Raw genomic sequence first — 226,614 nt, 5'->3', positions numbered from 1 at the left:
ACAGCCACCAGGCGGCGATGGAGTGGACGCTCACCGCCGAGAACTGGTCGGGGCGCATCGGCATCGTCTCCGCGATCGACGGCCGCGTCGACAACACCATGGTCGCCCGCTACCGCGACCTCGAGGGCCGCCACCTCGACCCGGTCACCCCGCGCACGTTCGGGCCCGAGGTCATCGCGCTCAAGGTGCGCACCCGCCAGTCGAACCTCTACGTCTCCGAGGCCGCGCGCACCCGGATCTACCGCGGGCGCGGGCGCGGCTGGGAGAAGGTCGAGCCGGCGCGCACGTTGCACCAGATGAACGACTACATCCAGCAGGTGCTCGACCTCGACATCGCCGAGGGCGAGACCGTGCGGGTGGAGAAGATCGTCTCGTTCTTCACCAGCCACGACAACGCGATCACCGAGACCCTCACCGCCGCCGGCCGGCACGTCGAGCGCTACCCGGACTTCGCGGGCTGCTTCGCCGAGCACGTCGACGCCTGGGAGGAGTACTGGGACGTCTGCGACATCGAGCTGCCGCGCGAGCCGACCATCCAGCTGCTCCTGCGCTTCCACATGGCCCACGTCCTGCAGGTCTGCTCGCGGCACACGGCCCGCCACGACGCCGGCGTCCCCGCCCGCGGGCTCAACGGCGAGGCCTACCGCGGGCACGTGTTCTGGGACGAGCTCTACGTCTACCCGTTCCTCAACTACCGGCTCCCGGAGATCACGCGCGGGCTGCTGATGTACCGCTACCGGCGCCTCGCCGAGGCCCGCGCGGCGGCGGAGGAGGCCGGCTACAAGGGCGCGATGTTCCCGTGGCAGTCGGGCAGCGACGGCACCGAGGAGACGCAGGTCGTCCACCTCAACCCGCTGTCCGGGCAGTGGGACCCCGACCACTCGCACAACCAGCGCCACGTCAACGCGGCGATCTTCTACAACGTCTGGCAGTACTACCAGGCCACCGACGACCTGGAGTTCCTGCGCGACTACGGCGCCGAGCTGATGCTCGAGATCGCCCGGTTCTGGGCGTCGATCGCGCACCGCAACCCGAACACGGGCCGCTGGGAGATCCACGGGGTGATGGGCCCCGACGAGTTCCACGAGCGCTACCCCGGCGCCACCGACGGCGGGCTGCGCAACAACGCCTACACCAACGTCATGGTCGCCTGGATCTGCGCGACCGCCCCGAAGGTGCTGGCCCTGCTGCCCAAGAGCCGCCGTCGCGCCCTGCGCAGCCGGCTCGGGATCACCGACGACGAGATCGCGCGCTGGTCGGAGATGTGCACGTCGATGACGGTGCCGACCCACCGCGACGACGACGGCCACCCGGTGATCACCCAGTTCGAGGGCTACGCCGACCTCGCCGAGCTCGACTGGGACGCCTACCGGGCCAAGCACAAGAACATCCAGCGGATGGACCGCATCCTCAAGGCCGAGGGTGACGACCCCGACCACTACAAGCTCGCCAAGCAGGCCGACGCGGTCATGCTGTTCTTCCTGTTCGGCGACGGCGAGCTGCGCGAGATCTTCTCCCGCCTCGGGTACGACGCGATCGCCGACGACAAGGACCTCGCGCGGCGCACCATCGCCTACTACGACCGGCGCACCTCGCACGGCTCGACGCTCTCGCTCGTCGCGCACGCCGCGGTGCTCGCCGGCATCGACCCCGAGAGCTCCTGGGAGCGCTTCCTCGTCGCCGTCGAGTCCGACATCGGCGACGTGCAGGGCGGCACCACCAAGGAGGGCATCCACATGGGGGTGATGTCGGGGACCCTCGACCTCCTCCAGCGGGCCTACCTCGGTGCCGGTGCCCGCGACGGCGTGCTGACCTTCGACCCGCGGCTCACCCTGCGCCTCGACGGCCTCGCGCTCTCGCTGGTCTTCCAGGGCACGACGCTGCGGGTCTCGGTGGGCGCCGGGGAGCTCACCGTCGCCGTGCAGTCCGAGGGCTTCAGCCACCCGGTGCGCATCGGGCTCGGCGGCGAGGTCCGCGAGCTCGGCGCCGGGCAGGAGTGGACGGTGCCGCTCGACGGCGAGGGACGCATCGCCCCCCGCAGTGCGGGCGGGAGCGGCGCGACGTCCGACGGCCCGGCGTCGACCGGGGCGTCCACCGGGGCGGCGACATCCACCCCGGCCGTCACGGACGGCACCCCGCAGGCCTCGACCACGTCGGCCGGCGGGACCACCGCCGACGGCGGCCACGACCACGGAGGGAACGGCGCATGAGCGGCTACACGGGAGCGATCTTCGACGTGGACGGCGTCCTCGTCGACTCCCCCCACGAGGAGGCCTGGCGCGAGTCGCTGCGCGAGCTCATGGCGGGCCCGTGGGCGGACATCGTCGGGCAGACGAGCTACTCGCCGGAGAAGTTCACGCCCGCGCTCTACCACGAGCGCATGTCGGGCAAGCCCCGCACGGCCGGGGCGACGGCGGCACTCGAGTACTTCGGCGTGCCCGACATCGACCGCCGCGTGACGGAGTACGGCGAGCACAAGCAGGAGATGATCATCCGGCTGATCTCGGAGGGCCGGTTCTCGGCCTACGACGACGCCGTGCGCTTCGTGCTCGCCGTCCGCAACGCGGGCATCCCGGTCGCGGCGGCGTCGTCGTCGAAGAACGCCAAGATGTTCCTCGAGAAGATCGACCTGTCCCGCTTCGGCGGCACCGGCAACCTGCACCAGGTGTTCGACGTCGACGTCTCGGGCCGCGACTTCGCCCACGGCAAGCCGGACCCCGAGATCTTCCTGACCGCCGCGCGGGAGCTCGGCGTCGAGCCCTCGGACGCGTTCGTCGCCGAGGACGCCGTCAACGGCATCCAGGCCGCGAAGGCCGGCGGGTTCGGGGCGCTCGGGGTCTCGCGCGCCGACGACGTCGACGCGCTCGCGGCCGAGGGCGCCGACGTCGTCGTCACCGACATGGGCGAGATCGACCTCTCCGCCCTCGGGCGGGGCGAGCTGGTGACGACGTCATGAGCGGGCTCACCGTCGGCGTCGACGTCGGTGGCACCAAGATCGCGGCGGGCGTGGTCGACGAGGCCGGCAAGCTCATCGCGTCGACCCGCCGCGAGACCCCGGCCACCGACACCCACCTGGTGCTCGAGGCCATCGCCGACGCCGTTCGCGAGCTGGGTAGCCACCACCAGATCGACGCCGTCGGCATCGGGGCCGCCGGGTTCGTCGACGCGGGACGGGCGAAGGTGCTCTTCGCGCCGAACCTGGCCTGGCGCGACGAGGACCTGAAGGCCGAGCTCACCTCGCAGCTCGAGGTGCCGGTGGTGGTGGAGAACGACGCCAACGCCGTCGCCTGGGCCGAGTCGCGCTTCGGCGCGGGCCGCGACCACGACGACCTCGTCGCGATCACCATCGGCACCGGGATCGGCGGCGGCCTGATCTCGTCGGGCCGGCTGCTGCGCGGCGGCTACGGGGTGGCCGCGGAGATCGGCCACATCACGATGGTCCCGTACGGCCGCCGCTGCGGCTGCGGGCTGCAGGGCTGCTGGGAGCAGTACGGCTCCGGTCGGGCGCTGGTCACCGAGGCCCGGGAGATCGCGCGGCACTCGCCGGCGTTCGCCTCCGGGCTGATCGCGATGGCCGGGGGCGACCCGGAGGCCATCACCGGCGAGATGGTGACGGCCTGCGCCCAGCAGGGTGACGTCGGAGGCCTGCACTGCTTCGACGAGATCGGTCGCTGGATCGGGCTGGGCCTGGCCCAGCTCGCCGCCGTGCTCGACCCGACGCTCTTCGTCCTCGGCGGTGGGGTCTCCGCCGCCGGGGACCTGCTGCGCGAGCGGGTCGAGGCGATGTTCCGGGGGAACCTCACCGGACGCGGGCACCGGCCCGTCGCCGAGGTGCGGCTCGCCGAGCTGGGTTGGGAATCGGGGATGGTCGGCGCCGCCGATCTCGCCCGGACTAATGACGACACATCCGTTCCGGGGAGCGACCGATGAGCACAGATTCCGGGTCAGCGTCAGGATCAGGGCCGGGGGCACCCGGCTCCCGCGAGAAGACGACCGCCAAGGCGATCCTCATCTCCATCGTCGCCGCCGTCGGCGGCTTCCTCTTCGGCTTCGACTCCAGCGTCATCAACGGCGCCGTCGACGCCCTGAACGACCAGTTCGGCCTGCAGGACAGCCCGCTGCTGTCCGGCTTCGCGGTGGCCTGCGCCCTGCTCGGCTCCGCTGTCGGTGCGTGGTTCGCCGGCCCCGCCGCCGACAGGTACGGCCGCGTGCGGGTCATGCTCATCGCCGCCGCGCTGTTCGCGATCAGCTCCATCGGGTCCGGTCTGGCGTTCGCCGTCTGGGACCTCATCATCTGGCGCATCCTCGCGGGCGTCGGCATCGGCATCGCCTCGGTGATCGCCCCCGCCTACATCGCCGAGATCGCGCCCGCCCACATCCGCGGGCGGCTCGCGTCGCTGCAGCAGATGGCCATCGTGCTCGGCATCTTCGTCGCCCTGCTCTCCGACGCCCTGCTCGCGGGCCTCGCCGGCGGCGCCGCCGAGACGTTCTGGCTGGGCCTCGCGGCGTGGCGCTGGATGTTCCTCGTCGGGATCATCCCGTCGGTCATCTACGCGATCCTCGCGCTGCGGATCCCCGAGTCGCCGCGCTACCTCGTGGCCAAGGGACGCATGGAGGAGGCCGGCCGGGTCCTCGCGCAGGTGCTGGGACAGCCGGTCGAGTCGGTCCAGGCCAAGGTCCGCGAGATCGCCGTGACGCTGGAGCGCGAGGAGAAGCCCAGCCTGCGCGACCTGCGCGGTCACGCGGCGGGTCTGCGCCCGATCGTCTGGGTCGGCATCCTGCTGTCGGTCTTCCAGCAGTTCGTCGGCATCAACGTGATCTTCTACTACTCGACGACGCTCTGGCAGGCCGTCGGCTTCTCCGAGAGCGACTCGTTCCTCGCGTCGGTCATCAACTCGCTGGTCAACGTGCTCGCGACCGTCGTCGCGATCCTCATCGTCGACCGGGTCGGCCGGAAGCCGATGCTGCTCGGTGGTTCGGCCGGCATGGTCGTGACGCTGGGGATCATGGCGGTCGCGTTCTCGCAGGCGGTCATCACCGTCGGCGCGGACGGCTCCGAGGAGCCGAGCCTGCCCGGCCCCTGGGGCCCGATCGCGCTGGTCGCGGCGAACCTCTACGTGGTCGCGTTCGCGGTCTCGTGGGGCCCGGTCGTCTGGGTGCTGCTCGGTGAGATGTTCCCGAACTGGCTGCGTGCCGCCGCGCTGTCCGTGGCCGCCGCCGCGCAGTGGATCGCGAACTTCCTCATCACGGTCACGTTCCAGTCCCTCGCCGACGTCGGCCTGACGCTGGCCTACGGGCTCTACGCACTCTTCGCCTTCCTGTCGTTCCTGTTCGTCAGCAAGTACGTGCAGGAGACCAAGGGCAAGGAGCTGGAGGACATGGTCGCGTAGCGGTGACGCAATCCGGTGGAGGGCAGGTCGACCATGAGGTCATGGATCTCCTGATCGACCTGCCCTGCCGCCGCCTGCGCCTCGTCCTCGACGAGGGCTCCGACCGCGTGGCCCTGCTCGCCGAGCTCCGGTCCCGCCGCGGTGCGGACCCTCCGCGCTGCCTCGCCGACCCGGGCCGCCCCTGCGGCCCGGGTCGGCCGTGCGCGTTCTCCTCCCGCCGCGACCGGGCTCCGCGCCGGCCGCCGGAGCCCGCTCAGGGCGTGATCAGCAGGCCGTCCGGCACCTCTCGCGGGCAGTGGAGGTGCCCGGCGTCCTGGTGATCTCCGGGTGGGTGGCCCGGGGGTGGGGGCGGACGCCGGCACCGGCCCTCGACCACGGCCGCACGGGGACGCCACCCGACGCCAGTACGCTGGGCCGCCTCATGCGCATCGGGATCGTGTGTCCGTACTCGCTGGACGTGGCCGGCGGGGTCCAGGCCCACGTCCTCGACCTCGCGCGGGCGCTGACGGGTCTCGGGCACCACGTCGACGTGCTGGCGCCCGCGGGGTCGGACACCCCGGTGCCCGACGGGGTCACGCGCGCCGGGAAGTCGCTGGGCATCCCGTACAACGGGTCGGTCGCCCGGCTGACGTTCGGGCCGGTGTCGCTGGCGCGGGTGCGCCGCTGGCTGCGCGAGGGCGACTTCGACGTCCTGCACGTCCACGAGCCCACCGCGCCGAGCCTGTCGTTCCTCGCGCTGATGGTCGCCGAGGGGCCGGTCGTCGCCACCTTCCACACGTCGACGCCGCGCTCGCGCACCATGACGTTCTTCGAGCCGCTGCTGCGCCCGCTGCTCGAGCGGGTCACGGCGCGGATCGCGGTGTCGCCACTGGCGCGCCAGGTCTACGTCGAGCACCTCGGCGGCGACGCGGTCGAGATCCCGAACGGGGTCGACGTCGCGGCGTTCGCCGACGCGCCCCCGCTGCCCGGGTACGCGGGACACGGCAACGGCGCGACCGTCGGCTTCGTCGGCCGCTACACCGAGCCGCGCAAGGGGATGCCCCTGCTGCTCGACGCCCTGCGTCCGCTGGTCGGACGGCGCCCGGACCTGCGGCTCGTGGTGGTCGGGCGCGGCGACGAGGACGAGCTGCGCCGGCAGGCGGGCCCGGAGCTCGCCGACCGCATCGAGCTGCTCGGCGCGGTCGACGAGGCGACCAAGACGTCGATGCTCGCCTCGGTCGACCTGCTCGCCATGCCCAACACGGGCGGCGAGAGCTTCGGGGTCGTGCTGGCCGAGGGCATGGCGGCCGGGGCCCCGGTGGTCGCGAGCGACATCGAGGCCTTCCGTCGCGTGCTCGGCGAGCCCCCCGCGGGCGTGGTCGTGCCGTCCGGCGACGTCGACGCCTGGAGCGCCGCCCTCGGCGCCCTGCTCGACGACCCGGCGCGCCGCGACGCCCTGCGCGCGGCGGGCAGCGCGCGGGTCGCGGCGTTCGACTGGTCGGTGGTCGCGGCCGCCGTGCTGCGGGTGTACGAGGTCGCCGTGGCCGCCGATCCGCGCCGGGTCGTCCCCGGCGGCCGGCTCGGTGCCCGGGCGCAGTCCGGCGCGGAGGCCGAACTACCGTCGTCGTCGTGACCCTCCTCGGTGCCACCGGCGTGGTGGTGGTCCTCGTCGTCCTCGCGGTCCTGCTCGTGGTCGTCGTGACGGCCGGGGTGCTGGTGGCCCGGGCGCGCCGGCTGGACCGGCTGCACGTGCGCACCGACGCCGCCGCCGCGGCGCTCGCGGCCGTGCTCGACCGGCGGGCCGCCGTGGTGCGGGCGATCGCGGCCACCGCCGGGCCGGTGGCGCTCACCGACCCGGACCGCCGGGCCCTGCGCGCGGCCGCCCGGGCCGTCGCCGCGACGCGGGCGGCCTCCGACGGCGGGCTCGACGCGGAGCGCGAGGCGGCCGAGAGCGACCTGACCCGGGCCCTCGGCGCCCTCGACACCGCCGCGCTGCCCGCCGACCTCGCCGCCGAGCTGGCCGACGCGCACGTCCGCGTCTCGGTCGCCCGCCGGGTGCACAACGACGCGGTGCGCGACACGCGCGCCCTGCGCGGCCGGCGGATGGTGCGTTGGCTGCACCTGGCCGGGACGGCGCCGGCACCGCGCTACTTCGAGATCGCCGAGCCGGGACCGGACGGCGGCACCGCGACGCCGCCGGCCATGCGGACCGCCCAGGACGCGGTCCGGGTGATCGTCGTCGACGGCGACGGCCGCGTGCTCCTCTTCCAGGGCATCGACCCGGCGCGCCCGGCCGAGGCGTTCTGGTTCGCCCCCGGCGGGGGCGTCGAGCCGGGGGAGGAGCCGGTGAAGGCCGCCGTGCGGACCGTGGGCGAGGAGACCGGGCTCGACGTCGACCCGGGCGCCGTCCAGGGCCCGCTCTGGGTGCGCCAGGTGGTCTTCGAGGCCGACGGCACGACGTACGCCGGGCGCGAGCTCTTCCACGCCGTGCACGTGCCGACCGGCGACATCGACACCAGCTCCTTCACCGAGCACGAGGCCCGGACGGTGCGCGGGCACCGCTGGTGGACCCCGGCCGAGCTGGCCGTGACGCTCGACGTCGTCCACCCCCACCAGCTCCCCGACCTGCTCGCGGACCCCCGGGCCCTCGAGCCCGGCGGGGTCCCGCTCGCGATCCACTAGGCCCGCACGGCGTCCACGTAGTCCGCGCCGACCGGCACCTCGGTGATCACGTCGACGAGCACCCCGGCCGGGTCGGCGACGATGAAGTGGCGCTGGCCGAAGTCCTCGGTGCGCAGGTCCAGCTCGGGGCGCAGGCCGGCGCCGCGGACGAGGCGCTCGTACTCGGCGTCGACGTCGGGCACCTCGACGTTGAGCAGCAGGCCGCGCGCCGTCGTGCGGAACCCCGCGGGCACCGTCGGGTGCGCGACGTCGACGAACGCCAGCTCGTGGGCGCCCCGGCGCAGGCTCACGTACCAGTCGACGGCGAACACCACCTCGAAGCCGAAGTGCTCGACCCAGAACTCCGTCGACGCCGCGACGTCGGCGACGGCGAGGACGGGGTAGAAGCCGGTCGGTTCCATGCGTACTCCCTTGACGTACCGTTGGTACGCGAACGGTGGCTGACGTACCATCGGTACGTCAAGTCCGGGGAGGGGAACCACGTGGCCGGGGTGCGGGAGGAGCAGCGGGCGCGCACACGGCGCGCGCTCGTCGACCGGGCGCGCGAGCTGTTCGCCGCCCGCGGCTACGCGGACGTCGGGCTCGCGGAGCTCGTCGGGGCGGCCGGCGTGACCAAGGGCGCGCTCTACCACCAGTTCGAGGGCAAGGCCGAGCTGTTCGAGGTGGTGCTGGGCGAGGTTGCCGCCGAGGTGGCCGACGCCGTCGTCCTCGCCGCCGAGGCCCACGAGGACCCGTGGGACCGGTTCCTCGCCGGCAGCCGGGCGTTCCTCGTCGCGAGCACCGACCCTTCGGTGGCCCGGATCGCCCTCGTCGACGGGCCGGCCGTCCTGGGGTGGACGCGGTGGCGCGCGCTCGACGAGGCCACGTCGGGCCGGCACCTCGTCGAGGCGCTCGAGGTGCTCGTGGCCCGCGGGGTGATCGCCCCGCGGCCCGTGGCACCCCTGGCCCATCTGCTGAACGGCGCGATGAACGAGGCGGCGCTGTGGCTCGCCGACGAGCCGGACCGGCTCGACGCGGTCTGGGCGGAGCTCGCGGGGATGCTCGACGGGCTGCGCTGAGCGTGCACCGGATCACGACGGGCACCCCCACGACGCCCGTACCATCGCGTCCACGTCCCGCACCGTCGTAGGAATCCCCGGAGGACCCACCGTGACCAGGCCCGAACCCGCCACCGCCGTCGGCACCGGAGGGGTCAAGCGCGGCCTCGCGGACATGCTCAAGGGCGGCGTGATCATGGACGTGGTCACGCCCGAGCAGGCGAAGATCGCCGAGGACGCGGGCGCCGTCGCCGTCATGGCCCTCGAGCGCGTGCCGGCCGACATCCGCGCCGACGGCGGCGTGGCCCGCATGTCCGACCCCGACATGGTGCGCGGCATCGTCGAGGCCGTCTCGATCCCGGTGATGGCCAAGGCCCGCATCGGGCACTTCGTCGAGGCCCAGGTGCTGCAGTCGCTCGGCGTGGACTACGTCGACGAGTCCGAGGTGCTCACCCCGGCCGACGAGGCCCACCACATCGACAAGTGGGCGTTCACCGTCCCCTTCGTCTGCGGGGCGACCAACCTCGGTGAGGCCCTGCGGCGTCTCGGCGAGGGCGCGGCGATGATCCGCTCCAAGGGCGAGGCCGGCACCGGCAACGTCGTCGAGGCGACGCGGCACATGCGGGCGATCCGCTCCGAGATCCGGGCGCTGTCGCGGATGGACCCGCAGGAGCTCTACGCCGCGGCGAAGGAGCTGCGGGCGCCGGTGGCGCTGGTGCAGGAGGTGGCCGAGTCCGGTCGCCTGCCCGTCGTGCTGTTCACCGCCGGCGGCATCGCGACCCCGGCCGACGCAGCGATGATGATGCAGCTCGGGGCCGAGGGCGTCTTCGTCGGCTCGGGCATCTTCAAGTCCGGCGACCCCGCCCGTCGCGCCGAGGCGATCGTGCGGGCGACGACCTTCCACGACGACCCCGACGTGATCGCGAAGGTCTCGGCCGGGCTCGGCGAGGCGATGGTCGGGCGCACCACCGCCGACATGCCCGAGCACGAGCGGCTCGCCACGCGCGGCTGGTGAGGCTCACGGGAAGATCACGACGCGGCGTGGGACGATCCGGGCGATGACCGCGTCGCACGGGTCCCCGCGTCGCCTGGTCGGGCTCCGGCCGACCGGGCCGGCACGTGACGGCTCGGACGGCTCCGCGGGCTCGGACGGCTCCGACCCCGAGGCCCGCACGGAGACGATGCGGGCGACACCGGGCCCGCCGGCACCCCAGCCGCCCCCCGCTCCCCGCCGCCCCGGACCTCGGGAGCGCGAGGAGGAGGACGTCGAGCCGCCCGCGCAGCGCAACGGCATGGGCACGCCGGCGCTGGTGCTCGGCCTGCTCGCCGCGGCGACGTGCTGGACCGGCTGGGCCGGGGTGGTGCTCGGCCTGCCCGCGGTGGTGGCCGGGTTCCTCGGCGCGCGCCGCGCCTTCCGGAACCTCGCCACGGACGGTGCCTCGTCGCTCGGTGGGCTCGTCGCCGGGCTCGTCGGGCTGGTCGTGGGCGCCGTGATCGTGTGGCCGACGCTGTTCGGCACCGGGGGCTTCGGCGACGGGCTGACCCTCGACCAGTGCATGGCCCAGTCGACGACGGCCCGCGAGATGCACATGTGCAAGTCACAGCACCTCGCCGAGTTCAACGAGCGCTACCCGAACGCCGCCGAGTAGGGGGCGATGGCACGATCGCGCCATGACGTCCGCTCCGCCACCCGCGCGCGAGGACCGCGACCAGCGTGAGCGCGACGGCGGCCTCGGCACCGCCGCGCTCGCCCTCGGGCTGCTCGCCGTCGGCACCTGTTGGCTCGGCTGGCCGGGCCTCGTCCTGGGGCTGCTCGGGGTGGTCGTGGGGTTCATCGGGTCCCGCCGCGCGTTCCACGACCGGCACCGCAGCGGCGCGATGTCGCTCAGCGGCTTCGTGCTCGCCCTGATCGGCCTGGTCGTCGGCGCGTGGCTCGTCGTGCCGGGGCTTCTCGGCATCGGCACCTTCGGCGAGGGCCTGACCCTCGACGAGTGCATGGCCCAGGCCCAGGGGCAGCAGGAGGAGCGCATGTGCGCCTCCCAGCACCTCGACGAGTACCGCGCGCGCTACGGCGATCCCGGCGGCACGGGCGGGTAGCTCTCCGCTCCTAGACTGGGGTCGTGAGCGCACCCGTCGGCGTCCTGGCCCTCCAGGGCAACGTCCCCGAGCACCTCGACGCGCTGCGCGCCTGCGGCGCCGAGGCCGTCCCGGTCCGCCGGCCCTCCGAGCTCGCGGAGGTCGCGGGCCTGGTGCTCCCCGGCGGCGAGTCGACGACGCTGTCCAAGCTCCTCGAGGCCGTCGAGCTGCTCGAGCCGCTGCGTGAGCGCCTGCGCGCCGGGATGCCGGCGTTCGGCTCCTGCGCGGGCATGATCCTGCTCGCGCGCGAGGCCATCGACGCCCGGCCCGACCAGCACCAGCTCGGCGCCCTCGACATCACCGTGCGCCGCAATGCGTTCGGCCGGCAGGTGGCGTCGTTCGAGTCCGACCTGGCGGTCACCGGGGTCGCGGGCGGCCCCGTGCGCGCGGTGTTCATCCGCGCCCCGTGGGTGGAGACGACCGGCCGCGGCGTCGAGGTGCTGGCCCGGGTGCCGGGCAGCGTCGCGGGCCCGGCGTCGGGCAAGGTCGTGGCGGTGCGCCAGGGCCCGGTGATGGCGACGGCGTTCCACCCCGAGCAGACCGGCGACGCCCGCCTGCACGACCTCTTCCTGCGCCGGGTCCGCGACAGCGTCGCGACGGGCTAGCAGTCGCGCAGCTCGGGGCTCTGGTTGAGGAGCTGGCCGCGGGGCGAGACGAACTCCTGCCAGACGGCCCCGCCCACGGCGCCCGGGCGGAACGCGCCGACGCGGTGGCAGTTCTGGAACGCGAGCTTCACGTCGAAGTGGCGCTCGAGGCCGCCGCGGATGGCGTCGGAGGCCAGCGCCCGCAGCAGCTGGCCGCGCTCGGCCTCGCTCGGCGGCGGGATCTCGTGGTCGGCGAGCTCGCCGTCCGAGAGCTCGAGGTCGGCGACCACCGAGGAGATCACCGTCCACGCGTAGGGCAGCGAGGTCCGCACGCAGTCGACGAACTCGGCGTCGGTCACCTGCCCGCGGGCGGCGGTGTCGAGCAGCTCGGGCGAGACGTCCAGGGACACGAGAGAACCTCCGGGATCGGGCGGGTGCGTCCTCCGAGCGAAGATCAGGGCCCGGGGTGGCGGCAATCGGCCGTCAGGAGGTGCTCAGAGCGTGACGACGGCCGGGCCCGGGACGAAGTCCGGATCGATCTGCTCGGCGAGGGCGGAGCCCGCCGGACCATCACCGCGAGCGGCGGCGTTCCGGCGGTGCATCGCCACCGCGTCGGCCTGGTAGCGCTCCCAGTCCTTGCCGACGGCGTCGACGGCCGCGCGCAGGTCGTCGAGCACCGCGACGTGCCCGGCCTCCAGCCCGGCGATGTCCCGGGGCGCGCCGCGGTCGCCCGCGCGCACGTGGGCCGAGCGCCCGAGCACGCCCACGAGGTCGTCGCCGACCTCGGACGCCAGGTAGTCGGCGTCCGCCGCGTCCTCGACCTTGTTGCCGACGACGGCCAGGCGCACCCCGAACTCGCGGGCGTAGCCGGCGTACTGGCGGTACACGCCGACCGAGCGCCGGGTGGGCTCGCAGACGAGGAACGTGAGGTCGAAGCGCGTGAACAGGCCGGAGGCGAAGGCGTCGGCGCCGGCGGTCATGTCGACGACGACGTACTCGTCGGGACCGTCGACGAGGTGGTTGAGCAGCAGTTCCACCGCGCCGGTCTTGGCGTGGAAGCAGGCGACGCCCAGGTCGGCGTCCTCGAACGCGCCCGCGAGACCCAGGCGCACGCCGGGCACGACCTCGCGCACCGCGGCGTCGTAGACCGGGTTGTCCTCGATGACGCGCAGCAGGCGCGATCCGCGTCCGGGCGGCGTCGTCTTGATCATCTGGTCGGCCGACGGGATGCGCGGGTTGTCGCCGCGCAGCCACTCCTTGATCAGGCCCAGGTGGGCGGGGAGTGTCGGCAGCCCGGCGGCGTCGGCCTCGGTCGCGCCCAGCGCGACCGCCAGGTTCTGGTTGATGTCGGCGTCCAGGGCGAGCACGGGCGCCCCCGTGGCGGCCGCCCGCAACGCGAACAGCGAGGCGCAGGTGGTCTTCCCGCTCCCACCCTTGCCGACGAACGCGACCTTCACCCGGGACCCCTCTCGTGACGCTGCGCCGAACGAGTGACTACTCTAAGTCATGCACGGGTCCGCATATCCGGGTGGTCACCGGGCAGGCCGTCGGCGTGCGTCCGGGGCTCTTCCCGGTGTCGCCGCGATCGTCGAGGCCCTCGCCCACGTGCGTGAGGTCCTGAGCTGGATATCGTCGGGAGACCCAGGGCGATAGGCTCCCGCGATGCGCTACGCCGAGGGCCCCACCGTCGAGGCCACCGTCCACGTCGCCGCGCCGCCCGCGCAGGTCTGGCCGCTCGTCCGGGACATCCAGTTCGTCGCCGACACCTCCGAGGAGCTGCAGGAGGCGCACTGGCTGCCCGCGCCCGAGGGGCCGGCCGAGGGCGAGGCGCCCGCGGTCGGCCACCGCTTCCGGGGCCGCAACTCCCACCCGCAGGCGGGGGAGTGGGAGACGGTCTCGACCGTCGTGGAGTGCGACGAGGAGCGCCGCTTCTCCTGGGCCGTCATGGACACCGAGAACCCCACCGCGACGTGGCTCTTCACCCTCACGCCGGTCGAGGGTGGCACGGAGCTGCGGCAGTGGGTGCGGATGGGGCCCGGGCCGTCGAACCTCAACAAGGTCATCGAGAAGATGCCCGACAAGGAGGAGCGCATCGTCGCCCACCGGTGCCGGGAGTGGCAGCAGAGCATCGAGCGCACCCTGGCCGGGATCAAGGAACGCGCGGAGTCCTGAGGTGCGCACCGCCACCACGATCGAGGCCTCCGGCGCGCCCTGGGGCGAGACGGTCGACTTCGTCGTCGAGGCCGAGCGGCTCGGTCTCGACGTGTGCTGGGTGGCCGAGGCCTGGGGCTCCGACGCCCCGTCGCCGCTGGGCTACCTCGCGGCCCGGACCGACCGGATGCTGCTCGGGTCGGGCGTCGTCCAGGTCGGCACGCGCTCCCCGGCCCTGATCGCCCAGACCGCGCTGACGCTGCAGGAGGTGTCGCGGGGGCGTTTCCTGCTGGGGTTGGGCAGCTCGGGTCCCCAGGTCCTCGAGGGCCTGCACGGGGTGCCGTTCGCGCACCCGCTGGGACGGATGCGCGAGACCGTCGAGGTCGTCCGCCGCGTCATGGCGGGGGAGAAGGTGACCCACGACGGGCGTCACGTGCGGCTCCCGCTGCCCGGGGGCGAGGCGCGCCCGATGCGGGTGTCGGTGACCTCGGACCACCGCGTCCCGATCTACCTCGCGACACTCTCGCCGAAGATGCTGCGGCTCACCGGCGAGGTCGCCGACGGCTGGCTGGGCACGAGCTTCGTTCCCGAGGGGGCGTCGACGTCGCTCGAGCCGCTGGCCGAGGGGGCCGCCGCGAGCGGGCGCACGCTCGCCGACCTCGACCTCTGCCAGGGCGCCGAGGTCGCCTTCACCGACGACCCCGGCCGGATCGACGCGATGCTCGACGAGCGCCGCGCGGGCCTCGCCTTCAGCCTCGGCGGCATGGGCTCGGCGAGCCGGAACTTCTACCGCGACGCCTACGCCCGCCAGGGCTACGGCGACGTCGCGGCCGAGGTGCACGCGCTGTGGCAGGCGGGACGCCGGGACGACGCGGCGCGAACGGTGCCGCGGGCGATGGTCGCGGCGACGACGCTGATCGGGACGCCGGACGTGGTGCGCGAGCGGCTGTCCGCGTGGCGCGGTGCCGGGATCACGACGGTCCGGCTCTACCCGGCCGGCGAGACGCTCGCCGAGCGGCTCGACACGCTGGCGCGGGCGATCGAGCTGGTGAAGGAGGTCGGATGACCGAGACGCTTCCCTGGCGGGAGCTCGACAGCGGCACGTGCTCCATCGCGCGCACCATGGCGGTGCTCGGCGAGCCGTGGACGGTACTCGTCGTCCGCGACCTCCTGCACGGGGTGCGCCGCTTCGACGAGCTGGTCGCGCACCTCGGGATCGCCCGCACGGTGCTCGCCCGGCGTCTCGCGGTGCTGGTCGACGCCGGGCTGGTGGAGACCTCGGAGTACCGCGAGCCGGGCCGTCGGGCGCGGCGGGAGTACCGGCTCACCCGGGCCGGGCACGCCCTGCGCCCGGTGCTGCTCGCGCTGATGGCCTGGGGCGACGCCCACCTCGACACCGGTGCGGGACCGCCGGTGGTCGTGCGCCACGAGGGCTGCGGGGCGCCGGTGCACCTCGTCGAGGAGTGCGCCGAGGGCCACCGCCTCGCCGCGTCGGACAGGGTGCGCAGCACCCCGGGCCCCGGGGCCCGTCCCGCCCCCGTCGGGACGGACCCCTGACGTGCTCAGCTCGCGGCGTCGGCCACCTTGTCGATGGTCCGGGTCATCTGCTCCTCGGTGACCATCGGGAAGAAGCCGCGGAACGACTCGTCACGGACTGCGCTCCAGTCGTAGACCTGGGTGACCTCGGTGCCGTTGCCCGCGGGCTCGAGCTTCCAGGTCCAGACGTGGCCCTTGGCCGTCACGTCGCCGAGCTTGTCGGTGTAGCCGTCGAGCGGGTGCAGCTGCGGCGCCCAGGCGATCTCGCGGTTCTCCTCGTAGGAGGTCACCGTGTTCAGCATCTGGTAGTCGCCCAGCGCGTCGTTGTACATGTTCATGACGAACTGGTCGCCGACGTCGCTGACCTCGCCACGGCCGTCGACGCCCTTGAGCATGCCGGCGCCGTCGAACTCGTGGTGGCGGGCCGGCGTGGCCAGCAGCGAGAAGAGCTGCTCGGGCTTGGCGTCGACGGTCCTGGTCACGGTGATCTGATCGCTCATGGGGGTGTCCTGCCCCACACGGCCGCCCGGCAAACGGTTGGGCACGACCGAAGTCAGCGACCGGGGGGCGCCAGGCGGTAGACCGCGCCCGCGTCGTCGTCGGTGACGTAGACGGCGCCGTCGGGGCCGGGGATCGCCGCGACCGGCCGCCCCCACCGCGACCCGTCGGGCGCCTGGAAGCCGCCGACGAGGGTGCGCTGCCCGCCGAGGTCGCCGTTCTGCCACGGGTAGAACGACACCTCGGGCGCGCGGGGCGACTGCCGGTTCCACGAGCCGTGCACCCCCACCAGCGCGCCCTGCCCGTAGGGCGGGGGCAGCGTCGTGTCGAAGGCGAGGCCGAGCGGGGCCGAGTGGGCGCCCATCGTCTGCTCGATCGGCGTGAGGGTCGCGCAGTCGAGCGCGCGGCCGTCGGGGTTGGTCTCGGCGTCGGCCACGAACGGCGGGTCGGACGGGTCGAGGGCGCTGTCCGGGTCGCCGGGCGTCACGTCGGGGTCCGGGTTGCAGTACGGCCAGCCCAGGTCACGGCCCGGGGTGAGGCGGGCGAGCTCCTCGGGCGGGTGGTCGTCGACGTAGTCGGGGATCACCCGACCGCGGGCCGACCCGTCGTCCTCGCCGTAGGGCCGGTCGTAGGGGAACGGGATGTTGTCGCGGTTGTTCACCGCGGTCCAGACCGCCCCGTCCGGGGCGACGGCGAGGCCCGTCCCGTTGCGGACGCCGCGGGCGAAGGGCTCGGGCGGGCCGCCGCCCGGCGGCACGCGCAGGATCGCCGCCCGCTGCGGGTCGGCCTCGCGGTCCTGGGGCGAGACGTTGCCCGTCGAGCCCACCGAGATGTAGACCGAGCCGTCCGGCCCGACGGCGACGCTCTTGAGCGCGTGCGCGTAGGCCCCGCCCAACTCCGGGCTGCGCGCGTCGGGCAGGTCGTCGACGACGGTCGTCGGCGTGCCGAGGGCCGGGCCCTCGTAGGGGTACGAGCGCACGGCGTTGCTCTCGGCGACGTAGAGGGTGCTGCCGACGAAGGTCATCCCGTGGGGCTGGGTCAGGCCGGACACCAGCGTCGTGCTCGTCGGCCCGCCCGCTCCCGGGACGAGGCGGACGACCTCGCCGGCGCCGGGCCGCGAGACGAGCAGGGCGCCGTCGGGGGCGAACACGGCCATCCGCGCGGAGTCCACGCGCGCCCAGACCGCGATCGACCAGCCGTCCGGGACCAGGGCCTGGCGGGGGGCGTCGAACGGGGCCCCGGCATCACCCGGCGGCACGGACACCGGCGAGGCCACGAGCCCCTGGGTCGCGGCGCCCGCCGGAGCGGGGCCCGGCCCCGCGGCCGGGACGGCGACGGCGTCCCCGTCACCGGGTGCCGGGGGAGCGGTGGCGCCCCCGCACGCGGCGGCGAGGGCCAGGAGCGCGACCGTGGCGCCCGCGACCAGGGATCGCGCGAGGCGTTGCGGCATGCGGCCGAGCCCATCACACGCCGGCGTCCCCCGCGCGCCAGGATGGCGGGGTGCCAGGCGGTCAGCCGCGCAGGATGAGGCAGCTCGACGTGCCCTCGGCGACGAGGCGGCCGGCGCCGTCGAGCAGCTCCGCGCGGGCGAGCGCGGTGCTGCGCCCGGAGTGCACGACGTGGCCGACGGCGCGGGCGATGCCCGAGTCGGCGGTGAGGCGGCGAAGGAACTTCACCGACAGGTCGAGGCTCGTGTAGCCGACACCGGCCTCGAGCGTGCTGTGCACGGCGCAGCCCAGCGCGGAGTCGAGCAGGGTCGCGTAGATCCCGCCGTGCACCGAGCCGATCGGGTTGTAGTGGTACTCGGCGGGCTCGACGGTGAACACGACGCGCCCGCGCTCCACGGACTCCACGGCGGCCCCGACCAGGGTCATGATCGGCGGCGGCGGGAGCGTCCCGTCCGCCATGGCGGCCAGGAACGACAGGCCGTCGCGCTCGGTCGCCGCCGCGGCGAGCGTCCGGGGGTCGGACCAGGTGTGGGTGCGCTCGCGCGTCGTGACGTCCATGCTGCTCCCTGGGTAGCGGAAAGAAACTCAGGCGGGGAATCCGCACCGTACCGTCCCGTCGCCACGGGTGGGACCTCACCTAGACTGGATCGCCAGGAGCGTGTGCGGCGCGAGCCGCCACCTGCGCCGGCCGGGGTCCGTCCCGGGAGCGGCGCCCGCGGTCGAGGACACGCGCGAGACGAAGGGCGGGAAGCGATGAGCGGCCACTCCAAGTGGGCGACCACGAAGCACAAGAAGGCCGCGATCGACGCGAAGCGCGGCAAGATGTTCGCCAAGATGATCAAGAACATCGAGGTCGCGGCCCGCACCGGCGGTGGCGACCCGGCCGGCAACCCGACGCTCTACGACGCCATCCAGAAGGCGAAGAAGACCTCGGTGCCCAACGACAACATCGACCGCGCCGTCAAGCGCGGTTCGGGCGCCGAGGCGGGCGGGGCCGACTACCAGGCCATCACGTACGAGGGCTACGCCCCGGGCGGCGTCGCGGTGCTCGTCGAGTGCCTCACCGACAACAAGAACCGCGCCGCCGGCGAGGTCCGCACGGCCATGAACCGCAACGGCGGCGCGATGGCCGACCCGGGCTCGGTGGCCTACCTGTTCAACCGCAAGGGCGTCATCATCGTCCCGAAGGAGCAGTCCGGCGGCGCACTCTCGGAGGACGACCTGCTGCTCGCCGTGCTCGAGGCCGGGGCCGAGGAGGTCAACGACTACGGGGAGAGCTTCGAGGTGCTCACCGAGTCGAACGACCTCGTCGCCGTCCGCACCGCGCTGCAGGAGGCGGACATCGACTACGACTCCTCCGAGGTGTCGTTCGTGCCGTCGATGAACGTCGAGGTCGACGCCGACGGGGCCCGCAAGGTCCTGCGGATCATCGACGCGCTCGAGGACTCCGACGACGTCCAGAACGTCTACTCGAACTTCGACGCGTCCGACGAGGTCATGGCCGAGGTCGGCTGACCGGGTGCCGCCCACCGCTCCCTGCGTCGTCGCCGAGCTCGCCGCGGGCGACGCGGGGGAGGCCCTGACCGGTAGCGAGGAGAACCTGCGGCTCCACCGCCGTGCCGGCTACGAGGAGACCGGCCGGCTCGTCGACAGCGCCGGCGTCGAGCTGCTGCGCCTCGAGCGTCCGGCACCGGGGTCGTAGGCCCCTGACGTGTCCCGCTTCCTCGACGGCGTCCTCCTGCTCGGCGCGGTGCTCGCCGCGCTGTGGGTGCCGTTCTGGTGGTGGGGGGCGCCCGGGTCGCCGATCGCCTTCGCGCTGCTGTCCGGGACGCCGGTGGTCGCGGTGGTCGCGGTCGTGGTCGCGGTGCTCGCGCTCGTCCGGCGTCGCCGGGTGGCCGGGGTGGTGGCGCTCGCCACGGCCGTGGTGCTCGGGGCGATCGTCGTGCCGCGGGCCCTCGACGACGGTGACCCGGTCGTGGCCGCCGGGCCGGGGAGCGCGCCGGTGGTCGTGGCGACGGTCAACCTGCAGTTCGGGCGGGCCGATCCGGCGGCGGTGGTGGCGCTGGCGCGCGACCGTCGTATCGACGTCCTGGGCCTGCAGGAGATCACCCCGGAGGCCGAGCGGCGTCTGGCGGCGGCGGGCCTGCGGGCGGAGCTGCCGTTCATGGAGTCGGCGGCGCGACGGGGCGCGGGCGGCACCGCGCTGGTCTCCCGCCACCCGCTCGCCCCCTCCGGGCTGGTGCTGCGGCCGGGTGTGTTCTCGCAGGTCACGGCCCGGGTCCTCGCGCCGAGCGGGCCGGTCGACGTCGTCGTCGCGCACCCGTCGGCGCCGGTGTTCCGCGACGACCCCGGGGGATGGGCGCGCGAGATCAGCGAGCTCCCGGGCCCGGCGCCACTCGGGGGGCCGCCCCGTCTGGTGATCGGCGACCTCAACGCGACGCTCGACCACCGCCCGCTGCGCGCCATGCTCGCGCCCGGGACGTGGCGCGACGCGGCGTCCGCGGTCGGCGGCGGGCTGCGGGGCACGTGGCCCACCGACTCCACGCTGCCGCCGTTCGCGGCCATCGACCACGTGCTCGTCTCCGGGCCGGTCTCGGCCGTCGAGGTGACCACGCAGGAGCTGCCGTCGACCGACCACGCGGGGCTGATCGCCACACTGCTGGTGCGCGACGGCCGGACCGCCCTCACCCCCGGAGCGTAAGGGGGCGACCGAGGATCCGGCTCCAGACCGCGCGCTCGTCCTCGAGCGCCCCGTCGGGCAGGGACGTGCCGAAGGGCGTGACCTCGAGCCGGTCGTCGTCGGCGCGCCAGGTGCCCACCACCCGGCCGGCGTCGAGCACGACGGGCGCGATCCACCCGGCGGCGCGGCTGACCTCGCCGCGGTGCGCGGTCGGGAGGAGGTCGGGATCGGCGGTGCCGGCGCCGAGGACGTAGGGGTCGAACGGGCCGAGGAGGCGCAGCCCCGGCGCCTCGGCCCCGAGCTCGTCGAGGTCCTCGGCGCGCGCGTAGCGAGCCTCGCCGTCGACGCCGACCTCGACGAGCGAGCCGTCGGCGACGAGGTCGGCGAACCACGCCCGCAGCCGTTTCTTCGGCGTGGCGCCGCGCAGCAGCCAGGCGTCGAAGGCCGTCGGGGTCGCCGGCCCGTGGGCGGCGAGGAATGCGGGGACGACCTCGCGGGCGGCCTCGTCGGGATCGGGGAGGCCGGGCCAGCCCGGGACCAGCGTGTGCGGGTGCGCGAACGTCACGCGCGAACCGGCGGGCGGCCCGTGGCAGAGCAGCCCCTGCCAGGCCAGCGGCTTGAGCACCGCGCCCCAGCCGGAGCCGAGCGCGTCGGCGAGGCCCTCCTCCCGGCTGTGGGCGACGAGCGCCGCGACGAGCTCCTCGCGGGTCAGCACGGCGTCGGCGAGCACCTCGGCGACGGCGTCCTCGAGGGCCGCCATCTGCGCGGCCGTGGCGAACTCGCGCTGCCAGGAGCCCTTGTCCCAGGTGCGGGCCGCCGCGATGAGCGCCAGCACGGCGGGCGCCTGGTCGGCGGCGAGGAGGTGCAGCGCGCCGCGCAGCGACCAGGTCCGGATCAGCGTGCCCGCGGCCAGGGCGGCGTCGACGGCGCCGTCGTCCGCGGTGCCGACGGCCGTGCGCACGGCGACGGCCTGCGCGGCGGCCGACGGGACCTGCGCCTGCACGCCGACGAGGCGCCGCGCGATCGCCGTGGGGTCGGTGCCGTCGCGCAGGGCGACGTGCTGGCGGCGCAGGCGGAAGGCGCGGACCTGATCCGCGGTGACGTTCACGCCTGGTCGAAGGAGCGCAGCCCCTGCGGGTCGGTGTCGGTGACGTCGACGCCGGTCACCTGCGCCTGCGACGGACCCTCGTGCGCCCAGGCGATCATGCGCTCGACGGCGTTGTCCTCACCCTCGACGATCATCTCGACCGAGCCGTCGTCGCGGTTGCGCACCCACCCGGCGACACCGAGATCGCCCGCGGTGTCCTGCGCGCTCTGACGGAAGAAGACGCCCTGCACCTGCCCGTGGACGACGATGTGCTTGCTCGCCACCGAGACCTCCCCCTTCGCTCGAACATGTGTTCTACTCGTCGGCGATGACCGCCGCGTGGACGCCCTCGCTGTTCGGCGGGGGCGAGCCCGCTCCCGATCCGACGGTCGTCCCGCGCCGCATCGTCCTGGACGAGACGTCGTGGGTCGATCTCGCCCCCGCCTGGCTCACCGGCGCCGACGCCTGGTTCGACGGGATCGTCGCCGAGGCGCCGTGGGACCAGCGCCGGCGGCGGATGTACGACCCGGCCACAGGAGGATCTGGGACCGTGATGGAGCCGCGCCTCACCTGCGGATGGCGCGTCCCCGAGGCGCCCGACCCCGCGCCGGCCGTCGCCGAGGCGCTCACGGCGCGGTACGGCGTGCGCTTCGATCGCGTCTCGGCCAACTACTACCGCCACGGCGACGACTCGGTGGCCTGGCACGGCGACCGCGTCCGCTTCACCCACGAGGCGCCGATCGTCGCGATCGTGTCGCTCGGGGCACCACGGCGGTTCGGTCTGCGGCCCGTGGGCGGCGGGCCGTCGACGCGGCTGACCGTCGCGGGCGGCGACCTGCTCGTCATGGGCGGGCGCTGCCAGCACGACTGGCAGCACACGGTGCCGAAGTGGCCGGGCGCCGGCCCGCGGGTCAGCGTCACCTTCCGCCACGACGACCCGGGGCCGCGTCCCTCGATCTCCTAGATCGGGATCTCGCTCGTGTCCCCGTCGGCGCGTGTCCCGTGGATCCGGCGCTCGGCCTCGGTGATCCGCAGGTCGTTGATGCTCGCCTCCCGGCGGGCCATGAGGCCGTTGGGGGCGAACTCCCAGTTCTCGTTGCCGTAGCTGCGCCACCACTGGCCGTCGTCGTCGCGGCACTCGTACTGGAAGCGCACCGCGATCCGGTGCCCGCCGTAGGTCCACAGCGCCTTGCGCAGCACGTAGTCGTGCTCGCGCTCCCACTTGCGGGTCAGGAACCCGACGACCGCGTCCCGGCCGGTGACCCACTCGTCGCGGTTCCGCCAGGCGGTGTCCACCGTGTACGCGAGCGCCACCTTCTCCGGGTCGCGGGTGTTCCAGCCGTTCTCGGCGGCCAGCACCTTCGCGCGTGCCGACTCCTCGTCGAACGGCGGGAAGGGCGGGCGGGGCTCCTCGATCGGGCTGCTCACGGTGGTCCTCCTCGCGGGGTGCGGCTCGGGTCAGCATGCCGCACGGCTCCGCCGTTGATCACCAGGTCGAGAGACCAGAGGCGGGCGGGACACGCCGGGGGACGGGGACGAGAGCCGGTCGGTGGGCCGGCGCCCCGTAGCGTCGCGACCCATGCGGGTACTGGGCGTCGACCCCGGGCTGACGCGCTGCGGTCTCGGCGTCGTCGAGGGCTCCGGCGGGAGGTCGGTGCGCGCCGTGGCCGTGGACGTGGTGCGCACGCCGCCCGAGGCGGAGGTGGCGCAGCGGCTGGGGGTGGTCGCCGACGCCGTCGAGGCGTGGATCCTCGAGCACCGTCCCGACGTCGTGGCCGTCGAGCGCGTGTTCGCCCAGCACAACGTGCGCACGGTGATGGGGACGGCGCAGGCGAGCGGGGTGGTCGCGCTGGTCGCCGGGCGCGCGGGCCTGCCGGTCGCGTTCCACACACCGAGCGAGGTGAAGGCGGCGGTCACCGGCTCGGGGCGCGCGGGCAAGGAACAGGTGACGGCGATGGTGACCCGGGTGCTCTCGCTCGGCGTCGCCCCGCGCCCCGCCGACGCCGCCGACGCCCTCGCCCTGGCCGTCTGCCACTGCTGGCGCGCCCCGATGATCGCCCGCATGGCCGAGGCCGAGGCCCGCGCCGCCGAGGTCGCGAAGCACCACCGCGCCCGCCTCGCCGCCGCGCGCAAGGCCGCCCGTTGACCCTGGCGCACGTCCTCTCCGCCGACGGCACGCGGATCGCGGTGGAGACCGTCGGCGAGGGCCCGCCGCTCGTGCTCACGACCGGCGCTCTGCAGGACCGGGCGAGCGTCCGCCTGCTCGCCGAGAGCCTCGCCGACCGGGCCACCGTCCACACCTGGGACCGGCGGGGACGCGGCGACTCGGGCGGCGCACCCGACCCCGCCCTCGACCCCCTCGGGCCCGACGGCGAGGCGCTGGTCGCGGCCGAGGTTGCCGACCTCGCCGCCGTCGTCGCCCACGCCGGTCACGCCGCCCACCCCGCCCACCCCGCCCTCTACGGGCACTCCGCGGGCGCGGTGCTCGTCCTCGAGGCCGTGATGCGCGGCGTGCCGGCCGGGCGGGTCGTCGCCCACGAACCGCCGTGGCGCCTCGCGACCGACGACCCGTCCCCGCGGCACGAGCTGGCCGCCGCCACGATGACCGCCCTGCGCGACGGCCGGCCCGACGACGCCGCGGCCGCGTTCCTCGGCGGCTTCCCGGCGGCCGCGCCCGCACCGGTCGAGCGCCTGCGGGCCACCCCGTTCTGGGCGCGGACGGTCGCGCTCGTCCCCTCGCTGCCCCACGACGTCGCCCTCGTCGTCCGCGACGGCCTGCCGACCGACCGGCTCGCGGCGCTGCGCACACCCCTGCTCGCCCTCGACGGTGGCGCGAGCCCGGCCTGGGTGACCGACGCCGTCGCCGCCCTCGCCGCCGCCGTGCCCGGCGCGGAGCACCGCACGATGCCCGGCCAGGAGCACTTCGTCCTCCCGTCGGTGCTCGCCCCGGTGCTGGCGGACCACCTGACGGGGTGAGCTCTCCAGAACGATCTCCCGACAGTGCCGTGGGCGTCCCAGCACTGGCGCCACTCTCGAGAGATCGTTCTGGAGAGGTCGTCCCCACGGTCGGCCCCGGGAGACGCGGGCGCGGCGTTGCGCGGCGGTGTCGGAGGTGCCCGGTAACCTTCGAACGCGTGTTCGCCAGGAGGGTCGGGAGGGTCGTGCGGTGATCTCGTCGGTGCGGGGGGAGGTCCTGGGTCTCGGGCTCGACCATGCCGTGGTCGAGGTCGGGGGTGTGGGGCTGGCCGTGCAGGCGACGCCGAACACGCTGGCCCGCCTGCGCCGCGGGCAGCAGGCCCGCCTCGACACGGCGCTGGTGGTGCGCGAGGACTCGCTGACGCTCTTCGGGTTCGCCGACGCCTCGGAGCGCGAGATGTTCCTGCTGCTCCAGACGGTGTCCGGGGTCGGGCCGCGCGTCGCGCTGGCGACGCTGGCGGTGCTCGACCCGGCGGCGCTGAGCCACGCGCTGGCCGACGGCAACCTCACGACGCTCATGAGCGTGCCGGGCATCGGGCGCAAGGGCGCCGAACGCCTGGTGGTCGAGCTGCGCGACAAGGTCGCCCCGCCGAGCGCCGCGGACGACGACGGGGCGCCGGTCTCGGCCGTGGCCTCGGGGACGCTGCGCGACCAGGTGGTCGAGGCGCTGGTCGGCCTCGGCTTCGCCGCCAAGCCCGCCGAGAAGGCCGTCGACGAGGTGCTCGGCGGCCCGTCCGGCCCGGATGACTCCTCCGGTGTCCTGCGCGCCGCGCTGAGCAGGCTGGGCCCGCGATGAGCGAACACGATCTGGAAGCGAGCCTCGAGCGGGCGCTCGCGAGCACGCCCGCCGACGGCGAGAGCGACCTCGAGAACAAGCTCCGGCCCGCCCGGCTCGCCGAGTTCATCGGTCAGCCGCGGGTCCGCGAGCAGCTCGACCTCGTGCTCCGCGGTGCCCTGGGCCGCGGGAGCCCGCCGGACCACGTGCTGCTCTCCGGCCCGCCCGGCCTGGGCAAGACCAGCCTCGCGATGATCATCGGTGCGGAGCTCGGCAGCCCCGTACGGATCACGTCCGGCCCGGCGCTGGAGCGCGCGGGCGACCTCGCCGCGATGCTCTCCAACCTCGTCGAGGGCGACGTGCTGTTCATCGACGAGATCCACCGCATGGCCCGGCCCGCCGAGGAGATGCTCTACCTCGCGATGGAGGACTTCCGGGTCGACGTCGTGGTGGGCAAAGGTCCCGGCGCGACGTCCATCCCGCTCGACGTCGCCCCGTTCACGCTGGTGGGCGCCACCACCCGGGCCGGCGCGCTCACCGGCCCGCTGCGCGACCGCTTCGGCTTCACCGGGCACATGGAGTTCTACGAGCCCGAGGACCTCGAGCTGGTCGTCCGGCGCAGTGCGCAGATCCTCGAGGTCGACCTGCGCCCCGACGGCGGCCGCGAGATCGCCCACCGCTCCCGGGGCACGCCCCGGATCGCCAACCGTCTGCTGCGTCGGGTGCGCGACTACGCCGAGGTCCGCGCCGACGGCGCGGTGACGCGCGACGTCGCCCGGGCGGCGCTGGCGGTCTACGACGTGGACGAGCTCGGGCTCGACCGACTCGACCGCGCGGTCCTCAGCGCGCTCGTGCGGAGCTTCCACGGCGGGCCGGTCGGCGTGTCGACGCTGGCCGTGGCCGTGGGGGAGGAGCCGGGCACCGTCGAGGAGGTCTGCGAGCCCTACCTCGTGCGGGCGGGGATGCTCGCCCGGACGCCGCGCGGACGCGTCGCGACGCCCGCCGCGTGGCGCCATCTGGGCCAGGAACCGCCCGCCGCCGGCGCGGACAGCACCGACGATCCCGGGGACGACCCACGGGGCCAGGGCACGTTGTTCGGCTGAGCTGGCAGACTCGGAACCGGACATGCGCGGGTCGCACGAGGGTCACCCGCCCGGTGGACGGAGAACCATGGATCTCATCTTCCCCCTGCTCATCCTGTTCATGATCGGTCTGGTGTTCATGTCCAGCCGGCAGCGCAAGAAGCAGGAGAACCAGCAGAAGGACCTCCAGGGCAGCCTGAACGTCGGTGACGTGGTCGTGATGACCAGCGGCGTGAGCGGCACGATCGTCGACGTCGACGACGAGCGCACCATCGACCTCGAGATCGCCCCGGACGTCGTCACCACCTGGCTGCGCGCGGCCGTGCGCGAGAAGCTCGTGGCGCCGGAGGACCCCGAGGTCGTCGAGGACCTGGACGAGTCGGACGACGTCGTGCCCCAGTCGTCGATCCCGACCGAGAGCACCCCGGTCGTCGACGCCGGCACGAACGGCACCCACGGCACGGGGACGAACTCCGACATCAAGGACACGAAGGCCGACTCGACGGACAACGTCTCGTCGCCGCGCTCCTCCTGATCCGACCGGGGCGGGCCGCCGCCGGGCGCGTCGGCTCCGGCGCCTACCCTCGCGGCGAGCCCCTCCCCGGCTGACCGACCCGAGCAACTGGAGCAACGCAGCGTGGCCCCTCCGACCGTCCGATTCTCGCCCGGGCGCTACCTGGCCGCCTTCGTCGTGGTGGTGGCCGCGCTCTACGGACTGGTCTTCTTCACCGGGGACGGCTCGCCGAAGCCCAAGCTCGGCATCGACCTCCAGGGCGGCACACGGGTCACGCTGACCGCGCGCACCGAGACCGGTGCCGCGCCGACGCCCGACCAGCTCAACCTGGCGCGTCAGATCATCGACCAGCGCGTCAACGGGCTCGGCGTCAGCGGCGCCGAGGTGGTGCAGGACGGCAACAACCTCGTCATCACGGTGCCCGGCCAGGAGGGCGACCAGGCGCGCTCGCTCGGCCAGACGGCGCGGCTGTACTTCCGCCCCGTCCTCGGCGGACCGATCCCGGCGGGCCCCCAACCGGGACAGCCGGGAGCCACAGCGCCAGGAGCGCCGGGCGCACCCGGCGGGCCGGCCGGCGCCGGCACGCCCGGCCAGGCCCCCGCCGGACAGAGCGTGCCGCTCGACGCCGTCGGGCAACAGCAGCCGCCGGTCCCGACGCCCCCTCCGGGCGGCGACCCGAACGCGACGTCGCAGGACCCGCGCCTGGCCCAGGCGATCGCCGAGGCGAAGGCGACGCGCCAGAGCGACGACCCGGCGGTGCAGGAGCAGGCGGCGCTCGCGCTGGACTGCGCGGTCGAGGACCCCCTGCGCGGCTACGACGACCCGGCGCGGCCCCTGGTCTCGTGCAACCGGGAGGGCACGGAGAAGTACCTGCTCGGGCCCGCGATCCTCTCGGGCACCGACGTCGCGAGCGCGCAGCCGAACCCCAACCCCCAGGGCGTCGGCTGGATCATCAACCTCGCGTTCAAGGGTGGCCAGGCCGCGGACACGTGGGCCGACTACACCAGCGCGAACGTCAACAACTCGAACGCCGTCGTCCTCGACTCGCAGGTCGTCTCCGCGCTGCGGATCGTCCAGCCCCTGCTCGACGGCAACGCGCAGATCTCCGGCAACTTCAACCAGGCGTCGGCCACCGACTTCGCCAACGTCCTGCGCTACGGCTCGCTGCCGCTGTCGTTCGACACGTCCGAGGCGCAGACCGTGTCGGCGACGCTCGGGCTGGCGTCGCTGCAGGCCGGGCTGATCGCGGGCCTCGTGGGCCTGGCGCTGGTGTTCCTCTACTCGCTCTTCTACTACCGCGCGCTCGGCGTGCTGACGATCCTGTCGCTCATCCTGTCCGGGCTCGTCGTCTACGCCGTCCTCGTGCTGCTCGGGCGGGGGATCGGCTTCACCCTCGACCTCGCCGGTGTCGCCGGCTTCATCGTCGCCATCGGCATCACGGCGGACTCGTTCGTGATCTTCTTCGAACGGATCAAGGACGAGGTCCGCGACGGGCGCAGCTTCCGGTCCGCGGTACCCCGCGGATGGGTCCGGGCCCGACGCACGATCCTCTCCGGCGACGCCGTGAGCTTCCTGGCGGCGGTGGTGCTCTACGTCCTCGCCGTCGGCCAGGTGAAGGGCTTCGCGTTCACGCTGGGCATGTCCACGGTCCTCGACCTGGTCGTGGTCTTCCTCGTGACGCACCCGCTGCTCGCGCTCGCGTCGAACTCGCGCCTGTTCGCCAGCCCCGCGTGGTCCGGCCTGGGCGAGGCGGTGCGCCATGCGCCGCGGCCCGGCTCCGGTCCACCACGCGCGGGCGGGCGGCGCCCGGCCGGGAGCGGGACGGGGACCCGCGGCGGCTCCAGCCGCCCGGCAACCCGCAGTGGGACGGGCCGTGACCGCGCCGGACGTGGAGGTGCCCGATGACCCGGTCCACCAGCGGCCCGAACAACCGCCGCACCGACGCCGTCACCAGCGGCGACACGAACCGACCCGCCGGCCGCGGCAACGGCCGCACGGGCGGGCGCCGCCGCGCCGAGGACGCCCCGCCCGCGGACGAGGTCCGGGACGACCTGAGGGACGACCAGGCCGACGACGGGACGGACGACGACGACCCGACCGGAGAGGCCGCCGCCGACGCCCCCGAGGAGCGGGAGGGCGGCTCCCGCCCGCGGCGCCGCAGCCGGCTCGACTCGCTCTACCGCGGCAACGGCGGCATCGACATCGTCGGGCGCTCGAAGACCTGGTACGCGGTCTTCGGCGTCGCGCTGATCATCTGCATCCTGTCGATGGTGATCCGGGGCTTCAACTTCGGCATCGACTTCGAGGGCGGCACGAGCGTCCAGATGCCGGCCGTCGGCGCGGGCGGCCCGATCGCCACCGAGCAGGTCGAGCAGGTCTTCGCCGAGGCCGTCGACATCCCGGCCACCTCGGTGCAGAGCGCGGGCCAGGGCGCGACGTCGACGATCATCATCCGCTCCGAGCGCCTCGGGGTCGGTCAGGTCGTGGTGCTCCGCCAGGCGCTGTTCGACCAGTTCCAGCCGCTGGGCATCACCGGCGCGCCCGACCCGGACGCGATCTCCGACAGCGCGGTCAGCGCGAGCTGGGGCGGCGAGATCACCCGTCAGGCGCTCATCGCGCTCGCGGTGTTCCTCGTGCTCGTGACGATCTACCTGTCGTTCTACTTCGAGCGGCGGATGGCGCTCGCGGCGTTGATCGCCCTCGCGAACGACATCATCATCACCGCGGGCGTCTACTCGCTGGTCGGCTTCGAGGTCTCGCCGGCCACGGTCATCGGCCTGCTGACGATCCTCGGCTTCTCGCTCTACGACACGGTCGTCGTGTTCGACAAGGTCCGGGAGAACACCCGCGGCCTGCTCGGCCTCACGAGACGCACCTACGCCGAGGCCGCGAACCTCGCGGTCAACCAGACCCTCATGCGCTCGCTCAACACCTCGCTGATCGCCGCGCTCCCGCTGATCGGGCTGTTCGTCATCGGCGTCGTGCTGCTCGGGGTCGGCGTGCTCGGCGACCTCGCGCTCGTCCAGCTCGTCGGCACGATCGTCGGTGCCGCCTCGTCGGTGCTGCTCGCGACGCCGATCGTGGTCGACCTCGCGATGCGCAACAAGCAGTGGGCCGCGCAGGCCGAGAAGGTCGCCGCCCGCCGGGCCAAGAACGCCCGGCGCACCGAGGGCGCGGACGGCGCCGAGGCGACCGCGAACGGCCCGGCGACCGATGTCCTGAACACCCGTGAGGTCGCCGCGGCCGGTGCCGTGGCCCGGAGCTCGGGCGCCCGCGACGGCGACGGAGGGGCCGTGGCCCCGCGTCCGGGTGCCCGGCCCACGGGACGTAGCGGGCGCCCGTCGGGCAAGCGCCGCAAGTGAGCACCGCGAGCGACGCACCCGACGACGACCTCGCCGATCTCGACGTGACAGATCTCGACCTGGTGGCGAGCCTGTTGCGCGAGGTCCCGGACTTCCCGACGCCCGGGATCCGGTTCTGGGACCTCACAGGGCTGCTCGCCGACGGGCCGGGGCTCGCCGCGACCACCCGGCTGCTGGCGGCCCCGGCGGCGCGGACCGGCGTCGACGTCGTCGTCGGCATCGAGGCGCGCGGCTTCCTGCTCGGCGCGGCCGTGGCCCACTCGCTGGGCGTGGGCGTCGTCGCCGTGCGCAAGGAGGGCAAGCTGCCCGCGGTCGCCGCGCGGCGGACCTACGACCTCGAGTACGGCTCTGCCACCCTCGAGCTGCCCGCCGACGTGCTGCACCCCGGCACGCGGGTGCTGCTCGTCGACGATGTCCTCGCCACCGGCGGCACCGCGGGCGCGGCGTGCCAGCTGGTCGAGGGCGCCGGGGCGGTCGTCGCGGCGTTCTCGGTGGTGCTCGAGCTGCCGGCCCTCGAGGGGCGTGCGCGCCTCGGCGGCCACGACGTCCACGCGCTGCTCGCGCGCTGACCGGCGCTCGACCGACCACTGACCGACCGCCCATCGCGCGACTTCGGCCGTCACCGGCCGAGTGGGCCACCGCCGTCCACGCGTACCGATCGTGGACGACCGATCGTCCGATCGGGCCGCCACCGACCGGACACCCCGCCGATGCCGGGATATCCTGGATGGATTCCGGACACGGGTGGGCGCAGGCCCCGCCCGTCGGCCGGAGGGGAAGGGGACGACGCGTGAGCCAGCACGTCGACGCCACGGGCACACCGCTGGCCACCGAACCCGCCCCGTCGGACGGCACCGACGACGACCGGGGCACGCGCGAGGACGCGGTCCTCGAGTCCGCAGGCCTCTCGCCCGTCCCCCCGGTCAGCGCCACCCGCCCGCCCTCGGCGACGCGCCGGGTGCGCGCCCGCATCGCCCGCCGGATCACCGCCCAGCGCTCGGGCGTGGTCAAGCCGGTGCTCGAGCCGCTGGCCGCGGTGCACCGCGAGCTCCACCCGTCGGCCGACATGGCCACGCTGCAGCGGGCCTACGACACGGCCGAGCGCTCGCACGACGGCCAGATGCGCAAGAGCGGCGACCCGTACATCACCCATCCGCTGGCGGTCGCGACGATCCTCGGCGAGCTCGGGATGGACACGACGACGCTGGTCGCGGCCCTGCTGCACGACACCGTCGAGGACACCGACTACTCGCTCGAGAAGCTCGCCTCCGACTTCGGCGCCGAGGTCGCGCACCTCGTCGACGGCGTCACCAAGCTCGACAAGGTCCAGCTCGGGGCCGCGGCCGAGGCGGAGACGATCCGCAAGATGGTCGTGGCGATGGCGCGCGACCCGCGCGTGCTCGTCATCAAGCTGGCCGACCGCCTGCACAACATGCGCACGATGCGCTTCCTCAAGCCGGAGAAGCAGGCCAAGAAGGCCCGCGAGACCCTCGAGGTGCTCGCGCCGCTGGCCCACCGGCTGGGGATGTCGACGGTCAAGTGGGAGCTCGAGGACCTCGCGTTCGCGATCCTGCACCCCAAGCGCTACGACGAGATCGTCCGCCTCGTCGCCGACCGCGCGCCCAGCCGCGACACCTACCTGCGCTCGGTGATCGACGAGGTCTCCGGCCAGCTCACCGAGGCCCGGGTGAAGGCCGAGGTGCTCGGGCGGCCGAAGCACTACTACTCGATCTACCAGAAGATGATCGTCAAGGGTAAGGACTTCGACGACATCCACGACCTCGTCGGCGTGCGCGTGCTCGTCGAGGACGTGCGCGACTGCTACGCCGCGATGGGCATGGTCCACGCCCTGTGGCAGCCGATGCCCGGCCGGTTCAAGGACTACATCGCCCAGCCGCGCTTCGGCGTCTACCAGTCGCTGCACACCACGGTGATCGGGCCGGACGGGCAGCCGCTCGAGGTGCAGATCCGCACCCACGACATGCACCGCACCGCCGAGTACGGCATCGCGGCGCACTGGCGCTACAAGGAGGCCCCCAGGGGGGCCCACAAGGGCTCGTCGAACGGCGCGAACGGCGACGGCACCCTCGAGCTCGACGAGATGGCGTGGATGCGCCAGCTGCTGGACTGGCAGCGGGAGGCGGCGGACCCGGGGGAGTTCCTCGAGTCGCTGCGCTACGACCTCGCCACCCGCGAGATCTTCGTCTTCACGCCGAAGGGCGACGTGATCACGCTGCCCAGCGGGTCGACGCCGGTCGACCTCGCCTACGCGGTGCACACCGAGGTCGGCAACCGGTGCATCGGCAGCCGGGTCAACGGCCGGCTGGTCGCCCTCGAGCGCGAGCTCGAGAACGGCGAGGTCGTCGAGATCTTCACCTCGAAGGCCGAGGGCGCCGGTCCGTCGCGCGACTGGCTGGGCTTCGTCGCCTCGCCGCGGGCCAAGCAGAAGATCAAGCAGTGGTTCGCCAAGGAGCGCCGCGAGGAGGCGATCGAGGGCGGCAAGGAGGCCATCACCCGCGAGGCGCGGCGCACCGGCCTGCCGCTGCAGCGCCTCGTCTCGGGCGACTCCATGGGCGCCCTGGCCCACGAGCTGCGCTACGCCGACGTGTCCGCGCTCTACGCCGCGGTCGGCGAGCACCACGTCTCGGCGCGCCACGTCGTCCAGCGGCTCGTGGCGCTGCTCGGCGGCGTCGAGCAGAACGAGGAGGAGCTGGCCGACCGCGCCACGCCCTCCACGGTCCAGCGCCGGCGCGGCACCGGCGACGTCGGCGTCGTCATCGACGACATGGACGACTCCGCGGGCGACGTCTGGATCAAGCTGGCGCGCTGCTGCACGCCGGTGCCCGGCGACGGCATCCTGGGGTTCGTCACCCGCGGCGGCGGCGTCAGCGTGCACCGCACCGACTGCACCAACGCCGACGAGCTGCGCAGCGAGCCCGAGCGTCTGGTCAACGTGCACTGGGCGTCGTCGTCCAGCGCGCTGTTCCTCGTCGCGATCCAGGCCGAGGCCCTCGACCGGCACCGGCTGCTCTCCGACATCACCAAGGTCCTGGCCGACGAGAAGGTCAACATCCTCTCCGCGTCGGTCACCACCTCGCGCGACCGCGTGGCCGTCAGCCGCTTCTCGTTCGAGATGGGCGACCCCAAGCACCTCGGCCACGTGCTCAAGGCGGTCCGCAACGTCGAGGGCGTCTACGACGTCTACCGGGTGACCTCCGCGAGCTGACATCAGCGGGTCTCGTAGAGCCTGCGGGCGACGAGGTAGCCGATCAGCGCGACGAGGGCGGCCCAACCCAGGGCGAGTCCGAGGGTCGAGGCCGGCACCGGCGTGCCCGTGAGCAGCCCCCGCACGGTCTCGATCATGGGCGTGAACGGCTGGTGCGCCGCGAACCACTGCAGGCCGGCGGGCATCGACGTCGTCGGCACGAAGCCGCTGGACAGGAACGGCAGGAAGACCAGCGGCATCGGCAGGTTGCTCGCCGTCTCGACGCTGCGACTCACCATCCCGAGCGCCACGGACAACCAGGCGAGCGCGAAGCCGATCACGGCGAGCACTCCGAACGCGGCGAGCACGCCCGGGACCCCGCCGTCGGGCCGGAAGCCGAGCAGGAGCGCCACGCCGAGCACGACGACCTGGGCGATCAGCGTCTGGACGACGGCGCCGGCGACGTGCCCGGTGAGCACGGCGACCCGGGCGATCGACATGGTCCGGAAGCGCGCGACGACGCCCTCGGTCATGTCCATGGCGACGGTGATCGCGGTGCCCTGCGCGGTGGAGGCTGCCGTCATGATGAGGATGCCGGGGACGACGTAGGCGAGGTAGTCGGCCCGCCCGCCGCCCAGCCCGGCACCGAGCGTGCCGCCGAGGACGTAGACGAAGAGCAGCAGGAAGATCAGGGGCAGGACGATCAGCATGATCGTCAGCGACGGGTAGCGGCGCAGCCGCAGGAGGCTGCGGCGCACCATCGTCAGCGAGTCGACGAGGGTGTGGGTGGGGCGGGGGACCGCCAGGGTGCTCACGCGGGGGTCTCCTCTCGGGCCCGCCCGGTCAGGGCGAGGAATACGTCGTCGAGGTCGGGCGTGTGGACGGAGACGCCGACGAGGTCCCCGTCGTCGTAGCGGTCGAGCAGGGCCCGCAGGGCGCGCGGGGAGCCGTCGCTCGGGACGTCGAGCGCGAGCTCGGCCGGGTCGGGCGTGCCGTCGATCTCCGCCTCGGCCCGGGACAGGGCGTCCGCGTCCGCGAAGCGCAGGCGCACGTGTCCGCCGGGAGTGCGCTGCTTGAGCTGGGTCGGTGAGCCCTCGGCGACGAGGCGGCCGCCGTCGAGGACGCCGACGCGGTCGGCGAGCTGGTCGGCCTCCTCGAGGTACTGCGTGGTGAGCAGGATCGTCACGCCGCGGGCGACCAGCTCGCGCACGGCGTCCCAGAGATCACGCCTGCTGCGCGGGTCGAGCCCGGTGGTGGGCTCGTCGAGGAACACGATCCGCGGGTCGCCCAGCAACGTCATCGCCAGGTCCAGGCGGCGGCGCATCCCCCCGGAGTACGTCGAGGCGGCTCTGTCGGCGGCCTCGACCAGCTCGAAGCGCTCCAGTAGCTCGGGGACGCGCCGGCGGGTCGCGGTCCGGCCGAGGTGGCGGAGATCGGCGATGAGGCGCAGGTTCTCCGCGCCGGTGAGCAGGCCGTCGACCGCCGAGAACTGGCCGGTCACCCCGATCGCGGCGCGCACGCCCTCGGGGTCGGTCGCGAGGTCGTGGCCGCCGACCCGCACGTGGCCCGCGTCGGGCGTGACCAGCGTGGAGAGGATGCGGACGACGGTGGTCTTGCCGGCGCCGTTCGGGCCGAGCAGGGCGTGGATGGTGCCCTCGTCGACGCGCAGGTCGAGGCCGGCGACGACGGTGTGGGCGCCGTAGGAGTGGTGGAGATCCTCGACGAGGATCGCGGACATGGGGGACCTCCTCGGGTCGGGTGGTTCAGGAGCGTGCTTCAGGACCGTCGGACCACCACGTCGCCGTCGCGGGATCGGGCGAGGATCGAGACCGACTCGCCGAAGCCGTCGGGGCCCTCGCGCGGGGTCAGGGTGTTGCGGACGCGGCCGGCGGTGTCGGCATCGAGCCACACGGCGCTGCCCGGGTCGACGCCGACCTCGAGCCGGCCGTGCGTGCTGGTGAGCGACACCTCGCCGCGCACGACCCGGCCGAGGCGCACGGTGCCGTGGGCGGTGCGGGCCGCGACGCTGCCGAGGGCGTGGTCGACGTCCAGGTCGCCGTGCGAGCCGGACAGGTGCGTCTCGCCGACGACCTCCCCGAGGCGCACGGCGCCGTGGCGGCTGCGGACCGTGGCGCTGCCGCCGACGCGGTCGACGCGCACGTCGCCGTGGTCGGCGGTGATGGTGGCGTCGCCGGCCACGTCCCCGGCGTGCACCTGCCCGTAGGACGTCGCCAGCTCGACCGCGGCGGCGTCGCCGACCCGGACGTCGCCGTAGCTGACCTGCACGCGGCAGTGGTCGAGGTGCCCCTCCACGACGACCGCGCCGTAGACGGTGCGGGCGGAGAGCGACGAGCCGGCGGGCAGGGCGATCTCGACCTCGAGGGACCGGCCCGGGGTCGGCACCAGCAGCGTGCGCAGGCCGAGCTTCGGGCCCGTGACCCGGAGCTCGCCGGCGGCGAGGTCGATGGTGACGCCGTCGGCGTAGGCGCGGTCGCCGGGCGAGCAGTGGATCTCGACGACCGTGTCGGCGCGCTCGGACGCGACGACGCGCAGACCGCCGACGGGCAGGTCGACGGTGACGGCGATCGGGTCGGGGGTGGCGTAGGTGGGCATGGGTCATCGCCTCCTCGGGACCGGTGCGATCCCGTGGGTTCCGGTGGGGTGGGGGTGGGGCGCGGTCAGCCGAACCAGCCGGCACGGGCGCCGGCGTGGGGCCGGTGCTCGTCCCGGGACGGGCGGGGCTCCAGGGCGGCCGAGGCCGCACGGACGAGCCAGGTGTTGACGCTGAGGCCCTCGCGCTGCGCGGCCTCCTCGATCCGTGTCTTGAGGCTCTCGGGCGGCCGGAAGTTCACCCGCGCCGAGGGCCCGGCGTCGGGGTCCACGACGACGGGGGCGGTCGGCTCGTCCGCCGCGGACGAGCCCGGGGCCGGCGCAGGGGTGACGACGAAGTCGGGGTCCCGCCCGCGCAGGCGGACGTGCACCGAGCCGGGGGCGAGCTCCAGGGTGATCTCGTCGGCGGCTCCGGCCAGGGCCTCGAGCAGGGTCAGCCGCACCGCCGACTCGAGGGGGACGACGAGCCGCTCGGCGACCACCCGGGCGTCGTCCCCGGCCGCGTCGGCCGCGGACGCGAACTCGGTGCGGAGGCGGTCGACGTACTCGTCCAGCTGCATGGCGCCACTGTGGCACCTTATGGCGCCACAAGCAAGGACTCATGGCGCCAACGTGGCGCCACGTGGGGCGTCAGGCCGACGACGACCGTGCGCGGAAGGCGTCGACGGCGCGGCCGACGAGGTTGCGCGGGGGTTGCTCGTCGCTGTGCCAGTCGGGGCGGGCGGAGCGGGGGTCGAGGGCGTCGACCGATTCCGGGTCGAGCCCCGGGCCGTCGGACGGGCGTGTGAGCGAGCGGACCCCGGCGTCGATCACCGTGACGAGCGGGACCGCGAGCAGGGCCCCGGCGATGCCGGCCAGCACGAGGCCGCAGGCGATCGGCAGCACGACGGCGAGCGGGTGGAGCTTGATCGACCGTCCGAGCAGCAGGGGCTGGAGGATGTAGCCCTCCAGGTTCTGCACCAGCACGAGCAGCAGGACGACGAGCAGGGCGTCGGTGATGCCGCCGCTGACCAGGCCGACGAGCACCGCGACGACGCCGGAGACGACGGCGCCGAGGGTCGGGACGAAGGCGCCGAAGAAGATGAGCGCGGCCAACGGCACGGGCAGCGGGATCCCGATCAGCCACAGCCCGACGCCCGCGGTGATCGCGTCGGCGGCGGCGACGAGGATCGTCGCGCGGGTGTAGCCGACGAGCGAGGCGAAGGCGCGCCGGCCGGCGATGTCGGCGCGGTCGCGGGCCTGGCGCGGGATCGCGCCGAGGACGAAGCGCCAGACCGTGCCGCCGTTGTAGACGAAGAAGATCAGCGTGAAGAGGGCAAGCAGGAGCTCGGTGAGGACCTCGCCCACGGTGCTCACCGCGCCGAGGGCGCTCTGCGCGAGCGTCGCCTGGCTGGACTGGAGGTAGGCGAAGAGCTGGTTGCCGACCTCGGTGAACTGCTCGTTGTTCAGCCCGAGCGGGCCGGTGCGCAGCCACTGCTGGATGCCCGCCACGCTGGCGAGCAGCTGCGACGACAGCTCCGGGAGACCGGAGACGAAGGCCAGCCCGACGCCGTAGAACACGCCGCCGACGACGGCGACGCCGCTGATGATGACGATCGCGGTGGCCACCGCGTGCGGCAGCCACCGGATGCGCGACAGGGCGTGGGCGGACGGGGCGAGCAGGGAGGCCGCGATCAGCGCGAGGACGACGGGCACCACGACGGCCCCGAGCAGGCCCAGGACGTAGATGACGACCAGGATCGCCGCACCCAGGAGCAGCAGACGCCACGCCAGCGCGGTGGCGATCTCGAGGGCCGGCGGGACCTCCCACCGCTTGCGTCCCTGGAGCAGGACGCCGCCCCCGGCCGTGGTCGCTGCGGTGTCGTCCACGCCGTCGGGGGGATCCGCTCCGATCGTGGGCAGGGTCACCGGCCCACCGTAGTCGCGGGGGGCGCGGGACGTTCTCTGGCGCCCGGCCACTGCTGGATCGGTGCAGAGCGGGATACGATGAGGGCCGTGAGCCGACGAGCGAAGATCGTGTGCACGTTGGGGCCGTCGACGTCGACGCCCGAGGCCATCCGTGACCTCGTGCGCGCCGGTATGGACGTGGCCCGCCTCAACTTCAGCCACGGCGAGCACGCCGAGCACGAACGGATCTACCGCCTCGTGCGCGAGGCGGCCGACACCGAGGGACGCGCGGTCGGCATCCTCGCCGACCTGCAGGGCCCGAAGATCCGCCTCGGGCGGTTCACCGACGGTCCGCAGATGTGGGCCACCGGCGAGACCGTCACGATCACCACCGAGGACGTCGCGGGCACCCACGACCGCGTCGGCACCACGTACAAGGGCCTCGCCGACGACGCCCGTCCCGGCGAGTCCCTGCTCATCGACGACGGCAACGTCGCCCTCGAGGTCACCGACGTCGAGGGCCGCGACGTGGTCTGCCGCGTCGTCGAGGGCGGCCGGGTCTCCGACAACAAGGGCATCTCGCTGCCCCACACCGCGGTGTCGGTGCCGGCGATGAGCGACAAGGACGAGGCCGACCTGCGCTTCGCGCTCGGCCTGCGCGTCGACATGATCGCGCTGTCCTTCGTGCGCTCGCCCGCCGACGCCGAGCTCGTCCACAAGATCATGGACGAGTACGGCTCGCGCCTCCCGGTGATCGCGAAGATCGAGAAGCCCGAGGCCGTCGACGCGCTCGAGGCCATCGTCCTCGCCTTCGACTCGATCATGGTCGCCCGCGGCGACCTGGGCGTCGAGCTGGCCCTCGAGGACGTCCCGCTGGTGCAGAAGCGCGCGGTGCAGATCGCGCGCGAGAACGCCAAGCCGGTGATCGTCGCGACACAGATGCTCGAGTCGATGATCCACAACTTCCGGCCGACCCGGGCCGAGGCCTCCGACGTGGCCAACGCCGTGCTCGACGGCGCGGACGCCGTGATGCTCTCCGGCGAGACCAGCGTCGGCGACTACCCCATCGAGACGGTCCAGACGATGTCCCGGATCGTCGCCGCGGTCGAGGTCGGCCCGGCCTCGGTGCCGCCGATCCAGCACGTCCCGCGCACCCAGCGCGGCGTCGTCACCACCGCCGCGCGCGACATCGGCGAGCGCCTCAACGCCCGCGCCCTGGTGGCGTTCACGCGCACCGGCGACACCGTGCGCCGCCTCGCCCGCCTGCACACCCGGCTGCCGGTGCTGGCGTTCTCGCCGATCCCCGAGGTCCGCAGCCAGCTCGCGCTGAGCTGGGGCGTCGAGACCTTCCTGGTGCCCTGGGCGGACACCACCGACGCGATGATCCGCCAGGTCGACGCGTCGCTGCTGGAGATCGGTCGCTTCGCCGCGGGCGAGCTCGTCGTGATCGTCTCCGGCTCGCCGCCCGGCACCGTCGGCAAGACCAACCTGCTGCGCGTCCACAAGATCGGGGAGGACGCGCGCTGAGCCGTCGATGGCATCATCGACGGGCGTGACCGCCCATCCGACCGCCCAGCTGTCCCACCGGTTCGACGCCCTCACCGCCGCGCACATGCGGGCGGGCGGCTCGTGGAAGTGGTCGACGCCCGGCTCGTGGCGACGGGGCGAGCGCGAGGGCCTGATCGGGGCGTTCGTCGCCGAGATGGACTACCCGGTCGCCGACGTCGTGGCCGACGCGGTCCGCACCTCGGCCGACGGGTCGCGCTTCGGCTACCTGCCCGACGACTGGGTGGCCGACATGGCCGCGGCGACGTCGGCGTTCTGGGGCGAGCGGCTCGGCTGGGCGCCCGACCCGGCCCGCGTGCGCCCCGTGCCCGACGTGCTCACCGCGTTCACCGCGACCGTCCGGCACTTCACCCGGCCCGGCAGCGCGATCGTGCTGCCGACCCCGGCCTACATGCCGTTCCTCACCGTGCCGGCGATGCTCGGCCGGGAGCTGGTCCAGGTGCCGATGGCGAGGGACGGCGCGCGGTTCGTGCTCGACCTCGACGCGATCGACCGCGCGTTCGCCGACGGCGCGGGTCTGCTGGTGCTGACCAACCCGCACAACCCCACGGGTCACGTGTTCGACGTCGACGAGCTCGCCGCGGTGACCGAGGTGGTCGAGCGCCACGGTGGGCGGGTGTTCAGCGACGAGATCCACGCACCGCTGACGTTCGACGCCCACCGCCACCGGCCCTACGCCGCGACGTCGGAGGCCGCCGCGGGGCACACCGTCACCGCGACCTCGGCGTCCAAGGCCTGGAACACCCCGGGGCTCAAGTGCGGGCAGGTGATCCTGTCGAACGACGCCGACGCCGCGCACTGGGAGGCCACCGGCTACCTGGCCGAGCACGGCACCGCGACGCCCGGGGTGCTGGCGACCACCGCGGCCTACCGCGACGCCCGGGGCTGGCTCGACGACGTGCTCGCCTACCTGGCCGGCAACCGCGCCCTGCTCGCGTCCGCCGACCTGCCGGGGCTCGAGGTGACCGTCCCGGAGGGCACGTACCTCGCGTGGCTCGACGGCCGCGGTCTGGGCCTCGACGAGCCCCCGTCGGCGTTCTTCACCCGCGAGGCGGGCGTGGTCATGACCGACGGCGCGGCGTGCGGGGAGGCCGGGCGCGGGGGCATGCGCCTCAACCTCGCCATGTCCCGCCCCGTCCTCACCGAGGCCCTCGACCGCCTGCGCACGGCTCTGTCCTAGCCGCGGCGCTCCGGCGGCGCGATCAGGTAGTTGTGGATCTCGGACATCGCGACCTCGGGGCGGTCGATCCCGAGGTTCTCGAGGACCGGCGCGAGCCGTCCGCCGACGAACCGTTCGAACGACTCGACCGACTCCCACACGTCGACGCCACGGAACCCGTCGTCGGTCGGGATCGTGTAGTGGAACAGGCAGCCGGGCTCGGAGTCGCCGCCGCGCCGGAAGTCGAGGCGCCGGAGCAGGTCGTCGTACTCGGCCAGCGTGACCCCGTGGAAGGTGGTCTCCACCGCGATCGCCATCGTCGGTCCCCCGTCTCCTGTGAGCGAATTCCGGGCCTACGACCCCAAGGATCGCTCACGAAGGCCAGGGGAGGAACTCGTCGTCGGGGAGGCCGGAGGCGAGCAGGGACGCCAGGTGATCGCCTCGGCGCTCAGTGAGCTGGTCGATCTGGGTGCGGCAGGAGAAGCCGTCGGCGATCACCGCGGTGCCGGCGTCGGCGTCCCGCACCCGGGGCAGGAGCACCGCCTCCCCGCAGGCCACCGACACCTCGTAGTGCCCCTGCTCGAACCCGAAGTTGCCGGCGAGCCCGCAGCACCCGGAGTCGAGCACCTCCACCTCGGCGCCGGCGCGGTGCAGCAGGTCGACCTCCGCGCCGTAGCCGCCGGTGGCGTGCTGGTGACAGTGCTGCTGGACCATCACCTCGCGCCCGGCGAGACCGGGCGGCGCCCAGTCCGGCGCGCGCTCGGCGAGCAGACTGCCGAGGGTCGTCGTCGCCGCGGCGATCGCGTCGGCGCGGGGCCCGGGCAGCAGGTTCGGGGCGTCGTCGGTGAACACCGCGGTGCAGCTCGGCTCGAGCCCCACGATCGGCATCCCGTCGCCCACCGCGGGTGCGAGGGCGTCCAGCGTCCGCCCGAGCACCCGGGCGGCGACGTCGAGCTGGCCCGTCGTCACCCACGTCAGGCCGCAGCACAGCTCCTGCTCGGGGACCCGCACCGTGAAGCCCGCCGCCTCGAGCACACGGACGGCGTCGGCGCCGGCGCGGGGGTGGAGGAACTCGGTGAAGGTGTCCGGCCAGAGCAGCACCTCGCCGCGCTCCCCGGAGCCGCGCGATCCGCGCGCGCGGAACCAGTGCGTGAACCGCGGGGTGGCGAACGCGGGGATCGAGCGGCGCTCGTCGATGCCGCCGGCCCTCTTGAGCAGGCCCGCCGCGCGTGACGACGTGATCCGGTTGACCAGCGGCGCGAGCGGCGACGCGATGCGGGCGAGCGCCGGCAGCCAGCCCATCGACAGGTGCGAGCGGGGGCGGCGCCACTGCCGGCCCTCGTAGTGGTGGTGCAGGAACTCGGCCTTGTAGGTCGCCATGTCGACGTTGACCGGGCAGTCCGAGAGGCAGCCCTTGCACGCCAGGCACAGGTCCAGGGCGTCGCGGACCTCGGTGGAGCGCCAGCCGTCGGTGATCGGCGAGTCCTCGTGCCCGCGCAGCATCTCCCACAGCAGCCGAGCGCGGCCGCGCGTCGAGTGGTGCTCCTCGCCGGTGACCCGGTACGAGGGGCACATGACGTCCCCCTCGGTGCGCCGGCAGCGTCCGACGCCGATGCAGCGCTCGACGGCGCGGGTGAAGCTGCCGTCGTCGGACGGGTAGGCGAACGCGGAGGCAGGGTCGGCGGGGTCGTAGTCGGGCCCGACGTGCAGGTGCTCGTCGAGCCGGTAGGGGTGGACGACCTTGCCGGGGTTCATCCGGTTCCGCGGGTCGAACAGCGCCTTGACCGACTCGAACGCCGCCACGAGCTCGGGGCCGTACATCCGCTCGAGGAGCTCGCCGCGCGACTGCCCGTCGCCGTGCTCGCCCGAGAGCGACCCGCCGTACTTCACGCACAGGTCCGCCGAGCGCTCCATGAACGAGCGGTAGGACGCGACGCCCGCCGTCGAGCCGAGCTCGAACGGGATGCGTGTGTGGATGCAGCCGTGCCCGAAGTGCCCGTAGATCGCGGTGCCCTCGGTGAAGCCGTACTCCTCGAGGAGCGCGACCCACTCGGCGAGGTAGTCCGCGAGCCGGTCGGTCGGCAGCGCCGCGTCCTCCCAGCCCTCGTAGTTGTCCTGCCCGGTGCGCGGGTCGCGGGCCGACACGGCGAGCGCCGACTCGCGGATGCCGAACAGCTCGGCCTGCTCGATGGGGTCGGTGACGGTGAGGACCGACGGGCCGTGGTGCTCGAGATCGGCGGCCAGGGCCCGCGCGCGCTCGGTGACCCGCTCGGGATCGTCGTCGCGGATCTGGGCCATGAGCCAGCTGTGGCCCTCGGGCATCGCCGCCATCGCGCGCTGGTGCACGCCCTTGGCGCGCTCGAACTCGACGATGACGCGGTCGATGCACTCCAGGAAGTGGGGGGTGTGCGGGAGGACCGCGTCGACGCAGCGCGCGGCCGCGACGACGTCGGGGAAACCGAGCACCACCAGCGCGGTGTGCGGAGCCTCGACGACGAGGTCGAGCTCGGCGTGCAGCACCGTCACCAGCGTCGACTCCGAGCCCACCAGGGCGCGGGCGAGGTCGAAGGCCGATCCCGGCACGAGGTCGTCGAGGTTGTAGCCCGAGACGCGGCGGGGGATGTCGGGGAAGCGCTCGGCCACCAGCGCGGCGTGGTCGGAGGCGATCGCCCGCAGGCCCCGGTAGATCTCCGCGCGCCGCCCGCCCTCGGCCTGGATCGCGGCGTACTCCTCCTCGGAGGTCGGACCCACCCACATCCGCAGGCCGTCGTAGGTGAGCACCTCCAGGCGGCGGACGTTGTCGGCGACCTTGCCGAAGGTCTGCGCGGTGGACCCGCAGGAGTTGTTGCCGATCATCCCGCCGAGCGTGCAGCTGACGTGCGTCGCGGGCTTCGGTCCGTAGATCAGGCGGCCGGGCAGGGCGGCGTTGAGGTCGTCGAGCTTGATACCGGGCTCGACGACACAGGTGCGCGCCTCCTCGTCGACCGACACGATCCGCGTGCAGTACTTCGACCAGTCGATCACCACGGCGGCGTTGCAGCACTGCCCGGCGAGGCTCGTGCCGCCGCCGCGGGAGAGCACCGGGACGTCGTGCTCGCGGCACACGGCCAGGGCCTCGACGCCGGCGTCGATCGAGCGCGGGACGACCACGCCGATCGGCACCTGGCGGTAGTTCGAGGAGTCGACCGCGTACGCGGCGCGCGAGCCGGCGTCGAACCGCACCTCGACGTCCACCCGCTCGGCCAGCGCCCGCTGGAGCTCCTCCTCGGGGGTCCGGGGACGCGTGCGGGGCGGGGACAGGTCGACCGTGGCCACCGGACGACTCTGGGCGCCGCCGCACGCCGCCGCAACCGTTCCCCGTGAGCGAAGTTCGCGCCCATCGCCGCGAACTCCGCTCACGGGGGTGCGGGATGATGGGCGACGTGACCACCGAAGCGCTGGACGACGCCGCCGTCGGCGCGCTCCTGGCCGGCGTGCGCCGGGTGGCGCTGCTCGGGGTCTCCGACCGATTCAACCGGCCCAGCTTCCGGCTCGGCGCCTACCTGATCGACCGCACCGCGTGGACCGTCGACCTCGTCAACCCCCACGTCGTCGAGACCCTCGGGCGGCTCTGCGCACCGACGCTCGCCGACGTCCCGGCGCCCGACCTCGTCGTGGTCTGCCGGGCGCCGGCGGCCTGGGACGCCGTGATCGACGAGGTCGCGGGCGTCGGGGGGCACGCCGTGTGGCTGCCGAGCGACGTCGCGGACGCGGGCACCACGGCGCGCGCGTCCGACCGCGCGCGGGCCGCGGGGCTGGTGGCCGTCGCCGACCGCGACCTGCGCGCCGAGCACAAGCGGTGGTGCGCGTGAGCGTCGGGAGATCCGCCGTCACCCGCGGGCCGGACCGGCTCGAGGTCCGCGCGCCCCGCACCGCTCCCGCGCTGGCGCTGGCGACGGGCGTCGTGGGGCTCGCGGCCGGGATCTGGCTGGCGACCCTCGGGGGCACGGCGAGCCTCGTGCTCGGCCTCGTGCTGATCGTCTTCTTCGGGGTCGGCACGGTGCGCGCGGCGGTGCGCCTGCTGCGGGGCCGCCCCCTGCTCGTCGTCACCCCCGAGGGCGTCGACGACGGTGGGTCGATCGTCGTCGCCGGGTTCCTGCCCTGGTCGGAGCTCGGGTCGATCGACGTCCTGCCCGCCCGGGGCGGCGGGATGCTCGTCATCGGGGTGCGCGACCCCGAGGCCGTCCTCGCCCGCACCACCCCGTCCCGCGCCCGCGTCGGCCGCACCCAGGCGGGGCGCCTCGGCAGCCCGGTCGTCCTGCCGCCCACGGTCCTCCCCGTCCCGGCCGAGGAGCTCGCCGCCGACATCGAGGCCTTCCGGCCGTGAGAGGCCGTGCTGCCGTGAGGGGCCGTCCGGGCGGGAGCCGTTGACCGGCGCGTCGCCGGTGCGGAAGCGTTCCGGCGTGGCCAGCTACCGCGCGCGTCGTCGCCGGGCGATGGTCGCCGAGGTGCGCCGGCAGGGGGTCACCGACTCGCGGGTCCTGCGGGCGATGCTCGAGGTGCCGCGCCACCGGTTCGTGCCCGCGCACCGCGCGGACGAGGCCTACGGTCCGGGGCCCCTGCCGATCGCTTGCGGCCAGACGATCTCCGCGCCCGCCATGGTGGGGGCGATGGCCGCCCTGCTGGAGCTCACCGGGCGCGAGCGCGTGCTGGAGGTGGGCACCGGCAGCGGGTACGCGGCGGCGGTGCTCTCCCGGTGCGCGCGCGAGGTGATCAGCATCGAGTACCACCCCTCGCTCGCCGCCGGGGCCCGCGCCGCGCTCGCGGCCACCGGCCACCACGTCGAGGTCCGCCACGGCGACGGGCGCGCCGGCGCCCCCGACAAGGCGCCCTTCGACGCGATCTCCGTGGCCGCGATGGCCGAGGGCGAGGTGCCGGCGGCGCTGCTCGGCCAGCTCACCGACCGCGGCGTCCTCGTCTGCCCCGTGGGCCACGGCCGTCGCGGCGACCTCGTCCGGATGCGCCGCGACGGCCGCGTCGAGCGGTTCATGCCGGTGTCGTTCGTACCGCTGCTGTAGCGGGCGCGTTCCTCCTCACGTCCGGGCGTCCCGGGCCCCCGGGGGTGGGCACACGACCACCATGAGCGACGTCGTCCCGCCCCCGCCCGAGCTCGCGGCCACCGCCAACGTGCCCGCCGCGGACGCCCCGACACTGCGCGAACGCGCGGCCGCCGACCCCGAGGGGTTCTGGCTCGAGCAGACCCGGCGCCTGGAGTGGTCGAGCGCGCCGACCGAGGCGTACGACGGGAGCGGTTTCCCGTTCGTGCGGTGGTTCGCCGACGGGACACTCAACGTCGCGCGCAACTGCGTGGACCGCCACGTCGACGCCGGCCACGGCGGGAAGGCGGCTCTGCTCTGGGAGGGCGAGCCCGGTGACTCCCGCCGGCTGACCTACGCCGACCTGCAGGCCGAGGTCGCGCGGTGTGCGCACGGACTCGAGTCGCTCGGGATCGGGCGCGGCGACGTCGTCGTGGTCTACCTGCCGGTGCTCGTCGAGACCGTGGTGGTGATGCTGGCCTGCGCCCGCATCGGGGCGATCCACTCGATGGTCTTCGGCGGGTTCTCGGCCGAGGCGCTGCGGTTCCGGGTGACCGACGGCGAGGCGAAGCTGCTGGTCACCACCGACGGCCAGTACCGCCGCGGGAAGGCGGTGCCGGTCAAGGAGAACGCGGACGCCGCCGTCGAGGCCGTCGACAGCGTCGAGCACGTGCTCGTCGTGCGGCGCACCGGGCAGGACGTGCCGTGGACCGAGGGCCGCGACGTGTGGTGGGACGAGCTCCTCGCCGAGCGGCCGACCGAGCACACGGCCGAGGCGTTCCCGGCGGAGACCCCGCTGTTCCTGATCTACACGTCGGGGACGACCGGGAAGCCCAAGGGCCTCGTGCACACCATGGGCGGCTATCTGACCCAGACGGCGTGGACCGCGTGGGCGTGCTTCGACCACCGCCCCGACGACGTCTACTGGTGCCAGGCCGACCTCGCCTGGGTCACGGCGCACACCTACGAGGTCTACGGGCCGCTGGCGAACGGCGTCACGCAGGTGCTCTACGAGGGCACCCCGGACACGCCCCACCGCGGACGTCACTTCGAGATCATCGCGAAGTACGGCGTCACGGTGTACTACACGGCGCCCACCCTCGTGCGGACGTTCATGCAGTGGGGCGAGGACGTGCCGGCCGCCCACGACCTGTCGTCGCTGCGGCTCCTGGGCTCGGTCGGTGAGGCGATCAACCCGGAGGCCTGGCGCTGGCTGCACGCCCAGGTCGGTGGTGGGCGTTGTCCGATCGTCGACACCTGGTGGCAGTCCGAGACCGGCGCGGCGATGGTCGCCCCGCTGCCAGGGGCCACGCCGCTCAAGCCCGGCTCTGCGACACGGGCGCTGCCGGGGATCTCGGTGCGGGTCGTGCACCCCGACGGCAGCGACTGCGCCGCCGACGAGGGCGGCCTGCTCGTGGTGGACCGCCCGTGGCCCGCGATGGCGCGGACGGTGTGGGGCGACGCCGACCGCTTCGTCTCGTCCTACTTCGCCGACTTCCGCGCGCAGGGCTGGTACACCGCCGGCGACGGCGCCCGGATCGACGCGGACGGGGACGTGTGGCTCGAGGGCCGGGTCGACGACGTCATGAACGTCTCGGGGCACCGGCTCTCGTCGATCGAGGTCGAGTCCGCGCTGGTCAGCCACCCGCGCGTCGCGGAGGCGGGCGTCGTCGGCGCGCCGGACGAGACCACCGGCCAGGCGATCGTTGCGTTCGTGGTGCTGCGGGGCGGGGACACCGCCGATCCCACCGACGAGCTGCGTGCCCACGTGGCCCGCGAGCTCGGCCCCATCGCCCGGCCGGCCCGGGTGGTCGTCGTCGACGGCCTCCCGAAGACCCGGAGCGGGAAGATCATGCGCCGGTTGCTGCTCGGCGTCACGCGTGGCGAGGAGCCCGGCGACACGACCTCGCTCGTCGACCCGGCCGCCTTCCACGCCCTGGCCGACGCCTACCGAGACCGCGTCACCGTCACGCAGAACACACAGGTGTGATGTCGTGACGGCGGGTACACGGGTCCCGGCCGGTTGAACGAGCCAGCCGATCGCGCTCTTCGCCCCGTGGAGGCATCGCGTGCTGGGTTCGTCCCCCCGTTCTCCCCGTCCCCGGCGACGATCGGTCCGTCCCCGAGGTGGTCGCCGACCGTTACGAGGTGGGCGCCCTCGTGGGCACCGGATCGATCGCGACCGTGCACCGCGGGTACGACCGCCTGCTGCAGAGACCGGTGGCGGTGAGGCTCTTCCCGTCGGGCACGAGCGCGCGGACCCGGGCCCCGCTGGACCGCGAGGTCGCCGCCGTGACGCAGCTGCACCATCCCGGGCTGGCCGTGCTCTACGACGCCGGCACCGAGGGCGACCGGGCCTACCTGGTCACGCAGTTCGTCGACGGGCCGTCCCTCGCCGCCCGGCTCCGCCGGGGGCCGCTCGCGCTGCGGGCGGTCGCGCCCCTCGGCGCGCACCTCAGCGCGGCGTTGGCGTACGTCCACGCCCGCGGCGTGGCGCACGGGGACGTGCGGCCCGGCAACGTCGTGCTCGGTCCCGAGGGCCGCCCGATGCTGACCGATCTCGGGCTCGCGGAGCTGGTCGATCTGTCCGGTCTCACGATCGGCCGCGGTGCCCTCGCGGAGGAGCGCGGTCCGGCGGCCGACGTCCGCGGGTTGGGCGTGACGCTGCGCGCCGCGCTCACGGGGCCGAGCGGCGACGAGGGGCCCGGCCCGGTGCCGGACGAGCTCGACGCGTTGCTGGTGCGGATGACCGCCGACGACCCCGCGGCGCGACCGCCGGCGGCCGAGGTGAACGACGCGCTGCGGCACGGGGGCAGCACCGCGAGCCGCCGGTCCGGGTGGGGGCCCGGGTGGGGGAGTCCCGTGGTGCCGGTCGGTCCCGGCGCGGCCGACGACGCGCTCCTCGACCCGGCCCTGCTCACGGGAGCGGCGTCCGCCCCGGAGCGGGCCCCGGCCGCGCTCCGGCGACGGGCCGCGCTAACGGTGGCCGCCGGCGCCCTGGTGGTGGGGGCGGTCGCGGGCGGGGCGGCCGGTGTCGGCGAGACCCTCCACCTCTGGGCGGGGCCCGGGCAGGCGGACGGGACCTCGTCGTTCGCGAGCGTCGACACGACCCCGGTGCGGTCCGGCTTCCCGGGGGTCGGCGCGCCGATGGTGGTGGTGCCGGGCACGCCGGTGACACCCCCCGACGCGCCCTCGCCGGCAGGGACCCCCGGACCGGTCCCGGATCCAAGGTCGGGCGCGGGCGGTCTGCGCGCGGCCGGGCGCGCGGGTGACGGGGCGGCGGGCGCGACCAGCGCCGGCGCCGCGCGACGCGGTGCGCCCGCGACCGCGGAGGCCCGCGAGCAGACCACCAGTGACAGCGGCGACGACCCCGGCGGACGGGCCGTGGACGACCGCGGCGGGCGGGCCGGCGACGAGGGCCGGAGCGCCGGTGGCGACCACGACGGCGGCGCCAGTCACGACGACGGCCGCGACGAGGGCCGCGACGACGGCCACGAGAGCGGCGGCGAGAGCGGCGGCGACTCCGGCGGCCACGACGGCGGCCACGACGAGAGCGGCGGCCCCGACGACGGAGCGAGCTCGGAGAGCGGCTCGGACCTCGGGGACGCCGCCTCGTCGGTGATCTGAGTCAGGCTCCCGCGCGCGTCAGCGCGAAGGACGCCGCCGGCAGGGTCAGGGAGTCGTCGGCCGTGTCGACGCCCGACGGCGCGCAGAGCACCTCGCGCGCCGCCACCGGCAGCGTCGCCGGGGCCCCGCCCAGGTTGACCGCCAGCCGCAGGTCGCCGCGGTGCACGACGATCGTGCGGGCCTCGGCGTCGGCGTCCACCCGCACCCGGTCGAGGTGGGGGTCGGTGAGCTCGGGGTGGGCGCGGCGCAGGGCGATCAGCTCCCGGTGCACCCCGAGCAGCCAGGCGTGGGGTTCGCGGTCGATCTCCGACCAGTCGAGCCGCGAGTCCTCGAACGTCGAGAGCGCCGTCGGGTCGGGCACGTCGGAGGCGCCCCAGCCGTGCTCGGCGAACTCCCCGCGACGCCCCTCGCGCACGGCGTCCTGCAGCGCGGGGTCCTCGAAGCCGACGAAGAACGCCCACGGCGTCGACGCGCCCCACTCCTCGCCCATGAACAGCATCGGCGTGTACGGCGAGCAGAGCACGAGCGCGGCCCCGCAGGCCAGGAGGCCCGGCGACACGATGGCCGAGAGCCGGTCGCCCGCGGCGCGGTTGCCGATCTGGTCGTGGTCCTGGAGGTAGGCGAGGAACCGGTGGCCGGGGGTCGTCAGCGTGTCGACGGGCCGGCCGTGGGTGCGCCCGCGGAAGCTCGACCAGGTGCCGGCGTGGTGGAACGGGTGGTGCAGGACGTCGGCGAGGACGGAGAACGCGCCGAAGTCGGCGTAGTAGCCCTGGGTCTCCCCGGTGAGCGCGGAGTGCAGGGCGTGGTGGATGTCGTCGGTCCACTGCGCGTCCAGCCCGTACCCGCCTGCCTCGCGCGGCGTGATCAGGCGCGGGTCGTTGAGGTCCGACTCGGCGATGAGGGTCAGCGGGCGGCGCAGGTGCGCCGACAGCGTCGCCACGTGCTGCGCCATCTCCTCGAGCAGGTGGGTCGCCCGGGCGTCGCGCAGGGCGTGGACGGCGTCGAGGCGCAGGGCGTCGACGCCGTAGTCGCGCAGCCACATCGTGACGTTGTCGAGGATGTAGCGGCGCACGGTGTCCGAGCCCGGCCCGTCGAGGTTCAGCGACGGACCCCAGACGTTCTCGCCGAGGAAGTAGGGCCCGAAGCGGTCGAGGTAGGCCCCGGACGGCCCAAGGTGGTTGTAGACGACGTCGAGCACGACGCCGAGCCCCCGGGCGTGGCAGGCGTCGACGAACCGCCGGAACGCCACCGGGCCGCCGTAGTTCTCGGTGACCGCGTACCAGAGCACGCCGTCGTAGCCCCAGCCCCGCGTGCCGTCGAAGGCGTTGACCGGCAGGACCTCGACGAGGTCGACGCCGAGCTCGACGAGGTGGTCCAGCCGCTCCTCCGCGCTGGCGAACGTGCCGCCCTCGGTGAACGTGCCGACGTGCATCTCGTAGATCACCGACCCGGGCAGCGACCGGCCGGTCCAGGCCGCGTCGGCGGGGGAGGGCTCGACCTCGACCACCCGGGACGGGGCGTGCACCCCGTGCGGCTGCCACCGCGAGCGCGGGTCGGGCAGCGCCCCCTCCCACCCGTCCCCGACGCCGCCGTCGAGGGCGAACGCGTAGTCCGTCCCCGGCCCGGCGTCGGGCACGGTGATCGACCACCAGCCGTCCGCCCCCGCCGTCATCGTCTCGATCCGGTCGTCCAGGACCAGTCCGACCGCCGTACGGTCGGGGGCCCACACCGCGAACTCGTGTGCCACGGGACCGATCGTTCCCGACGGGCCGACTTCGCATGCGTGGCGGGGAGCCGGGATGATGGACGCGCGGGCGGACAGGGTCCTGGCAGGACGGTGCACGGGGGTGGTCGATGGGCGGCGATGCTGACCCCGCCGAGCGTGCACTGCTCGCGGGTGGCGGGCGCGTCGGCGCCGACATGGCGTCGGTCGACTGGAGCGCCACGCCCCTCGGCCAGCCCGAGACCTGGCCCACCCCGTTGCGCACCGTCGTGCAGATGCTCCTGACCACGCGCTTCTCGATGTGGATGGCCTGGGGCCCCGAGCTCACGTGCTTCTACAACGACGCGTACTGGCGCGACACCCTGCAGTCGAAGCACCCCTGGGCGCTGGGCAAGCCGGCCCACGTCATGTGGTCGGAGATCTGGCCGGACATCGGGCCGCGCATCGCGTCGGTGCTGGAGACGGGCGTCGCGACCTGGGACGAGGACCTGCTGCTCTTCCTGGAGCGCAGCGGTTATCCGGAGGAGACGTACCACACCTTCTCGTACAGCCCGCTCGCCGACACCGACGGCGCCGTCCGCGGAATGCTCTGCGTGGTCACCGAGAGCACGGACCGTGTCATCGGCGACCGGCAGATGGCGACCATGCGCGATCTCGCGACCGCGATGGGCAGCGCCCGCTCCGAGGACGAGGTGCTCCGCGCGGTCGAGCGCACGCTGGTCGACGCCGACCGCGACCTGCCGTTCGGCCTCGTCTACCTGTTCGACGACGACGACGGGCCCGCGCGGCTGGCGGCGAGCGCGGGCGCGGCCCGCGGCTCTGCGATCGCGGCCGAGGTGATCGAGCCCGGGGCCGGTCCCTGGCCGCTGGACCGGGTGCGGGCGGGCGAGACGGTGCTCGTCGAGGGCCTGGGTGCCCGGATCGACGGCGACCTGCCCCACGGGGCGTGGGACCGGCCGGCCACGCAGGCGGTGCTCGTGCCGCTCGCGGCGGCGTCGGGCGTCGAGGGCGACGGGGTCGCCGGGGTCCTCGTCGCGGGCGTCAACCCGCACCGGGAGTTCGACGAGCGCACCTCGAGCTTCCTGCAGCTGCTCGGTGGCCAGATCACGGCGGGCCTCGCCCACGCGGGCGGCTACGAGGCCGAACGGCGCCGCGCCGAGGCGCTCGCCGAGCTCGACCGCGCGAAGACCGACTTCTTCTCCAACGTCAGCCACGAGTTCCGCACCCCGCTGACCCTGATCATGGGCCCGGTCGCCGAGCTGCGCGCCGCGCCCGAGGTGGACCCCGAGCGTTGGCGCGCCGAGCTCGAGGTGGTGCACCGCAACGGGCAGCGTCTCGGGCGGCTGGTCAACAGCCTCCTGGACTTCTCCCGGCTCGAGGCGGGCCGCCGCCAGACCCACCCCGTGCCCGTCGACCTCGGCTCGGCCACCGCGGAGCTCGCGGCGGTGTTCGCATCCGCGATGGCGCGCGCGGGCCTCGACTACGTCGTCGACTGCCCGCCGGTGGGCCGACCGGTCCTGCTCGACCGGGACGCGTGGGAGAAGGTCGTGCTCAACCTGCTCTCCAACGCCCTGAAGTTCACCGCCGCCGGACGGGTCTCGGTGCGCGTGGAATCCACCGCCGACGCCGCCGTCCTGCACGTCGAGGACACCGGTGTCGGGGTGCCCGCCGACGAGCTGCCGCGCCTGTTCGAGCGCTTCCACCGTGTCGAGAGCCCCGGTGCGCGCTCCGGCGAGGGGAGCGGCATCGGCCTGGCGCTCGTGCGGGAGCTCGTCGGGCTGCACGACGGCGAGGTACGCGCGACCAGCGAGCCCGGTGTGGGCACCACGATGACGGTGACGATCCCGTTCGGGCGGGCGCACCGGATGGAGATCGTGGCGCCGACGGCGGGGACCGAGTCCACGGAACTCACCACCTCCGAGCCCCTGGAGCCCTCGCCGGACGCCGAGTCCTTCGTCGCCGAGGCCCTGCGCTGGCTGCCCGACGGCGCGGAGTCGACCGACGCCGAGTCGCCGACGCCCGAGGCGCCCGCGGGCCTCGCCGCGCCCGCGAGCGAGAGCACGCGGGGCCGCGTCCTCGTGGCCGACGACAACGCCGACATGCGGTCCTACCTGCGCCGACTGCTCGCCCCGCGCCACGACGTGCGGCTGACCGCGGACGGCGAGGAGGCGCTGCAGGCGGCGCTCGCCGACCCGCCGGACCTCGTCGTGTCCGACGTGATGATGCCCCGCCGCGACGGCCTCGCCCTGCTCGCGGGCCTGCGCGCCGACGAGCGGACCGCGCGGGTCCCGGTCCTGCTGCTCTCGGCCCGCGCCGGCGAGGAGGAGGCCGTCCAGGGGCTCGCGGCCCAGGCCGACGACTACCTGGTGAAGCCCTTCACCGCACCCGAGCTGCTCGCCCGCGTCGACGCGCACCTGCAGCTCGGCCGCGCGCGCCGCCGCGCGGAGGTCCGCTTCACCGCGATGGCCGACCTCGCGCCGGCGATGATCTGGGTGGCCGACCCCGACGGTGGCCGCACCTTCCACAACGCGGGCTGGCGCCGCTTCACCGGCCGCGACCCGGCCCAGGACCTCGGCGGGGGCTGGCGCGACGGCCTGCACCCCGACGACCGCGAGCAGCACCGCGCGGTCACCGCCGAGGCGAGGGCGGCGGGCCACGGCTGGGAGGTCGAGTACCGGCTGCGGCGCGCCGACGGCGTCTACCACCGGGTCGTGGAGCAGGCCGTCGCACTGCCCGGCGAGGACGGCCCGTCGGGGTGGGTCGGCAGCTGCATCGACGTCAACGTCCGGGCGCTCGAGGCCGACCGCCAGCGGCTCCTCGCCCGCATCGGCGCGGAGCTCGACGGGGAGACCGAGGTCGTCGACCGGCTCGAGCTCCTGGTGCGCCTGCTCGTCGAGGTCCGTCTCGCCACGCGCGCCTCGGCCCGACCCGTGGACGACGAGGGCCAGCCCGGCGCCGCCCGCGTCGCCGTGCGCACGGAGGCGCCCTCCGGCTCCCGCGTGGCGGAGGCGCTGTCGGCCGACTCGGTGGGCGACGGGGAGCGGGACGCGCTCGCGCGCCGTGCGACGGTCGCCGCGGCCGGCGCGCTGCACCTCCCGCTGACGGTCCGCGACCGTGCCGTGGCGATCCTGTCCCTCGAGCGCTCGCCCGAGGGGCCGGACTGGACCGACGAGGACCGCGACCTCGTCGAGGAGATCGCCGGCCGCGCCGCCCTCGCGCTGGACAACGCCCTGCTGCTCGCCGAGGAGCGGGCGGTCGCCGAGCGCCTGTCGCTGCTCCAGCGGGCCACCAGCGAGCTCTCGGCCGCGGCGACCCCCATCGAGGTGGCCGACGTGACCGTCGAGCACCTCCGCGCGCTCTTCGGGGCCTCGGCCCACGTGTCGGTCTTCGAGTACGAGCCCGGCGCCCGCACGCTGACCCCGCTCGCGGCCCGCAACGTCGACCCGCCCGTGGTCACTGCAGGCCAGGAGCAGGCGACGATGGTCGGCACGGCGGTGAGCCGCGGCGAGGCGCTGTGGTTGGTCGGCGGCCCCGGCCACTCCGCGCCGGACCACGGCGCCCCCGCCCTCCACGCGCTCCTGCGCCGTTCGGGGGTGCGCGGGGCGGTGGCCCTGCCCCTCGTGGCGGCGGGCACCACCGTCGGCGCGATCGGCGTCGGCCTGCCCGACCGGGCGCGCGTGCTGCGCACCGAGCGGATCACCCTCGAGGCGCTCGCCGAGCCCTGCGCGATGGCGCTGGACCGGGCCCGTCTCTACCGCGCCGAGCACCAGATCGCCGACACCCTCCAGCGCAGCCTGCTGCCCCAGGGCCTGCCCGAGCTCGACCGGCTCGGGCTCGCCGCGCGCTACCTGCCCGGCGCCTCGGGCACGCAGGCAGGCGGCGACTGGTACGACGTCGTCGAGCTCGACGAGCACCGCGTGGCGATCGCCGTCGGCGACGTCGTCGGCCAGGGCACCGGCGCCGCCGCGGTCATGGGTCAGCTCCGCACCGCGCTGTCCGGCTACCTGCTCGCCGGGCACGGCCCCGCCCGGGCCCTGGGCCTGCTCGACGGGCTGACCTCGCGCATCCCGGGCTCGCGGGCCTCGACGGCGATGTGCCTGACCCTCGACACGAGCACCGGCGAGCTGCGCTGGGCCCGCGCGGGCCACCTGCCCGCGCTGCTCATCGGCGCGGACGGCGCCGCGGTGCGCTACCTCGACGACCCCGCGGGCCACGGGCCGCTGCTCGGTCTCCCTCCGGGGCACCGCGACCACGGCGAGGCCGTGACCACCCTCGACCCGGGCGCGGTCCTCGTGCTCTACACCGACGGCCTCGTCGAGCGGCGCGGCGAGGCCCTCGACGAGGGGTTCGCCCGGCTCGCCGCGGCGGCCGAGCAGCACCGGGCCGCCGGCCCGGGGCCGATGGCGAGCGCGCTGCTGCGTGACCTCGACTCCCGCTCGGACGACGTGGCCCTCGTCGTCGCCCGGCTGGCGCCGCCGCCCCTGGAGCTCGACCTCCCGGCCCGGCCCGACTCCCTGGCGCTCCTGCGGCGTCGGGTCACCCGCTGGTCGCGCGCGGTGGGGCTCCCCGAGATCACCTTCGAGGACCTCCAGCTCGCGCTGGGCGAGGCCGCGACGAACGCCGTCGAGCACGCCTACCGCGACGGCGACGGCTCCGGCCAGGTCGACGTCCGGCTGGCCCGCCGCGCCGACGGCGCCGTCGACGCCGTCGTCCGCGACCGGGGCACCTGGCGCCCGGCGCCGCTCGACCCCGGGTACCGCGGGCGCGGGCTGAAGATCGTCCGTGAGCTCACCGAGGACGCGCAGGTGACGCCGCGTCCCGGCGGCGGGACCGAGGTGTCCTTCCGCATGGTCGGCGCGGGCCCCGAGGAGCCGCCCGAGGTCCGCGCGCCGGACGGGGCGACGGACACCGCCGACGTCTCCGACGTCACCGCCCCGCCGCCGGGCACCCCCGCGGCCGTCACCGTCGAGGACGACGGGGCGGTGCGCCGCCTCGTGCTGATCGGCGACATGGACCTCGCCGCCGCGGCAGCCTGCCGCGAGGCGATGCTCGGGCCCGTCGAGGGACGCGGGCGCCTGGAGGTCGACCTGCGCGCCGTCGGCTACCTCGCGAGCGCCGGCGTCGGCCTCGTCCTGGAGGTGCTGGAGGCGGCGCGGCGGGCCGGTGCGGAGACCGCCGTGCTCACCGCCCCGGACAGCGCGCCGGCCCGCGTCCTCGAGATGGCGCTCCCGACCCAGGGGTGACGGGCGGGACCGCGTCAGGTCCCGCCACGTCCCAGCCCCGCCTCGCGGGCCCGGACGATGGCCTCCGCGCGGTCGGCGTCGTGGAGCTTCGTGAAGATCGCCGACTGGATCTTCGTGGCGCTGCCCGCGACGGCGGTGCTCGGCCCGACGGTCGGCTCGGTCGTCGCCGGCGGCCACGTCGTCGTCGGCTACGGCGTGCTCGGGGTGCTGCTGGCCGTGCGTCCCGACCTCACGACCCGCGGCTGAGCGTCTCCCCGTTCCCGCCGAAGGTGCCCTTCGCCCGCGTAGAGCGGGCGAGGGGCACCTTCGCGCGTGTCACGTTCCCGGCGGCGCGGGCGGGGGCAACCGAGAAGCATGGAGTACCGCACGCTCGGACGGTCGGGACTGAAGGTCTCGACGATGACCATGGGCACGATGACCTTCGGCGGCAAGGGGGGCTTCGAGAAGCTCGGTGCCACCGACGTCGAGGGCGCCACGCGCCAGATCGACCTGTGCGTCGACCACGGCGTCAACCTCGTCGACACCGCCGACATGTACTCGGCGGGCGTGTCCGAGGAGATCGTCGGTCAGGCCACGAAGAACCACCGCGACGATCTGCTGATCGCCACCAAGTGCCGCTTCCCGATGGGTGACGGCCCCAACGAGGGCGGCGCCTCGCGCCAGCACATCGTGGCCAGCGTCGAGAACAGCCTGCGCCGCCTCGACGTGCAGCACATCGACCTCTTCCAGCTCCACGGCTGGGACGGCGTGACCCCGCTCGAGGAGACCCTCGAGGCGCTGGACACCCTCGTGAGCAAGGGCAAGATCCGCTACATCGGCTGCTCGAACTACTCGGCCTGGCACATCATGAAGGCGCTCGGGGTCTCAGAGCGCGGCGAGTTCCAGCGCTTCGTCTCGCAGCAGATCCACTACACGCTGCAGGCCCGCGAGGCCGAGAACGAGCTGGTCCCCGTCTCGATCGACCAGGGCCTCGGCATCCTCGTGTGGAGCCCGATCGCCGGCGGCCTGCTCTCGGGCAAGTTCCGCCGAGGCCAGGACGACCCCGAGACCTCGCGCCACCTCGGCGAGTGGTCCGAGCCGCCGGTGCACGACCGCGAGCGCCTCTACGACATCATCGAGGTGGCCGCCGAGATCGGCGACGCCCACGGGGTCTCGGTCGCGCAGGTGGCCAACGCCTGGTTGCTGCGCAAGCCGGCCGTCACCTCACTGGTCGTCGGCGCGCGCACCGAGGAGCAGCTGGCCGACAACCTCGCCGCCGCCGAGCTCGCCCTGACCGACCACGAGGTCGCCCGCCTCGACGAGGTCAGCGCGACGCCGCTGCTCTACCCCTACTGGCACCAGAAGAACACGATCACCGACCGGCTCTCGCCCGCCGACGCCTCGCTGCTCGGCTGAGGACGGCCTCCTGGTGCGACCTCCGCCCCGGCGCGACACTGGGGCGGAGGACCCACCGGGGGGAGCACCGACGATGTCGCACCAGGTCACGTCGGCCTCCGTGCCCGGCGGCTGACGATGGGCGCCGCGAGCGGTGCGCTGGTGGGTCGGGCCCGGGAGCTGGAGCTCCTGGAGGGCTGGCTCGACGCGGCGCGCGCCGGCTCGGGGCGTCTCGTGCTCTGCGCGGGCGAGCCGGGGATCGGCAAGACCCGGCTGGCCCAGGAGCTCGCGGGCCGGGCCCTCGCCCGCGGCACGGCCGTCGCCTGGGCGCGCTGCGCGGAGGCGACGGGGGCGCCCGCGTTCTGGCCGTGGCGCCAGGTGCTGCGCAGCACCGATGCGGACGTCGAGGTGCTGGCGGGTGACGCGCCGTCGCCCGAGGACCGCTTCCGGGTCGTCGAGGACGTCGTCGCCGCCCTGCGCGCGGCCGGGGAACCCGACGGGCTCGTGGTCGTCGTCGACGACATCCACCGCAGTGACGAGGCCTCCCTGGACGTCCTGCGCCACGCCGCGACGGCGGTGACCGGGGCCCGCGTGCTGCTGGTCGCCGCCTACCGGGACGCCGACCCGGGCAGCCTGCTGCCACGGATGCTGCCGGACCTCGCCGGCGCCCCGGGCGCCGAGCGGCTCGACCTGCGCGGGTTCGACCTCGACGAGGTCCGCACCCAGCTCGGCGCCGGCACCGACGACGCGACCGACGACGCCACCGCTCGCACCGTCCTCGACGTCACGGGCGGGAACCCACTGTTCGTCCGCGAGATCGCGCGGGCGATCGCCGACGGGTCCTGGCGCGCCGACCGGCCTCCGCGCACCGTGCTCGACGTCGTCGCCGCCCGTCTCGACCGCCTCGGGCCCGACGGCAGGCGCCTCGTGCAGACCGCGGCGGTCGCCGGTCGGGACTTCACGCTCCCGCTCCTCGCCGCCGCGCTCGACGAGCCGGTGGCGGCGTGCCTCCCGTGGCTCGACGAGGTGCGGGCGCACGGGCTGGTCGACGAGGTCGGGCCCGGCGAGTACCGGTTCGTCCACGCCCTGACCCGCGACGCCGTCGAGGCCTCGCTGACCACCGGTGAGCGGCTGGCCCGGCACCGTGCGGTCGCCGAGGCCACCGAGGCCCGGCACGCCGGTGATCTCGCCGAGCACCTCGCGGACATCGCCCGGCACTGGCGCGAGCTGGCGCCCCACGGCGAGGCCGACCGCGCCCGCGCCTGGACGGTGCGGGCGGCCGACGACGCCGTCGCACGCCTCGCGCCCGAGGAGGGCGCCCGGCTCTACGAGGCCGCGCTCGCGATCGCACCGGGCCCGTCGGAGGCCGCGCGCAGCGAGCTCCGGGCCGCGCTCGGGCGGGCGGCCCAGGCCGCCGGCGACCTGGGCACCGCGGTGGTCGCCGTCGAGGCGGCCGCGACCGCGGCCCGGGCCGCCGGGCGTCCGGACCTGCTGGCCGAGGCCGCACTCGTCCTCGACGCGGTCCCGGACCCGGCCGTCGACGCCGTCGCGGAGCAGCTCACGGAGGAGGCGCTGGCGGACATCCCCGGGGGCTCGCTCCGCGCCCGCCTCCTCGCGCGACGCAGCCAGCTCGCGTTCTACGACGGCGACCAGGACCGCGTCGGCCGGCTCAGCACCGCGTCGCTCACGCTGGCCCGGGCCACCGGCGACGACGGCGCGCTGGCGGCGGCGCTGCGCGCGCGCCACGAGGCCTGTCCCGGACCGGCCGGGCGGGACGAGCGTGCGGAGCTCGCCACCGAGATGATCGCGCTGGGCCGACGCACCGGGAGCGCCCGCACCGCCATGTGGGGCGAGCTGTGGAGGATCGACACCCTCGTCGAGAGCGGGCGGCTGCGCGCGGCCGCCGACGAGCTCCCGGTGCTGGGGGGCGTCGTCGACCGGGTCGGCGGGCCCGTCCCGGCCTGGCACCTCCACCGGGTCGGCGCGTGCGTCGCGCAGGCGCAGGGTCGCTTCGAGGACGCGGCGGCCGCCGCCGCCCGGGGGTTCGCGCGGATGCGGCCCGTGGAGCCGGCGCCCGCGAGCGGCGCGTTCTTCGGGCTCCAGGTCGCCCTGGCCCGCCACGTGGGCGTGCGTCCGGAGGCCCAGCGCTTCCTGGACCAGGACTTCGACCCGCCGCCGCGCTTCCGGACCCAGATGCGGATCACGCGGGCGAGCCTCCTCCTGGCGGCCGGTCGGCGGGACGAGGCCGCGGCCTCCTACCGGCGGGCGGGGGCGTTCGCCACCTGGTCGCTGCCCGTCTTCTTCGTCGTGCCGATGCACGCCTCCGCGGCGGCGCTCTGTGGGGAGCTCGGCCTGGACGACGACCTGGCCGTCCTGCTCGAGGGCCTCGAGCGGTGGCGTGGCGGTTTCGTCGCGGGCACCGGGGTGTTCTTCCTCGGGCCCGTCGAGCTGACCCTCGGCCGCGGTGCCCTGGACCTCGGGCGGTTCGACGATGCGGTCGAGGACCTCCACACCGCGGTGGAGGCGGCCGACCGCGCCGGGGCGGCGGGGTTCGCCGCCGAGGCGCAGTACCACCTCGCGCTCGCGCTGCACGGACGCGGCGCGGCGGGCGACCACGACCGCGCCGTCGTGGCCGCGCGGGACGCGGACCGGCTCGCCCGGGACCTCGGCATGGCCGCCTGGGTCGACCGCACGACGGCGCTGGCCGACCGCCTCCGGCCGGCGCGGCGGCACGACCTGAGCCCGCGGGAGGCGGAGGTGGCCGCCCTGGTCTCAGAGGGCCTGACGAACCGCCAGATCGCGCGCAGGCTCGTCGTCTCCGAGCGGACGGTCGAGAGCCACGTGCAGCACGTCCTCGCCAAGCTCGGTGTCCCGTCCCGCAGCGGTGTGGCCGCCCGCGTGGTGCGTGACCGGGGTCCGTAGCGGGCTCCGTGGTTCACCGGATGTCCCGGGCGCCCGGCGTCCCTAGCGTCGTCCGCGCGGCCGACCCGGGCCGTCGGAGACGAGGAGGACCCATGTCCTGGATGCTGATCGCGACCCCACCGCTGCGGACCGTCGAGCAGTTCGACGCGGTCACCGCCGAGGCCGGCACGCCCGCGGGGATGGAGGGTCGGTGGTGCGGACGCACCGAGAACGGGGACCTGCGGGTCGTCACGCTGTGGACCTCGCGGGAGCACGCCGAGAGCTTCCTGTCCGAACGGCTCGGCCCCGCGCTCGCGCGCGTGCTCGGGCCGGAGCCGGCCGGGCGACCCGAGATCCTGGGTCTCGAGGTGCTCCGGAGCTGGGTCCCGACACCCGTCGGCTGACCGGCCTCCTCCCCGACCACACTCCGCAATCGGTCATCCTGGAGGGAGTCGAGGCGGGAGGTGGCAGGTGGCGTCGGGTGGCCGGAGCGCGAAGGTCGCACAGCACGAGCAGAACAAGCGCACGATCGTCGAGCTGACGGCCTGGATCACGGTCGCCGCCGCCATGCTGGTGGTCGGCCTGCACGCCGGGATCTCGGCGTCCTCCACCGCCGCCGACGTCCCGCGGGTCACCACCGCCGAGTACCGCTGAGCGCCCACCGGTGATCGAGCTCTGGAACGTCTCGCGGGCCCTCGGGCTCGTCTCCCTCCTGCTCATGGGCGTGGTGCTCGCGCTCGGCGCGCTGCACAACGCCTCGATGAGCAGGGCCACCGCGAAGGCCGTGCCGCGCTTCGTGCTCGTGGCGCTGCACCGGAACCTCGCGCTGATCACCGTGGTGTTCGTCGCGCTGCACGTCGTCGCCGTGCTCGTGACGCCGTACCTGCCGCTGCGCTGGTTCCACGTCGTGGTCCCGGGCACGGCGTCGTTCAACCCCTGGCCGGTGGGGCTCGGGGCGGTCGCGCTGGACCTGCTGCTCGCCGTCGTGATCTCGAGCTCGCTGCGCCGCTACCTGTCCAAGCGCGCGTGGCTCGTCGTGCACTGGACCTCGTACGTCTGCTTCCCGGTGGCCGTCGCCCACGCGGTGGTCAACGCGTCGTTCCGGGGCGGCACCTGGTGGACCCTCGTCGTCCCGCTGCTGGCGAGCGCGCTGGTCGTCGCCGGCCTGCTCTACCGGCGGGCCTCGCGGCGCCGCGCCGCCGCCGACGTCCCGCTCGCCGACCGCGGTCGCACCGACCCCGCCGAGGCCCGGCGCGCGGCCGACCACGCCACCGGCGCCCAGCCCGTGGTGCGGGAGTTGCGCGTCGTCCCCCGGACGGCACCCTCACCGACCCCCGAGTCGCCCGCCGAGGACGAGGCGCGGACCGACACGCTCGGCGGTCCGGAGGCCCCGACCGTGGCCCTGCCTCCGAGACCCCGACGCCGCTGATCCCCGACCCCGTGATCAGCCGGCCCCGTGATCAGCCGGCCCCACGGTCAGAGCGGAGATCGACATCGACCAGAGGGCCGGCTGACCTCTCGGACGCAGGTCAGGCCGGACGGACCAGCAGCGCGACCGGGAACCGGTCCAGGAGCGCGCCCAGGGCGGGCGCGGACCCGTCGACGGGCCGGCCGGTGACGACGTCGGTCCAGTCGTCCGCGGCGGCGGGCAGGGGCAGGACGGTGTCGCGCCAGCCACCGGACGCCCCCAGGCCCGCCGGGAGACGGGTGGCGACGGCCACGAGGCGCTCGCGACCGGCCGGGCCCCCGCGGGCGAACGCGACGGCGTGCGACGCGGCCGGCCCGGAGGCGGGCAGCGGCGCGTAGCCGGTGAACAGCTCGGGGCGGAAGCGCCGCAGGCGCAGCGCCGCGGAGGTGACCGCGAGCTTCACCGCTGCGAGCTCGTCCGGGTCTGCCTCGTCCCCGCCGTCGAGCGACGGCATCCAGCCGCCGTCGAGCCGCTCGAGCAGCCGACGACGCAGGTCGAAGTCGACGGGACGCCGGTTGTCGGGGTCGACGAGCGAGTACTCGAAGAGCTCGGTGCCCTGATAGACGTCGGGGACACCGGGCCCGGCGAGCTGCAGGAGCTTCTGGCCCAGCGCGTTCGACCGCCCATGTGCGCCGATCGCGGCGACGAACGCCTCGATCTCCGCGACGGCCTCGGGGTCGCCGAGCACCTGCCCGGGCCAGGCCGCGATCGCCTCGTCGACCTCGGGCACGGCGTCGACGTGCGCGGTGACGAGCTTGGCCTCCTTCGAGGCCTTCGTGAGGTAGCCCGCGAGGCGCTCCTCGGTGATCGGCCACGCCCCGAGCACCGACTGCCAGGCGAGCAGCTCCAGCGACGGGGAGGGGAGGGGGTGGCGCGCCGAGGCGGTGCGCAGGAAGGCGCCCCACTCGGCGGTGAGCTCGCTGAGCACGGCGAGCCGCGCGCGGACGTCCTCGGAGCGCTTGGTGTCGTGCGTGGAGAGCGTCGTCATGGTCGCCGGGGTCGCGGCGTCCCGGGCCGCGGCGCGGGCGTGGAACTCGGTGGCCGCGACGCCGAAGCGATCGGGGGCCCCGCCGACCTCGTTGAGCGCGACGAACCGGTTCCAGCGGTAGAACGTGGTGTCCTCGACGCCCTTGGCGGTGACCATCCCGCTGGTCTGCTCGATGCGACGCGTCAGCGCGCCGTCGGGCTCGGCGAGCATGCCGGCGTGGATCGTGCGGACGATCCCGGCGAGCTCCGGGCGTGCCGTCGCCGCGGTGTCGACCGCGCGGTCCAGCGACGCCCGTCCCTCGGGCAGGTAGGAGCGGTAGACCGGGAACGAGCACAGGAGCTCCGCGACGGCGTCGCGCACCTTCTCGGGGTCGTCGTCGCCGGGCACCAGGGCGGCGATGCGCCGCACCTCGGCGACGAGGATCTCGTCGGTGACCAGCCGTCGCGCCGCGTGCTCGGTGGGGGAGAGGCCCTCGCGGACGCCCGTGTGCTCGGCGGTGACGGCGTCGACGAGCGCCTCGCCGCGCGGGTCGACGAACAGGCCGCCGATCTCGCGCAGCGCCTCGTAGCCCGTGGTGCCGTCGGCGGGCCAGGACAGGGGCAGCGTCTCGTCCGGACCGAGGATCTTCTCGACGAGCAACCACGCCTCCCTCTCGGCGTGCCCCCTTGAATCCAGGGCGGCGCGGAGCCGACGCAGGTAGGCGCCGGGCGCGGAGAGGCCGTCGGGGTGGTCGATGCGCAGGCCGTCGAGCTGGCCCGCGGCGCGCCAGCGCAGCACCTCGGCGTGGGTGGCGTCGAAGACCGCGGGGTCGTCGACGCGGACCGCGGCGAGGTCGGAGACGTCGAAGAAACGCCGGTAGGTGAGCTCGGCGTTGCCGCGCCGCCAGTGCACGAGCCGGTAGTGCTGGCGCTCGTGCACCTCCTGCGGCGTGCCGTCCCCGGTGCCGGGCGCCACCGGATACCGGTGCTCGTAGTACCGCAGCTCGCCGTCGACCAGCTCCAGCGCGGAGACGTCCTCGGGCGACCCGAGCACGGGGATCAGGAGTGGTTGCGAGAGGTCGGCGTCGTACCAGGACGCGTACTCCGAGTCGGGCCCGTCGCGCAGCAGCGACCACCACGACGGGTTGGCCTCGGGGACCGCGACGCCCATGTGGTTGGGCACGAGGTCGACCAGCACGCCCAGCCCCGCGGCCCGCAGGGTGGCGACGAGGTCGCGCCGCCCGGACTCACCGCCCAGCTGGTCGTTGGCCCGCGTCGGGTCGACGACGTCGTACCCGTGCATCGATCCCGGCGCGGACTGCAGGATCGGTGAGCAGTACAGGGCCCCGACGCCGAGGGACTCGAGGTAGTCGACGAGCCCGCGGGCGGCTGCGAAGTCCTGCGCGGGGGAGAGCTGCAGCCGGTAGGTGGACGCCGGGATGCTCACGACTGCTCCGTCAGATCGGTGCGCTGCAGCAGCAGCATCGAACGCGCGGTGACCGCGAGGACGTCGCCCCCGATGTGCTCGGGGAGGTCCTCGGGCAGGCTCGGGGCCGCCCGGGTCTGGATCGTGCGGGCGGTGCCGACGACGACCTCGCCGCTCGTGGTATCGAGCACGACGGCCCAGCGGTGCGGGAAGCCCTCGCCGGGGAGCGTGACGTCGACGTCCTCGTAGTGGGCGTTGAAGATCAGCATGAACGAGTCGTCGATGACACGCTGGCCGCGGGCCTCGCTCTCGAGGATGCCGTCCCCGTTGAGGAACACCGTGAGCACGGCCGCCTCGCTGGACTCCCAGTCCTGGTCGGTCATCTCCTCGCCCGACGAGGTGTACCAGGCGATGTCACGCTGGGCCTGGGCGTCGCCGGCGACCGGGCGGATCGTGCGCCCGTTGAAGAAGCGCCGGCGCCGGAACACCGGGTGGGAGGCGCGCAGCTCGGAGACCCGGCCGGTGAAGTCCATCAGCTCGGAGTCGGACTTCTCCGGCGACCACTCCATCCAGGAGATCTCGGAGTCCTGGCAGTACCCGTTGTTGTTGCCGTACTGGGTGCGCCCGATCTCGTCGCCGTGCAGCACCATCGGCACGCCCTGGGACAGGAACAGCGTGGCCAGGAAGTTGCGGCGCTGACGCTGCCGGAGCTCGCGGATCGCCTCGTCGTCGGTGGGGCCCTCGACGCCGTGGTTCCAGGAGTTGTTGTCGTCGGCGCCGTCCTGGCCGTCCTCGCCGTTGGCCTCGTTGTGCTTGTCGTTGTAGGAGACGAGGTCGTTGAGGGTGAAGCCGTCGTGCGCGGTGACGAAGTTGATCGACGCGTACGGCCGGCGCCCGTCGTCCTGGTAGAGGTCCGACGAACCGGTGAGCCGGGCCGCGAACTCGCCCATGGTGCCCGGCGTCCCGCGCCAGAAGTCGCGGACGGTGTCGCGGTACTTGCCGTTCCACTCGGTCCAGCCGGGCGGGAAGTTGCCCACCTGGTAGCCGCCGGGACCGACGTCCCAGGGCTCGGCGATGAGCTTGACCTGCGAGATCACCGGGTCCTGCTGGACGAGGTCGAAGAACGTCGAGAGCCGGTCGACGTCGTAGAACTCGCGGGCGAGGGTGGACGCGAGGTCGAAGCGGAAGCCGTCGACGTGCATCTCGGTGACCCAGTAGCGCAGCGAGTCCATGATCAGCTGCAGCGTGTGCGGGTGCCGGACGTTGAGCGAGTTGCCGGTGCCCGTGTAGTCCATGTAGTACCGCTCGTCGTCCTCGACGAGGCGGTAGTAGGCCTGGTTGTCGATGCCGCGCATCGACAGCGTCGGGCCCTGGTGGTTGCCCTCCGCGGTGTGGTTGTAGACGACGTCGAGGATCACCTCGATGCCCGCGGCGTGCAGGTCGCGCACCATCGCCTTGAACTCCTGGACGTGCGCGCCCGGCGCCGGGCGCCCGGTGGCCGACGGCGTCGCGTAGCCGTAGTGCGGGGCCAGGAAGGCGACAGTGTTGTAGCCCCAGTAGTTGCGCAGCTCGCGCTGGATCAGCGCGTCGTCGTGGATGAACTGGTGCACCGGCATGAGCTCGATCGCCGTGATGCCGAGGCGCTGGAGGTGGGCGATCGTCGCCGGGTGGGCCACGCCGGAGTACGTGCCCCGCATCTCCTCGGGGACGTCCGGGTGGAGGTACGTGAGCCCCTTGACGTGCGCCTCGTAGATCACGGTGTCGTGGTACGGGGTGCGCGGGGGACGGTCCTCGTGCCAGTCGAAGAACGGGTTGATCACCACGGACTTGGGCACGTGGTGCGCCGAGTCGTCGTGGTTGACCTCGTCGGGGTCGTCGAAGTGGTACGAGAAGAGCGCCTCGTCCCACGCGTACGTGGTGCCGAGCGTGCCGTCGAGGGCCTTGGCGTACGGGTCGATGAGCAGCTTGTGGCTGTTGCAGCGCTGCCCCTGCTCCGGGTCGTACGGGCCCTCGACGCGGTAGCCGTAGCGCTGCCCGGGGACGATGCCGGGCAGGTAGCCGTGCCAGACGAACCCGTCCCGCTCCGGCAGGGACACCCGGATCTCCTCGCCGGTCTCGTCGAAGAGACACAGCGTGACGTGCTCGGCGACCTCGCTGAAGAGCGCGAAATTGGTGCCGGCCCCGTCGTAGGTCGCGCCCAGGGGGTAGGACGTGCCGGGCCAGGGCTGCATCAGGGCTTCCTCCGGGGAGTACGGGGTGAGCGGGGGGAGACGCTGGACGGGTGCCCGATGCGCAGATCGAGAATACGGTGCCCTCCCGACGGCGCCGACCGGGAGCGTGGGCGCGTCGTTACGATCCCCGGCGTGGCCACCGTCTTCACGAAGATCATCAACGGCGAGCTGCCGGGGCGTTTCGTCTGGTCGGACGACCGCGTGGTCGCCTTCCTCTCGATCAACCCCCTGGGGCCCGGACACGTGCTGGTGGTGCCGCGGGAGGAGGTCGACCAGTGGCTCGACGCCCCGGACGGCCTGCTCGAGCACGTCATGACGGTCGCGCGCGCCGTCGGCTCCGTGATCCGCGACACCTGGTCGCCGCCGCGCGTGGCGCTGATGGTCGCGGGCTTCGAGGTCCCGCACCTGCACGTCCACGTGCATCCGGCCTGGGGCCTCGAGGCGTTCGACTTCAGCCGGGCCGACAGCGACCCCGACCAGGGCGAGATGGACCGGGCCGCGGAGTCGATCCGCGCCGGGCTCCGCGCCGCCGGTCACGGATCCGCCGTGCCCGAGGCGTGACGCAGCTGGTGCTGGTCCGCCACGGCGAGCCGCTCGCGGCGACCGTCGAGCCGGGCGGGCCGGACGAGGTGGTCGGCGCCGACCCCGGCCTGTCCGCCCGGGGCCGCCGGCAGGCCGAGCGGTTCGCCGCGTGGCTCGCCGCGACGCCCGAGCGCGACGACGTCACCGAGATCGTGACCTCGACGATGCGCCGGTCCCGCGAGACCGCGGACCCGGCGGTGCGCCTGCTCGGGGTCCCGGAGCCGCCGGCCGTCGAGGACCTCTGCGAGTTCGATCGCGGCCGGCCCACCTACCGCCCGGTGCACGAGCGCGACCCGGACGACGAGGACTGGAAGGCCATCCGGGCCGGCGTCTACCCGTCGTTCGTCGACGGGCCGGCCTTCACGTCGCGCGTGGTCGCCGCCCTCGACACGATCGCCGCCCGCCAGGACCCGCGGGCCAGCGCCGTCGTCGTCTGCCACGCGGGCGTGATCAACACCTACCTCGCGGTGATCCTCGGACTGGAGCGCCCGCTGACGTTCCCGCTGCACCACACCTCGGTGTCCCGGGTGCTGGTCTCGCGCTCGGGGGCCCGGCGCGTGAGCTCGATCAACGAGACCCAGCACGTCGAGGACCTGCGGTGACCGATCCCGAGCCGGTCCCCGACGTCGACCCGGACGTCGACCCGGACCGGCTCGGCCCCGAGCGGCTGCTGGCCTTCAGCGACGGGGTCGTGGCGATCGCGCTCACGCTGCTCGTGCTGCCGCTCGCCGAGCTGGTGCCCGAGACGGCCGGACCCGAGGCCACGGGCCTGGAGGTGCTGCGCGAGAACGTCGCGCCGATCGGGAGCTTCCTGCTGAGCTTCGTCGTCATCGGGCGCTTCTGGGCCGCGCACCACCGGCTGTTCGGCCGGGCCAGGACCGCGAGCCGCGCGCTGGTCCAGTGGAACCTCGCGTGGCTGCTGACGATCGTCGTGCTGCCGTTCCCGACGGAGATGGTCGGCGCGTACTCGGAGGACCCGTTCACCCTGCGCTTCTACGTCGCCACGCTGCTCGTCTCGAGCGCCCTGCTGTCGTGGATGACGGTCCTGATCGGCCGCACCCTGGGGCCTGCCGAGCGCGCCGGTCTGCGCGCCATGTCGTTCGGCGGCACCACGCTGGCGCTGGTGGTGGTCTTCGTCGTGACCCTGGTGGCGCCGCAGCTGGGCTACTGGCCCATCCTGCTGCTCTTCCTCAGCTCGGTGCTGGACCGCCTGCTCCACCCGCTGACCCGCCGCGTCCTCACGGGGTCGTCCGGGCGCTGAGGCGCTCTTGTCGTCGGGTGGGCCCGCAGACGACGCTCGCACCATGAGCTCGTCCACGACGTCGCGCGCCGGGCGACGCACGGTCCTCGCGGCCATGACGCTCGCCAACGCGATGATCCTGGTGGACCAGACGGCGGTGCCCCTGGCGCTGCCCGACATCGCCCAGGACTTCGGCGTGAGCGCGCTGCTCGTGCAGTGGGTGCTCACCGCGAGCCTGCTGCCCCTCGCCGGCCTGCTCGTGCTGGGCGGCCGCCTCGGCGACCTCCTCGGGCGCCGGCGCGTGTTCCTCGTCGGCGCGGTGGTGTTCGCCGGGGCCTCGGCGGTCGGCGGCGCGGCGCCGAGCTTCGGGGTGCTGCTCGCCGCCCGGGTGTGCCAGGGCGCGGGCGGGGCGCTCATGCTCCCGGCGACGGTGGCGATCCTCTCCGCCGCGTTCGACCCGCGCGAGCGCGGCCGCGCGCTGGGGGCCATGGGTGGCATCGCCGCCACCGCGGGCGCGCTCGGCCCGACGATCGGCGGGGTGCTGACCTCGGCGCTCAGCTGGCGCGCGGTGCTGCTGGTCAACCTGCCCCTGCTCGTCGTCACGTTGTGGGCGACCCTGCGCGCGGTTCCTGCCGACGGCCCGCGACGCCGGGGGCTGCACGTCGACCTCCCCGGTGCCGCCCTGCTCGGCCTCGTGCTCGTCGGACTCGTGTTCGGGCTCGCCCAGACGACGAGCGACGGCTGGACGGCGCCCGACGTGGTCGTCCCGCTGGTCGTCGCCCTCGTCGCGGCCGTGCTGTTCGTCCGCCGGGAACGGCGCGTCGCCGACCCGCTGCTCGATCTCCGCCTCCTGGCCACGAGCCGCAACTACTGCGGGGCGACGATCAGCCAGGGGCTGGCCGGCATGGCGGAGATGGGTCTCGGGCTGATCCTGCCGCTCGCCCTCGTGCTCAACCTGCAGATGGATCCGGCGCTCGCCGGCCTCGCACTGCTCTCCACGACCGTGCCCATGGTGCTGATCGCCCCCGTGGTCGGCCGCTGGTACGACGCGTCCGGCGGCCGTCCGCCGCTGGTGGTGGGGTTCGGGCTCCTGGCCCTGTCGGGGATCCTCCTCGCGCTCGGCATGCCCGCCAACGAGTTCTGGTGGCTCCTACCGGGGCTGGTCACCTACGGGCTCGGGCTCGCCGTGGTGCTCACCGTCAACGACCCCGTCGGCCTCGACACCGTCCCCGAGAGCGACCACGGCCAGGCCTCGGGGGTCTCCGCCACCGCGGAGCAGGGTGGCGGGGCCGTCGGGATCGCCCTGCTCTACGCCCTGCTGCACCTGACCTACCTGTCGTCGCTCACCGCCGGTATCGCGGAGCGGGGGCTCCCACCGCTGACCCCGGAGTCCGGGGCCGAGCTGCGCGACGCCCTCCAGGCCGCCGAGCAGACCGGGCTCGTGCCGAACACGTTCGACCCACAGGTCGTGCAGTACCTCGAGGTCACGCAGACGGCGTCGGACCACGGGTACGTCGCCGCCTTCCTGGTGGTCAGCGCGCTGGCGCTCCTCGGCGCCGTCACCTCGGCGTGGCTCGTGCGCCGCCCGCCCGACCCCGCCATCGGGGTCGCCGAGCAGGAGGTGCCGGAGGTGGCGGGGGGCGAGGACGAGGCCCCGGCCCGCCACCCGGTCCGGCCGGCCCGCCTGGCCTCGTCCCGGGCGCGCACCACCGTCACCCGCTCGTGACCCCGCCGGTCGGTCCCCGTCCCTACGGTGGGGCTCCCGACCAGGTCCCGTCCCGGATCCCCCGAGGAGACGCCGTGCCCGTCACGCCCCCCACCCCCGAACAGCTGGCCGCGCTCGCCGCGCGCGACGGCCTCGGTCTCGACGAGGCCGGGCTCGCGGCCTTCGCGCCGCTCGTCGAGGGGTCGTTCGGCGCCTACGACCGCGTCGAGGAGCTCTGGGCCGCCCAGGCCCCGGCCACCCCGCAGCGGGAGTGGTGGTGGCCCGCCGAGGGCGAGAACCGGTGGGGCGCCTGGTACGCGCGCTGCCACGTCGAGGGTGCCCAGGACGGCCCGCTGGCCGGTCGCACGCTGGCGGTGAAGGACAACACCGCCGTCGCCGGCGTGCCGATGGCCAACGGCTCCCGCCTGATCGACGGCTTCGTCCCGTCCCGGGACGCCACGGTCGTGACGCGCCTGCTCGAGGCCGGCGTGACGGTGACGGGCAAGTCGGTCTGCGAGGACCTCTGCTTCTCGGGCGCCAGCCACACCTCGCACACCGGTCCGGTGCGCAACCCCTGGGACCCGAGCCGCATCACCGGCGGGTCCTCGAGCGGGAGCGCGGCGCTGCTCGCCGCGGGCGAGGTCGACCTCGCCACCGGTGGTGACCAGGGCGGGTCGGTGCGCATGCCCGCCGCCATGAGCGGGATCGTCGGCCACAAGCCCACCCACGGGCTCGTGCCCTACACCGGCGCCTTCCCCATCGAGGCGACGATCGACCACCTCGGCCCGATGACGCGCACCGTCGCGGACGCGGCGCTCGCCCTGGGAATCATGGCGGGCCCGGACGGGCTCGACCCGCGCCAGCCCGACACGATCGCGCCGGTGGACTACCTGCTCGAGATCGCGCGGGGCGCCGAGGGCCTGCGGGTCGGGGTCGTCAGCGAGGGCTTCGGGCACGCGGGCCTCTCGGTGCCCGGCGTCGACGCCAGCGTGCGGGACGCGGTGGAGACCCTGACGCGGGCCGGTCTCACCGCCGAGGAGGTGTCGGTGCCGTGGCACCGGCACGCGTTCGACCTCTGGACCGTGGTCGCCACGGACGGCGTCGTCGCCCAGATGATCGAGGGCAACGGCTGGGGCATGAACTGGGAGGGTCTCTACGACCCGGACCTCATCGCGCACTACGGCCGGGCGCGCGCCGCGGGCGGGCACCTGTTCTCCGACACCGTGAAGATGGTGACCATGGCCGGCCGGCACGCCCTGGCCACCGAGCACGGCCGGCACTACGCGATGGCGCGCAACCTGCTGCCCGCCGCCCGCGCGGGCTACGACGCGGCGCTCGCGCAGTACGACGTGCTGGTGATGCCCACGGTGCCGATCCTCGCGACGCCCATCGTCGCCGACGACGCCCCGGTGGCCGAGGGCGTCGCCCGGGCCCTGGAGATGATCGTCAACACGGCCCCGACCGACGTCACCGGGCACCCGGCGACGTCCGTGCCCGCGGCCCCGGCCGACGGCCTGCCGGTCGGGCTGATGATCGTCGGACGGCAGTTCGACGACGCCACCTGCCTGCGCGTCGCCCACGCCTTCGAGCAGGCGGTCGGCGGGTTCCCGTCGCCGCCGGTGGCCGCGTCGGCGGTGCCGGCGGGCTGACCGAGGTTCCGCGCGAAGGGCACCTTCAGCCGGATAGAGCGGCGAGGGGTGCCCTTCGCCCGGACCAGGAGCGCGCGAGCCCTACTGCAGGTAGTCGTGCACCTGCTTCTCGGTCGCCGTGCCCGCGTCGCCCCCGTACTGGCTGCCCGCGCGGCGGCGGCGCAGCGCGTCCCAGAGCTGGTCGAGCTGCTCCTCGATCTGGGCCAGGCGCGCCCGGTCGTCGGCGGTGATCGCCTCGCCGTGCGCCCGCAGGCGGTGCTCCTCGTCCACGAGCGCGTGGATCGTGTCCAGGGTGTCGTCGGCCATGCCGGCGAGCCTAGTCAGCTGCGCACGAGGGCGACGAGGTCCCGCACCCGGGCGTGGGGGAGGTAGGCGCGCCCGATGCCCAGGCCGACGCGCGGGAGGTCCGCCTCGTCGCGGTAGACGAGGAACATCGGCTCGTAGCGCGGCTGGAACTTCGCCTTGAACGCGTGCAGCGAGCGGAAGCCGTAGTAGGGCTCGAGCAGCTCGCCCATGCGGTCGAGCACGCGGTCGAGGACGAGCTCGCCGTCCCCGGCGCCGTCCTCCTCGTCGCCGGCGCGGGCCAGCGGGGCGCCGGACAGGGAGATGAAGCGCGCGCCCTCGGCCTGGAACGTCAGGCACGCCTGGGCGATGAGGAACTCGACGACCGCGCGGAACCCGTCCTGGCGCCGCCGCATCACGTCGAGGGTCCAGCCGACGACGGCGCCGTCGGGGCCGTACACCGGCAGCCATGAGGTGACGCCGTGGACGGTGCCCTCGGCGTCGACGGCGAGCCCGGTGCGCACCTCGGGGTCGAGGGCCTCCTCGACCCCGCCGAGGGTGAAGCCCATCTCGGGCAGCCCCTTGTCGCCGACCCACTCCTCCGAGATGGCCCGGACCTGCGCGACGATCGCGCGCGGCTCCGCGGAGAGCATGACCATCCGGTGCTCGATCCCCGCCTTGCCGGCCCGGTTGAACGAGCTGCGCACGTTCTGCCAGGCCTTGCCCTTGAACTCGAGCCCGTCGAGGTCGACGAGGGTGTCCTCGGCGACCTGCAGCGCCCGCCAGCCCGTGGCCCGGGCGTGGTCGGCGAGGGCCTCGGTGGTCGAGAACAGGCAGGGAACCCAGCCGGAGCGCTCGGCCGTGGCGCGGAACTCCTCGAGCGCCGTGGCGCGCTCGGCGGGCGCGACGATCGGGTCGCCGAGGGCCACCGCGACGCCGGCGTGGACCCGGTACGCGGTGACGCCGCCCTCGGGGAGGTCCTCGTGGGCGAGGTACCGGTTCTCCGGCCAGGTGGTCATCCACGACAGGTTCGAGCCGCCGAGGCGGTGCAGCGCCTCGCGGGCCACTTCCGGACCCGACGCGCTGCCGCCCGGCCGGCGACGCAGACGGCGCCGCGAGGGGACGGCGAAGGCGGCGCGTCCGACGACGAGCCACACGAGCAGCGCGGCCCACAGCACCGCGTTGGGCACGAAGACCGCGAGACCGACGAGCTCGAGCTGATCCCTCTGGTCGGTGACCTGCGCGAACACGACGGCGGCGGCCACGACGAGCCCGAGCAGCGTGTAGAGGACCCCGAGGACCAGGCCGGCGATCCAGGCGATCCGGCGCCCGCGGCGCAGGCCCTCGGCGAGCAGCAGCGAGATCACCACCGACACGACGGTCTCGGTGACCGTGGAGTCCGACGCCGTGTCGCCGAGCGGGCCGACGACGGGGACGACGAGCGTCAGCACGCGGATCGCGGCGATCGCGAGCAGCCCGACCGCGGCCACCTGCCGCCACTCCCGGCGTCCGTGCCCCCCGACGGAGGCGGACGAGTCGGCCGACGCCGACCCGGCGAGCCTCGAGCCCAGGGGCAGCCCGACGACGAGGGCGAGGAAGTGCCCGACGTCGGCGAGGTGGCCCAGGAACAGCAGCCCGACGAACACGAGCAGGGCGAGCGCGAGCCGCAGCCGCAACCGCCAGGGCGCGGGGACGGTGGCCGACGCGACGGCCACCACGGCGACGAGGCCCGCGGACAGGCCCGCGGTGAGCGAGGTCGAGAGGTCGACGGCCCAGAGCCAGCCCGTGGTGGCGAGGACGGCGACCAGCGCGAGGGTCACCAGCACCGCGCCGATCTGGCCGGTGACGAGCACCGCGGCCGTGCGCCCGGACCCGAGGCGGCCCTCGGCCCAGAAGAGCGCCACCGCGGCGACCACCAGGAGCACGAGCGCGCTCACCGGGTGCAGCGCGACCAGGGGCGCGGTGAGGATCGTCCAGAAGTGCCCGGCCTCCAGGGGCGGGAGGCCGGTGGCGACGGCGTCGGCCCAGGTCCGGCCGGCCAGCGGGCTCCAGAACGCCCCCGTGGCGAGGCCCGCGACCGCGAGCAGCAGCACGGTCGTCGCGGTCACCGGGCGGTGCCGCGCCCGGCGGGCGAGCTCGGTGGCACCGGCGCGCGCACGATCCGCGCGTGACGGGCCGGTCTCGGTCTCCGCCTCCGGCGGGGCCGTCACCGTCATGTGGGTCTCCTCGAGACGGTCACATTGAGCAACATGGTCGTCGCTCGTTCGGCTGAAGGGGTGAGTACACCTCGCAGTGTCCGATGCGGACCGCCGTCTGACAATCCTCTGAGTGATCGAGACTCTCTCGACGCGGAGCGGCCGGAGCGTCACGATCACCGCGTGGACCCCGACCGCCGTGATCGGCGCCTGCTCCTGCTCTCGGTGTGGGCGTCCGGGGCCTTCGCCCTCGTCTCCTCGGTGTGGGGCATCCTCAGCGGCTCGTCCATGATCGTCTTCGACGGCCTCTCCTCGTTCATCAGCGTCGGGCTCTCGATGCTCGCGGTGATCGCGCTGCGCACCTCGCGGGCCGGCGCGGACGAGCGCTACCCGTGGGGTCGCGAGATCTGGGAGCCCGTCACCGTCGTCGTCAAGGCGATCGCGCTGGCCGCGCTGTGCATCTACGCCGTGGTCGGCGGCATCTCCGACCTGCTCGCCGGCGGTCGGGAGGTCTCGACGGGCTGGGCGCTGGCGTACGCGATCGTCGCCACCGTCAGCGGCGCCGTCGTCACCGTGCTGATGCGCCGGGGCGGGCGGTCCGACCTGGTGCGCGCCGAGGCCGCCGAGTGGTTCGGGGACACGCTGCTCTCGGTCGGGGTGCTCGTCGGGTTCGTCATCGCGATCGTGCTGGTCGGGATCGGGCGCCCGGACCTCGCCGCCTACGTGGACCCGGCGATGGTCGTCATCGTGTCCCTGCTGTTCCTGCGCATCCCGTTCCGGCTGGTCGGCGGCGGCATGCGCGAGATCCTCTCGATGTCCCCGCCCGAGGAGACCCGGGCCGCGCTGGACGAGGCGGTCGAGGCGGTCCGCGCGCGCTTCGGGATCGAGGAGGCGTTCCTGCGGGCGTCGAAGGTCGGCACCCGCGTCGATGTGGAGGTGGACTTCGTGGTGGGGGAGGACTCGTCGGTGCGCACGGTGGCCGACGGCGACCTGGTGCGCCAGGCGCTGCACGACCGGCTCGCCGAGCAGGGGCACGAGCGCTCGGTGACCGTCGCGTTCACGACCGAGCGGCGGTGGGCGCTGTGACCGGCGTGCCGGTGGTGGTGCGCCTGCGGCGTCCCGAGGAGATGGTCACCGGCGACCCGGCGGGCCTGCTCGACGACGACGGGGACGACACCCGCACGGTGCCCGCGGTCGACGAGATCCTGAACGAGGTGCTCTCACGCCGCCGGGTCGGGCGCCGCGACCGGCTGGTGCTCGAGATGCCCGCGGCCGCCGCCGGGGCGGACGTCGCCGCGACGACGGCCCGCCTGGAGAGGGCCCTGCGACGCTGGGCGCAGCGGCGCCTCGAGGGCGTCGAGCGCGAGGCGCACGTGCTCTACCGCCAGGGTCTCGCCTCGTTGCGCCCCGGCCTCCCGCTCTTCGTCATCGGCCTGCTGCTCTCGACCGACTTCCTCGCCCCGGACGTCCCGGAGTTCTTCCAGAACCTCCTGGGCAACGGCGTCTTCCTCGTCATCGCCTGGGTCGGGCTCTGGTACCCGCTCGACCTGCTGTTCTTCGCCCGGCTCCCGCTGCGCCGGGAACGGCGGGCCCTCGACACCCTGCGCACGATGCCCGTCGAGATCCGGGTGCTCCCACGATCGGGGTGAGTGCAGCGACCGGGTGACGTCTGCGGCCGAACGGGGACGGATGCTCGACCACGCAGCGTCGTCGGAGGATCCTTTCGGGCAGTTCATCCCGGACCCCGGTGTCGAGGTCGGCCCATGCTCACCACACCGCACGACAACGCGTGGCTGGACCTCGTCGCGGACCTGGTCGCCCAGCCGCTGACGGCGTGGCCCGCCGAGGAGGTCGTCGAGCTCCTCGCCGGGACCTTCGACGCGCCGGCCGGGTCGTACTACGGCCAGGACGGCGACGTGATCGAGCAGCGCCCGTGGCCCGCGGACTTCGGCGGCGGCGTCGACCGCGCGGAGATCGAGCGCTGGACGATCGAGCAGGCACCGCGGGAGCACCCGCTGCTGCGGTGGTACCTCGCGAGCGGGGACCCGCGGGCGATGCAGGTGGCCGACGTCCCCACGACGGTCGCGTCCGTCGGTCTGCAGGACCAGTGGCGGTCGCTGTGCAACGAGTACCTCGGCGGGGTGTCCTCCCAGATGGCCCTGCCGCTGTGCCTGGGCCCGACGGCGAACCGCACGTTCCTGATCGGGCGCGAGGACGACTACAGCGCTCAGGAGGTGGCCCTCGCGCGTCGCCTCCAACGGCTGCTCACGGGCCTGGACCGCCAGATCGCGTGCTACGCCCGCTGGGTGCACCTGGTGGGTCCGTGCGCGCTGGAGGCGGCGAGCGCGGGCGGGCTGACGCCCCGGGAGTCCTCGGTGCTGGCCCTGCTCGCGTCGGGCTACACGGCCCGGGCGATCGCCCGCAGGCTCCACGTCGGCGAGCGCACCGTGCAGAAGCACCTCCAGCGGATCTACCGCAAGCTCGGGGCGGGCGACCGCCTCGTCGCCGTCCAGCGCGCGCAGCTGATCGGCCTGCTGCCGGCGCCGACGTAGGTCCCGGTCGGGAGGGGTCCCGGTACGTAGTTCCCGTCCCTGGGCGGCCGCCGCGCGCCGTGGGGTGATGGTGGACCACCACACGGGGGAGGACCCATGCTCGCCACCACCGACATGTTGAGCAGGCTGACCGACGTGCGCAGCCGCATCGCGACGTGCCGCCGCGCGGTGGACGACGACGCCGGCGCGTCGGTCGTCACCGCCGCCGTCGTCCGGGAGTTCGACACCAAGGCCGACAAGGCCATGGCGACCGCCGACGACGCCCGGCGCGACGCGATCATCGAGCTCGAGCAGGCCGCCGACAGCGCGCGGGTGGCGGCGAAGGCCGACCCCGACCTCGGCAGCGCGGCCCGCGACGCCGTGGAGGACGCCCACCTGGCGATCTGCATCCTCAAGACGGAGGTCTGAGGGCCGGAGAGTCCGGGGCGCCCGCTCCTACCGGTCGAGCATCGCCTCCTCGTAGTCGAGCTCGCGGAGCATGTCGCGCAGCACGCCCTCGTCGATGCGGCCCATGTCCCGGAAGCGCACGAAGGTGTCGCGCTCGGCGGTCAGCATCTCCCGGCGCAGGCGGGTGAAGGCCACCGACGGAGACTCGCCGATCTCCTCGTCGGAGCGCCCGAGGCGTTCCCACGCGCCGTTGGAGCGGTGCTGCGCCCAGGTGCGCAGCTGCTCGGTGACGTGCTGCGGGGTCGAGTCGTCGGAGAGGTCGTCCAGGCGGGACAGGGCGGCCTCGGCGGCGGCCTGCTTCACCGCGGCCTCGTCGAGCACGTCGCGCTGCCCGCCCTTGTCCTGGACGTGCAGCCGGCGGATGACGGTGGGGAGCGTGAGGCCCTGCAGGAGCAGGGTGCCGACGGTGATGACGAACGCCGCGAACACCACGACGTCGCGACCCGGCATCCCGGGCGTCATCTCGTCGCCGACGGGGATCGCGAACGCCGCGGCCAGCGTCACCACGCCGCGCATGCCGGCCCAGGAGATGACGAACGGGCCCCGCCAGGGCAGCGCGGGTCCGGCCCGCCGCACCTTGGGCAGCACCCGCGGGAGATAGATCGTCGGGAAGACCCAGACGAAACGGGCCAGGATCGTCACGACGAGCAGGGCGAGCGAGACGCCCAGGATGCGCCCGGCGTCCTCACCCAGCCCGTCGACCACCACCCGCAGCTGGAGGCCGATCAGCGCGAAGACCAGCGCCTCGAGCAGGGTGTCGAGGGCCTTCCACACCGCCTGGTCCTGCAGGCGCGTGGCGTAGCCCGCCTCGGTGGCCTTGTGACCGAGGTAGAGCCCGGCGACGACCACGGCGAGCACCCCGGAGGTGTGCAGCTCCTCGGCGAGCAGGTAGATCGCGAAGGGGACGAGCAGGCCGACCGAGCTCTCGAGCACGCCGTCGTGCAGGCGCATCCGGATGCGGTGCAGCACCCAGCCGAGCCCGGCGCCGAGGGCCACGCCCCCGACCGCGGCCAGGGCGAACTCGCCGAGGCCCTCGAGGATCGTCACGCCGGTGCCGACCGTGGTGGTCGCGATCGCCACGGCGAGCAGCACGCGGAAGAGCGTCAGCGCGGTGGCGTCGTTGAGCAGGCTCTCGCCCTCGAGGATCGTCATGAGCCGGCGCTGGAGGCCCAGACGGCGCCCGATCGACGCCGCGGCGACCGCGTCGGGCGGGGCGACGACGGCGCCGAGCACCAGCGCGCTGGCCAGGGGCAGGTCGGGTACCAGCAGCCACGCCGCGATCCCGACCACCGCGGTGCTGAACACGACGAGGCCGATCGCCAGCTGGCTGATCCGCTTCATGTTCTCGCGCAGGCGCAGCGTCGAGCTCTCCAGCGCCGCCGAGTACAGCAGCGGGGGCAGGACGAGGAAGAGCACGAGGTCGGGGTCCAGGGGGACCACCGGGACGCCGGGGACGAACGACATCGCGAGCCCCACCACCACGAGCAGCAGCGGCGCGGAGAGCGCGTAGCGGCGGGCGATCGCCGTGACGCCGAGGGCGATGACGAAGACGACGAGCAGCGCCCGGGGATCGGCCTCGGTCATGAGGCGTGCGGGCGCGGTTCCGGCGGGGTGATCACCGTGCCGCCCGGGTCGTCGGCCAGGAACGACTTGAGGTCACGTCCGCGCGGATCGACGGCCATCAGGGGTGTCCTTCCCGGGTGTGGACGCTGACCACGTAGCCCCCGCCGCGGTAGGGCTCCTCGCCCGCCCAGTCGGCGCTGCGGCCGGTGAGCTCGAGGCCGGCGGCCGTCGCGGCGGCGTCGTAGTCGGCCAGGGTGGGGAAGCCGACGCCGTCGGGGAGGGCGAACGGCACGTGCTCGCCGTCGAGCCCGAAGCCGGCGACGAGCAGCCCGCCGGGCCGCAGGTGGCGCGCGAGCCCGGCGACGACCTCGGCGTGCGTGCCGGGGGTCAGCAGCGGCCACAGGTTGCCGGCGGCGACGACGGCGTCGACGGTGCGGTCGAGGTGCAGCGCTCCGGGTTCGCCGAGGTCGACCAGGCGCCAGTCGAGCTCGGGCGCGAGCGCGCGGGCCTCGCCGAGCATCGAGGCGTCGAGGTCGACGCCGACCACCCGGTGGCCGAGCTGGGCGAGCCGGATCGCGACACGCCCGGTGCCGCAACCGGCGTCGAGCACGTCGCCCGGCCGGCCGAGCCTCTCGCGGATCAGCGCGTCGACGCGCCGGGCCTCCCCGTGCAGGTCCCGGCCCTCGCGCTCGAGCGCGGCGAACCGCGCGGCGTAGCCCGGTCCGGCCGTGCCACCGGTGACGGCGAGCCAGGGGTTGACGGGCACCGGCACACTCTAGGGCCGTCGGCGGTGTCCGTTGCGCTGTCGTGTGGTGTACGGCGCCGCCGCGCCCGTATGCGTATGTGTGCATGTATGGTCGGGGCCGTGGGGCACGGACATGGTCACGGACACGGCGCCGGTGCCGACGATCGGCGGCGGCTCGGCGTCGCGCTCGGCATCACCGCCCTGGTGCTCGTCGTCGGCGCCGTCGGCGCGGTCCTCACCGGGTCGCTGGCGCTGCTCGCCGACCTCGGGCACGTCGGCACCGACGTCGTCGCCCTCGGCACCGCCCTCGCCGCCTCCGCGCTCGCCGCCCGCCCGCCGAGCCGCCGCCGGACCTTCGGGCTCGGCCGCGCCGAGGTGCTGGGTGCCGCGCTCAACGCGGTGCTGCTGCTCGGGGTCACGGTGTGGGTCGCGATCGAGGCGGTCGAGCGCCTCGCCAGCCCCACCGAGGTGCCCGGCGGCGCACTGCTGGTCTACGGCCTCGTCGGTCTCGTCGGCAACGTCGTCGCGCTGGCGGTCCTGCAGCGCGGCAGCGGCGGGATGAACGTCCGCGGCGCCGCGCTGCACGTGCTCGGCGACGCGCTGGGCTCGGTGGCCGTGCTCGCCGCCGCCGTCGTCACCCTGACCACCGGCTGGGCCTACGCCGACACGCTCGCCTCGCTGGTGATCGTCGCGATCCTCCTGCCCCGCACCGTGGCCCTCCTGCGCGAGACCGGGCACGTGCTGCTCGAGGGCGCGCCCGCGGGCATCGACGTCGACGACGTGCACACCGCGCTGCTCGACGTCGAGGGCGTCGCGGAGGTCCACGACCTGCACGTCTGGGCGATCAACGACCGCAGCCCCGCCGTCTCGGCCCACCTCGTGATCTCCGACGAGGGCTGCGCCACCGCCGACTGCGGCGAGCACGGGGTGCTCGACCGCGCCACGACCCTCCTGCGCGAACGCTTCGGGCTCGAGCACAGCACGCTGCAGATCGAGGGCGTCGAGCACTCCGACCACGAGCAGGCCTGCGAGCCGCCCGTCGTCATCGCCGAGCGGGTGCGGGGCCTCGGGGCGGGCTGAGGGGCACACTGGGCCGCGATGGGCACCTCGCACACCGTCGTCGACAGCCCGCTCGGGCCGCTGACCCTGCGCGCCGAGGACGGCGTGCTCTCCGGCCTCTACATGACCGAGCACCGGCACGGTCCCGCGCCCGATGCGCTCGGGCCGCGCGCCGACGACGGGCTGGCGCCGGTGCGCGAGCAGCTCGCGGCCTACTTCGCGGGCGAGCTCACGGCGTTCGACCTCCCGCTCGCCCTGCACGGCACGGCGTTCCAGGAGCGCGTCTGGGCGGCGCTGCGCGACATCCCCTACGGCGTGACCACGACCTACGGCGAGCTCGCCGCCGCGCTCGGGTCCCCGACGGCCTCCCGGGCCGTGGGGCTCGCCAACGGCCGCAACCCGATCAGCATCGTCGTGCCCTGCCACCGCGTGGTCGGGGCGAACGGGTCGCTCACGGGCTACGGCGGCGGCGTCGCGCGCAAGCGCGCCCTGCTCGACCTGGAGTGCGGGGCGCTGACGCTCTGAGGCCCGGGCGGCGGGTGCTGCGGGTCAGCGGCCCTCGGCCGAGCTCGCGTGGGGCGGCCCGGCCTGCTCGATCGGCTCGGCCTGCGCCGTCTGCCCTGCCTGCCCTGCCTGCTCGGCCTGCTCGGCCTGCTCGGCCTGCTCGGCGGCGCGGCGGGCCGCGTCACCGTCCGGGTCGAACCACGGGTGGCCGCCGCGCGACGCCGGGGGTTCGGGGGCCTGCGGGGGTGTGGCGGCCTGCGCGGGTGCCGGGGCCTGCCGGGTCTGCGGTGGTGCCGGGGTCTGCGGGCGCTGTGGGGTGCCGAGGTAGTGCCCGGGGGTCGGAGCCGCGGCGGAGGTCGCGGCGGCGGAGGTCGCCGCGCCGGCGGGGACGGGCTCGTCGGCCGGCTCGTTCGCCCCGTCCGTGCCGGTCGCGTCGTCGCCCGGGTCCTCGCCCGGGTCCTCGCCCGGGTCCTCCGCGACCGCCTCGTCGACGGCCGGGTCCTGGGCGGGGTCCTCGTCCTCGGCCCGCTCCTCTGTCGTGCCCTCGGTCGTGCCCTCTGTCGTGGCCTCGTCGGCGACGACGTCGTCCTCCTCGGCCGGCTGCTCGTCGGACCCGCCGGCGGGCTCTGCGGGGTCGGCGGCCGCGAACACCGTGGTCTCGGGCACCTCCTGCTGCTCCGCCGCGATCGACCCGGTGTCCGAGCGCTCCTCGTCGGCGTCGACACCCTCGAGGTCGCCCGGGTACTCGGTGTCCTCCGCGGCCTCGTCCTCGCCGGGGGCGTCCTGCGGGTTGCCCGGGTAGCGCTCGTCGTCCTGCGCCGCCGCGAACGTCTCGGTGACCGCCGGCTCCTCGGCAGCCGTCTCCTCGAGGGCCGGCTCCTCGACGGGCCGGGCCGGGGGAGGACCGGGCATCGGGCGCCCGGGTCCGGGGTGACCCATGGCGGGGTAGCCGCGGGCGGGGGTGCCGGGCCCCGGCCGGCTCGTGCCGGGCAGGGGCATCGAGGGCAGGGGCATCGAGGAGGGGGGTTCGGGGCGAGGGCCGCCGACCGGGAGGAAGGTCGTGCCCTCCTCGGCCACCACCTGGGCGCCGCGGTCGTCGAGCAGGGCGTGCCGCCCGGTGGGCGTGCGGTCCTGCTCCATGGCCGGGACGGGCGTCGGGGCCGCCGCCGGCTCCGTGGCCGTCGGCAGCCGCCGGAAGAGGGCGATGAGCAGCAGCGTCCAGGACAGGACCTGCAGCACGATCACCACGAAGCCGAGCGCGCTGGACAGCGGCAGCAGCGTCTCGGGCGTCAGGCCGAAGGCCTGGATCGAGGCCGCCGCCACGAGGAAGGTCGTGATGACGACGACCACGAGCTGCAGCGCCAGCCCGAGGATGGCCGGGCCCGTGACGGTCGGCAGCGAGCGGCGTCGCAGCACCGCGAGCACGAGACCGACGATCACCGGTACTCCCACCGGCAGGAAAGCGGCGGCGAGACGGACGCCGGAGTCGAGCATGGCGACGAACCTAACGGAACGGGACCGATCGGCGGAGCAGTGACCTCCCCGATCCGGCCGGGACGTGGCGGAGCGTGACCGCTGTCGAGCAGCGGGTGACGGCGGGCGTCAGGGGAGGACCACCGGGTCGGTGACGTCGAGGTCGGGGAAGCCGAGCTGCCGGGCGACCTCGCGGGCCTCGTCGATGTCGATGGGGTCCCCCGAGCCGGTGTGCAGCCACAGGAGCGAGTCCGGCTGGGTGCTGGCGTGCCAGCGTCCGTCGATCCCGAGCCGGGCGCCGCGCCGCACACCGCGTCCGCGCAGGTCGTAGCGCAGCAGGGTCGGTCCGAGGGTGCCCGCCCGGTCGATCCAGAACGAGAAACGGGCCGGCCCGCTCCGGCGCCTGCGACGTCCCCCCGTGCTCGAGACGCTCATGTCCTCCAGCATGGGTCGCTGTGGGCGTCGAATCGACCGGCCGTCAGGGGAACCCGGCTGCCCCGATCGCCCCGGTCGTCCGCGTCCGGGCTGTGCTCGCCGAGGCGGACGCGGTCGGCGGCTTCTTCGCGATCTCGACCCGCGACGAGGAGGCCGCCGACCCGTCGTGGCGACCCCTCGCGTCGCTGTACGCCGTGCCCGACACCGGTCCCGACCCGGTCGGCGACCGCCTCGCGGCCGTCGCCGAGGGCCTGGACGCGGGGCGGCGGGTCGCGGCGTCGCTGCTCACGCAGTCGCTGGCGTCCCGCCCGGTGTCGGTCCTGCTCTGCGCGGCGACCGCGGGCGTGCTGCCCGACCTGTCGCCGCGGACCGTGCTGCACGCCCGCCCGTGGGCCGGCGGGCCGGTGCCGCTGTGGGCGGACCCCGAGCGGCTCACGGGCACGGAGCTCGGCGCCCCCGACGACCCGCTCACCGCCGCGGCCCTCGCCGAGGTGCTGGCCCGGGACCACCTCGCGCCGCTGGTCGCCGGCGTCCGGGCCCGGGAGTCGGTGTCGGAGCAGGTGCTGTGGGGCAACGCGACGTCAGCGCTCGCCGGGGCGGTGCGGGTGCTCGGCGGCGAGCGCCCCGACCGCCACGACGCCGCGCTCGCGCTCGTGCGGGGCGTGCTCGCGCACGAGCCCTTCGCGGGGTTCGGGCGCTTCGTCGCCGACCCCGGCCACCCGAGCGGCATCGGGTTCGCCCGCACCACGTGCTGCCTCTACTACCGGGTGCCCGGCGGCGGGAAGTGCGCCGACTGCGTCCTCCGCCGGTGACGCCGTGAGCGAAGTTCCCGGCCATGGCCGGGAACTTCGCTCACGTCAGGCGGGCGGCCAGACCACGAGCAGGCGGCCGGCGCCGATCAGCGCGAAGATGCCGACCAGGGCGAACAGCGCGACCCAGATGCCGCCCGGGACGCCGGTGAGGCGCTCGAGCTGGTCGGCGTCGGAGTCGGGCGCGCGGCGCCGGGTGCGCTTGCGCTGCACCTCGAGCACCGTGCGCAGGCCGCCGAGGATGAGGAACCAGGTGATGAAGCAGGCGAACCCGTACTGGACGTTCGCCGATCCGTAGACCGCGACCACGACGAAGATCGCGCCGGTGAGCGCCACCGACAGCACGCCGTAGGCGTTGCGGATGAGGATCAGCGTCGCGAGCAGCAGGACGACGGCGATCACGAGCATCGCCGAGATCGCGTCCGCGGCCACGAGCGCCGCGGCGCCGACCCCGAGGACCGGCGGGGTGGCGTAGCCGGCGGCGGCCGTCGCGACCATGCCCGGCCCGTCGCGGCGTCCCTTCGACACCGTGACGCCCGAGGTGTCGGAGTGCAGCAGGATCCGGGTCAGCGTGCGCCCCGAGCAGATCGCGACCAGGGCGTGCCCGCCCTCGTGGGCGATGGTCACGACGTTGCGGGCCAGGCGCCACGTGCCGTGGACGCCGACGACGAGCAGCGCGACGAGGCCCGCGAGGATCACCAGCGTGGCCTGCGTCTGGCCGCCGGTGAGCTCGTCGAGGGTGCCGTCGAGGGTGCTGCTGGAGGGCAGCTCGAACGGGAGCGAGAGGCCGGTCGTCACGATGGGTGCACGGTATCGGGGCGGCCCACCTCGTCACGTACCGGTGCGACGACCATGCTGAGGCGGTGACCGACACCGCCGGCGGCGCCGACACCATCCGGATGGGCAGCGCCCGGGGCCGCTGGATCCTGCTGACGACCGTGCTCGGGTCGGGCCTGGCCCTGCTCGACTCGACGGTGGTCAACATCGCGCTCGAGCGCATCGGCGCCGAGTTCGACGCGAGCTTCGCGGCCCTGCAGTGGACGATCAACGGCTACACGCTCACCCTCGCCGGGCTGATCCTGCTCGGCGGGTCGCTGGGCGACCGCTTCGGCCGCCGCCGGGTCTTCGTCATCGGCGTCGTGTGGTTCGCGGTGGCCTCGGCGCTCTGCGGGCTCGCGCCGTCGGTGGAGTTCCTCATCGCCGGGCGCGCGCTGCAGGGGGTCGGCGGCGCGCTGCTGACCCCGGGCAGCCTGGCGCTGATCTCGGCGTCGTTCCACGGCAGCGACCGCGCCGCGGCCATCGGCGCGTGGTCGGGCCTGGGCGGCGTCGCCGGGGCGATCGGCCCGTTCCTCGGCGGCTTCCTGGTCGAGTGGACCTGGCGCGCGGTGTTCCTCATCAACATCCCGTTCGCCGTGGTGATCGTGGTCGTGGCGCTGCGGCACGTGCCCGAGTCGCGGGACCCGCAGGCGAGCCACCACCTCGACGTGCCGGGCACCGTGCTCGCCGTCGCCGGCCTCGGGGCCCTGACCTGGGCGCTGACCGCCGCGGGGGAGGACGGGGGCACCCCGGCGGTGATCGTCACCGGAGTGGTGGGCGTGCTCGCCCTCGTCGCGTTCGTCCTCGTCGAGCGGCGCTCGCGGGCCCCGCTCGTGCCCGGCGAGCTGTTCGCCAACCCGCGCTTCACGGCCGCCAACGTCGTCACCCTGCTCGTCTACGGGGCGCTCGGCGTGAACTTCGTGCTCGTCGTCCTCCAGCTGCAGGTGGTCGCGGGGTTCAGCCCGCTCGCCGCCGGCACCGCGATGCTGCCGATCACCGTGATCATGCTGCTGCTCTCGGCCCGCTCGGGGCGCCTGGCGCAGCGGATCGGGCCGCGCTGGCCGATGACGGTCGGGCTCCTGCTCGCCGCGACGGGGATGCTCCTGCTGGGTCGCATCGGGGTCGGCGCCTCGTACTTCGTGGACGTCCTGCCGGCGGTCGCGCTGTTCGGGCTGGGGCTCGCGGGCACCGTCGCCCCGCTCACGGCGACCGTGCTCGACGCCGCCGACGACCGCCACGTCGGCATCGCCTCGGGCGTCAACAACGCGATCGCCCGGGCTGCCGGGCTGCTCGCGGTCGCGCTGATCCCGGCCGTCGCGGGCATCTCCGGGCAGGACTACACCGATCCGCCCGCGTTCTCCGAGGGCTTCCGGACGGCCATGACCATCTCCGCCGGGCTGCTCGTCGTCGGGGCCCTGCTCTCGGCGGTGCTGTTGCGGCCCCGCCGGGGTCCGGCCGCACCGGTCGAGCCCGAGGAACCGGCTCGTTTCCCCACCGAGTCCTGCACCTACTGCGCCGTCAACGCGCCCCAGCAGTACCCGCGCGACCCGGCCTGACGGCCGCGACGGCCCGGCCCGGCCCGCGGAGGCCGGTGGCGGGTGCTCTCCAGTTCGATCTCCCGACGGTGCCGCCAGTGTCCTCGGGCGCGACGACACCGGTGACACTGTCGAGAGATCGAGATGGAGAGGTCGCGCCTGCGCGAGGGGCACGTCCCGCAGGCGTGGACGCTCGTCGATCGTGCGCAACGTGCCCCTCGCGCCTACGGGGGACCGCGTCAGGCCAGCGCCTCGAGCACGGCGTCGACGTCGGCGTCGGTGTTGTGCAGGTGGAAGCCGAGGCGGGCGGCCCCGCCGCGCAGGGCCGCGCGGATGCCGGCGGCGGCGAGGCGGTCGGCGGCGCCCTCGTGGCGCAGGGCCACGATCGCCGACTCGGCCGACGGCAGGTCGAGCCCCGCGCGCAGGCGGTTGGCGAGCCCGACCCCGTGGTCGTGCACCGCGGCGGCATCGAGGCTCTCGAGCCAGGGCAGGGCGGTCGCGGCCCCGACGTGCGCGAGCCAGGCGGGGGAGAGGTCGAAGCGGCGGGCGTCGGGGTGCAGGCGCAGCGGGAGCCCGTAGATCGCGTCCCAGCCCCCGGCGTACCAGCCGGACTGGTGCGGGACGAGACGCTCGGCGAGCCGGTCGGAGACCGCCATCCACGAGGCGCCGCGGGGCGAGAGCAGCCACTTGTACCCGCCGGCGACGACGACGTCGGCCCAGGAGAGTTCGGCGGGCAGCCAGCCCAGCGACTGGGTCGCGTCGAGGACGACCAGGGTGTCCGGACCGACCTCCGAACGCAGGGCGTCGAGGTCGACCAGGGCGCCGTCGGCGGAGGCCACGACGCTCACGGCCACCACGTCGGCCGAGCCCGTCCGTTCCGGCAGGTCCTCGAGGGGCACCTCGGTCACCTCGTGGCCGGCGCCCGCGAACGGGAAGGTGACGCTGGTGAACTCGCGGTCCGCGGTGAGCACCCGCGTCCCGGCCGGCAGCGACGCCGCGACGAGTCCGAGCAGGCCCGACACCGCGCTGCCCAGCACCACCGACGACGCCGGGGCCCCGACGAGCCGGGCGAACGACGCCCGTGCCGTGTCGACGGCGCCGTCGAACTGCGGCGGCGACGACTCCGCCCGCCCCCACGCCGCGACCGCGTCGGAGACGGCGTCGACCACCGGCCGCGGCGGGACCCCGATGGACGGGGTGTTCAGGTAGACGCCCTGGACGTCGAAGGTCGTGCCGAATGCGTGACGCACGCCCCGAGGTTAGATCAGGTTCAGTGGTAGGCGTGTGCGACGGCGTGCCCGCGGCCGCGACTGATCATGAACCGGTTGACGGGCGTGGTGACGACGAAGGCGATCGCCAGCGACACGGCCAGCGTCGCCCAGAACAGCACCGAGGCCAGCCCCGCGTCCATGGCACCGGGGACGAGGACGATGACGCCGTTGTCGACCAGCTCCATGACCGCGATCGACACCGTGTCCGCGGCGAGCGCGACCCGCACGGCGGTGCGCAGCCCGGCGCCCGAGCGCAGCACGCCGCGCATCGTCAGGGCGTAGCCGAAGACGAAGGTCAGGGCCACCGAGAGCACCACGGTCACGCCGTTCGACAGCGCCGCCGCGGTCCCGATGACCATGCCCAGGACCTCGCCGATCGCGCACCCGGTGAGGCAGTGCGCGGTCGCCTGCGCGGCCGTCGACCAGGGGACGTCGCGCCAGCTCATCGGACACCACCCCGCGGTGCGAAGCGCCGCAGCCGCAGGCTGTTGCCGACGACGAAGACGCTCGAGAACGCCATCGCCGCCCCGGCGATCATCGGGTTGAGCAGGCCGAACGCGGCCAGGGGGAGCGCGGCCACGTTGTAGGCGAACGCCCAGAACAGGTTGCCCTTGATGGTCCCGAGCGTCCGCCGGGCCAGGCGCAGCGCGTCGGGCACGACCCGCAGGTCGCCGCGCACAAGGGTGAGGTCGCCGGCCTCGATCGCCGCGTCCGACCCGGTGCCCATCGCGAGCCCGAGGTCGGCGCGCGCCAGGGCGGCGGCGTCGTTGACCCCGTCGCCGACCATGGCGACGACCGCGCCCTCGCGCTGCAGGCGGGCCACCTCGTCGGCCTTCTCCTCGGGCAGCACCCCGGCGATCACCGTATCGATGCCGACCTGGTCGGCGACGGCGCGGGCGACGGTCTCGTGGTCGCCGGTGAGCAGGACGGTGCGCAGGCCCATGTCGTGCAGTGCGGCGATCGCGTCGGCGGAGGTCGCCCGCACGGTGTCGGCGACGGCGAGGACGCCGCGGGCGGTCAGCACGCCGGCGTCGTCCGCCCACGCGACCGCGACGGGTGTGGCGCCTCCGGCCTCGACGCGGGCGACGGCGTCGGCGAGCTCGGCGTCGACGGCGACATCCTCGGCGTCGAGCAGCCGGGTGCGGCCGACGACCACGGTGCGGCCCTCGACGGTGCCGCGGACGCCCAGGCCGTCGCGGGCCGCGACGTCGACGGCGGCGGGCAGGACTCCATCCAGCTCGGGGAGCCTCTCGCGGGCCGCGTCCGCGACGGCGCGGGCGACGGGGTGGGTGAGCGCGTCCTCGAGCGCACCCGCGCGGCGCAGCAAGTCGTCCTCGTCGACCCCCGCGAGCGGGGTGACGTCGACCAGGGCCATCTCGCCGCTGGTGACCGTGCCGGTCTTGTCGAGCACGACGGTGTCGACCCGGCGGGTGGACTCGAGCACCTCGGGGCCGCGCAGCAGGATGCCCAGCTGGGCGCCGCGCCCGGTGCCGACCATCAGCGCGGTCGGCGTCGCCAGCCCCAGCGCGCAGGGGCACGCGATGATGAGCACGGCGACGGCCGCGGTGAACGCCGCCGACGCCCCCGCCCCGAGGAGCAGCCACACGGCGAGCGTGCCGAGCGAGAGCGCGATGACGACCGGCACGAACACTCCGGACACGCGGTCGGCGAGGCGCTGTACGTCGGCCTTGCCGTTCTGGGCCTCCTCGACCCGTCGGGCGATCCGGGCCAGGCGGGTGTCGGCGCCGACCGCGGTCGCGCGCACCACGAGCCGCCCGCCGACCGCGACCGTCGCGCCGCTGACCCGGTCGCCCGGGTCCACCTCGACGGGCACCGACTCGCCGGTCATGGCGCTGGCGTCCACCGCCGAGCGGCCCTCGACGACGACGCCGTCGGTGGCCACGGTGTCGCCGGGGCGCACGACGAACTCGTCGCCGAGCACGAGGCGGTCGACCGGGATGCGCTCCTCGCGCCCGTCGCGGCGCACGGCGACGTCCTTGGCGCCGAGGTCGAGCAGGGCGCGCAGCGCGTCGCCGGCCCGGCGCTTGGCGCGCGCCTCGAACCAGCGCCCGGCCAGCACGAACGTCGTCACCGCCGACGCGGCCTCGAGGTAGATGGCGTCGGGCCCGCCGGCCGCGGTCAGCGAGAGCCCGTGGGTCATCCCCGGCATCCCGGCGCCGCCGAGGAACAGGGCGTAGAACGACCAGCCGAGCGCGGCGAGCGTGCCCACCGACACCAGGGTGTCCATGGTCGCGGCGCCGTGGCGCAGGTTGGTCCAGGCCGCGCGGTGGAAGTCCTGACCGCCCCAGACGACGACGGGCGCGGTGAGGATCGCGGAGAGCCACTGCCAGTACTCGAACTGCCAGGTGGGCACCATCGCGAGCACGACGACGGGCAGCGTCAGCGCCAGGCTGACGAGCAGGCGGGTGCGCAGGACGTCGGCGTCGCCCGGCCCGGGGCGGTCGTCGTCGCCGGGCGTTCTCGCCGGGGTGGGCACGGTGGCGCCGTAGCCGAGCTTCTCGACGGTGGCGACGAGGTCGTCCACCCCCACCGACGCCGGGTGGTCGACCCGGGCGTTCTCGGTGGCGAAGTTGACGCTGGCGGTGACGCCGTCGAGCCGGTTGAGCTTGCGCTCGATCCGCGCGGCGCAGGAGGCACACGTCATGCCTGTGATGGCCAGCTCGACGCGCCGGGCGTCGGCCCCGGTGGGCGCCGGGGCGGACGGCACGGACGGTGCGCTCACCGTGGACCTCCCTCTCTCGACCCCTCCTGAGTACCCCTGGGGGGTATCGGTGTCAACTCGCCCGCCCGAAAGTGGCCGGGTGGCCGACGATCACGCGCGGCGAGGTGGTGTGATGGTTTCGTGACCTCCCACCGGCTGCCGCCGCAGCCGGGGCCGGACGGATCAGCGGGACGCCCCCGTCCGTACGGCTCCGGCGGGCCCGTCGCCGCTCCGGCGCGCCACCGCGCGCCCGAGGGCGCGGGTGTCGCGGTGCTGACCGGACCCCGGCCGGTGGCCCCCTCTCCGGGTCACAGGGCGCCCGCGCCGTTCGTACCGCCCCCGGCGTACGGCGGCCCGCCGTCCCGGCACGCGCGGGTACCCGGTCCGCCTCCCGGCCACCATGCGCCACGGCCCCGGCAGGGGGGCGCGCCCGCTCCCCGCCCGGCGGCGGTTCCCGCACCTCAGGCCCCCGCACCCCAGGCCCCCGCACCCCGGCCCGCCGCGGCACAGCCGCCGGCACCCCCGGCACCGGTCCGGCCTCCGCGCACCCCGCCGTCCGCTCCGTCGCCGGACGAGACGGCGCGCCAGCCCCGCACCGCCCCGCAACCGGCCGTCGCCCGCCGCGCGGAGACGCCGACGGGGTCGCCGACGCCCGTGGCTCGCCGCAGCTCTTCGGTCCGCAGCACTTCGGTCCGCAGTGCGGAGGCCCCGCGCCGAGCGGCGCCCGCGGCGCCCCGACGGACGAGGAGCGCGCCCCGACGCCGCCGGTCCACGGGCCTGCCGCTGGGCCTGGGCGCCGCGGTGGTCGGTGCGGTGGTGGCCGGCACGCTGGTCACCGTCGACAGCCTCAACGGGGGCTCGAGCACGCTGGCCGCGCTGGCGCTGCCGGCGGAGGACACCACCGAGACGGTCGCGCCGCCCACCGCCCCGGAGGCGCCCGAGGTCGACCTGGCCGGCGCCGCCACCGCCGGCGAGGAGGCGGGCGCGCGGGACGACTTCCGTGTCGCGGTCTCGGTCGCCGACACGGCCACCGGCGAGCTCGCGCCGGGCTCGAACGGTGAGGACACGTTCAACACCGCGTCGCTGGCAAAGCTCTTCCTCGTCGTCGACATGCTCGAGCGTCAGCGCGCCGGCGAGATCCAGCTCGGCGCCCGCGACCTGCGCCTCGTGCACGCCGCCCTGAGCTCCAGCAGCGACCCCGCCATGAACGCCCTGTGGACCGAGTACGACGGGCCCGCGGCGATCGGCCGGGTCGCGCGGTCGGTGGGCCTCGAGGACACCACCAGCCCGGAGGACCCCTCCCAGTGGGGCGAGGTCCAGACCTCGGCGCGCGACATGGTGAAGCTCCTGCGGCACGTGCAGGTCGAGCTCCCGGCGCCCGACCGCGACCTCGTCCTGCGCTCGATGTCCGACGCACCCCGGATCGCGGGCGACGGGTTCGACCAGGGCTACGGCTTCCTCGACGGACGCTCGCCGGTCAAGCAGGGCTGGCTGTGCTGCCTGGGCTCACGGGGCGACATGCACTCCGTGGCGGTCGTCGACGGGCGCTTCGTGGTCGCGGTGATGACCAACGAGCCGATGGTCGAGTCGCCCCGGGGCTACGACGCGGCGCGCGAGTCGGTCAACGCGGCCGCCGGCGCCGTGCGTCAGGCACTCGGACCGACCGTCGACGCGAGGTAATCTGGGCGCTGCACCACGGCGCCCAGGAGGGTCATGAACGGCTACGCGGGCCACAAGGACGATCACCTGCGGCGGCTGCGCCGCATCGAGGGTCAGGTCCGCGGCATCGCCAAGATGATCGAGGACGACAAGTACTGCATCGACGTCCTCACCCAGGTCTCCGCGGCCACCCACGCGCTCCAGAACGTCGCCCTCGGGCTCCTCGAGGAGCACATGGGCAGCTGCGTCGTCGACGCCGCCAAGGCGGGCGACGACGAGGCCGCCGAGAAGGTCCAGGAGGCCTCCGCGGCGATCGCCCGTCTCGTCCGGTCCTGACCCGGCGCCGGGCTCAGCTCCGGGCGGGCAGCGCGCCGTCGAGCTTCGCGCGCAGCTCGGCCGCGAGGGCCTCGACGCCGCCGAAGCGCCGGTCGATGACGACCTGCCCCACCACGCCCAGCAGGACGGCGGGCCACTCCATGAGCCCGGCGATCCCCGCGCCGAGGTAGAGCCCGTAGACGAACAGGCTCGACGGGTCCGGGCTGTGCGCGCGGAACCAGGCGCGGACGGCCTCCTCGTCCCCGGCGTCGAGGGCGGCGAGCAGGTCGGGGGCGTCGTACGGCTGCTGCGCCTCCTCGGCCGGCAGGACCGGCGTGCGCGTGCCGGCCTCGGCCGGCACGGCGGCGAGGTGCGGGCGGGGGGCGGTCGTGCCGTCGGCCATGGGGTGTCCTCTGGAGGTCGGCGAGGTGAACGGACGTCGTCCGGCTACCCACCCTAGGGCGGGGGACTCGTCCCGCCGTGAACGATCTCGGTGGGCGGGCCCGGGCGCTCAGCTCGGGAAGACCGCGTCCAGGGACCGGCGGCGCTCGGCGCGGTCCAGTCCGCGGAGGTCGGCGGGCCCGTGCTCGGTGACCACGACGTCGACGTCGTGCGCGGCGGTCGTCACGGGGCGGGACAGGTGCTCGACGCGCGTCGACCGTCCCCGATGCTGCGACGCGACCGCGATCACCGAGAGCCCGCGGGTCGAACGGGCGGCCGCCGCCGCGTAGTCGGGGTGTCCGCCGATACCCCCGACCAGGGCGTTCCGGGTGCCCTCGACGTTCACCTGACCGTCCAGGTCGACCTCCACCGCCGTGTTCACCGCGATCAGCGGCGGCTCGGCGGCCAGCCGCGAGGGCTCGTGGGTGTGCTCGATTCGGTGCACCACCGGGTGCCCGGCCCGCCCGCGGTCATCCGCCCAGGCGTACAGCGCGGGGGTGCCGACGAGGTAGGTGGCGACGGGGTCGGAGAGCAGCAGCCCCGCCTCGTCGAGGGTGACCACCCCGTCGCCGAGCAGGCCGGAGTCGGCCTGCACCCGGACCCCGGCGGCGCGCACCCCGTCGACCACGGCCGCGCCGAGCGTCCCGGGCGCCCACTGCAGGCGCACCCCGTCGGTGAGCAGGCCGGCGACGTGGCGGCCGATGGCCTCGTGCTCGGCGCTCGGGGTGGCGGCCGGGACCGGCGCGTACGGACCGCCGGCCGCCTCGCCGAGCACGAAGACCTGCTCGTCGGGCAGCGGCGGCCCGACGGCGGCGCGGGGGAGGTCGGGGTCGAGGACGACGGCGATCGGCACGCCGAGGTCGATCACCGCGCGCACCCAGGACACCTCGGCGCCCAGCACCGGCCCGACCGGCCCCGGCGCCGCGGCGACCACGAGCACGTCGGGGCGCAGCGGGCCCGCCAGCAGCGCGGGCATGGCCGCGAGCCGGGCCGGCACGGCGTGGATGTGCCCCGCCTCGGCGGCGGGCCGCAGGCCCCACCCGGGCATCACGGTGCGCGCGTCGGCGAAGGCGTCGAGCTCGAGCCCGTCGGCGGGGCCGGGCAGCCAGCCGGTGACGAGCCGCAGGTCCCCGCGCTCGCGCGCCAGGGCCGAGAGCAGCGGGTACGCCGCGCGCGGGCTGCCGCAGCCGTCCGCGAGCGCGATGCGCGCGCCGGGGCGGATCAGACCGGAGAGGATGCCGCCGTCGAGCGCCATGATCGAAGCTTCGCACGTGAGTGATGTGGGTCGTCAGGACGACCCACATCACTCACGTGCGCGCAGCGCTTCCCAGCACCCCGCGGGCGATGATCACCTGCTGGATCTGGCTCGTGCCCTCGTAGATCCGGAACAGCCGCACGTCGCGGTACATGCGCTCGACGGGCACGCCCCGCATGTAGCCCGAGCCGCCGTGGACCTGCACCGCCCGGTCGGCGATGCGCCCGACGGCCTCGGAGCAGAAGTACTTCGCCGTGGACGGCCCCAGGGTGGTGTCGGAGCCGTCGTCGTAGGCCTTCGCGGCCTCGCGGACCAGGGCCCGCCCGGCGTGCCAGTCGGTCACGGAGTCGGCCACGAGGCCCTGGACGAGCTGGTAGGTCGCGATCGCGTGCCCGCCCTGCTCGCGCACCGTCGCGAACTCCGTCGTCTCGTGCACGAGCCGTGCGGCCATGCCCATGCACAGCGCGGCGATGTGCAGCCGCCCGTGGGCCAGGCAGCGCATGGCGGTGACGAAGCCGCGGTGCAGGCCCTGGTCCCCGCCGACGAGGTTCGCCGCCGGCACCCGGACGTCGTCGAGGTAGACCTCGCACGTCCACGACCCCCGCTGGCCCATCTTCGCGTCGTGCTCGGAGAACGAGACGCCGGCGGCGTCGGTCGGCACGAGGAAGGTCGAGATGCCCTTGGCCGGGGAGGCGTCCGCGTCGGTGCGCGCGAAGACCATGAGCACGTCGGCCAGCGGTGCGTTGGTGATCCAGCGCTTCTGCCCGGTGATCACCCATTCGTCGCCGTCACGCACCGCCTTCGTGGTCAGCGAGGACGGGTCCGAACCGGCGTCGGGCTCGGTGAGCGCGAAGGACGCGACGACCTCGCCCGAGGCCAGGCGCGGCAGCCACTCCTGCTGCTGCTCGGCGGTGCCGCCGGCGAGCAGCACCTGCCCGGCGATGCCGTTGTTCGTGCCGAACAGCGAGCGCAGCGACGGCGTCGTCCAGCCGAGCTCCATCGCGAGCTCGACCTCCTCGCGCATCGAGAGCCCGATGCCCCCGAACTCCTCGGGGATCGCGAACCCGTAGAGCCCCATCGCCTTGCACTGCTCGCGCAGCTTGGCGGGCACCTCGTCGGCGGTCTCGATCTCGTCCTCGCGCGGCACCACCTCCTCGCGCACGAACTCGCGCACCGAGGACAGGACGTCGGCGAAGTCATCGGCCTCCATGGCGCTCACGGTGTCACGTTCCGGGCGGCCGCGCCGTCCTCCCTCCGACAGCCCCCGCCACCCCCCGGAGGTCCCGATGTCCCGCATCCCGCTCGTCCCCGACCGCGACGCCGGCATCCTCGGCCGCCTCGCCTACGCCTACGCCCGCCGGCGCTTCGGCGAGGTCCCGGAGCCGTTCCGGGCCCTGCGCCACCACCCCGGCCTGTTCCGGACGTCGGCGATCGCCGAGTCGCTCGCCGAGAAGGCCGCGACGGTCCTGCCGGCGCGGTTCCGTGATCTCGCCGTCTACCGGACGGCCACGCAGGTCGGCTGCTCGTGGTGCGTCGATTTCGGGGAGATGCTCTGGCTGCGCCAGGGCCTCGACGGCGACCACCTGCGCCGCGCCGCGGCCGACGGAGCCCCCGACGACCCGGGTTTCAACGACGACGAGCGCGCGATCCTCGCCTACGCCGACGCCATGACGGCGCAGCCGCCGACCGTGACCGACGCCCAGGTCGCCGACCTCGACACCCGCCTCGGCCACGCGGGCCTCGTCGAGCTGACCTACCTGATCGCGGTCGAGAACCAGCGTGCCCGCATGAACCTCGCCCTCGGGCTGCACGCCCAGGGGTTCGCGGCGTCGTGCGAGGTCCCGGCGACGTCGCCGGTCAGGGCGGTGCCTTCTCCGGGGTGAGCACCGCGTGCACGGCGAGGGCGCGGCCCCCGTCGACGGTCAGGGCGACGACGATCGGCGCCGGCTCGGACGGGATGACCAGTCCCGCCTCGCCGTTGACCAGGACCGGTCGCGCCCCGGCCAGCACCTCCGGCCCGGCCTGCTCGACCAGCGCGACGAGCAGGCGCGCGACCTTGTCCGCGCCCACCACGATGCGTCGGGCGGCCTTGACGATCCCGCCGCCGTCGGTGCGCAGCGCCGCGTCGGGGTGCAGCACGGCGACCAGCGCCGGCACGTCGCCGGCGGCCAGCGCGGCGACCAGGGCGTCGAGCACGCGGCGCTGCTCGGGCTCCGGGACGGCGTCGGGCAGGTCGCCGGCGTCGGCCGCGGCGCCGACCGCCTTCCGGGCCCGCGAGGCGAGCTGGCGCGCGGTCGGCGTCGTGCAGCCGAGCACGTCGGCGACGTCGTCGAACCCCACGCCGGCGGTGTCGTGCAGGACGAAGGCGACGCGCTGGTCGGGGGAGAGGCGCTCGAGCACGAGCATCGCGGCGATCCGGACGTCCTCGCGGGCGACGACGGCGTCGAGCACGTCGTCGGGACCCGTCGTCACCAGCGGCTCCGGGAGCCACGGCCCGACGTAGCGCTCGCGGCGGGCGGGCGCCGAGCGCACCCGGTCCAGGCAGAGCCGCCCGACGGTCGTCGCCAGCCACGCCCGGGTGTCGCGGACCTGCGCGCGACCGTCGGGACCGAGCCGGTCCCAGCGCAGCCACGCGTCCTGCACGGCGTCCTCGGCGTCGGCGCGCGAGCCGGTGAGCCGGTAGCCGATGGCCAGCAGGTGGGCGCGGTGCTCCTCGACGGCGAACGCTTCGGCGGTCATCAGCCCAGCATCGCGCGCAGGGCGGCGGAGTAGTCCTCGAACGCGCGCCGTCCGGCGACGGTGAGGGCGACCCACGTGACGGGTGTGCGGCCCTGGTGGGCCTTGGTGACCTCGACGTACCCGGCGTCCTCGAGCTTGCGCAGGTGCGTCGACAGGTTCCCCGCTGTCATCTCCAGCAGCTGCTGCAGGCGCGGGAAGGTGATCCGGTCGTCGGGGGAGAGGGCCGCGAGCGCGACCATCACCCGCAGCCGGGCCTGGGCGTGGATGACGGGGTCGAGGTCGGGCACCGCCGCTGCTGCCTGCTCGGCGGCCGCGTCGTCCCGCTGCTCGGTGCTCACGCGCCCCGCCGCATCCGCAGCCGCGACACGACCGCCAGGACGATGAAGCCGCCGCCCGCGAGGGCCAGGACCAGGAAGTTCGCCGGATGGCCGACGACCACGCTCGCGGCCGCGGAGACGAGGATCCACACGCCGAGCGCGTACTGCCCGCTGCCCGGCCACAGGAGCCCGCCGGCGATCGTCAGCAGCCCGACCACGGTCAGCGCCGAGCCCGACCAGATCAGCGAGATGACCGGCCCGGGCACGCCGTAGCCCACGAGCTGGCTGTTGGCGACGCCCAGCACGGCGAAGCCGAGCGGCCAGCTCCACCCGTAGAGCGCGCGGACCCGCTGCGAGGGGCCGGCGACGCCCCGGAACGTCCGTCGCGTGGTCAGCACCACGGTGGTCAGGGCGGCGACGAACGCGAGGGCGACGACGACCGTCGTGACGAGCGGTGGCAGCACCCCGGGCCCGACCGTCAGCCACACCGCGCCGAACGCGACGAGGTACGCGAGGCCCCAGGGCAGGAAAATCCCCAGCGGATCGGGGCGCAGGTCCGCCCGCGTCCGGCGTCCCTGCTCCTCCATGAGGCTCAGCGACTCGGCGGGCGTCAGCGTGCCCTCCGGCTCGTGCATCGGTGACGCGGCCATGGCCTGCTCCTCGGTCTGCTCCTCGGATCGGTCTTGTGTGACGACGAGTTTGTCATGCAAAGTCGTTGGCGACAAGACGGTCCGAGGGGGGGAGGTCGGCATGGACGAGCGGACGCGGGGCGTCCTGCGGTCGGCGGCACCGGTGCTGGTGGACGTCGGCGGCCCGCTGGCGGTGATCGGGGTGCTGCGCCTGGGCGGAGTCGCGACGGTGCCGGCGCTGATCGGGGCCGGGTCGGTGTCGGTGGTGACGCTCGTGGTCACCGCGGTGCACGAGCGTCGGGTCTCGGCGCAGACGGTGCTCGTCGCGCTGCTGGTCGTCGCCGGTCTCGGGCTCACGCTGGTGACGCACGACCCCCGGTTGCTGCTGGTCAAGGCCTCGGTGGTGTTCGCGGTGGTGGGCGCGGTGATGCTCGCCAGCTGCCGCGGCGGGCGGCCGCTGTTCTACGGCTACCTCGAGCCCCTGGCCGCGGCCCGGCACCCCGAGGGGGCGGCCGGGTTCGCCGCGAGCTGGACGGAGGTGCCGCGCTTCCGGTTCCTGCTGCGTCGCATGACCGCGGTGTGGGGCGCGACGTGGCTCGTGGAGAGCGTGCTGCGCGTCGTGATCGTGTACGCGTTCCCGCTCGAGCGCGTGGGCACCGCCCTCGTCGTCGCGACCGTGGCGAGCCCCGTCCTGCTCACGCCCGCGATCGTCGTCTCGGCGCGCGACGGGCGAGCCCTGCAGCGCCTGGGCGAGGCGCACCGGCGTCGCGATCGTCTGCGTGGCCCTATCGGCGTGCTCCCCTGATCGGACACTCAATGTCTGCGGCGCCACGCCGCTGACACCCGCAGGACTAACGCACGCCCCGCATCGCCCGCCGGATCCACGGCGACAGGGCGAACAGGATGAGCCCGAGGACGATGGCCGCGGCGCCGGTGATGCCGAAGTAGGCGCCCTCGGTCTCGGGGGAGTAGTAGCCCGCGAGCGTGCCGGAGAGCGCGGAGCCCAGCGAGATCGACAGGTAGAAGAGCGCGACGGTGAGGTTGCGGAACGCCGCGGGCCCGACGCGGGTCGAGAGCGAGAGCCCGACCGGCGAGAGGTTGAGCTCCGCGAGCGAGAAGACCATGAGGATCAGCACCAGCGCGAGCACCGGTGTCGTGTTGCCGGTACCGCCTGCCCAGGGCAGGAAGAGCAGGAACGCGATGCCCATGCCGGTGGCGCCGAGGGCGAACTTCACCGGCGTCGACGGCGCGCGGTCGCCGAGCTTCGTCCACATCAGCGCGAACAGCGGGGCGAGCACGATGACCCAGAAGGGCTGGATCGAGTTCGGCCAATTGACCGGGAACTCCCAGCCGAACAGGTTCCGGTCCAGACGTGTATCGGAATAGAGCGTGACCACGGTGAACTGCTGCTGGAACAGCGACCAGAACACCACGCTGCCCAGCCACATCGGGATGAACGCCCGCACGCGGCTGCGCTCGTCGCCGTCGACCTTCGGGCTGGTCAGCATGATCGCGAAGATCCCGATAGAGATCAGAACGACGACGATCGCGACGGCCGTCGAGAGGTTCGCCGCGGACAGGACGCCCGTCGCGAAGCCGACGACGACGAGCACGACGACCACCACCACGCCCAGGGCCGGCCGCAGCCAGGCGCCGGCGGGCAGCGGGTCGGGGACGGCGGCCGCGCTCGAGGGCAGGCCGCGCCTGCCGAGGGCGTAGATCGTGAGGCCGACGGCCATGCCGATGGCCGCGAGGCCGAACGCCCAGTGGAAGCCCGCGAGCTCCTGGGTGAGCCCCGTGAGCAGCGGGCCGACGAGGGCGCCGATGTTGATGCCCATGTAGAAGATCGAGAACCCGGCGTCGGCGCGCGGGTCGTCGCGGGCGTAGAGCGAGCCGACGACGGTGGTCGCCGACGTCTTCACCCCGCCGCTGCCGAGCGCCACCAGCACGAGCCCGACCACGACGCCGGCGACGCCGGGCAGGACCGCGAGCGCGACGTGCCCGACCATCACCGTGATCGCCGAGACGAACAGGGTGCGCTCGGCGCCGAGCAGCCGGTCGGCCACCCAGGCCCCGACCACGGCCGCGAGGTACACCAGCCCGCCGTAGGCGCCGATGATGCTGGTCGCCGAGGCCTCGGGGAAACCGAGCCCGCCCTCGGTCACGGCGTAGTACAGGTAGTACGCCATGACGGTCTGCATCCCGTAGAACGAGAAGCGTTCCCACAGCTCGACCGAGAACAGGCTGCCCAGCGCGAGCGGGTGTCCGAAGAAGCGACGGTCGGTGGAGGACCCGGAGTCGGCCGTCGGGGTCCCGGTCGCTGGAGTCGGGGTCACGGCGAGCAGGGTGCTCCTCGCGGAGCGCGATCGCGAGACGAGTCATCCGACCGCAACACTTCCGCCGTTCGGCCTCTCTCGGCGCTTCGTGTCGACAGACGGACACGGAAGGGGCACTCTGCGCCACCACACGCGGCACGGAGGTCGCGCGGGGCCGGGAGGTGGATCGTGTACGTCCAGAACGACACCCCGATCGCCGGGTCGCTCGCGTGGAGCGCGCTGTTCGCCGTGCTCCCCCTGGCGACGCTGTTCGTGCTCCTCGGCGGGCTCCGCGTCCGGGCCTGGCTCGCCTCGCTGGTCGGGCTGGCGGTCGCGCTCCTGGTGGCGATCCTCGTCTACGGCATGCCGGTGTCCCAGGCCTTCCTCGCCGGTACCGAGGGCGCCGTCTTCGGCTTCTTCCCGATCCTCTGGATCGTGATCAACGCGCTGTGGATCTACCAGATGACGGTCGTGACGGGGCACTTCGACGTGCTGCGACGCTCGTTCGGCTCGGTCTCGGACGACCAGCGCGTGCAGGCGGTGATCATCGCGTTCTGCTTCGGCGCGCTGCTCGAGGCGCTCGCGGGCTTCGGCACCCCGGTCGCGATCTGCACCGTCATGCTCATCGCCCTGCGGTTCAGCCCGCTCAAGGCCGCGGTCGTCGCGCTCGTCGCCAACACGGCGCCCGTCGCCTTCGGCGCGATCGCGGTCCCGATCACCACGCTGGCCTCGGTGACGGGGCTGCCCGAGGAGGCCCTCGGCGCGATGGTCGGTCGCCAGACCCCGATCCTCGCGGTGTTCGTGCCCTTCGTCCTCGTCGCGCTCGTCGACGGCGCCCGGGGCCTGCGGGAGACGTGGCCGGTGGCCCTCGTCGCCGGTGTCGTCTTCGGTGTCGCGCAGTACGTGACGTCCAACTTCATCTCGCTCGCGCTCACCGACATCGTCGCCGCGCTGCTGGCGGCGGGCGCGGTGGTGCTGCTCGTGCGGGTCCGGCCGCCGCGACGGGCCGAGGTCCCGGTGGACGCGTCGCAGGACACGCGGGAGACGGTGAGCGTGTCCTCGGGCGGGGACGGCGGTGGGGGAGGTACCGGGACCGGCTCCAGCACCGACGCCCCCGTGGGCGCCGACCACGACGACCACAGCCTGGACACCCGCCGCGACGTGGTCCTCGCCTACGCGCCCTACCTGATCATCATCCTGATGTTCTCCCTGCAGCAGATCCCCGTGATCGACGACGCCCTGAGCGCCACGACGGTGAAGTTCAACTGGCCGGGGCTCAACGTCATGACCGAGGCCGGCCGCCCGGTCTCGACGCAGGCGTTCACGCTGAACTGGCTGGAGTCCGCAGGCACGATCCTGCTCTTCGCCGGGATCGTCACCGCGCTGGTCCTGCGCGTCCGACCGGGGGTCGCCGTCGCCGCGTACGGGCGCGTGCTGGTGCAGCTGCGCACGGCGATCGTCACGGTCATGGCGGTGCTCGCGCTGGCCTACGTCATGAACACCTCGGGGCAGACGCTGACCCTCGGCGGTCTGCTCGCGGGCACCGGCGGCTTCTTCGCGGTGCTCTCGCCGGTGCTCGGCTGGCTCGGCGTCGCCGTCACGGGCTCGGACACGTCGGCGAACTCGCTGTTCGGCGCGCTGCAGGTCACCGCCGCGCGGGGCGCAGGCCTCGACCCGATCCTGCTGGCCGCGGCCAACAGCTCCGGAGGCGTGCTCGGCAAGATGATCTCGCCCCAGAACCTGGCGATCGCGGCCTCGGCGGTGGCCATGGCGGGGCGCGAGGGGGAGATCCTCCGCAAGGTGCTGCTGTGGAGCATCGTGTTCCTCGCGGGCATGTGCGTGCTCGTGTACCTCCAGTCGACCCCGGTCCTGGGCTGGATGGTCGTGAGCGGCTGATCGCAGGGAGTAGCGAGGGGGAACCGTTCGGCGACTCGTCACCCGAACGGTGCTCCTCGCCGAGGTCTGCTGGGCACCCGATGGTTTGATCGTCAGCGATACCGAGCTGGCGCACGGAGGGGTGGCATGGATCCGGTCCTGATCATCGTCGGGGTCGCTGTACTGGTGCTGATCCTCGGGATCGTGCTCGTCGTCGTCTCGCGCAGCCGCTCGCGGTCGCGTCGCGCGGCGCTGCGCAGCCAGTTCGGCGACGAGTACGACCGTGTGGTGGACGAGTACGGGACGAGCAACGGCGAGCGCGAGCTACGGGCGCGGCTCAAGCGGCGCCGCGAGATCGAGGTGCGCGAGCTCGGCGGCGACGAGCGCGAGCGCTTCGGCCAGGCCTGGGAGGCGGCGCAGTCGACGTTCGTCGAGCACCCGTCGACGGGGCTGCGCGACGCCGACCTGCTCGTCCAGCAGGTGATGCGCGAGCGGGGCTATCCGGTCGAGCGCTTCGAGGAGCGCGCCAAGATGATCTCGGTGGACCACCCCGACCTCGTCGAGCGCTACCGCGCCGCCCACCGCACCTCGACCGAGGTCGAGGAGGGCCGGGCCGACACCGAGGACATGCGCCAGGCAATGGTCGACAACCGCTACCTGTTCGACGCCCTGCTCGGGGGCGGCGACGCGGCACGGACGCGACGGATGTGAGCGCGGACGTGGGGGAGGACGCGGGCACGGCGCGCGTACTCGGCAACCGTTACGAGCTGCAGGGCCTGATCGGGCGCGGCGGGATGGCCGAGGTCCACCGGGCGGTCGACCGCGAGCTCGGGCGCACGGTCGCGGTGAAGCTGCTGCCGGCCGAGCTCCGGGGCGACGCCGAGTACGGCGGCCGGCTGCGCGACGAGGCCCGCGCGGCCGCCGTCATCGACCACCCGCACGTCGTCGCCGTGCACGACGTCGGGTTCTCCGGCGGGTCCGAGGTCTTCGTCGTCATGGAGTGCGTCGAGGGACGCACGCTGCGCGACGAGCTCCGCGAGCGCGGTCGCTTCGAGCCGGACCAGGCCGCGGCCGTGCTGGTGCCGGTGTGCGAGGCGCTCGCCGCCGCCCACGACCGCGGGATCGTCCACCGCGACGTCAACCCGGGCAATGTCATGCGCTGCAGCGACGGCACCGTGAAGCTGATGGACTTCGGCATCGCGCAGGTCGCGGACGTCGAGGGCTTCACCGGCACCGGCGTCGTCATGGGCACCGCGGCCTACCTCTCGCCCGAGCAGGTGCGCTGCGAGGCGCTCGACGGACGCTCGGACGTCTACGCCGTCGGCTGCACCCTCTACGAGCTGCTCACCGGCCGGACGCCGTTCCAGGGCCCGAGCTCGGTGGAGGTGGCGTCCCAGCGGCTGCGCGAGTCGCCCGTCCCGCCCCGGCAGTACGTGCGCGACATCTCGCCCGACCTCGACGCCCTCGTGCTGCGCGCCATGGCCCTCGAGCCGGCGATGCGCCACCACGACGCCCGCGAGCTCGCCGACGACCTGCGCCGCTTCGCCGCGCCCGACCCCACCGTGCGCACCGACGTGATCACGACGCGGGACCGGGGCCCGGGGTCGGGTGTGGCGGGTGGCGGCGGTGGTCGTGCCGGCCTGCCGGCGACGCGGCCGCAGGACGTCCCCGACGAGGGCCCGAGCGCGGGCGAGCACGAGCCGTGGTCGGCCGTGCGCCGGATCGGGATCACCCTCGTCGTGCTCGCGGTGCTCGTGCTCGTCGGCGCGGGGTTCCTGCTGCTGGCGCGGTGATTCCCGACCTCCCGGGAGCCGGACTTCACGGCGCACGATCACATGCGGGCCGGCGCCTCAGGCCGGCTGCCCGATCCGGCGCAGCGACAGGCGGCCGTCGGCCGGGCCCGACGACGCCCACGCCCCCGAGGTGACCGTCCACGTCCGCCCGTCGTAGGTGACGCTCTCGAGCGCGAGCCGCTCGCCGTGGGCGACGAGCCAGGTGGCCAGCGCCCACCCGTTCTCCGCGGGCTGGGCGCCGGAGAGCCGCGACGTCCCGAGCTCGCGGGCGGCGAGCTCCGCGACGGCGCCGGTTCCCGGGTCGGCGGGCGGCGTGGCCGGCAGGTCGACACACGTCCACGCCCCCGGCGCCTGCCCGAGCAGGGCGACGGCCATGAGGCGCGCCTCGGGCTCGTGGTCGGCGTAGGCCTCGGGGAAGCCGCTGCGCTGCACGGTCTGCGCGGCGACGGTGACGTCCATGGTCGTCCAGCCGGGCACGGCCACGAGCGCGGTGTAGAACGCGGTGGCGCTGTAGACGGGGTCGAGGATCTCGTCCTCGGACCCCCACCCCTGGCTCGGGCGCTGCTGGAACAGGCCGAGGGAGTCGCGGTCGCCGCCGCGCAGGTTCACGAGCCCCGACTCCTGGATCGCCGTCGCGAGCGCCACCGTCACCGCGCGGTCCGGGACCCCGAGGCTGCGGCCGACGCCGACGATCGTCGCGGCGCTGTCGGCCTGCTCCGGGGTGAGCGTCCAGGTGGTGGGCAGGCCGGGGGAGTCGGGCGGGGCGGTGATCGTGCAGCGCGGGCTCGCGGTGATCTCGCTGTCCGACAGCACGACGATGAGGGTGACCACGAGCGCGAGCACCGCCAGGACGACGACGGCCACCACCCCGAGACGGGCGCGCGCGGCCAGCGGCGAGCTCAGGACGGCCCTCCCTCGGACATGTCGGCGCGGTGCTCGGCGACCGCGGCCACGACCTCTCCGAGGAAACGATGGATCACGGCCAGTTCGTCGGGCGTGTAGCCGGCGAGGACGCCGTCGAGCCGCGACGCGAGCGGACCGAAGAAGGCGCGCCCGACGTCGGCACCGGCCGCGTCGTGGTGCAGGGTCACGCGGCGGCGGTCGACCTCGTCGCGCACACGGTGCAGGTGGCCGAGGCGCTCGAGGCGGTCGACCGCGGCCGTCGTCGCGCCCGAGGAGAGCCCGACCTCCTCGCCGAGGCGCCCCGGGGTCAGCGCGGCGCCCGCCCGCTCCGCCCGCAGGACGGCGAGCAGGGCCTGGGCGTCGGTGCGGTGCAGCCCCTGGCCGGCGGCGAACGCGTGGCCGAGCCGCCCGGCCTCGTCGGCGTAGTCCTGCAGGAGCTCCACCAGCTCGCGCCGACCGGCCTCCGTCACACCGTGCATGTTAGCGGCGATCCGGGTAATCTCCACCATCGAGAGTTTCGACGATGGAGGGATAGATCATGACCGCGACCGTGGCCGCCCCGACGACGAGGGCCACCGTGGGTGATCGTGTGCGGGCCGGCGCCCTGCTGCTGGTCGCGCTGCTGCAGATCGTGGCGGGCGGGCTCGGCGGGTCGGGGGCGTTCGGTCTGTCGGTCGGCGTCGTCGCCCGGGAGAACACCACCGTCGTCATGCCGGTGCCCGCGGCCTTCTCGATCTGGGGCGTGATCTACGCGGGCATCCTGCTGCTCGCCGTGCGCCAGGTGCTGCCCGGCCAGCCGGCGCGGCCCGTGCACCGGGCGACGGGCTGGTGGCTCGTGGCCTCGGGCGTCTTCAACACCGGCTGGATCCTCGCCTTCTCCGCGCAGGCGGTCGTACTCGCCCAGGTGATCATCGTCGCGCTGCTCGTGGTGCTCGCCGTCGCCATGGCCCGCCTCACCGCGCACCCCGCGGCCGACGCCGCCGACCGGTTGATGCTCCACGGCCCCGTCGGCCTCTACGCGGGCTGGGTGAGCGTCGCGACCGTGGTCGGCGCGGCCACCACCGGCACCTTCCTGGGCGCACCGGGCGCGGGCGGCGTCGCGACCGTCCTCGGGGCGCTGATCCTGCTGGTCACCGGCGCGATCGCCGCGGCCGTCGTGGCCCGCGGCGCGGGCGCGCTGCCCTACGCGGTCTCGGTGGTGTGGGCGCTCGGGGCGATCGTGGTCATGGGCCCGCCCCTGGCCGTGGTGGTGGCGGCCCTCGTGGCGCTGGTGGCGGTCGTCGCCGTCCTGGTCCGCCGGGTCCTGACGGCCCCGCCCGGACGTCGCGTCCCCGCCGCCTTCGGCTGAGCCCCTGCCGCCGGACGGCCCACGGGGGTGCCAGCCCTGCGTCCACGCTGGCACCCAATACAGCACGCCGATAGGGCCAGGAAATCCCCCTCGATCATGAGGGCCGTGAGCGAGACCTCAGTCCGCCGACCGATCACCTCAGGACCCGCGTGCGTAGACGCAGCGAACAGGACGCTCGCTGCGACAGGGGACGGCGCGGGTGATGAGGTGATCGAGGTCGGGCGCGGGCGAGGAGGGCACCGGGTGCTGGTGTGGCTGGTGCGCGTGGTCGGCGTGGTCTGGCTCGCCACGGTGCTTCTCGTGGCCGTCGGCACCTACGCCCCGCGGCTGCCGGTGATCGGGTTCCTCGGGTCGTTCGTCACCGGCCAGTACCCCCTGCACGCCGCGCTGGGGGCGCTCGCCGGTGTCGGGCTCGGCGCGCTGGCGTGGGGTCTCGGGTCAGCACGATTCGGTGTGGTCGTCGGCGCCCTCGCCCTCGTCGCGACGGTCGGCCTCGGCGCCGTCCTCGTCGACCAGGCCCGGACGGCCCGCGCCGAGGGGGCCGACGTCGACTGGTGGGCGGCGCTCACGGTCCTCGGCCAACCCGACGGGCGTCCGGACCGCACCGAGCAGTACGGGGTCGACGAGCTCGGCCGACCGCTGCGCCTCGACCTCTACCGGCCGGCAGGCCCCGGCCCGCACCCGGTCGTCGTCTGGGTCCACGGCGGCAGCTGGGTGCGCGGCGAGCGCGACGACCGCACCGCGCTCAACCGCTGGCTCGCCGACCGGGGGACCGCGGTCGTCAGCGTCGAGTACCGCCTGCCGCCCCCGTCGCCCGTCGGCGAGGGGCAGCGGCGCGACGTCGCGGCCGCCGCGGCGTGGGCCGTCGCGCACGCCGCCGAGGAGGACCTCGACCCGGCCCGGATCGTGCTCGCCGGCCAGTCCGCAGGCGCGACGCTCGCGATCAGCACGACCGCGGGGATCCTGGACGGCGACCTCCCGGGGGCGCCGACACCCCGCGCCGTCGTGGCCTACTACCCGGCGACCGACCTGCGCCTGGTCGACCGGTCCCTGCAGAACGCCGTGCTCGGCGGCCGGGCGGCGCAGTACCCCGAGGAGGCCCGCGCCTCGTCACCCGTCGACCTCGTCCGCCCCGGCCTCCCGCCGACGCTCGTGGTCCTCGGCTCGGCGGACCACTTCGTCTTCCCCGACCGCGTGCTGGCCTACGACCGCGCCCTGCGCGACGCCGGAGTCCCCGGCCGTCTGGTCGAGGTGCCGCACGCCGACCACGTCTTCGACTACCCCTTCGGCAGCCCGGGCGCCCAGGCCACCCGGCCCGCCGTGGCCGCCTTCCTGGCCGAGCACGCCGGCGTCCGCACCCCGTGACGGTCGAGACGGTCGCCGCGGGCGTGCACCTCGCGCGCGGGTCCGCGGTGAACTGGGTGCTCGTCGTCGACGGCGGGGCCGTGACGGTGATCGACGGGGGGACCACGACCCGGCCCGCGGCGCGGTCGCCCTCGACGCGCTGGCGCCGCTCGACGCCGGCGTGCTCCTGCCCGGTCACGGGCCCGCCTGGCGTGGCACGCCCGAGCAGGCCGTGGCGATCGCACACTCCCGTGACGCGGGAGGAACGTGGTGAACTGCCCCGCATGACCGATCGGGGGACGGACGACACCGACACCGCTGGCCCTGGCGACTCCACCGCCGCACCGCACCCGGCCCGCCGCTGGAGCATCGTCGGCCCGGGCATCGTCGTGGCCGCGACCGGCGTCGGGGCCGGCGACCTGGTCGCCACGCTCATCGCCGGGTCGGAGTTCGGCTACACGCTGCTGTGGGCCGTGATCCTCGGGGTCGTCGTGAAGATCGCGCTGGCGGAGGCGACGGGACGCTGGCACCTCGCGACGGGCTCGACGATCTTCGCGGGCTGGCGGTCGCTGGGCCCCTGGACGACGGTGTACTTCGTCGTCTACGTCGTCATCTGGGGCTTCGTCTACGGCGCGACGGCGATGACGTCGTCGGCGCTGCCGCTCGCGGCGATGTTCGGCGGCTCGATCCCGGCCTGGGGCATCCCGTGCGGGTTGCTGGGCCTGGTGCTCGTGTGGTTCGGGTCGTACGCGGTCTTCGAGAAGATCATGACGGCGCTGGTCGGCGTCATGTTCGTCGTCGTGGTCGGCCTGGCGATCCTGGTGCTCCCGGACGTCCCGGCGATGCTCGCGGGCCTGCTCCCCGTGCTGCCGTCGGGGTCGGCCGTCTACACCCTCGGCCTCGTCGGCGGTGTCGGTGGCACGGTGACGATGGCGGCCTACGGCTACTGGATCAACGCCAAGGGTTGGCGCGACAGCTCGTGGATGCGCGTGATGCGCCTCGACAACCGCGTCGCCTACATCACCACGGGGATCTTCGTGGCGGCGATGCTCGTGGTCGGCGCCGAGCTGCTGTACACCGCGAACATCGCGCTGGTCGAGAGCGACCGCGGCCTGCTCGACCTCGACGAGATCCTCCAGCAGCGCTTCGGCCCGGTGATCGCGACCCTGTTCCTCGTCGGCTTCTTCGCGACGTCGTTCTCGTCCCTGCTCGGGGTGTGGCAGGGCGTGAGCCTCATGGTCACCGACTTCGTCCGCACCCGGCGCGAGGCCGTCGCGCGCACGCCCGAGGAGCTCGCCGCGGCCGGCCAGCTCAGCGAGGACGCGACCCGCAGCGTCCCGTACCGGGCCTACCTGCTGTGGCTGACGTTCCCACCGATGATCCTGCTGTTCCTCGGACGCCCGTTCGTCCTGATCGTCGCCTACGGCGCGCTCGGCGCGTTCTTCATGCCGTTCCTGGCGATCACGCTGCTCTGGCTGCTCGGCAGCAAGCGGGCCCCGCGCGAGTGGCGCAACGGCTGGCTCTCGACGACGTTGCTGAGCGGCGCCGCGCTGCTCTTCCTCGTCCTCTGCGTCTCGGAGCTGGTCGACACGTTCGGCTGAGCCCCCGTGCGTGATCTTCCCGGCAATAGCCGGGAAGATCACGCACGGAGGTCAGAACGTCAGGACCAGGCGACCCCGGACGCCGCCGGCCTCGAGGCGGCGGTGGGCCTCGGGCGCCTGCTCGGCGGGGATCGTGTCGGCGACGCGCGGGGTCAGGATGCCCTCCTCGACCTGCCGGCGCAGGACGTCCAGCGCGGCGTGGTCGGTCGCGACGTCGCGCACGAGCACCGGGTGCCAGGTGATGCCGCGCTCGTCGGCGCCGCGGTGACCGCGCACCGTCGCGATCCTCCCGCCGTCGCGGACCGCGTCGAGCAGCGCGTCGCCCTGCAGCGACCCGTCGACCAGGGCGTCCACCCCACCCGGCTGGCTCTCGCGGATGCGCGCGGCCACGTCGTCGCCACGCCGGACGACGACGTCGGCGCCGAGCTCGCGCACCAGCGGCTCGTCCGCCTCGGAGGCGTCGGCGACGACGGTGAGCCGGTCGGCCTTCGCGAGCTGCACGACGTACCCCCCGAGCGCGCCCGTCGCGCCGGTCACGGCGAGCGTCTGGCCGGGTGCGAGCGCGAGCGTGTCGAGCGCCAGGCGCGCGGTCATCGCGTTCATCGGCAGCGTCGCGGCCTCGACGGCCGACGCCCCCGACGGCGCCCGCACCGCCGACGCGGCCGGCACCACGACGTACTCGGCGTACGCCCCGTGGCTCCCGTCGGGAACGACGACCGCCATCGCGGCGTCGCCGACGTGGAGCTCGGTGTCGGTGCCCTCGCCGATCTCGTCGACCTCGCCGGCCGCGTCCATGCCCGGCACGTAGGGGGGCGGGTCCTTGCGCTGGCGCTCGGCCCGCGTCCCGTCGCGCGCGAGGGTGTCGGTCGGGTTCACCGCCGCCGCCCGCACGCGCAGCCGGACCTCGCCGGCCCCCGCGTGGGGCTCGGGCAGCTCGACGACCTCAAGGGCGTCGGGCCCTCCGTATGAGTTCACTCCGATGGCACGCACGATCAAGGCCTACCCGGGTGGGTAGACCAGGACGCGTGACGGCACCCTCGCGACGCTTCCGCGTGATCGAGAGCCCCCTCGGGCCGCTGACCCTGACCTGGGACGACGAGGTCGGCGCCGTGCGCGGCCTGCACGTCCACGACCAGCGCAGCCGCAACCAGCTCGGCGGCGACCCCGACCCGTCCTTCGGCGAGCCCGACGACGGCACCTGCGGCGCGCTGGACGACCTCGCCGGCGAGCTCGACGAGTACTTCGCCGGCGAGCGGCGCACGTTCACGCTGCCCGCCGACCCGCCCGGCACCCCGTTCTCGCGCGCCGTCTGGGACGCGCTGCGCGAGGTGCCGTACGGCGCGACGACCACGTACGGGGCCCTCGCGGCCGCGATCGGGAGCCCGCGCGCGGCCCAGGCGGTGGGCACCGCGAACGCCCGGAACCCGGTCAGCCTGCTCGTCCCGTGCCACCGCGTCCTGACCGCGGCGGGCGTTCCCTCCGGTGGGGGACCGGGCGTGGAACGCAAGCGTTTGCTCCTCGCGATGGAGCGTGGGACCCCTTGACCGCACCCCTCGCGCGAGTATGTTCAGAGGTGTCGCTGTGGTGCTGATCACACGAGCTGAGGGATGAGCGCACCGCGCACATGACCCAGTTGGATGACCGGGAAGAGGTGATGGATTGGACGCAGGGAATACCCCGCACCGCATCACGAGGACCCGGTCGACCCGGCGCCGTACCGCGCACGGGAGCTGATCCACACCAGACTCCACGCCGCTGGGCGAGACAAGCGGACGGTGGGACGACCGGGACCGTGCGGGTCCCGAGCTGACACTTCCTCCCAGATACGAGCCGGCGTCCCCCTTCGAGGGGGGCGCCGGTTCGTACGTGTGGGGCCGGTCAGTGCTCGTGATCAACGGGGACTTCGGGCGCGTAGAAGCAGCGAACCGCCCGTTCGTTGCTATCCCGGCAGGCTAGTAGTGCACGACGCCCCGCTCGCCGCCGCCCGCGCCGATCGCGTCGCCCGTCACCGCGATCGCGCGGGGCGAGGCCAGGAAGACGACGACGTCGGCCACCTCGTCGGCGGTGATGATCCGGCGCAGGCTGGTCCCGGCGGCGAGCTCGGCCCGGACCTCGTCCTCGGAGCGACCGGTGGCGGCCATTCGGTCGGCCACCATCCCGGTGGTCCTCTCGGTCTCCGTGTAGCCCGGGTGGACCACCACGACGCCGACCCCGCGGGGCCCGAGCTCGTCGGCGAGGTTGGCCGTCAGCGCCGCGACGCCGACGTTGCGCACCGTCCCGGCGATCGAGCCGGTGCGCCGCGCGTTGAGCCCCGAGACGTTGACGATCCGTCCCCAGCCCTGCGCGGTCATGTGCGGGGCGACGGCGCGGGCGGTGCGCAGATAGCCGACGACCTTGGTGTCGACGGCGTCGAGCACGGCCTCGTCGGTGAGCTCGGCCAGCGGCGGCACCGGACCCCCGCCGGCGGGCGGGGCGGCGGCGTTGACCAGCACGTCGACCCCGCCGAGCTCGCTCACCGCCCGATCGACCATCGCCCGGACCGACGCGTCGTCGGTGGTGTCGGCGGCGATCGGCAGCACCGTCGTCGCGGGCCCGGCGGCGCGCACCCGTCCGGCGGCGTGCTCGAGTGCCTCGGCGCCGCGGGCGACGAGCACCACGTGGGCGCCCTCGGTGGCCAGCTGCCGGGCGCAGGCCAGCCCGATGCCGCGCGAGCCGCCGGTGACGATCGCGACCCGGCCGGCGAGTCCGAGATCCATCCGGTCAGCTCCAGTCGTAGAAGCCGCGCCCGGACTTCTGCCCGAGCTCGCCGCGCTCGACCTTGTCGCGCAGCAGCTGCGGCGGGGTGAAGCGCGGACCGAGCTCGCCGGTGAGGTGCTCGGCGATGGCGAGGCGCACGTCCAGCCCGACGACGTCGGTGAGCCGCAGCGGGCCCATCGGCCAGCGGTAGCCCAGCTGCATCCCGGTGTCGATGTCCTCCGGGCTCGCCACGCCCTCCTCGACCATCCGGATGGCCTCGAGCCCCACGGTGAGGCCGAGGCGCGAGGTGGCGAAGCCGGGGGCGTCGTTGACGACGATCGCGGTCTTGCCCAGCGCCTCGACCCAGCCGCGGGTCTCCGCGGTCGTCTCCTCCGACGTCCCGGGGTGCACCACCAGCTCGACGAGCTTCTGGGCCGGCACCGGGTTGAAGAAGTGCATGCCGATGACGCGGTCGCCGGGCAGGTCGGCGGCGATCGCGCCGATCGACAGCGACGAGGTGTTGGACGCCAGGACCGCGGCGGGGCACGCGCGGGCGGCACCGCCGAGCACGGTCTGCTTGAGGTCGACGCGCTCGGGCACGGCCTCGATCACGAGCGCGGTGTCGTCGGGGAGCTCGTCGACGGACGTGCGCAACGTCAGGTGGGCGAGCAGGTCGTCGCGCGACGTGCCCTCCGGGAGCTTGCCGCGCTTGTCCGCGCCGTCGACGCTCGCCTCCACCGCCTGCCGCGCCGCGTCCACGCGGGCCGCGTCGGCCTCCACCAGGACCACCGGGGAGCCGGCGGCGAGCAGGACGTGGGCGATGCCGGCGCCCATCGTGCCGCCGCCGATGACGGCCGTCGTCGGGCGAGAATCCACGGTGCTGTGACCTCCGGAGGTGGCGGGTGCGTGCTCGTGTCTCTAGCACGAGTGAGGGGAGCACACCGATAGGGGATCACGAGCGCGACAGCGCCGACGCGACGTGGTCGGGCATCAGGACAGCCGCCCGGGCGACGAGACCCAGGAACCGCGTGGTCAGGGCGTCGGGCTCGGCCCCGGTGTAGGCCACGAGCTCGCGGTCGGCGCTGGGCACCGGGCGCGCGATCGTGCCCGCGAACACCGGCGGGACGATCGCCGCGGGCACCAGGCTGGGCCCGATCCCCGCCGAGGTCAGCAGCGGCGCGACCGCGGTCTGCTCGGTGCGCACCGCGACCCGGGGCCGGTAGCCCGCGCGCTCGCAGGCGTCGACCAGCACGTCGGCCAGCGCGTGGTCCGGCGCGTACTGCACCCACGGCACGTGCTCGAGGCGGCTCAGGGCGATCTCGCCGCCCGCGGGGGACATGACGTCGTCGGCCCCGAGGTTCGGCGGCAGCAGCACCACCATCTCCTCCGTGCCGAGGCTGCGCTGGCGCCCGCGCCACTGGGCCGGCACCGGACCGACGCCGACGTCGGCCTGCCCCTCCCGGACGGCCGTGGCGAGCGTGTCGCCGTGGCGGTGCTCGAACAGGCGCACGGTGACGTCCGGGTTCTCGGCACGCCAGCGGCGCAGGACGCCGGGCAGCAGGCCCAGGCTCACCGAGTAGACGCACGCGATGCGCAGCTCGCCGCCCTCGGAGCCGGTGACCTGGCGCGCCGCGGCGTTCCCGCGCTCGGCCGCGGTGACCGCGGCACGGGCGTGGGGGAGCAGCGCCCGCCCGGTCGGGGTGAGAGCCACCGCACGTGGCAGGCGGCTGAAGAGTGACCCACCCAGCTCCTTCTCGAGCGTCGCGATCTGCTGCGAGAGGCCGGGCTGGGTGACGAACAGCCGGTCAGCGGCCCGCGTGAACGATCCCTCGTCGACGACGGCGACGAAGGACTCGAGCTGGCGCAGGGTCGGCATCAGCTCAGCTTATGCGCCGTGGCACGCATCTTCTTCGACTTATGGCGCCAGCGCACGAACCGTGGACGGCGAACGGAAAACCCGCGCACGTCCCCTCGAGGAGCTCCCCGTGCCTCTCGCCCTGCTCGCCCTAGCCCTGGGCACCTTCGGCATCGGCACCACCGAGTTCGTGATCATGGGCCTGCTGCCCCAGGTCGCCGGCGACCTCGGCGTCCCGATCAACGACGCCGGCCACCTGATCTCGGCGTACGCAGCCGGCGTCGTCGTCGGCGCGCCCCTGCTCGCCGCCGCGACCGTGAAGCTGCCCCGCCGCCCCGTCCTCATCGGCCTCATGAGCGTGTTCGCCGTCGGCAACCTGCTCTCGGCGCTCGCGCCGGGCATGACGTCGCTGCTCGCCGTCCGCTTCCTCACCGGCCTGCCGCACGGCGCGTTCTTCGGCGCCGCCTCGGTGGCCGCCGCCGCGATGGTCGGCCGCGACAGGCGTGCCACCGCGGTCTCCCGGGTGTTCCTCGGGCTCACGATCGCCAACGTCGTCGGCGTCCCGCTGGGCACGCTGCTCGGCCAGGAGGCCGGGTGGCGGGCGACCTTCGCCGTCGTCGGCGTCATCGGCCTGGTCGCCGTGGCGGCCGTCGCCGCGTTCGTCCCCCGCGCCGACCCGACCGCCAGCGGTCCGGGCGCCCTGACCCGCGAGGTCCGGACCCTGCGCCACCCCCAGGTCGTGCTCTCGCTCGCCGCGGTGATCTTCGGCTTCGGCGCGATGTTCGCCTGCTACAGCTACGTCTCCCCGATGCTCACCGAGGTCGGCGGCTTCTCCACCGCCACGGTCACCCTGCTGCTCGCGGTGGTCGGCCTGGGCATGACCGCGGGGTCGGTGCTCGGCGGGCGCGCCGCCGACCGCGCGCCGATGTCCACCCTCTACATCTGCCTGGTCGCCCTGGCCGGGGTGCTCGTCAGCTTCGTCGTCACCGTGCACCACCCGGTGCTCGCGGTGCTCTCGCTCTTCGGCGCCGGCATGTTCTCGCTGGCCCTCGGCCCGGCGATCCAGACGCGCATCCTCGACCTCGTCGGCGACGCGCCGACCATGGCCTCGGCGGCGATCCAGTCGGCGTCGAACGTCGCGAACTCCCTCGGCGCCTGGCTCGGCGGCATGGTGATCGCGGCGGGCCTGGGCTACCTCGCGCCCGCCCTCGTCGGCGCGGTCCTCGCCGTCGTCGGCCTCGCCGTGCTCGGGCTCTCCGGCGGCCTCGAGGTCCGCGGCCGCCGGCGCGACTCCCGCGCACCCGAGCCCGAACTCGCACCCGAGCCCGCGCCCGAGCCCGCGCCGGCCCTCGCCGCCGCCTGACCCCTCCGTGAGTGAAGTTTCCCGGCCATAGCCGGGAACTTCACTCACATGAGGGCGGCCACGAGCAGGACCGGCACGCTCAGGATCGTCGTCAGCAGCGCGGCGTCGCGGGCCAGGGCCACGCCGGTCTCGAAGCGCACGGCGTAGCCGAAGACGTTCTGCGCGGTCGGGAGGGCGGCGCTGACGACGACCGCCAGCAGCGCCGGGCCGCTGAGCCCGAACGCCGACCCGATGGCCCAGGCCAGCACCGGGTGCACGAGGTTCTTGAGCACGATCACCGCGGACAGGCACACGACGTCGTCGTCGCGGCCCGGCCGCTGGGCGTGCGCCAGCGACAGGCCGAACGCCAGCAGCATCGCCGGCACCGCGAGGTCGGCCAGCAGCTCGATCGGCGCGAGCAGCCCCTCGGGCGGCCGGAGACCGGCGAGGTTGCAGCCGAGGCCGGCGGCCGTGGCCAGCAGCAGCGGGTTGCGCAGCGGCGCCAGCAGCGACCCGGCGATCCCGGGCCGCTCCCCGCGACGGTGGGTGGCGACGACGTCGAGCAGCGTCGTGTACGTCGGCGTCAGCACCGCGAGCTGGAAGATCAGCGACGGCGCGATCTCGGCGGCGCTGCCCAGCGCGTAGGTCGCGATCGGGAGCCCGAGGTTGCCGGCGTTGAGGTAGCCGCTGGCCATCGACCCCACCACGGTCTCGCCGCGCGGTCTGCGCCGCAGCATCCCGACCGGCACGTAGAGCGCGCACACCGTCAGCGCCGCGAGCGCGGTGACCACCAGGCCCGTCGAGAGCACCCGCGCCACGTCGGCGCGCAGGAGCGTGACGTAGAGCAGCGCCGGGGTGGCGACGAAGAACGCCGTGCGCGAGAGCGTCTCGGTGGCCGAGTCCGGCAGCAGTCCGAGCCGACCGACGAGCAGGCCGACGGCCACGATCACGGTGATGACGAGGAAGCTCTCCAGCACCCCGCTCACGCGACGACCACGTGACGAGGGTACGAGCCCGGATCCCGGAGTACTGCGGCGTCGGGAGGACGTGCCCTACGGTCCTGTGACCATGGGCATCCTCGATCGCTTCCGACTCGACGACCGCGTCGCCGTGATCACCGGCGCCTCCTCCGGGCTGGGGGCGGTCTTCGCCACCGCGCTGGCCGAGGCGGGTGCCGACGTCGTGCTCGGCGCCCGGCGCACCGAGAAGCTGGAGGACACGCGCAAGGCCGTCGAGGCGCTCGGTCGCCGCGTGGTCGCGGTGGGCACGGACGTCGCCGAGCCCGAGGAATGCCGCGCCCTGGTGGACGCCGGGATGAACGAGTTCGGGCGCGTCGACATCCTGGTCAACAACGCCGGCATCGGCACCGCATACCCCGCGACGAAGGAGACCCCGGAGCAGTTCCGCGAGGTCATCGACGTCAACCTCAACGGCTGCTACTGGATGGCGCAGGCCGCAGGCGCGGTGATGCAGCCCGGCAGCAGCATCGTCAACGTCTCCAGCATCCTGGCGTTCACCACCGCCGGGCTCCCGCAGGCCGCGTACTCCGCGTCGAAGGCCGGGCTGATCGGCCTCACCCGCGACCTCGCCCAGCAGTGGACCCCGCGCAAGGGCATCCGCGTCAACGCCCTCGCGCCCGGCTTCTTCACCTCGGAGATGACCGACAGCTACGCCGAGGGCTACCTCGAGAAGATGATGCCGCGCGTCCTCGCCGGGCGAATCGGGGATCCGCAGGAGCTCGCCGCGGCCCTGGTCTTCCTCGTCTCCGACGCGGGGTCCTACGTCACGGGCACCACGATCACCGTCGACGGCGGCGTCACCCAGACCTGAAGGGTTCGCCGCGGCTCCCGCACCGGGTACCTCCGCGGCCATGGACGACACGCTCGACGAGGAGCAGAAGCAGATCGCCCGGGCGGTGCTCGAGCGCGAGGGCCGGGGGTTCGCCGAGGAGATCGGTCTGCGGCGGACGAACAATCCCGCGGGGCTGTTCGACCTGCTGGTCACCGCCGTCCTCGTGGCGCCGCGCGGCGAGACCACGGAGGCGGCCCGGGCCGCCCACGAGGTGACCAACCGGTGGCACACCGCCGCCGACCTCGCGGACGCGGACGAGCAGGACGTGGCCAAGGAGCTCGGCGCGGCCGTCGAGGGTGACGACAGCGCCGACGGCGACGACACCGCCTCCGGCGACGCCGGGACGCTGCGGGCGCTCGCGGTGGCCGTCGCGGACACCTGGGACGGCGACCTGCGCCGCCTGCGCGAGGACGCCGGGCAGGACCCCGGCCGGGAGCGCGCGCTGCTCACCGACCTGCCCGGTGTCGACGATGCCGTGGCGGACGTCTTCCTGCGCGAGGTCCAGGTGCTCTGGGACGAGGTCTCCCCGTTCGCCGACGGCCGCGCCCTGCGCGCGGCGTCGGCCCTCGGGCTGGGGGAGTCCGCCGACGACCTCGCCCGCTACGGTGGCGGCGCCGAGAAGATCGGCCGCCTCGCCGGGGCGCTCGCGCGCATCGAGATCGAGGGCGCCCACGACGAGGTCCGCCGGGCGGCGTCCTCGTCCTGAGGCGGGTTACGACGCCGCGCCCGCCCCCGTCGTCTCCGCGGCGGCCAGGGCGCCCGGCAGCACCCGCGCGGCCTCGAGCAGGCTCGGCCCGTACCAGGTGAGCAACCGACCGCTGACCAGCGCGGACGGGGCCGCGAACGACTCCGGTCCGTCGTCGGCGGTGAAGCGGTACGGCTCGTCGGGCAGCACGACGAGGTCGTGCGCCGGCAGGTCCGCCGGGTCGAACCGCGGGTAGCGCTCCGGGCTGTCGCCGAGCACGTTCTCGATGCCGAGACGGGCGAGCACGGCGCCGGTGAAGGTGTCCGAGCCGACCGCCATCCACGGCTTGCGCCAGATCGGCACCACGGCGCGCCGCGGCCCGTCGGGCAGCGGCAGGGTGTCCCACGCGACCCGGGCGCCGTCGATCCACGCAGGGCGCTCGAGGCCGCACGCGGAGAGCATCCGCTCCAGCGAGCGCAGCGCGCCGTCGACCGTCCGGATGTCGGTCACGTACACGGCCAGGCCGGCCTCGCGGAGCTTGTCGAGCTCCTCGGGCTTGTTCTCCTCGGCGTTGGCCAGCACGAGGTCGGGGCGCAGCGCGATGATCTTCTCGATGTCGGGGTTCTTCGTGCCCCGCACGCGGGTGACCCCGTGCTCGTCGAGGTCGTCGGGGTGGGTGCACCAGTCGGTGGCGCCCACCAGGAGACCCGGCGCGGTCACGGCGAGCGCCTCGGTGAGCGAGGGGACGAGGCTGACCACCCGGTCGACGGCACCGGGGAGCGCGACACGGCGGTCTTGATCGTCGACGACGTCCATGCCCCCAGGGTGCCACCGGAGTCATCCGATACCGTCGGTACCGCCATCTTCCCCGTGACCGGAGGCACTTCCGTGGACCGTTGGGCGTCGGGCATCGACACCGCCTGGCTGCAGCTCGAGCAGCCGACGAACCGGATGGTCGTGCACGGGGTGCTGTTCTGCGACGGACCGGTGGACGTCGCGACGGTGCGCGAGCGGGTGGCGCAGCGATGGGTCGCGGTCTACCCGGGCTTCCGGCAGCGGCCGACCTGGCCCGCCGGCGGTCTCGGTCCGGTTCGGTGGGTCGACGACGAGCCGGACCTCGCCGCGCACATCGACACGGTGGACCTCGCCGCGCCCGCTGACGACGCCGCGCTGGCCGAGCACGTCGGCACCCTCATGTCGCGCCCGCTGCCGACCGACCGGCCCTGCTGGGCGATCCACGTGGTCACCGGCTACCGCGGGGCGGAGGGTGCGGGCGAGGACGGCTCGGCGGTGCTCGTGAGCATCCACCACGGGCTCGCCGACGGCGTCGCGCTCAACCACCTCTTCCACGCGCTCGCCGACGACTCGCCCGGCACCGACGAGGGCACCCCGGTGGCCTACGCCGCGCCCCCGAAGCGCCGGCGGGGGGTCCGCGACGTCCGCCTCGTCCGGCGGGAGCTCCCGCAGCGGCTCTGGCGGCTGGGGCGCACGGTCGCGCGCTGGCCGAGCCCGGAGGGCCGCGAGGAGCTCGCCGCGACGAGCAGCGCGATCGGGCACTCGACCGCGCTCATCGTCCGCCCGCCCGCCGAGGCCGCGACCGCGCTGCAGGGCGAGCTGGGCACCGCGAAGTCCGCGCGCTGGACCCGGGCCGTCGACCTCGACGCGGTCAAGGCCGTCGGCAAGGAGCACGGGGCGAGCGTCAACGACGTGCTGTGCGCGGCGATCGCGGGCGCGCTGCGGGAGTACCTGGGCGGCGACAGTCCCCGCCTGCGCGCGGTGATGCCGACCAACCTGCGCCGCCTCGACCGCCCGGTGTCGCACTGGCTGGGCAACGAGTTCGGCCTCGTGCTCCCGACGATCCCCACCGACGAGCCGGACCCGGGCCGCCGCGTGGAGCGCGTGCACCGGGTGATGTCGTCGATCAAGCGGACCAACCAGGCGCTGGCGACCTTCATCGGCATCGCCACGGCGGGCCACGGCCGCGCCGCCTGGACCCAGGGCCTCGTGCGCCGCTACGCCGAGGCCGCGAGCCTCATCATCACGAACGTCCCGGGCCCCGTCCGGGAGCTCGAGATCGCCGGGACACGCGTGCGCGACCTGTTGTTCTGGGTGCCGTGCTCCGGGCAGCTCGCGCTGGGCGTGAGCATCCTGAGCTACGCGGGCCGGGTGCGTCTCGGGATCGCGGCGGACGACGCCGTGCTGGGCGGCGCCGAGGGCGTCGACCGCTTCCTGGCCGCGCTCGACGGGGAGCTCTCAGCACTCCTGGCTTAGGTCCCGGGCGACCTCGCACGCCGACGCGGTGTCCGGGTCCACCTCGGCCACGCGTTGCAGGAGGGCGCGCAGGACGTCCTGCTCCTCGGGCGTCAACGGGGCCAGGACGTGCTGCTCGGCCTCGCGCAGGCGGCGCTCGAGGTCGCACAGGCGCGCGCCGCCGGTCTCGGTGAGCACCACGCGACGGGCGCGGCGGTCGGCCGGATCGGGCCGGCGCTCGACGAGGCCCTCGGCCTGCAGCTCGTCGATCAGATAGGTCATCACGGTGCGGTCGACGCCCAGCTTCTGGGCCAGCGCGAGCTGGGTGCTGGACTCCTCGCGCGCCGCCGCCACGAGCACCTGGTAGCCGCGCGGGCCCCCGGGCAGGCCCGCGACGTGCTCCTGCGCCACCCGCAGGTGAGCGCGCGCGACCCGGCCGAGCGCCCAGCCGAGGTCGGACTCGACGCGCTGCGGGGTGGCCACGGTCTCACGATACGCGATCTCACCACCCTTCTGTTGACACGATGGTCTGTCGAGCAGAACATCTAGGAGACAGCACGTCGCCACGATCGGGAGGTCGTTCCCCATGTCCCTGTTCCGCCTGGACAGCAGCATCCGTACCGAGGGCTCGGTGAGCCGCGAGGTGGCCGACACCGTCGAGCAGACGTGGCTCGAGCAGCACCCGGGGAGGACGGTCGTCCGGCGCGACGTCGGCCGCGAGCCCCTGCCCGCCGACCTGTGGACGACGGCCATGGGCGCCGGCGCGACGCCGGAGGCCGACCGCACGCCCGAGCAGCGTGCGGCGGTCGCCCTGGTGGGCGAGCTGGCCGACGAGGTCGTCGCCGCCGACGCGCTCGTCATCGGCTCGCCGCTCTACAACTTCGGCATCGCCGCCCACCTCAAGACGTGGGTGGACGTGCTCATCACCGACCCGCGCTTCGCGCCCGGGAACCAGCCGCTCGCGGGGCGCCCCGTCGCGCTCGTGGTCTCGCGCGGCGGCGGGTACGGGCCCGGCACGCCCCGCGAGGGCTGGGACCACGGCACCGGCTGGCTGGTCCGGATCCTCGGCGACGTGTGGGGCGGCGACGTCACGGTGATCGAGGCCGAGCTGACCCTCGCCGACACGGTGCCGGCGATGGCCGAGCTGCGCCCCCTGGCCGCCCGGGTGCGCGCGCAGGCCCACGTGACCGCGGGGACGTGGCTCGTGGCGTCCTGAGGCGCCGAGCGCACCGGCCTACATCGAGCGGCGGTACTGCCCGCCCACCTCGAAGAACGCGTCGGTGAGCTGGCCCAGGGTGCAGACGCGGGCGGCGGAGACGAGCTCGGCGAAGACGTTGCCACCCGAGGTGGCGGCGTCCTGGAGCCGGCGCAGCGCCTCGGGGGCGGCGTCGGCGTTCCGGGCCTGGAAGTCCTCGACGCGCTGCAGCTGCGAGTTCTTCTCCTCCTCGGTGCCGCGGGAGAGCTCGAGCTCCGGCGCCTCCTGCTCGGCGTCCTCGGGGGGCAGGAAGGTGTTGACGCCGACCAGCGGCAGCGTGCCGTCGTGCTTGCGCGACTCGTAGAGCATCGACTCGTCCTGGATCTTGCCGCGCTGGTAGCCGGTCTCCATGGCGCCCAGCACGCCGCCGCGCTCGGCGATCGAGTCGAACTCCTTGAGCACGGCCTCCTCGACGAGATCGGTCAGCTCGTCGATGACGAACGAACCCTGCAGCGGGTTCTCGTTCATCGACAGGCCCCACTCGCGGTTGATGATCAGCTGGATGGCCAGCGCGCGGCGCACCGACTCCTGCGACGGGGTGGTGACCGCCTCGTCGTAGGCGTTGGTGTGCAGGGAGTTCGCGTTGTCGTAGAGCGCGCACAGCGCCTGGAGCGTCGTGCGGATGTCGTTGAAGTTCATCTCCTGCGCGTGCAGCGACCGCCCCGAGGTCTGCACGTGGTACTTCAGCTTCTGCGAGCGCTCGCTGGCGCCGTAGCGCTCCCGCATCGCGACGGCCCAGATGCGCCGGGCGACGCGACCGATCACGGAGTACTCCGCGTCCATGCCGTTCGAGAAGAAGAACGACAGGTTCGGGGCGAAGTCGTCGATGTCCATCCCGCGCGCGAGGTAGGACTCGACGTAGGTGAAGCCGTTCGCCAGCGTGAAGGCGAGCTGGCTGATGGGGTTCGCCCCGGCCTCGGCGATGTGGTAGCCGGAGATCGACACCGAGTAGAAGTTGCGGACCTTGTTCTCGATGAACCACTGCTGGATGTCGGCCATCATCCGCAGGGAGAACTCGGTGGAGAAGATGCAGGTGTTCTGGCCCTGGTCCTCCTTGAGGATGTCGGCCTGCACCGTGCCGCGGACGTTCTGGAACGCGTGGGCGGCGAGCTCGGCGCGCTCGTCCTCCGACGGCTCGCGGCCCTCGCGCTCGATGAACGCGTCGACCTGCTGGTCGACCGCGGTGTTGAGGTAGAAGGCGAGGATCGCCGGAGCCGGGCCGTTGATCGTCATGGACACCGAGGTGGTCGGCGAGGTCAGGTCGAATCCGGAGTAGAGCACCTTCATGTCGTCCAGCGACGCGATCGACACCCCGGAGGTGCCGACCTTGCCGTAGACGTCGGGCGGGGTCGCCGGGTCGTGGCCGTAGAGCGTCACCGAGTCGAACGCGGTCGACAGGCGCTTGGCCGGCGAGTCCTGCGAGAGGTAGTGGAACCGGCGGTTGGTGCGGAACGCGTCGCCCTCGCCCGCGAACATGCGGGCCGGGTCCTCGCCCTCGCGCTTGAACGCGAACACCCCGGCGGTGAACGGGAAGTGCCCCGGCAGGTTCTCCCGCCGCAGGAAGCGCAGGATCTCCTCGTCGGCGGTGTACGGCGGCAGCGAGACGCGGTTGACCTTGCTCCCCGAGAGCGTCTCGCGGGTCAGCTGCGTGCGCAGCTCCTTGTCGCGCACGTGGACGACCATCTCGTCGCCGGCATAGGCCTCGACCGTCGCGGGCCAGGCGTCCAGCAGAACCGCGGCGTCGCCCGGCAGGTCGCGCTCCGCCTCGGCGAGCACGTCCGGCAGGGCGCCGGCGTCGCGGTCGCCGAGCGCCTCGGTGGCCCGGCGCAGCGCCTGGCGCTTCTGCGCGGCCGCGACCATCGACTCGGTCCCGCGGTGGTAGTCGCGCACCGTGCCGGCGACGTCGGCGAGGTAGCGCGCGCGCTCGGGCGGGATCGAGGCGGCGTAGTCGGTCGACGTCTTCGTGTCGGGGATCGTCAGCCGACCGTCGCCCACCGAGAGCCCGAGCCTCGCGAGCATCGAGCGCAGGTGCCCGTAGAGCGCGGTGACGCCGTCGTCGTGGAAGGTCGCGGCGCTGGTGCCGTAGACCGGCATGTCCTCCCACGAGGAGCTGAACGCGTCGCGGTTGCGGACGAGCTGCCGGGCGACGTCGCGGCGGGCGTCGTCGGCGCCACGGCGCTCGAACTTGTTGATCGCCACGACGTCGGCGAAGTCCAGCATGTCGATCTTCTCGAGCTGCGAGGCCGCGCCGAACTCGGGCGTCATGACGTACAGCGACGCGTCGACGTGGTCGACGATCCCGGCGTCGCCCTGGCCGATGCCGGGGGTCTCGACGATGACGAGGTCGACCCCCGAGGCGCGCAGAAGGGCGATCGCGTCGGCGAGGTGCTCCGGGAGCGTGCCCCCGCCCCCGCGCGAGGCCATCGAGCGGAAGTACACCTGCGGCCCGCCGAGGGAGTTCATGCGGATGCGGTCGCCGAGCAGCGCGCCGCCGCCCTTGCGACGCGTCGGGTCGACCGCGAGCACCGCGATCCGGAGCTTGTCCTCCTGGTCGAGGCGGAAGCGGCGCACGAGCTCGTCGGTCAGCGACGACTTGCCCGAGCCGCCGGTGCCGGTGATGCCGAGCACCGGGACGGACCGGCCCTCGAGCGTCGACGCGGCACGCCGGCGGATCTCCTCGGGCAGCTGCCCGGCCTCGGCCACGGAGAGGGCCCGCGCGAGCGTGGCCGGCTCGCCGGCGAAGACGCCGTCCCAGCTCGACGGTGGCTGCGCGCCGAGGTCGACGTCGCAGGTCCGGATCATCGTGTTGATCATCCCCGGCAGGCCCAGGCGCTGGCCGTCGGTGGGGGAGAAGATGTGCTCGACGCCGTGGGCGTGCAGGCGGTCGATCTCGTCCTGGACGATGACGCCCCCGCCGCCGCCGTAGACCTTCACGTGCCCCGCGCCGCGCTCGCGCAGCAGGTCGACGAGGTAGCTGAAGTACTCGACGTGCCCGCCCTGGTACGAGCTGATGGCGACGCCGTGCGCGTCCTCCTGGATCGCGGCGGTGACCACCTCGTCGACCGAGCGGTTGTGCCCGAGGTGGATCACCTCGGCGCCCTGCCGCTGCAGGATCCGCCGCATGATGTTGATCGCCGCGTCGTGCCCGTCGAACAGGCTCGCCGCGGTGACGAAGCGGATCGGGTGGGTCGGGACGTACAGCTCGTCCGTCATCGTTCCTCGCAGTACGGGTCGGCGGGCCTCGCTCCAAATAGTAGGACGTCAAAGTGTTTGACGTCGAGCGACTCGCGTCACTCACGGAGCGAAGCGAGTGGCAGGGCCGATCGAGTGAAGAAGGGGCCGGAGCGAGGCGAATCTGATTACTGTGCGTGCCATGCGCTCCGGGCTCACCCCTCGGGGCGACCCCCGCACCCTGCCCTCCCCGGGAGACCGCCATGAGCACCACCGTCCCGCCGTTCGGCTCCTCCGCCCCCGAGGGTGACCCCTCGTCGCGTCCGACCCAGGCGGTCGGTCAGGTCCCCGAGTCGGCCCAGGACACCGCGGTCGGTCGAGCGCCGGCGTACCCACCCGGCTCCGTGCCGCCGGGGCACGACCAGGCGTGGGGTCAGCCTGCTCCGGGCCGGCAGGCCGGCGTCTACCCGCCGCCCGGCTACGGCCCGGCCGGCTACGGGCAGCCCGGGTACGGACAGCCCGGGTACGGACAGCCCGGGTACGGGCAGCCCGGGTACGGAGGGCCCGGTGATGGCCGGCCCGGCTACGGCCCGCCCGGCCAGCCGCCGACCGGAGCGATGCCCGGTACGGGCTACGGCCCTCCGCCCGCACCCCGGAAGCACGGCTGGATCGGCTGGCTGCTCGGCGGGATCGCCCTCGTGGTCGTCGCCGGCATCGTCGGCGCCGTCGTGCTGCTCTCCGGCGGCGGCACGATGATCGGGGTGTCGTCGGGCGCGGTCGCGATCCCCGACGCCGACCCGGCGGGCGTCACCAGCGGGATCACCCTCGACGGCTCCGGTGCGGTGCAGGCCGTGCACGTCGAGGCGACGATCACGCACCCCTACACCTGCGACCTCACGGTCACCCTGGTCTCGCCCCAGGGCACGCAGGTCGAGGTCGCGAACCCGACGTACTGCACCCGCGCCGACCCGAACCTCGCCGTGAATCTCGACAGCGCGACGCCGGGCAGCCCGCTCGCGCCGCTCGTGGGCCAGGCCGCCGGCGGCGAGTGGCGCCTGCAGGTCGTCGACGGGGTCGGCATCGACCAGGGCACGCTCACCGGCTGGGGCCTGACGGTCCGGAGCGACTGACCCCGCGTCGAGGACCGAAGGACGCCCTCGCTGCTTCCAGTGCAGCGAGGGCGTCCCTCGCTCTGATCACGGGAGCCGGCTCAGGTCGCGGTGCGCTCGGCCTGCAGGGCGAGGACGCCGACGAGCGAGCCGGCGCCGAGCATCTCGCCGGCCAGGGTGAGGCGCACGGCCTCGGCGAACGGGATCCAGCGCGCCCGGCCCGGCTCGAGGGGGTCGAGCGGGACGTCGCCGGGGACCGCGCCCGTCCAGAGGTGCACCGACATCGGCGCGACCGCGGTGCCGGGCAGGGGCTCGAACGCGAGGAGCATGCGCCCCGGACCGCTGGGCCGCCACCCGGTCTCCTCGGCGGCTTCCCGCGAGGCCGCCGCCATGGGATCCTCGCCCGGATCGACGACGCCGCCGGGGAGCTCCCACCCGTCCTGGTCGACCACGTGCCGGTGTGTGCGGAGGACGAGGAGCCGATCCTCCTCGTCGAGCACGAGCGCAACCGCCGCGGCGGGAACTATTACCCGATCCTGCCGGAATCGGTCCCCGGCCGGCGCAGTAACGTCCTCGACTTGCACACGCAGTGTCCGTCCGGCGTACACGGTGTGACGGGAATGGACGATCCAGGAATGGTCCGGTTGCGGAGTGTTCTCGTTCATGTGGCCGGGTAACTGGCTGTCCCCAAGGCCTGATCACTGCACCACGAAGGAGAAAAGTTGATCATTCTCGGCGTCATCCTCATCATCATCGGGGCCGTCACCGGCATCTCGATCCTCTACACGATCGGCGCGATCCTCGCGGTCGTCGGTCTCGTGCTGACGATCCTGGGTGCCGTCGGCCGTGGCGTGGGTGGCCGCAAGACCTACTTCTAGTTCGACCCGGATCTCCCGGTGGCCCGTCCCCGCACCCAGGGGACGGGCCGCAGTCGTTCGGGCCCTCGTCCGAGGCGTCCTCTCAGGCCCCGCGCCGTTCCCGCTCGAGCCGCGCGACGAGCTCGCCCGCCGGTTCTTCGGTGACCGTGCGCCAGCCGGTCCCGGCCCACAGGTGCAGCCCGTCGGGGTCCCCGGCCGCCGCCGCCGCGGCCCGCAGCGGGCGGGTCAGGTGGTGCAGCTCCGGATACGCCGCGGGCGCGGCCGCCGAGTGCGCGTCGCTGAAGGCGTTGGCCAGCGCCCGCGCCGGCCGCCCCGTGAAGGCCCGGGTGACGACGGTGTCGCGGGATCGGCTCTCCGCCCGGCCCAAGAGCGCCGCACGGTGGGTGGCCGACGTCCCGGCCTCGGGGCAGCACAGGAACGCGGTGCCCAGCGCCGCGGCGACCGCCCCCTCGGCGAGGACCCGCGCCACGCCGGCGCCGTCGGTGATCCCGCCCGCGGCGACCAGCGGCAGGTCCGTCGCCGCGCGCACCGCCGGGAGCAGGCGCGCGAGCGGTGCGGCGCCGGCCTCGGGGTCGCCGCCCGTGTCGCGGTGGACGCCCCGGTGCCCGCCCGCCTCGGCGCCCTGCACCCACAGCGCATCGAAGCCCTGCGCCGCGGCCGCCCGGGCCTCGTCGACCGAGGTCACCGTGGCCATCAGCGCCGCGCCCGTGTTCCGCAACGCCGCGAACCGCGAGGGCGAGGGCAGCGCGAACGTCACCGACACCACGGCCGGACGGTGCCGCGCCAGCACCGCGATCTTCGCATCGACGGCGTCGTCGTCGGTGCGGGGCTCGCCCAGCGCCACGCCCCGGTGCTCGGCCTCGCCGCGCAGGTCCTCGGCGTAGGCGGCGATCGCCGCGGCGCGCCCCTCGGGGTCGGGGTCGGGGTCCGCGGGCAGGAAGAGGTTGGCGGCCAGGGGACGGCCGCGGCAGGAGGCGAGCTGCTCGTCGAACGCCTCCGCCGTGAGGTAGCCGCCCGCCAGGAACCCCAGCCCGCCGGCGTCGCCGACCGCGGCGGCCAGGGCAGGGGTGGACGGGCCGCCGGCCATGGGCGCGGCGACGACGGGGACGTCGAGTGGGGGCAGATCCGGCACGCCCGGCATCGTGCCCGAGAACCGCGGAGGGCTCAGCCCTCGCCGCGGAACGGGAACTCGCGCACCGGCTCCCACGGCCCGCCGCGGTAGCGCCAGAGCGCGAGGCCGGTGACCGTGGCCGGGTACGGGGCGTGCGACGCGACGAGCTCGGCGAGCGTCGCCTTCGCGGTCTCCGGGTCGACCTTGTTCTGCACCGTGACGTGGTGGTGCGGGCGCCGGCTGTCCTGGCGGGTCAGGTCGCCGGCGAAGCGCCGGGCGATGGCCGCGTGCACGGCGTCGAGCCCGGGGGCCTCGATGCGGTAGGCGACGCCGCGCCCGAGCGTGAACGGCGCCCGGACCCGGCCGGCGATCGGCGGGCGGGCCGCGAGCTCGTCCAGCGCGGCGACCACCTCGTCGGCGCGTTCGCCGGGCAGGGCGTGGAACAGCGTGAGGTGCGCGCCGACGACGAGGCGCTTCGAGGGGAACAGGCGCCGCCGCTGCGCGTCGAGCTCGGCCTGCGTCTCCGGGTCGAGCAGGGCCGAGACGATCAGTGGATCGGTGTCGGTCACGGTCCCGTGCGCCACCCCTGCGGGTCGTCCCATGCCTGCAGACTGCGCCGGCTGGTGAAGCGGCGCATCTCGCCGGTGCGCGGGTCGGGGAACGACAGCTCGCGCGCCACCAGCTGCAGCGGCGCGCGGAAGTCGTCGAGCGGCACGTCGCGGACCTCGGGGTAGAACGGGTCCCCGAGGATCGGCAGGCCGAGCGAGGCCATGTGCACCCGCAGCTGGTGGGTGCGCCCGGTGCGCGGCGTCAGGAGGTAGCGCGCCCGCCCCTCCCGGGCGTCGAGCAGCTCGACGAGCGTCTCGGCGTTCGGCTCGCCCGGCACCTCCTGCGCGGTGACGACACCCCGCTCCTTGACGATCCTGCTCCGCACGACGCGCGGCAGGTCGACGTCCGGGTCGTGCGGAGCGACGGCCTCGTAGGCCTTCGCGACCCGCCGGTCGCGGAAGAGGTTCTGGTAGGTCCCGCGCCGCGACGGGTCGACGACGAGCAGCAGCAGCCCGGCCGTCACCCGGTCCAGCCGGTGCGCGGGGCTCAGCGCCGGCAGCCCGAGCCGGTCGCGGAGGCGGACGAGCACGGTCTCGCGCACGTGACGGCCGCGGGGGATCGTGGCGAGGAAGTGCGGCTTGTCGACGACGACGATCTCGTCGTCGCGGTGCACGACGTCGATGTCGTACGGCACCGGAGCCTCGTCGGGGAGATCGCGGTGGAACCACACCACCGACCGCGGCACGAACGGCGTCGCGGGACCCAGCGGGCCGTCGTGGTCGACGATGCGCCCCTCGGCGAGCATCGCGTCGACCCGGGCGGGCGGCACCGGCAGCCGCTCGACGAGGTGGTCGCGCAGCGTCGCCCACGGACCCTCGTCGGGCATCCGCACCCGCGCCGGGTCGAGCCCGTGGCGCTGGGGGAGCGGGGGGTCGCGGCGGGGCACCTCGCCACCCTACGGACGGCTCAGATGAGCGCCCTCGCGAAGCCGGTCGCGACCTTGTCCAGCGTCGCCAGGGGGACCGAGCGGTAGTCGCGCTCGCCCCGGTTGCGCCACATGCGTTCGGCGAAGGTCCAGGCGAGGTCGCGGGTGCCGACGACGAGCAGGTCGCCGAGGACGTTGCCCGCCCTGTCGAAGATCGAGTCGTGGCCGCCCACGTCCGACCACGGCGCGTCGAACTCCTGGCACAGCGAGTCCATGTTCCGCTCGAAGATCGTGTTGATCGCTCGGTAGTCGTCGTACTGCGCGTCGGTGGTGCCGAACGGGGCGTCGGGGAACTTCTCCCAGACGTCGAGCAGGGCGAACGCCAGGTCGAAGTTGACGTGCGCGTTGACGCCGGTGGCAGCGAAGCGCCACGGGTCGATGCCTGCATCCTGGCGGCGGTCGAAGAGGATCTCCCAACACACCGGGGCCTTCTCGCCCGCGGTCCCGTGGGCGCGGATCGCGTCCAGGTAGCGCTGGGCGAAGGCGATGTCGAGCTCGATGATGAACTTGCCGCACCGGAAGAGCGAGCGGTCGTCGTAGGAGGTCAGGACGTCCTGGGTGATCTGGTGGTACAGGCGCGCGAAGCAGGCCATCCCGTCGTCCTCGCCCAGCGGTCGGAGCGCCGCGGCCACCCTCGAGATCCGGTCCAGACGGGCGACGACGGACGGGACGTCGGTCAGCTTGTCGCGGGCGAGGCCGGTCAGGGAGGCGACGTTCCCGGCGAGGGAGTGGTCGTCGTCGGTCATCGTGGACCTCTCTCGGAGCCGGTGGGACGGGCACGGACGCGCTGGAGCAGGGCGGCGGCCTGGGTGCGCGAGCGGGTGTCGGTCTTGGCGAGCACCCGGGAGACGTGCACGGCGACGGTGCGCTCGCTGATGTAGAGGCGCTGGGCGATCTGGCGGTTGGACAGGCCCTCGGCGAGCACGGCGAGGACCTCGTGCTCGCGCGAGGTCAGCGACGACAGCTCCGGTGCTCGTCGCGACGCCGGCCCGGGTCCCTCGTCGCGCGTGGTGACCACCGCGTCGCCGGCGTGCACGACGTCGAGGCGCGCGCGGCGCGCGAGGCCCGCGATCTCCTCGAGGAACGGCGCCGCGCCCATCGCCGTCGCGGTCTCGGCGGCGGTGCGCAGCGCGCGGGCGGCCTCGCTGCGCCGTGCCCCGGTGGCGAGCAGCGCCTCGGCGCGGCGCAGCAGCGCGTAGGCCGCGGGGTAGGGGTGCAGGAGCGCGCTCCACGCCTGCGCGACCTGCGCCCACGCCACCGGGTCGGAGGCCCCGGCGGCGCGCCCCGCCTCGGCGTGGCACATGCGGACGTAGGCGAGCACCGTGCGGCGCAGCGCGGGGAGGGTGTGCGGGACCCTGCGTTCCAGGTGCGCCACGTGGCGGGCGAGGCGGTCGAGGGCCGCGCGGTCGGTGGCCATGCCGTGGGCGACCGCCTCGGCCTCGGCCCGCAGCCCGTGCCACACCAGCGGCGCGACGAGGAAGACGTCGTCCGGGGTGTGCTCGGCGACGTCGAGGCCGCGGGCGACGAGGTCGCGCGCGAGGTCCGGTCGGCCCCGCCACATCTCGACCCCGGAGCGCAGCGTCAGCAGCGGGACGCGGTACCGGGACGCGACGGTGCCCCGGCGCGGCGCGAGCGGCCTGGGCTCGGTGGTGTCGCCGGGGTCGGCGACGGCGTCGGTCGCGGGGTCCTCGGCGACGGGGTCCTCGCCGGTGCCGTCGAGGGCGAGGAGGTCGACCGCGCGCAGGTCCTCGTCGGCCGCCGCGAACTCGCCGCGCCCGACCTGCAGACGGCAGCGGGCCAGGCGCACCTCGAGGGCGTCCGCGCCGGTGGGGCTCAGCGCCCAGGCCTCGTCGACGGCGTCGGAGGCCTCCGACCAGCGCCCGAGCCGGAACAGTCCGTTGGCCGTCGTGGCCAGCAGGCGCACCCCGGCCGAGCGGGCCAGGCCCAGGTCACGCATCCGCGCCACGCCCTGCCGCGCGATCTCGACGCCCTCGTGAAGCTCGCCCAGCGGACCGGAGAGCAGGTCCGCCCACGCCTGGTAGGCGCGCCCGACCGCGGCGCCGTCGCCGGTGCGCTCGGCGATCATCAGACCCTCGGCGACGGCGGCGAGGCCCCGGTCGGGGCTCTCGAGGTAGGCCAGGGCGAAGCCCAGGGTGGCGAGCATCGGGGCCTGCTCGGGCTGCTCACCGCGGCGGCGGGACACGACCAGCGCCCGCTCGACCTCCCGCTGGGCGCCCCGGACGTCCCCGGTGATCAGCAGGGCCTCGGCGTGCGCGGCGTGGACGCTCGAGAGGGCGGGGTCGTCGCCGATCCGGGTCGCGGCGAGCCCCGCGTCGTGCAGGACGTGCACCGCGTCGCCCGTCCGGCCCGCGTCGAGCAGCGTGCGCCCGAGCCGCACCGCGGACGGGAGCTCCGTGCGCCCCACGGTCGCCGAGTCGGGCACGAGGCGTCGCAGCAGGTCGACGGCGGCGTCGTACTCGCCCGCGAGGTGGGCGGTGTCCGCCGCGTGGCGCAGCAGCGCGCTGGCCTCGTGGTCGGCGGGCGCCAGGGCGCGGGGAGCGTGGGCGCGCGCCACGGTGGCCGGCGCGCGGCGCGCGGCGGAGAGCTCGAGCGCCGCCATCCACTGGCGGTGCGCGGTGCCGAACTCGTGCATCTGCTCGGCGACCTCCGCCGCGTGCACGACGGCGGGCAGGGCGCGCTCGGGGTCGTCGGCGCGGGCCCAGTGGTGGGCGCGGCGCAGGGCGACGGCGGGGTCGGGGGCGGCGCGGTCACGTCCCTCGCCGGAGGTCGTCTCGAACGCCAGCGCGTAGCGCCGGTGCAGGCTCCGCCGCTCCCCGGGCATCAGCTCGGCGGCGACGACGTCGCGCATGAGGCCGTGGCGCAGCCCGTAGCCCTCGACGTCCGGATCGACGACCACCATCGCGGCCTCCGCCGACTCGCGCAGCGCCGCGAGCAGCTCGTCCTCGTCCGCGGCGCGCACCACCTCGGCGAGCAGCCCGTGGGACACCGGCTCCTCGCCGAGGGAGAGCGCCGCCACGACTCGCTGCGCCACCGGGCCGAGACCGGCGAGGCGACCGAGCACCAGACCGCGCAGCCCGGGGGAGAGGCCGTCGGCGGCGCCCTCGGCGACGGCGGCGAGGGTCTCGGCGACGATGAACGCGTTGCCGCCCGAGCGGCGCCAGACGAGGCCCGCGAGGTCGGCGTCGCCCCCGTCGTCGCGGACGATCGTCGCGACGGCCTCGTGGGGCAGCGGCGAGAGCTCGATGAGGCGGACGGCCCGGTCGCGGGCGAGCTCGGGGAGCATCCGGCGCAGCGGGTGGGTGACGTCGAGGGTGTCGGAGCGGGCGGTGACGACCACCATGACGCGCTCGTCGGAGAGGTGGGCGACGAGCGACACCACGAGCTCGCGGGTGGTGCGGTCGGCCCAGTGCAGGTCGTCGATCACGAGGAGCACGGGCGCGCGGGCGGCGAGCCCGACCAGGACCCGGCGGACCAGTTCGAGCAGCTGCCCGCCCGAGGGCGCCGGCGTCGTCCCGCCGTCGAGGAGGGGCCGCAGCTCCTCGCGCCACGGCTCGAGGGCGGCGCGCGCGGCGAGCACCCGGTCCGGCGCGTCGTCGGCGGCACGGGCCAGACGCCGCACACCCGTGGCGACGGGCCACAGCGGCAGCTGCTCGCCGACGTCGACGGCGGAGCCGGAGATGACGATCCCGCCGTCGTCCTCGGCACGCGCCGCGAGGCCCCGCACCAGCTGGGTCTTGCCGGCGCCCGCGTCGCCGGTGAGCACGACGGTGAGGGCGCTGCCGGCGCGTGCCCGGTCCCAGGAGCGGGCCAGCGCGGCGGCGTCGGTCGCGCGCCAGGGGCCGGCGGCCGCGGCCGTCGTCGTCCCGGCGCCGCCGGGAACACCCCCCTGACCTGGCACGACGACAGACGGTAGGCGGCGGGCAGGACGCCGTCCAGCGGCATGGGCACCGTGCGGGCGGGCTAGTCATTTCTGCTGATGTGCCCGGCGACGGAGATCGGTGAGTCTTGGCGGCGAGGGCGGGACGACGGTCGTCGGGGGTCGCTCTGACGTCCTCGCGGTCGCCCTGTGCTCTCCGGCCGGGCGCGCGACGGGAAGGGGAGGCGGGTCGTTGCCGGGCGCCCGGGGGGACGCCCAGCCGACCCGCCTCCCCTTTCCGCGTCGCGCCTACGACCAGAGACGCGAGGTCGCGATCGCGGCGCCCTCGGACAGCGCGCGGAACTTCTCCCACACGACGCTCGGGTGCACCTCCGGCGCGTAGCTCGCGCGCGAGGAGAAGCCGCAGTCGGCGGAGGCGATGACGTTCTCGCGCCCGACGCACGAGGCGTACCAGCCGATCATGTCGGCGATCAGCTCCGGGTGCTCCACGTAGTTCTGGGCGTGGCCGAGCAGGCCGGGGATCAGGACCGCGCCGTCGGGCAGCGCGTTGCGGACCGCGGGGTCCTCCCAGACCTTCCACTCGTGCATGTGCCGCGGGTTCGCGACCTCGAACGAGTAGCCGCCGGCCTGGATGCCGAGCATGTAGGGCGCGACCTCGCCCATGGAGATGTCGTGCACCCGCGGGCCGTGGTTGAGGCCGTAGCAGGTGTGCAGACGGATCTTCTCGATCGGGACGTCGCGCAGGGAGTGGTTGACGATCTCGGCGTGCTCGCGCGCGGTGCGGTCGCGCTCGGCGGGCTCCAGCGTCGGGTCGGAGAGGATCTCGATCAGCCATGGGTCGTCGATCTGCAGGAGGAACCCGGCCTCGATGATCGCGAGGTACTCCTCGCGCAGCGCCTCGCCGACGGCCTCGTAGTACTCGCGGTCGGTCGCGTAGTAGGCGTTGCGGCCGAAGCCGCGCGGCGACGTCGACGGCATGAACGTCTCGACCACGCCGGACACCCCGGCGACCGCCTTGTGCAGGTTGGCGATGTCGGTCTGCAGCTCGTCGTGGCCGGTGTAGGAGACGGGGCCCGTGCAGGCGACGCTGACCATCGGCGCCACCGTCTTCGAGTACTTGCCGAGGTAGCCCTCGTAGTACTCCGGGAAGGCGTCGATCTCGACCTGCCACGACGGCGGCAGCAGCCGCTCGCCCGACGACGCGGGCTCGAACCCGCCGAGCCGGCGCTGGATGTAGGTCGCGAAGCTGACCTTGCCCATCTCGCCGTCGGTGACGACGTCGATCCCGACCTCGCGCTGCTTCGCGACGACCTCGGCGACCGCGTCGGTCACCTGGCGGGCGAAGAGGTCGGCGTCGTACGGCCGCCCGTGCTCCTTCTCCCGCATGGTGTCCAGCAGGGGTTCGGGCCGGGCGAGGCTGCCGACGTGGGTCGTCAGGACGCGGTCGGTGCTGCGCTGCATGTGTTGCTCCTATGTCAAGCCGCCGTGGGCTGCGAGGCAGGCACGGTGGTCGTCGGGGGTTGGAGGAGGTTGAACACGACGCGGGCCAGGCGTCGTTTGAGGGCTCGTAGGGCTTCCATGGTGGTGTCGCCTCGGGCGCGTCGCCGCTGGTAGTAGGCCTGCCCGAGACTGTTGGGCAGACGGGTCTGGGTGACTGCGATGCGGTGCAGAGCGACGTTGAGTTGCCGGTTGCCGCCGCGGGCGAGGCGGTGGCGGTCGGTGCGCCCCGAGGACGCCGGGATGGGGGCGGCGCCAGCGTGCATCGCGAAGCAGGCCTCGGAGCGGAACCGTCCCGGCCGGGCGGTCTCCCCAACGATCTTCGCCGCGGTCAGCGCCCCGCACCCGGGCAGCTCGAGCAGCCGGGGCGCGGCCTGCCGGGTCAACGTGGTGATCTCACGTTCGAGGGCCCGGATCCGCAGGGTGCGCTCACGGATGTCGGCGAGCAGCTCACCGGCCAGCCGGGCCACCATCCCGCTGTGCTGCTCGGCCACCCGCGCCGCGAGCGCGTCGAGCAGACCGATCTCGCCCAGGCGCCGCGCGGGCGGGTCGATCCCGGGGTCGAGCTCGTGCAGGTGCCAGCGCAGCCGGTTCTGCATCCGGGTGCGCTCGGCGACGAGGTCCTCGCGGTGATCGACCAGCAGCTTGAGCTCTCGCGAGCTCTGGTCGTGCTCGGCGACGGGCAGGTCGGGCTCACGCAGCGCGGCCCGCGCGATCGCCAGCGCGTCGATCGGGTCGGACTTGCCCCGCGTGCGCGCCGAGGACCGGGCGCCGGCCATCAGCTTCGGCGGCACCCGCACCACCTGCTCCCCGGCGCCGAGCAGGGCCCGCTCCAGGCGGGTGGAGACGTGCCGGCAGTCCTCGACCGCCCAGGTCCGCTCGCCCGCCGCGTGCCGGGCGGCCCAGCCGACCAGAGCGCGGTGACCGGTATCGGTGGCCGACACCGTGCGCTTGGCCAACTCGCGCCCCAGCTCGTCGGCCACCACCGCGGTATGGGTGTCCTTGTGGACATCGACCCCGACCGTGAGCACCATCGAGAGGTCTCCTCTCTTGAGCCGTGAGGGACACAGCTGGGCCGGCCGGCGGACACACCTCAGTGGGGGCGCAGCCACGCTCCTATCAAGTCACGCCGGCCGGTCCCAGCCACGGATGATCGGCACAACGCATGCTCGCCAGCCTCTAGGGCGGCACCGACGCTAAGAGCCAGATCACCAGCAGCCAGGTTCCCAACCACCGCAACAGCGGCGAGCTGACCCTGACACTGACCTCGACGCTAGGAGCGCGGGCGGGAGTGCGGCATCACGGCGTTCCGGTGGGGCGAACGGACAGCACGGCCGGCGGCGACGGTGGCGGGACGCGCGCCTGCAGCCCGCCCGAGCTCGAACCGCACGCCGTGCGCGTCGGGTCGTAGGGGTTGGCGGTCGTGGCGCCCAGGGCGCCCAGCCGCTGGCCGACTGGGGGGATCGGGCGCTCGCCCACTCCGAGAGCGTCGCCGTCCCGAGGATCACCGCGCCGGCGTCGCGCAGGCGCCGGACGACCTCGGCCTCGGGCGGCCGGGAGTCGGCCAGCGCGAGCGAGCCCGCCGTCGTCGGCAGCGAGGGGCCGACGCTGGTGTTGCCCTTCACCAGCACCGGGATGCCCTCGAGCGGCCCCGTGCGGCCGCTGGCCCGCCGCCCGTCGCTGGCCGCCGCCTGGTCGACCGCCGTCGGGTCCACGGCGAGCACCGAGTGGATCCCCGGGTCGACCGTCCGGATGCGCTCGAGGGAGAACGCGGTCAACGCCGCCGCCGAGAGCCGGCTCTGGGCCATCGCGGTCTGCAGGGTGACGAGGTCGGCGCTCTGGAGGTCGATGCCTGCCGCGGGGGCGGGTGCTGCCGCGGTCTGGGCCGCCTCCGTGACCGGGCGGTCGGCGCAGACCCCCGATCAGGACCGCGAGGACGGCCGCGACGGCGAGCAGGGCCCGGGGAGCGGGGACGGGGATCATCAGTGGTGCGGGTGCCCGGTCGCATGGGCCTCGACATCCGTCCCGGTCCCGGAGAGCACCCCGGTCCCGACGTCACCGATCGGGGGCGTCGCGGAACGCCCGCGGCGACGACGCAGGACATCGGCGAGACCGAGCGCGAAGGCCGCGAGTACGCAGAGGAGGACGACCAGCAGGCCTGCGGCGAGTGCCGCCCCGTACTGCTGTCCGGAGGCGGCCAGCGCGGCGAAGAAGACCGTCGCGACCACCGCGATCCCGATCGACGACCCGATGCGCTGCGACGTCTGCTGCATCCCGCCCGCCGTGCCGCCCTGGTCGACGGGGACGTCCTGCAGGGTCAGCGCCTGGTTCGGGGTGATCACGAGCCCGCTCCCGAGCCCCGCGACGAACAGGGGCAGGGCGGTGAGCAGACCGGTCGACGGGTCCGTGCGGGCGCGCACGATGAGCAGGGTCGCCGTGATCCCGGCCGCCATGACGACGGTGCCGGCGACCACCAGCGGGCGTCCGACACGCCCGACGATGCGGCCGCCCCACGCGGCGGCCAGGGCCGATCCCACCGCGTACGGCATGGTGGCGAGCCCGGCGAGCAGCGCGGAGTAGCCCAGTCCCTGCTGCAGGTAGACCGTCAGCTCTCGGCGGCGCTGGACCATCCGGACCCGAGTGGTGACTGGCTGGAGGACGTGCTGGCCGTGGCTGAGCAGCAGGTCGCCCTGCACCGGGCGCACCCGTGGCTGGCGGCGGTGTCGGCCCTGCCGTCGCCCCTGGGCCCGCACGTGCTGGACCACGTCGAGTGGGTGATCGGTGTGCTCGCGCCGGTCGGGGCGCCCGCCGGCGCGGTGATGGAGGCGGTGGCCCTGACGAACGGTGCGGCCGCGCTGTTCGCGAGCGCGGGGTCGTCGGCGGGACCCGGGCTCTTCCGGGACCTCGAGCCGGGCCGTCAGCCCGGGCTCGCGGCCCTCCTGGCCGGCGCGGCCCCGAGCCCGCCGTCGGACGACCTGTTCCGGCGCGTCCTGACGGGCATCCTCACGGCCGTGCTGGACACGCCCGCCAGGCGCTGATCGCGGTCCGCACGGCGTGTCGCGCCGACGAGGATGTGGCGATCCTGACGTTGAGTGCCAGCGTGGACGCAGGGCTTGCACCGGGACGGTGCCACGCGGACTAACTGCGGGCGCGCTCCAGGTCCGCCGAGACGCGGGCGGCGGCGCGGCGGATGCCCTGGACCACCGCCGGCTTGCGGTGCCCGAGCACGCGGGAGGTCGGCGCCACCACCGAGAGCGCCGCCACGGGGTGCGGGCGACCGCCCCGCGTCATCGTGATCGGCGCCGCGATGGAGGACCAGCCGGGCTCGAGCTCCTCACGCGAGGTCGCGTACCCCTGCTCGCGGGTGGTCGCGAGGATCTGCCGGTAGCGCTGCGGGTCGACCACCGTGAACGGCGTGTACCGGACGAACCCGCGCTCGAGGACCGCCGTGGCCAGCGCGGGGTCGCCCGCGGCCAGCACACGTCCGGTGCTCGACGAGTGCGCCGGGTTGCGGCGGTGCTCGCTGCGGAAGCGCACGTTCATGCTCGCGGCCTCGGTGCGCTCGACGTAGAGCACGTCGGTGCCGACGACGACGCCGAGCTGGATCGTCTCGCGCAGCAGCTCGCGCAGCTCGCCCATGGCGGGCAGGGCGACGTCGCGGAGCATGAGGCGGTCGACGGCGAGCTGGCCGTACTCGAACAGCCGCAGGCCCAGGCGGTAGCGCCCGGAGCCGGTGCGCTCGAGCAGCCCGCCGGTGGCCAGCGCGGCCAGCATCCGGCAGGCGGTGCTCTTGGCGATCCCGAGACGGGCGGCCACGCGGGTGGCGCCGAGCTCGGCCTCCTCGGCGAAGCAGTCGAGCACCGCCACGGCGGTGGACACCGACCGCAGCGGGGAGTCGTCCTCGGCCGGCGCGACGGCGGCGTCGAGGTCGAGCGGGGGCAACGACAGCACCGTCATCGGATCAGGCCTCCCCGGTCTCTTCCCATTGGGGGAACTCGTCGGGCGGTGGGACGTTCACCTCGGTGACGCGGTTGCGGTAGGAGACGAACGCGCTGCGTCCGCCCTCGCGCACCTTGACCCGGATCTCCTCGGTGTTCAGCGGCTCGCCGGGGTCGTAGCCGTGCGCCCACGTGGCGAACGCGCGCATCGGGCCCGAGTGGGTCGCCGCGAGGATGCGGCGATGGGTCAGCGACCCGTCGTCCTGCGTCGACTCGGTGATCAGCCGGTGGAACCCGCGCCAGAACCGGCGGACGCACATCGCCGGCGGCTCGAAGTACATCATCGGGATCGTGAGCCACTCCTGGATCGGGTCCGCCCCGCCCAGCTGGGTCCGGTAGAAGCGGTCGATCTCGACGAGCCAGCGCGGCCGGTCGCCGACGGCGAGGCGCTCGAGCGTCTCGTTCGTGGCCTGGTACTGGCGGAACGCCGAGGTGACGTCGCGCAGCCCGTCGGGGGTCCAGACGCCGAAGTTGCGCAGCTCCGGGATCGGCTCCGGCCGCGTGATCCGGGCGTCGATGCCCCACATCTCGAGCCCGTCGGTGACGCCGTTGTAGAGCTGGTCGGCGGTCTGGCGGGCGCGGTTGGTGTCGGCGCAGACGAGGCGCACGCTGTCGCCGGCGTCGAAGCGCCGCGCGAGCTCGTGGCCGCGGCGGTGGGCCTGCCAGCCGCCCATCGGCGTCAGCCCGGCGTCGGTGGAGTAGCCCTGGGTGATGCCGTGCCGGATGATCGAGATCTCGCAGACGATCTTCTCGGACGCCCGGCGCTCGACGGGTGCCGCGACCTCCTTGCCCCGGCTGGCCTCGGCGAGCGCAGGGGTGAAGGTCTTCCCGTCGTACTCGACCGTCGTCGTGTCCGGTGCCGCCGACCCGCGCTCACGGAAACGGCGCAGGTAGAGCGGGGTGTTGTCGCCCTCCGGTGGTGCCTCGGGGGAGGCCGGCGCAGCGGACTCCGTGAGATCTCCGGGGCGAGCCTTGTCCCCACCCCGGCGCGAGCGATAGCGCGACAGGTAGTCCGGGGCCTCGTAGCGGTGGACGGACCGGGCGTCGGGGCGGTCGTCGACGCCGGTCACGAGTGCACCGTGAAGAAGCGCTCGTTGACCTGACGGTGGTAGTAGAAGATCGCGCGCCCCATCTCCTCCTCGGTCCAGGTGATCGGCTCGAAGTCCGGGTCCACCCAGTAGCCGCCCGTGAAGAGCTCGTTGCGGTTGCCCGCCGGGTCGAAGAAGTAGGTCGTGTAGCCGCGGGTGACGCCGTGGCGCGTGGGGGCCACGTCGATGTTCACACCGTGGTAGGCGAGCGCGTCGGCGGCCTCGCGGATCGCGTTCCAGTCGTCGAGCCAGAACGCGAAGTGGTGCAGCGCCCCGTTCGGGCCCGTGATGACGGCGATGTCGTGGGGGGTGTGCGAGTGCTCGAGGAACGTCGCGAGCTGGTGGCCGTCGTTGGCGAGGATCTGCTCGGTGAGCCGGAACTCGAGCAGCTCGGTGAAGAACGCCGTGAAGGCCTCGACGTCCTCGGCCATGACGAACAGGTGGTCCAGGCGCGGGGGTGCGATGCCGATGAGGTCCTGCGGACGCGGCGGCGGGTTCGTCTTCGGCAGCATGTTGCCGATCCGCTCCGTGCCGTGGGTCAGCTCGACGAGGTGGCCCGACGGGGAGTCGAAGCGGATCGCCTCTCCCCAGCCCGGGCCGAGCTCGCGGGAGGCGAACCGCTTGACCGGCACGCCGGCCGCCTCGAGCTTCGTGGTGAAGTGGTCGAGGTCGGAGGCCTCGTTGAGCTTAAACGACATGTGGTCGAGGCCGTAGGTGGGGGCCTCGCGCAGGATCACCGAGTGGTGCTCGCGCTCGTCCCAGCACTTGAGGAAGACCCGCGGGGCGCCGTCGCGTTCGTCGCGCGCGGTCTCCACGAGGCCCAGGACCTCGGTGTAGTAGGCGGTGGCGAGCTCCAGGTCGGGGACCCGGACCTCGACGTGCTGCAGCCGGATGATCCGGTCCGATGTGGTGGCCACGTCTGTCGTCGTCCCCTTTACGTGTGCATCCGCAGGAACCGCTGGCTGATGACGTTCTCGTAGTAGAAGAGGCCCTTGCCGAAGTTGTCCTCGGTCCAGGTGAGGATCTCGGTGTCGGGGTCGACCCAGTAGCCGCCGGTGAAGACCTCGTTGCGGATGCCGAGCGGGTCGAAGAAGTAGATGGTGTTGCCGCGCGTGACGCCGTGGCGCGTCGGACCCTGGTCGATCTGCACGCCGTTGTAGGCGAGCGTGTCGGCCGCCTTGCGGATCTGGTCCCAGTCGTCGAGCCAGTAGGCCCAGTGGTGCAGGGCGCCGTTGGGGCCGTTGACGATCGCGATGTCGTGCGGGGAGCGGGTGTTGCCCGCGAGCCAGACGCCGAGCTGGTGGCCGTTGCCGTCGAGCACCTGCTCGGTCATCCGCATGCCGAGCACGTCGATGAAGAACGCCGCCGACTCCGCGACCTCCTCCGCGTTGACCAGCATGTGGTCCATGCGCGGGGGCGCGATGCCCTGCATGTCGGGGGGCGGGACCGGCGAGGGGTTGTGCTTGCCGAGGATGTTGCCGGTCTTCTCGATGTCCCAGACCAGCTCCATGATCTGGCCGGACGGGACCTCGAAACGGATCGACTCGCCCTGCCCGATCGCCCCGCCGCGGCTGACCCGCTGCGTCGGGCAACCGTAGGCCTCGACCTTCTTCTCGAAGTCGTGGAGGTCGTCCTCCTCCTCGACGCGGAAGGTGAAGGAGTCCAGCCCCGTGCGCGGGTTGTAGCGCATCCGCAGGGAATGGTGGTCCTCCTCGTCCCAGCACTTGAGGTAGACCGCGTCGTCGGTGCGCTGCACCTGCTGCAGACCCATCACCTCGGTGTAGTACGCGGTGGAGAGATCGAGGTCTGGCGTGCGGACGTCGACGTGGGCCAGGCGGAGGATTCCCATGCGAGATGCCCTTTCCCGGGCGAGCCGGCTTCCTTGACGCCACGACGCTAACCGCCCTAGCGTTCCGGAAGGAAGACAGTGCGTTCCGCTTTACGGAACGACGGTCGCGGCGAGGGCTTGACGGGAGGGGTCGGCATGGCGGACCCGATGGCGATGCGCAAGGCCGTCGCCGGCTACGTCGAGGGCATCCACCGCGCGTACGTGAAGCAGGCGACGACGTTCCCGCCCGCCGTCCAGGGGCGTCTGCCGCTGCTCGCGGCCGGGCGTCTCACGGTGGCCGCGGTCGGCGCGCGCAACCTGCACATCCTGGCGACGACGGAGGGACTCGGGCCCCCGCGCGGGCAGGAGGTGGAGCTGCCCGGCGAGTTCGAGGGCCTCGAGTGGACGGTCCGGTTCTACGACCCGGTGGTCGTGCCGGCGCTGGGGCTGATCGACGAGTCCGAGGGGCCGGCGTCGGAGAAGGTGCGCGGCGCGCTGGGGATCGCGACCGTCGTCTACCACGTGGTCACCCAGCCCGGCTCCGGTCTCTCGCCGCACCACGCGGGCCACGTCGGCTCGGGGCTCGCGAGCGCGCACTCCGCGGCGACGCGCGACTTCGAGCGCCTGCGCGACCGGGCCCGCGGGCGCGAGGCGCTGGTCGACGAGATGGAGGGCGCCGCCGTCGCCGGGCTCGCCCGCGCGCAGATCCTGCTGGCCCAGGCCATCCGTCCCCACGACGCCACCGTCGGCGAGGCCGTCGACGCGTCCCTGCGCCCGGGCGCGACCCCGGACCCGGACGGGGTGCGCAAGGTGCTGCTGAAGGCGTTCACCGAGGAATCGGTGTGACCGACGCGCCGCTGCAGACCGTCACCAACGCCGCGCGACTGCTCAAGGCGTTCCTGACGCGCGAGGAGTCGCTCGGGGTCTCGGAGCTCGCGCGGCGCCTCGGGCTGGGCAAGAGCGCGGTGCACCGGCTGCTCACCACGCTCGCCACCGAGGGCCTGGTCGAGCAGGACCCCGCCACCGGCGGCTACCGGCTCGGGCTCGTCGTCTTCGAGCTCGGCGAGGCGGTGCGCGTCCACATGGACCTGCACGCCGCCGCGGGCTCGGTGCTCGCGCACCTGCGGGAGGAGACCGGCGAGTCCGCGCAGGTCGGGATGCTCGACGGGCACGACGTCGTCTACGTCGACCGCCTCGAGTCCAGCCACGCCCTGCGGCTGTTCACCGAGACCGGCCGGCGCGTGCCCGTGCACTGCACCAGCTCCGGCAAGGTGCTGATGGCGTTCGCGTCCGAGCCGGTGCGCGAGCGCTTCCTCGCCACCGCGTCCCTGACGCGCCACACACCGCAGACGATCACCGACCCCGACGAGATGCGCCGGGCCCTCGGCACCGTGCGCGCCCGCGGGTGGGCCGACGCCGTCGACGAGCGCGAGATCGGGATCGCCTCCCTGGCCGCGCCCATCCGCGACCGGCACGGTGCCGTGGTCGCCGCGATCGGGATCGGGGCGCCCGTGAGCCGGTTCCGAGCCATGCCCCGCAAACGTCTGGCCCGCGTCGTCGTCGAGGCCGGCGAGGCCGTGTCCCGGCGTCTGGGCTGGTCGGAGGACGTCATGTCGTTGCAGAAGGAGAGCTGAGTGCCTGTCACCGACGCGGCCGCGAAGGCGCGGGCCCTGTACGAGGCGCGTCGCACCCGCGTGCCGATCCCGCCGTTCACCGACACCGAGCCCGACCTCGGCATGGCCGACGGCTACGCGATCCAGCAGGAGCTGGTGCCGCTGCTGCTCGCCGACGGCGACCGGGTGGTGGGGCACAAGGTCGGCGTCACCTCGGCGGCGATGCAGAAGATGATCGGGATCGACACCCCGGACTACGGCCCGGTGCTCTCGTCCACGGTCTACCGCGACGGCGACGCGATCCCGCTCGACCGCTTCATCGCGCCCAAGGTCGAGGCCGAGATCGTGTTCGTGCTCGGGTCGCGCCTGCAGGGGCCCGGGATCACGCCGACCGACGTCGCGCCCGCGATCGCCGGGGTGGCGGCGGCGATGGAGATCGTCGACTCCCGCATCGCCGACTGGCGGATCAAGCTCGCCGACACCGTCGCCGACCTCGCGTCGAACGGCGCGGTCGCGGTGTCGTCGCGGCTCGTGCCGCTGGCGGGCCTGGACACCCGGCTGATCGGGATGACGTTCACGCGCAACGGCGAGCTCGTCGACACGGGCGCCGGGGCCGCCGCGCTGGGCGACCCGCTGGCCGTCGTCGCCTGGCTGGCCAACGTGCTCGGCGAGGCCGGCGCCGCCCTCGAGCCCGGCCACCTGATCATGACCGGCGCGCTCCACGCCGCCGTGCCGCTGAAGGCCGGCGACGTGTTCCGGGCGGAGTTCGACCGCCTCGGCCCCGTGACGATCCGTGTGAAGGAGACGAGCTGATGGCTTCCGTGGATGTCCACGACCTCGCCGCGCGCCTGACCAAGGCCGTCACCGAGCGCACGGCGATCGAGCCGCTCTCCGACGACGTCGGCGACCTGGACCTCGAGACCGGCTACGCCGTGCAGCGCGTGCTGCGCGAGCAGGCCGGGCCGCGGGTGGGCTGGAAGCTCGGGGTCACGTCGCGGGCCAAGCAGGCCCAGGTCGGGGTGGCCGACCCGGTGTTCGGCTTCCTGCCCGGCACCGGTGCGCTCGACCTCGGCGAGCCGCTGCGCACCGGCGAGCTCATCCAGCCGCGCGCCGAGCCGGAGATCGTGTTCCAGATGGGGCGTGACCTCGCGGGCGAGCACGTCACCGCGTCCGACGTGCTGGGCGCGACCTCGGGCCTCGCCGTGGGCATCGAGATCCTCGACTCCCGGTTCCGCGACTACCGCTTCACGATGGCCGACGTCGTCGCCGACAACACCTCGGCCGCGCGGTTCGTCGTCGGCAGCCCGGTGCCCGCGGCGGGCGTCGACGTCCGGCTCGTCGGGGTGCTGCTGGAGAAGAACGGCGAGCTCGTGGCCACGGCGTCGGGGGCGGCGTCCCTCGGCCACCCGGCCGCCGCCGTCGCCTGGCTCGTGCGCCGTCTCGCGGCGTCCGGCGAGGGCCTCGCCGCCGGCGAGGTGATCCTCTCCGGCGGACTCACCGCCGCCACGCCCGTCGTCCCCGGCGACGTCGTGACCGTGACCATCGACCGTCTCGGGACGGTGGAGCTCGCCTGTACGTGAGCGAAGTTCCCGGCTATAGCCGGGAACTTCGCTCACGGGTGACGAATGGAGGCACTCGGATGCCGCTCGTGCAGATCACCCTCGCCCGGGGTCGGACCCCCGAGCAGCTCGCCGCGCTCGGGGAGGAGGTCACCGCCGCCGTGTCGCGCGCGGTCGGGGCGCCCGCGGGGAACGTGCGGGTCGTCGTCACCGAGTGCGAGCCCGAGCACTGGTTCGTGGGCGGGGAGTCGCTCGCCGCGTTGAGGGCGTCGGGTCAGAGGTGAGCCTCGTGCGCGTCGACGGGCCGGGCGTCGTCGAGAGTGGCGACGGCCGGCGCTTCGTCGCGCTCGAGATGCCCGACGGGTGGCGGGTGGTCGACGCCCACTGCCCGCACAACCGCGGGCCGCTCGAGCAGGGCTGGGTGCGCGACGGGCGCACGCTCGTCTGCCCGTGGCACTGGTACCGCTTCGACGTCGACACGGGGGAGTGCTCGACCTCGCCGCAGCACGTGCTCGGCGTCCACCCCGTCCGCGAGGTCGACGGGCAGGTCTACGCCGACGTCGGGGACCCGCCGCGGGCGCTGTCCTGGTCCGAGAGACTCCGGGCGCACGCCCAGGAGTGAGGGGTTCGTCCCGGAACGTCCGCTCTCGGGCAAGGTCGACGAACGACGCCGGGATTCGCCGGGAACCGTATTACGGGACCGGGTCCGGTACGGGGTGCGAGAGGTAAGTTGCCGCGCGTGTCCTCCCCCTTCGGCGGGTCCGGCGACCCGAACCGCCCCGAGTCGTTCGGGTCCCAGCCCACCCAGCACGGGCCCCAGGCGGACCCGTCCGCGGCGGGATACGGGCAGCAGGAGCCGGGTCAGTACGGCCAGTCCGGTCCGCAGCCGTACTACGGAGGCCAGACCGGCGACCCGTCCCAGCAGAGCTACGGCCAGCAGCCCGGGTACGGCCAGCAGCCCGGGTACGGCCAGCAGCCCGGGTACGGGCAGCAGGGGTACGGACAGCCCTATGGCCAGCCCGGCTACGGACAGCCCTATGGCCAGCAGGGGTACGGCCAGCAGGGCTACGGGCAGCCCGGCTACGGCCAGCCCTACGGTCAGCCCGGGTACGGGCAGCCCGGCTACGGCTACGGGCCGCCGCCCCAGAAGAAGAACAAGGCCCTGCCCTGGATCCTCGGCGGCGTCGCGCTGCTCGTCGTCCTCGTGGTGGCCATCGTGCTCGTCATCGCCCTCGACGCGGGCGGCACGGTGACGGGCGCGTCGCAGCGCAGCCTCGCGATCCCGGACTCCAGCCCGGCCGGCGTCACGGACACGATCGAGCTCGACGGCTCCGGCACGGTCTCGGCCATCCAGGTGGGCGTGTCGATCACGCATCCCTACACCTGCGACCTCGTCGTCTCCCTGCGCTCGCCGCAGGGCCAGCGGACGGTCCTGGCCGACAGCAACGACTGCACCCGCGCCAACCCGGACCTCAACCTGCAGCTCGACAGCCGCCAGCCCGGGAGCCCGCTGGCACCGCTGGTCGGGCAGCCGGTCTCCGGGCCGTGGACGCTGACGGTGTCGGACGGTGTCGCCATCGACCGCGGCAACCTGACCAGCTGGAACATCACTGCCGAGCGGTAGGCCCTGGTCGCGGGCCCGGCGTTGTCGGGGGTCGGCTCTAGACTCGAACACATGAGCGAACGGGTGCTGGGGGTGGTGGAGCGGGAGGCGCTCGACCGTGCCCGCACCCGCCTGGTCGCGTTGCGCGTCGAGCAGTTCCGGTTGTGGGGGGACATCGCCGAGCTGGAGCGGCTCGGGGTGGCCGAGCAGACCGGGGACCGGAGCTCGGTCCGGTTGCTGCAGGAGTGCGGCAATGTGGATCAGCCTGAGGCGAAGCGGCTGGTGGGTGAGGCCGCGGACCTGACGGCCCGGGTGTCGCTGCGGGGCGAGCCGTTGCCGCCGCGGTTACCGGTGACCGCGACCGTGGCTGAATCGGGGGAGATCCATTCGGGGCACGTCACGGTGATCCGGGAGACGATGACCCGCCTGGATCGGGTGGACGGGTTGTCGGTGGCGGATTGGTTCGGGGCCGAGCGCACGCTCGCGGAGCACGCGCGGGTGTTGCCGCCGCGGATGTTGCGCCGGTATGCGAAGGCGTTGATCGAGCACTTCGACCCGGACGGTGATGTCCCTCCCGAGGGCGAGGACGCCTGTGATGAGTTGCAGGTGGTGCGCCGTCGGGACGGGTCGCTGGCCTTCAAGGGTCGCCTGCATGATCCGAGCGATGCCGAGGCGTTCGTCGAGGTGATCGACGGGCTGGCCGTTCCGTTCGGGCCCGACGATCCGCGCAGCCTGGAGCGTCGCCGTCTCGACGGGCTCAAGGACCTCGTGCACGACGCCCGGCGCCCCGGGGGCCTCGCCGACGACACCAGCCACGAACACCCCGACACCGGCACCGATGACACCGGCACTGATGACACCGGCACTGATGACACCGAAAATGGTGACGAGGCCCTGATCCCCGAGCCCCGCCGCCCGGAGCCGTCCCCGCGCCTGGGGCCGGTCGATCGTCCGGGACGGGCCCTGCTGACGATCACGATGGACCACCGCTGGCTGCAGCAGGCGATCGGGCACGGCACCCTGGACTCCGGGGCGCTGGTCGACCCGCACACCGTGCGTCGCCTGGCCTGCGACGCCGACATCGTCCCGATTGTCCTCGGATCACGCTCCGAGCCGCTGGACGTGGGGCGCCTCCAGCGCACCGTCACCGACGCGATCCGCCGCGCGCTGAACCTGCGCGACGGCGGCTGCGCGTTCCCGAGCTGCTCACGGCGGCCGCGGCGTTGCCACGCCCACCACATCCGGTACTGGTTCCACGGTGGTCCGACACGCCTGGACAACCTGGTGCTGCTCTGCCGCTTCCACCACCAGCTGATCCACGCCGGGCACTGGAATGTCGAGACTCACCACGGGCGGCCGTGGTTCACCCCGCCGCCCTGGATCGACCCCGACCAGCAACCCCGCCTCGGCGGGCGACCCCGCGTCCCCCTCTGAGCGCAGGCTCAGTGCTCCGGCTCGTGCCCGATCGCCGTCTCGCCGGTGGTGGTGACCTCGCCCGTCCAGTCGCAGGTGGCGCACCAGCAGTAGAACCGGCGCTGGTCGCCCTCCCAGAACTCGTTGGCGAGCCCGAGGTCCCGCGCGCACTGCGGACAGAACCGCGGAGCGTCGCGACGGTGGGCCTCGACGTCGGCCGCGAACCGCCGGTCGATGCGGGCGCCGGGCGAGCCGTCGGCCTGGGTCACGTCGGCCACGCTCCCACGAGACGGCTTCACCGAGGGATCGTCCCCGAGTCCACCTGCGCGGAGGTCTCCGGAGCGAGGGTGGCCGTGCCGATGCCGCCCACGGGGGTGAACGACGTGCGGCCCGCCTCCTTGTCCGCCGCCACGCGGGCCGCCGCGGTGATGTGCACCTGGCGGATGGCCTCGAGGTCGGGGGAGTAGCGCGTCGAGCCCATGTTGCAGAAGTCGAGGGCGAACTCGGCGCCGCCGGCGTGGAACTTGTCCTTCTCGCAGGGCAGGTCGATGCGCTCGTGGGGCTCGCGGATCGTGCCCAGTGGGTCCTCGCCCTTGGCGACGGCCTGCATCGACTGCCGGAACATCTTGCGCAGCAGCGCGACGCCGATGTCCGAGCGGCCGAGGTGCTCCGTGGTCCGGTCGGTGATCCGACCCTGGGTGCACCAGGCCATGATGTCCTGGCCCTCGACGTAGTTCACGACGTGGTGGCCGCGGTCGTCGAACACCGGGATCTCGTAGTCGGGCACCGTCTGCTGCTCGACCGGCTCGTAGCCCTCGGGAGCGTGGACGGTGTAGAGCATGAACCGGGTGGTCGTCCGGTTGATCGGCACGCGGATCTGCATCTGGTGGATGCCGCCACCGCCGACGCGCATGTTGTACGGGAAGACGAGCGGGTGCCCGACCTTCCAGTCGTCGTTGTCCTCCGACGCCCCGGCGAGCACGCGGCGCTTGATGATGCCCCACTCGAACGCGTCGAAGCCGATGCGCTGGTGCTTCTTGCCGAACGAGGCCGGGGCGACGAAGCCCTCGTGGTTCCCGATGAACTCGAAGTAGCGCCCGTGCAGGTGCTCGACGTGGTGCGGGTCGACCGCGTTCTCCATGACCTGCACGTAGTTGCACGGGATGTCGGCCCAGCCGATGTCGCGGTACCCGTCCATGACGTAGACGTCGAAGCGGGGGAGCAGCGGCGCGGGATCCGGGCCGATGTAGGCCCACACGAGCCCGCCGAGCTCCTCGACCTTCCCGGCGGTGGCGCGCACGCGCTCGGCGAAGTTGGTGTTCTCCTTCTCCGCCGGCTGGTCGGTGCACGCGCCGTCGGTGTCGAACTTCCAGCCGTGGTACGGGCAGCGCAGTCCGTCGCCCTCGACGACGCCGTAGGCCATCGACGCCTTCCGGTGCGGGCACGGCTCCGGGATGATCCCGTACCTGCCCGACGGCGAGCGCCAGAGCGCGAAGAACTCCCCGAGCAGCTCGACGCGCTTGACGGGGAACTCCTGGAGCTCCCGGGCGAAGGCCACCGGGTACCAGTAGCGGCGCAGCACCTCGCCCATCGGCGTGCCGGCCTCGACGGCCGTGAGTTCCTCGTTCTGCTCGGCGGTCAGCATGCGGCCCTCCGGGGCGTGTGGCGGTGTCCACGACGCTAGGGAGCCGACCGGGCCACGAGAAGGGCTGCGTCCCTCTCTGCGGGATGGGGCCCGCGCAGGAGCTCAGGTCGAGATGCTCAGGCCGGGGTCGGCACGACGACCACCTTGCCGCGCAGGGTGCCCGCGTCCGCCTCGGCGTGGACGCCCGCGAGCTCCGCCAGCGGCACGCGGCGGGCGACGTCGATCCGCAGGTCGCCGGCCTCCACCAGGGCGACCAGGTGCGCCAGCTGCTCGACGTCGTTGCGGACGAAGACGTCGATCGCCCGCACGCCACGGGCCTCGTCGGCGGGTGCCGGCGTCCCGGGCACGGTGTTCACGACGACGCCGCCGTCCCGGACGAGGCCGACCAGCGCGCTCAGCTCCGCCGGGGCGATCGAGGCAAGGTTGAGCACGACGTCGACGGGCTCGGTCACCGCGGCGGTCACCTCGGTCGTGGTGTGGTCGACGACCTCGTCGGCGCCCGCCGAGCGCAGCCCGGCACTGCTGCGCGGGCTGCCGACCGCGATGACGTGGGCGCCGGCGTGCTTCGCGAGCTGCACGGCGTAGCCGCCCACCGCGCCGCCCGCGCCGTTGATCAGCACGCGCTGCCCGGCCGTCAGCTTCGCGTCGTCGACGAGCGCCTGCCAGGCGGTGAGGCCCACCATCGGCAGGGCGGCGGCGTCGGTGAGCTCGACGCCGGACGGCGCGCGCGTCAGCACCGCGGCCGGCGCGACGACGTACTCGGCCGCGGCACCGTCCGCGACCATCGGCAGGAAGCCGACGACCTCCTCGCCGGGCGACAGCCCCTCGACGCCGTCGCCCAGGGCGTCGACCGTGCCCGAGACCTCGATCCCCGGCGTGTGCGGCAGCGCCACCGGGAAGGGGCCCTGCAGGTAGCCGCCGCGGATGCCGTCGTCGACGAGGTTGAACGTCGTGGCGGCGACCCGCACCCGCACCTCCCCGGGCCCGGGGACGGGCTGCTCGACGTCCTCGTACCGGAGCACGTCCGGGCCGCCGTACTCGTGGAACCGCACTGCCTTCACGTCCGGGCCTCGCCCTCGGGGAATCGCTGGTGGTCTGGTTGCTTCGAACTCGAAGCGCTTCCGACGCTAGCTCTGCTTCGAACTCGAAGCAAGTAGACTCCCGGCGTGCCCGAGCCGCCGCACTCCGTCGACCCGGTGCAGCTCGGCGCCTACTTCGCCCTGGTCGAGGTGTCGGACCTGCTGCGGTACGCGATCGAACAGCAGCTGCGCGAGGCGGGCGGCCTGACCTTCGTACGCTTCCAGATCCTCATGCGCCTGCGGCTGTCCCCGACGGGCAGCCACCGCATGACCGACCTGGCCGACGCCATCGTCCACAGCCGCAGCGGGCTGACCTACCAGGCCGGCCTGCTGGAGAAGGCCGGTCTGGTCGCCCGCGCGCCGTCGGTGGACGACGAGCGCGGCGTCACCCTCACCATCACCGAGGCCGGCCGGGCGCTCGTCGCGACGGTGCTCCCGGGCCACGAGGAGGTCGTCGGGCAGATGCTCTTCGAGCCGCTCTCACGGGCCGACGCGCAGCGGCTCGCCGACCTGCTGGAGCCGGTGCGCGACCACATGCGCGCGGCCCCGCCGCGCTCAGCGGAGGCGCGGCGCCGCCCGACCTGAGCTCCGGCCGAGCGCCGCCCAGGCCCCGAGGGCGGCGCGGGCCGGGAAGCCGCTGGTCGGCATCAGCACGGTGCCGACGACGCCGGTGGCCACGAGGACGCCGCCCGCGGCGCGGTCGCCGGGTCGCAACGTGCGCCCGACGCTCCAGAGCGCCGGCGCGGCGACGAGGAACCAGAAGGCGGTCGCCCGGTCCCCCCGGTCGGGGACGGCGCCGACGATCGCGGCGGGCCCTCGCTCACGGACCTCCCGGGCGGTGCCGGCGAGGACGTCGCGGTACGTCCAGAGCCCGAGCGCGCCGTGTCCCAGGCCCACGATCTGGAGCCACCGACCCGGGCCCTTCACCGGGCACCGTCCGGGGCCGCGACGAGCGCCTCGTCGGTGAGCAGGGCGATCCACCGATCCGCGTAGCCGGCCAGCGCGGAGCCGGTGGGGGCGAGCGACGGCGTCGCGTGCACGAGCTGCGCGTGCCCGAGGAAGGCGCTGTAGGACATGACGGCGCGCTCGCGGGCGCCGTCCGGGTCGTGGCCGAGGGCGGCGAACTGGTCGGCGAGGTACGCGAGCCGTCGCTGCGTCACCCGCGCCAGGGCCTCGGCGACGTCCGGGTCGTCGACGCTCGCCTGCAGCGCGAGCTCCACGTCTGCCGCGGGCCCGGTGGTGCTCTCGAGCGCGGCCAGCAGCAGAGCACGCAGCCGCTCGCGGGGTCCGGGCATCGCCTCGACCCACGCGATCACGTCCTCGGTCTCGCGGCGCTCCCAGAGCGCGAGGGCGGCCCGGACCAGGTCGCCGCGCGACGAGAAGTGCCAGTAGAAGCTGCCGCGCGTGGCGCCCAGCCGCTTCGCCAGCGGCTCGATGGCCACCGCCGCCGCGCCGCCCTGACCCATCGCCGCGAGCGCGGTCACCGCCCAGTCATGGGTCGTGAGCTGCCGTTTCTCCGTCGCCACGCCTCCGTACAGTACTGTACGGAGGCGCGACCGTACAGGAGTGTACGGACGGGGATCAGGGCCGTCGGAAGCGCCGCCGGTAGGCGAGCGGGGACAGGCCGACGTCGTCGGAGAGGTGGGCCCGCAGGGACGCGGCCGTCCCCAGGCCGGCGGCGGTCGCGACGCGGTCGACCGGCAGATCGCTGCCCTCGAGCAGGCGGCGTGCCCGCGCGACCCGCTGTGCGACGAGCCAGGCGTGCGGCGACGTGCCGGTCTCGGCGCGGAAGCGGCGGGTGAAGGTCCGCACGCTCATCGACGCGCGGGCCGCGAGCCCGGCGACGTCCAGGTCGGCGTCGAGGTGCTCCAGTGCCCACGTCCGCACCGCGCTCGTCGCCCCCTCCGGGGCGGCCGGCAGGGGATGGTCGATGAACTGGGCCTGCCCGCCGTCGCGCCACGGCGCGATCACGAGGTGGCGGGCGACGGCGTTGGCGACCTCGGTCCCGTGGTCGCGGCGCAGGACGTGCAGGCTGAGGTCGAGCCCCGCGGCGAGCCCCGCGGAGGTGGCGACGTCGCCGTCGTCGACGAAGAGCACCGACTCGTCGACGTCGAGGTGGGGGTGCAGGCGGCGCAGATCGTCGGCCCGGGCCCAGTGCGTCGTGACCTTCCGGCCGTCGAGCCGTCCCGCCGCGGCGAGCACGAACGCGCCGGTGCAGATCGACATCCAGCGGGCACCGTCGGGCACCGTGTCGAGGGCGGCGTGCAGCTCCCGCGGCAGGATCCCGTCGCGGCGGGCCGGGACGTAGTGGGTGCCGGGGACGATGACGGTGTCCGCGGCGGCGAGGGCCTCCGGCCCGTGGTCGAGCAGCAGCGAGAAGCCCGCGGTCGACCGGACGGGGCCGGGCTCGAGCCCGCACACGCGCACGTCGTAGAGCGGTGTGCCGTCCCTCTGCGCGGAGCCGAAGACCTGCGGCGGGATCTGCAGGTCGAAGCCGACGACCTCGGGCAGGGCGAGGACGGCGACGACGTGACGTCCGTCGGGATCGGGCATGGCCGGATTCTTGCACGTTGTGGCGTTCGGGCCACTGGTTCGGCGATCGTTCCTCGCGCAGGCTGTCTGCTCGTGACCGAGACGCGGCCCGACTCCCCGCCCGCCGTCGACCCCCCGGACCGTCCCTCGGCCTGGCCCTGGGCCGTCGCGGCGACGGCGTTCGTCACCCTGCTCGGGGCGTCGGGGTTCCGATCGGCGCCCGGGGTGTTCATCGAGCCGCTGCACGCCGAGTTCGGCTGGTCGACGGCGACGATCTCGTCGGCGGTGTCGCTGAACCTGCTGCTCTACGGCGTGATGTCACCCTTCGCGGCGGCACTGATGGAGCGCTTCGGCATGCGCCGGGTCGTCTCCGTCGCGCTCGTGCTCGTGGCCGCGGGCAGCGGGCTGACGGTGTTCATGTCGGAGGTCTGGCAGCTCGTCCTGCTCTGGGGCGTCCTCGTCGGGGTGGGCACCGGGTCCATGGCACTGGCGTTCGTCGCCGTCGTCACCGGGCGGTGGTTCGTGCGCCGGCGCGGGCTGGTCTCCGGCGTGCTCACCGCGGCCCAGGCGGCCGGTGGCCTCGTGTTCCTGCCGCTCATGGCGTCGCTCGCCGGGTCGGTGGGCTGGCGGGGGGCGTCGCTGCTGATCGCGGCGGGCGCACTCCTGGTCGTCCCGCTGGTGCTGCTGTTCCTGCGCAACCGGCCCTCGGACGTCGGGACGCTCGCCTACGGCGCCGAGCCCGGCGACGTGCAGCCCGAGGAGGTCGTCGTCGGCGGCGCCGTCCGCCGCACCCTCACCGTGCTGCGCGACGCCTCCCGCACGGGCACGTTCTGGCTGCTCGCGGGCGGGTTCGCGATCTGCGGGGCGACCACCGTCGGCCTGCTCAACACCCACTTCGTGCCCGCCGCCCACGACCACGGCATGCCCGCCACCACCGCCGCGGGCCTGCTCGCGGTCGTCGGCGTGTTCGACGTCGTGGGCACGATCGCGTCGGGCTGGTTCACCGACCGCATCGACCCGCGCAAGCTGCTCGCCGTCTACTACGTGCTGCGCGGGGTGTCCCTGGCGTTCCTGCCGTTCCTGCTCGCGCCGTCCGCGGCCCCGCCGCTCTGGGCGTTCATCATCTTCTACGGCCTCGACTGGGTCGCCACCGTGCCGCCGACCGTCGCGCTGTGCCGCGAGCGGTTCGGGGCGCGGGCGCCGATCGTCTTCGGGTGGGTGTTCGCCGCCCACCAGGTCGGCTCCGCGATCGCCGCCGTCGGCGCCGGCCTCGTCCGCGACCTCACCGGCGCCTACGACGGCGCGTGGTGGGGGGCCGGCGCGCTCTGCATCGTGGCCGCCGGGCTCTCGCTCGCGGTGCGGCGGACGGGAGCACTAGCGTCGGCGAGATGACGATCTCCGTGCACCCGGGCGCCGACGACCGGGACTGGGGTGGCCGCCTGCCCCGCAACGAGGCGATCGACCTCGACGACGACCAGCGCGCCGCCCGCGACGAGATCGTCGGGCGCTCCGCGCGCTGGGCCGAGCGCTCCGGGTTCGCCCCGGCCGACGACGCGGGCGGGCTCATCGGGCCGTTCAACGCCTTCACCCTGCGACCGGCACCGGGCCGGGCGTTCAACCAGTGGGTGCAGACCGACCAGCGCGGATCGTCGCTGTCGAAGACGATCCGCGAGGTCGTCATCCTCACCGTGGGCGTCGCGTGGCAGGCCGACTACGAGATCTACGCCCACGTCGCCGTGGCCCGGACCGTGGGGCTCTCGGAGACGGTGATCGCCGGCCTGCGCTCGGGGGAGACCGATGGATCGACCGACGATTGGGCCCCCGACGAGCTCGCCGCCCACCGCTTCACCGACGAGCTCGTCCGCACCCACTGGGTGTCCGACGCGACCTACGCCGCCGCGCAGGAGGCCTTCGGTCGCGACGGGGTGCTCGACATGGTCCACCTGATCGGCATGTACCTCGCGACCTCGGCGCTGCTCAACGCCTTCGAGGTCCCGGCGCCGCCGATCCCCGACGAGCGTCCCTGACGTGCCGGGACGCCCGAGCTGGGAACTGAGCTCGGTGCGCAACGCCGCGCGGCTGCTCAAGGAGTTCTCGGTCGCCGACCGTGAGCTGGGGGTCGCCGAGCTCGCCCGCCGGCTGGGGCTCGGCACCAGCACCGTGCACCGGCTGCTCGCGACGCTGGCCGACGAGCGCCTGCTCGAACGCAGCCCGGAGGGGACCTACCGCCTCGGGCTGGCGGTCCACGAGCTCGGCGCGAGCGTCGCCCCGCACGTCGGGCTGCACGAGGCGGCGATGCCCGCGATGGCCGGGCTGCGCCACGCGACGGGGGAGACCGTGCAGCTCGCGGTGCTCGACGGCATGGACTCGGTGTACGTCGAGCGCCTCGAGAGCCCGTACACCGTCCGGATCTTCGCGCGGGTCGGCACGCGGTTGCCGGCGACGACGACGAGCACGGGCAAGGTGCTGCTCGCCGCGCTCCCGGCCGACGAGCTCGAGGCCCGCCTGGCCCGGTGGACCCCGGCGCGCCCGACGCCGCACTCGATCACCGACCCGGCGACCCTGCGCCGGCGCCTGCGCGAGATCGCCGAGCGCGGCTGGGCGGACAACCGCGAGGAGAGCCGACTCGGCGTCGTCTCGGTGGGGGCGGTGATCCGCGACGGGGCCGGCGAGGGGGTCGCGGCGGTCAGCGTCGCCGTCCCCGTGGACCGCGCGGCGGCGGCGACGATGCGCCGCTACACCACGCTCGTCACCGACACCGCCGACGTGATCACGCGTCGACTGGCTGCCGCAGGAGGCTGACGAAGGCGACGAGGCCCAGCAGCGCGACGAGGCCCGCGAAGACCACGCCGGACACCACGAGCCCGAACGCCGCCGACGCGAGGCCCTCGCCGATCACCGGCAGCGAGATCCCGACGTAGAGGACGAGGAAGAAGCTGGACGCCACCTCGCTGCGGCGTTCCGGCGGGGTGCCGGCGTTCACCGCGCCGAGCCCGGCCCGGAAGCTCATCCCCTGGCCGACGCCCGCGACGGCGGCACCGGCGACGAGCAGCGGCAGCGACGCCAGTGCGATGGCGGCGCCGACCCCGAGGACGCCGACCACGAGCGCCGCGCAGCCGAGGAGCAGCGCCGGGCGCAGGTGCAGCCGGGACGACGCGATCTGCCCGACCGTCGAGGCCCCGAGCAGCGTGAAGACGACCAGGCCGTCGACGAGGTGGTTCTCGATGCGCAGGACCTGGGTCAGGAAGGAGGGCGAGACGGCCGTGAACAGGCCGAGGACGGCGAACCCCGCGAAGCCGGCGATCGCCGCCCGGACGAACACGCCCCGGACCTCGGGCGGCACCGAGACCTTCTGCGGGCGCCAGCTGATCGGGCCCTCGGAGGTCTCGATCGGCTCGGCCACGAACCAGGTCACCGCGCCCACGAGCAGCACCATCACGATGTGCACCACGTAGGGCAGGTACAGGGGCGCCGGGGCGTACTCGGCGAGGGCGCCGGCGACCACCGGGCCGAGTCCCAGGCCGAGCATGTTCACGCAGGCCGCGAGCAGGCTGTAGCGGGCCTGGCGGCCCTCCGGGGCCAGGTCGACCAGCGCCGCGGTCGCCGTCCCCGTGAAGATGCCGGCGGAGAGGCCGGACAGCACCCGGCCGACGAACAGCGTCGGGATGTTGTCGGGGATGAGGAAGACGGCGCTGGAGATCGCGGCGAGCGCGAGTCCCGGCAGCAGGACCGCGCGCCGACCGACCTGGTCGGAGAGCCGCCCGAAGAGCACGAGCGCCCCGGTGACGCCGACCGCGTACGCCGCGAAGACGAGCGTCACCATCACCCCGCCGAACCCGAGCTCCTGCTCGTAGATCGGGTAGAGCGGCGTCGGCAGGGTGGCGCCGAGCATCGTGATGAGGAAGGCGAGGGCGACGACGGCGGCCGCGGTCGGTCCGCGGAGGCCTCGGGCGGGGCGGGTGGTGGTCTCGGCCGACGAGCTGATGGCGATCCTCCGTCCGGTCGTGCACGACGGAAGGCGTGTTCCCCGGCCGCGGGAGGCGCACGCGCACGTGAGCGATCCGGGTCGTCAGGGCGACCCGGATCACTCACGTGGCCGGAGGCCATCAACGCCCTGGAATGGGCTTTCCGGAGAAGAGGTACTTCTGGGCCAGCGCCACCGGGTCGTAGGTGGCCGGGGTGGCCTCGTCCGGCGCCGCGGTCACCGTCACCGGCCGGGTCTGCACGATGCAGACCGGGTCGCCGGCACGACGGTGGCGACCGATCACCCACTCGACGTCGACGGGGTAGCCGTAGTGCTCCTCGATCGAGCGCACCGCCGAGGCGATCGCCCCGACCTGCTCCTCGTCGAGCACCCGGCGGTCGGCGAGCTTGGCCGGCATGTCGATCTCGGTGACCGCGCCGACCGCGAAGTCGAACGCCGAGACGATCCGCTTGTGCGCGACGTCGTACTTGAGCACCCGCCCGTCGGCCTTGCCGATCTCGACGTGGTCGGGGTCCACGAGGCCCTGCACGATCGCCTCGCCCCAGCCCCAGCTGGTCTCGACGACGATGCGGTCGGTCTTGCCGGTCACGGGGTGCACCGAGAACGCCACCCCCGACGCGCGGGCGTGGATGAGCTCGATGACCCCGACGGCGATCGGCATCGCGTGGTGGCTGATGCCCTTGCGCAGCCGGTAGGCCAGCGCGCGCCCGGTGAACAGCGAGCCCCAGCAGTTGCGGACCGCGTCGAGCACCCGCTCGATGCCCGAGACCCCGAGGTAGGTGTCGAAGATCCCCGCGAACGAGGCGTCGGCGGCGTCCTCGCCCGTCGCCGACGAGCGCACCGCGACCGGCACGTTGACGTCGACGCAGCGCAGGCACAGCTCCTCGTAGGCCTCGGTGAGGCGACCCGTCAGGTCGGCTCCCACCGGGGTCTCGCGGAACATCTGACGGATCTCCGCCGACGCCGACTCCACCTCGGCGTCGGTCGGCGACGACCCCAGCCGGTCGATCACCGCGTCGATGCGCTGGTCGAGACCCGATTCCCGGCAGTGCCGTGAGTAGGCGTCGACGGTGACGGCGAAGCCCTGGGGGACCTGCACGCCCGACTGCATCAGCTCGGCGAGCCTGCCCATCTTCGAGCCGCCGGCCGCGATCGCCTGCTGCGGGTCCACCTCGTCGATCCACACGACGGCGTCGCAGCTGTGGGTGGTGGCCTCGCTGGTGCCGTCGGGCTCGCTGACGTCGGCCGCGGTCATGGGTACCTCCGGGGCGGCGGTCACCCGGCGACTCCCGCGGGGGCGTCGGCGGCGGGTGCCGGTGTGGTGGTGGCTGCAGATGTGGTGGTGCCTGCCTCGTTCAGGATGGTGACCGTGCCCGTGGTGCCGTCCACCTCGATCTCGTCGCCGTCGGCGATCGAGATCGTGGCGACGCCCAGCGCCGTGACGGTGGGGACGCCGTACTCGCGGCCGACGATCGCGGCGTGCGAGAGCATGCCGCCGCCGTCGCACGCCGCGCCCGCGATCTTGCCGAAGACCGGCGTCCAGCTGGGCGACGTCGACTCGCAGACCAGGATCGAGCCGGGCTCGAGGCGGTGCATCTCGTCGGAGGACTGCAGGACGCGGGCGATGCCGCGGGCGGTGCCCTTGGCCGCGGGGACACCCTTCATCACCGTCTGCTTGGCGGCGTCGGGGTTCTGCACGGCCTTGATCGAGGCCGGGTTCAGCCCGAAGATCTCGATGAGCACGGGGTCCTCGACGGCCTCGGGGATCGTGCCGAGCACCTTCGGCATCTGGCCGCGCTTGGCGTGCCAGTGGTCGAAGTACTGGCGGCGCTCGGCGACGAGGCTCTTCAGCTCACCCTGGTAGGGCGTGCGGCCGGAGGCGACGTCCAGGAGCTCCGGCCAGAAGAGGTAGAGCATGTCGTCCTTGTGGTCGGCGTTCTCACGCCGCGCCAGCTCCTGGGCGCCCCACCGCAGCGGCAGCATGACCTTGAGGTCGATGTAGTAGTTGTGGTCGTCCTGCCACCAGGGGAAGTTCGCCTCCTGGTTGGACTGCAGGCCGGCGTCGAAGACGGCCTGCTCCTCGCGGGTCAGGCCGGTGCGCGCGTTCTCGATGGCTGCCTCGCGCTCGGCCAGCGCGTTGCGGGCCGCGACCTCGAAGTCGTGCTCGTCGTCCTTCTTGAGGAAGGTCTTGATCAGGCCGAGGGGGATCGTGTTGTCCTCGATCCAGCTCGCCACCCCGACGTCGCAGGTGGCCTCGGCCCGCCAGCCGTAGACCTGCAGGAAGTCGTCGAACTCGGTGAGCCAGGGCCCGGCGCCGGGCTCGCGACCGAGGGCGGCGCGCAGCTCGTGCGGCTCGTGGGTGTCGAAGACGTCCGACAGCCCGGCCGCCCGGGCCCGCATGGCGAGCCGGTAGACCTCGCGGTCGGTCTCCATGATCTTGGTGTCCTCGCCCTGGAGGAACTTGCCGATCTCGCCGGGGTCGATCCCCATGTCGGCGCAGGCGCCGTAGAAGCCCAGGAAGTTGGCCAGCATCGGGTACATGACGCCGAAGTGGATCTCCATCGACCGCTTGTGGTAGCGGCGGCTCTTGACCAGCAGGTCCGTCAGGTCGGGCGTGCCCGCGAAGTCGACGCCGCGGAAGTACTGCCAGGTGCTCTCGAGCTCGTCGCGGCCGCCCTCCCAGATGCTGCGGTAGTTCTGCAGGAAGTGGGGGAGGTTCGTCGCGATGCGGTTGGCCCGCGCGCCGATCTCGTTGGGGTCGGTCTCGGGCAGCGCGCAGCCGTAGAGGTGGGTGCCGGCGAAGCGTGCCGTGATCCCGCGGCCGGGCGGCAGCGGTAGGGCCTCGGCCGCGTGCTGGGTGCCCCAGCAGTAGCCGTCGCCGCTCCAGAGGGTGGCGGCGAGCGGGGTGAGCCCTCGCGACCAGTGGAAGTCGAGGAACCAGAACCCCTGCTCGTCGCCCGGCTTGAACGGACTCGCCGGGTCCACGATCCAGGGCATGTCGAAGTGCTCCGGCTTGTAACCCGGGTACCACTCGCCCGTGGCGAACTCGTCCACCGGTACCACGTTGGCCATCTGTTCCTCCTCGACGATGAGCGCCAGGTCACCGTTCATCCCAGCGGCACTGTGAGGCAAGCAACACGTTCCACCCCCGGGAACGTTGTCCGCCGCCGAACGGGCGCCTGGGTGCTCTTCCCGGGTGACCCCTAGGGTCGCGGCCCGTGGACACGAGGGGCACGAGCGAACCGTTGGCCGTCGTCGTCGGCGCCACCGGCGCCCTCGGGGGCGCGATCGTGCGCCGCCTGCGCTCCCGGGGCGTCCCGGTGCTGGCCGTGGCCCGCTCGTCGGCGTCGCTCGAGGCCCTGAGCGCCGACGACGAGGGCGTCGTGGGGTGCGCGGCCGACATCGGCGACGACGGCGCCCAGCAGGCGATCGCCGACGGCCTGGCCGCCTGGGACGCGCCCGTCGGGATGGTCGTGCAGGCGGCCGGCCTGCCGGCGGTGGGCGGCCTGGACGTCGTCGAGCCCGCGGCGCTCGGGGCGGCGGTGGCGCTCAAGGTCGGCGGGATGCTGCGCCTCGTCCGCGCCGCCGACCCGTGGCTGGCGGAGGGCTCGCGGCTCGTGGCGCTCGGCGGGCACTACGGCGCCGAGCCGTCGCCGCACGTCCCGGGCGCGGGCGTCACGAACGCCGCGCTGGCCAACCTCGTGCGTCAGCTCGCCGACGCCTACGGACCGCGGGGGATCACGGCGCACCTCGTCGCACCGGGCCCGGCCGACACCGACCGCCTGCGCCGTCTCTCCGCCGACCGGGCCGCGGCGCGCGGGGTCGAGGTGGAGGACATCCTCGCCGAGCGCCGCGCCGAGTCGCCCCTGGGCGCGCTGGTCACGCCGGAGCAGGTCGGCTGGGCCGTCGCGACCCTCCTCGACCCCGAGGCCTCGGCGCTGACCGGCTCGACCCTGGCCCTGGACATGGGGGCGCGGCGGGGCCTCTGAAGGACGATCGGCAGGTCGGCGGGCACCTCGTCGCGCCATGGGGGTGCTCCACGGTCCGGTGATCTCGTCGCGTCGCGGCCGGCACCTCAGCCCAGCGCCGCCGCGCGGTCGACCACGGCGTCGACCACCGCCGGGCCGTGGCTCAGCGCCGCGTCGTTGTGGTCGGCACCCGGGACGGCGACGACCGGCGCGCCGGCGGCGTCGGCCACCGCCCGGCTCTGGGCGGGCGGGACGAGGCTGTCGGCCTCGCCGAGCACGACCGTCGTCGGCACCCCGGCCCGGGCGACCGGCTCGGCGACCGGGAAGCGGTCGGTCAGCAACGCCCGCACCGGCAGGTAGGGGTAGATCCGCTCGCCGACGGCGGGGAGGTCGACCGACGGAGAGCGCAGCACCATGCCGCCGACCGGTGCCTCGGTCGCGAGGCGGGCGACGACCGCCGAGCCCAGGCTCTCGCCGACGTAGACCACCCGTTGCAGCGGGACGCCGCGGTCGCGCACGAGGTGGTCGCGCGCGGCGCGGGCGTCGGCGTACAGGCCCTCCTCGCTCGGGCTCCCCGGGTTGCCGCCGAAGCCGCGGTAGTCGAAGAGCAGCACGTCGAGGCCCCGGGCGCGCAGCGCCGCCGCCAGGGGCGCCCGCATCGAGCGGTCGCCGGCGTTGCCGTTCGCCACCAGCACCGTCACGTCCCGCCGCGGGCCGCTCGCGGGGACGAACCACGCGCCCAGCCGCACGTCGTCGGCCGTGGTCAGCACGACGTCCTGTCCGCGGGCCACGGCCGTCGCCGCCGGCGACACCGGACCGGGGGAGGGGATGTAGACCAGCTCGCGCTGGAACAGCCAGAGGCCCCCGACCAGCAGCACGACGACGGTCAGGACCACGCCGACGACGACGGCGACGCGGCGGATCACCCGCGCAGTGTGCCGCAGCCCGTCGCCCCGGGCCTTTCCTGTCGATGTGTCTCTTTCTGGTAGGCATGACCACCACGAAAGGGTGGTGCTCATGGAGGTCGCACTCGTGGCCGAGGAGGCGGCGGGGGTCCGCACGCTGCAGCGCATCGCGCGCAGCGATCACCGTCTGCGCGTCGTGCTGACGGCGAGCGACGCGACCGCGCCCGGGGTGTCCGTGGCGTCGGCCGCCGCGGAGCTCGGGGTGCCGACACTGCCCGCCGACCGCGTCCGCGACCCGGAGCTGGCCGACGACCTCCGCGAGCGGGGCGTCGACGTCCTGCTCAACGTCCACTCGCTGCACCTCGTGCGCCCCGAGGTCCTCGACGCGCCCCGCGTCGGCGCGTTCAACCTGCACCCCGGGCCGCTGCCCGAGGTCGCCGGGCTCAACGCCCCCAGCTGGGCCGTGGCGCGGGGGCACGAGCAGCACGGCGTGACGCTGCACTGGATGGAGCCCGGGATCGACACCGGCGACGTCGTCGACGAGGTGCGCTTCCCGATCACCCCCGAGGACACGGCGCTCACCGTCGCGGTGCGCTGCGTGGCCCGCGGGCAGGAGCTCGTCGACCGGTTCCTCGGTCACCTCGAGGACGGCGTCGTGCCCCGGCACCCCCAGGACCGCACGGCCCGCCGCTACTACGGGCGCGGTGTGCCGCACGACGGCTGGGTGCCCTGGACGGCCCCGGCCCGCGAGGTCGGCGACTTCGTCCGGGCCTGCGACTACGGGCCCTACCCGTCCCCGTGGGGCGTGCCGCGCACGCTCCGCGACGGTGCCGAGGAGATCGGGGTGGTCCGCGTGGCGGCGACCGGACGGTCGTGCGCGGGTCGTCTCCCCGGCGAGGTGGACGAGGACGACGAGGGCCCGCTCGTCGCCACCGCCGACGAGTGGATCCGGCCCCGGCGTCTCGCCGAGGGAGCAGTCCTCCGGCGCGGGGACCGCCTGGCGGCCCCGAGCACCTGACGACTCAGACGACCTGGAGTCCCAGGGCGCGACAGACGTCGGCGGCCTGCTCGGTCGAGACGATCGCGCCGCGCAGGACGGCGGGCGTCTCCGGGGTGATCTCGCCGAGGTCGGCGCCGCGCAGGTCGGCCCCGGTGAGCCGGGCGTGGGTCAGGTCGGTGCCGCGCAGCTTCGAGTCGGTGAGGACGACGTCGCGCAGGTCGGCGCCCGAGAGGTCGGCGTCGGAGAGGTCGACGCGGTCGAGGCGCCAGCCGCGCAGGTGCGAGTCGGAGAGCCGGGCGAGGGCGAGCGAGCAGCCGTCGACGGTGAAGCTGACCGCGAGGTCGCGCAGGCCGGAGAGGTCGACGCCGACCATCCGGCAGTCGCGGAAGACGGTGTCGGTGAGGTGGGCGCCGACCAGCTGGGCGCGGGAGAGGTCGACGCCGGTGAGGACGGCGTCGGTGAGGTCGGCGTCGAGCATCTGGGCAGCGGCCAGCGACCCGCCGTCGACCCGCACCCCGTCGAGCACCGCGCCGCGCAGCCGCACCCCGGTGGCCCGGACGCGGTCGAGCGTCGCCCCGGCGAGGTCGACCCCGGAGAGGTCGAGCTCGTCGAGGACGCAGCGCCGCAGCACCCACGGGGTGCCGTGCCCGCGCTCGAGCCGGTCGCGGACGAGGTCGGGGTCGGCGCCGGTGAGGTCGGCGTCCGCCACCTCGGGGCCGGCGTCGAGGGCGTCGAGGGGATCGGTCACGGGCGCCGAGTCTGCCCGCCGGGGCCGACGGGCGCGGTCCCCGCCCGTCGGGGCCGCCGCCGACGAGGGGCACGTTCAACATGATCGACTCGTGGGTCCGCCTGCGGAACGTGCCCGTCGCCGCGGGCCCTCAGCCCGGGATCGCCGCACCCGAGGGAACGCCGGCGGCGACGTAGCCCTCGTAGAGCTCCTCCCAGTCAGGGCTGCGCCCGTCCGGCGCCGTGCCCGGCGTCCCGTCGATCGCTGCGGTGAGAGCCTCGAGGCAGACGTCCCACCCGGCGGCGTTGCGCGACGCCGCCTCCCGCTCGTCCATGAGATGGGTGAACGTCAGCCGCGACCGGCCGTCGCGCAGCGACTCGAGGGTGAACCACAGCTCCTCGCCGTCCCACGAGAACGCGACCCGGTGCGGCGGCTCGTGGGCGAGGACCGTGCCGGTGCCGCCGTCGCCGTCGGCCTCGAAGGAGAACGTCACCGTCGCGCCCGCCGACCAGGTCGGCGCCTCGAGCCGCGCAGGGAACCAGTGCGCGAGCTCGTCGGGGTCGGTGAGCAGCACGAACACCCGCTCGGCGGGGTGCTGGTACTCGCGGACGAAGCGCAGGGCCGGTCGACCGTCGATCTCGAGGTAGCTGCCGGTGGGGTTCACGGGGTGTCCTTCCGCGGGGAGGTCTCGTCGAGGCGCCGCCCGAGGGCGTCGAGGCTGTCGGACCACATGCGCCGGTAGGGCGCGAGCCAGACGTCGAGCGCGGCCAGCGGCGCCGGGTCGATCTCGTAGACCCGGCGCTGGGCGTCGGCACGCGCGCGCACCAGCCCCGCCTCGCGTAGCACCCGCAGGTGCTTCGACGTGCTGGGCTGGCTGAGCGCCAGGGCGTCGACGAGCTCGCCGACCGCCCGGGGCCGCTCGCGCAGCAGCCCCAGCATCGCCCGCCGGTGCGGGTCGGCGAGCGCCGCCCACGTCCCGGTGTCCGGCTCGGTGGTCACGGCGTCGAGCATGCCTCATACGGCATATGCCACACAAGGCATGAAGTTCAGCTCGGTCGACGGGGACCGACGTTCCGGTTGGAGCGGAACACGTTGTCCGGGTCGTAGGTCTCCTTGATGCGGGCCAGACGGTCGTACCGGGGACCGTAGGTCGCCCGCACCCTGTCGTCGCCCTCGTCGGCGGTCTGGAAGTTCACGTAGTTCCCACCGGTCGAGAACGGCCGGACGCGCTCCCACCCGGCCCGCACCCAGCCGGGGAACCCCTCCGCGCCCGGGTGGCCCGGCTCCCACATGCCCGTGATCGCGAAGACGAAGCGGGCATCGCGGTTGCCGACCGCGCCGTCGTCTCCCGCGTGGTCGCCGATGGCTCCGCCGAGGTGGAGGAAACCGATCTCGGCCTCCGGGATCGGGCACTCCGCGAACAGGTCCCGTGTCGCCGTGAGCAGGTCGTCGGACAGCTCGGCCACGAACTCGTTCTTCCAGTAGTAGTGGTGGCCCTTGGGCTCGCCGTCGTCGAGGTAGGACTGCACCCCGGTATAGGGCATCGGCCCGACCAGGTCGACGACCGCGTCGGGTATCGCCCGGAGGGGTGCGAGCGCTGCGTCCGCGGCTTCGGGGGCGCCGCTGAAGCAGACGACCATGGCGCAGACCTGGCGGCCGTGCCACGGCTCGGGGACGAACGGTGCCGGCGGGGCGTGCAGCATCAGCATCCAGACGCTGAGCTCCCGGGGTGCTTCGGCGGCGATCGTGCGGTACGCGCGGAGGACGTCATCGGCCCGGTCGAACGGCCACAGGATGAGCCCGCCGTGGACGATGGGCCCGACCTGGTGCAGCCGGAACGTGAACGAGGTGACCACGCCGAGGTTGGCGCCGGCCCCGCGGATCGCCCAGAACAGGTCGGGGCACTCGTCCCGGCTCGTCCGCCGGACCCGGCCGTCGGCCGTGACGATCTCGACCTCGAGGAGGTTGTCCACCGTCCACCCGAACCGCCGGCTCAGGTAACCCAGGCCGCCGCCCAGCGTCAGCCCCGCCACCCCCACCTCCGAGATGAAGCCGAGCGGGGTCGCGAGTCCGTGCAGCTGGGTCTCGCGGTCGACCTCGCCGAGCACGCATCCGGGCTGCACCGTCGCCGTCCGGGCCACCGGGTCGACGTCGATCCCGCGCAGCGCCGACATGTCGAGGGTCAGCCCGCCGTCGACGAGCGCGGTGCCGGCGATGTGGTGGCCCCCGCCCCGGACCGAGAGCGCGAGGCCGTGCTCGCGGGCGGCGTCGACCGCGGCGACGACGTCGGCGGTCCCGGTCGGGCGCACGACCAGGGCCGGCGTCTTCGCGATCATCCCGTTCCAGAGCACGGTCGCGTCCCCGAAACCGTCGTCTCCCGGACGGAGCAGCGCGCCGCGCAGCTGTGCGCGGAGCCGCTCCGCGACCTCGTCGAGCGGGGTCGTGCCCAGAGCAGTGGGTGTGGGTGGTGACATCGGTGCCTCACCTCGACGCGGGCGACTGGGGACTCCGCGACGGTAGGAACGACGGGCACCGCGCCGCATCGGGCGGGATGTGCAGCTCGTGCGGGGGCGGCGTGGGTCGTTCGGTGCAGCGGCCTACACGAGCCCGTGCTCGTACGCGTAGGCCGTGGCGGCCGCGCGGGAGGACACGCCCACCTTGGCGAAGATGTTGGCGAGGTGCCGGGCGACGGTCTTCTCACTGAGGACCAGGTCCGCGGCGATGACGCGGTTGGTCCGGCCGGTCGCCACGAGGCGGAGGACCTGGACCTCGCGGTCGGTCAGGCCGCCCACCGGGTCCACCGCGCGGGTCAGCACGGCCACCCGCGCGAGGTCGGGTGCGGCGCCCAGCGCGGCGAACACCCGCCGGGCGGCGTCGAGCTCCATCTCCGCGGCGTCGTGGTCACCGAGGTCCCGGCAGGTCCTTGCGAGGAGCACCCGGACCCGGGCGGCGTGGTGGGGGACGTCGAGCTGCTGCCACCCCCGCCAGGCCGCGCGCAGGGTGGCCAGCGCGTCCACCGGCCGACCCTCCGCCCGCAGGACGGCGCCCGACGCCTGGGCCGCCGTCGCCCGTAGCAGCTCGACGTCCGTCCGTGCGGCGAGCACGGCCAGCTCGTCCGCCGCGGCGCGGGCCGCCGGCGTGTCGCCGGCCGCCAGGAGGACCTCGACGTGCGCGGCCAGCAGCGCGGGCCGGCCGGGGGCGGGGGCCTCCGCGAGCGCACGCCGCAACGCCGCGCCCGCCAGGTCGCCCCGGCCCTGGGCGAGTCGCAACAGCGCCAGCCCGGGCTGGGGCTGACGGCCCCACCGGGAGCACTCGCGATAGGCCGCTTCCGCCTCGGTGACACGTCCGTGCAGCCGGTGCAGCTCGGCGACCTGGTAGAACGCCCCGCCCGCCGCCGGGTGCCCGGACGGCTCGGCCTCGTGGCGATCCGAGGGGGCGGCGAGGCGCTCGCAGGCCTGCCCGGCCGCCGCGGCGGCCTCCGACCAGGCCCCCTGGAGCACCAGGATCTCGGCCCGGTGGACCAGGCACTGGCCCCGGAAGGGGACCAGGTCGGGCTGGGCGGCGCACCACTGCGTCAGCGCCGAGGTCCACGCCCGGGCCCGCCGGAGGTCGAGGAGCTCCTGGCACGCCTGGATCACCGCGCAGTAGGCGATGCCGGCGACGACGGGCGACAGCTCGTCCGCCGTGGCGGCGACCATCACCTCGTCGAACAACGCCGCGGCCTCGGAGCACCTGCCCGCCGCGGCCTGCGCCTCGCCCCGCCCGAGTCGTCCGAGGGCGCACAGGTCCGGGTCGCCGAAGCGCTCGCCGAGCTCGCCGACCCGTTCATACGTGGCGTGCGCCGCCGCGGGATCACCCGCGCCCAGCTGCGCGATCGCGACCGGCACCAGCAGATAGCCCTGTTCGGGGCAGTCGTACCGGCCCTCGTCCAGCAGCCGGTGCGCGCGACCCAGCCACCCGCCGGCCCGGATCTCCTCGCCCCGCAGCAGCAGACCGAAGCCGAGCCAGAACGCGCACCGGGCGGCCGCGACCTCCTCGCCGCGGGCCAGGTACTCCCGATGACCGCGCTCCCGGAGTGCGTCGCACACCCCGTCCCGGCCGGTGAGGTAGGCGGCCGTGGCGAGCCGTTCGAGGTCCGCGGTCCCGAGACCTGCCTCGTCGTCGGCGCGCGACAGCTCGGCGTAGGCCTCCTGCCACCGCCGCCGGCGGAAGGACTCGGGACCGCTGTCGAGCGCGCGCCGGGGTGGGACGCCGCGCTCGCGGCCGGTCATCTCCCTCGTGCGGCGATCTCGTCCCGCCGCGCCCCGGAGGCGGGCACGCCCCCGATGCCCCAGTCGTCGTGCGGCACCTGGATGATCCGGCCACGCACTCGCGACCGCGTCGCGCCGAGGACATCGACGAGCAGGTCGGTCAGGTCGGCGAGGAGACGGTGACGCTGCTCGACCGGCCGGCCCTCGAGGACGATCGCGGTGAAGTACGGCGCCGGCGCCAGGTCGTTCCCCAGGCCCGTCGCGCCGCCGACCGCCCAGTGCTCGCGCGGGTGCAGCGTCGCGTAGGCCCGGATGCGCTCGAGCGGCGACTCCAGCACCTCGGCATAGCGACGGCTCGCGGCCTCCAGCAGGCGGGCGATCGCCGCAGGGCCGTGGTCGCCCTCGACGAGATGGACCTCCAGGACCGGCACGGTCAGCCCTGCTCCCTCTCGCGCGCCAGCTCGAGGGCGATGTCGATGATCATGTCTTCCTGTCCGCCGACGAGGCCCAGCTCGCCGCAGCGGCGCAGGATGTCGGGGACGGGGACCTTGTAGCGCTCGCCGGCGTGCTCGGCGTGGAGCAGGAAGCTGGAGTAGACCCCGGCCCAGCCCTGGGTGATGGCGTTGCGGTCCATCTTGGGCCAGCGGTGCAGGTAGGGGCGCACGACGTCCTCGGCGGCGTCGAGCAGCGCCGTGACGTCGAGCCCGGTCTCGATGCCCATCCGGTCGAAGACCGCGGCGATGACCTCGGTGGGCGAGTTCCCCGACCCGGCGCCCAGGGCGCAGAGGGAGCCGTCGATCTCCTTGACCCCGACCTCGGCGGCGATCACGGAGTTCGCGACGCCGAGGGAGAGGTTCTGGTGGCCGTGGTAGCCGACCCAGGCCTCGTCGCCGACCTCGGCGAGCAGGGCCTCGAAGCGGGCGCGGGCGTCGTGCATGAGCAGCGCGCCGGCGGAGTCGGTGACGTACGGGCACTGGCAGCCGGCGTCGACCATGATCCGGGCCTGCTTCGCGAGGTCCTCCGGCGACGTGCGGTGGGCCATCATGAGGAACCCGACGGTCTCCATGCCCAGGTCGCGGGCCACCCCGAAGTGCTGCGGGCTGACGTCGGCCTCGGTGCAGTGGGTGGCGACGCGCACGATCTCGGCCCCGGCGTCGTGGGCGCGGCGCAGATCGTCGACGGTGCCGATGCCGGGCACCAGCAGCACCGCGATCCGGGCCTGGGTGGCCTCCTCGCGGGCGGCGGCGATCAGCTCGAGCTCGTCGGTGTGCGAGAAGCCGTAGTTGAAGCTCGACCCGCCCAGCCCGTCGCCGTGGGTCACCTCGATGACCTCGACCCCGGCCCGGTCCAGCGCGCGGACGGTGTCGCGCACCTGCTCCTCGGTGAACTGGTGGGCCTGCGCGTGGCTGCCGTCGCGCAGCGTGGTGTCGGTGATCCGGACGTCGTGCCGGATCCCGGGCCGTGCTCCCGCGCGCTCGCTCATACCGCTGCCTCCGTCATCTCCGCCGCCACCAGCTCGCCGACCTGCGCCGCGGCGGCCGTCATGATGTCGAGGTTGCCGGCGTACTCCGGCAGGAAGTCGCCGTTGCCCTTGACCTCGAGGAACACCGCCACACGCCCGCGCCCACCCCACTTGTCGGTGGGCGGGTCGAACTGCGGCTCGGCGCGCATCGCGTAGCCCGGGACGTACTGCTGGACGCGGGCGACCATCGTGTGCACCGAGGCCGCAACCGCGTCGGTGTCGGCCTCGGGCGGCAGCGAGCAGAACACCGTGTCGCGCATGATCATCGGCGGCTCGACGGGGTTCAGGATGATGATCGCCTTGCCCTTCGCGGCGCCCCCGACCTCCTCGACGGCCTTCGCCGTGGTCTCGGTGAACTCGTCGATGTTGGCGCGCGTGCCCGGACCGGCCGAGCGCGAGGCCGCCGACGCGACGATCTCGGCGTAGTCCACCGTCGTCACCTGCGAGACCGCGGCGACGATCGGGATGGTCGCCTGGCCGCCGCAGGTGATCATGTTGACGTTCGGGGCGTCGAGGTGGTCGGGCATGTTCACCGCCGGGCACACCATCGGCCCGAGGTGCGCCGGCGTCAGGTCGATCGCCCGGATGCCGGCCTCGGCGTAGCGGGGCGCGTTCGCCGCGTGCGCCCTGGCCGAGGTGGCCTCGAAGACGATGCGGGGCAGCGGGTCCCGGCGCAGGAGCCAGTCCACGCCCTCGGAGGAGGCGGCCACGCCCATCGCCCTGGCCCGCTCCAGCCCCTCGGACTCGACGACGCCGACCATCGCCGTGACCTCGATGCGCGCACTGCGCGCGAGCTTGGCCAACAGGTCGGTGCCGATGTTGCCCGGACCGACGATCGCGGCGGGGACCTTTGCGGGCGCACTCATGGCTGCACTCTGGCACCGCTCAGCGCCGGGGTGGAACCACCGCGTTCCGCTCCGTGGGACTGGTGATCGGACTGCGCCGCCGTGCGGGCACCGCGACGGACCTCGCTCCGGGCGTGCAGACCGTGAGCCGGGCCCGGCCCGCGGCGGCGACCACGTCCTCCACGGTGCGGCCCAGCACGGCCCGCGTGAACAGACGTGTCGGGCCGGCCACCGAGAGCCCGCCGAGCGGGCGGGCGTCGCCGTCGACGACCGCGGCGGCCACCGAGGTCCGCCCCGCCTGGAACGACGACGAGACGAGGTAGCCGGCCTCCCGGGCGGCCGCGAGCTCGTCGGCGAGCAGCGCCCGGTCCGGCGGGTCCAGGCCCTCGTCACGGCAGAGCCGCGCGATGCGCTCGTCGACCTCCGCGGGCGCGAGCCGGGCCAGCGCCGCCTTCCCGCAGCCACCCCGCCAGGCCGGCGCGCGCAGGCCGACGCGGTTGTCCATCGTCGCCCGGCCCATCGAGTCCGGCCCGGCCTCCCGGTGCAGGTAGACGACCCAGCCGCCGACGAGCTGCCCGACGTGGACCTCCTGGCCGGCGTGGCGCAGCAGCCCGCCCAGGGCGCCCTCGACGGCGGCGACGAGCCCGGTGCGCTCGATGATCTGGCCGGCCAGGCCCACGAGCAGCGGGCCCAGCCGCCAGCCGCGGCCGGGCACCGTCTCGAGCAGCCCCTCGGTCGCGAGCGTCGTCGCGAGCACGTGCACCGTCGAGCGGGGGATGCCGGTGCGGGCGGCCAGCGCGCGGGTGGAGAGCACGTCGACGCCCGGGTCGAAGGCGCGCAGCAGCGCCGCCGCCTTGCCGACCGCGGACACCATCGGCCGAGTTTCCGCAGCGCAGGCAGCCAAGTCCAGTCCTCACGGTGTCCAGCCCTGCGGGACACGACGCTGGGTCCGGGTCGCCCGCCCGCCCTAGCGTCCGCCGTCATGGCCCGCGTCTTCCAGGTCCCGGCCGGCAGCAGCCGGTCCGGTGCGCGGCGCGCGGCGGGGACGCCGGCCGTCCCGGCCCCGGCGCCGGCCCCCGCGCCGGCCGAGCAGAGGGCCGGCATCGTCGCGGGCTACCTCGCGCCCCACCCGCCGCACCTCGTGTACGCGGAGAACCCGCCGCAGAACGAGCCCCGCGCCACGGGCGGCTGGGAGGTCCTGCGCTGGGGCTACGAGGAGCTGCGCCGCCGGCTGCGGGCCCACCGCCCCGACGTGCTGGTGGTGCACGCGCCGCACTGGATCACGATGGTCGGCCACCACGTCAACTGCGTCCCGAACCCGCGCGGGATCTCCGTCGAGCCGATCTTCCCGCACCTGTTCCGGTACCACTACGACTTCCGCACCGACGTCGAGCTCGCCGAGGCGATCGTCGAGGAGGGTGACCGCGCCGGCCTCGTGACGAGCGCTCTGCGCGAGGACGGCGTCCGCGTCGACTACGCGACGATCGGCGCGCTGCACCTGGCGAACCCCGAGTGGGACCTGCCGGTCGTGTCCCTCTCGGCCAACAACAACCCCTACTACTACTCCGACGCCTCCCTGGCCGAGATGGAGACGCTGGGCGCCGCGACCCGTCGCGCGATCGAGCGCACCGGCCGGCGCGCGGTGCTGCTGGGGTCGAACTCGCTGTCGCACCTGCACTGGGACACCGAGCCGGAGCTCCCCGAGGACATGAGCGTCGAGCGTCCGTTCAACCATGCGCAGTACGCCGGGGACATGGAGCTGCTGCAGACGATCCGCGAGGGCCCGACGTCGCGGCTCAAGGACGCCGTCCCGAAGCACATCGAGGCGACGGCGTCGGAGACCAAGGCCGGCAGCCTGACCTGGCTGCTCGCCGCGATGGGCTGGCCCGACATCGCCGGCGATGTCCTGGCCTACGGCACGGTGATCGCGACCGGCAACGCCGTCGTGGAGTGGGTCGCCCCATGACGTCAGGCCGAGTGCCCGCGGCCCTGATCCCCGCGATGCCCCACCTGCTGGCCGGCGACCCCGCCCCGAGCTGGGCCGAGCTGGCGCGCGCCACCCGCACCGTCGGCGACCGCCTGCGCGCCGCCGGCGCCGACACCGTCCTGCTGCTCTCGACGCAGTGGTTCACGGTGCTCGGGCACCAGGTGCAGTGCGACGCCCGGCTGCGGGGACGGCGGACCGACGAGAACTGGTACCGCTACGACTACGGGCACCTCGACCACGACCTGGCGATCGACACCGACCTCGCCCACCGCTGGGCCGACGCGATCGACGCCGCCGGGATGCAGGCCCGTCGCACGCTCTACGAGGGCTTCCCCGTCGACACCGGCACGATCGTCGCGTCGCGGTTGCTGGACCCGCACGGGCAGGGTCGCTGGGCGCTGGTCTCGTGCAACCTCTACGCCGAGCCCTCGGCGATGGCGGAGGTCGCGGCGGCCGGGGTGCGGGCGGCGCGGGATCTGGGCCGCACGCTCGGCGTCGTCGCCGTGAGCGGGCTGTCCTCCGGGCTCACGGGACGCTGGATCACCCCGGTCGAGGACCGCGTCGAGGACGCCCACGACCGCTGGAACCGCAAGGTCCTCGACGCGATCCGGGCCGGTGACCGCGACGAGGTCCTCGCCATGAGCCCGCAGTACGCCGCGGCGGCGCAGGCCGACAGCCAGTTCCGCGCGTTCGCGTTCCTCGACGGTGCCGGGGTGGTCGACGGCCCGGGCGAGGTCCTGGCCTACGGCCCGGTGTGGGGCACGGGGGCGGCGGTCGTGTGGTGGGGCGAGTCAACCGACAAGGAGTCCTGATGGCACGGGCAGTGGGGTTCATCGAGGCCGAGGGGTTCGTGCCGGTGTTCGACGCCGTCGACGCCATGGTCAAGGCGACCGAGGTCGAGGTCCGCGGGGCCGTGCGCCTCGGCGGCGGGCTGGTGGCGGTGGCCGTCACCGGCGACCTCGCGACGGTCGAGGAGGCCGTCGAGGTCGGCGAGGAGGTCGCCCGCGCGGTCTCCGGGCGCGCCGTGAAGTCGATCGTCTTCGCGAGCCCGTGCCTGCCGGTGCAGGCGCTCGCGGGCGACATGGCGATGGTGGGGAGCTGATCGTGGCCGAACGTGGTGCCGGAGCCATCGGGATCCTCGAGACGCGCGGCGTGGTGGCGCTCGCGGCGGGGATCGAGGCGATGATGAAGACCGCCGACGTCGAGACCGTGACCGTCGACCGGGTCTCGAGCGGCTACCTCGCGGTCGCCGTCCGCGGCTCGCTCGCCGCCGTGCGCCAGGCCGTGAACGCCGGGTCCGCCGCCGTCGAGCAGTACGGCGAGCTGCGCGCGGCCCAGGTGTACCCGAAGCCTCACGGGGTCTCGGTCGGGCTGCTGGAGAACGGGAGCGCCGACCGGCTCACGCGCGCGATCGAGTCTCCCGGGTTGTCTCAGTGATCCTCGGGGAGGTCGTCGGACGGGTCTGGTCCGAGCGCTCGGTGGACGGGCTCGGCGGTGTGCGCATGGTGCTGGTGCGCGAGCCGGAGTCCGGGGAGCGGCGGGTCGCGGTCGACCTGCTCGACGCCGGGACGGGCTCGACGGTGCTCGTCGCCACCGACGAGGCCGCCGCCGCCGTGACCGGGCGCAGCTGCGTGGACGCGGCCGTGATCGCGCTGGTCGCCGGGTGGGATGAGCCGTGAGTACAGCGTGGATCGTCGGCCTCGACGATCCGGCGGCCGCCGACGCCGCCCTCGTCGGCGGGAAGGGCGCCGGGCTGCGCCGCCTGGTGGCCCTGGACGCGCGCGTACCGAGGGGCTTCGTCGTGTCGACCGCCGCGTTCGCCGCCGCGATGGAGGGTGCCGAGGACCTCGACGCCTCCCTGCGCGACGTGGGTCCGGACACCCCGGTCGACGTCCTGGAGCAGGCCGCCGGTCGAGCGCGGGCGGCCCTGCTCGACGCCTCGCGGTCCGGTCTCGTCCTCGAGGCCGTGCGGGAGGCCTACACCGCGCTCGTCGGCCCGGACACCCGTGTCGCGGTGCGGTCCTCGGCCGTCGGCGAGGACGCGGCGGGCGCGTCGTTCGCCGGGGAGCACGACACCTACCTCGAGATCCGGGGCCCCGACGCCGTCGCCGACGCGGTGGCGCGCTGCTGGGCGAGCCTCTACACCGCGCGGGCGGTCTCCTACCGCCAGCGCGCGGGCGGGGACGCGGGCGCCATGGCCGTCGTCGTCCAGGAGATGGTGACCGCGCGGGCGGCCGGCGTGTTCATGACGCTCAACCCCGCCAACGGCGACCGCTCGACCGTCGTCTGCGAGGCCGTCTGGGGTCTCGGCGAGCCGCTGGTCTCCGGCGAGGTGACCCCCGACCGCTTCGTCCTCGACAAGATCAGCGGGGAGATCCTGCGCCGGGAGATCGCCGTCAAGCCGACGCGGATGACGCGCACCGACGAGCGGCCGGGCACGGTCGTCGCCGACGTCCCGCCCGAGGACCGCGACCGTCCGTGCCTCGACGACGCCGAGCTCGCCGAGCTGCTCGCCGTCGCGCGACGCGTCGAACGCGACGCCGGGACGCCCCAGGACGGCGAGTTCGCCGTCGCCGACCCGGGCGGACCGTCGCACATCCACCTGCTCCAGACCCGACCCGAGACGGTGTGGAGCGCCCGCGCGCCCCGCTCGGCGACCGGCGCGACGGGCGCCGGATCGGCGCTGTCCGCTGTCCTCGCCACCCTCACCCGCACCACCCGGCAGGAAGGCTCCGACCATGGCGGCTGACCGTTTCCCCAGCCCGTTCGAGGTCCCGACGCCGGACGGCGCCGAGGGGTGGGAGTCGATGTACGACTGGTACCACCTGTTCGGTCCCGAGCGCCGCGAGCTCGACGAGCAGCGGTTCTGGTTCGCCGATCGCCTGCACCACCCCGACGTCCTGCACCCCTACGACGAGATCCAGTGCGAGTGCTGGTGGCAGGCGCTCGGGGCCTTCAACACGCGCGTCTTCGCGATGCCACCGGCGTTCGGCGTCGACCAGCGGATCGTCAACGGGCGCCTCTACGTCACCCCGGTGCCGGCCCCGCCGGAGGACATCGCGGCGCGCGCGGAGGAGTTCGGGAAGCGCGCGGGGCACTACTACGAGCGCTGGGACGCGATCTACGACGAGTGGCGCGCCAAGGTCACGGCGAAGCTCGAGGAGATCCGCGCGCTGCGCTTCGACCCGCTGCCCGACCTCGAGCCCGAGGAGACCGTCTACCAGCACACGGGGCACTCCGCCGGGTTCCGCATGATCCGGGACTTCGACCGTCTCGTGCTCACGATGTACGAGACGTACCAGTACCACTTCGAGCTGCTCAACATCGGCTACGCGGCCTACCTGACGTTCTTCGGGATGTGCCGTTCGGCGTTCCCCGACATCTCCGACCAGTCGATCTCGAGGATGGTCGGCGGCCTGCGGGTGGATCTCTACCGTCCCGACGACGAGCTCAAGCGGCTCGCGAAGGAGGCGGTGCGCCTCGGGCTGGCCGAGCGCATCAACGCCACGGAGGACGCGGCGTCGCTGTTCGCCGATCTGCGCTCCGACGCTGTGGGTACCGAGTGGGTGACCGACTGGGAGCGCACGGCCGACCCGTGGTTCCTCATCAACACCGACCCGGGCCACCCCGGCGGGTACCACACGTACCCCACCTGGGCCGACGACCCGAACATCCCGCTGGCCTCGGTGCGCGAGTACCTGCGCCGGCTCGCCGACGGGACGACGATCGACCGGCCGACCGAGGAGGTCCTCTCCGAGCGCGACCGGATCACCGCGGGCTACCGCGAGCTGCTCCCCGAGGCCGAGCGCGCGACCTTCGACGACACCCTCGCGCTGGCGCGCCAGGTGTTCGTCTACATCGAGGAGCACGTGCTCTACATCGAGCACTGGATGTGGGCGACGTTCTGGGCGAAGTCCCACGAGCTCTCGCGGGCCCTGGCCGCGATGGGCGAGTTCGACGAGCCCGAGGACATGTTCTTCCTGCGGCGCTACGAGGTCGCCGAGGCGATCTACGACTGCGTCGCCGGCTGGTCGGTCGGCTCGCGCCCCCGCGGCGCGGAGTACTGGCGCCCGATCATCGCCCGGCGCCGCGAGATCTACACGGCGCTGCGGGCGTGGGAGCCGCCGCCGGCGCTCGGGCCGCCGCCGACGACGATCGACGAGCCGTTCACGGTGATGCTCTGGGGGATCACGACGTCGACGGTGGCGGAGTGGCTGCGCTCCGACTCCGAGGAGGGCGTGCTGCGGGGGACCGCGGGCTCGCCGGGCGTCGTCGAGGGCCCGGTCCGGGTCGTCACCCACCCCTCGGAGCTGCCGTCGATCGAGCCCGGGGACATCCTCGTCTGCCCGGCCACGTCGCCGTCGTGGGCGCCGGTGTTCGGTCGCGTCGCGGCCACGGTCTCCGACGTCGGCGGGATCATGAGCCACACCGCGATCGTCTGCCGCGAGTACGGGCTCCCGGCCGTCGTCGGCACCGGGAACGCCGTCTCGACCCTGCGCACGGGGCAGCGGGTGCGGGTGGACGGGAGCGCCGGAGTGGTGACGGTGCTGGAGCCGGCGTGACGTCGTGTGCGCCACCGCCGGGTGACCGGCCGGGCCCGCCCCCGCCCGTCGACGTCGTCCGGGCGCGCCGTCGCCAGGCGCTGCGGCGGACGCGCGGGGCGAGCGGGACGCTGCTGCTGGACATGGGCGGCGTCGTCATCCCGACGCTGTTCGAGTCGACGGCGGTGCCCGGGTTCCCGGCCGGCCCGACCGGTGTGGACGCCGACTACCGCGCCGTCGAGCGGGGCGAGCTCCAGGAGCGTGACTACTGGGCGAAGCTCGCCGCGCGCCGCCCGGACATCGACATCGGGTCGCTGTGGCGCGACTGCTCCTACGTGCGGGCCGAGGTGCTGCGGCTGATCGCGCGGGTGGCCGGGCGCGTGCGGGTCGTCGCCTTCACCAACGACATGGCGCACTGGTTCGGCGACGACTGGCCGCGGCGGTTCCCCGCGGTCGCCGAGTTCGACGGCGTGCTCGAGGCGGCGAAGCTCGGGGTGCTCAAGCCCGACCCGGAGGCCTTCCGGGCGGCCGCGGCGGCGCTCGGGGAGGACCCGCGGCGCTGCCTGTTCGTCGACGACCTCGCCGCCAACCTCGACGGCGCCCGCCGGGCCGGGATGGCCGCCGAGCTGTTCGAGGTGACCGATCCGGCAGGATCGACGGCCCGGGTCGCGCGGGCGCTCGGGCTGCCGGCGGACGAGCCGGCGCGTCGGAGGGTGTGGTCGCCGTGAGCACTCCGGAGGAGAGACTCGGCGAGCTGGGGCTGGAGCTGCCGCCCCTGCGGCGCCCGGCGGGGCGCTACCGCGGCTGGACGATGGCCGGGGACACGCTGCACCTCGCAGGCCAGGGTGCCGACGGGCACGTCGGGCGCCTGGGCGCGGATCTCGGGGTCGCCGAGGGCTACGCCGCGGCCCGGGGGTGCGCGCTGAACCTGCTGGCCCAGGCCCGCGACGCGCTGGGCTCGCTCGACCGCGTCGCCCAGGTGCTCGTCCTGCGCGGCTACGTCACGTGCACCGACGACTTCACCGACCAGCCGGGCGTGGTCGACGGGGCGTCCGACCTGCTCGCCGAGGTGTTCGGGGCGCGCGGGGAGCACGCGCGCACCGCGATCGGGGTGCGGGCGCTGCCGCGGGGGTTCGCGGTCGAGCTGGACGGGATGGTCCGTGTCCGCTGAGCGCGTGACGTACGGGGACGACCCGTCGCAGTTCGTGGAGGTCCGCCGGGGTTCGGGCGCCGGGACCGTGGTGCTGCTGCACGGCGGGTTCTGGCGCGCCCGGGTCGGGCTCGACCACATCGCGCCGGTCGCCGCGGACCTGCACGCCCGTGGCCACTCGGTCTGGAACGTCGAGTACCGGCGCGTCGGGCAGGCCGGGTGGCCGGCGACGCTCGACGACGTCGCGGCGGCGGTGGGCCTGGTCGGAGGGCCGTGCGTGGTCGTCGGCCACTCCGCGGGCGGGCACCTGGCGACGTGGGTGGCGTCCCGGGTCCCGGTGGCGGGCATGGTGTCGCTGGCGGGGGTGCTGACGCTGGCCGACGCCGCGCGCGACGGCGTCGGCGGCACGGCCGTGCCCGACCTCGTGGGCGGGATGCCCGACGAGATGCCGGAGCGCTACGCCGAGGCCGACCCCGTGGCGCACCTGCCGCTCGACGTGCCCGTGCGCGCCGTGCACGCCCCCGACGACGACCGGGTACCGATCGCCGTCAGCCGCCGCTACGTCGCCGCCGCCCGCGCGGCCGGCGACGACGCGGTGTTCGTGGAGGTGCCTGGCGACCACTTCACCCTCGTCGACCCGACCCACCCGACGTGGCCCGTGGTGCTCGGGCAGATCACCGATCTCCTGGGCTGAGTGCAAGCCCTGCGTCCTCGCTGGCACTCAACGACAGGAAATCCGCGTCGATCATGGACTACGCGTGGGGATAGCCCCGGCCCGCGTAGTCGAAGCCGCCGAGCTCGAGGCGGGTGTGGTCGGGTGCCTGGGGCGAGGCGTAGTAGGCGCGGATCTCGGCGATGAGGCCGTCGTCGTCGAACTCGTACCACTCGGCACCGCGCAGGATCACGCCGAGCGAGCCCTTGTGGTGGGTCCACTCGCAGACCGCCTGCCGGCGGGGCTCGTCGACGACGATCGCGTCGACGGTCCACGACGACCCCCGCTCGCGCACGGCGGTGGCCCAGCGCTGCGCGATCACCCGAGCGCCCTTCCACGGCCCGTCGTACATGTCCGGCGGGAAGTAGTGGCGCGCGTTGCCCGAGAGGAAGCCGGCGATCCCGTCGGCGTCGCCGGCCGTGCAGGCGTCCATGTAGCCCCGCACCGTCGCCTCCAGCGCCGCCGCCGTCGTGCCGCCGACCGAACCTGCTGCTGCGCTCACCGCGCTCCTTCCGTGGACCCGTGTGGGGCGAGGATGCGGATTTCCTGTTGTTCAGTGCAAGCGTGGACGCAGGGCTTGCACCAGGATGCCCGCGTGGCGGCGAGCGGGCGGGTGCGGCAGGACGAGGTCTACCGGGGCGGGATCGCGGGGCGGCGGCCCGCGGTGCCGACCGCGTTCCCGGCGCTGGAGCGCCGGGCGCGGTGGTCGATGTCGCGGCGCGCGTACGCCTACGTCGCGGGCGGGGCCGGCAGCGAGGAGACCGTCCGCGCCAACCGCGCCGCGTTCGAGCGCCTGCGCGTCGTGCCGCGGATGCTGCGGGGGGTGGGGGAGCGCGACACCTCCGTGGAGCTGTTCGGGCAGCGCCTCGCGCACCCGCTGCTGCTCGCACCGATCGGGGCGCTCGACCTCGTGCACCGCCGGGCCGACCTCGCCGTCGCCGAGGGGGCCGCGGACGCGGGCGTCCCGATGATCGTCTCGAACCAGGCGGGCTTCCCGATGGAGGAGATCGGGCCACGTGCGCGGGCCGGCGCGGGCTGGTGGTTCCAGCTCTACTGGTCGACGTCCGACGACCTCGTCGACAGCTTCCTCGCCCGCGCCGAGGCCGCCGGGGCGGGCGCGGTCGTGGTCACCCTCGACACGACCGTGCTCGGCTGGCGCCCCCGCGACCTCGACCTCGGGCACCTGCCGTTCGCCCGCGGCCTGGGCATCGCGCAGTACACGTCGGACCCGGTGTTCGCGCGCCTCACCCGCGAGACCGCCGCGGGTCCGCGGCGCCCGACCCCGCCCCCCACCCCGGCCGCGGTCCGGACCCTGGTGGAGATCAGCCGCAACCACCCGGGGCGCTTCGCCGACAACCTGCGCTCGCCGCTGCCGCGCGCCGCGGTGGAGACGTTCCTGCGGGTGTACTCGCGGCCGACGCTGAGCTGGGACGACATCGCGACGCTGCGCTCCCGCACCCGGCTGCCGATCGTGCTCAAGGGCGTCCTGCACCCCGACGACGCCCGCCGCGCGCTCGACGTCGGCGTCGACGGGGTGCTCGTGAGCAACCACGGCGGGCGACAGGTCGACGGGTCGGTGGCCAGCCTCGACGCCCTGCCCGGGGTCGTCGAGGCCGTCGACGGGCGCGCGCCGGTGCTGCTCGACTCGGGGGTCCGCAGCGGGTCCGACGTCGCCCGCGCGCTCGCCCTCGGCGCGACGGCGGTGTGCCTCGGGCGCCCGTTCGCCTACGGCCTCGCGGTGGCCGGGGCCACGGGGGTCGCGCAGGTGACCCGCGACGTGCTCGCCGAGCTCGACCTCACGCTCGCGCTCGCCGGCGCGCGGACCCCGGCCGACCTCGAGCTCGCCCCGTTCGCCACCACGGAACCCGGGGTGCCGGCGTCGAGATGATCGCGACAGGGTGGAGCCCATGAGTCGGGTGCTGCTGATCCGCCACGGCGAGACCCACGGCTACTTCGACGACGTCGGGCTCACCGACCACGGCGAGGCGCAGGCGCGGGCCAAGGGCAAGGAGCTCGCGGCCGTCCTGCCCGCCGGGGCGCGGGTGACGATGCCGCACGCACCGACCGCGCGCGGCACGGCGACGGCGGTGACGCTGCGCGAGGTGCTGCTCGCCGAGCTCGGCCCGGACTCCGACGTCTCCGTGGGCGAGCTGGTGCCCGACGCCCGCTTCGACAGCCTCCAGTTCCTCCACGGGGGCGAGGCGCGGGAGTCGTCCGGGGTCGCGAAGCACCGGCTCGGGCTCGAGGGCGAGCTCCCCGACTGGGCGCGCGCCTTCGACCGCTTCGACACCGACTTCGGCGCGGGCTCCAAGCTCGGCGGGCCGATCGACCGCTGGATGGTGTCGACCGACCTGCACTTCGAGCCGCCCCAGGTGATCGCCTACCGCGCCTGGGCGGGGGTCCGCGCGCAGGAACCGGGCACCGTGGCGCTGGCCAGCTCGCACTCGGCGCTCCTGCGGGCCTTCGCCAGCGCGGCCCTGGGCCACGACGTCGGCGAGCCGGCCAACCTCGAGCACGTCGACGTCGAGCTCCACGGGGGCCGCGCGACCGTCACCTACCGCGACGAGCAGGCCGAGGTCGACGTCCCGGCCGAGGTGCCGCCGTGGCTGGACCCGGCGTACCTCGACCGGGGGGAGCGCGCCGCGCACCGCTGGTGACCCGCCGGGGGGCGGGTGTGCCGGGGCGCGACCCGAGCGTGACGTTTCGGCCCCCCGTGCGGTGCCTATGCCTCAGGGTCCGCACCGCCCGGCCCCGGGAGCAACCGCCATGTCCGTCGCCGACACCCTCGCCCGATGGCGTGCGCGCCTGACCGGGGAGCACGGTCCCGTCGGGCCGTCCCCGGTGTCCGACCCCTCGGAGTCCGACGCCGGTCACGACCCGCGCACGGCCGCCTCCCGTGTGACCGGGGGCGAGCATCCCGAGAACGAGGGCGACCAGGGTGGTGTCACGGGCACCGGCGAGACCGAGGAGTTCGTCGGGCGCGCCGCCGGCCGCGACCTCGGCTACGCCGGCGAGACCGGCGCCGAGGCCCGCCACGAGGCCGAGAGGGGCCGACGATGACCGCCCGGGAGGGCGACGGGGACCGCTCACGGCTGGGCAACGCCGTGCGGCCGGGCCACACCGTCCTCTGGGTCCACCGCGTCGCGGCGGTCGTCGTCGCGCTCGTGATCGCGACGATCGGCGTGCTCGGCTTCATCGGCGGCCTCGGCTTCTTCGACACCCGGGGCGCGACGACGTTCGGTGGGCTGTCGACCAACGGGGCGCTGTCCACCGTCTCGGTGGTCACGGCGGCGATCCTGCTCGCCGCCGCCATCCGCGGCGGCAAGCTCGCGTCGACGGTCATGATCGTGATCGGCGTGCTCTTCCTCGTCTCGGCGTTCGGCAACCTGGCGGTCATGGGCACGCCCTACAACCTGCTGGCGTTCCGGCTGCCCAACGTCTTCTTCTCGATCGGCGCGGGCCTCGTGCTGCTCTTCCTGGGCGCCTACGGGCGCATCTCCTCGAAGCTGCCGCCGGACAACCCGTACCGCCGGGAGCGCGGGGCGGACGACGAGGAGCCCGAGGACGCCCACCGCCAGTCCTATCCGTCGTCACCGGCCGAGGCCGACGCGGACGCCGCGATGGCCGAGGCCGCCCGTGCCCTGGCGCAGGGCACCGCCGACGACGAGCAGAGGCGGCGCCTCGCCGCGCTGGACGAGGCCCGCTCCCACGAGGACCGTCGCGCCATCTGGATGCGCTTCGACTCCTCGGGCGGCGGGGACACGACGTCCCACGGCCGCGCCATGGCCTGAGGTCGCCCCTCCTGTCGGAGGGGGCCGACCGGCCCGCTCCGACCTGGTCCGCAGGCCGCGCGACTGATAGACGTGGACGCATGAGCCTGACTGCGCCCCGGGCCGCCGCCGAGTCCGCGCCGGCCGACACCGCCGTCCGGATCGAGGTGGACGGGCCGACCGCCGTACTGACGCTGGACCAGCCGAAGCGCCGCAACGCCCTGTCGGTCGCCACGATGCGCGCGCTGCACGCCGCGATCACCGACGTCTCGGGTCGCGACGGCGTGCGGGTGATCGTCCTGCGCGCCGAGGGCCCGGCGTTCTCGGCCGGCCACGACCTCTCCGAGATGGTCGACCGGACGCTCGACGAGGAGCGCGAGGTCTTCGCCGTCTGCACCGACCTCATGAGCGCGCTGCACGCCGTGCCCCAGCCCGTCATCGCCGCCGTGCAGGGCGTGGCGGTGGCCGCCGGGTGCCAGCTCGTGGCGGCGTGCGACCTCGCCGTCGCCGCCGACAACGCCGTCTTCGGCACCCCCGGCGTCAAGATCGGGCTGTTCTGCTCGACGCCGATGGTCGCGGTCACCCGCGCGATCGGGCGCAAGCGGGCGATGCAGCTGCTGCTCACCGGCGAGGTCATCGACGCCGCCACGGCTGCCGAGTGGGGCCTGGTGAACCAGGTCGTCGCCCCCGACGAACTCGACGGGGCGGTCGCCCGGATGGCGGCGAAGGTCGCCGACGCCAGCGCGGTCACCCTGCGCATCGGGAAGGAGGCGTTCTACCGGCAGGTCGACCTGCCCGAGGACGCCGCCTACGAGCAGATGCGCGAGACGATGGCGACCAACGCGATGACCTGCGACGCGCAGGAGGGCATGTCCGCCTTCCTGGCGAAGCGGGACCCGGTCTGGCAGCACCACGACTGATCGTCCACCCGGCCCGTCCACCCGGCCCGTCCCACTCCGCCGGTCCCACTCCGGCGAGGCACCACTCCCGCGAAGCAAAGGAGCTTCATCCCATGGCCTTCCCCGGCCTGCAGCACGTCGCGATCACGGTCTCCGACCTCGACGCCAGCACCCAGTGGTACACCCGGCTCTTCGGCGCCGACCCGGTGCTCGACGAGGACGAGGAGGGCGGCGAGTTCCACCACGTCGTCTACGCCCTCGACGGCGGCCTGCTCTTCGGCCTGCACACGCACATGGGCCGGGAGGCCAAGGACCGCGCCGACGAGCGCCGCACCGGCCTCGACCACATCAGCTTCGGCCTGTCGGGCACCTCCGAGCTCGAGAAGTGGCGTGACCGCCTCGACGAGCTGGGGATCCAGCACGGCGGGATCAAGAAGGCGCACTACGGCTCGGGCGTCTCGTTCCGCGACCCCGACAACATCGCCCTCGAGTTCTTCATCGCGCCCGGCACCTGATCGGCGAGGGTCGGGCGGCGGCGAGCTCCTCGCGGCGGACGCGGGCCGAGGCGCGCTGGATCAGCCGGACCGTCCCCGGCTCATCGCCCGGGCCTGGGAGCACGGAGTGGTGGCGGCCGAGCACGGATCGTGATGGTCCTACAAAGCAACTCCGCAGGTCGATAGACGTATCCGGTGGTAGGGTCGCCATATGGCTGCACGACGGGACTACTTCGACGGCTGCGGCGCGGCCCACGCGCTCGACCTGGTCGGGGAGCGGTGGGCGTTGCTGGTGGTGCGCGAGCTGATGCTCGGGCCCAAGCGCTTCACCGATCTGCGCGTCGGCCTCCCGCACGCCAGCCCCAACGTCCTCTCGCAGCGCCTGCGCGAGCTCGAGGACGCCCGGGTGCTCCGCCGCCGGCGGCTGCCCCCGCCCGCCGCGTCCGCGGTCTACGAGCTCACCGAGTGGGGCCAGGAGCTCGAGCCGGTGCTGCAGTCGCTCGGTCGCTGGGCCGCGCGCTCGCTCCCGGAGTCCGACAGCATCAAGGTCGACTCGTTCATCCTCTCGCTGCGCACCATGTTCGCCCCCGACCAGGCCGGGGACGACGTGGTGACGATGCAGCTCGTGCTCGACGAGCAGCCGTTCCGGGTGCACCTCGGCCGGGGCGCCCTCGAGATCGAGCGCGGCGAGCTGCCCGGCGCCGACGTCACCGTGCGCTGCGCGCCCATCACACTGGCCGGCATCGTCTACGGCGGCCGCCCGCTGCAGGACGCGCAGGACGACGGGTCGCTCGCCTACACCGGCGACGCGTCGGTGATCGCGCGCCTCGTCGGCGCCGTCCGGATGCCGGAGCCCCTGCCGGTCGAGTCCCAGCCCGCCTGACCCGGAGACCTGGTCAGGGCCTCTGCGGCCACCGCGGTACGAGATCGGTGTGGTCGCGGGTGCGCCGCAGCGGGAACTCCGGCGCGCGCTTCTCGAGGAACGCCGTGACGCCCTCGGCGGCGTCGCCGTCGCGGCCGAGCTCGACGATCGCCCGCGAGTCCAGGGCGTGCGCCTCCCAGGGTGACGACGCGGAGAGCATCGACCACATCATCTGCCGGGTGACCGCCACCGACACCGCCGAGGTGTTCTCGGCGACCTCGCGCGCCAGGGCGTAGGCGGTGTCGAGGAGGTCCTCGTCGGGCACGACCTTCGAGACGAGGCGGCCCTCGAGGGCCTCGCGGGCACCGAACACCCGGCCGGTCATCGCCCACTCCATCGCCTGCGAGATGCCGACGACGCGCGGGAGGAACCAGCTCGACGCGGCCTCGGGCACGATGCCCCGGCGCGCGAAGACGAAGCCGAAGCGCGCCGACGCCCCGGCGATGCGGACGTCCATGGGCAGCGTCATCGTCGCGCCGACCCCGACCGCGGGCCCGTTGATCGCGGCGATCACGGGCACGGTCAGGGCGGCGAAGCGCAGCGCCACCACGCCGCCGCGGTCGCGGCCCACCCCGTTGACCTCGCCGTAGCGTTCGGCCTTCTCGCGGCCCCGGGCGTCGAACGTGCTGCCGCCCCCGCCGAGGTCCGCGCCCGCGCAGAAGGCGCGGCCCCGTCCGGTGATCACCACCGCGCGCACGGCGTCGTCGGCGTCGATCGCGTCGCAGGCGCTCACCAGCTCGTCGCACATTCGTCCGGTGAACGCGTTCATGCGCGCCTCCCGGTCGAGCACGATCGTCGCGATCCCGTCGGCGACCGCATAGTCGATCTCGGTGAACTCCACGCCCCGCACCCTCTCGGAGGTCGCGGTAACGGTCAACGGTGACCGGTACTGGGTCGGACGAGCGATCACCACGCGACGACCGGGTCCCGCGTGTCGCAGAGCGTGGACGCGCCACGGATGGGGTACCACGATCAGGAGGCCGGGTCGACGCAGCGGTCATCCGATCACCGCGGCGGCGCCGCAGGCGCCCGAGGAGGACCCGTGACGACCGTGATGTCCGAGAGCCCGACGACCCCCGACACCGGCGAGATCGTGATCGCCGTGCCCGCAGGCCCCCGCGCCGCCGCGGTGCTGAGCTGCCGTCTCCACGGCGTCATCGCGGGCGCCGGCCCCGGGGCGTCGCTGACCCTCGTGGTCGAGGCGGGCGACCGGGCCGCCGACCCGGACGTCGCCCGCGTGCTCACCTGCGCCCGCGAGTCCGCCGAGAGCAGGGGCCTCGTCCTCGTCGTCCGGTAGCCACACGTGCTTTCCTGGACGCATGGCGTTCGTCCGGGGTCACGCGCGGGAGTCGGGGTGGGTGGTCAGCCACTACCGACGGCCCCAGCGCGCCGGGGACGACCAGCTCCCGCTGCCCGGGCAGCGGGAGCCCGCCGAGGCTCAGGTCTGTGACACCACCGGGTCCGCCGATCCGGACCCCGACGACGACGACCCCGACTCCGTCGTGCGCGCCATCCCGCGTCGCACCGCGTCGACGAGGTAGGGCCGCAGGCGCTCGGGCTCGACGATCCGGTGCACCGAGCCCATCTCCTGGGCGCGGGCCACCGAGTGTTTCGTGTCGAACTCGTCGGCCACCTCGCCGAGCTTCTCCGAGCGCACCACCGGGCGGATCGCGCTCAGCTCCGTGCGCAGCTCGGCGACGTCCTCGCCGCGCTCCAGCCGCTCACTGATCCGGGCCTCGAGCTCCGCGACGCGCGGGTCGGCGGCGACGCGCTTGGCCACGTCGCCCGCGAAGACCACCGCGGCCGCCGGGGCTCCGCCGATCACCGAGGCGTACGAGCCCTCGACCGCGGCCACCTCCATCTGGTCGTTCAGCGTCCCGGAGAACACGACGAAGGCGCCGCCGTGGTAGCGCGAGACCACGCAGAACACGATCGGGCCGTCGAAGTTGACCACCGCCCGGCCGATCTCCGCGCCGTACTCCAGCTGCAGACCGCGCAGTGACTCCGGCGAGCCGTCGAAGCCCGAGAGGTTGGCCAGCACGACCACCGGACGGTTGCCGCTGGCGGCGTTGATCGCCCGTGCCGTCTTCTTCGACGAGCGGGGGAACAGCGTGCCCGCCGTCCACTGGCCCGGCCCGTCGACCGGCGGCGGGCCCCGGCGGGGGAGCGGCTTGGACTCGATGCCGATGAGCTCCACCGGGTTCCCGCCGAGGTGGGCGTCGAGCACGACGACGGACTCCGCGGCGTGCATGTCGGCCCAGCGCTCGAGCGTGGCGTGGTCGGTGTCCGCGACGCCTTTCATGAGCGAGCGGATGTCGAAGGGCTTCTTGCGCTCGGCGTTGGACGCGGGGTCGAAGATCTCACCGAGCGTCGTGAACCCGTCGCCGTGGTGGGACGAGCTGCGGACGTCGCGGTCGACCGGGTCCTGGCTCGGCGCCGGGCGCGGGAAGCGCTCGCCGGCCACGACGTAGGTGTGCGCGTAGTGACGCAGCAGCACCTCCACCGCGCCGGAGAGGTCCGGCGCCCAGTACTGGGCCTGCCCGTTCGGGCCCATGATCCGGTCGTAGCCGCCGATGCCGTAGTTGTCCTCGGCCGAGACGCCGCCGGAGTAGTCCAGCGACTGCTTGCCGGTGAGCACCATCGCGGAGTCCGGCGTCATGACGAGGATGCCGCGGGTGTGCATGAGCATCGTCGCCTCGGCGTTCCAGTACGGCTGGGCGCCGACGTTGATGCCCGTGACGACGACGTTGATCTCGCCGCCGTCCTGGGTGAACGTGATGATCGCCCGGAGCACCCGGGAGATCCAGTCCATGTTCTCGGTGCCGGAGTCCATCGCGATCTTGGCGCCGGCCGAGACGGCGTACCACTCGACGGGCACGCCGTGCTCGCGGGCGAGGTCGATCGCGGCGAGGACGCGGCGGCACTCCGGCTCGGCGATGGCCCCGAGCGCGCGCGTCGGGTCACCGAGCAGCAGCACGCGGGTCAGGCCCTCGGGCTGGCGCCGGGTCGGCGTGGTGACCATGCCGAGCACGATGTTGGCGGTGTTCGCCCCGTAGGGACGGTCGACCGGCACCGGGCGCAGGGTCTCCGGGTCGATGTCGTACTCGGTGAACGTGCCGGGCGGCCCGTCGAGGTCGGGGTTGCGCGTGACCAGCGGGACGAGCTCGTAGGGGTAGAGCGCGCCGCGCCGCTCGGCCTTGATCACCTTCTGTGTGTAGGCGTCGAGCTCGGCCATGGGGTGCGACGGCGGCTCGGTCACCCGCAGGGTCAGGCCGGCGCCCGGTGGGCGGGTCATCCGCAGCACGTAGTCGTGCGTCGGCGCCGAGGGGTCCTCCGCGGCGCCGTCGCGGGACCGGAACCGCACCATGACCTGCTCGATCCCGAGGGCGTCGGTGCGCGGCGCGAGCGTGCGCACGATGCCGTCGAGCTCGGTGAGGGGCACCTCGACGACGGGCCACACGTAGAGCAGGACGCGGTTCCAGCGCAGGCCGGCGAGGTCGGTGTCGGCGGCCCGGACCGAGCGCAGGCTGTCGAGCGCCGCGTCGAGCACGGCCTCCACCTGCGGCAGCGCCCGCACGTTCCCGTCGTCGTCGCGCAGCACCGTGAGATCGCGGACGTCGCCGGTGACGATCAGCCGCCGGTCCTCGGGCACGTTGCGGCCCTGCGCGTGGAAGAGGTGGACGTCGGTGGCCGACGACAGGCGCGTGAGCTCGAAGTCGCGCAGCCGCCACAGCCCGAGCCGCTCGGCGACCATGGGGTGGAGGCCGCGCAGGGTCCGGTCCTCGACGGGCGTGAGGTCAGCGCCATCGGTAGGGCCGGGGTCGGTGCCCTCGGCGGTGTCGGGACGGAACGTGAACCAGCTGGTCCCGCCGTCCCCCTGGCCGTCGGTGCCCCGGACCCCGACGGTCACCCGGGCGACCGCCGCGGGGACCGTCGCGATCTTGTCCTGGATCCGGGCGGCGCGGTCGTCGGGACCGTCGCTGGCCTCCGGCCCCCGCGGGGAGGCGACGTAGAGGTCGATGAGCACCCGGTCGCCGGCGGGCAGGGCCTCGACGAGCTGGTGCAGGTCGGTCGACACGGTCGCCGGGGCGGTGGCGCCCTCGGGCTCGTCGACGGTCGCGACCGTGGCGACGACGACGTAGGAGTGCCCGTCGTGGGTGTAGCGGGCCGTCAGCACCGGGCGGCCGCCGTGCTCGACGACGCGGACGTCGCCCACGTCGCGGATCAGCCCGTAGTACCTCCGGGTCATCACCTCGAGCATCACGGCGTGGTGGCGTTCGGCGAACACCCCGAGGATCGGCTCCCCGGAGGCGACGATGTCGTCGATCTGGGTGGCACGCTCGTCGGGGTCGTCGGAGAGCGCGTCGAGCTCGCTGCGCACCCGGGCCTGGACGCGGGCGCGCTCGGACTCGATCAGCGGCGCGTCGAAGCAGCGGAACCGCACCTGACGGGCGAGGTCGCCGATCTGGGGGTGCCGCACCTGGGTGGCGGCCACCAGGTGGTCGAGCACCGTGCGGTAGGCCTCGCCCTCGCGGGCCGCGGACTCGGGGTGCCGCAGCCGGGCCCCGAGCAGCGCCGCGACCACCGGCTGGAGGGCGCCGGCGCGGCGATGCGCCAGGAACATGCGGTACAGCGCCGGGCCGAGCAGCTCCGGGGCGCTGTCGAGGTCGGTGACGCCGTAGTGGGCCAGCGCGCGCCGCAGCTTGAGGCGGAACGACTCGGGCAGCACCTCGGCGTCCGGGTCGCGGGAGCGCAGGTAGGCGTAGAGGTACTCCTGCGGGTTGCGGGTGGACTCCTCGTCGACGGCGGTGTCGTCGACCTCGCCGCCGCCCTCGAGGCGGCGGTTGCGCGAGAGGGCCGAGAGGTCGGCGACGGTGCGCAGGATGTCGATCTCGTCGTGCAGCACGTCCGGGTCGTCCGCGGGGAGCTCGTCGCGGGCGCGGTCGAGGGCGGCGAGCAGCGGGCGGGCCTCGCGCTCGTCGACGTCGTACCCGAGGACGAGGGCGTGCAGGGCGTCCAGCGCGTCGTGGGCACGCGTCCGGGCATCGGCCCGGTCGGCGTCGGCGACGGGCGGGGCGAGCGCGGCGAGGCTCACGCGGTCCGCGCCGGAGCCCCCGGCGCTGTCGTCGGCGTCGGGCTCGAGCCGGACGAGCCGGGTGCCGCCCTCGACCTGGGTGTTGGCGTCGACGATGACCTCGGCGACCCGGCCGGAGACCGGGGCCCGCAGCGCCGTCTCGAGCTTCATGCTCTCGACGACGGCGACGGTGTCGCCCTCGGCGACCGTGTCGCCGGGGGAGACGGGGATCGACACCACCATGGCCGGGGCGGGCGCGCGCACGAGCCCGGCCTCGCCGCCGGCGATGCGGTGGACGGCGCCGTCGACCTCGACGAGGTAGTCCGAGCCCTGGGTGACCGAGAGGACGCCGAAGGTGCGGCCGCCGACGGTGAGGCGGCGCTCGAAGCGCCCGGAGCGCTCGACGACCACGTCGACCCCCTCGGGGCCGTCGCCGTCGAGCACCACGCGGTAGTGCGACGGGCGTGCGCGGGCCACCCGCAGCCGGTAGGACTCGCCGACGACGCGCACGTCGACCTGGTGCCACACCTCGTGGCCGACCTCGGGGCGCCCGCGCTCGGCCGAGAGGAACAGCCGGCCCTGCTGGCGGAACTCGTGGGCGCCGTGCGCCTCGACCGCGGCGGCCAGCAGCGCGATGTCGACGCGGCGCGGCGGCGTGTAGCCCTCGGCCATCATCCTGTCGAGCCACGTGGTGTCCGCGGTGCCCTGCGTGACCTCCGGGCGCGAGAGCAGGTCGAGCAGGAACGCCTTGTTGGTGGTGCCGCCCTCGACGACCACGGCGGTCTGGCGGATCGCGCGCGCCAGCCGGGCCCGCGCCTCGTCGCGGGTGCGCCCCCACGAGATGACCTTCGCGATCATGGAGTCGTACTGCGGCGGGATGACGTCGCCGGTGGCCACGCCCGTGTCGACGCGGATGCCGGGCCCCGCGGGCAGCACGAGGTGGCGGATGGCGCCGGGCGCCGGGGCGAAGCCGTGCTCGGGGTCCTCGGCGGTGAGGCGGGCCTCGATGGCGTGGCCGGAGGCGGGCGGGTTGATCGGGTCCGCCATGACCTCGTCGCCGAGCACGTCGCCGAGCGCCCCGCCCATCGCCACGTGCAGCTGGAGCTTGACGACGTCGACGCCGGTGACGGCCTCGGTGACGGGGTGCTCGACCTGGAGCCGGGTGTTGACCTCCATGAACGACAGGACGTCCTGCGCGGGGTCGTAGAGGAACTCCACGGTGCCCGCGTTGACGTAGCCCGCGGCGCGCGCGAGGTCGGCGGCGCTGCGGCGCAGCAGCCGGTCCTGCTCGGCGTCGAGCGCGGTGGAGGAGGACTCCTCGAGGACCTTCTGGTTGCGCCGCTGCACGCTGCAGTCGCGGACCCCGAGCGTGACGACGCCGCCGTGCGCGTCGGCGACGACCTGCACCTCGACGTGGCGCCCGCCGCTCACCGCGCCCTCGAGGAAGACGGTGCCGTCCCCGGCGGTGCGCTCGCCCTCGGCGGAGGCGCGCGCGAAGGAGTCCTCGAGGTCCTCGGCGCGGGCCACGTACCGGATGCCGCGGCCCCCGCCGCCGGCGGTGGCCTTGACCATGAGCGGGAAGCCGATCTTCTCGGCGGCCTCCTTCGCGGCCTCGGCGTCGGGGACGGGCCCGCCGCTCCACGGCGCCATCGGGACGCCCACGCTCTCGGCGATCCGCTTGGACTCGATCTTGTCCCCGAGCCGCTGCATGGTCTCGGAGCCCGGGCCGACGAACGTGACCCCGAGCCGCTCGCAGAGGGCGGCGAACTCGGCGCGCTCGGAGACGAAGCCCCAGCCGGGCCAGACGGCGTCGGCCCGGCGGGCGACCAGCACGCGCTCGAGCTCGGCGAGGTCGAGGTAGGGCACGGGGCCCATGTCGTCGGGGTCGTCGGGGCCGATGAGCACGGCCTCGTCGGCCTCGCGCACCGCCATCGCGTGGCGGTCCACGGCCGTGTGGACGGCGATCGTCCGGATCGGGGGCAGGTCGCCGTCGTGCTCGGCGTTCCACTCCCGGACCGCGTTGATCAATCGCATCGCGGGCTCGCCACGATTGACGATCGCGAGGCGTTGGAACGGACGAGGTGGCGCGCTCACGGTCCGGACCCTAACCGCGACCGGGGGTGCTGTGCGGCCCTCGCGACGGCCTCTAGGCCGGCAGGCGGAAACTCATCAGGCCCGGGACGTGGCCGACGTACACCGCGACGGCCGACCGCCCTGCGTCCGTCCGCGCGTTCTCGGCCTGGCGGCGGAGGAGATCCGTCACCGAGGTGCCTCCGTCACGGCCCGCCTCGTGCGCGCCCTGGGTTCTCGTGACGGCGCTCGTCGCGGTGCTCGGCCCGGTGTCCGTCCCGCGGCGGGCGACCTCGCTGAAGATCGGGGTGTCCATCGCGGGTGACGCTAGTGGCGCGCCGGGTCGGGCGGTCCCGGCTCGCCCACGATCGGGCGGGTCCGTTCACCCGGGGGAGTCGTCCCGCAGATCTCATCCCCGCGGGGTGGGGACGCACGCGGCGCGACTGTCTACGAAGACGGCATGTGCCTGTTCATCATCCTGCTGCTCATCGGGCCGCGAGCGGTCATCCTGGTATGGGCATTGGTCTCGCCGCTGCAGTGGAGTGCCGTCTTCGGCTCGTTCCTGGTCCCGGTCCTGGGCTTCCTCTTCCTGCCCTGGACGACGCTGACCTACTTCCTCGTGGCCTCCGGCGGTGTCGTCGGCCTCGACTTCCTGTTCCTGGCGCTGGCGCTGGCGGTCGACCTCTCGAGCTACGCGGGCGGCGGCGCCTACCGGCGACGCCGGGCCATGGCGTGAGGGCGCGGACGCGAATGCGCCGACGTCATCCCGGCGGGGTGATGCCAGGGCCCGGGCGGCTGCGCCACGCTCCGGTGGACCCCATCGTCACGGCCGGCCCGGAGGACGTCCCATGGTCCAGCAGCATTCCGGAGCCACCGCGGGTGGCTCCGCGGGAGCTCGGAGAGGGGGAGCCCGGCTCGGCGCCGGGGCGATCGCCTCGCTCGTCGGGGTGGGTCTGCTCGTCATCTTCATGATCCAGAACACCGATCGCATCACGCTGACGTTCCTGTTCTGGAGCTTCACCTGGCCGCTGTGGCTGTTCACGGTGGTGACGGCGCTCGTCGGGGCGCTGATCTGGTTCGGGCTGGGCGTGATGCGCCGCCACCGGCGCCGCACGGAGCGCCGGGCCGAACGGCGGGACTGAGGTGAGCGGGCACCGGTACGAGCTGAGGGTCGCAGGCCGGCTCTCGGAGCGGGCGCGTGACGCGTTCCCCGACACGACCATCGACGTCGTCCCCGCCGAGACCGTCATCTCCACGGAGGAGGTCGACGAGTCCGGGCTGCACGGGCTCCTCGCCCTGTGCCGCTCCCTCGGGCTCGAGGTGACGTCGTTCCACCGCGTGGTGCCGTAGGAGTCGTCCCCGGTGGCCCTCAGTCGTCCTCGGGCGTGCTGGTCGCGCGGGCCGTCGCGTTGCCGAAGTTGGACACGAGCCGCGCGACGAGGGTGACCAGGAAGACTTGGCCGAGCAGGGCCTCGAGCACGGCGACGGCCCGTCCGGCGTCGCGGGCGGCGGTGAAGTCGCCGTACCCGAGCGTGGTCAGGGTCGTGAAGCTGAAGTACTGCACCGTCGCGGTGTCGGGGGCCTCGCCGTTCGCGAAGAACGGCGCCGTCCCGAGCCGCGACATGCCCGTGTAGACCTCGGCGAACATCAGCCCGATGAGCAGGTAGGCGCTCAGCGCACCGGCGATCGTCTGGAGCGTCACCACGCGGTGCCGCAGGATGTGCCGGACGACGAGCACCACGGTGGCGCCGAGGATCAGGGCGAGCCACAGCGCGGCCGCTCCGCGGAACCCGTCCCCGGGGTTCGAGAGCAGCACGGCCAGCGCCCCTGCCGAGCCGACCGTCGCCCCGACCCGCAGCCCCCACACCAGGGGCCGGCCCAGCCGGGCCGCCCGGAGGGCCAGGACCAGGGCGCCGAGGTAGAGCAGCACCGTCAGGAGGCTCACCCAGGTGTCGGTGGCCAGCGCGCCCACCAGGTACCCGGCCACGAGCAGGGCGAGGACGAGCCCGTAGTGGCCCCCGCCGGCCGCGGCGGGCTCCTGGACGTCCCCGGTCACCCGATCCCCCCACGCACGAGGGGCACCCTCTCACCCGGTGGCCAGGTCGACGACGCCGACGACCACGAGGTACACCCCGACGAGGACGAACACCGTGACGATCAGGTGCTTCTTGTGGGCCTGGACCCAGGCGGTCAGGCGCGCCGCGCTGTCGCGGGTGGTCTCCGGGTGCCAGGTCCAGGACGCCAGGGCGGCCAGCGGCACCGCGTACCAGAGCAGGTTGTACACACCGACCTGGAGCAGGCCGCTGACGAGGCCGGGCCGGTCGGCCACGATCGCGGCGAGTGCCCCGAGGTAGAACACGCCCGGCAGGTGGGTGGCCACCCCGGCCACCGCGGCGTTCGTGACGGTCGGCTGGGCGAGGCGTCGCCGCAACGCGCCCGGCGGGCGGGCCGGTCGCTGCGCCGCCGGGCGGTCGGGTGGGTCCCGGAACGCGTAGTACAGCGCCATCCCCACCGACGCCGCCCCGAGCACGAGGTAGGCGACGGCGCGGCCCGTGCTGGTCACCGACGGGGGCGGAGGGCTGACGTGGACGATCGTCACGGCGGCGACGCCGACGGACAGGCTGAGCGCGAGGCCCGCGAGGACGTAGGCCAGCAGCAGGGGCGTCGGCGACCGGGCCGCGAGGAACGCGTACACCGCGGCCACCGACGTCGGGCGCACCACGCTCGCCAGGCCCAGGACGAGGACGTCGGCGCTCACGGGGCGGACCCTCGCACCACCTCGCGCCCTGCGCCATCACCTCGGGAGGAGGGTGGCGCGTCGGCGCGTGCCGGGGCCACCCACCGGAATCGTTCGGACACCCTCCGGAATCGTCGAGGTGTCGCACGCATTTCCTGCGCCGAACGTTGACGCCCGAGGATCCGAGAAAACCTGTTCAATGATGTACGACATTCCGGTTTCCCGGCTCACTCCAGGAGAATGATACTCTCACCCCGAGGATGAGAGGCGTTCCGAGGCCGGGGGTGGCGATGCCCGCCGCGGACCATGGTGACGCCCACGACGACGTGAAGTACGCCGTTCCCGTCGCGTTGCACGTCGTCGACCGCCCTCGTCTGTACGATCTCCTCGATCGCGGCGCGGAATCACCCGTCACGCTCCTCTCCGCCTCCGCGGGGTGGGGCAAGACGGTGCTCGTCGGCTCCTGGCTCACCGCGCGGGCGGTGGAGCGTCCCGCCTGGCTGACGGTCGGTCCCGGGGACGACACCCCCGACACCTTCTGGCGGGCCGTCGCGACGTCCCTGGCGGCGGTCGTGGACGCGCCGGCGGACGCCCTCCTGCGCCGCGTCGCCGACGGCCGGGGGTCGGGCCCGGACCCGGCCGACCGCGTGGCCGACGCCGTGCGCCACGTCGTCGGGCCGACCGTCCTCGTGCTCGACGACGTCCACCGGGTCACCTCGCCCCGGGTGTGGGCCGGGCTGCAACGACTGGTCACGGCGCCGTCCGGGGGGCTGCGCCTGGTGGTGCTCACCCGCCGCGACCCGCCCTGGCCGCTGCACCGGCTGCGGCTCGCCGGGCTGCTCGCCGAGGTGTGCGCCGCCGACCTCGCGTTCGTGCCGCCCGAGGCCCGGGAGCTGTTCGCCCTCGTCGGCGTGGAGCTCACGCCCGACCAGCTCGACCTCCTGGTGGCTCGGACCGACGGCTGGGCGGCCGGTCTGCGGCTGGCCGCGCTGCCGCTCCGGGTCCCCGGCGCGGACGTCGCGGGCTTCCTCGCGTCCTTCTCCGGTGACGACCGCACGGTGACGGCCTACCTGCAGAGCGAGGTCCTCGCTCCGCAGTCGGAGCGCGTGCTGCGGTTCCTCGAGAAGATCTGCGTCCTCGACCTGGTCTGCGCCGAGCTGGCCGACGCGGTGACCGGCGACGAGGACGGCGCCGCGATGCTGGCCGAGCTGTCGTCGTCGAACCTGTTCGTGGAGTCCGTGGGGGAGGGCGGACGGTGGTTCCGCCTCCCGGGGTTCGTGTCCGACGTCCTGCGCAGCAGGATGGTCGAGCCGCGTGCACGTCGTGACCTGCACCGACGGGCCGCGGAGTGGTACCGGCGCCGGTCCCTGCCCGATGCGGCCATCCGGCTCGCACTCGCCGGTGGCCTGTTGCCGCTGGCCGCCGAGCTCGTCGGCGTCCACGTCGTCGGGCTCGTGCTGCGGGGCCGGGGGCGCGAGCTCGACACGCTGCTCTCCGCGGTGCCCCGCGACGGGTTGCTGACCCACCCCGAGCTCGCCGTCGGGCTGGCGGCCGCCCGGATGGTGCACGGACACGACGAGGAGCTCGCGGACCTGATCGCTGCGGGCGAGGCACGGCTCGGTGCGCTCCCGGCCCTCCGCGCACGCCGGGTCCGCCTGGTGCTGGACCTGATCGCCCTCGCCGATGCGCGTCTACGCGGTGACCTGGACGGGCTCGCGGCGGCGTGCCGGCGCATCCCCCTCGACCCCGCCGAGCTCGCGGAGCTGGGTCTGGCCGGCTGGGACCTCGTCCGGGTCCTGACCCTCAGCAACCAGGGCACGGCGGAGCTGTGGCTGGGCGAGCTCGGCGCCGCCGAGGTCCACCTGCGGACCGCGATGGATGCGGAGCCCGCGGCGGGCGTCCTGCTCCCCCGGCTGAACGCCCAGGCCCAGCTGGCCCTGCTGGAGTGCGAACGCGGGCACCTGACGACGGCACTGGCCGAGGCCCGCGAGGTCGTGGCCCGCGCCACCGCGACCGGCTCGACGTCGACCGCGCAGATGGTGTCGGCCTACCTCGCCCTGGCGTGGGCCCACATCGACAGCGGGGAGCTCCCGGAGGCGGAAACGTGGCTGCGGAGGGCCGACGAGGTCGAGGCCGCGGCGCCCGAGCCGCACGTGCAGCTCACCGCGGCCGTCCTGCGAGCCCGGCGGCGGGCCGAGGCCGACCCGGAGGCCGCGCTGCTCGCGCTGCAGACCCGGACCCGGGCGCTCGCCGCCTCCGTCGTGCCGGCGCGACTCCGCGACCGCAGTCTGCTCGCCCAGGCCGAGCTCGCGGAACAGCTCCACGACCCGGTGCGCGGGAGGGCCGCGCTGGCGGGACTGCACGTGCCCACCTCCCCGGAGGCTGTCACCGCCACCGTCGGCATCCTCCTGCTCGAGGGCGATCCCGACGGCGCCGAGCAGCACCTCGCGGCGCTCGACGGCGAGCCGTCGAGCGTGCGGGTCCAGGTCACGACCGACCTGCTGTGGGCCCTCACGGCGGTGGCCCGCGGCGACGACGAGCCGGCCCTGCGCGCCCTCGACCGTGCGCTGCGCGCGGCCGCACCCCACGGCCTGTGCCGGCCTTTCACGCTCCGCGCCGATGGTCTGCACCGGCTGCTGAGCCGGCGGATCGAGCACGGCACCGGCGCCGCCGCCTTCGCCGTCGAGCTGATGAGCCGCCTGAGCCGTCAGCTCGATCCCGCGCCGGATCCGGCACGCCGGACGCCGGCCCCCCTCACCCCGCGCGAAACCGTCATCCTGCGTTACCTCTCGAGCACGCTCGGGAACTCCGAAATCGCCGCAGAATTGAGTGTCTCCATCAACACGGTGAAGACGCACCAACAGACGGTCTACCGAAAGCTCGGCGTCGGCGGACGACGCGAGGCCGTGCGCCGCGCGCGCGAGCTCCGGCTGCTCTGACCCACGCCGGTGGCCCCGGTCATTCCGGGGCCTCATTTCATGCTCCGAGAATGAGTCCTTCTCACCCTGCGCCCCGGACGCTCAGAGACGTCTCTTCCACCCCCGGGGGAGCACTCGCGGACGGGCGTGGAGGTCGGCATGGTCTGCGTCGCCGGTCGGCGCGTCCCCGCGGCGAAGGTCGCTCCGCCGGCGCTGCCGACCGGGTTCGTCCCCCGGGACCACCTGAGCGCCCTGGTGGAGGCCGCGGCCACGGTGGCGCCGGTGACCACGCTGCGCGGCCATGCCGGCGCCGGCAAGACACTGCTCCTCGCCGACTGGGCACGGACGTCGCCCGTCGCGACGGCGTGGGTCTCCCTCGATCCGACCGACGACCGGCCCGGCCGCCTCCCCGCCGCGGTGGCCCACGCCGTCGCGGCGTGCGTGCCCGACCTCGCCGGCGCCCTCGTCGATTCCTCACCGGACGACCCCGACCCCCTGAACACCGGACGTCTGCTGTCGGTGCTCGACACGCTCCCGGAGGAGGTCCGGCTGGTCCTCGACGACGTCCAGGAGCTCACCGACCCCGCGGTGCTCGACGAGCTGGGAACGATGATCCGCTACCGGCCGGGCCGCCTCCGGCTGGTCCTGTCCGGACGGACCCTCCCGCCGGTGTCCCTGGCCCGCCTGCGTCTGGAGGGTGGCGTCGTCGATCTGCCCGGCGAGCGGCTGCACTTCTCCGTCCCGGAGGCGGGGTCGCTCCTGTCACGGGGCGGGGCCCGGATGTCGTCGAGCCAGGTGGAGAGGGCGCACGTCCTGACCGGCGGGTGGGCCGCCGGGCTCGGCCTCGTCGCGGCCGCTGCCCGACGGTCCGTCGAGGTGACCGGCCTCCTCGCCGCGTTCCCGCGGGGCGAGCGCGCGACCGCGGCCTACCTGCGCGACGAGGTCCTGGGCGGGCTCCCCGACGACGACCGGACGTTCCTCCAGGACCTCAGCGTGGCGACGAGCGTCGCGCCGTCGCTCGCCGCCGAGCTCAGCGGCCGCGACGACGCCCTCCCGACCCTCGAGCGGCTCGAGCGCGAGACCTCGCTCGTCACCGTGGACCCCCGGGACGGCCACCACGCGATGCCGAGGCTGCTGCGCGCGTGGCTCCACGGCGAGCTCGACCGGCGGCCGGCCCACCGGGCCCGGCTCCACGCCCGGGCAGGCGAGTGGTCCGCGGCGAACGATCTCCCCGTGGAGGCCCTCGAGCACGCCCGGGCGGCCGACGACGACGCGCTCCTGGCCCGGCTGGTCCGCGGCTGGGCCGTCCCGCTCGTCCTCACCGGTGACCGCGAGCCGCTGCGCCGTGCCTGGGCGGCGCTGACGCCCGCCGCCGTGGACGCCGACCCGGGGCTGCGCCTCGTGCTGCCGGCCCTGGACGGCGGCGTGGGGGAGGCGGATGCGGTGGCACTGCGCGGCTCCCCGACGGAGGACGCGGCCGAGCTCCGGGCGCTCCGCGCCGTCGCCGACCTCGCGGCGGCCACCTCCGAGCCCGCGGACCCGTCGGGAGGACGGACACCCGGCGACGAGCGGGCACGACGCGCCCGTGCCGCCGCGAAGGGTGCGCTGGCCGAGGCGCTCGACGGCGCGAACCGGCTCTTCGTCCTCCGGGACGGCCGCGGCGCGGTCGCCACGCTGGAGGTGGCGTCCGCGCGGGCCGCCGAGCTCGGACACCACCGTCTCGCCCAGCAGTGCGCCGCCCTGCTCGCGACGGCGGCCGTCCTGGACGGCGACGCGTCCGGGATGGTCCGGCACGGCAGGAGGGCGATGGCGGCGACGGCGGCGGCCACCGCCGCTCTCGCGGCGAGCGACCCCTGCGGACGGGACGGCTCGGTCTGGTCGGTCTCCGCCCTGTCCTCGCTGGCCTACGGCTCGCTCCTGCGCGGACGGCCGGACGAGGCCCGCCACCACGCGGCCGATCTCCTCGCCCGGGCCGGCCACGGCCTGCACCCGGCCGAGACGCTGCTCATGCACGTCGTCCACGGCGCTGCCGACGTGGACGAGGGACGGTTCGCCCTCGGCCTCGAGGAGATGCAGGGGGCGCGTACGGCGTTCGCCGACCGGGAGCTGGCGGCCCCGCAGGCCGCCATGGCGGCGATCCTCGAGCACGAGACCGCGGTCGTGCTGGAGCGCCCCGCGCACGCCCGGGCGGTTCGGCGATGGCTCGCCGCGCGCCTCGGCCCGACCGCCGAGGTGGCCCTCATGGCCGCCCGCGAGGTCGTCGCGGAGCGGGGGACCGTGTCCTCGGAGCGTGGGCTCCGTCCGGTGCTCGACGGTGCCGTGCCGACCCTGCTCCCCGAGGCGGCCGTCGAGGCGCTGCTCCTCGCCGCCGGTGAGGCGGAGCTGGCGCAGGACCGTGCCCGCGCCCGTCGCCTCCTGATCGACGCCCTCGACGGTGCCGCTCCGCTCGAGCTGGTGCGCCCGTTCACGCACGCCTCCGGGACGGTGCGGGAGCTCCTGGCGCACCAGGTCGGCAGCTTCGGCGCCGCCGACGGGTTCGCCCGCAGGGCGCTGGCCGCCGGTGTCCGGGGCCGGTCGGCCGGCGCGTCCGCCCTCAGCGACCGGGAGTCGACCATCCTGCGGCTGCTGCCCTCGTTGTCGACCACCACCGAGATCGCCGAGGACCTGCGCGTCTCACCGAACACGATCAAGACCCAGGTCGGGGCGATCTACAGCAAGCTCGGGGTGAACGACCGGCGCGCCGCCGTCGTCGCGGCCTACGACGCGGGCCTGCTCGCCGAGATCGAGGTTCCGGGCCGCACCGACCTCCTCCGGTCCGGGTGATGCTGCGCGGCAGGCATCCCGTGGATCGTCCTCGGTACCACGCACACAGCAGGCCCCACGGCCTCCGGGAGGACCACGATGACCGACGACGGAAGCGAGATGGGCCCGATCGACTTCATCATGATGGAGTTCGACGGGGACCGGATGACCGGCGAGAGCCTGCCGCTGCTGGTCGACCTGGTCGATCGGGGGATCATCCGCGTCCTCGACCTCGTCTTCGTCCGCAAGACCGGCGGCGTGGTCAGCACCCTGACGATCGCCGAGATCGATGCGGAGGAGGGCCTCGACCTCACGGTGTTCGAGGGCGCGTGGTCGGGACTGGTCGACCAGGACGACATCGTCGAGGCAGGCCAGGTCCTCGCGGAGGGGCGGGTCGCCGTCCTCGTGGTCTACGAGAACTCGTGGGCCGCACCGCTGGTCGGTGCCCTGCGCCGCAGCGGGGCCGAGGTCGTCGCGGGGGGTCGCATCACGGTCGACGCGCTCCTCGGCGCCCTGGACGCGACCGAGTACGTCGCCTGACCGCCCCCACCCCACCAGCGAAAGGACCCTCACCATGCCCGGTCTTCTCCGCGGCCTCGCCCGCACCGCGATGGTCGCGGGCACCGCGACCGCCGTCTCCAACCGCGTCTCGCGGCGCCAGGCGGGTCGGTGGGCGGCGCAGGAGTACCCGCAGCAGCAGTACCCCCCGCAGGAGTACCAGCAGCAGGACTACCAGCAGCAGTACCCCCCGCAGCAGCAGGCTCCACCGCAGCAGGCCCCGCCGGCGGCGCCCGCCGGTGGCGGCTACGACCAGGTGCTCGCGCAGCTCAAGGACCTCGGCGACCTCAAGGCCCAGGGTGTGCTCAGCGAGGCGGAGTTCGAGACCCAGAAGCGCCGCATCCTGGGCGGCTGACCGCCCGGCCTCTAGCCTCGTCCCCAGCGGACGAGGGGAGCGAGCGGCGTGATCCCGCGGGGCAAGACGGCCGTGCCGGGCGTGCCGACCGACGTCGTGGCCCGCCCGGAGCTCTTCGCGGGCTTCGACGCGCCGGGCGCGGCGGGCGTCGGGCTCGTGAGCGCGCCCGCCGGGTACGGGAAGACCCTCGCGCTGGCCGGGTGGGCCGCCGGGCACGCCCCGACCGCCTGGGTGTCGCTGGACCGTCACGACGACGCCCACCTGCTCTGGTCGGCGATCCTGGCGGCACTGGTCCGGGACGCGGAAGCCCGCGCCGAGGTCCGCGATCTCGCGCCGCCGCGGGGAGCCGACGATCGGGACTTCCTCGCCCGGTTCTGCGACGCGCTCGACGTCCCGGATCCGCCGATCACCCTCGTCCTCGACGACATCCACGCGGTCGATGACGCGGCGGCGATGAGCGAGCTGCGGTCGCTCGTCCTGTACCGCCCCCGGGGTCTGCGGCTCCTGCTGTCGAGTCGGTTCGACCCCCCGCTGTCGCTCCCGCGCCTGCGGCTCGAGGGCCGGTTGTGGGAGCTGCGCGCGGATCGCCTCGCCTTCTCACCCGCCGAGACCGCCGTCCTCACGGAGCGCGCCGGCCTGACTCTGTCCATCGACGAGACCCGGCGGTTGCAGCGGCGCACGGGCGGGTGGGCCGCCGGCCTCCGGCTCGCGGTACAGGCGATGCGGACCGCGGAGTCGCCGGAGGCCTTCCTGGCGGCGTTCTCGGGCGACGACCGCTCGGTCGCCGACTACCTCGTGGGCGAGGTGCTCGACACGCTGCCGGCCCCCACCCGCGAGTTCCTGACCGTCGCGAGCATCACGGACCCGCTCCCCGGGGCGCTGGCCGTGGAGCTCACGGAACGGGAGGACGCGGTCGAGGTCCTCGAGCGGCTCGAGCGCGAGACGTCCCTCGTGGAGGAGCTCGCCGGGGACCAGCACGAGTACCGCATCCTGGAGCTGCTCCGGACCTACCTGGACGCCGAGCTCCACCGCCGCCGCCCCGTCGTGGCCGCGGCGCTGCACGGCCGGGCCGCGCGGTGGTGGGCCTGCCGGGACGTCCCCGTCGCCGCCCTGGGGCACGCCGGCCGCGGGGACGACCCCGCCCTGCTCGCGGAGCTGCTGGACCGCTTCGCGCTGCGCCTCGCCCTGACCGGGAACCACGCGCCGCTGCGCCGGGCCCTGGCGTCGACGCCGGGCGACGGCCCGCCGGGAGGCACGCCGACGACCGCGGCCACCGCCCTGGGCGCCGCCCTCGTCCTCGACGCCGAGGACCTCCGGGCGCTGGGTGCGGCCGTCGCGCACGTGCTCACGGCCGGTTCGCCCGACGCCCCGGTCCTCGCCGTGCTGGACGCGCTCGGCCGGGGGCTCGGCGAGCTCCAGACAAGTGACCTGGACGGCGCCCGCGACGTGCTGGAGGAGGCGCTGGCGATCGCCGACCGCCACGGCTTCGACTTCGCCGCCGTGCAGTGCCGGACGCTGCTCGCCTACGTCGCCGCGGTGCAGGGCGACCACGTCGCGGCGCGGACACGCAGCGGCGAGGCGCTGGGGGAGGACGCCGCGGCGCCGGCTCCCCGGTCACCGTGGGAACCGTCGGCGTGGGTGACCCTCGCCCACGTCCTGCACGCCTACGCCGCGCTCCAGCAGGCCGATCCGGAGACCGCCCGGTCCGCGACGGAGGCCGCGCTGAGCCGCCCGGACGAGACCGTGCCGCCGACCCTGCGGTTCGCCCTGCGGGTGCTGGACGGGGCGGCGCGGGCGGACGCGGGCGAGCCCGCGGACGGGCTGGCGGAGATCCGGCGTGCGCGCAGCGAGCTCGCCGGACACCCGCTCCCGACGCGCCTCGAGGCGCTCGCCGCCCTCCTCGAGCGCCGGGTGGCCCTGCGGCTCGGGCACCCGGCGGGCGCCGTGGACGGGGCGAGCGGCCTCGCCGCGCGGGACGACACGTCGGCCGAGGTCGCCCTCCTCGCCGCGTGGACCGAGCTCGACCGGGACCGCGGCGCCGCCGCCTCGGCCCGCGTCGCCGGGGTGGTGGCCGGCACCCAGGTGCCTCTCCTGCCCCACGTCGTCGTCGAGGCGCAGCTGGTGCAGGCGACGGTGGACGCCCGGGCGGGCGACGTGGCGGCCGCCCGCCGCTGCCTCCGGGCCGCGCTGGCCACGGCGGGACCGCTCGATCTGGTCCGGCCCTTCGTCCAGGCGGGCGAGGAGATGGGTGCGCTGCTGGCGGAGCACCAGGACGGGGTCGAGGCCTTCGTCGCCCGGGTTCGCGCCGCCCACGTCACCGCGGGCGAACCCCTCGCGAACGCGCGTCTGACCGACCGTGAGCTCGCCGTGCTCGAGCTGCTCCCGTCCCTGATGTCGTCGGACGACATCGCCGCGGCACTGAGCGTGTCGCGCAGCACCGTCAAGACCCACGTGCAGACGATCTACACCAAGCTCGGGGTGCAGAGCAGGCGATCGGCGGTGCAGACGGCCCAGGCCCGGGGACTCCTCTGACCCGGTGCGGTACGGCTCAGGCGTTCTCGAGGCCCTCGCCGACCGCGCGCAGCGCCGGATGGTCGTGGGCCTGGGCGAGGACGTGGCCGACCGCCAGGGCGGCCGCCACCGGCCACGCCACGACCTCGAGCGCGGCCAGGCCGCCGATGGCGGCGAGGAAGGCGAGGTTGCCGGTCGGGGGCCACCCGACCGGACCGACCAGCGGGATGTCGACGTGCCAGCCGGTGGTGGCGACGGTGTCAGGGGTGGCGGGGTCAGGCGCCGCGGGCGGGGCGGTCACTGCCGGGACGTCGCGATCCGCGCGACCTCGGCCGGGTCGATGAGGTGGGTGTGGTCGTCCTCGCCGAGGTCGATCTGCACGACGTCGATGCGTCCGTTGAAGCGGGCCGCCCCGGCGTAATCGACACTGACCGGCATCCCGTAGTCGTCCCCGATGTCGGTGGTCTCGTCCGCGGAGAACACCATCGGCTGGGTCTGGTCCACGCGCCCGCGGCCCACGGGGCGACCGTCGTAGTAGAGCGTGACGTCGCCGCCCTTCGCGAGGCCGCCGCCGTCGTAGGCGAACTCGACGCGGAGCTGGTGGCTACCCGACGGGAGGTCCTCGTCCGCCTCGGTGACGAACTCCGTCATCCCGAGGAGGTTGTAGGTGAACTTGGCGCGGCCGTCGACGACGTAGAGCGCCCAGCCGCCGAACCGCCCGCCCTGCGCCAGGACCACGCCGTTCGTCGCGTCCTTCTCGGGCGTCTCGATCGCCGCGGTGACGGCGAACGACCGGTTCTTGACGTCGAGCACGCTGTGCTCGCTCAGGCGCCGCATCCCGGGGAACAGCACCTGGGTGGGGCCCGTGACGAGCTGCGGGCGTCCGGCGATGGTCGGGTTGAGGCGCTCGAAGCGGCGGTCGTCGATGGGGAGGACGTTGTACTTCACCGCCTCGATCAACCACAGGCGCTGCAGCGCCGCGAGCTTCTCGGGCATCTCGGCGGCGAGGTCGTGCGACTGGGTCCAGTCGGTCGCGCCGTCGTAGAGCTCCCAGACGTCCTCGTCGAGCGGCGGCAGCACCTGGTTCGGCAGCCACGGGGTGCTGTGCCGGGTGACCGCGCTCCAGCCCTTGTAGTAGAGGCCGCGGTTGCCGGCCATCTCGAAGTACTGGAGGTCGTGGCGCTCGGGGGCGTCGGCGTCGTCGAAGCTGTAGACCATGCTCGTGCCCTCGATCGGTGCCTGCTGCGCACCGTTGACGAAGTCGGGCTCCGGGATCCCGGCGGCCTCGAGCACGGTGGGTGCGACGTCGATGACGTGGCAGAACTGTGACCGCGTCCCGCCCCGGCTCCGGATCCCGGCCGGCCAGTGCACGATCGTCCCGTTGCGCGTTCCGCCCCAGTGCGACGCGACCTGCTTGGTCCACTGGTAGGGCGAGCACATGGCCCACGCCCACCCGACCGCGTAGTGGTTGTAGGCGTCCTTCGTCCCGAGCTTGTCCTTCATCGACGCCATGAACTCCGGCGTCTCGATCGCGGCGAGGCCGTTGAAGTTCGCCATCTCGTTGAAGGCGCCGTTGACGGTGCCCTCGGCGGACGCCCCGTTGTCGCCCAGGATGTAGTAGACGAGCGTGTTCTCCAGCGCCCCCATGCTCTCGAGCGTGTCGACGAGCCGGCCGACATGGTGGTCGGTGTGCTCGAGGAAGCCGGCGTAGACCTCCATCTGGCGCTCCAGCACCGGCTTGAGCGCGGGGTCCATCGCGTCCCACGCCGGAATCTGCTCCGGCCGCGGGGTGAGCGCGGCCTCCGCGGGCACCACGCCGTTCTGCTTCTGGCGCTCCAGAATCCGTTCCCGTTCGGCGTCCCAGCCGTCGGAGAACTCTCCGGCGTACCGGTCCGCCCACTCGGGCGGCACCTGGTGGGGCGCATGCGTGGCTCCGGGGGCGAAGTACATGAAGAACGGCTTGTCCGGCGCCAGCGCCTTCTGGGCGCGCACCCAGTCGATGGCGTGGTCGGCCAGGTCCTCGGTGAGGTGGTAGCCCTCCTCCGGGGACCTCTCCGGCTCGATCGGCGTCGTGCCCTCGTAGAGCGCGGGGTAGTACTGGTTGTTCTCCCCGCCGATGAAGCCGTAGAAGTACTCGAAGCCACCACCGCCGGTGGGCCAGGCGTCGAACGGGCCGATCGGCGACGTCTGCCACGGCGGCACCTCGTGGCACTTGCCGAACTGCGCGGTCGAGTAGCCGTTGAGCTTCAGCGTCGTGGGCACCGCCGCTTTCGTGTTCGGGCGCAGTCCGCTCGACCCGGGCGCGGAGGTCGCGGTCTCGGTGATCATCCCCATGCCGACGGAGTGGTGGTTGCGCCCGCTGAGCAGCGCCGCCCGTGTCGGGGCGCAGAGCGCCGTGGTGTGGAAGCGGTTGTAGGTCAGGCCGCCGCGCTGCAGACGCTCCGCGGTCGGCATGCGCACGGGGCCTCCGAAGGGGCTCCCCGCGCCGAAGCCCACGTCGTCGAGCAGGACGACCAGCACGTTCGGGGCGCCGGCCGGGGGGAGCAGCGGCTCGATGGGCGGGAACGCGGTGTCCGGGTCCTTCGCGTCGTAGGTGATCATCCCGAGGTGCGGGCGGTCGGGGATCGGTAGAACCCCGCGACGCGTTGCCGACCCATCCGTCATGTCCGCTCTCCCTCATGTCGTCCGGCCGTCCCGACCGGCCTCCAGGACACCGGGAGGGAGGAGGTCCGGCATCCCCCGGTGAGGATGAGCGGGTTCGCGCACGCCGAGTCATCTTCCGTGGGTGACGCGCGCGGGCCCCCGCGGCACGACAGTGGCCTCCTCGCCCCCGCCACCCGACGGGAGCACGACGGAGCCGGCCCCCGGGGCCGAAGCCGATGAGGAGTACGACATGACCGACGTGGACGGAGTGCAGAAGGAGGACCGGACCCCCACCTTCGGGGCACAGGCCGCGTACCTGAGGGAGCCGGCTCACTACGGGCACGACACCGACGACTTCAGCGGGTGGGTCTCCTTCGCCGGGATCATGATGATCCTGCTGGGGGCCTTCCAGATCGTCGAGGGCCTCGTGGCGCTCTTCAGCCCCACCTACTTCCTCGTGGGCGCCGAGGGACTGGTGCTCTCGCTGTCGTTCGCCGGCTGGGGATGGGTGCACCTGCTGCTCGGCATCCTCATCCTCGCCGCCGGGTTCGCGGTGCTGGCGGGGAAGCCGTGGGGTCGGTTCACCGGGATCGTGCTGGCGGGCCTGAGCGCGCTGGCCAACCTCGTGTTCATCGCCGCCTACCCGATGTGGTCGATCATCATCATCGCCGTCGACGTCGCCGTCATCTACGCGCTGGCGACCGACCGGCGCGGCCGGCAGGCCTGATCACGGTCACTCCGACTCACCCCTGGCTGCTCCGGCGGCCGGGGGTGAGCGCGTCCGGTCCCGCCGCACCGACCGGTGGTCTCACCAGTCCGTGCGGCGCCGGACCGAGCTCGACTGCCGCGCCCCGGGGGAGATCTCGCTGCGCACCGTGTCGTAGACCAGGAAGACCTCGTCGAGCGGGGCGACGGACAGAGCGGCGAGGAACTCGGGCAGGGCCACGCCGACCACGTGCAGGGAACCGCCGTCGTCGGTGAGCTCGGCGCGGGCGCGCGCGAGCACCGGGAGCAGGGCGGCGCTGTCCCACGAGTCGGTGAGGTCGACGGTCAGGACCCGGACGCCCACGGCGACCAGTCCTCGCACGATGCCCGACACCTCGGTCACCTTCGCGCGGTCCACCTGACCCGCCACGGCCACTGACGGCCGGTCACCGGAGTATTCGACCACCACGCCGGCGATCGGCGTGTCGTGCGGAGGAGGCGCCGGCTCATCGGCCTGCGACCCGAATCGTTTGTGAACACCTTGCGCCATGATCGGTCCCCGGGACTGTCCGCTCTTCGGTGCGAGTGCGACGCGGGGTCCGGGCGTGAGCTCGACGTCAGCCTATGCCTCGGAGTCGTACGTCGCCAATCCACTCACGAGGGGCACACCATTCGAGGGAATGGGCGTTCGTTCGGCTCCATCGGGCACGTCGTAGCGCGTTCTGACGCTGCTCGGATCCGCACGGAGGCCGGTCGGCCTCGTCGCCCCGACCATTCTCCGGAACCGATGGGGATCCCACGGAAGAGGAGTCACGACGTCGCTCTCACGTCGGCGTCCCGTTGGTGGCCCGTCCCCTCGCCCTCTGGACCACCCCGGACCAGCTCGGCGCCGAGGACGGCGGACAGGACCAGCAGCCAGCCGAGGACGACGAGCCACGAGATCACGGGGACGGCCACGCCGATCAGCCCGTACTCGGCCGCCGCGCCGGAGATGGCCGGCGGCAGGTAGGTCGCGGAGAGGCCGAACACCACGGCCTGGCCGCACCCGTTGAGTGCGGCACCCGGCAGCAACGCCCGCCACCCGACCCGGCCGCCGACCAGGATCCGGAGGACCGGCCACCACAGCAGCGTGGCCACGACCGCGTTGGCGATCAGCGCGACCACGACGTGGCCGTCGAGGACGGCGAGCAGCGGTCCGACCACCACGAGCGCCGCGAACACGAGGATGAGCGCCGCGGCGGCCAGGAACCCGCGCCCGAGGCCACGGAGTCCGCCCGGCGGGAGCTCCCACGCCGAGACGTAGGTGCGCTGCAGGGCCCGGGTGAAGCCCAGGACCGACAGCACGAGCAGAGCACCGCCGATGATGGTCAGCGGCTGGACCGTCGGTGGGCGCGTGACCAGCGCCGTCAGCGCGGTGGCCGCGTCGCCGGTCAGCCCCAGGGCGGCGATCACCTCAGGCCCCACCGAGGTGCGGATCGGGCGCGGGGACAGCGCGGACACCGCGACCAGCACCGGGATCAACCCGGCGAAGGCCTGCGCCGCCAGCGCCAGCGCCCGGTCGTACCCGTTGATCGCCATCATGCGCCGCCACACGCGCAGGACCAGCGCGCCCTCGTGGCGCGCGACCACGACGCCGACCCTCCGGCGGGTCCCGCCGACTCCGGTGTGCACGCGCCCCCCGTCCGGGCTGTCGTCCCCTGCCTCGGGCACCGCGGACAGCGTGGCCCCCGGCGCCGCGCTCGGCGTCACCCGTAACAGATGAAACCCCGGTGGGGCGGAATCATCTGTTGAAGGTGATGTGAGGGCGCGCCACCTGCCCACACTGAGGGCATGACCACACCGCTGGAAGGCGTGGGGCCCTCGGCGGACCCACTCGAACCCGCTCCCACGCCGCCGTCGAACGGTCGGCACCGCCCGAAGCGGGAGTCCGCGCCCGTGTCGCCCGGGGGTTTCCCGCGCGGGCTGACCCTGTTGCTGGGCATCGCGGCCGCCGTGATCGCGGTGGCCGGGATGCAGGCCGCCGCCTGGCTGATCGGGCCGTTGCTCCTCGCGTTGATGATCGTGATCGCGGCGCACCCGGTGCAACGGTGGGCCCGCCGGCGGGGGTGGCCCGTCTGGGCGGCCACGGTGACGCTGATCGTCGTCGTCTACGCGGGCCTGCTGGCCCTGGCCGCGGTGCTGGTGGTCTCGGTCGGCCAGCTCGCGACCGTACTGCCCCAGTACAGTGCCCAGTTCGACGCGATGCTCGACGGGCTCAGGCAGACACTCGCCGGGTTCGGGGTCGGACCGGCGCAGATCCAGGCCGCGACGCAGGGCATCAGCCTCAATTCCGTCGCCGGCCTCGTGGGCGACGCCCTCGCCGGGGTGTCGGGCCTGGCCAGCGTGATCGTGCTCGTCCTCGCGCTCCTGCTGTTCTTCATCGCCGACGCCGCCACCTTCGACAAGCGGCTCGAGAGCATCGCCGGGGACCGCCCGCACATCGTCGGCGCCCTCGACACCTTTGCCCGCGGCACCCGGAGCTACCTCTTCGTCACCACCGTGTTCGGCGGGATCGTCGCGGTGCTCGACGTCATCGCCCTCGAGATCATGGGCGTGCCGCTCGCGATCCTCTGGGGCGTGCTGGCGTTCATCACCAACTACATCCCGAACATCGGCTTCATCTTCGGGCTGATCCCGCCCGCGATCCTCGCGCTGCTCACCGGCGGCTGGTCGTTGTTCATCACCGTCATCGTCGTCTACTGCCTGCTCAACGTGATCATCCAGTCGTTCATCCAGCCCCGCTTCATCGGGGATTCGGTGGGTCTGTCGGCCACCGTCACGTTCGTGACGCTGCTGTTCTGGGCGTGGGTGCTGGGTGGGCTCGGGGCGCTGCTGGCGGTCCCGCTGACCCTGCTGGCCAAGGCCCTGCTCGTCGACATCGACCCGGGCGCGAGGTGGGCCGACGCCCTGCTCCGGTCCGACCCGGGAGACCCGGAGGAGGACGAGGCCGACGAGATCGCCGACGAGGTCGACGGCGCGGTCGTGCCTCCTCCGGAGAAGGTCACCCCGTGACGGGCGATGACCCGGCGGTCCGGGGGTGACCACCACCCACGCGCCCCCGCGCGGGCGGGCCGCCGTCGCGCTCGCCCGGGCGCTCGTCTACGCCGTCCTGATCGTCGCGGTCTTCTACGTCGTCCCGCTGCGGATGGCCGTGGACGTCGGGACCCTCCTCCGGCTGGTCGCCGGGCTGGCCGTCCTGGGCGCGCTGATCGCCTGGCAGGTGCGGGGGATCGCGCGCTCGCCGTACCCGTCGCTGCGCGCCCTCGAGACCCTGGCGGTGGCGCTCCCGCTGTTCCTGATGCTGTTCGCGGGGACCTACACCGTCCTGTCCCAGGTGGACCCGGCCTCGTTCTCCGAGCCGATGGCACGCACCGACGCGGTCTACTTCACGGTCACGGTGTTCGCGACCGTCGGCTTCGGGGACATCTCGCCGGTGTCGACGGCCGCCCGCGTCGTGGTGACCCTCCAGATGCTCGCCAACCTGCTCCTGCTGGGCTTCGTCGTGCGGACCATTCTCAGCGCCGTCGACCGCGGCCGCGGACGCCTCAACGGGACGGCGCTCTGACCACCGGGCTCATCCGCCGGCCGGGAGGCTCCGTGTTCCGCCGAGCACGAGTGAGACCTCGACCGGGACGTCGGCGTAGCCAGCGGCGTCGAGCGCGCGGCGCAACTCGTCGACGTCGGGGCCCGGGGGAGAGCCGAGGACCTCGACCAGGATCCCGTCCGCGGTCCCGGAGACGGTCACGATCTGCGCGGACGCCCCGGCCGCCCACTGCTCGGCCACGGGCCGCGCGCCCGCGACCGTGGTGGTGTCCCGGTAGACCTGGTAGCTGCCCGCCGCGAGCGGCACGGCGACGAGCACCACGAAGCCCGCGACCACCGCGATCGTCCCGCGCCCGAGGCGGCCGACCGGCCGGCCGGCCGCCTCCGCAGCGGGCCGGAGCCGGTAGGCGAGGAGCAGCCCGGTGCCCGTCGCGACGATCGCCGCCACGTTCGAGGCGAAGAGCAGCAGGGCGCCGAGGGCCTGGCCGGGCTCCCCGGACTCGAGCGTCAGCCCGACGACGGCCAGGGGCGGCACGAGCGAGATCGCGATGGCGACGCCCGGGAGCGTGTCCGAGACGTCGTCGCGGACCAGGGCGAACGCGCCCACCAGGCCCGTGGCCAGCGAGGCGACCAGATCGACGAGGTCGGGGCTGACCCGGGAGGCGACCTGGGAGTTGGTGGCGGCGACCACCGGTTCCGGCACGAGCAGCCCGAGCAGGAATCCGAGCGCCACGACGAGGGCGGCCCCGGCGAGGACGGTGGTGACGCCCCGCAGGATGCGCACCCGGTCGGCGAGGACGACGGCGAGGGCCGTGCCGAGGATCGGGGTCATCAGCGGCGCGACGATCATCGCGCCGATCACCGTGGCGTCGGAGTCGGCGACGACCCCGGCGCCGGCGATGATCGCCGCCAGCGTCAGCAGCACCCAGAAGGCCGACTGCTTGCGCCGTTCCTCGAGGAAGAGCCGGTCGGCCATGCGATCGATGTCCGCACCCGACACCGCCACCACGCGCATCGGCCCAGCGTCGGGGGCGTCCGCCGTCGACCGCTTCCCCCGCCGCGGAGGAGACGCGATCTCCGGCGGGCCGCCTCCGTCCGACTCATCCCGATGAGGTGATGCCAGGCGGCGGGTCCCGGCCGAGAGTCGCTGTCGGACGGCGGTGCCCTCGAGGGCTCCGCACGGCGCGACGAGAGGTAGATCGATGGCGACACTGACCGCGGTGAAGTTCCCGACGGCCGTGGGGGCGGACGAGGCCCTGCAGATCCTGGAGCGTCTGCAGCGGGAAGAGGCGATCAGGATCCACGACGGCGCCGTCGTCTCCTGGGTGGACGGGGCGAAGAAGCCCAAGACCCGCCAGCTGAACAACCTTGCCGGATCGGGCGCCCTCGGCGGCGGCTTCTGGGGCCTGCTCTTCGGGCTGATCTTCTTCGTCCCGATCCTCGGACTCCTCGTGGGTGCCGCGATGGGCGCGGCATCCGCCTCGCTGGCCGACGTGGGGATCGACGACGACTTCATCAAGGAGGTGCGGGAGAAGGTCACCCCCGGGACGTCCGCGCTGTTCGCGCTGACCTCCGACGGGGTGCCGGACAAGGTGGCCGAGGCCTTCCGGGGCGTCGACGGCGAGCTCCTGCACACCAACCTCAGTGCCGAGCAGGAGGCCCAGCTCCGCGAGGTCTTCTCCGAGGCGCACGCCGTCTGACGGGTCGGTCCGGCGCCAGGGACAGCAGCACCAGGGGAGAGGACGACACGTGACCGCTGAGGTTGCGCCGCAGGCGACTGCGGAGGCGCCCATGGCGCCGATGGACGTCCTGCGGTCGCGCCGCTATCTCGGCCTGCTGGGCCTGGCCGCCGTGCTCGGGGTCCCGATCTCGGCGCTCGCCTACGGGTTCCTCCTCCTGACGGCGGCGCTCCAGACCTGGGCGTTCACCACGGCGCCGCTCGCGCTGGGGTACACCGCACCGCCGTTGTGGTGGCCGCTCGTCCCTCTCGGGGTGGCGGGCGTGCTCGTCGCCCCCGTGATCCGGTACCTGCCGGGCCACGGGGGCGAGTCCCCGGCCGACGGCTTCCACGCCGGCGGGTACCCCGCGGGGCGCGAGCTCGGCGGGATCGCCGCCGCGGCGCTCGCGAGCATCGGGCTCGGCGTGGTCGTCGGGCCGGAGGCGCCGTTGATCGCCCTCGGCGGCGGGCTCGCCGTGCTGGCCGTCCGCCTCGCCCGGCGGGGGAACGTACCGGCCGGCGTCGCCTCGGTGGTCGCGGCCACCGGGAGCTTCGCCGCGGTGAGCACGCTGTTCGGCTCCCCGCTGGCCGCGGCCTTCCTCATGATGGAGGCGGCCGGCCTCGGCGGCGCCACGGCGACGATGGTGCTGGTCCCCGGGCTGCTCGGAGCGGGGATCGGGTCCCTGGTGTTCATCGGTCTCGGCTCCTGGACCGGCTTCGGGACGTTCTCGCTCGCCGTCTCCGGCCTACCGCCGGCGGACGATCCGACGATCTGGTCGCTCGGGTGGGCCGTGGCGGCCGGTGCTGTCGCGGCCCTGCTCTGCTGGGTGATCCGCTCCGCCGCGCTCCGGGTGCGGCCGCTGATCGTGCGTCGCGCGCTGGTCCTGACCCCCGTGCTGGGGCTGGGGATCGCAGCGCTCGCGATCCTCTACGCCGGGGTCACCGGCCACGACGCCGCCGAGGTGCTGTTCTCCGGGCAGGACGCCCTCGGCCCGCTGCTGCGGGATCCCGCCGCCTACGGCGTGGGCGCGCTGCTGCTCCTCATCGCGTGCAAGGGGCTCGCCTACGCGGGAGCGCTGGCCGGCTTCCGCGGCGGGCCCACGTTCCCGGCGATGTTCATCGGGGCCGCCGGCGGCGTCGCCCTGGCCCACCTGCCCGGTCTCGACGCCCTCTCCGGGGCCGCCATCGGCATGGGCGCGATGACCGTCGGGATGCTCCGCCTGCCTCTGACCTCGGTCCTGCTGGCCACGCTCTTCCTGGGCGCCGACGGCCTGACCGTGATGCCGCTCGTGATCCTCGGCGTGGTCGTCTCCTACCTGGTGACACTCCGGCTGCCCGACCCCTGCCCCCGGGCCGCGCCCGCCCCGGAAACGGCCTGATTCATCTCCGCCGGGTGACCCGCCCGCGAGCGCGGGGCGCGACGCTCGTGGAGCGCCGGAGCCTCGGCGCGGGACCCGAGTGAGGCCGGGAGAGGAGTCCACGATGCCGCTCGACGACGCGGAACGGTCGGTGCTCGCGGAGACCGAACGGGCCCTGGCCGCGGACGACCCCTCCTTCGCACGCCGATGGCACCGCGCGTCGGGCGGCGGGCGCCGCCGGTCGCGGGCGCACCTCGCCGTCGCGGTCGTCGGGCTGCTGCTGATCGTCGGACTGTGCTGGCTCGGGCTCCCGGGCCAGGCGCTGATCGTCCTGCTCCTGACCGTCGGGGTCCTGCTCGGGGTCGGGTGGCGTCCCCGGCTGCCCCAGTCCATCCGGGACGAGCTGACACCCCCCGGACCACGAGCCCCGGATCCCGGTTCCTGAGCACGCGGCCAGCGAGAGGCGATCATGCTGCTCTTCATCTACGTCCGGCACATCCGCCGCTACGCCCACGACGTCCCCTGGGTCCACATGGGCGTCGCCCTGTTCGGCAACGTCGCGTTCGTCATCGGCAGCCTGTTCTTCCTGTCTCCCGCCCTCACCCGGGCCGGCACGTGGCTCTTCGTCGTCGCGTCGTGGGGCCTGCTCGTCGGCGTGATCGGCGAGATCCTCGCGCGGTACGAGGCCCGGCAGCGCGCTCAGGCCGTCGGCTCGGCGGTCGCCGACCGCGTCGAGTGAGGGCCGAGGACGCCGGCCCACCGACCCCGGCGCCCGGCCCGGAGACCGACCGCGAGCTGCTGGGTCTGGGGCGGCTCCGACGCCACGCGTGGATCGACCACCTCGTGCGGGCCGCCGTCCAGTACCTCGAGCGTCACGGCGACCACTACGCCGCCGCCATCACGTACTTCAGCGTGGTCGCGCTCGTCCCGCTGCTGATGATCGCCTTCGCCGTCGCCGGACGCGTCCTGCTCGGCGACCCCGAGCTGCTCGAGGACTTCCAGCGGGCGGTGGTCGCGACCGTGGGGCCCGGACTCGCCGCGACCGTCGACCAGCTCGTGGCGGAGGCCCTGCGCCAGAGCGAGACCGTCGGCGTGCTCGGTCTGGTGCTGGGTGTGTACACGGGACTCGTCTGGATGTACCGGGTCCGCGAGGCCCTGTCCGCCCAGTGGGGCCAGCGCACCGCGGGCCCGCCGTACCTCGCCGGTGCCCTCTCCGACAGCGTCGCCCTCCTCGGTCTGGCCGTGGTGCTGGCCGTCGCGCTCGGCCTGACCGCTCTCGGCGAGGCCCTCACCGGCACGGTGGCCGGGGACGAGGGCGCCGTCTGGGTCCGCACGATCGTCGCGGCGACGATGACGCTGGCGCTGTCGCTCGCCGCGAACCTGGTGGTCCTGCTCTGGGTGATCGCGCGCCTGCCCCGGGAACGGCTGCCCCTGCGACGTGCGGTCCGCCCCGCGCTGATGGCCGCGGTCGGCTTCGAGGTGATCGAACGGGTCGGGGCCGTCTACCTCGGGTGGGTCACCGGCTCCCCGGCCGGCCTCGTCTTCGGGCCGATCCTCGGCCTGCTGGTGGCGATCTACCTGGGGGCACGCCTCGTCCTCTTCGCGACGGCGTGGGCGGCGACCCGCGGCGAGGCACCACCTCCCGACCCTGGGCCGCCCCGCCCCGACCGTGGCCGGATCAGAGCAGGTCCAGCGCCCGGGCGCGGCGCACGGCGTCCCGTCGACCGGCGGCCTCGAGCTTCCCGTAGACCGCCCGCTGGTGGCTCGTCACCGTGGTGACCGAGACGTACAGCTCGCCGACTCCGGCTCCTCGTCCTGCACGACGACCCGGATCGCGAGTTCGCGTACACCGGCGGGGCGGAGGCGGCGCTCCGCCGGGCCGAGACCGACGGCTGGATCGTCGTCAGCGTCGAGGACGACCGGGCCGTCGTCTTCCCGACCTGAGAGCCCGTCAGCGGACCGGGGAGCCGGCGCCCTCCGCCACGACCTCCTGCACCGGCACGGTGTGGGTGGTCGCGGCGGCCGCCGCCGCGTACTCCACGACGGCCGGCCCGCGCCGGGCGCGGCGGCGCGCGAGGACGGCGAGGACGATCCCGGTGGCCGAGAAGATCGCCAGGGCCAGCGAGGCGGCCGCGAAGCCGCTCGCGAGCGCGTCCTCCGGCGACTCGCCGACCCCCTGGCGGGCCAGCCCGACGTTGCCGTAGATCCCGGCGGCGACGGCGGTCATCACCGCGCCGCCGACGTACCGGGCCATGTTCGAGATGCCGGACGCGGCGCCGACGTCGGCGGGGGAGACGCACGACGTCGAGACCGCGGAGGCGGGGCCGTTGGACAGCCCCAGCCCGACGGCGATCGCGAGGAGCGGCAGGACGAACGTCGCGTAGGTCCAGCTCGGCTGGACGAACACGAGCACGGCGAAGCCCGCCGTGAGGAGCAGGAACCCGGCGGAGATGATCGGCCGGGTGCCGAACCGCCCTGTCAGCGGCGTGATCGCGGGCGCGACGAGGATGACGAGCGCCGCCACCGGCAGCGAGGCCAGACCGGCCGCGAGGCTGGACATGCCGAGGCCGGCGGGGTCCTGGAAGTACAGGCTCATCAGCAGCCCCAGGGCGGCGATCGCGCCCGCGCCGATGAGGATCGCGAGCGTCGAGCCGACCAGGGCCAGGTTCCGCAGCAGCCGCAGGTCGACCAGCGGGGCGGTCACCCGACCCTCGACGACGACGAAGCCGACGGCGGCCGCCACCGAGACGACCAGGCACGACAGCGTCGGCACCGAGACCCAGCCCCAGTCGGCGCCCTTGGTCATGGCGAACACGAACGGCACGAGGATGCCCGCGATGAGGACGGTCCCCGCGACGTCGATCGAGCGGGGCCGGTTCGGGTCGGACGATTCCGCCACGGTGCGCAGGGTGAGCGGCACGCAGACGAGGGCGATGGCGGCGTCGATCCAGAACAGGCCCTGCCACCCGGTGGCCTCGTCGAGGAGACCGCCGACCAGCGGGCCGGCGGCGGCGCCGGCCGCGGCGGCGGCGCCCCACAGCGCGACCGCCCGCATCTGCTGCGCTCCGGACGAGGCGACCGAGAGCAGGCTCAGGCCGCACGCCAGGATCGTCGCGCCCGCGGCTCCCTGGATGACGCGCCCGACCACCACCATCGCGCCCGATCCGGCCAGGGCGATCAGTGCGCAGGACGCGATGAAGAGGGCCAGCCCGGCGAGGAACACCCGCCGGCGCCCCAGGATGTCCCCGAGCGCACCGGACGTGACGATCACCGCGGCGCCCACCAGCAGGTAGCCGGTGACGGCCCACTGGAGCAGCTCGATGGAGGTGTCGAGGTCCGCCGCGATCGACGGCAGCAGGATGCTCACGGCCGACGTGTTCGCGTTGACCACGAACGTCGAGACGCAGGCGACGGCGAGCACCCCACGCCCTGCGCGTCGTCCGCCCACGGGTGCGGGCCCGGATTCGGCTGGGCGCTCGGTCATGGGGGCACTCTCGCGCCGCGCGCGGGCGCGTTCCTCACCCGCAGGGGATGAGGTGCGTCAGGAAGCCCGGCGCAGGACCACGGTCAGCCGCCACACCGCGCCGACCACCCCGAGGCCGCCGAGCACGAGCAGCACGACGGTGCCCCACCCGTCGAGCGCGCCCTGGATCAGGACCGCGTGGCCGACGCCGAGCACCACGACGAGCGCGGCGAGGCTCCCGTGCAGGAACCGCCAGGTGGCCGGTGACCAGCGCAGGCGCCGCCGCAGCACCCCGAGCAGGGTCACGACGACGAGCAGCACGGTCGCGAACAGGGCCATGCGCGCCCGCGTGGGCCCGTCGGGCGACATCGAGAACAGGGCGTCGTCCGGGTCCTCCACGAACAGGGCGACGACGTGGAGGGCGACCAGGACCCCGACGATCCCGCCGAGGCGGACGTGGACCCCGACGCGGCGCCGGGTCAGCCAGGGCTGCACCGCGAGCGCGGCGACGGCGAGGCACGCCGCCAGCGTCGACACCACGAGCAGCACCGGTGCCCCGGCGAGGTGGGGACCCGCGAGGGCGAGGGCGACGAGGAACGCCCCGCCGAGCGCAGCCGCGGCCCCGACGACCCGGACCGCGCTCACGACGACGGCACCAGCGTGAGGTCGACGACGGCCAGGGTGTCCTCGGAGTCGACGACGTGGCGCTGGAAGACGGCGCGCCACGGGCCGCTCACGTCGTGGGCCACGTGGACGTTCGGCTCGCCGAACTGGGCGACGGCCGGGTCGGTGTCCACGCGGTACCGCCCGTCGGGGCCGGTGAGCACCGTCGTCCGGTTCTCGCGCTCGCTGCCCAGCGCCGTCTGCAGCCACACCTGCACGGGCACGCCGGGCAGTGGACGGCACGCCGTGTCGCGCACGATCCCGGTGATCACCAGGCCCCGGCCCAGCGGCACGTCGAGCGGCGCGTCGTCGTTGTAGTTGTTGCGCCCGCCGGGATTCGTCACGGTCGGGGCGCAGGTCGCGCCGGGCGGCGCGGCGATCAGGGCGGGCGGCGCGGCGATCGGGGCGGGGGCCCCCTCCGTGCTGCCGACGTTGCGGGCGCCGGTCCCCGAGGCGTCGGAGTTCCACAGCGCCGCGGCGATCATCGCGACCAGCAGCAGGACGGCCCCGACCGCCACGGGGTGCGGGCCGGTGCGGGTGGTGGGCACGGGTCCAGCCTGCCCTGCCCGGGTCGCGACGGCTCAGGCCGGGACGCGGGCCAGCACCACCGAGTTGACGACGTCGGTGTGGGGGTGCAGCACGGCCACCGGGTCGAGTCCGCCGAGATCGCCGCCGGCCACCTCGAGCACGGGGTAGAGCAGGCCGCGCAGCGAGTGGGCGCTGCGGGCGAGCACGAGGGCGCCGGGCCGCATGCGGGCGCGCACGTGGGCCAGGGCCGCGGCCTTGTCGCCGGGGTCGAGCCCGACGAGGGCGGCCACGCAGACGAGGTCGTAGTCGGCGAGGTCGCCGAGGTCCAGGACGTCGCCGGCGGCGACGCGCACGTCGTCACCGAGCGCCGCGGCGAGCCGGCCGCCGAGCTCCACCGCCTCCGGGTCGATGTCGACGGCGTCGACCCGGACGCCGTGGCGGGCGAGCAGCAGCGCCGAGAGCGGCAGCGGCCCCGAGCCGACGAACAGCGCCCGCCGCGGTGCGCGCGGGGCGTGCCCGGCGACGGCGTGGTACTCGATGCGGGTGAGGTCGCGGTAGTTCCGGAGGTACGGGAACGCCTCGAGCGCGGTGTGCGGGTCGTCCGCGGCGAGCACCCGGTGTGCCCAGGCGCGCTCGAGGGCGTACTCGCCGGTGGCACACCGGGCGCGCAGGTCGGGGAGGCGCTCGGTGAGCCGCGGGTCGGCGAGCACCGCGTCCACCTCCTGCGGCGCGCGCGGCGCGACGGCGAGCGCCACGAGCGCGGTGAACAGCGCGTCGGTGCGGGGGCCCGGCTCGAGCGAGGGCTCGGCGGCCAGGGCGTCGTGGAGGGCGAGGATGTCGGCGAGGAGGCCGGACGGGCTGTCGGGGCTGTGCTGTTCGTCGGGGCCGGCCGGGCCCTCGTGGCTGTCGTGGCTGCGGTCCGTGCCGCAGGCCCGCACCGCGAGGCGCGACGGCAGGTCGATCGACCGCTCGCTGCCGGGCCGGGCCGGGCCGCCCCCTGAGAACGGACGCGTCGCGGTCCGGGGGACCGGGCGGTCGAGCGGACTGCTCATGTCGATGTCCTCCACCGGGGCGGGCGGTCGTCGTCGGGCCGGCGTCCGAACGGACGCCAGCTCGGCTCCGTCCCTCTGGCACAATACTTAAGCGTGTGCGCACACGACAACGTGCAACGAGGTGGGCGATGGGCCGAGCTCCCGCCCGCCGAGCACGTCGACGTGGCTGTCGAGGGCCTGCGGATGCTGGCCGATCCCACCCGTCTGCGGATGTTGTGGCTGCTCTGCGGCGATGAGCTGGACGTCTCCACCCTCGCCGGCCGCTTGGGGGTGACCCGCCCGGCCGTGTCGCAGCACCTCGCCAAGCTCCGCCTGGCCGGCCTGATCACCCAGCGCCGTGCGGGACGTCACGTCCTCTCGCGTGCCCGTGATCACCACGTCGGAGAGCTCCTCGGGGTGCTCGTCCACGACGCCGAGCACCGCCGGTCGATGACGGGTCACCCGTTCGGTGGCCCGTAGGCTCCCGCGCCGTGGGGGGACCCGAGGGACCGCTGGGCGAGGTCGCCACCGCCCTGGCCGCGGGGCGGACGGCCGCGCAGGTGATCGACGCGCACGGGCGCCTGGCCTGGGTGTCGGAGCAGATGCTGATGCTCGCCGGCGCGGACGACGACACCGACGTCGGCTACGGCGAGCACGTCGACGAGGTGCTCGAGCGCCCGCTGTGGCGCGACCTCCTCACTCCCGAGGCCGCCGAGACCCTGCGCCGCGACCTGCACCCACGCCTCGACGACCAGTCCGGCCCCGCCGCGCCGCTGTGGGTGCTGTCGCTGGACCTGCAGGTCGGGGCCCGTCAGCGGTCGGTGGGCATGCTCGGGGTCGGCCTGCGCCACGCCGACGGCTCGCCGATGGGCGCCGCGCTGATCTACGCGCCGCTCCTCCCGGCCCGGGTGCTCGCCCTGGTCAGCGAGGGCGACGAGGCCATGTTCACGCGGATGGCCGACCTGTCGGAGCCGGCGAAGCGCCCGGCGGCCATCGTCTTCGCCGACGTCGACTCCTCCGGCCCGCTGTCCCGCCGCCTGCCGACGCCCGTCTACTTCGAGCTCATCCGCGGGATCACGACGGCGTTCGACGCGCTCGTCGCCCGGCACGGCGGCATCGTCGGCAAGCACGCCGGGGACGGGGCGAGCGCCTACTTCCTCGCCGAGGGCCACGGGTCGGACTCCGACGCGGCGTGCGCGGCGCTGCGGGTCGTGCAGAGCCTGCCGGGCGCGGTGGCCGAGGTCGTCGCCGACCTCGCCGAGACCGGCGTCGAGGTCGCCCGCGAGGACTGCCGGCTCAACGTCGGGGCGCACTGGGGCGCGGACCTGTTCATCGGTCAGGTCGTCACCGGCGGGCGCCTCGAGGTGACCGCGCTGGGCGACGAGGTCAACGAGTGCGCCCGCGCCGAGCAGGTGGCCACCGGCGGGCAGCGGCTGGTCTCGAAGACGCTCGTCGAGCGGCTGGACGAGGAGGCCGCGGCGGATCTCGGGCTGCGCCCGCGCAGCCTGACCTACCGCATGCTCTCCGAGCTCACCCGCGACGGCGGCGTGGCGGGCAAGGCGGAGCGCGACGCGGGATCGCTGGCGGTCCACGATCTCGGTTGAGCGGTCTACGGTCTGCGCCATGAGCGCGGACAAGTCGTCGTTGATCAGCGAAGAGGAGCGGCAGCGGCTGACGGCCGCCCGCGATCGGATCCGCGAGGAGTTCCTCGTCCCGACCGATCACCGTCCGCCGTCGACCGGCAAGGGCATCCACCACACGGCCCTGGTCTGCCGCGACGTGCGCACGACGGTGGAGTGGTACCAGAACGTGGCCGGCTTCCCGGTCACCGTGCTGTTCGAGAACCGCGACCTCGCGGGCTCGACGCACTTCTTCTTCGACGTCGGCAACGGCAACAACCTGGCCTTCTTCGACCTGCCCGGCGTCGACCCGAGCCCCTACGCCGAGGTGCTCGGCGGGCTGCACCACATCGCGATCTCGGTGCCCGGCAGCCAGTGGTACGGGATCAAGCGCCGCCTCGACGAGCGCGGGATCGAGTACATGGTCGAGTCCGACGTCTCGATCTACACGCACGACCCCGACGGCGCCCGCGTCGAGTTCATCATGGACCCGCTGGGCGAGATGTACGGCGAGGACACCCTCTGAGGCGCCTCCGGCGCACGTGAGCGTTCTGGGTCGCCGGGGCGACCCAGAACACTCACGTGGCGCGTCAGCGCCCTCGCCACTCCGGGGCGCGCTTCTCGGCGAAGGCGGCGGCGCCCTCGCGGGCGTCCTCGCTCTCCAGCACCGGGCCGAGGATCTCGCCCTGGCGGCGCCACATGTCCTCCGAGCTCCAGTCGGGGGACTCGACGATCACCTGCTTGCTCGCCCGCACCGCGAGCGGTCCGTTCGCCCCGATGCGCGCGGCGAGCTCGCGGGCGCCCTCGAGGGCCCTGCCGACGGGCGTGAGGTGGTTGACCAGCCCCCACCGGTGCGCGTCGGCCGCGCTCATCGGGTCGCCGGTGAGCGCGAGCTCCATGGCGACGGTGCGCGGGATGCGCGCGGGCAGGCGCATCAGGCCGCCGGCCGCGGCCGCGAGCCCGCGCTTGACCTCCGGGATCCCGAACGTCGCCTCCTCCGAGGCCACCACGAGGTCGCACGACAGCACGAGCTCGCACCCACCGGCCAGCGCAGGCCCCTCGACCGCGGCGATCAGCGGCTTCGACGGCGGGCGCTGGGTGATGCCGGCGAACCCGCGGTCGCCGACGTGCGGGCGCTCGCCCCGCAGGAAGGCCTTGAGGTCCATACCGGCGCTGAAGAACCCGCCGGCCCCGGTGAGGATGCCGGCGACGAGCGCGTCGTCGCCGTCGAGCTCGTCGAGCGCCGCGGCGATCCCCTCCGCGACCGCGGTGTTCACCGAGTTCCGCGCCTTCGGGCGGTCGATGGTGAGGATCAGCGTCGTGCCGTCGCGCTCGGTGCGCAGGACGGGCTCCTCGCCACCCGCGGGCGAGCTCACCGCGGCGGCATCCGGATCGCGCCGTCGAGCCGGATCGTCTCGCCATTGAGCATCGGGTTCTGCAGCATCGCGACCGCCATCTGCCCGTACTCGGCGGGGTCGCCGAGGCGGCGCGGGTTGGGCACCGACTCGCCGAGGGCCTTGCGGACGTCCTCCGAGAGCGTCGCGAACAGCGGGGTGTCGAACAGCCCCGGCGCGATGGTGTTGACGCGGACCAGCTTCGACGCGAGGTCGCGCGCGGCGCACAGCGTCATCGACACGACGCCGCCTTTCGAGGCCGAGTAGGCCATCTGCCCGATCTGGCCCTCGAACGCCGCCACGGAGGCGGTCATGATCATCGCGCCGCGCTCGCCGTTCACCGGCTCGGTGCGCGCGATCGCCGCGCCGCCGAGGCGCAGGGCGTTGAACGAGCCGAACAGGTTGACCCGGATGACCCGCTCGAAGGACTCCATGTCCCCCGGGTCGCCGTTCTTCTCGACGACGCGGGTGAGGCTGCCGATGCCCGCGCAGTGCACGAGCGCGCGGAACGGGCCGGCGGCCTCGGCCGCGGCGACCGCGGAGCCCAGCGCGTCGGCGTCGGTGACGTCGGCGGCGACGAACTCCCCGCCGAGGTCCGCGGCGACCTCCTTGCCCTTCGACGACGGGAGGTCGGCGACGACCACCCGCCCGCCCGCGGCGGTGATCGCCTGCGCGGTGGCCAGCCCGAGGCCGGACGCGCCGCCGGTGACGAGGGCCGAGACGCCCTGGAGATCCATGATCGGGTTCCTCCCGTGGTCGACGAGGTGCTCCCGCGCACCATAAACAGTCGGAACTGACTGTGTCACCGGGTGCGGGCGCGCGTGACCGCGGCCGCGGCGACCGCCACCGCGAGGGTGACCGCCGCCGCGGCGGCGATCGCGGCCGCCGCTGCGACGGTGTCGATCAGGACGCCGGACAGGGGCGAGGCGATCGCCGCGCCCGCCATGAGCGCGGAGCTGTGCAGCCCGATGGCGACGCCCCGCGCGCCGTCGGGGGCCAGGCGGCCCACGGTTTCGGTGGCCGACGCCAGCGCCGGCGCGCAGAAGGCGCCGGCCGGGATCAGCAGGAGCGTCACGGTCCACCAGGGCCCGCCCAGCGCGACCGGCAGCGACCCGAGCGCGAGCAGGGCCAGCAGCACCGCGGTCGGGGGCGGGCGCCGGGCCCCGCCGTAGATCCAGCCCCCGGTGAGCGACGCGGCGCACCACACGGCGTTGGCCAGCGCGAACCAGGCCGTCTCCCCGCGGGCGGTCAGGCCGGCGACGACGGCGAGCTCGGTGGCCGTGAGCATGAGGATCGCCGCCCCCGTCGAGGCCAGGGCGACGAGCATCGGGCCGCGCAGCCACGAGCGCACCGGGGGCGCCGTCCGGTCCTCGCCGGCGGTGCCCGGCAGGCGTAGTGGCGGGTTGAGCCGGGCCAGCGCGGCCGAGGCGAGGACGAACGCCCCGCCCACGGCCCACAGACCGGGACGGCCGGGCAGGGCGATCGCCACGAGGGTGCCGAGCGCCGGGCCCACCGCGTAGGCGACCTCGGTGGACATCGCGTCGAGGGCGAACGCGGGGCGCTGGTGCTCGTCGGGCACCGAGGCGGAGATGGACTGGCGCACCGCCGAGAACGCGGGCGGCATGAGCATCCCGGCCGCGAACGCGGTCGGGGCGAGCGTCGCCACCGGCAGCAGGGAGGCGACACCCCAGAACGCGGCCTGCGCGAGCCCGCAGACCAGCAGGACGGGACGCAGGCCGCGACGGTCCAGCAGCCGGCCCAGGAGCGGGGCCCCGAGCGCGATGCCGGCCGTCACCGACCCGCCGACCAGGCCCGCGGCGGCGAACCCGGCGTCGAGGCCCACCGCGACGTGCAGGGTGAGCACGACGGCGGTCGCGGTGGCCGGGATGCGGGCCGCGAACCCGACCGTCACCAAGGGCGTGAGACCCGGCAGGCGCAGCACCGCTCCGTAGGTGGCGACGCCGCCCCTCGTCGCCACCGTCATCGCCTCCATGGTGCCCGCCGTCTCGCGTCCTGTACCCCTGGCGGACCGTGACGTCTGGACGGCGAGGCGCACGGGCACACTGGCGACCATGAGCGAGGCACCCGTCCTTCCCACCGCCACGTACGCCGTCACCGGCGCGACCGGTCACCTCGGCCGCCTCGCCGTCGACGCCCTGCTGCGCCACGGCGTCCCGGCCCGCAACGTCTTCGCGCTCGTGCGGGACACCGCCAGGGCCGAGGAGCTGGCCGCTCTCGGCGTCGGCGTCCGCGAGGCCGACTACGACCGTCCGGAGACGCTCGACGCCGCCCTCGAGGGCATCGAGCGCCTGCTGCTCGTCTCCAGCCCCACGGTCGGCGAGCGCCTCACCCAGCACGGCAACGTCATCCGGGCCGCGGACGCCGCCGACGTCGGCTTCGTCGTCTACACGAGCGTGCTCCGCGCCGACGAGACCGAGCTCGCGCTGGCGCCCGAGCACGCCGGCACCGAGGACGTCCTCCAGGCCTCCGGCCTGCCCTTCGCGGTGGCCCGCAACGGCTGGTACGTCGAGATCTACACCGGCCGCCTCGACCAGTACCTCGAGCGCGGCGAGATCGTCGGCGCCGCGGGCGACGGGCGCGTCTCGGCCGCCACGCGCGCCGACTACGCCGAGGCCGCGGTCTCGCTGCTCACCGGCGACATCGCCGATCAGCAGGGCTACTGGGAGCTCGGCGGGCCGGCGTTCTCCATGACCGAGCTCGCCGAGGCGATCACCGAGACCACCGGCACGAAGGTCGTCTACCGCGACGTCCCGGCCGAGGAGTACACCGATATCCTGCGCGCGGCCGGCATGGACGAGGGCACGGCGGGCTTCGTGACGTCCCTCGAGCTCTCGACCGCACGCGGCGAGCTGGAGACCGACAGCCCGGCGCTCGAGAACCTGCTGGGGCGCGCACCGACCTCGCTCGTCGACGCGATCCGTGCGGCGCGCGCGTAGGCCCGCGCGGTAGGAATGCCGCATGGAGACCTTCCACGGGCGTGACGAGCTCGTCGCCTCACTGGGCCGCGAGCTCGGGCCGGGGGAGTGGCTGGAGATCGGCCAGGACCGCATCGACGGCTTCGCCGAGGTCACCGGCGACCACCAGTGGATCCACGTCGACGCCGACCGGTCCGCCACCGGGCCGTACGGCGCGACGGTCGCGCACGGTTTCCTGACGCTCTCGCTCCTCCCGCTGCTGCTCGACGGCCTGCGCCGCGTCGAGGGCACGCGGATGGGCCTGAACTACGGGCTCGAGCGCGTGCGCTTCCCGAACGTCGTGCGGTCCGGGACGCGGGTGCGGGCGCGCTCGACGCTCGTCGACGCCACCGACGTCGGCGACGACGGGCTGCAGCTGGTCACCCGCGTGACCATCGAGGTCGAGGGCTCGACCAAGCCGGCCTGCGTCGCCGACCTGGTCACCCGCGCGTACTTCTGACCCGCGCCGCACCGACCTACACCGACCCACGCCGCACCGATCGGGTCGGTCGCGACCCGCACGGGCGTGTCTGGACTCGGGTTCGGGTATCTGACGACCACACGGAGTCGCGTCGTGGCGACTCCGCGCGAGGAGGTGGTCGTGATGGACGCCCCCAGATCGACGTCGACGACGCGGCGTCCCGAGGCCGGCCCTGCCGGTGCATTCCTCCCCTTCCCGGCCTGGTGGCTCACGGTCACCGATCTCGGACGTGCGTCGGTCGAGACCGCCGCGTGGCACGCGGTCCGGCACGTCCTGCCCGGCAGCGGCCGCGGCAACGGCCAGCCCGTGCTCGTGCTGCCCGGGTTCCTCACCAGCGATCTCGCCACGGGCGCGCTGCGGGCGCACCTGCGCAACCGCGGCTTCCACACCCACCGGTGGACCCTCGGCCTCAACCAGGGTTTCACCGACACGATCCTCGACGGGCTGCTCGCGCGCTTCGACGAGCTCCACGCCCGCCACGGGCGCCCGATCGCGATCGTGGGCTGGAGCCTCGGCGGGCTCATGGCCCGCTGGCTCGCGCACGTCCGCCCGGACGCCGTCGAGCGCATCGTCTGCCTCGGGTCCCCGTGGCGCGCGGAGGCCGAGGAGAACCGGGTGACCGCCGCGTTCCGCCTCGCCGAGCAGCACTGGGGCTTCTCGGACCGCACGGGCGAGGTCGTCGACCTGGTCCGGCGCCCGGTGCCCGTGCGCTCGGTGGCGATCTACTCGACGTGGGACGGCCTCCTGCACGGCGACGGCTGCCGGCTGGACGACGACGAGCTCTGCGAGAACGTGGTCGTCCCGAGCAGCCACTGCGGGCTCACCCACAACCCGGCGGCACTCGTCGCGGTGGTCGACCGCCTCGAGGTTCGCCTCGAGGACTGGCGCCCGTTCGCGTGGGGGCACGCGCTCTCGACAGGCGTCGTCGGGCGTCGTCGGGGCCGCCGCCAGGCCCCGGATCCGACGGTCGCCGCCGCCGCCTGAACCAAGCCGGTTGCCCACGACCGGTCCGTCGCAGACGCCTCGGCGCGCGAGACGTGGATTACAGCGCCACGCTCGCCGCCGAGGTGTACGACGGTCGGTAGGAGGTGGTCATCAATGGCTGATGTCTCCCGGCTGCCGTGGGCGATCAACGACCACTGGGACTGGCAGCTCCACGCCGCGTGCCGCGGCATGAACTCCGAGGTCTTCTTCCATCCCGACGGCGAACGCGACCCCCGGCGCAGCCAACGCGTCGCGGCGGCCGCGAGCATCTGCGCGGGCTGCCCGGTGCGCGAACCCTGCCGTGACTGGGCCCGGCGGGTCGAGGAGCCGTACGGCGTCTGGGGCGGGGAGAGCGAGCAGGAGCGGCGCGAGCACCTCGCCCGTGCCCGTCACCACGATCGCTCCGCCTGAACGAACTCCCGCGAGCGACCCGTGGAAAGGTGGGAGCCATGGACGCGCCGGCGGCGTGGGCCCGGGGTCGCCTCCCGGAGGGTGACGGACGTGTGGTGTCGCTCGACGTGAACGGGGCCGCGCTCGACTGCGTCGTGCCGACCGGCGACGGCGAGCCCGAGGGCGCGACGGCCTTCGGGCTGCTCGCGGCGTCGTTGTCGTCGTGCACCGCGATGTCGGTGCGCACGTTCCTGCAGCGCCACGACGTCGAGGCGTGCGACGTGGAGGTCGACGTCGCGCTCGAGGCCGGCCACCCGCCGACGGTGCACCGGCGCGTCGGTCTGGTCGCCGAC

The 226,614-nt window shown here is 74.5% G+C and carries 227 protein-coding genes (2 of these 227 only partly in view); 130 read left to right on the top strand and 97 right to left on the bottom strand.

All coding sequences use genetic code 11. The annotated features are described in order from the left end of the window. The 7 genes from OG774_RS08670 to OG774_RS08640 form a co-directional block, all read left to right on the top strand. On the top strand, positions 1-2,210 hold the 3' portion of the coding sequence (locus OG774_RS08670; protein ID WP_328308571.1) for a glycoside hydrolase family 65 protein. 508 nt of this gene lie to the left of the window's left edge; 2,210 of the gene's 2,718 nt are visible here — the last part of the coding sequence; its start codon lies off the left edge, out of view; its stop codon occupies positions 2,208-2,210. Continuing rightward, positions 2,207-2,956 carry an HAD family hydrolase gene (locus OG774_RS08665; RefSeq protein WP_328308569.1) on the top strand — a complete coding sequence of 250 codons (750 nt, stop codon included), beginning with the start codon at positions 2,207-2,209 and terminating at the stop codon, positions 2,954-2,956. The genes OG774_RS08670 and OG774_RS08665 overlap by 4 nt, the downstream gene beginning before the upstream one ends. Further along, on the top strand, positions 2,953-3,930 hold the full coding sequence (locus OG774_RS08660) for an ROK family glucokinase (protein WP_328308567.1): 978 nt from the start codon (positions 2,953-2,955) through the stop codon (positions 3,928-3,930). Before OG774_RS08665 ends, OG774_RS08660 begins: the two co-directional genes overlap by 4 nt. Continuing rightward, positions 3,927-5,390: a sugar porter family MFS transporter gene (locus tag OG774_RS08655; protein WP_328308565.1), complete on the top strand. Its 1,464-nt coding sequence runs from the start codon at positions 3,927-3,929 to the stop codon at positions 5,388-5,390. Before OG774_RS08660 ends, OG774_RS08655 begins: the two co-directional genes overlap by 4 nt. A 41-nt stretch (positions 5,391-5,431) precedes the next feature. Continuing rightward, the gene (locus OG774_RS08650; RefSeq protein ID WP_328308563.1) at positions 5,432-5,710 is read left to right on the top strand and encodes a hypothetical protein; all 279 of its coding nucleotides are present in this window, start codon (positions 5,432-5,434) and stop codon (positions 5,708-5,710) included. Between the two features lie 101 nt (positions 5,711-5,811). Further along, on the top strand, positions 5,812-7,002 hold the full coding sequence (locus OG774_RS08645) for a glycosyltransferase family 4 protein (protein ID WP_328308561.1): 1,191 nt from the start codon (positions 5,812-5,814) through the stop codon (positions 7,000-7,002). Next, entirely contained in the window at positions 6,999-8,051 is a 1,053-nt protein-coding gene (locus tag OG774_RS08640; protein ID WP_328308559.1) for an NUDIX hydrolase, read from the top strand. Before OG774_RS08645 ends, OG774_RS08640 begins: the two co-directional genes overlap by 4 nt. Here OG774_RS08640 and OG774_RS08635 read toward each other — a convergent pair. After that, on the bottom strand, positions 8,048-8,452 hold the full coding sequence (locus tag OG774_RS08635) for a VOC family protein (RefSeq protein ID WP_328308557.1): 405 nt from the start codon (positions 8,450-8,452) through the stop codon (positions 8,048-8,050). The two genes, OG774_RS08640 and OG774_RS08635, sit on opposite strands and share 4 nt — an antisense overlap. A gap of 81 nt (positions 8,453-8,533) precedes the next feature. Between OG774_RS08635 and OG774_RS08630 the strand changes: the two genes are divergently transcribed. From OG774_RS08630 to pdxT, 5 genes are all read left to right on the top strand, one after another. Continuing rightward, positions 8,534-9,109 (top strand): TetR/AcrR family transcriptional regulator, encoded by a 576-nt coding sequence (locus OG774_RS08630; protein WP_328308555.1) that lies wholly within the window; start codon positions 8,534-8,536, stop codon positions 9,107-9,109. 91 nt (positions 9,110-9,200) lie between these two features. Continuing rightward, positions 9,201-10,103 carry a pyridoxal 5'-phosphate synthase lyase subunit PdxS gene (pdxS, locus tag OG774_RS08625; protein ID WP_328308553.1) on the top strand — a complete coding sequence of 301 codons (903 nt, stop codon included), beginning with the start codon at positions 9,201-9,203 and terminating at the stop codon, positions 10,101-10,103. Positions 10,104-10,146: 43 nt separating this feature from the next. After that, complete coding sequence (locus OG774_RS08620) at positions 10,147-10,737, top strand: hypothetical protein (RefSeq protein WP_328308551.1); 591 nt, start codon at positions 10,147-10,149, stop codon at positions 10,735-10,737. A gap of 22 nt (positions 10,738-10,759) precedes the next feature. Further along, positions 10,760-11,185 (top strand): hypothetical protein, encoded by a 426-nt coding sequence (locus tag OG774_RS08615; protein WP_328308549.1) that lies wholly within the window; start codon positions 10,760-10,762, stop codon positions 11,183-11,185. Between the two features lie 23 nt (positions 11,186-11,208). After that, entirely contained in the window at positions 11,209-11,829 is a 621-nt protein-coding gene (gene pdxT, locus OG774_RS08610) for a pyridoxal 5'-phosphate synthase glutaminase subunit PdxT (protein WP_328308547.1), read from the top strand. Here pdxT and OG774_RS08605 read toward each other — a convergent pair. Beyond that, entirely contained in the window at positions 11,826-12,218 is a 393-nt protein-coding gene (locus OG774_RS08605; protein WP_328308545.1) for an SCO5389 family protein, read from the bottom strand. The genes pdxT and OG774_RS08605 overlap by 4 nt on opposite strands. 84 nt (positions 12,219-12,302) lie before the next feature. Further along, positions 12,303-13,265, bottom strand: a complete 963-nt coding sequence (locus tag OG774_RS08600; RefSeq protein ID WP_328308543.1) for an ATP-binding protein — start codon at positions 13,263-13,265, stop codon at positions 12,303-12,305. A 205-nt stretch (positions 13,266-13,470) separates the two neighbouring features. Here OG774_RS08600 and OG774_RS08595 point away from each other — a divergent pair, with 205 nt between their 5' ends. The 3 genes from OG774_RS08595 to OG774_RS08585 are packed head-to-tail and all read left to right on the top strand — an operon-like array spanning position 13,471 to position 15,516. After that, positions 13,471-13,980 carry an SRPBCC family protein gene (locus tag OG774_RS08595; protein WP_328308541.1) on the top strand — a complete coding sequence of 170 codons (510 nt, stop codon included), beginning with the start codon at positions 13,471-13,473 and terminating at the stop codon, positions 13,978-13,980. Position 13,981: 1 nt separating this feature from the next. Further along, a complete protein-coding gene (locus OG774_RS08590) occupies positions 13,982-15,025 on the top strand; it encodes an LLM class flavin-dependent oxidoreductase (protein WP_328308539.1) in 1,044 nt (347 codons plus the stop codon). Next, entirely contained in the window at positions 15,022-15,516 is a 495-nt protein-coding gene (locus OG774_RS08585; RefSeq protein ID WP_328308537.1) for a winged helix-turn-helix transcriptional regulator, read from the top strand. Before OG774_RS08590 ends, OG774_RS08585 begins: the two co-directional genes overlap by 4 nt. Before the next feature lie 5 nt (positions 15,517-15,521). Here OG774_RS08585 and OG774_RS08580 read toward each other — a convergent pair whose 3' ends face one another. The 3 genes from OG774_RS08580 to OG774_RS08570 form a co-directional block, all read right to left on the bottom strand. After that, entirely contained in the window at positions 15,522-15,995 is a 474-nt protein-coding gene (locus OG774_RS08580; RefSeq protein WP_328308534.1) for an SRPBCC family protein, read from the bottom strand. Between the two features lie 53 nt (positions 15,996-16,048). After that, positions 16,049-17,443 (bottom strand): PQQ-dependent sugar dehydrogenase, encoded by a 1,395-nt coding sequence (locus OG774_RS08575; protein ID WP_328308532.1) that lies wholly within the window; start codon positions 17,441-17,443, stop codon positions 16,049-16,051. Between the two features lie 61 nt (positions 17,444-17,504). Further along, complete coding sequence (locus tag OG774_RS08570) at positions 17,505-17,999, bottom strand: PaaI family thioesterase (protein WP_328308530.1); 495 nt, start codon at positions 17,997-17,999, stop codon at positions 17,505-17,507. Positions 18,000-18,194: 195 nt separating this feature from the next. Here OG774_RS08570 and OG774_RS08565 point away from each other — a divergent pair, with 195 nt between their 5' ends. The 3 genes from OG774_RS08565 to OG774_RS08555 are packed head-to-tail and all read left to right on the top strand — an operon-like array spanning position 18,195 to position 20,142. After that, positions 18,195-18,956 carry a YebC/PmpR family DNA-binding transcriptional regulator gene (locus OG774_RS08565; protein WP_274191823.1) on the top strand — a complete coding sequence of 254 codons (762 nt, stop codon included), beginning with the start codon at positions 18,195-18,197 and terminating at the stop codon, positions 18,954-18,956. A 4-nt stretch (positions 18,957-18,960) separates the two neighbouring features. Next, positions 18,961-19,143 (top strand): hypothetical protein, encoded by a 183-nt coding sequence (locus OG774_RS08560; protein WP_328308525.1) that lies wholly within the window; start codon positions 18,961-18,963, stop codon positions 19,141-19,143. 9 nt (positions 19,144-19,152) lie between these two features. Continuing rightward, positions 19,153-20,142 (top strand): endonuclease/exonuclease/phosphatase family protein, encoded by a 990-nt coding sequence (locus tag OG774_RS08555; RefSeq protein ID WP_328308523.1) that lies wholly within the window; start codon positions 19,153-19,155, stop codon positions 20,140-20,142. Here OG774_RS08555 and OG774_RS08550 read toward each other — a convergent pair. Next, entirely contained in the window at positions 20,126-21,229 is a 1,104-nt protein-coding gene (locus tag OG774_RS08550; RefSeq protein WP_328308521.1) for a winged helix DNA-binding domain-containing protein, read from the bottom strand. The two genes, OG774_RS08555 and OG774_RS08550, sit on opposite strands and share 17 nt — an antisense overlap. After that, a complete protein-coding gene (locus OG774_RS08545) occupies positions 21,226-21,492 on the bottom strand; it encodes an acylphosphatase (protein ID WP_328308519.1) in 267 nt (88 codons plus the stop codon). The genes OG774_RS08550 and OG774_RS08545 overlap by 4 nt, the downstream gene beginning before the upstream one ends. Before the next feature lie 44 nt (positions 21,493-21,536). Here OG774_RS08545 and OG774_RS08540 point away from each other — a divergent pair, with 44 nt between their 5' ends. Continuing rightward, on the top strand, positions 21,537-22,172 hold the full coding sequence (locus tag OG774_RS08540) for an alpha-ketoglutarate-dependent dioxygenase AlkB (protein WP_328308517.1): 636 nt from the start codon (positions 21,537-21,539) through the stop codon (positions 22,170-22,172). Here OG774_RS08540 and OG774_RS08535 read toward each other — a convergent pair. Beyond that, positions 22,169-22,636, bottom strand: coding sequence for a nuclear transport factor 2 family protein (locus OG774_RS08535; RefSeq protein ID WP_328308515.1), 468 nt, complete (start codon positions 22,634-22,636; stop codon positions 22,169-22,171). The genes OG774_RS08540 and OG774_RS08535 overlap by 4 nt on opposite strands. 151 nt (positions 22,637-22,787) lie before the next feature. On the opposite strand from OG774_RS08535, the gene OG774_RS08530 reads away from it, so the two are divergent. The 9 genes from OG774_RS08530 to OG774_RS08490 all read left to right on the top strand — a co-directional run bounded on the left by OG774_RS08530 (position 22,788) and on the right by OG774_RS08490 (position 33,143). Next, positions 22,788-23,354 (top strand): crossover junction endodeoxyribonuclease RuvC, encoded by a 567-nt coding sequence (locus tag OG774_RS08530; RefSeq protein WP_328308513.1) that lies wholly within the window; start codon positions 22,788-22,790, stop codon positions 23,352-23,354. Then, a complete protein-coding gene (locus OG774_RS08525; protein ID WP_328308509.1) occupies positions 23,351-24,184 on the top strand; it encodes an alpha/beta fold hydrolase in 834 nt (277 codons plus the stop codon). Before OG774_RS08530 ends, OG774_RS08525 begins: the two co-directional genes overlap by 4 nt. Positions 24,185-24,374: 190 nt before the next feature. Further along, entirely contained in the window at positions 24,375-24,980 is a 606-nt protein-coding gene (gene ruvA, locus OG774_RS08520; protein ID WP_328308507.1) for a Holliday junction branch migration protein RuvA, read from the top strand. Continuing rightward, complete coding sequence (gene ruvB, locus OG774_RS08515; RefSeq protein WP_328308505.1) at positions 24,977-26,062, top strand: Holliday junction branch migration DNA helicase RuvB; 1,086 nt, start codon at positions 24,977-24,979, stop codon at positions 26,060-26,062. Before ruvA ends, ruvB begins: the two co-directional genes overlap by 4 nt. Before the next feature lie 67 nt (positions 26,063-26,129). Continuing rightward, the gene (yajC, locus tag OG774_RS08510) at positions 26,130-26,576 is read left to right on the top strand and encodes a preprotein translocase subunit YajC (protein WP_328308503.1); all 447 of its coding nucleotides are present in this window, start codon (positions 26,130-26,132) and stop codon (positions 26,574-26,576) included. A gap of 102 nt (positions 26,577-26,678) precedes the next feature. After that, a complete protein-coding gene (secD, locus tag OG774_RS08505) occupies positions 26,679-28,460 on the top strand; it encodes a protein translocase subunit SecD (protein WP_328308501.1) in 1,782 nt (593 codons plus the stop codon). Beyond that, positions 28,457-29,917: a protein translocase subunit SecF gene (secF, locus tag OG774_RS08500; RefSeq protein ID WP_328308500.1), complete on the top strand. Its 1,461-nt coding sequence runs from the start codon at positions 28,457-28,459 to the stop codon at positions 29,915-29,917. The genes secD and secF overlap by 4 nt, the downstream gene beginning before the upstream one ends. Further along, complete coding sequence (locus OG774_RS08495) at positions 29,914-30,486, top strand: adenine phosphoribosyltransferase (RefSeq protein WP_328308498.1); 573 nt, start codon at positions 29,914-29,916, stop codon at positions 30,484-30,486. The genes secF and OG774_RS08495 overlap by 4 nt, the downstream gene beginning before the upstream one ends. A gap of 158 nt (positions 30,487-30,644) precedes the next feature. Then, positions 30,645-33,143 (top strand): RelA/SpoT family protein, encoded by a 2,499-nt coding sequence (locus OG774_RS08490; RefSeq protein ID WP_442873960.1) that lies wholly within the window; start codon positions 30,645-30,647, stop codon positions 33,141-33,143. Between the two features lie 2 nt (positions 33,144-33,145). Here the strand turns inward: OG774_RS08490 and OG774_RS08485 are convergent, their stop codons facing one another. The 5 genes from OG774_RS08485 to OG774_RS08465 form a co-directional block, all read right to left on the bottom strand. After that, positions 33,146-33,937, bottom strand: coding sequence for an ABC transporter permease (locus OG774_RS08485; RefSeq protein WP_328308495.1), 792 nt, complete (start codon positions 33,935-33,937; stop codon positions 33,146-33,148). Next, positions 33,934-34,860: an ABC transporter ATP-binding protein gene (locus OG774_RS08480; protein ID WP_328308494.1), complete on the bottom strand. Its 927-nt coding sequence runs from the start codon at positions 34,858-34,860 to the stop codon at positions 33,934-33,936. Before OG774_RS08480 ends, OG774_RS08485 begins: the two co-directional genes overlap by 4 nt. A 38-nt stretch (positions 34,861-34,898) precedes the next feature. Further along, positions 34,899-35,735 (bottom strand): DUF4097 family beta strand repeat-containing protein, encoded by an 837-nt coding sequence (locus OG774_RS08475; protein WP_328308493.1) that lies wholly within the window; start codon positions 35,733-35,735, stop codon positions 34,899-34,901. Positions 35,736-35,800: 65 nt separating this feature from the next. Continuing rightward, entirely contained in the window at positions 35,801-36,292 is a 492-nt protein-coding gene (locus tag OG774_RS08470) for a hypothetical protein (RefSeq protein WP_328308491.1), read from the bottom strand. 70 nt (positions 36,293-36,362) lie between these two features. Then, positions 36,363-37,640: an AI-2E family transporter gene (locus tag OG774_RS08465; RefSeq protein ID WP_328308488.1), complete on the bottom strand. Its 1,278-nt coding sequence runs from the start codon at positions 37,638-37,640 to the stop codon at positions 36,363-36,365. A gap of 87 nt (positions 37,641-37,727) precedes the next feature. Between OG774_RS08465 and pyk the strand changes: the two genes are divergently transcribed. Both pyk and OG774_RS08455 read left to right on the top strand, forming a co-directional pair. Then, positions 37,728-39,146, top strand: coding sequence for a pyruvate kinase (gene pyk, locus OG774_RS08460; RefSeq protein ID WP_328308486.1), 1,419 nt, complete (start codon positions 37,728-37,730; stop codon positions 39,144-39,146). 25 nt (positions 39,147-39,171) lie between these two features. After that, positions 39,172-40,365, top strand: coding sequence for a MalY/PatB family protein (locus OG774_RS08455; protein WP_328308484.1), 1,194 nt, complete (start codon positions 39,172-39,174; stop codon positions 40,363-40,365). Here the strand turns inward: OG774_RS08455 and OG774_RS08450 are convergent. Then, a complete protein-coding gene (locus tag OG774_RS08450) occupies positions 40,362-40,661 on the bottom strand; it encodes a hypothetical protein (protein WP_328308483.1) in 300 nt (99 codons plus the stop codon). The two genes, OG774_RS08455 and OG774_RS08450, sit on opposite strands and share 4 nt — an antisense overlap. A 55-nt stretch (positions 40,662-40,716) precedes the next feature. Next, the gene (locus OG774_RS08445; RefSeq protein ID WP_328308481.1) at positions 40,717-43,659 is read right to left on the bottom strand and encodes an FAD-binding and (Fe-S)-binding domain-containing protein; all 2,943 of its coding nucleotides are present in this window, start codon (positions 43,657-43,659) and stop codon (positions 40,717-40,719) included. 107 nt (positions 43,660-43,766) lie between these two features. Here OG774_RS08445 and OG774_RS08440 point away from each other — a divergent pair, with 107 nt between their 5' ends. The 5 genes from OG774_RS08440 (at position 43,767) to OG774_RS08420 (ending at position 49,046) form a co-directional block, all read left to right on the top strand. Further along, the gene (locus OG774_RS08440) at positions 43,767-44,195 is read left to right on the top strand and encodes a CoA-binding protein (RefSeq protein WP_328308479.1); all 429 of its coding nucleotides are present in this window, start codon (positions 43,767-43,769) and stop codon (positions 44,193-44,195) included. Next, positions 44,192-44,710, top strand: coding sequence for an STM3941 family protein (locus tag OG774_RS08435; protein WP_328308477.1), 519 nt, complete (start codon positions 44,192-44,194; stop codon positions 44,708-44,710). Before OG774_RS08440 ends, OG774_RS08435 begins: the two co-directional genes overlap by 4 nt. A 76-nt stretch (positions 44,711-44,786) precedes the next feature. After that, a complete protein-coding gene (locus tag OG774_RS08430) occupies positions 44,787-45,401 on the top strand; it encodes a protein-L-isoaspartate(D-aspartate) O-methyltransferase (RefSeq protein WP_328308475.1) in 615 nt (204 codons plus the stop codon). 61 nt (positions 45,402-45,462) lie between these two features. Beyond that, entirely contained in the window at positions 45,463-47,409 is a 1,947-nt protein-coding gene (gene acs, locus OG774_RS08425) for an acetate--CoA ligase (protein WP_328308473.1), read from the top strand. A gap of 137 nt (positions 47,410-47,546) precedes the next feature. Further along, positions 47,547-49,046: a serine/threonine-protein kinase gene (locus OG774_RS08420; RefSeq protein ID WP_328308471.1), complete on the top strand. Its 1,500-nt coding sequence runs from the start codon at positions 47,547-47,549 to the stop codon at positions 49,044-49,046. Position 49,047: 1 nt separating this feature from the next. Here the strand turns inward: OG774_RS08420 and treZ are convergent, their stop codons facing one another. Beyond that, a complete protein-coding gene (gene treZ, locus OG774_RS08415; protein ID WP_328308469.1) occupies positions 49,048-50,793 on the bottom strand; it encodes a malto-oligosyltrehalose trehalohydrolase in 1,746 nt (581 codons plus the stop codon). Between the two features lie 107 nt (positions 50,794-50,900). Here treZ and OG774_RS08410 point away from each other — a divergent pair, with 107 nt between their 5' ends. The 7 genes from OG774_RS08410 to OG774_RS08380 all read left to right on the top strand — a co-directional run bounded on the left by OG774_RS08410 (position 50,901) and on the right by OG774_RS08380 (position 61,716). Further along, the gene (locus OG774_RS08410; RefSeq protein WP_328308467.1) at positions 50,901-56,012 is read left to right on the top strand and encodes a SpoIIE family protein phosphatase; all 5,112 of its coding nucleotides are present in this window, start codon (positions 50,901-50,903) and stop codon (positions 56,010-56,012) included. Between the two features lie 90 nt (positions 56,013-56,102). Next, the gene (locus tag OG774_RS08405) at positions 56,103-56,258 is read left to right on the top strand and encodes a hypothetical protein (RefSeq protein ID WP_328308465.1); all 156 of its coding nucleotides are present in this window, start codon (positions 56,103-56,105) and stop codon (positions 56,256-56,258) included. Between the two features lie 153 nt (positions 56,259-56,411). Next, positions 56,412-57,407: an aldo/keto reductase gene (locus OG774_RS08400; RefSeq protein WP_328308463.1), complete on the top strand. Its 996-nt coding sequence runs from the start codon at positions 56,412-56,414 to the stop codon at positions 57,405-57,407. A 117-nt stretch (positions 57,408-57,524) separates the two neighbouring features. Further along, entirely contained in the window at positions 57,525-60,308 is a 2,784-nt protein-coding gene (locus tag OG774_RS08395) for an ATP-binding protein (protein ID WP_328308461.1), read from the top strand. 92 nt (positions 60,309-60,400) lie between these two features. Next, positions 60,401-60,691, top strand: coding sequence for a hypothetical protein (locus tag OG774_RS08390; RefSeq protein ID WP_328308459.1), 291 nt, complete (start codon positions 60,401-60,403; stop codon positions 60,689-60,691). Positions 60,692-60,758: 67 nt separating this feature from the next. After that, the gene (locus OG774_RS08385) at positions 60,759-60,941 is read left to right on the top strand and encodes a hypothetical protein (RefSeq protein WP_274197156.1); all 183 of its coding nucleotides are present in this window, start codon (positions 60,759-60,761) and stop codon (positions 60,939-60,941) included. A 10-nt stretch (positions 60,942-60,951) separates the two neighbouring features. Then, positions 60,952-61,716: a ferric reductase-like transmembrane domain-containing protein gene (locus tag OG774_RS08380; protein WP_328308456.1), complete on the top strand. Its 765-nt coding sequence runs from the start codon at positions 60,952-60,954 to the stop codon at positions 61,714-61,716. A gap of 100 nt (positions 61,717-61,816) precedes the next feature. On the opposite strand, the gene treY is transcribed toward OG774_RS08380, so the two are convergent. Beyond that, entirely contained in the window at positions 61,817-64,168 is a 2,352-nt protein-coding gene (gene treY, locus OG774_RS08375; RefSeq protein ID WP_328308454.1) for a malto-oligosyltrehalose synthase, read from the bottom strand. Further along, positions 64,165-66,378: a glycogen debranching protein GlgX gene (glgX, locus tag OG774_RS08370; protein WP_328308452.1), complete on the bottom strand. Its 2,214-nt coding sequence runs from the start codon at positions 66,376-66,378 to the stop codon at positions 64,165-64,167. The genes treY and glgX overlap by 4 nt, the downstream gene beginning before the upstream one ends. A 132-nt stretch (positions 66,379-66,510) precedes the next feature. Between glgX and OG774_RS08365 the strand changes: the two genes are divergently transcribed. The 5 genes from OG774_RS08365 to OG774_RS08345 all read left to right on the top strand — a co-directional run bounded on the left by OG774_RS08365 (position 66,511) and on the right by OG774_RS08345 (position 71,554). Then, the gene (locus tag OG774_RS08365; RefSeq protein ID WP_328308450.1) at positions 66,511-66,939 is read left to right on the top strand and encodes an HIT family protein; all 429 of its coding nucleotides are present in this window, start codon (positions 66,511-66,513) and stop codon (positions 66,937-66,939) included. Further along, on the top strand, positions 66,936-67,562 hold the full coding sequence (locus tag OG774_RS08360) for a histidine phosphatase family protein (protein ID WP_328308448.1): 627 nt from the start codon (positions 66,936-66,938) through the stop codon (positions 67,560-67,562). Before OG774_RS08365 ends, OG774_RS08360 begins: the two co-directional genes overlap by 4 nt. Then, positions 67,559-68,221, top strand: a complete 663-nt coding sequence (locus OG774_RS08355) for a TMEM175 family protein (RefSeq protein WP_328308446.1) — start codon at positions 67,559-67,561, stop codon at positions 68,219-68,221. Before OG774_RS08360 ends, OG774_RS08355 begins: the two co-directional genes overlap by 4 nt. Positions 68,222-68,264: 43 nt before the next feature. Continuing rightward, the gene (locus OG774_RS08350) at positions 68,265-69,926 is read left to right on the top strand and encodes an MFS transporter (protein ID WP_328308444.1); all 1,662 of its coding nucleotides are present in this window, start codon (positions 68,265-68,267) and stop codon (positions 69,924-69,926) included. 74 nt (positions 69,927-70,000) lie between these two features. Then, on the top strand, positions 70,001-71,554 hold the full coding sequence (locus tag OG774_RS08345) for an amidase (protein ID WP_328308442.1): 1,554 nt from the start codon (positions 70,001-70,003) through the stop codon (positions 71,552-71,554). Between the two features lie 81 nt (positions 71,555-71,635). Here the strand turns inward: OG774_RS08345 and OG774_RS08340 are convergent, their stop codons facing one another. Then, positions 71,636-71,860: a DUF2630 family protein gene (locus tag OG774_RS08340; RefSeq protein WP_328308440.1), complete on the bottom strand. Its 225-nt coding sequence runs from the start codon at positions 71,858-71,860 to the stop codon at positions 71,636-71,638. Positions 71,861-71,874: 14 nt separating this feature from the next. Further along, the gene (locus OG774_RS08335) at positions 71,875-74,052 is read right to left on the bottom strand and encodes a bifunctional lysylphosphatidylglycerol flippase/synthetase MprF (protein WP_328308438.1); all 2,178 of its coding nucleotides are present in this window, start codon (positions 74,050-74,052) and stop codon (positions 71,875-71,877) included. Positions 74,053-74,214: 162 nt separating this feature from the next. Here OG774_RS08335 and OG774_RS08330 point away from each other — a divergent pair, with 162 nt between their 5' ends. The 4 genes from OG774_RS08330 (at position 74,215) to OG774_RS08315 (ending at position 76,991) form a co-directional block, all read left to right on the top strand. Further along, on the top strand, positions 74,215-75,117 hold the full coding sequence (locus tag OG774_RS08330; RefSeq protein WP_328308436.1) for a cation diffusion facilitator family transporter: 903 nt from the start codon (positions 74,215-74,217) through the stop codon (positions 75,115-75,117). After that, on the top strand, positions 75,105-75,680 hold the full coding sequence (locus OG774_RS08325) for a hypothetical protein (RefSeq protein WP_328308434.1): 576 nt from the start codon (positions 75,105-75,107) through the stop codon (positions 75,678-75,680). Before OG774_RS08330 ends, OG774_RS08325 begins: the two co-directional genes overlap by 13 nt. Positions 75,681-75,794: 114 nt before the next feature. Next, positions 75,795-76,583 (top strand): helix-turn-helix transcriptional regulator, encoded by a 789-nt coding sequence (locus tag OG774_RS08320; RefSeq protein ID WP_328308432.1) that lies wholly within the window; start codon positions 75,795-75,797, stop codon positions 76,581-76,583. Between the two features lie 96 nt (positions 76,584-76,679). Continuing rightward, on the top strand, positions 76,680-76,991 hold the full coding sequence (locus OG774_RS08315; RefSeq protein ID WP_328308430.1) for a hypothetical protein: 312 nt from the start codon (positions 76,680-76,682) through the stop codon (positions 76,989-76,991). A 27-nt stretch (positions 76,992-77,018) separates the two neighbouring features. Here OG774_RS08315 and OG774_RS08310 read toward each other — a convergent pair whose 3' ends face one another. Then, entirely contained in the window at positions 77,019-78,614 is a 1,596-nt protein-coding gene (locus tag OG774_RS08310) for a Na+/H+ antiporter (RefSeq protein ID WP_328308428.1), read from the bottom strand. A 97-nt stretch (positions 78,615-78,711) separates the two neighbouring features. Further along, positions 78,712-79,359 (bottom strand): class I SAM-dependent methyltransferase, encoded by a 648-nt coding sequence (locus OG774_RS08305; protein ID WP_328308426.1) that lies wholly within the window; start codon positions 79,357-79,359, stop codon positions 78,712-78,714. A 99-nt stretch (positions 79,360-79,458) separates the two neighbouring features. Here OG774_RS08305 and OG774_RS08300 point away from each other — a divergent pair, with 99 nt between their 5' ends. Together OG774_RS08300 and OG774_RS08295 are read left to right on the top strand one after the other, a co-directional pair. Further along, a complete protein-coding gene (locus tag OG774_RS08300; protein WP_328308424.1) occupies positions 79,459-80,418 on the top strand; it encodes a cation diffusion facilitator family transporter in 960 nt (319 codons plus the stop codon). Between the two features lie 18 nt (positions 80,419-80,436). Beyond that, positions 80,437-80,922 carry a methylated-DNA--[protein]-cysteine S-methyltransferase gene (locus tag OG774_RS08295; RefSeq protein WP_328308422.1) on the top strand — a complete coding sequence of 162 codons (486 nt, stop codon included), beginning with the start codon at positions 80,437-80,439 and terminating at the stop codon, positions 80,920-80,922. Between the two features lie 24 nt (positions 80,923-80,946). On the opposite strand, the gene OG774_RS08290 is transcribed toward OG774_RS08295, so the two are convergent. Together OG774_RS08290 and OG774_RS08285 are read right to left on the bottom strand one after the other, a co-directional pair. Further along, positions 80,947-82,395, bottom strand: coding sequence for a hypothetical protein (locus tag OG774_RS08290; RefSeq protein ID WP_328308420.1), 1,449 nt, complete (start codon positions 82,393-82,395; stop codon positions 80,947-80,949). 108 nt (positions 82,396-82,503) lie between these two features. Further along, the gene (locus tag OG774_RS08285; protein WP_328308418.1) at positions 82,504-82,809 is read right to left on the bottom strand and encodes a hypothetical protein; all 306 of its coding nucleotides are present in this window, start codon (positions 82,807-82,809) and stop codon (positions 82,504-82,506) included. A gap of 20 nt (positions 82,810-82,829) precedes the next feature. Here OG774_RS08285 and OG774_RS08280 point away from each other — a divergent pair, with 20 nt between their 5' ends. Continuing rightward, positions 82,830-83,621 carry a (2Fe-2S)-binding protein gene (locus tag OG774_RS08280; RefSeq protein WP_328308415.1) on the top strand — a complete coding sequence of 264 codons (792 nt, stop codon included), beginning with the start codon at positions 82,830-82,832 and terminating at the stop codon, positions 83,619-83,621. A 45-nt stretch (positions 83,622-83,666) separates the two neighbouring features. Here OG774_RS08280 and OG774_RS08275 read toward each other — a convergent pair whose 3' ends face one another. Next, positions 83,667-84,416, bottom strand: a complete 750-nt coding sequence (locus tag OG774_RS08275) for a M50 family metallopeptidase (protein ID WP_328308413.1) — start codon at positions 84,414-84,416, stop codon at positions 83,667-83,669. Positions 84,417-84,517: 101 nt separating this feature from the next. Between OG774_RS08275 and OG774_RS08270 the strand changes: the two genes are divergently transcribed. Next, a complete protein-coding gene (locus OG774_RS08270) occupies positions 84,518-85,990 on the top strand; it encodes an MFS transporter (protein WP_442873997.1) in 1,473 nt (490 codons plus the stop codon). Positions 85,991-86,208: 218 nt separating this feature from the next. Here OG774_RS08270 and OG774_RS08265 read toward each other — a convergent pair whose 3' ends face one another. Genes OG774_RS08265 through OG774_RS08255 form a run of 3 tightly spaced genes read right to left on the bottom strand, consistent with a single transcriptional unit; the run spans position 86,209 to position 89,983 of the window. After that, a complete protein-coding gene (locus OG774_RS08265) occupies positions 86,209-87,219 on the bottom strand; it encodes an aminotransferase class V-fold PLP-dependent enzyme (protein WP_328308409.1) in 1,011 nt (336 codons plus the stop codon). 20 nt (positions 87,220-87,239) lie between these two features. Then, positions 87,240-87,686: a DUF4396 domain-containing protein gene (locus tag OG774_RS08260; protein WP_328308407.1), complete on the bottom strand. Its 447-nt coding sequence runs from the start codon at positions 87,684-87,686 to the stop codon at positions 87,240-87,242. Continuing rightward, positions 87,683-89,983 carry a heavy metal translocating P-type ATPase gene (locus OG774_RS08255; protein WP_328308405.1) on the bottom strand — a complete coding sequence of 767 codons (2,301 nt, stop codon included), beginning with the start codon at positions 89,981-89,983 and terminating at the stop codon, positions 87,683-87,685. Before OG774_RS08255 ends, OG774_RS08260 begins: the two co-directional genes overlap by 4 nt. A 780-nt stretch (positions 89,984-90,763) precedes the next feature. Between OG774_RS08255 and OG774_RS08250 the strand changes: the two genes are divergently transcribed. Together OG774_RS08250 and OG774_RS08245 are read left to right on the top strand one after the other, a co-directional pair. After that, positions 90,764-91,642 carry a serine hydrolase gene (locus tag OG774_RS08250; protein ID WP_328308403.1) on the top strand — a complete coding sequence of 293 codons (879 nt, stop codon included), beginning with the start codon at positions 90,764-90,766 and terminating at the stop codon, positions 91,640-91,642. 33 nt (positions 91,643-91,675) lie between these two features. Further along, positions 91,676-91,957: a metal-sensitive transcriptional regulator gene (locus OG774_RS08245; RefSeq protein ID WP_274197183.1), complete on the top strand. Its 282-nt coding sequence runs from the start codon at positions 91,676-91,678 to the stop codon at positions 91,955-91,957. A 13-nt stretch (positions 91,958-91,970) separates the two neighbouring features. On the opposite strand, the gene OG774_RS08240 is transcribed toward OG774_RS08245, so the two are convergent. The 3 genes from OG774_RS08240 to OG774_RS08230 all read right to left on the bottom strand — a co-directional run bounded on the left by OG774_RS08240 (position 91,971) and on the right by OG774_RS08230 (position 94,842). Beyond that, positions 91,971-92,339: a hypothetical protein gene (locus tag OG774_RS08240; protein WP_328308400.1), complete on the bottom strand. Its 369-nt coding sequence runs from the start codon at positions 92,337-92,339 to the stop codon at positions 91,971-91,973. Between the two features lie 108 nt (positions 92,340-92,447). Further along, a complete protein-coding gene (locus OG774_RS08235; protein WP_328308398.1) occupies positions 92,448-93,632 on the bottom strand; it encodes an acetyl-CoA hydrolase/transferase C-terminal domain-containing protein in 1,185 nt (394 codons plus the stop codon). 52 nt (positions 93,633-93,684) lie between these two features. Then, on the bottom strand, positions 93,685-94,842 hold the full coding sequence (locus OG774_RS08230) for an acyl-CoA dehydrogenase family protein (protein ID WP_328308396.1): 1,158 nt from the start codon (positions 94,840-94,842) through the stop codon (positions 93,685-93,687). Positions 94,843-94,918: 76 nt separating this feature from the next. Between OG774_RS08230 and OG774_RS08225 the strand changes: the two genes are divergently transcribed. Beyond that, complete coding sequence (locus tag OG774_RS08225) at positions 94,919-95,515, top strand: carboxymuconolactone decarboxylase family protein (RefSeq protein WP_328308394.1); 597 nt, start codon at positions 94,919-94,921, stop codon at positions 95,513-95,515. Here the strand turns inward: OG774_RS08225 and sigJ are convergent. The 3 genes from sigJ to OG774_RS08210 all read right to left on the bottom strand — a co-directional run bounded on the left by sigJ (position 95,490) and on the right by OG774_RS08210 (position 97,338). After that, the gene (gene sigJ, locus OG774_RS08220) at positions 95,490-96,371 is read right to left on the bottom strand and encodes an RNA polymerase sigma factor SigJ (RefSeq protein ID WP_328308392.1); all 882 of its coding nucleotides are present in this window, start codon (positions 96,369-96,371) and stop codon (positions 95,490-95,492) included. The two genes, OG774_RS08225 and sigJ, sit on opposite strands and share 26 nt — an antisense overlap. After that, positions 96,371-96,610 carry a winged helix-turn-helix domain-containing protein gene (locus tag OG774_RS08215; RefSeq protein WP_328310852.1) on the bottom strand — a complete coding sequence of 80 codons (240 nt, stop codon included), beginning with the start codon at positions 96,608-96,610 and terminating at the stop codon, positions 96,371-96,373. The genes sigJ and OG774_RS08215 overlap by 1 nt, the downstream gene beginning before the upstream one ends. A gap of 95 nt (positions 96,611-96,705) precedes the next feature. Next, positions 96,706-97,338, bottom strand: a complete 633-nt coding sequence (locus OG774_RS08210; protein WP_328308390.1) for a hypothetical protein — start codon at positions 97,336-97,338, stop codon at positions 96,706-96,708. Positions 97,339-97,438: 100 nt separating this feature from the next. On the opposite strand from OG774_RS08210, the gene OG774_RS08205 reads away from it, so the two are divergent. Further along, positions 97,439-98,122 (top strand): VC0807 family protein, encoded by a 684-nt coding sequence (locus tag OG774_RS08205; protein ID WP_328308388.1) that lies wholly within the window; start codon positions 97,439-97,441, stop codon positions 98,120-98,122. A 46-nt stretch (positions 98,123-98,168) separates the two neighbouring features. On the opposite strand, the gene OG774_RS08200 is transcribed toward OG774_RS08205, so the two are convergent. After that, positions 98,169-99,653: a peptide MFS transporter gene (locus tag OG774_RS08200; RefSeq protein WP_328308386.1), complete on the bottom strand. Its 1,485-nt coding sequence runs from the start codon at positions 99,651-99,653 to the stop codon at positions 98,169-98,171. 168 nt (positions 99,654-99,821) lie between these two features. Between OG774_RS08200 and OG774_RS08195 the strand changes: the two genes are divergently transcribed. From OG774_RS08195 to OG774_RS08185, 3 genes are all read left to right on the top strand, one after another. After that, on the top strand, positions 99,822-101,528 hold the full coding sequence (locus tag OG774_RS08195) for an L-lactate permease (protein WP_328308384.1): 1,707 nt from the start codon (positions 99,822-99,824) through the stop codon (positions 101,526-101,528). Between the two features lie 126 nt (positions 101,529-101,654). After that, complete coding sequence (locus OG774_RS08190; RefSeq protein ID WP_274197192.1) at positions 101,655-102,218, top strand: hypothetical protein; 564 nt, start codon at positions 101,655-101,657, stop codon at positions 102,216-102,218. After that, positions 102,215-103,300: a protein kinase domain-containing protein gene (locus OG774_RS08185; protein WP_328308381.1), complete on the top strand. Its 1,086-nt coding sequence runs from the start codon at positions 102,215-102,217 to the stop codon at positions 103,298-103,300. Before OG774_RS08190 ends, OG774_RS08185 begins: the two co-directional genes overlap by 4 nt. Before the next feature lie 57 nt (positions 103,301-103,357). Here the strand turns inward: OG774_RS08185 and OG774_RS08180 are convergent, their stop codons facing one another. Both OG774_RS08180 and OG774_RS08175 read right to left on the bottom strand, forming a co-directional pair. After that, the gene (locus OG774_RS08180; RefSeq protein ID WP_328308379.1) at positions 103,358-104,164 is read right to left on the bottom strand and encodes a hypothetical protein; all 807 of its coding nucleotides are present in this window, start codon (positions 104,162-104,164) and stop codon (positions 103,358-103,360) included. Between the two features lie 35 nt (positions 104,165-104,199). Then, positions 104,200-104,673, bottom strand: a complete 474-nt coding sequence (locus tag OG774_RS08175; protein WP_442873959.1) for a MarR family transcriptional regulator — start codon at positions 104,671-104,673, stop codon at positions 104,200-104,202. Between the two features lie 68 nt (positions 104,674-104,741). Between OG774_RS08175 and OG774_RS08170 the strand changes: the two genes are divergently transcribed. The 3 genes from OG774_RS08170 to OG774_RS08160 all read left to right on the top strand — a co-directional run bounded on the left by OG774_RS08170 (position 104,742) and on the right by OG774_RS08160 (position 108,496). Further along, the gene (locus OG774_RS08170; RefSeq protein ID WP_328308375.1) at positions 104,742-105,551 is read left to right on the top strand and encodes a tryptophan-rich sensory protein; all 810 of its coding nucleotides are present in this window, start codon (positions 104,742-104,744) and stop codon (positions 105,549-105,551) included. A 243-nt stretch (positions 105,552-105,794) separates the two neighbouring features. Further along, entirely contained in the window at positions 105,795-106,916 is a 1,122-nt protein-coding gene (locus OG774_RS08165) for an alpha/beta hydrolase (protein WP_328308373.1), read from the top strand. 263 nt (positions 106,917-107,179) lie between these two features. Continuing rightward, on the top strand, positions 107,180-108,496 hold the full coding sequence (locus OG774_RS08160; RefSeq protein WP_328308371.1) for an Nramp family divalent metal transporter: 1,317 nt from the start codon (positions 107,180-107,182) through the stop codon (positions 108,494-108,496). A gap of 51 nt (positions 108,497-108,547) precedes the next feature. Here the strand turns inward: OG774_RS08160 and OG774_RS08155 are convergent, their stop codons facing one another. Continuing rightward, positions 108,548-109,486 carry an NADP-dependent oxidoreductase gene (locus tag OG774_RS08155; RefSeq protein WP_328308368.1) on the bottom strand — a complete coding sequence of 313 codons (939 nt, stop codon included), beginning with the start codon at positions 109,484-109,486 and terminating at the stop codon, positions 108,548-108,550. 35 nt (positions 109,487-109,521) lie between these two features. On the opposite strand from OG774_RS08155, the gene OG774_RS08150 reads away from it, so the two are divergent. Continuing rightward, the gene (locus OG774_RS08150) at positions 109,522-110,040 is read left to right on the top strand and encodes a methylated-DNA--[protein]-cysteine S-methyltransferase (protein WP_328308366.1); all 519 of its coding nucleotides are present in this window, start codon (positions 109,522-109,524) and stop codon (positions 110,038-110,040) included. 408 nt (positions 110,041-110,448) lie between these two features. Here the strand turns inward: OG774_RS08150 and OG774_RS08145 are convergent, their stop codons facing one another. The 3 genes from OG774_RS08145 to OG774_RS08135 form a co-directional block, all read right to left on the bottom strand. Beyond that, complete coding sequence (locus tag OG774_RS08145) at positions 110,449-111,252, bottom strand: SDR family NAD(P)-dependent oxidoreductase (RefSeq protein ID WP_328308364.1); 804 nt, start codon at positions 111,250-111,252, stop codon at positions 110,449-110,451. Positions 111,253-111,256: 4 nt separating this feature from the next. Beyond that, entirely contained in the window at positions 111,257-112,108 is an 852-nt protein-coding gene (locus OG774_RS08140; protein WP_328308362.1) for a 3-hydroxyacyl-CoA dehydrogenase family protein, read from the bottom strand. A 76-nt stretch (positions 112,109-112,184) separates the two neighbouring features. Then, positions 112,185-113,108 carry a LysR family transcriptional regulator gene (locus OG774_RS08135; RefSeq protein ID WP_328308360.1) on the bottom strand — a complete coding sequence of 308 codons (924 nt, stop codon included), beginning with the start codon at positions 113,106-113,108 and terminating at the stop codon, positions 112,185-112,187. Between the two features lie 109 nt (positions 113,109-113,217). Between OG774_RS08135 and OG774_RS08130 the strand changes: the two genes are divergently transcribed. Further along, positions 113,218-114,450: an MFS transporter gene (locus tag OG774_RS08130; protein ID WP_328308358.1), complete on the top strand. Its 1,233-nt coding sequence runs from the start codon at positions 113,218-113,220 to the stop codon at positions 114,448-114,450. A gap of 44 nt (positions 114,451-114,494) precedes the next feature. Here OG774_RS08130 and OG774_RS08125 read toward each other — a convergent pair whose 3' ends face one another. Continuing rightward, the gene (locus OG774_RS08125; protein ID WP_328308356.1) at positions 114,495-115,415 is read right to left on the bottom strand and encodes an AEC family transporter; all 921 of its coding nucleotides are present in this window, start codon (positions 115,413-115,415) and stop codon (positions 114,495-114,497) included. Positions 115,416-115,497: 82 nt separating this feature from the next. On the opposite strand from OG774_RS08125, the gene OG774_RS08120 reads away from it, so the two are divergent. Both OG774_RS08120 and OG774_RS08115 read left to right on the top strand, forming a co-directional pair. Continuing rightward, positions 115,498-116,259 carry an SDR family NAD(P)-dependent oxidoreductase gene (locus tag OG774_RS08120; protein ID WP_328308354.1) on the top strand — a complete coding sequence of 254 codons (762 nt, stop codon included), beginning with the start codon at positions 115,498-115,500 and terminating at the stop codon, positions 116,257-116,259. Between the two features lie 40 nt (positions 116,260-116,299). Beyond that, complete coding sequence (locus OG774_RS08115) at positions 116,300-116,986, top strand: hypothetical protein (protein WP_328308352.1); 687 nt, start codon at positions 116,300-116,302, stop codon at positions 116,984-116,986. Positions 116,987-116,992: 6 nt separating this feature from the next. Here the strand turns inward: OG774_RS08115 and OG774_RS08110 are convergent, their stop codons facing one another. Continuing rightward, positions 116,993-117,781 carry a helical backbone metal receptor gene (locus OG774_RS08110; protein ID WP_328308350.1) on the bottom strand — a complete coding sequence of 263 codons (789 nt, stop codon included), beginning with the start codon at positions 117,779-117,781 and terminating at the stop codon, positions 116,993-116,995. A 72-nt stretch (positions 117,782-117,853) separates the two neighbouring features. On the opposite strand from OG774_RS08110, the gene OG774_RS08105 reads away from it, so the two are divergent. After that, entirely contained in the window at positions 117,854-119,236 is a 1,383-nt protein-coding gene (locus OG774_RS08105; RefSeq protein ID WP_328308348.1) for a wax ester/triacylglycerol synthase domain-containing protein, read from the top strand. Here OG774_RS08105 and OG774_RS08100 read toward each other — a convergent pair. Then, a complete protein-coding gene (locus tag OG774_RS08100; RefSeq protein ID WP_328308346.1) occupies positions 119,219-119,698 on the bottom strand; it encodes a MarR family winged helix-turn-helix transcriptional regulator in 480 nt (159 codons plus the stop codon). The genes OG774_RS08105 and OG774_RS08100 overlap by 18 nt on opposite strands. Before the next feature lie 103 nt (positions 119,699-119,801). On the opposite strand from OG774_RS08100, the gene OG774_RS08095 reads away from it, so the two are divergent. After that, positions 119,802-120,431 (top strand): FMN-dependent NADH-azoreductase, encoded by a 630-nt coding sequence (locus OG774_RS08095; protein ID WP_328308344.1) that lies wholly within the window; start codon positions 119,802-119,804, stop codon positions 120,429-120,431. Between the two features lie 18 nt (positions 120,432-120,449). On the opposite strand, the gene icmF is transcribed toward OG774_RS08095, so the two are convergent. Then, positions 120,450-123,683 carry a fused isobutyryl-CoA mutase/GTPase IcmF gene (gene icmF / locus OG774_RS08090; protein ID WP_328308342.1) on the bottom strand — a complete coding sequence of 1,078 codons (3,234 nt, stop codon included), beginning with the start codon at positions 123,681-123,683 and terminating at the stop codon, positions 120,450-120,452. Positions 123,684-123,904: 221 nt separating this feature from the next. Between icmF and OG774_RS08085 the strand changes: the two genes are divergently transcribed. Next, a complete protein-coding gene (locus OG774_RS08085) occupies positions 123,905-124,771 on the top strand; it encodes a proprotein convertase P-domain-containing protein (RefSeq protein WP_328308340.1) in 867 nt (288 codons plus the stop codon). Positions 124,772-124,851: 80 nt separating this feature from the next. Here the strand turns inward: OG774_RS08085 and OG774_RS08080 are convergent, their stop codons facing one another. Next, positions 124,852-125,415, bottom strand: a complete 564-nt coding sequence (locus OG774_RS08080; RefSeq protein WP_328308338.1) for an NUDIX domain-containing protein — start codon at positions 125,413-125,415, stop codon at positions 124,852-124,854. A gap of 57 nt (positions 125,416-125,472) precedes the next feature. Here OG774_RS08080 and OG774_RS08075 point away from each other — a divergent pair, with 57 nt between their 5' ends. Beyond that, positions 125,473-125,628 carry a hypothetical protein gene (locus tag OG774_RS08075; RefSeq protein WP_274192176.1) on the top strand — a complete coding sequence of 52 codons (156 nt, stop codon included), beginning with the start codon at positions 125,473-125,475 and terminating at the stop codon, positions 125,626-125,628. Between the two features lie 82 nt (positions 125,629-125,710). Here the strand turns inward: OG774_RS08075 and OG774_RS08070 are convergent, their stop codons facing one another. From OG774_RS08070 to OG774_RS08030, 9 genes are all read right to left on the bottom strand, one after another. After that, a complete protein-coding gene (locus tag OG774_RS08070) occupies positions 125,711-126,769 on the bottom strand; it encodes an NAD(P)H-dependent flavin oxidoreductase (RefSeq protein WP_442873958.1) in 1,059 nt (352 codons plus the stop codon). Positions 126,770-126,792: 23 nt separating this feature from the next. Next, positions 126,793-127,308, bottom strand: a complete 516-nt coding sequence (locus tag OG774_RS08065; protein ID WP_328308334.1) for a 2'-5' RNA ligase family protein — start codon at positions 127,306-127,308, stop codon at positions 126,793-126,795. After that, positions 127,305-128,174, bottom strand: coding sequence for a pseudouridine synthase (locus OG774_RS08060; RefSeq protein WP_328310850.1), 870 nt, complete (start codon positions 128,172-128,174; stop codon positions 127,305-127,307). The genes OG774_RS08065 and OG774_RS08060 overlap by 4 nt, the downstream gene beginning before the upstream one ends. A gap of 80 nt (positions 128,175-128,254) precedes the next feature. Next, positions 128,255-129,019, bottom strand: coding sequence for a DUF5995 family protein (locus OG774_RS08055; protein ID WP_328308332.1), 765 nt, complete (start codon positions 129,017-129,019; stop codon positions 128,255-128,257). Further along, complete coding sequence (locus OG774_RS08050; protein WP_328308330.1) at positions 129,016-132,192, bottom strand: helix-turn-helix transcriptional regulator; 3,177 nt, start codon at positions 132,190-132,192, stop codon at positions 129,016-129,018. The genes OG774_RS08055 and OG774_RS08050 overlap by 4 nt, the downstream gene beginning before the upstream one ends. 267 nt (positions 132,193-132,459) lie before the next feature. Next, positions 132,460-133,632 (bottom strand): cobalamin-independent methionine synthase II family protein, encoded by a 1,173-nt coding sequence (locus OG774_RS08045; RefSeq protein WP_328308328.1) that lies wholly within the window; start codon positions 133,630-133,632, stop codon positions 132,460-132,462. Positions 133,633-133,646: 14 nt separating this feature from the next. Continuing rightward, complete coding sequence (locus tag OG774_RS08040) at positions 133,647-134,702, bottom strand: IS110 family transposase (protein ID WP_328303693.1); 1,056 nt, start codon at positions 134,700-134,702, stop codon at positions 133,647-133,649. A gap of 174 nt (positions 134,703-134,876) precedes the next feature. Next, on the bottom strand, positions 134,877-135,476 hold the full coding sequence (locus OG774_RS08035) for an amidase family protein (protein ID WP_328308326.1): 600 nt from the start codon (positions 135,474-135,476) through the stop codon (positions 134,877-134,879). A 174-nt stretch (positions 135,477-135,650) separates the two neighbouring features. Continuing rightward, positions 135,651-136,364 (bottom strand): MFS transporter, encoded by a 714-nt coding sequence (locus OG774_RS08030; RefSeq protein WP_328308324.1) that lies wholly within the window; start codon positions 136,362-136,364, stop codon positions 135,651-135,653. Here OG774_RS08030 and OG774_RS08025 point away from each other — a divergent pair. Next, a complete protein-coding gene (locus OG774_RS08025; RefSeq protein ID WP_328308322.1) occupies positions 136,338-136,706 on the top strand; it encodes a hypothetical protein in 369 nt (122 codons plus the stop codon). The two genes, OG774_RS08030 and OG774_RS08025, sit on opposite strands and share 27 nt — an antisense overlap. A 100-nt stretch (positions 136,707-136,806) precedes the next feature. On the opposite strand, the gene OG774_RS08020 is transcribed toward OG774_RS08025, so the two are convergent. Genes OG774_RS08020 through OG774_RS08005 form a run of 4 tightly spaced genes read right to left on the bottom strand, consistent with a single transcriptional unit; the run spans position 136,807 to position 140,603 of the window. Further along, a complete protein-coding gene (locus tag OG774_RS08020; protein ID WP_328308321.1) occupies positions 136,807-137,625 on the bottom strand; it encodes an IclR family transcriptional regulator in 819 nt (272 codons plus the stop codon). 4 nt (positions 137,626-137,629) lie between these two features. Beyond that, a complete protein-coding gene (locus OG774_RS08015) occupies positions 137,630-138,736 on the bottom strand; it encodes a histidine phosphatase family protein (protein ID WP_328308320.1) in 1,107 nt (368 codons plus the stop codon). Continuing rightward, complete coding sequence (locus tag OG774_RS08010; RefSeq protein WP_274187141.1) at positions 138,733-139,671, bottom strand: catechol 2,3-dioxygenase; 939 nt, start codon at positions 139,669-139,671, stop codon at positions 138,733-138,735. The genes OG774_RS08015 and OG774_RS08010 overlap by 4 nt, the downstream gene beginning before the upstream one ends. Positions 139,672-139,688: 17 nt before the next feature. Further along, a complete protein-coding gene (locus OG774_RS08005) occupies positions 139,689-140,603 on the bottom strand; it encodes a catechol 2,3-dioxygenase (RefSeq protein ID WP_274197989.1) in 915 nt (304 codons plus the stop codon). 135 nt (positions 140,604-140,738) lie between these two features. Here OG774_RS08005 and OG774_RS08000 point away from each other — a divergent pair, with 135 nt between their 5' ends. The 8 genes from OG774_RS08000 to OG774_RS07965 all read left to right on the top strand — a co-directional run bounded on the left by OG774_RS08000 (position 140,739) and on the right by OG774_RS07965 (position 146,791). After that, entirely contained in the window at positions 140,739-141,428 is a 690-nt protein-coding gene (locus tag OG774_RS08000) for a hypothetical protein (protein WP_328308319.1), read from the top strand. Then, positions 141,425-142,216, top strand: a complete 792-nt coding sequence (locus OG774_RS07995) for an IclR family transcriptional regulator (RefSeq protein ID WP_274197987.1) — start codon at positions 141,425-141,427, stop codon at positions 142,214-142,216. The genes OG774_RS08000 and OG774_RS07995 overlap by 4 nt, the downstream gene beginning before the upstream one ends. Beyond that, positions 142,217-143,008 carry a 2-keto-4-pentenoate hydratase gene (locus OG774_RS07990; protein ID WP_328308317.1) on the top strand — a complete coding sequence of 264 codons (792 nt, stop codon included), beginning with the start codon at positions 142,217-142,219 and terminating at the stop codon, positions 143,006-143,008. Continuing rightward, positions 143,008-143,775: a 2-keto-4-pentenoate hydratase gene (locus tag OG774_RS07985; RefSeq protein WP_328308315.1), complete on the top strand. Its 768-nt coding sequence runs from the start codon at positions 143,008-143,010 to the stop codon at positions 143,773-143,775. Before OG774_RS07990 ends, OG774_RS07985 begins: the two co-directional genes overlap by 1 nt. 59 nt (positions 143,776-143,834) lie before the next feature. After that, the gene (locus OG774_RS07980; RefSeq protein ID WP_274187135.1) at positions 143,835-144,038 is read left to right on the top strand and encodes a 2-hydroxymuconate tautomerase; all 204 of its coding nucleotides are present in this window, start codon (positions 143,835-143,837) and stop codon (positions 144,036-144,038) included. 5 nt (positions 144,039-144,043) lie between these two features. Continuing rightward, positions 144,044-144,376, top strand: coding sequence for a Rieske (2Fe-2S) protein (locus OG774_RS07975; RefSeq protein ID WP_328308310.1), 333 nt, complete (start codon positions 144,044-144,046; stop codon positions 144,374-144,376). A gap of 117 nt (positions 144,377-144,493) precedes the next feature. After that, complete coding sequence (locus OG774_RS07970; RefSeq protein ID WP_328308308.1) at positions 144,494-145,378, top strand: proprotein convertase P-domain-containing protein; 885 nt, start codon at positions 144,494-144,496, stop codon at positions 145,376-145,378. 51 nt (positions 145,379-145,429) lie between these two features. Then, the gene (locus OG774_RS07965; protein ID WP_328308306.1) at positions 145,430-146,791 is read left to right on the top strand and encodes an HNH endonuclease signature motif containing protein; all 1,362 of its coding nucleotides are present in this window, start codon (positions 145,430-145,432) and stop codon (positions 146,789-146,791) included. An 8-nt stretch (positions 146,792-146,799) separates the two neighbouring features. Here OG774_RS07965 and OG774_RS07960 read toward each other — a convergent pair whose 3' ends face one another. From OG774_RS07960 to OG774_RS07950, 3 genes are all read right to left on the bottom strand, one after another. Then, the gene (locus OG774_RS07960) at positions 146,800-147,048 is read right to left on the bottom strand and encodes a hypothetical protein (protein WP_274197981.1); all 249 of its coding nucleotides are present in this window, start codon (positions 147,046-147,048) and stop codon (positions 146,800-146,802) included. A gap of 17 nt (positions 147,049-147,065) precedes the next feature. After that, on the bottom strand, positions 147,066-148,415 hold the full coding sequence (locus tag OG774_RS07955; RefSeq protein WP_328308302.1) for a Rieske 2Fe-2S domain-containing protein: 1,350 nt from the start codon (positions 148,413-148,415) through the stop codon (positions 147,066-147,068). Positions 148,416-148,531: 116 nt separating this feature from the next. Next, positions 148,532-149,476, bottom strand: a complete 945-nt coding sequence (locus OG774_RS07950; RefSeq protein ID WP_328308300.1) for an NADP-dependent oxidoreductase — start codon at positions 149,474-149,476, stop codon at positions 148,532-148,534. Between the two features lie 105 nt (positions 149,477-149,581). Here OG774_RS07950 and OG774_RS07945 point away from each other — a divergent pair, with 105 nt between their 5' ends. After that, positions 149,582-150,079, top strand: coding sequence for a MarR family winged helix-turn-helix transcriptional regulator (locus OG774_RS07945; RefSeq protein ID WP_328308298.1), 498 nt, complete (start codon positions 149,582-149,584; stop codon positions 150,077-150,079). Here OG774_RS07945 and OG774_RS07940 read toward each other — a convergent pair. The 3 genes from OG774_RS07940 to OG774_RS07930 are packed head-to-tail and all read right to left on the bottom strand — an operon-like array spanning position 150,050 to position 152,047. Further along, positions 150,050-150,421 (bottom strand): DUF6463 family protein, encoded by a 372-nt coding sequence (locus OG774_RS07940; RefSeq protein WP_328308296.1) that lies wholly within the window; start codon positions 150,419-150,421, stop codon positions 150,050-150,052. The two genes, OG774_RS07945 and OG774_RS07940, sit on opposite strands and share 30 nt — an antisense overlap. Further along, complete coding sequence (locus OG774_RS07935) at positions 150,418-151,020, bottom strand: TetR/AcrR family transcriptional regulator (protein ID WP_328308294.1); 603 nt, start codon at positions 151,018-151,020, stop codon at positions 150,418-150,420. The genes OG774_RS07940 and OG774_RS07935 overlap by 4 nt, the downstream gene beginning before the upstream one ends. 55 nt (positions 151,021-151,075) lie before the next feature. Then, positions 151,076-152,047, bottom strand: a complete 972-nt coding sequence (locus OG774_RS07930) for a GlxA family transcriptional regulator (RefSeq protein WP_328308292.1) — start codon at positions 152,045-152,047, stop codon at positions 151,076-151,078. A gap of 72 nt (positions 152,048-152,119) precedes the next feature. Between OG774_RS07930 and OG774_RS07925 the strand changes: the two genes are divergently transcribed. The 3 genes from OG774_RS07925 to OG774_RS07915 are packed head-to-tail and all read left to right on the top strand — an operon-like array spanning position 152,120 to position 154,828. Next, positions 152,120-153,418, top strand: a complete 1,299-nt coding sequence (locus tag OG774_RS07925) for an MFS transporter (protein WP_442873957.1) — start codon at positions 152,120-152,122, stop codon at positions 153,416-153,418. Then, entirely contained in the window at positions 153,415-154,053 is a 639-nt protein-coding gene (locus tag OG774_RS07920) for a carboxymuconolactone decarboxylase family protein (protein ID WP_328308290.1), read from the top strand. The genes OG774_RS07925 and OG774_RS07920 overlap by 4 nt, the downstream gene beginning before the upstream one ends. A 1-nt stretch (position 154,054) precedes the next feature. Next, the gene (locus OG774_RS07915) at positions 154,055-154,828 is read left to right on the top strand and encodes an IclR family transcriptional regulator (protein WP_328308288.1); all 774 of its coding nucleotides are present in this window, start codon (positions 154,055-154,057) and stop codon (positions 154,826-154,828) included. Here OG774_RS07915 and OG774_RS07910 read toward each other — a convergent pair. The 3 genes from OG774_RS07910 to OG774_RS07900 all read right to left on the bottom strand — a co-directional run bounded on the left by OG774_RS07910 (position 154,797) and on the right by OG774_RS07900 (position 159,122). Further along, positions 154,797-156,011 carry an MFS transporter gene (locus OG774_RS07910; RefSeq protein ID WP_328310846.1) on the bottom strand — a complete coding sequence of 405 codons (1,215 nt, stop codon included), beginning with the start codon at positions 156,009-156,011 and terminating at the stop codon, positions 154,797-154,799. The genes OG774_RS07915 and OG774_RS07910 overlap by 32 nt on opposite strands. 121 nt (positions 156,012-156,132) lie before the next feature. Continuing rightward, positions 156,133-157,266: a PEP/pyruvate-binding domain-containing protein gene (locus tag OG774_RS07905; RefSeq protein ID WP_328308286.1), complete on the bottom strand. Its 1,134-nt coding sequence runs from the start codon at positions 157,264-157,266 to the stop codon at positions 156,133-156,135. A gap of 20 nt (positions 157,267-157,286) precedes the next feature. Beyond that, the gene (locus tag OG774_RS07900; protein WP_328308284.1) at positions 157,287-159,122 is read right to left on the bottom strand and encodes a PEP-utilizing enzyme; all 1,836 of its coding nucleotides are present in this window, start codon (positions 159,120-159,122) and stop codon (positions 157,287-157,289) included. A 107-nt stretch (positions 159,123-159,229) separates the two neighbouring features. Here OG774_RS07900 and OG774_RS07895 point away from each other — a divergent pair, with 107 nt between their 5' ends. Then, entirely contained in the window at positions 159,230-160,000 is a 771-nt protein-coding gene (locus tag OG774_RS07895) for an SDR family oxidoreductase (protein WP_328308283.1), read from the top strand. An 86-nt stretch (positions 160,001-160,086) separates the two neighbouring features. Here the strand turns inward: OG774_RS07895 and OG774_RS07890 are convergent, their stop codons facing one another. After that, positions 160,087-160,905 (bottom strand): alpha/beta hydrolase, encoded by an 819-nt coding sequence (locus tag OG774_RS07890; RefSeq protein ID WP_328308281.1) that lies wholly within the window; start codon positions 160,903-160,905, stop codon positions 160,087-160,089. A gap of 91 nt (positions 160,906-160,996) precedes the next feature. Between OG774_RS07890 and OG774_RS07885 the strand changes: the two genes are divergently transcribed. Then, on the top strand, positions 160,997-161,902 hold the full coding sequence (locus tag OG774_RS07885; protein WP_328308279.1) for a methionyl-tRNA formyltransferase: 906 nt from the start codon (positions 160,997-160,999) through the stop codon (positions 161,900-161,902). A 4-nt stretch (positions 161,903-161,906) separates the two neighbouring features. Here the strand turns inward: OG774_RS07885 and OG774_RS07880 are convergent, their stop codons facing one another. From OG774_RS07880 to OG774_RS07840, 9 genes are all read right to left on the bottom strand, one after another. After that, positions 161,907-162,632, bottom strand: a complete 726-nt coding sequence (locus tag OG774_RS07880) for a pentapeptide repeat-containing protein (protein ID WP_328308277.1) — start codon at positions 162,630-162,632, stop codon at positions 161,907-161,909. Positions 162,633-162,762: 130 nt separating this feature from the next. Continuing rightward, positions 162,763-163,275: an SRPBCC family protein gene (locus tag OG774_RS07875; protein ID WP_328308275.1), complete on the bottom strand. Its 513-nt coding sequence runs from the start codon at positions 163,273-163,275 to the stop codon at positions 162,763-162,765. Then, positions 163,272-163,622 carry an ArsR/SmtB family transcription factor gene (locus OG774_RS07870; RefSeq protein ID WP_328308273.1) on the bottom strand — a complete coding sequence of 117 codons (351 nt, stop codon included), beginning with the start codon at positions 163,620-163,622 and terminating at the stop codon, positions 163,272-163,274. Before OG774_RS07870 ends, OG774_RS07875 begins: the two co-directional genes overlap by 4 nt. 35 nt (positions 163,623-163,657) lie before the next feature. Beyond that, on the bottom strand, positions 163,658-165,085 hold the full coding sequence (locus OG774_RS07865; RefSeq protein WP_328308271.1) for an FAD-binding oxidoreductase: 1,428 nt from the start codon (positions 165,083-165,085) through the stop codon (positions 163,658-163,660). A gap of 123 nt (positions 165,086-165,208) precedes the next feature. Beyond that, positions 165,209-166,882: a LuxR C-terminal-related transcriptional regulator gene (locus OG774_RS07860; RefSeq protein ID WP_328308269.1), complete on the bottom strand. Its 1,674-nt coding sequence runs from the start codon at positions 166,880-166,882 to the stop codon at positions 165,209-165,211. Beyond that, positions 166,879-167,292 (bottom strand): tautomerase family protein, encoded by a 414-nt coding sequence (locus tag OG774_RS07855; RefSeq protein WP_328308267.1) that lies wholly within the window; start codon positions 167,290-167,292, stop codon positions 166,879-166,881. The genes OG774_RS07860 and OG774_RS07855 overlap by 4 nt, the downstream gene beginning before the upstream one ends. A gap of 2 nt (positions 167,293-167,294) precedes the next feature. Next, positions 167,295-168,344 carry a 4-hydroxy-2-oxovalerate aldolase gene (gene dmpG, locus OG774_RS07850; RefSeq protein ID WP_328308265.1) on the bottom strand — a complete coding sequence of 350 codons (1,050 nt, stop codon included), beginning with the start codon at positions 168,342-168,344 and terminating at the stop codon, positions 167,295-167,297. Beyond that, the gene (locus OG774_RS07845; protein ID WP_328308263.1) at positions 168,341-169,249 is read right to left on the bottom strand and encodes an acetaldehyde dehydrogenase (acetylating); all 909 of its coding nucleotides are present in this window, start codon (positions 169,247-169,249) and stop codon (positions 168,341-168,343) included. The genes dmpG and OG774_RS07845 overlap by 4 nt, the downstream gene beginning before the upstream one ends. A 19-nt stretch (positions 169,250-169,268) precedes the next feature. Next, entirely contained in the window at positions 169,269-170,102 is an 834-nt protein-coding gene (locus tag OG774_RS07840; protein ID WP_328308262.1) for an IclR family transcriptional regulator, read from the bottom strand. Positions 170,103-170,210: 108 nt separating this feature from the next. Here OG774_RS07840 and OG774_RS07835 point away from each other — a divergent pair, with 108 nt between their 5' ends. The 10 genes from OG774_RS07835 to OG774_RS07790 are packed head-to-tail and all read left to right on the top strand — an operon-like array spanning position 170,211 to position 177,600. Beyond that, positions 170,211-171,194 carry a hypothetical protein gene (locus OG774_RS07835; protein ID WP_328308261.1) on the top strand — a complete coding sequence of 328 codons (984 nt, stop codon included), beginning with the start codon at positions 170,211-170,213 and terminating at the stop codon, positions 171,192-171,194. After that, on the top strand, positions 171,191-172,027 hold the full coding sequence (locus OG774_RS07830) for a hypothetical protein (protein WP_328308260.1): 837 nt from the start codon (positions 171,191-171,193) through the stop codon (positions 172,025-172,027). Before OG774_RS07835 ends, OG774_RS07830 begins: the two co-directional genes overlap by 4 nt. Further along, on the top strand, positions 172,027-172,317 hold the full coding sequence (locus OG774_RS07825) for a BMC domain-containing protein (protein ID WP_274187107.1): 291 nt from the start codon (positions 172,027-172,029) through the stop codon (positions 172,315-172,317). The genes OG774_RS07830 and OG774_RS07825 overlap by 1 nt, the downstream gene beginning before the upstream one ends. A gap of 2 nt (positions 172,318-172,319) precedes the next feature. Next, positions 172,320-172,652: a BMC domain-containing protein gene (locus OG774_RS07820; RefSeq protein WP_328308259.1), complete on the top strand. Its 333-nt coding sequence runs from the start codon at positions 172,320-172,322 to the stop codon at positions 172,650-172,652. Further along, entirely contained in the window at positions 172,649-172,894 is a 246-nt protein-coding gene (locus OG774_RS07815; RefSeq protein WP_274187105.1) for a EutN/CcmL family microcompartment protein, read from the top strand. The genes OG774_RS07820 and OG774_RS07815 overlap by 4 nt, the downstream gene beginning before the upstream one ends. Continuing rightward, positions 172,891-173,964, top strand: coding sequence for a PEP/pyruvate-binding domain-containing protein (locus OG774_RS07810; protein WP_328308258.1), 1,074 nt, complete (start codon positions 172,891-172,893; stop codon positions 173,962-173,964). Before OG774_RS07815 ends, OG774_RS07810 begins: the two co-directional genes overlap by 4 nt. Then, the gene (locus OG774_RS07805) at positions 173,954-175,777 is read left to right on the top strand and encodes a PEP-utilizing enzyme (RefSeq protein WP_328308257.1); all 1,824 of its coding nucleotides are present in this window, start codon (positions 173,954-173,956) and stop codon (positions 175,775-175,777) included. Before OG774_RS07810 ends, OG774_RS07805 begins: the two co-directional genes overlap by 11 nt. Then, on the top strand, positions 175,774-176,484 hold the full coding sequence (locus tag OG774_RS07800) for an HAD-IA family hydrolase (RefSeq protein ID WP_328308256.1): 711 nt from the start codon (positions 175,774-175,776) through the stop codon (positions 176,482-176,484). Before OG774_RS07805 ends, OG774_RS07800 begins: the two co-directional genes overlap by 4 nt. Continuing rightward, positions 176,481-176,927 (top strand): RidA family protein, encoded by a 447-nt coding sequence (locus OG774_RS07795; RefSeq protein ID WP_328308255.1) that lies wholly within the window; start codon positions 176,481-176,483, stop codon positions 176,925-176,927. The genes OG774_RS07800 and OG774_RS07795 overlap by 4 nt, the downstream gene beginning before the upstream one ends. A gap of 4 nt (positions 176,928-176,931) precedes the next feature. Continuing rightward, positions 176,932-177,600: an alpha/beta hydrolase gene (locus OG774_RS07790; protein ID WP_328308253.1), complete on the top strand. Its 669-nt coding sequence runs from the start codon at positions 176,932-176,934 to the stop codon at positions 177,598-177,600. A gap of 58 nt (positions 177,601-177,658) precedes the next feature. Here the strand turns inward: OG774_RS07790 and OG774_RS07785 are convergent, their stop codons facing one another. Then, entirely contained in the window at positions 177,659-178,120 is a 462-nt protein-coding gene (locus tag OG774_RS07785; protein WP_328308250.1) for a nuclear transport factor 2 family protein, read from the bottom strand. A 93-nt stretch (positions 178,121-178,213) separates the two neighbouring features. Here OG774_RS07785 and OG774_RS07780 point away from each other — a divergent pair, with 93 nt between their 5' ends. The 7 genes from OG774_RS07780 (at position 178,214) to OG774_RS07750 (ending at position 183,664) form a co-directional block, all read left to right on the top strand. Further along, positions 178,214-179,506, top strand: a complete 1,293-nt coding sequence (locus OG774_RS07780) for an alpha-hydroxy-acid oxidizing protein (protein WP_328308248.1) — start codon at positions 178,214-178,216, stop codon at positions 179,504-179,506. 19 nt (positions 179,507-179,525) lie between these two features. Continuing rightward, complete coding sequence (locus tag OG774_RS07775; protein WP_328308247.1) at positions 179,526-180,275, top strand: histidine phosphatase family protein; 750 nt, start codon at positions 179,526-179,528, stop codon at positions 180,273-180,275. Between the two features lie 109 nt (positions 180,276-180,384). Then, entirely contained in the window at positions 180,385-180,678 is a 294-nt protein-coding gene (locus tag OG774_RS07770) for a hypothetical protein (protein WP_328308246.1), read from the top strand. Beyond that, on the top strand, positions 180,675-181,409 hold the full coding sequence (locus OG774_RS07765; protein WP_328308245.1) for a DUF4383 domain-containing protein: 735 nt from the start codon (positions 180,675-180,677) through the stop codon (positions 181,407-181,409). The genes OG774_RS07770 and OG774_RS07765 overlap by 4 nt, the downstream gene beginning before the upstream one ends. Before the next feature lie 80 nt (positions 181,410-181,489). Next, positions 181,490-182,308 (top strand): enoyl-CoA hydratase, encoded by an 819-nt coding sequence (locus tag OG774_RS07760; RefSeq protein WP_328308244.1) that lies wholly within the window; start codon positions 181,490-181,492, stop codon positions 182,306-182,308. 92 nt (positions 182,309-182,400) lie between these two features. Then, positions 182,401-182,802, top strand: a complete 402-nt coding sequence (locus tag OG774_RS07755; protein WP_274197941.1) for a VOC family protein — start codon at positions 182,401-182,403, stop codon at positions 182,800-182,802. A gap of 190 nt (positions 182,803-182,992) precedes the next feature. Further along, a complete protein-coding gene (locus OG774_RS07750; protein WP_328308241.1) occupies positions 182,993-183,664 on the top strand; it encodes a winged helix-turn-helix transcriptional regulator in 672 nt (223 codons plus the stop codon). Between the two features lie 13 nt (positions 183,665-183,677). On the opposite strand, the gene OG774_RS07745 is transcribed toward OG774_RS07750, so the two are convergent. Continuing rightward, positions 183,678-184,544, bottom strand: a complete 867-nt coding sequence (locus OG774_RS07745; protein WP_328308239.1) for an enoyl-CoA hydratase-related protein — start codon at positions 184,542-184,544, stop codon at positions 183,678-183,680. 201 nt (positions 184,545-184,745) lie between these two features. Between OG774_RS07745 and OG774_RS07740 the strand changes: the two genes are divergently transcribed. Beyond that, on the top strand, positions 184,746-185,000 hold the full coding sequence (locus OG774_RS07740) for a hypothetical protein (protein ID WP_328308237.1): 255 nt from the start codon (positions 184,746-184,748) through the stop codon (positions 184,998-185,000). Positions 185,001-185,141: 141 nt separating this feature from the next. Here the strand turns inward: OG774_RS07740 and OG774_RS07735 are convergent, their stop codons facing one another. After that, positions 185,142-190,871, bottom strand: coding sequence for an ATP-binding protein (locus tag OG774_RS07735; protein ID WP_328308235.1), 5,730 nt, complete (start codon positions 190,869-190,871; stop codon positions 185,142-185,144). A 52-nt stretch (positions 190,872-190,923) separates the two neighbouring features. Continuing rightward, positions 190,924-191,163 (bottom strand): hypothetical protein, encoded by a 240-nt coding sequence (locus OG774_RS07730; RefSeq protein ID WP_328308233.1) that lies wholly within the window; start codon positions 191,161-191,163, stop codon positions 190,924-190,926. Between the two features lie 144 nt (positions 191,164-191,307). Here OG774_RS07730 and OG774_RS07725 point away from each other — a divergent pair, with 144 nt between their 5' ends. The 3 genes from OG774_RS07725 to OG774_RS07715 all read left to right on the top strand — a co-directional run bounded on the left by OG774_RS07725 (position 191,308) and on the right by OG774_RS07715 (position 192,197). Beyond that, positions 191,308-191,583, top strand: a complete 276-nt coding sequence (locus tag OG774_RS07725) for a hypothetical protein (protein ID WP_274197935.1) — start codon at positions 191,308-191,310, stop codon at positions 191,581-191,583. 112 nt (positions 191,584-191,695) lie between these two features. Further along, positions 191,696-191,989 carry a lipopolysaccharide assembly protein LapA domain-containing protein gene (locus OG774_RS07720; RefSeq protein WP_328308229.1) on the top strand — a complete coding sequence of 98 codons (294 nt, stop codon included), beginning with the start codon at positions 191,696-191,698 and terminating at the stop codon, positions 191,987-191,989. Position 191,990: 1 nt separating this feature from the next. Beyond that, positions 191,991-192,197, top strand: a complete 207-nt coding sequence (locus OG774_RS07715; protein WP_328308227.1) for a hypothetical protein — start codon at positions 191,991-191,993, stop codon at positions 192,195-192,197. 19 nt (positions 192,198-192,216) lie between these two features. Here OG774_RS07715 and OG774_RS07710 read toward each other — a convergent pair whose 3' ends face one another. Together OG774_RS07710 and OG774_RS07705 are read right to left on the bottom strand one after the other, a co-directional pair. Then, positions 192,217-192,903, bottom strand: coding sequence for a potassium channel family protein (locus OG774_RS07710; RefSeq protein WP_328308225.1), 687 nt, complete (start codon positions 192,901-192,903; stop codon positions 192,217-192,219). A gap of 30 nt (positions 192,904-192,933) precedes the next feature. After that, positions 192,934-193,605, bottom strand: coding sequence for a GAP family protein (locus OG774_RS07705; RefSeq protein WP_328308223.1), 672 nt, complete (start codon positions 193,603-193,605; stop codon positions 192,934-192,936). A 269-nt stretch (positions 193,606-193,874) separates the two neighbouring features. Between OG774_RS07705 and OG774_RS07700 the strand changes: the two genes are divergently transcribed. The 5 genes from OG774_RS07700 to OG774_RS07680 all read left to right on the top strand — a co-directional run bounded on the left by OG774_RS07700 (position 193,875) and on the right by OG774_RS07680 (position 202,749). Continuing rightward, positions 193,875-196,523, top strand: a complete 2,649-nt coding sequence (locus OG774_RS07700) for a LuxR C-terminal-related transcriptional regulator (protein ID WP_328308221.1) — start codon at positions 193,875-193,877, stop codon at positions 196,521-196,523. Positions 196,524-196,661: 138 nt separating this feature from the next. Beyond that, the gene (locus tag OG774_RS07695) at positions 196,662-199,325 is read left to right on the top strand and encodes a helix-turn-helix transcriptional regulator (RefSeq protein ID WP_328308219.1); all 2,664 of its coding nucleotides are present in this window, start codon (positions 196,662-196,664) and stop codon (positions 199,323-199,325) included. A gap of 78 nt (positions 199,326-199,403) precedes the next feature. Further along, complete coding sequence (locus OG774_RS07690; RefSeq protein ID WP_328308217.1) at positions 199,404-199,844, top strand: DUF6325 family protein; 441 nt, start codon at positions 199,404-199,406, stop codon at positions 199,842-199,844. 34 nt (positions 199,845-199,878) lie between these two features. Beyond that, a complete protein-coding gene (locus OG774_RS07685; protein WP_328308215.1) occupies positions 199,879-200,217 on the top strand; it encodes an SHOCT domain-containing protein in 339 nt (112 codons plus the stop codon). 48 nt (positions 200,218-200,265) lie between these two features. Continuing rightward, positions 200,266-202,749, top strand: a complete 2,484-nt coding sequence (locus OG774_RS07680; protein ID WP_328308213.1) for a LuxR C-terminal-related transcriptional regulator — start codon at positions 200,266-200,268, stop codon at positions 202,747-202,749. Between the two features lie 16 nt (positions 202,750-202,765). On the opposite strand, the gene OG774_RS07675 is transcribed toward OG774_RS07680, so the two are convergent. Both OG774_RS07675 and OG774_RS07670 read right to left on the bottom strand, forming a co-directional pair. Then, the gene (locus tag OG774_RS07675) at positions 202,766-203,029 is read right to left on the bottom strand and encodes a hypothetical protein (protein WP_328308211.1); all 264 of its coding nucleotides are present in this window, start codon (positions 203,027-203,029) and stop codon (positions 202,766-202,768) included. Further along, on the bottom strand, positions 203,026-205,329 hold the full coding sequence (locus OG774_RS07670; protein ID WP_328308209.1) for an arylsulfatase: 2,304 nt from the start codon (positions 205,327-205,329) through the stop codon (positions 203,026-203,028). Before OG774_RS07670 ends, OG774_RS07675 begins: the two co-directional genes overlap by 4 nt. Positions 205,330-205,621: 292 nt before the next feature. Here OG774_RS07670 and OG774_RS07665 point away from each other — a divergent pair, with 292 nt between their 5' ends. Continuing rightward, positions 205,622-206,098, top strand: coding sequence for a DUF7144 family membrane protein (locus OG774_RS07665; protein ID WP_328308207.1), 477 nt, complete (start codon positions 205,622-205,624; stop codon positions 206,096-206,098). A gap of 81 nt (positions 206,099-206,179) precedes the next feature. Here OG774_RS07665 and OG774_RS07660 read toward each other — a convergent pair whose 3' ends face one another. Together OG774_RS07660 and OG774_RS07655 are read right to left on the bottom strand one after the other, a co-directional pair. Continuing rightward, entirely contained in the window at positions 206,180-206,479 is a 300-nt protein-coding gene (locus OG774_RS07660) for a hypothetical protein (protein ID WP_328308205.1), read from the bottom strand. Positions 206,480-206,886: 407 nt separating this feature from the next. Then, entirely contained in the window at positions 206,887-207,786 is a 900-nt protein-coding gene (locus OG774_RS07655) for a hypothetical protein (RefSeq protein ID WP_328308203.1), read from the bottom strand. A 225-nt stretch (positions 207,787-208,011) separates the two neighbouring features. Between OG774_RS07655 and OG774_RS07650 the strand changes: the two genes are divergently transcribed. Together OG774_RS07650 and OG774_RS07645 are read left to right on the top strand one after the other, a co-directional pair. After that, the gene (locus OG774_RS07650) at positions 208,012-209,127 is read left to right on the top strand and encodes an AI-2E family transporter (protein ID WP_328308201.1); all 1,116 of its coding nucleotides are present in this window, start codon (positions 208,012-208,014) and stop codon (positions 209,125-209,127) included. 25 nt (positions 209,128-209,152) lie between these two features. Then, positions 209,153-209,680 (top strand): potassium channel family protein, encoded by a 528-nt coding sequence (locus OG774_RS07645; RefSeq protein WP_328308199.1) that lies wholly within the window; start codon positions 209,153-209,155, stop codon positions 209,678-209,680. Between the two features lie 9 nt (positions 209,681-209,689). On the opposite strand, the gene OG774_RS07640 is transcribed toward OG774_RS07645, so the two are convergent. After that, positions 209,690-210,673, bottom strand: a complete 984-nt coding sequence (locus OG774_RS07640; protein WP_328308197.1) for a DUF389 domain-containing protein — start codon at positions 210,671-210,673, stop codon at positions 209,690-209,692. 187 nt (positions 210,674-210,860) lie between these two features. On the opposite strand from OG774_RS07640, the gene OG774_RS07635 reads away from it, so the two are divergent. The 5 genes from OG774_RS07635 to OG774_RS07615 all read left to right on the top strand — a co-directional run bounded on the left by OG774_RS07635 (position 210,861) and on the right by OG774_RS07615 (position 214,512). After that, complete coding sequence (locus OG774_RS07635; RefSeq protein WP_274198259.1) at positions 210,861-211,358, top strand: DUF1269 domain-containing protein; 498 nt, start codon at positions 210,861-210,863, stop codon at positions 211,356-211,358. 49 nt (positions 211,359-211,407) lie between these two features. Further along, positions 211,408-212,754: a chloride channel protein gene (locus OG774_RS07630; RefSeq protein ID WP_328308194.1), complete on the top strand. Its 1,347-nt coding sequence runs from the start codon at positions 211,408-211,410 to the stop codon at positions 212,752-212,754. A 103-nt stretch (positions 212,755-212,857) separates the two neighbouring features. Then, positions 212,858-213,178 (top strand): DUF3040 domain-containing protein, encoded by a 321-nt coding sequence (locus OG774_RS07625; protein ID WP_328308192.1) that lies wholly within the window; start codon positions 212,858-212,860, stop codon positions 213,176-213,178. 24 nt (positions 213,179-213,202) lie between these two features. Continuing rightward, positions 213,203-213,472 (top strand): YrhK family protein, encoded by a 270-nt coding sequence (locus tag OG774_RS07620; RefSeq protein ID WP_328308190.1) that lies wholly within the window; start codon positions 213,203-213,205, stop codon positions 213,470-213,472. Next, positions 213,469-214,512 carry a YhjD/YihY/BrkB family envelope integrity protein gene (locus tag OG774_RS07615; protein WP_328308188.1) on the top strand — a complete coding sequence of 348 codons (1,044 nt, stop codon included), beginning with the start codon at positions 213,469-213,471 and terminating at the stop codon, positions 214,510-214,512. Before OG774_RS07620 ends, OG774_RS07615 begins: the two co-directional genes overlap by 4 nt. A gap of 172 nt (positions 214,513-214,684) precedes the next feature. Here the strand turns inward: OG774_RS07615 and OG774_RS07610 are convergent, their stop codons facing one another. From OG774_RS07610 to OG774_RS07595, 4 genes are read right to left on the bottom strand one after another with little or no spacing between them, the layout of a single operon-like run. After that, the gene (locus tag OG774_RS07610; RefSeq protein ID WP_328308186.1) at positions 214,685-216,217 is read right to left on the bottom strand and encodes an MFS transporter; all 1,533 of its coding nucleotides are present in this window, start codon (positions 216,215-216,217) and stop codon (positions 214,685-214,687) included. 57 nt (positions 216,218-216,274) lie between these two features. Continuing rightward, the gene (locus OG774_RS07605) at positions 216,275-216,841 is read right to left on the bottom strand and encodes a ferric reductase-like transmembrane domain-containing protein (protein ID WP_328308184.1); all 567 of its coding nucleotides are present in this window, start codon (positions 216,839-216,841) and stop codon (positions 216,275-216,277) included. Then, entirely contained in the window at positions 216,838-217,407 is a 570-nt protein-coding gene (locus tag OG774_RS07600; protein WP_328308182.1) for a hypothetical protein, read from the bottom strand. Before OG774_RS07600 ends, OG774_RS07605 begins: the two co-directional genes overlap by 4 nt. A gap of 33 nt (positions 217,408-217,440) precedes the next feature. After that, a complete protein-coding gene (locus OG774_RS07595; RefSeq protein ID WP_328308180.1) occupies positions 217,441-218,439 on the bottom strand; it encodes a nicotianamine synthase family protein in 999 nt (332 codons plus the stop codon). Between the two features lie 93 nt (positions 218,440-218,532). Between OG774_RS07595 and OG774_RS07590 the strand changes: the two genes are divergently transcribed. Genes OG774_RS07590 through OG774_RS07580 form a run of 3 tightly spaced genes read left to right on the top strand, consistent with a single transcriptional unit; the run spans position 218,533 to position 220,563 of the window. Continuing rightward, complete coding sequence (locus tag OG774_RS07590; protein WP_328308178.1) at positions 218,533-218,898, top strand: ArsR/SmtB family transcription factor; 366 nt, start codon at positions 218,533-218,535, stop codon at positions 218,896-218,898. Between the two features lie 11 nt (positions 218,899-218,909). Then, positions 218,910-220,022 (top strand): adenylate/guanylate cyclase domain-containing protein, encoded by a 1,113-nt coding sequence (locus tag OG774_RS07585; protein WP_328308176.1) that lies wholly within the window; start codon positions 218,910-218,912, stop codon positions 220,020-220,022. Between the two features lie 19 nt (positions 220,023-220,041). Further along, positions 220,042-220,563, top strand: a complete 522-nt coding sequence (locus OG774_RS07580; RefSeq protein WP_328308174.1) for a VOC family protein — start codon at positions 220,042-220,044, stop codon at positions 220,561-220,563. 64 nt (positions 220,564-220,627) lie between these two features. Here OG774_RS07580 and OG774_RS07575 read toward each other — a convergent pair whose 3' ends face one another. The 3 genes from OG774_RS07575 to OG774_RS07565 form a co-directional block, all read right to left on the bottom strand. Next, positions 220,628-221,413: a crotonase/enoyl-CoA hydratase family protein gene (locus OG774_RS07575; protein ID WP_328308172.1), complete on the bottom strand. Its 786-nt coding sequence runs from the start codon at positions 221,411-221,413 to the stop codon at positions 220,628-220,630. Beyond that, positions 221,410-222,168 carry an SDR family NAD(P)-dependent oxidoreductase gene (locus tag OG774_RS07570; protein ID WP_328308170.1) on the bottom strand — a complete coding sequence of 253 codons (759 nt, stop codon included), beginning with the start codon at positions 222,166-222,168 and terminating at the stop codon, positions 221,410-221,412. The genes OG774_RS07575 and OG774_RS07570 overlap by 4 nt, the downstream gene beginning before the upstream one ends. A gap of 65 nt (positions 222,169-222,233) precedes the next feature. Next, positions 222,234-223,415 carry an MFS transporter gene (locus tag OG774_RS07565; RefSeq protein WP_328308168.1) on the bottom strand — a complete coding sequence of 394 codons (1,182 nt, stop codon included), beginning with the start codon at positions 223,413-223,415 and terminating at the stop codon, positions 222,234-222,236. Between the two features lie 88 nt (positions 223,416-223,503). Between OG774_RS07565 and OG774_RS07560 the strand changes: the two genes are divergently transcribed. The 5 genes from OG774_RS07560 to OG774_RS07540 form a co-directional block, all read left to right on the top strand. Beyond that, a complete protein-coding gene (locus OG774_RS07560) occupies positions 223,504-224,388 on the top strand; it encodes an SDR family oxidoreductase (RefSeq protein ID WP_328308166.1) in 885 nt (294 codons plus the stop codon). Positions 224,389-224,410: 22 nt separating this feature from the next. Beyond that, a complete protein-coding gene (locus OG774_RS07555) occupies positions 224,411-224,866 on the top strand; it encodes a MaoC family dehydratase (RefSeq protein ID WP_274195263.1) in 456 nt (151 codons plus the stop codon). Positions 224,867-225,010: 144 nt separating this feature from the next. Beyond that, positions 225,011-225,871 carry an esterase/lipase family protein gene (locus tag OG774_RS07550; RefSeq protein WP_328308163.1) on the top strand — a complete coding sequence of 287 codons (861 nt, stop codon included), beginning with the start codon at positions 225,011-225,013 and terminating at the stop codon, positions 225,869-225,871. 114 nt (positions 225,872-225,985) lie between these two features. After that, positions 225,986-226,282 carry a WhiB family transcriptional regulator gene (locus tag OG774_RS07545; protein ID WP_328308161.1) on the top strand — a complete coding sequence of 99 codons (297 nt, stop codon included), beginning with the start codon at positions 225,986-225,988 and terminating at the stop codon, positions 226,280-226,282. A 38-nt stretch (positions 226,283-226,320) separates the two neighbouring features. Continuing rightward, positions 226,321-226,614 carry the 5' portion of an OsmC family protein gene (locus OG774_RS07540; protein ID WP_328308159.1) on the top strand. Its footprint extends 123 nt past the window's final position, so 294 of the gene's 417 nt are visible here — the first part of the coding sequence; its start codon is at positions 226,321-226,323; its stop codon lies off the right edge, out of view.

Origin of the sequence: Actinomycetospora sp. NBC_00405, from assembly GCF_036044095.1 — a bacterium.
Taxonomy (GTDB): Bacteria; Actinomycetota; Actinomycetes; order Mycobacteriales; family Pseudonocardiaceae; genus Actinomycetospora; species Actinomycetospora callitridis.
This window is presented reverse-complemented; position numbering and strand designations above follow the sequence as displayed.

Bases quoted from the DNA above. Each gene is read 5' to 3' on its own strand.
- OG774_RS08665 (WP_328308569.1), top strand. From the start codon at position 2,207: ATGAGCGGCTACACGGGAGCGATCTTCGACGTGGACGGCGTCCTCGTC.
- OG774_RS08660 (WP_328308567.1), top strand. From the start codon at position 2,953: ATGAGCGGGCTCACCGTCGGCGTCGACGTCGGTGGCACCAAGATCGCG.
- OG774_RS08655 (WP_328308565.1), top strand. From the start codon at position 3,927: ATGAGCACAGATTCCGGGTCAGCGTCAGGATCAGGGCCGGGGGCACCC.
- OG774_RS08650 (WP_328308563.1), top strand. From the start codon at position 5,432: ATGGATCTCCTGATCGACCTGCCCTGCCGCCGCCTGCGCCTCGTCCTC.
- OG774_RS08645 (WP_328308561.1), top strand. From the start codon at position 5,812: ATGCGCATCGGGATCGTGTGTCCGTACTCGCTGGACGTGGCCGGCGGG.
- OG774_RS08635 (WP_328308557.1), bottom strand. From the start codon at position 8,452: ATGGAACCGACCGGCTTCTACCCCGTCCTCGCCGTCGCCGACGTCGCG.
- OG774_RS08620 (WP_328308551.1), top strand. From the start codon at position 10,147: ATGACCGCGTCGCACGGGTCCCCGCGTCGCCTGGTCGGGCTCCGGCCG.
- OG774_RS08615 (WP_328308549.1), top strand. From the start codon at position 10,760: ATGACGTCCGCTCCGCCACCCGCGCGCGAGGACCGCGACCAGCGTGAG.
- OG774_RS08595 (WP_328308541.1), top strand. From the start codon at position 13,471: ATGCGCTACGCCGAGGGCCCCACCGTCGAGGCCACCGTCCACGTCGCC.
- OG774_RS08585 (WP_328308537.1), top strand. From the start codon at position 15,022: ATGACCGAGACGCTTCCCTGGCGGGAGCTCGACAGCGGCACGTGCTCC.
- OG774_RS08580 (WP_328308534.1), bottom strand. From the start codon at position 15,995: ATGAGCGATCAGATCACCGTGACCAGGACCGTCGACGCCAAGCCCGAG.
- OG774_RS08575 (WP_328308532.1), bottom strand. From the start codon at position 17,443: ATGCCGCAACGCCTCGCGCGATCCCTGGTCGCGGGCGCCACGGTCGCG.
- OG774_RS08570 (WP_328308530.1), bottom strand. From the start codon at position 17,999: ATGGACGTCACGACGCGCGAGCGCACCCACACCTGGTCCGACCCCCGG.
- OG774_RS08565 (WP_274191823.1), top strand. From the start codon at position 18,195: ATGAGCGGCCACTCCAAGTGGGCGACCACGAAGCACAAGAAGGCCGCG.
- OG774_RS08540 (WP_328308517.1), top strand. From the start codon at position 21,537: ATGACCGCCGCGTGGACGCCCTCGCTGTTCGGCGGGGGCGAGCCCGCT.
- OG774_RS08530 (WP_328308513.1), top strand. From the start codon at position 22,788: ATGCGGGTACTGGGCGTCGACCCCGGGCTGACGCGCTGCGGTCTCGGC.
- ruvB (WP_328308505.1), top strand. From the start codon at position 24,977: ATGAGCGAACACGATCTGGAAGCGAGCCTCGAGCGGGCGCTCGCGAGC.
- yajC (WP_328308503.1), top strand. From the start codon at position 26,130: ATGGATCTCATCTTCCCCCTGCTCATCCTGTTCATGATCGGTCTGGTG.
- secF (WP_328308500.1), top strand. From the start codon at position 28,457: ATGACCCGGTCCACCAGCGGCCCGAACAACCGCCGCACCGACGCCGTC.
- OG774_RS08490 (WP_442873960.1), top strand. From the start codon at position 30,645: ATGGATTCCGGACACGGGTGGGCGCAGGCCCCGCCCGTCGGCCGGAGG.
- OG774_RS08480 (WP_328308494.1), bottom strand. From the start codon at position 34,860: ATGTCCGCGATCCTCGTCGAGGATCTCCACCACTCCTACGGCGCCCAC.
- OG774_RS08475 (WP_328308493.1), bottom strand. From the start codon at position 35,735: ATGCCCACCTACGCCACCCCCGACCCGATCGCCGTCACCGTCGACCTG.
- OG774_RS08470 (WP_328308491.1), bottom strand. From the start codon at position 36,292: ATGCAGCTGGACGAGTACGTCGACCGCCTCCGCACCGAGTTCGCGTCC.
- OG774_RS08450 (WP_328308483.1), bottom strand. From the start codon at position 40,661: ATGGCGATCGCGGTGGAGACCACCTTCCACGGGGTCACGCTGGCCGAG.
- acs (WP_328308473.1), top strand. From the start codon at position 45,463: ATGAGCGACGTCGTCCCGCCCCCGCCCGAGCTCGCGGCCACCGCCAAC.
- OG774_RS08410 (WP_328308467.1), top strand. From the start codon at position 50,901: ATGGGCGGCGATGCTGACCCCGCCGAGCGTGCACTGCTCGCGGGTGGC.
- OG774_RS08400 (WP_328308463.1), top strand. From the start codon at position 56,412: ATGACCATGGGCACGATGACCTTCGGCGGCAAGGGGGGCTTCGAGAAG.
- OG774_RS08395 (WP_328308461.1), top strand. From the start codon at position 57,525: ATGGGCGCCGCGAGCGGTGCGCTGGTGGGTCGGGCCCGGGAGCTGGAG.
- OG774_RS08390 (WP_328308459.1), top strand. From the start codon at position 60,401: ATGTCCTGGATGCTGATCGCGACCCCACCGCTGCGGACCGTCGAGCAG.
- glgX (WP_328308452.1), bottom strand. From the start codon at position 66,378: ATGCAGCCCTGGCCCGGCACGTCCTACCCCCTGGGCGCGACCTACGAC.
- OG774_RS08350 (WP_328308444.1), top strand. From the start codon at position 68,265: ATGAGCTCGTCCACGACGTCGCGCGCCGGGCGACGCACGGTCCTCGCG.
- OG774_RS08340 (WP_328308440.1), bottom strand. From the start codon at position 71,860: ATGGCCGACGACACCCTGGACACGATCCACGCGCTCGTGGACGAGGAG.
- OG774_RS08335 (WP_328308438.1), bottom strand. From the start codon at position 74,052: ATGACGGTGACGGCCCCGCCGGAGGCGGAGACCGAGACCGGCCCGTCA.
- OG774_RS08320 (WP_328308432.1), top strand. From the start codon at position 75,795: ATGCTCACCACACCGCACGACAACGCGTGGCTGGACCTCGTCGCGGAC.
- OG774_RS08315 (WP_328308430.1), top strand. From the start codon at position 76,680: ATGCTCGCCACCACCGACATGTTGAGCAGGCTGACCGACGTGCGCAGC.
- OG774_RS08310 (WP_328308428.1), bottom strand. From the start codon at position 78,614: ATGACCGAGGCCGATCCCCGGGCGCTGCTCGTCGTCTTCGTCATCGCC.
- OG774_RS08295 (WP_328308422.1), top strand. From the start codon at position 80,437: ATGGGCACCTCGCACACCGTCGTCGACAGCCCGCTCGGGCCGCTGACC.
- OG774_RS08290 (WP_328308420.1), bottom strand. From the start codon at position 82,395: ATGCTCGACTCCGGCGTCCGTCTCGCCGCCGCTTTCCTGCCGGTGGGA.
- OG774_RS08285 (WP_328308418.1), bottom strand. From the start codon at position 82,809: ATGAGCGTCTCGAGCACGGGGGGACGTCGCAGGCGCCGGAGCGGGCCG.
- OG774_RS08270 (WP_442873997.1), top strand. From the start codon at position 84,518: ATGGGCAGCGCCCGGGGCCGCTGGATCCTGCTGACGACCGTGCTCGGG.
- OG774_RS08260 (WP_328308407.1), bottom strand. From the start codon at position 87,686: ATGAGCTGGCGCGACGTCCCCTGGTCGACGGCCGCGCAGGCGACCGCG.
- OG774_RS08245 (WP_274197183.1), top strand. From the start codon at position 91,676: ATGAACGGCTACGCGGGCCACAAGGACGATCACCTGCGGCGGCTGCGC.
- OG774_RS08240 (WP_328308400.1), bottom strand. From the start codon at position 92,339: ATGGCCGACGGCACGACCGCCCCCCGCCCGCACCTCGCCGCCGTGCCG.
- OG774_RS08235 (WP_328308398.1), bottom strand. From the start codon at position 93,632: ATGGCGCTCGACGGCGGCATCCTCTCCGGTCTGATCCGCCCCGGCGCG.
- OG774_RS08230 (WP_328308396.1), bottom strand. From the start codon at position 94,842: ATGGAGGCCGATGACTTCGCCGACGTCCTGTCCTCGGTGCGCGAGTTC.
- OG774_RS08225 (WP_328308394.1), top strand. From the start codon at position 94,919: ATGTCCCGCATCCCGCTCGTCCCCGACCGCGACGCCGGCATCCTCGGC.
- sigJ (WP_328308392.1), bottom strand. From the start codon at position 96,371: ATGACCGCCGAAGCGTTCGCCGTCGAGGAGCACCGCGCCCACCTGCTG.
- OG774_RS08215 (WP_328310852.1), bottom strand. From the start codon at position 96,610: ATGGTCGCGCTCGCGGCCCTCTCCCCCGACGACCGGATCACCTTCCCG.
- OG774_RS08210 (WP_328308390.1), bottom strand. From the start codon at position 97,338: ATGGCCGCGTCACCGATGCACGAGCCGGAGGGCACGCTGACGCCCGCC.
- OG774_RS08205 (WP_328308388.1), top strand. From the start codon at position 97,439: ATGGACGAGCGGACGCGGGGCGTCCTGCGGTCGGCGGCACCGGTGCTG.
- OG774_RS08190 (WP_274197192.1), top strand. From the start codon at position 101,655: ATGGATCCGGTCCTGATCATCGTCGGGGTCGCTGTACTGGTGCTGATC.
- OG774_RS08170 (WP_328308375.1), top strand. From the start codon at position 104,742: ATGACCGCGACCGTGGCCGCCCCGACGACGAGGGCCACCGTGGGTGAT.
- OG774_RS08160 (WP_328308371.1), top strand. From the start codon at position 107,180: ATGACCGATCGGGGGACGGACGACACCGACACCGCTGGCCCTGGCGAC.
- OG774_RS08145 (WP_328308364.1), bottom strand. From the start codon at position 111,252: ATGGATCTCGGACTCGCCGGCCGGGTCGCGATCGTCACCGGCGGCTCG.
- OG774_RS08135 (WP_328308360.1), bottom strand. From the start codon at position 113,108: ATGCCGACCCTGCGCCAGCTCGAGTCCTTCGTCGCCGTCGTCGACGAG.
- OG774_RS08120 (WP_328308354.1), top strand. From the start codon at position 115,498: ATGGGCATCCTCGATCGCTTCCGACTCGACGACCGCGTCGCCGTGATC.
- OG774_RS08115 (WP_328308352.1), top strand. From the start codon at position 116,300: ATGGACGACACGCTCGACGAGGAGCAGAAGCAGATCGCCCGGGCGGTG.
- OG774_RS08110 (WP_328308350.1), bottom strand. From the start codon at position 117,781: ATGGACGTCGTCGACGATCAAGACCGCCGTGTCGCGCTCCCCGGTGCC.
- OG774_RS08095 (WP_328308344.1), top strand. From the start codon at position 119,802: ATGTCCCTGTTCCGCCTGGACAGCAGCATCCGTACCGAGGGCTCGGTG.
- icmF (WP_328308342.1), bottom strand. From the start codon at position 123,683: ATGACGGACGAGCTGTACGTCCCGACCCACCCGATCCGCTTCGTCACC.
- OG774_RS08085 (WP_328308340.1), top strand. From the start codon at position 123,905: ATGAGCACCACCGTCCCGCCGTTCGGCTCCTCCGCCCCCGAGGGTGAC.
- OG774_RS08080 (WP_328308338.1), bottom strand. From the start codon at position 125,415: ATGAACGAGAACACTCCGCAACCGGACCATTCCTGGATCGTCCATTCC.
- OG774_RS08070 (WP_442873958.1), bottom strand. From the start codon at position 126,769: ATGCCGGGCGTGCCGGATCTGCCCCCACTCGACGTCCCCGTCGTCGCC.
- OG774_RS08060 (WP_328310850.1), bottom strand. From the start codon at position 128,174: ATGCCCGACGAGGGTCCGTGGGCGACGCTGCGCGACCACCTCGTCGAG.
- OG774_RS08055 (WP_328308332.1), bottom strand. From the start codon at position 129,019: ATGACCGACGACGACCACTCCCTCGCCGGGAACGTCGCCTCCCTGACC.
- OG774_RS08045 (WP_328308328.1), bottom strand. From the start codon at position 133,632: ATGCAGCGCAGCACCGACCGCGTCCTGACGACCCACGTCGGCAGCCTC.
- OG774_RS08040 (WP_328303693.1), bottom strand. From the start codon at position 134,702: ATGGTGCTCACGGTCGGGGTCGATGTCCACAAGGACACCCATACCGCG.
- OG774_RS08035 (WP_328308326.1), bottom strand. From the start codon at position 135,476: ATGGCCCAGAGCCGGCTCTCGGCGGCGGCGTTGACCGCGTTCTCCCTC.
- OG774_RS08020 (WP_328308321.1), bottom strand. From the start codon at position 137,625: ATGACGGTGCTGTCGTTGCCCCCGCTCGACCTCGACGCCGCCGTCGCG.
- OG774_RS08005 (WP_274197989.1), bottom strand. From the start codon at position 140,603: ATGGGAATCCTCCGCCTGGCCCACGTCGACGTCCGCACGCCAGACCTC.
- OG774_RS08000 (WP_328308319.1), top strand. From the start codon at position 140,739: ATGGCGGACCCGATGGCGATGCGCAAGGCCGTCGCCGGCTACGTCGAG.
- OG774_RS07985 (WP_328308315.1), top strand. From the start codon at position 143,008: ATGGCTTCCGTGGATGTCCACGACCTCGCCGCGCGCCTGACCAAGGCC.
- OG774_RS07980 (WP_274187135.1), top strand. From the start codon at position 143,835: ATGCCGCTCGTGCAGATCACCCTCGCCCGGGGTCGGACCCCCGAGCAG.
- OG774_RS07965 (WP_328308306.1), top strand. From the start codon at position 145,430: ATGAGCGAACGGGTGCTGGGGGTGGTGGAGCGGGAGGCGCTCGACCGT.
- OG774_RS07955 (WP_328308302.1), bottom strand. From the start codon at position 148,415: ATGCTGACCGCCGAGCAGAACGAGGAACTCACGGCCGTCGAGGCCGGC.
- OG774_RS07930 (WP_328308292.1), bottom strand. From the start codon at position 152,047: ATGCCCGATCCCGACGGACGTCACGTCGTCGCCGTCCTCGCCCTGCCC.
- OG774_RS07920 (WP_328308290.1), top strand. From the start codon at position 153,415: ATGACGATCTCCGTGCACCCGGGCGCCGACGACCGGGACTGGGGTGGC.
- OG774_RS07905 (WP_328308286.1), bottom strand. From the start codon at position 157,266: ATGACCGCGGCCGACGTCAGCGAGCCCGACGGCACCAGCGAGGCCACC.
- OG774_RS07900 (WP_328308284.1), bottom strand. From the start codon at position 159,122: ATGAACGGTGACCTGGCGCTCATCGTCGAGGAGGAACAGATGGCCAAC.
- OG774_RS07885 (WP_328308279.1), top strand. From the start codon at position 160,997: ATGGAGGTCGCACTCGTGGCCGAGGAGGCGGCGGGGGTCCGCACGCTG.
- OG774_RS07870 (WP_328308273.1), bottom strand. From the start codon at position 163,622: ATGCTCGACGCCGTGACCACCGAGCCGGACACCGGGACGTGGGCGGCG.
- OG774_RS07865 (WP_328308271.1), bottom strand. From the start codon at position 165,085: ATGTCACCACCCACACCCACTGCTCTGGGCACGACCCCGCTCGACGAG.
- OG774_RS07860 (WP_328308269.1), bottom strand. From the start codon at position 166,882: ATGACCGGCCGCGAGCGCGGCGTCCCACCCCGGCGCGCGCTCGACAGC.
- dmpG (WP_328308265.1), bottom strand. From the start codon at position 168,344: ATGAGCGAGCGCGCGGGAGCACGGCCCGGGATCCGGCACGACGTCCGG.
- OG774_RS07845 (WP_328308263.1), bottom strand. From the start codon at position 169,249: ATGAGTGCGCCCGCAAAGGTCCCCGCCGCGATCGTCGGTCCGGGCAAC.
- OG774_RS07840 (WP_328308262.1), bottom strand. From the start codon at position 170,102: ATGGTGTCCGCGGTCGGCAAGGCGGCGGCGCTGCTGCGCGCCTTCGAC.
- OG774_RS07835 (WP_328308261.1), top strand. From the start codon at position 170,211: ATGGCCCGCGTCTTCCAGGTCCCGGCCGGCAGCAGCCGGTCCGGTGCG.
- OG774_RS07830 (WP_328308260.1), top strand. From the start codon at position 171,191: ATGACGTCAGGCCGAGTGCCCGCGGCCCTGATCCCCGCGATGCCCCAC.
- OG774_RS07825 (WP_274187107.1), top strand. From the start codon at position 172,027: ATGGCACGGGCAGTGGGGTTCATCGAGGCCGAGGGGTTCGTGCCGGTG.
- OG774_RS07805 (WP_328308257.1), top strand. From the start codon at position 173,954: ATGGCGGCTGACCGTTTCCCCAGCCCGTTCGAGGTCCCGACGCCGGAC.
- OG774_RS07775 (WP_328308247.1), top strand. From the start codon at position 179,526: ATGAGTCGGGTGCTGCTGATCCGCCACGGCGAGACCCACGGCTACTTC.
- OG774_RS07770 (WP_328308246.1), top strand. From the start codon at position 180,385: ATGTCCGTCGCCGACACCCTCGCCCGATGGCGTGCGCGCCTGACCGGG.
- OG774_RS07765 (WP_328308245.1), top strand. From the start codon at position 180,675: ATGACCGCCCGGGAGGGCGACGGGGACCGCTCACGGCTGGGCAACGCC.
- OG774_RS07760 (WP_328308244.1), top strand. From the start codon at position 181,490: ATGAGCCTGACTGCGCCCCGGGCCGCCGCCGAGTCCGCGCCGGCCGAC.
- OG774_RS07755 (WP_274197941.1), top strand. From the start codon at position 182,401: ATGGCCTTCCCCGGCCTGCAGCACGTCGCGATCACGGTCTCCGACCTC.
- OG774_RS07750 (WP_328308241.1), top strand. From the start codon at position 182,993: ATGGCTGCACGACGGGACTACTTCGACGGCTGCGGCGCGGCCCACGCG.
- OG774_RS07730 (WP_328308233.1), bottom strand. From the start codon at position 191,163: ATGGACACCCCGATCTTCAGCGAGGTCGCCCGCCGCGGGACGGACACC.
- OG774_RS07725 (WP_274197935.1), top strand. From the start codon at position 191,308: ATGTGCCTGTTCATCATCCTGCTGCTCATCGGGCCGCGAGCGGTCATC.
- OG774_RS07720 (WP_328308229.1), top strand. From the start codon at position 191,696: ATGGTCCAGCAGCATTCCGGAGCCACCGCGGGTGGCTCCGCGGGAGCT.
- OG774_RS07700 (WP_328308221.1), top strand. From the start codon at position 193,875: ATGCCCGCCGCGGACCATGGTGACGCCCACGACGACGTGAAGTACGCC.
- OG774_RS07695 (WP_328308219.1), top strand. From the start codon at position 196,662: ATGGTCTGCGTCGCCGGTCGGCGCGTCCCCGCGGCGAAGGTCGCTCCG.
- OG774_RS07690 (WP_328308217.1), top strand. From the start codon at position 199,404: ATGACCGACGACGGAAGCGAGATGGGCCCGATCGACTTCATCATGATG.
- OG774_RS07685 (WP_328308215.1), top strand. From the start codon at position 199,879: ATGCCCGGTCTTCTCCGCGGCCTCGCCCGCACCGCGATGGTCGCGGGC.
- OG774_RS07670 (WP_328308209.1), bottom strand. From the start codon at position 205,329: ATGATCACCTACGACGCGAAGGACCCGGACACCGCGTTCCCGCCCATC.
- OG774_RS07665 (WP_328308207.1), top strand. From the start codon at position 205,622: ATGACCGACGTGGACGGAGTGCAGAAGGAGGACCGGACCCCCACCTTC.
- OG774_RS07640 (WP_328308197.1), bottom strand. From the start codon at position 210,673: ATGCGCGTGGTGGCGGTGTCGGGTGCGGACATCGATCGCATGGCCGAC.
- OG774_RS07635 (WP_274198259.1), top strand. From the start codon at position 210,861: ATGGCGACACTGACCGCGGTGAAGTTCCCGACGGCCGTGGGGGCGGAC.
- OG774_RS07625 (WP_328308192.1), top strand. From the start codon at position 212,858: ATGCCGCTCGACGACGCGGAACGGTCGGTGCTCGCGGAGACCGAACGG.
- OG774_RS07620 (WP_328308190.1), top strand. From the start codon at position 213,203: ATGCTGCTCTTCATCTACGTCCGGCACATCCGCCGCTACGCCCACGAC.
- OG774_RS07610 (WP_328308186.1), bottom strand. From the start codon at position 216,217: ATGACCGAGCGCCCAGCCGAATCCGGGCCCGCACCCGTGGGCGGACGA.
- OG774_RS07595 (WP_328308180.1), bottom strand. From the start codon at position 218,439: ATGAGCAGTCCGCTCGACCGCCCGGTCCCCCGGACCGCGACGCGTCCG.
- OG774_RS07580 (WP_328308174.1), top strand. From the start codon at position 220,042: ATGAGCGCGGACAAGTCGTCGTTGATCAGCGAAGAGGAGCGGCAGCGG.
- OG774_RS07570 (WP_328308170.1), bottom strand. From the start codon at position 222,168: ATGGATCTCCAGGGCGTCTCGGCCCTCGTCACCGGCGGCGCGTCCGGC.
- OG774_RS07565 (WP_328308168.1), bottom strand. From the start codon at position 223,415: ATGACGGTGGCGACGAGGGGCGGCGTCGCCACCTACGGAGCGGTGCTG.
- OG774_RS07560 (WP_328308166.1), top strand. From the start codon at position 223,504: ATGAGCGAGGCACCCGTCCTTCCCACCGCCACGTACGCCGTCACCGGC.
- OG774_RS07555 (WP_274195263.1), top strand. From the start codon at position 224,411: ATGGAGACCTTCCACGGGCGTGACGAGCTCGTCGCCTCACTGGGCCGC.
- OG774_RS07550 (WP_328308163.1), top strand. From the start codon at position 225,011: ATGGACGCCCCCAGATCGACGTCGACGACGCGGCGTCCCGAGGCCGGC.
- OG774_RS07545 (WP_328308161.1), top strand. From the start codon at position 225,986: ATGGCTGATGTCTCCCGGCTGCCGTGGGCGATCAACGACCACTGGGAC.